The sequence below is a fragment of the Sinorhizobium sp. CCBAU 05631 genome, assembly GCF_002288505.1.
Classification (GTDB): Bacteria; Pseudomonadota; Alphaproteobacteria; order Rhizobiales; family Rhizobiaceae; genus Sinorhizobium; species Sinorhizobium fredii_C.
Genome location: NZ_CP023063.1, coordinates 2,266,258 through 2,489,310, shown reverse-complemented (window position 1 = coordinate 2,489,310; position 223,053 = coordinate 2,266,258). Strand labels below are relative to the sequence as shown.

Below are 223,053 nucleotides of genomic sequence, written 5' to 3'. Positions count from 1 at the left end.
CGATCGGCGACGCGCGTCGCCTCTTCGGAATTCGCCGTCGCCTCGGCAAGCTGGGCTTTGAGCTGCGCGAGCGAGGCTTCCGCCTTGGCGAGATTGGCCTCCAGCTGACTTTTCTGCAGAAGCAGCGCGTCGTCGTTGAGGACGACAAGGATGCTACCCTCTTCGACGCGATCGCCGACATCGACATTCAACGAGCGGATGGAAAGCCCGTCGACGAGCGGTGCAACATAGGTCTCCTCGACCGCCTGGATCGACCCGGTGGCAAGGACGCGGTCGCTGATCTTGCGTTCTGCCGCTTCCGTCACGACGATCGATGGCAGTGCCTGCGACGGCTGCGGCTTTGCGGCCTCCTCGGCCGAGACGCCCGAAAACGTGCCGAGCGTGATTGCTGCACATGCGCCGAGAAGAGGAAGAAGTTTCTGAGCCATCGGCATATTGTCCTGACAGAAGTAAATCATGCTGCCTCGCCGCTCATCAAGGGCGAAGCTCCGCCTGCAATCATGCTATTTCCCGCGTGTTCCGCCGGCATTGCCGACCGGTGCGATCCACGCGTTCAAAATGCCCGACCCAGAGCATCAAATCGAAGGTACCGACGCGGGAGAAATTACTCAAGGAAGCGAAACCAGAGAAAACCGGTTCCTCCCTGCGCCTCGTCTCCAGTCAATCGTTCCGGGCTATGTAAGCGCGGTAGCAAATGCTTACAAGAGGCCGGAAACGATGGTGCCTCAATATTTCTCCCTGGTGATCTGCCGGGAGGCTATAGTGGAGCGAGTTAAATGCAAGCTTAACAACTGGGGCGGGTTGCCCAAAAGCGCGCGGCATACCGCCGCGCGCTTCTCGGTCTGACGCAAGCCGCGGCCTATTTCAGCGCTGCGTCGGTGATCTCGTGGGTCCAGGCGCCTTCCGGCTCCTTGGAGATGACCGGATCGGACCCGCCGGAGAGCAGCGACTGGACCGTGCGCTTGTAGTCGGCCTCGTCGAGCGCGCCGTTCGAACCTGCCGTCAGCTTGGCGATTTCGCCCATCATGCGCTTCTGGTGCTTCTCCGTCTGGGCGCCGGTCGAGTCGTTTTCGAGCACGATATCCGCCGCCTCGTCCGGGTTCTCCTCGGCATATTTCCAGCCCTTCATCGAGGCGCGGACGAACTTCACCATCTTCTCCTTGAAGGCCGCGTCCTTGAGCTTGTCCTCGAGGACATAGAGGCCGTCCTCGAGGGTGGCGACGCCCTGGTCCTCGTATTTGAAGGTGACGAGATCCTCCGCCTTGATGCCCGCGTCGATGACCTGCCAGTATTCATTGTAGGTCATCGTCGAAATGCAGGCCGCCTGCTTCTGGATCAGCGGGTCGACGTTGAAGCCCTGCTTCAGGACGGTGACACCGTTCGGGCCGCCATCCGTCGGGATTTTCAACTGCGACATCCAGGAGAGGAACGGGTACTCGTTGCCGAAGAACCAGACGCCGAGCGTCTTGCCTTTGAAATCCTCGGGGGTCTTCACGCCTGATTCCTTGAGACAGGTGAGCATCATGCCGGATTTCTTGAAGGGCTGGGCGATGTTGACGAGCGGCACGCCCTTTTCGCGGGTGGCGAGAGCGGACGGCATCCAGTCGACGATGACATCGGCGCCGCCGCCGGCGATCACCTGCGGCGGAGCGATGTCCGGACCGCCCGGCTTGATGTCGACGTCGAGGCCCTCTTCCTCGTAAAACCCCTTGTCCTTGGCGACGTAGTAGCCGGCGAACTGGGCCTGCGTCACCCATTTCAATTGCAGCGTGACCTTGTCGGCGGCATTGGCGTGGAAGGCGGCAAGCGAAAAGGCGCCCGCTGCCAGCAGAGATGCAAGTTTTTTGTTCATGTCAGTTCCCTCTTATCATTGCTTGATTGTCAGGCTCGGCCACTGCGGATGGACGGATGCCAGAAGGTGACGGCGCGCTCGATGAGCGCGACCACCCCGTAGAAGGCGGAGCCAGCCACCGCCGCAACGGCGATTTCGGCCCAGACCATGTCGACGTTCATGCGCCCCACTTCCGTGGAGATCCGGAAACCCATGCCGACAATGGGCGTTCCGAAAAACTCGGCCACAATCGCGCCGATCAGCGCCAGCGTCGAGTTAATCTTGAGTGCGTTGAAAATGAAAGGCCAGGCGGCGGGCAGCCTCAGCTTGACGAGCGTCTGCCACCAGGTCGCCGCATAGGTGCGCATCAGGTCGCGCTCCATCTGGCTGGCGGCAGCAAGGCCGGAGACGGTGTTCACCAGCATCGGAAAGAAGGTCATGATGACGACGACGGCCACCTTCGATTGCCAGTCGAAGCCGAACCACATGACCATGATCGGGGCGACGCCGATGACGGGGAGGGCGGAGACGAAATTGCCGAGCGGCAGCAGGCCTTTCTGGAGGAAGGGAGAGCGGTCGATGAGGATTGCCACCAGGAAACCGAGGCCGCAGCCAAGTGCATAGCCGGTCAGCACGGATTTCAGGAAGGTCTGGCGGAAATCGGCAGTCAGCGTCGGTACCGAATTGACGAGCCGCGCCCAGATCATCGACGGCGCCGGCAGCAGCACAGACGGGATGGCAAAGCCGCGAACGATGCCCTCCCACAGGACCAGGATCGTGACGCCGAAAAGGAGCGGCACGGCGGAGCGCGCCGCACTGTTGGCCGCTTCGCTCTCAAAGCGCTGGCGGACCAGCCATTCGTTGACGGCCCAGGCGACCAGCCAGAAGAAAACAGCGCCGGCGAGAGCGGTAAAATTCATGGCTTGGCTCCCATGCGCTTGAGGACGGCCGTGTGCGCGAAGCCGACGATCATGACGAGAACTGCCGCTAGGGCAGCCGCCATGAACAGCGCCGCCCAGATTTGTACGGTCTGGCCGTAATAGGAGCCTGCAAGCAGTCGCGCACCGAGCCCCGCCACGGCCCCGGTCGGCAGTTCGCCGACAATGGCGCCGACGAGCGAGATGGCGACGGCGACCTTCAGCGAGGTGAAGAGATAGGGCATGGAGGAGGGCCAGCGCAGCTTCCAGAAGGTCTGCGCCGCCGAGGCATTGTAGGTGTGCATCAGGTCGAGCTGGATCGTTTCGGGACTGCGCAGGCCCTTGACCATGCCGACCACCACCGGGAAGAACGACAGATAGGTGGAGATCAGCGCCTTCGGTAAGAGGCCGGCGATGCCGATCGCATTCAAGACGACGATGATCATCGGCGCGATCGCCAGGATCGGTATCGTCTGGCTGGCGATCACCCAGGGCATCAGCGAGCGGTCCATGGCGCGATTGTGAACGATGCCGACGGCGAGAAGCACGCCGAGCGCTGCGCCGATGCCGAAGCCGAGCAGGGTGGCCGAAAGCGTGATCCAGGCATGGTAGACGAGGCTGCGCTTCGAGGTGATCGCCTTGTTTACTGTCGTGTCCCAGATTTCGGCGATGACCTGGTGCGGTGCGGGCAGCACCGGCCTTTCCTGCACCATCGTGTTCCTGACTAGGTCGGAGAACGTGATCTCCGTGCCGGCACGCGCCGCCGTGTCGCGCTCGAAGGGGGCGTTGAGGAAGACGGCGGCGACGTACCAGACGGCGATAAGAACCAGGACGACGGTGCCGATCGGCAGCAGTTTGTCGCGGGGGAAGCTCGGCTTATGCATCGGCGCCTCCGCCGCTCAACGGCTCGGCGCGCCAAAGATAGAGAATATCGGGCAAGCCTTCCTCGTTGTCGCCGCTCGTTCGGCGTATCGGCACGAAGCCCTGGCGTTCGTAAAAGCGCTGGGCGCGGGCATTTTCTGCAAAGGTCCAAAGCTTGAGCTCGCCCTTTGCTCGCCTCTTCGCTTCGCTGAGTAGCGCGGCCCCAATTCCCGCGCCCCTGTAGGATGGATCGAGATAGAGCGCCGACACAAATTGCTCCTCGGCGAGGGCGAGAAAGCCTGCAATTTCGCCTCGAGACTCGGCAATGATGATGACCGTGCCCTTCGCAAAGAGCGTTTCCCGGTAATAGCGCTCTACATCGGCGGGCCCGTGGATCCTCGGCATCCAGACCGTAGCATCTACCCAGCGATTGAAGATGTCGGCGCAGGCTTTCATGTCCGCCAAGGTTGCATCCCGACAGCGAACCTGGGCGGCGCAGGCACTATTCATCATAGCTGTGCCCCGCTCTCAGGCCTTCCCGCACCCGGTGGGCAATCTCCAAGAACTCCGGCGTTTCGCGGATGCCGAGCGGCCGTTCCCTCGGCAGCGTCGATTCGATGATGTCGGTCACCCGGCCGGGGCGCGGGCTCATCACGACGATTTTGGTCGAGAGATAGACGGCCTCCGGGATCGAGTGGGTGACGAAACAGATCGTCTTGTTCGTCTGCGCCCAGAGCTTCAGGAGCTGCTCGTTCAAGTGATCGCGGACGATCTCGTCGAGGGCGCCGAAGGGTTCGTCCATCAGCAAGAGGTCAGCGTCGAAGGCGAGCGCGCGGGCAATCGAGGCGCGCTGCTGCATGCCGCCGGAAAGCTGCCAGGGATATTTCTTGCCGAAGCCGGTAAGGTTGACGAGCTCCAGCGTCCGTTCGATCCGCGCCTTCTGCTCGTGCCCGGAATGGCCCATGATCTCGAGCGGCAGGGCGATGTTCTTCTCGATCGTCCGCCAGGGATAGAGCGCGGCCGCCTGGAACACGTAGCCATAGGCGCGATTGTGGCGAGCCTCCTCCGGCGTCATGCCGTTGACGGCGATAGTGCCGGCGGTCGGCTTCTCGAGATCGGCGATGATGCGCAGGAATGTCGTCTTGCCGCAGCCGGAAGGGCCGATGAAGGAGACGAAGTCCCCCTTGGCGACGTCGAGGTTGACGCCCGTCAGCGCATTGACCGGCCCGTCGCTGGTCTGAAATGTCAGGCCGAGATTTCGGGCCGAGACCACGGAGGCGGGATTGGATGTCATGGATGGATTCTCATTATGTCTTGCCTGTGCCAGACTGCTATCGGGGCCAGCAACTTGCAATCGCGGATTTGCCGCGGAAGGCTCCTGTTCAAGGTTTTTCAGCGAATTCTGGAGAACGGTCATGTCTCGATCATCCCATCCTGGCTGTCGCGTCGTGCGGCCGGGCAGCGGCTATGCCGGCAAGCAGGGGCTCAACTATTTCGAAGGCATCGCCGCCGAGACGGTGGGCTCCACCGGCATCTGCATGCATTTGTTGACCATGCCGCCCGGTGCGCGCGCCAAGGCGCATCTCCACGAGAGCCATGAGACGGCGATCTACGTGCTTGCCGGCGAGGCGCATACCTGGTTCGGCGAGCGGCTCGAGGAGCATGTGATCGTCAGGGCCGGCGAGATGTTCTACATCCCGGCCGGCGTGCCGCATCTGCCGGCCAATCTTTCCGACAGTCCCTGCACGGCGGTCATCGCCCGGACAGATCCGAAGGAGCAGGAGAGCGTCGCGCTGCTGCCGGAACTCGATGGACTGGTTCCGGCCGATCCTCTCACACGTGGCGGATGACGAACGCAGCATCCGAAATCCGTCACACGCCGGTCGCCGGAATGCCCGTGCGCTGCACGGCGCGCGGTGCGGTCACTTCCTTCCAGGTCGACAGCGCCGTGCTGACCGCCGGGAAGGGGTCGCGCCGGACGAATTCGCCGTGGCCTTCCTGCGTTTTCACCGCCCCTTCCTCGATCGCCACGACGCCGCGCGTCAGCGTGAAGCGCGGCAGGCCGGTGACCGTCTTGCCCTCGAAGACATTGTAGTCGATCGACGATTGCTGATTGTTCGCCGAGATCGTCTTCGAGCGCTTCGGGTCCCAAACGACGAGGTCGGCATCGACGCCGACGAGGATCGCGCCCTTCTTCGGATAGATGTTGAGGATCTTGGCGATGTTGGTGGACGTCACCGCAACGAATTCGTTCATGGTGATGCGGCCGGTATTGACTCCGTAGGTCCAGAGCATCGGCATGCGGTCCTCAAGACCGCCGGTGCCGTTCGGGATCTTGGTGAAATCGCCGACGCCGAAGCGCTTCTGCGCCGTCGTGAAGGCGCAATGATCGGTCGCCACCACCTGCAGCGAACCGGAGGCAAGGCCGGCCCACAGGCTATCCTGATGCTGCTTGTTGCGGAAGGGTGGCGACATCACCCGGCGGGCCGCATGATCCCAGTCTTTGTTGAAATACTCCGTCTCGTCGAGCGTCAGATGCTGGATCAGCGGCTCGCCGAAGACGCGCATGCCCTTGGCGCGGGCCCGCCGGATCGCCTCATGCGCCTGCTCGCAGGAGGTGTGGACGATATAGACGGGACAGCCGGCCATGTCGGCGATCATGATGGCGCGGTTGGTGGCCTCGCCCTCGACCTCGGCCGGCCGCGAATAGGCGTGCGCCTCGGGGCCGCTATTGCCCTCGGCAAGCAGCTTCGCCTGGAGCTGGGCGACGACGTCGCCGTTTTCGGCGTGGACCAGTGGCAGGGCGCCGAGCGCGGTGCAGCGCTGGAAGGACGAGAACATCTCGTCGTCGTCCACCATCAGCGCGCCCTTATAGGCCATGAAGTGCTTGAAGGTGTTGATGCCCTTGTCCTTGACGATCGCCTGCATCTCGTTGAAGACCTGCTCGCTCCACCAGGTGATCGCCATGTGGAAGGAATAGTCGCAATTGGCGCGGGTCGACTTGTTGTCCCACATGGTCAGCGCCTCGAGCAGCGACTGGCCGGGCGAGGGAAGCGCGAAATCGACGACCATGGTCGTGCCGCCGGCAAGCGCCGCACGGGTGCCGCTCTCGAAATCGTCGGAGGAGTAGGTGCCCATGAAGGGCATTTCGAGATGCGTGTGCGGATCGATGCCGCCCGGCATGATGTAGCAGCCGGTCGCATCCAGCGTGTCGGTGCCGGTGAGATTGGGGCCGATTTCGACAATCTTGCCGCCTTCGACCTTGATGTCGGCCTTGTAGGTCAGGTCGGCGGTAACGACGGTTCCACCCTTGATGACAGTGCTCATTGGTTATCTTCCTCTGGATGGTGCTTCGGCGGCCGGGGCCACCAAGTAAAAAGGGCGGAACTTGTCGTCCCGCCCGCAAACTCACTCGACGACCTCGGCCGTTTCCAGAACAGCGTGGAAGAGAACGTCCGCGCCGGCGGCGGCCCATTCCTTGGAAATGTCTTCCGCCTCGTTGTGGCTGAGTCCATCGACGCACGGGCACATGATCATCGTGGTCGGGGCGACCTTTGCCGCCCAGCAGGCATCGTGGCCGGCGCCGGAGATGAGGTTCATATGGCTGTAGCCGAGCTTCTCGGCGGCGCCGCGGACAGTGGACACCAGCTTGGGATCGAAGGTGACCGGGTCGAAATGGCCGACCGCCTCGATCGAACAGCCGACGCCGAGCGGTTCGCAAATCTTCGGCGCTTCGGCTTCGATCCGGGCGCGCATCCCATCGAGCTTGGCCTGGTCCGGCGAGCGGATGTCGACGGTGAAGACGACCTTGCCCGGCAGCACATTGCGGGAATTGGGCGAGAAGAACATTTGGCCAACCCCGCCGACGGCGCCCGGCTGGCTTTCCATGGCGACGGTCTGCACCATTTCGAGGATGCGCGCCATGGCGAGGCCGGCATTGACACGCATGTTCATCGGCGTTGAGCCGGTATGGGCCTCCTTGCCGGTCAGCGTGAACTCCAGCCACCACAGGCCCTGACAGTGGGTGACGACGCCGATCTGCTTGTTCTCGGCCTCGAGGATAGGTCCCTGCTCGATGTGATATTCGAAATAGGCATGCATCTTGCGGGCGCCGACCTCCTCGTCGCCCACCCAGCCGATGCGCTTCAATTCGTCGCCGAAGCTCCTTCCCTCCGCGTCCTTGCGGGCATAGGCGTAATCGAGCGTATGGACGCCGGCGAAGACGCCGGAGGCGAGCATTGCCGGCGCGAAGCGGGCGCCTTCCTCATTGGTCCAGTTGGTGACGACGATCGGATGCCTGGTCTTGATGCCGAGGTCGTTCAGCGTGCGGATGACCTCGAGGCCGCTCAGGACGCCGAGCACGCCGTCATACTTACCGCCGGTCGGCTGCGTGTCTAGATGGGAACCGATATGGACGGGGAGGGCATCCGGGTCGGTGCCCGGACGGGTCATGAACATGGTGCCCATCTTGTCGACACCCATGGAGAGCCCGGCCTTTTCGCACCAGGATTGGAACAGCCGGCGGCCCTCGCCGTCGGCGTCCGTCAAGGTCTGGCGATTGTTGCCGCCGGCAACGCCGGGGCCAATCCTCGCCATTTCCATCAACGAATCCCACAGGCGGTCGGCATTGACGCGCCTATTCTCGCCAGGTGCAGCCATGGCGCTCTCCTCTTTTGCCGGCTAGGCCCTCCCCGGGGATAGCCATGTTCCCGTCGGTCAAATCGGAGCTTTCCTTTGCGCCCTTCGATCAGCCGTTGCCTTTGTCGGCAATCTGACTGATAATTTGACCGGTTGGTAAACATTACAACTTCCGTGGCGGCACTCAAGCCGGAAAAAGAAAAAAAACCAGTTTGTTGCCCAAATAAATGGCGCGTCCGAAATTTGGGCAAAACGCGACGGTGCGGGCATCGGCAGGGGGAGAGATGGTACTTCCGAGAGCGGCGAAAACCCAGAGGCGCACGCGTATCCAGGAGGAGAAGGAGGAGCGGATCCTCGAAGCCGCGCTTGAGGTCTTTTCCGCGAGCGGCTTCCGCGGTTCGACCATCGACCAGATCGCCGAGGTGGCGGGCATGTCGAAGCCCAACCTGCTCTATTATTTCCGGACGAAGGAAGCCATGCACCGCGCCTTGATCGACCGCGTCCTCGATACCTGGCTCGATCCGCTGCGCGAATTCAACGCCGAGGGCAACCCTGTCGCCGAGATCCGCAGCTACATTCGCCGCAAGCTCGAAATGGCGCGGGATTTCCCACGGGAAAGCCGATTGTTCGCCAATGAGGTGCTGCAGGGCGCTCCTCATATCGAGGACGAGCTGAAGGGGCCGCTGAAGCAATTGGTCGACGAAAAGGCCGAGGTTATCCGGGCCTGGGCGAAGGCCGGCAAGATCGCCAATTGCGATCCCTATCACCTGATCTTTGCCATCTGGTCGACGACGCAGCACTATGCCGATTTCGACGTACAGGTGCGGGCGGTGCTCGGCCAGGAGCACGCAGGCGAGGGGCGCTTCGAAGATGCGGCGCGCTTTCTCGAGCGGCTGTTCGTCGACGGGCTACAGGTGCGCGAGTAGCGGTCGACATTCAATTGCAATGGCGGTGCCGCCCCTCATCCCGCTGCCGACCTTCTCCCCGCAAGCGGGGGGAAGGGGTATGCCGCGCCGCCTCAAGTCCGCTCTCCCCGCGCGCCGGAGAGTGCTAGTTTTTGGTTAAACCCGAGGAGCGGCAGAACCGGCTCTTGTGCTCACGTTGGCCAATATAGCTATCCCTGCGCCGGGATGATCTTGGCAATGCGCGCGGCATCGTCGACGATCCAGGTCTCGAGCGTCGCCTTTCGGCCGCGCAGGCTGATATCCAATCGCCTGTCGCCCTCGAGACTGAGGCCGGCGCGTTTGACGAGTTCGACGGAGACGGCAAGCTCGGCATCGTGCTCCTTGGCCAGGCCCTCGAGCCGGCTCGCGGTGTTGATGGTGTCGCCGACCGCCGTCAGCGAGGTCGCCTGACCATAGCCCATCTCGCCGACGATGGCCGGTCCGGCATGGAGGCCGATCGCGAGCCGGAGCGGCCGTTCGAGCTCGTCCCCGAAGGTCTGGTTGAGCGCGCGAATACCCGTCGACAGCCGCGAGGCGGCGGCGAGCGCCTGGCGGCATGCTTCGGGCAGCGGCGACTTCAGCCCGAAGATCGCCAGCGCTCCGTCGCCGATGAATTTGTCGATGACGCCGCCGGAACTCTCGACCGCCTCGCCAACCATCTCGAAGTAGCGGTTGAGCAGGAATACCGTATCGTAGGGCAGCTTGTGCTCGGCAATGCGGGTGAAGTCGCGCAGGTCGCAGAAGAGCACGGCCACGCGCCGCTCACGCCCGCCGCCGTTCTGCCGGGCAAGCTGCGTCTTGATCCCGAGGCTGTCGGTGTCGAGGATGGGGACGACGGTGACGTTGTGAGTGGGCCGGAACTGGCAGGCCAGCCGGACATTGTCGGGGGCACCGATCCGGCCAAGCGTGGCACGTTCCGCGGCCTCGGGCGCCGGCTGCCCGTCGAGACCCTCGATGACCCGCACCCGGCAGGTCGAGCATCGGCCGCGGCCGCCGCAGACCGAGACATGCGGGATGCCGGCGGCGCGGCTTGCCTCAAGCACGCTGAATCCGATCCCGACCGCCGCGACGCGCCCATCCGGATAGCGGACGCGGATACGGCCCCGCGCCGGCAGCGCGCGCAGCGCCAAGGTCCCGCCGATCAGGCCGGCAAAGCCGCCATAGAAGGCGAGCCGGATGTTTTCGGCGAGGGCCGGATCGAGGCGCGGCCGCTCGCTGACATAGGCCCGGTCGCCATAGCCGCCATGCTCAGCATAGTCGCGACCGAGAGAACGGGCGCCGTTGACGAAGCCGAGCAGCGCGAAGATCGGCACGAGCAGAGCAACGGTATAGAGCAGGAACTCGTAGCGCGGAAACCAGTCACGCCCGCGCATCCAGAACCAGGCGCCGAGGCAGGCGTGGCTCCAAACAAAAAGAAGAGCAATCGTCTGTCGGGTCGTGCCGATCGAACTCGACCAGAGGGCGCGCAGGATGGCCGGGTAGTCGGCATCGACCCCGGTCAGGAGCGGCTCAACCCGGGTGGCGACCACATGGGGGATCAGCAGGAAAGGCAGGCTCAGGCCGAAGATGATCTTCACGGCCTCTCCGACCGGCATCCTCAGCGTCTGGCGGCGATAGAGACTGTCGAGTGCCATCAGGAAGTGCAGGAGTAGCGCGCCGTAGAGCAGGACGGTTCCGGGTACGCTCTGCCAAACGATCGTGAAGACCTGCCGGCCGGCTTCCATCGCGCCGATCGAGATCAGGCCGAGGGAGTGATTTGTGAAATGCGTTAGCACGAAGACGCTGAGCACGGCGCCGGAAATCAGGTGCGTCTTCTTGCGTGTATTGGCGGAAAGGATCGTCAAACAGTCTGCCCGGGGTCTGCCGGCGGCGACCGGCCGCTGCTGGTTTTCCCCTTATCGACCAGTTTGCCGGTGGCGACAACTTACGTTTTCTACACAATCTGTTTCGCGTTCGTGTTCGCTCGGCGATACCACGCCAGGGGCCTTGGCCCGACAAATCTATTCCATGATGCGCGGCAGTCCGGCGGCGAGAGCATCGATCGCCAGGCGCAGTTTCGGCAGCAGGTGCCGTGTTTGCGGCCAAACGGCATGGACCTTGAAAACGAGACCCGGCCGATCCGTCAGAACCCGGACGAGCTCGCCGCGCTGTACGCGCTCGCGCACCAACCAGCATGGCAGCCAGGCAAGGCCCAGTCCCTCGGCCGCCGCATCGGCGATCGCCGCGAGATCGTCGAGCCGCAGCCGGGTTTTCGGCAGGATGGTGTCTGCGGCACTGCCTCCGGCGGGGAACGACCATGGCCGCTGTTGGCCTGCGCGGCAGTAGACCACGGCGTCGTGATCTGCGAGGTCCGCCACGGTCTGGGGCGCACCGGATGCCGCGAGATAGGCCGGCGAGGCACAGACCGTCATGCGCTGTTCGGCGATCACCCGCGTCATCAGGCCGGAATCATTGCCCAATACATTGTTGCGGATCGCGAGGTCGAAACCGTCGTCGAGCAGGTCGACCACGCGGTCGTTGAAGGAGAGTTCGAGCTCAAGCCGGGGGTGAATGCGGACGAGGTCGCGAAAGACGGGAGCCACGCATTGGCGGCCGAAGAGCACCGGCATGGAGATCCGCAACCGGCCGCGAATCTCCTGTTTGCCGGATTCAAGTAGGGCTTCGGCCGTCCTGATCTCGCCGAGTGCTTTCTGGCAGCTCTCATAGAAGAGCTGTCCTTCGTCGGTCAGGCTCTGCGCCCGTGTCGTGCGGTGAAAGAGGCGGGTGGCGAGGCGTTCTTCAAGGTGGGCAATCGTCTTACCGACCGCGGAGCGCGAGAGGTTCAACCGTTCTGCCGCCGCAGAGAAGCCGCCGGCCTCCGCCACCTCGACAAACACCGAGATGCCATTCAGATGTTCCATTTAATTGTATCCGCCCAGGAACCAATCTCGGGAAATCTTATCGCAACTGGCGATCCTGGTTCAACACTATGCTTGTCCAATCACAACCGAAAGGAACGAGCATGTCGAAATGGATGCAGGAGTGGAGCACGGAGACGGTCGGCCCATACAACCTGAAGATCACCGAGCGCAGGATGCCGGAAACCGGCGAGTTTGATGTGCTCGTCCGCACGACGGCGGTGTCGCTCAACTACCGCGACAAGCTGATGCTGGAAAGCGGCATGGGGCTGGATCTCACCTTTCCCTTCGTGCCGGCTTCGGACATGAGCGGCGTCGTCGAAGCGGTCGGCAAGGGTGTGGCCCGCTTCCGCCCCGGCGACCGCGTCATCTCCACCTTCGCCCCTGGATGGCTCGATGGCTTGCGGCCGGGAAGCGGCAGAACGCCGGCCTACGCCACACTTGGCGGCGTGCATCCGGGTGTCCTGTCGGAATATGTCGCTTTTCCGCAAGACTGGTTCGTCGCCGCGCCGAAAAGCCTCGATGCCGCCGAGGCGAGCACCTTGCCGTGCGCCGGCCTCACCGCCTGGTTCGCGCTGGTCGAGAAGGGCCACCTGAGACCCGGCGACCGCGTCGTCGTGCAGGGCACGGGCGGCGTCGCACTCTTCGGGCTGCAGATTGCCAAGGCCGTCGGCGCCGAGGTGATCGTGACCTCGAGCAGTTCCGAAAAGCTCGATAAGGCGCTCGCCCTTGGCGCCGACCACGGCATCAATCGCCGGAGCGAAGATTGGGTAGAGTGCGTCTATGAGCTCACCGGCGACCATGGCGCCGACCACATCCTGGAGATCGCCGGCGGCGCCGGCCTCGGCCAGTCGCTGAAGGCGGTCGCGCCGGACGGGCGTATATCGGTGATCGGCGTGCTCGAAGGCTTCGAGGTTTCCGGCCCGGTTGCGCCGCTGCTCCTGAAATCATCGCCGGTGCTGCAGGGTATCAGCGTCGGGCATCGCCGGGCGCTCGAAGATCTGGTTGGTGCCGTCGACCGCTTGCGGCTGAAGCCGGTCATCGACAAGCGCTACAAGTTTACCGAAGTCGGTGAGGCGCTCGCGCATCTCGATCGCGGCCCTTTCGGCAAGGTGGTGATCGAGTTCTGATCGCGCCACAATGAACATGGCCGGCGGCGATTGCCGGCGGCCATGCTGTCCTGTCGACTGTGCTTACTCGGCCGCCTGGCGCGCCATCGGGTTGTTCGGGTGAGTCGTCCAGTTGGCGTAATTGGGGTCGACCGGCTTGCCGGTGCGCTTATCGAGTTCACCGGCGGCGAGCGGCTCCATGGTGATGCAATTCTGGACCGGACAGACATTGACGCAGAGGTTGCAGCCGACGCATTCCTCCTCGATCACCTCGAAATGGCGCACGCCATTGACGAACTGCGTGATCGCCTGGTGCGAGGTGTCCTCGCAGGCGATGTGACAGCGGCCGCATTTGATGCAGGCATCCTGATCGATCTTCGCCTTGGTGACGTAGTTGAGGTTGAGATATTGCCAATCGGTGACGTTCGGCACGGCGCGGCCGCAGATGTCGTCGAGCGTCCGGTGGCCCTTGGCATCCATCCAGTCGGACAGGCCGGTGATCATTTCCTGGACGATCTTGAAGCCATAGGTCATCGCCGCCGTGCAGACCTGCACGTTGCCGGCGCCGAGCGCCAGGAATTCGGCCGCGTCGCGCCAGGTGGTGATGCCGCCGATGCCGGAGATCGGCAGACCGTAGGTTTCCGGATCGCGGGCGATCTCGGCGACCATGTTGAGGGCGATCGGCTTCACCGCCGGGCCGCAATAGCCGCCATGGCTGCCGCGTCCGTCGATCGAGGGCTCCGGCGAGAAGGTGTCGAGATTGACCGAGGTTATCGAGTTGATCGTGTTGATCAGCGACACGGCGTCGGTGCCGCCGGCCTTGGCGGCGCGGGCCGGCTTGCGGACGTCGGTGATGTTTGGCGTCAGCTTGGTGATCACCGGCATGCGCGTGTACTGTTTGCACCAGCGCACCACCATCTCGATATATTCGGGCACCTGGCCGACGGCGGAACCCATGCCGCGCTCGGACATGCCGTGCGGACAGCCGAAGTTGAGCTCGATGCCGTCGGCCCCGGTTTCCTCGACCAGCGGCAGGATCGCCTTCCAGGCATCCTCGACGCAGGGCACCATGATCGAGGCGATCAATGCCCGGTCCGGCCAGTTCATCTTCACCTGCTTCATCTCGCGCAGGTTCACGTAAAGATCGCGGTCGGTGATGAGCTCGATATTGTTCAAGCCGAGCAGGCGGCGGTCGGCGCCCCAGATCGCGCCATAGCGCGGGCCATTGACATTGACCACCGGCGGCCCTTCCTCGCCGAGCGTCTTCCAGACGACGCCTCCCCAGCCCGCCTTGAAGGCGCGCTCGACGTTATAGGCCTTGTCGGTCGGCGGCGCCGATGCGAGCCAGAACGGGTTCGGGGATTTGATGCCGACAAAATTGTTGCGAAGATCAGCCATTGTTCTCGTCCTCTCGATCCTGTTCAGGCGACGGCGCTCGCCAGCGGCGCGTCCGCGGCGAAAGCCCGGTTGATCGATTCGGCGCTATCGCGTCCCATCGCCACGGCGGAAACCGTCAGGTCCTCGCCGCCGAGCACACAGTCGCCGCCCGCCCAGACCCTGGCGAACGAGGTGCGGCCTTCTGCATCGACGACGATGCGTCCGCTCTCCATCTGCAAGGCACCGAGGCCGGAGGCCTGAAAACTCTGGCCGATTGCCTTGAAGATCTGCTCGGCGGCAATAATACCCGTTTCCCCGGTCGTCGTCAGCTTGCCTTCCTCAAGGGCCGTGTATTCGAGTTCGATGCCGGCGACCTTGCCGTCCTTCACGGCAACGCGCTTCGGCTGCAGCCAGTGGCGGATGGTGACGCCCTTGGATGCCGCGAGATCCTGCTCGAATTCGGAGGCGTTCATGTGCTCCTTGCCGCGGCGATAGCAGATCGTCACTTCCTCGGCGCCAAGCAGCTTGGCCTGGACGGCGGCATCGATGGCGGTCATGCCGCCGCCGAGCACCACGACGCGGCGGCCGACCGGAACGTCGGCCTTGGTCTTCGACTGACGGAGTGCGGCGATGAAGTCGACGGCGTCCTCGACGCCTTCGGCGTTCTCGCCCTCGATCCGGAGCGCGTTGACGCCGGCGAGGCCGAGGCCGAGGAAGACGGCGTCATATTGCTCGGTGAGGTCGGCGAGCGAGAAATCGCGGCCGAGAGCCTCGCCGTGGCGCACCTCGATGCCGCCGATCGACAGGACGTAGTCGACCTCCCTCCGGGCGAAATCGTCCACCGTCTTGTAGGCGGCGATACCGTATTCGTTGAGGCCGCCGGATTTTTCACGCGCATCGTAGATCACCACGTCGTGACCCTTGACGGCTAGCCGGTGGGCGCAGGCCAAGCCTGCCGGCCCGGCGCCGACGACGGCGATGCGGCGTCCCGTTGCGGCGGCGCGCGCATAGAATTGCTTGTTCTCCTTCATCGCGACATCGGTCGCGTAGCGCTGCAGGCGACCGATCTCGACCGGCCGTTCCTCCGCCGTGTTGCGCACGCAGGCCTGTTCGCAGAGCGTTTCGGTGGGACAGACGCGGGCGCACATGCCGCCGAGGATGTTCTGGTCGAAGATCGTCTTGGCCGAGCCGATCGGGTTGCCTGTCGATATCTGCCGGATGAACAGCGGGATATCGATGGAGGTGGGACAGGCCGTCATGCACGGCGCGTCATGACAGAAATAACAGCGGTCAGAAGCAACCAGCGCCTCGTGCCTGTCGAGCGGCGGATGCAGATCGGAGAAATTGGTTTCGTACTCCGCGAGCGGCAGCCGCCCGTAGAGAATCCCAGATTGTGTCGTTCCCATTTTTAGCTCCCAATGTATTCTCAGGATGGGGAACGGTAACACGCTTTATTTTTTTATCAAACGGTAAAATTTTGGGTGCGCTTTCCGCGAAGTCCCGGTGTTGCGGGCGTTTTTGCCGGCAGCGATACGTTACGCCTTTGTTTGACAGTACACGGCAAATAATGGCAGCAAATCGGGGGAAGGAGACTCGCTGGCGATGGCGCGCAGGGCGGAGAGCAACAACAGGCTGGACGATGCGGCCCGGGCGGGCTGGCTCTACTACGTGGCCGGCCGGACGCAGGACGAGATCGCGTCGATCATGGGGATTTCGCGCCAGTCGGCGCAGCGCCTCGTGTCGCTCGCCATGGCCGAACGGCTGATCAAGGTGCGGCTCGATCATCCGATCGCCGCCTGCCTCGAAGCAGCGGCGCGGCTCAAGGAGAAATACGAGTTGCGGCATGTCGATGTCGTGCCGAGCGATCCCGGATCCAATTCGACGACCGTAGGGATCGCTGAAGCCGGGGCGGCAGAAATCGAGCGCTGGCTGAAATCAACCGAGCCGGTCGTGCTTGCGATCGGCACCGGCCGGACGCTGAAGGCGACGATCGACCAATTGCCGTCGATGGATTGTCCGCAGCACCGCATCGTCTCCCTCACCGGCAATATCCGCCTCGACGGTTCGGCCGCCTATTACAACGTCATCTTCAGCATGGCCGACACCATCAATGCGCGGCATTTCCCGATGCCCTTGCCGGTGCTCGTCTCGTCGGCCGAGGAGCGCGAAGTGCTGCACAAGCAGAGCCTCGTCAGAATGGCTCTGGAGCTTGGCGCCGAGGCCGATGCCGCCTTTGTCGGGGTCGGCGAGCTCGGGCCGGATGCCCCGCTTTGTGCGGATGGGTTTCTGGCGCGCGACGAGATGGAGCGGCTGACGGCGGCGGGTGCCGCCGGCGAGATCTGCGGCTGGATGTTCGATCATCACGGTGAATTGCTCACCGGCAGCATCAACGAGCGCGTGGCCTCCGTGCCGCTGCCGCCGCGCGAGCGGGCCGCGGTGATCGGCATCGCCAAGGGCAAGCGAAAATACGGAGCCCTGGGAGCGGCTCTCAAGGGACGGATCATCAACGGCCTCATCACCGACGAGACAACTGCCGAGTACCTGCTAGGCGATTGAGTCTACTTCCGGGGAGCAGTCCGGCAGCGGCGTTTTACCGAATGGGCTGCGTCCTCCCGGCCCATCACCACAAAAAAATCCTCAACAAAAATGAACTCTTAGCGCGTTGGCTATTTGGCGGCGGCGAATGCGCATTGACTTTTTTTGCCAATGGGTGAGTAATTGCCCACGAGCAAAGCAAATGCTCAATTTCTTCTGGGAGGAAGTCGATGAATTTGAGAACTTTCCTGCTGGGCACGTGCTCGGCAGTCGCTTTGGCAGGCCTGGCCCAAGCAGAGACCCTGACCATCGCGACCGTGAATAACGGCGATATGATCCGGATGCAGAAGCTGACGGACGCGTTCACGTCGAAAAACCCGGACATTCAGCTCGAGTGGGTGACGCTCGAGGAAAACGTGCTGCGCCAGCGCGTCACGACCGACATCGCCACCAAGGGTGGCCAGTACGACATCATGACGATCGGCACCTACGAAGTGCCGATCTGGGCCAAGCAGGGCTGGCTCCTGCCGCTCGACAACCTCGGTGCCGACTACGACGTCGACGACCTCTTGCCGGCGATCCGCAGCGGTCTGACCATCGACGGCAAGCTCTATGCCGCGCCGTTCTACGGCGAGAGCTCGATGGTCATGTACCGCAAGGACCTGTTTGAGAAGGCCGGCCTCACCATGCCTGAGGCGCCGACCTGGGAGTTCATCGCGGACGCGGCGCGCAAGATCACCGACAAGAACAATGAGATCTACGGCATCTGCCTGCGCGGCAAGGCGGGCTGGGGCGAGAACATGGCCTTCCTTACGGCGACGGCCAACGCCTTCGGAGCGCGCTGGTTCGACGAGAACTGGAAGCCGCAGTTCGACCAGCCGGAGTGGAAGAACGCGCTCGACTTCTACGTCAAGCTGATGAACGATGCCGGCCCGCCCGGCGCCTCCTCCAACGGCTTCAACGAAAACCTGTCGCTGTTCCAGACCGGTAAATGCGGCATGTGGATCGACGCCACGGTGGCGGCCTCCTTCGTGACCAACCCGCACGAGTCGACGGTCGCCGACAAGGTCGGCTTTGCGCTCGCCCCGGATACCGGCCTCGGCAAGCGCGGCAACTGGCTCTGGGCCTGGAACCTTGCCGTCCCGGCGGGTTCGCAGAAGGCGGAAGCGGCGCAGAAGTTCATCGCCTGGGCAACCGGCAAGGACTATCTGAAGCTTGTCGCCGAGAAGGAAGGCTGGGCGAACGTGCCTCCCGGCACCCGCACCTCCCTCTACGAGAACCCGGAATACCAGAAGGCGGCGCCGTTTGCGAAAATGACGCTCGACTCGATCAACGCCGCCGACCCGAAGAACCCGGCAGTGAAGCCAGTGCCCTATGTCGGCGTGCAGTTCGTGGCGATCCCGGAATTCCAGGGTCTTGGCACGGCGGTCGGCCAGGTGTTCTCGGCCGCGCTCGCCGGCCAGATGAGCGTCGATCAGGCGCTCGCCAGCGCGCAGCAGCTGACCACACGCGAGATGACCAAGGCCGGCTACATTAAGTGAGGCTCCCAAGGGGCCGGGGCGCCGTTCGGAAACGGCAGGCGCCCCGGCCACCTCCAGAGCGGGACGAGGGAGGGGCGAACCCCGCCTTCACCCGCGTCCCGCTCTGTCTTTTTTGCCGATGGGCGCGCGTTCGGCAGGCACGATGCGCCTGCCTCTTCTTGGAACACCGTTGAGACCACATGGGGGACGCCATGGCGACCTTGCATACCCGCTCCGCCGCGCGGCTGATGATCGCACCGTCGGTGCTTCTGCTTCTGGCCTGGATGATTGTGCCGCTGGCGCTGACGATCTACTTCTCGCTCCTGCGCTACAATCTGCTGATGCCGGGAATGGAGGAGTTCGCAGGCCTCACCAATTACACCTATTTTCTGACCGATCCAGCCTTCTTCCAGGCGGTCTTCAACACGCTCGCAATCGTGCTCGGCGTGCTCTTCATCACCGTCGTCGGCGGCATCGCCCTGGCGCTGCTGCTCGACCAGCCGATGTTCGGGCAGGGGATCGTGCGGATCCTGGTGATCGCGCCTTTCCTGATCATGCCGACGGTCGCGGCGCTCGTCTGGAAGAACATGTTCATGAACCCGGTCAACGGGCTCTTCGCCTGGCTTGCCAAGCTCGTCGGCCTGCAGCCGTTCGATTTTCTCGCCAATGCGCCGCTCTTCTCGATCATCCTGATCGTCGCCTGGCAATGGCTGCCCTTCGCGACGCTCATTCTGCTGACGGCGCTGCAGTCGCTCGACGAGGAGCAGAAGGAGGCAGCGCAGATGGACGGCGCCGGCGCTTGGAGCCGGTTCATCTATCTCGTCCTGCCGCATCTTTCGCGCGCGATCACCGTCGTCATCCTGATCCAGACGATCTTCCTGCTTTCGGTCTTCGCCGAAATCCTCGTCACCACCAATGGCGGCCCCGGCACGCAGAGCACCAATCTCACCTTCCTGGTCTATGCCCAGGCGCTGCTGCAGTTCGACGTGGGCGGCGCGTCCGCCGGCGGCATCATCGCGGTCATTCTCGCCAATATCGTCGCATTCTTCCTGATGCGCATGATCGGCAAGACGCTGGAGGCTTGATATCATGGCACGCAATGTCTCGACCCAGCGCAAACTGGTCACCACTGCCCTGGCCTGGACGGTCGGCATCCTGATCTTCTTCCCGATCCTCTGGACCTTCCTGACGAGCTTCAAGACGGAGGCGCAGGCGATCGCCTCGCCGCCCGCCTTCCTGTTCTTCGATTGGACGACCGAGAACTATTTCGAGGTGCAGAGCCGCTCGGACTACTTCAAGCACTTCATGAACTCGGTGGTGGTCTCTTTCGGCTCGACGCTGCTCGGCCTGGTGATCGCCATTCCTTCGGCCTGGGCCATGGCCTTCGCACCGACCAAGCGAACCAAGGACGTCCTGATGTGGATGCTCTCCACCAAGATGATGCCGCCGGTCGGCGTGCTGGTGCCTATGTATCTGATCTTCCGCAACACGGGGCTGCTCGACACCCGCACCGGGCTGGTGATGGTGCTGACGCTCATCAACCTGCCGATCATCATCTGGATGCTCTACACCTATTTCAAGGAAATCCCGGGCGAGATCCTCGAAGCGGCGCGCATGGATGGCGCTTCGCTTGCCAAGGAGATCATCTATGTGCTGACGCCGATGGCGATACCGGGCATTGCCTCGACGCTGCTCCTGAACATCATCCTCGCCTGGAACGAGGCGTTCTGGACCTTGAATCTCAGTGCGGCCAAAGCGGCGCCGCTCACCGCCTTCATCGCCTCCTATTCGAGCCCTGAAGGCCTGTTCTACGCGAAGCTGTCGGCGGCCTCGACGATGGCGATCGCCCCCATCCTCATTCTCGGCTGGTTCTCGCAGAAGCAGCTTGTGCGCGGCCTCACCTTCGGCGCGGTCAAATAAGGGTCAGACTCATGGGAAGCATCACACTCAAGAACGTCTCGAAGGTCTTCGGCGCCCATGCCGTGATCCCGTCGATCGACCTCGACATCAATGACGGCGAGTTCGTTGTCTTCGTCGGCCCTTCGGGCTGCGGCAAGTCGACGCTTCTGCGGCTGATTGCCGGCCTCGAGGATGTCAGCGACGGCGCCATCGTCATCGATGGCAAGAACGCCACCGAATTGCCGCCGGCCAAGCGCGGCCTGTCGATGGTGTTCCAGTCCTACGCGCTCTATCCGCATATGAGCGTCCGCGCCAACATCGCCTTCCCTTTGAAGATGGCGGGCGAGGACAAAGCGGTGATCGACAAGAAGGTGGCCGACGCCGCCCGCGTTTTGAACCTCACCGACTATCTCGACCGCAAGCCGCGCCAGCTCTCCGGCGGCCAGCGCCAGCGCGTGGCGATCGGCCGGGCGATCGTGCGCCAGCCGGAGGCCTTCCTGTTCGACGAGCCGCTTTCGAACCTCGACGCGGCGCTGCGCGTCAACATGCGGCTCGAGATCAGCCAGCTGCACCAGCAACTGAAGACGACGATGATCTACGTGACCCACGACCAGGTGGAGGCCATGACGATGGCCGACAAGATCGTCGTCTTGAACCGCGGCCGCATCGAGCAGGTCGGCTCGCCGCTCGAGCTCTACCACCGGCCCGACAATCTTTTTGTCGCCGGCTTCATCGGCTCGCCGAAGATGAATTTCATTTCCGGCGGCCCGGCGGCCAGCCATCAGGCCCATACGATCGGTGTCCGCCCGGAGCACTTGGTGCTGTCGAAGGACCACGGCACATGGCAGGGCACGGTCGGCGTGGCCGAGCATCTCGGCTCCGATACCTTCCTGCATGTGAACGCCGACGGCATCGGCACGATGACGGCGCGCGTCAGCGGCGATTTTGCCGTCACGCATGGCGACCGGGTCTTCCTAACGCCGGACCCGCAGCGCCTGCACAGATTCGATGAAAAAGGGCTGGCAATTCGATGAAACGTCTTGAAGGAAAAAGCGTACTGATCACCGGATCGGCGCGGGGAATCGGCCGCGCCTTCGCGGAGGCCTATGTGCGCGAAGGCGCCACCGTGGCGATCGCCGATATCAATGTCGAGCGCGCAAGACAGACGGCCTCGGAGATCGGACCGGCGGCCTACGCGGTGGAGATGGATGTCACCCGGCAGGATTCGATCGATGCGGCGATCGCCACGGTCGTCCGCCAAGCCGGCGGTCTCGACATCCTGGTCAACAATGCCGCGCTGTTCGACCTTGCGCCGATCGTCGAGATCACGCGCGCAAGCTATGAGCGGCTTTTCTCGATCAACGTCGCCGGCACGCTCTTCACGCTGCAGGCGGCGGCGAAGCAGATGATCGGGCAGGGGCGGGGCGGCAAGATCATCAATATGGCAAGCCAGGCGGGGCGGCGGGGTGAGGCGCTGGTCGCGGTCTACTGCGCGACCAAGGCGGCGGTCATCAGCCTCACCCAATCCGCCGGCCTCGATCTCATCAAGCACCGCATCAATGTGAACGCCATCGCTCCGGGCGTCGTCGAGGGCGAGCATTGGGATGGTGTCGACGCGCTCTTCGCGAAGTACGAGAACCGGCCTCTCGGCGAGAAGAAGCGTCTGGTGGGCGAGGCCGTTCCCTATGGGCGCATGGGCACAGCCGAGGACTTGACCGGCATGGCAATCTTTCTCGCTTCTTCCGAAAGCGACTACGTGGTGGCGCAGACCTACAACGTCGACGGCGGCCAATGGATGAGCTGAGGCTTCGTCCAAGGACGGGTGCTCGAAAGGAACGATAGAATGACGACCAAACTCTCGCTTGCCGCACTCGACGTCATCAGGGCCAAGGCCGGCGTCCCGAACTATGACCGGCACGATCTGCGCGCCGGGATCGTCCATTTCGGCGTCGGAAACTTCCATCGCGCCCATCAGGCCGTCTACCTCGACGATCTCTTCAATCTCGGGCGCGACCACGATTGGGCGATCATCGGTGCCGGCGTCCTGCCGTCGGACGAGGTCATGCGCGCCAAGCTCGAGGCGCAGGATTTTCTGACCACGGTGGTCGAGCAGGACAACAACCGCACCGGCGCGCATGTCACCGGCGCGATGATTGCCTATCTGAAACCGGGCGATATTCCGGCCATCGTCGCGCAACTGGCCAGTCCGCACATTCGCATCGTTTCGCTGACGATCACCGAGGGCGGCTACTTCATCGACCCGGCCTCGGGCGAGTTCAACCCTGGCCACCCGGCGATCGCCGAGGACGCTCGCAACCCGGCATCGCCGAAGACGGTGTTCGGGCTCATCCTGGCCGGCCTTGCCGAGCGCAGGGCGCGCGGCGTTCCGCCTTTCACCGTCATGTCCTGCGACAATATTCCCGGCAATGGCGAAGTTACCCATGCGGCCGTGTCCGGCCTCGCCCGCCTGTCGGATCCGGCCTTCGCCGACTGGATCGATGCCAATGTCGCCTTTCCGAACGGCATGGTCGACCGGATCACGCCGGCGACGGGCCCGCGCGAGATCGGCATCGTCGCCTCTGACTACGGCATCGACGATGCCTGGCCGGTTTTTTGCGAAGAGTTCAAGCAATGGGTGCTGGAGGACAATTTCCCGCAAGGCCGCCCGGCGCTCGAAGAGGTTGGGGTGCAGTTCGTCCCGGATGTCGCACCCTATGAGCACATGAAGATCCGCATCCTCAACGGCGGCCACGCGGCAATCGCCTATCCGGCGGCGCTGCTCGACATTCATTTCGTCCACGACGCGATGGAGGAGCCGCTGATCCGCGCCTTCCTGGCGAAGCTCGAGCACGAGGAGATCATCCCGGTCATTCCGCCGGTACCGGATACGGACCTGAGGGACTATTGCAAGCTGATCGAAACACGGTTCGCCAACCCGAAGATCGGCGACACGGTAGCCCGACTGGCACAGGACGGCTCGAACCGGCAGCCGAAATTCATCCTGCCGTCGACGGCCGATCGCCTGCGGCGCGGCGAGGACGTGGTGGGCCTGTCTCTTGTCTCCGCACTCTGGTGCCGTTATTTCGCCGGCACGTCCGACAGCGGCAAGGCGATCGTCTTCAACGACGCCAACGCCGATCGTTTGCAGGCGGCAGCGCTTGCGGCGAAGGACGATCCGATGGCCTTCCTCGCGCTTTCCGATATTTTCGGCGATGTCGCCCACTCTGATCTTTTCCGCCGCCGCTTTGCCCATGCCTTGAAAACACTTTGGGAAAAGGGTACGCGCGCCACGCTGCAACTTTATCTGGACGATAAACTCGGAGAATAGCGCGATGGCGGGGCACGCCTCCAGACTGGTCATCTTCGACTGCGACGGCGTGCTTGTGGACAGCGAACCGATCTCGCTCAGCGTGCTGGTGGATTCATTGGCGGCCGCCGGCGTTTCGATGTCAACGGAGGAGGCGAGCGAGCGCTTCCTAGGCCGCAGCCTCCAGAGCATGTCGGCAATCCTTCATGACGACTACGGCCTTGCGACCGACCACGCATTTCTCGAAGCGATGCGGACGCGGCTCTATGCGCGTTTCCGCCAGGAGTTGAAGCCGATTCCCGGCATACGTGAGGCCGTCGAGCAGCTGGACGCGGCCTGCTGCGTCGCCTCTTCAAGCCAGCCGGAGCGCATTCGTCTGTCGCTGAGCGTGACCGGCCTTGCCGACCTTTTCGAGCCGCATATCTTCAGCGCCACCATGGTGACGCACGGCAAGCCGGCGCCGGACCTGTTCCTGCATGCGAGTGCTGAAATGGGCTACGCGCCGGCCGATTGCATCGTCGTCGAGGACAGTGCGGCTGGCATCGAGGCGGCCAAGGCGGCGGGCATGCGGGTCTTTGCGTTTGCGGGCGCCAGCCACGCCCGCAGCGAGCGGCATCGGCAGCTGCTCGCCGGTCTCGGGCCGGACCTCCTGTTTGACGACATGGGCGAATTGGTACAGTTTGTCCGTCAATAGGCAGGGCAGGGTGGAGCGGCCCGGCGCGCTCTTCAGGCACACTGAAAATCCATCATCATCTCGGGACGGGGTCATCCATTGATGCGCGAATATGTCGTGGCGGTCGATATAGGAACCGGCAGTGCGCGCGCTGGCATCTTCGACAGGAAGGGTGCGCTTCTTGCGCGTGCCGACCGGGCCATTGCCATGAACCGGCCCGAGGAGAACCATGCCGAGCACGATTCCGAGGATATCTGGGCGGCCGTCTGCGAAGCGGTGCGGGCGGCGCGCGAAAGGGCGGGTATAGGCGCCGAGAGCGTTGCGGCAATCGGCTTCGATGCCACCTGCTCGCTGGTGGTCCGCGACCGTGACGGCGCGCCGCTTTCGGTCAATCGGCGGGGCGAGCCACGCTGGGACACGATCGTCTGGCTCGACCACCGGGCGCTTGCGGAGGCGGATTTCTGTACGGCGACCAGGCATCCGGTGCTCGATCATTCGGGCCGGGTGATGTCGCCGGAAATGGAGATGCCGAAGCTGATGTGGCTGAAGAAAAATCTGCCGCATCAATGGGAGAGGGCAGGCTATTTCTTCGACCTGGCGGATTATATGTCCTGGCGGGCAACGGGAAACACGGCGCGGTCGCGCTGCACGCTCACGGCTAAATGGAACTATCTCGCGCACAAGGAACGCGGCTGGCAGCAGGACTATCTCGAGCGGATCGGTCTCGAAGACCTTCTGACGCGCGGCGGCCTGCCCGAGGAGACGCTGCCGGTGGAGCGCGCCGTGGGGAAACTGACGCCGACCGCGACCGCCGACCTCGGCCTCGATACCGAATGCCGGGTCGCGCCGGGCTTAATCGACGCCTATGCCGGCGCGCTCGGTGTGCTCGGAGGATTCGCCGGCGATACGGCGAAGCTCGAGCGCCAGCTGGCGCTGATCGCCGGCACGTCTAGCTGCATCGTCGCCTTCTCGAAGGAGATGAAGCCGGGTTACGGCATGTGGGGGCCCTATTTCGAGGCGGTGCTGCCCGGCCTCTGGCTTATCGAGGGCGGCCAATCGGCGACGGGCGCGCTGCTCGACCATGTCGTCCGGCTGCATGGCGGCGGGCTGGAGCCGACGACCGAAACCCACAAGAAGATCATCGAGCGCGTCCAGGAACTGCGCGCCGAGCATGGCCACGGCTTCGCCGACCGGCTGCACGTTCTTCCTGATTTCCACGGCAATCGCTCGCCGCTTGCCGATCCGCATGCGCTCGGCGTGATTAGCGGCTTGGCGCTCGATTGCTCTTTCGACGCGCTTTGCCGCCTCTATTGGCGGACCTGCGTCGCCATCGCGCTCGGCATCCGCCACATTCTCGAGATGATGAAGGAGGCGGGCTACGACCTCGATACGCTGCACGTCACCGGCGGCCACGTGCGCAATCCGCTACTGATGGAGCTTTACTCCGACGCGACCGGCTGCCGGGTGGTCGTGCCCGACGCGCCGGATGCCGTTCTGCTCGGGACGGCCATGGCCGCGGCCGTGGCCGGCAACCTCTATCCCGACCTTGCGCATGCGGGGGATGCCATGGCCTCGGGCGGACAGGAGAGGCGTCCGAATCCGGCCCTGCAGGATTTCTACGACCGCGACTATCGCCGCTTGCTGGCGCTCTATCGCCACCGCGCCGAACTGGAATCGATCGAATAGCTGAATCTTCGCTTATCGCGGAACCTTTTTCTCGCTCGCGGATTATTGCGTATAGCCGAGCGGTGACGCACATCGCCCCCAATGTGACGTCGGAGGCATACCGCCGGTTGCCAACTCACATCCCCCTCAGTGAGTTGCATAACCTCAGCCAGTGCCCTTCCCTCGGCACTGGCTGTTTTGCTTCTGAATTCCGGATTTCCAAATGAGCCCTGCCTCGTGTGACGCCGCCCAGGTACGCGGACGCCCTGCCGAAGTTTGCTCCGGCAGGGCGTCTGTTTCAGCGAGGAATTGACCCTAAGCGGCAGCCTTGGTCGATTCATTGAAGAACAGTGCCTGGCTGATCAGCGCCTTGACCATTTCGGGGTTGAAAGGCTTCGTCACAAGAAATGTCGGTTCGGGCCTTTCGCCGGTCAGCAGCCGCTCAGGGAAAGCGGTAATGAAAATCACCGGCACGGCACTGGTCTTGAGGATTTCGTTGACCGCATCGATGCCGGAACTGCCGTCGGCGAGCTGGATATCGGCGAGCACCATTCCCGGTTCGGCCGTCTTGAAGAGAGCGATGGCTTCGTCCTTGGTCCGCGCGATGCCTGTCACCCGATGGCCGAGACTTTCGACCATCTGCTCGATATCAATGGCGATCAGCGGCTCGTCCTCGATTATCATGATGTCGGTCGCCACCTGGCGCGAAATCTCCTGCGAGGCGCGGTCGAGCAGCGAGGTGAGCTTGGCGGTGTCGACGTCGAGAACTTCCGCGGCCTCCTGGGGCGTAAAGCCCTCGACCGAGACGAGCAGGAACGCCTGGCGGGCGACCGGCGACACGGCCCCAAGATTGACGGAGGCGCGCTGCTCCCAGGCAAACGGCGAGACGGGTTCCGGGACGAGCACCGACGAGGAGCCGAAGAGCGAGGTGAAGAGGCGAAACAGCGCGACTCTGTCGCTGCTGGCCTCGGGGAAAATGGAAGTGTCGGCGATCAGCGCTTCGAGCACCGCTGCGACATAGGCGTCCCCGGATGTCTGAGATCCGGTCAAAGCGCGCGAATAGCGGCGCAGATAGGGAAGAAATGGCGCGATGCGGGTGGACAATGTCATGCAGGACTCCCTCAATCCGTGTCTTTTGATCTTTGTTCCGCTGCGGAAACGTGCCGAGGAAAAAAAGGTTCCGGAGTGGAACATTTCATTTTTTCGTCGCGTTATGGGGCAGGCGAAGTTTCTAGGGCGGCAGTCATACGATGAGATATAATTCAGGGGCAGGGCGGACGGTGAGCATGCGTCCGAAGTCTGACGATCCGAATGCGCAGATCGCGGCGAAGCTCAAAGCGCTTTATCTTTCGGTACAGGAGGAGGGAATTCCGGCTCGCTTCCTCGACCTTCTGGAAAAACTTGAGGCCGTGGAACAACGATCCATGCTGGATGGCAAGGAGTGAGCGCCGGAATGTCGGAAAATCAAGAGTTCAAGCGTGAGATGCTTGCGGCGCTGCCGAGCCTCCGCGCTTTCGCCATGTCGTTGATCGGCCGCCACGACCGGGCCGACGATCTCGTGCAGGACACCATCATGAAGGCTTGGGCCAAGCAGGACCACTTCGAGATGGGCACCAACATGAAAGCCTGGCTCTTCACCATCCTGCGCAACGAACTCTATAGCCAGATGCGCAAGCGCGGCCGTGAGATCCAGGATAGCGACGGTCATTTCACGGAAACGCTGGCGCACCATCCGGAGCAATACGGATCGCTCGACCTGCAGGATTTCCGCCGCGCCCTCGACCAATTGCCGCCGGACCAGCGCGAGGCGATCATTCTCGTCGGCGCTTCTGGCTTCTCTTACGAAGAGGCCGCGACGATATGCGGTTGCGCGCTCGGCACGATCAAGAGCCGCGTCAACCGTGCACGCCAGCGCCTCCAGGAGATCCTCCAGATCAAGGGCGAGAACGACTATGGGCCGGACGAGACCTCGGCGCCCATTACTTCGCGTGCCTTCGTGTCCTGACAGACCCTCATCGCCCTCGGCACTTCCTTCCTTATTTCTGCTTTGCTATGCGCGTTTACTCGAAGCAAGGATTGCGGCAGCCTCTGGAATTGTCGCATAATTCCCAATCGGTCTTGCCGGCGGGAGCGGGATTGGAGTTCGGGCCGAATGCACGAGAGGGCAGACGCAATGCTTCCCGCAGTGGCTGACACGCTTGGTTCGCGCGAGCGGCTCAGTGTCCTGCATGCGGCCGCACCGGACATGACGGTCGCCGACAGCGACTTCGAACCGCTGGCCAGGCTCGCCGCCAGTCTGTTCGACGCGCCGATCGCCCTTGTCACGCTCGTCGATCACGAATGGGAATGGTTTAAGGCGGCTGTCGGGACGACGGAAACTCGGGCGCGCACCGAGGAGTCCTTCTGCGCCCATGCGATCGGCGACCGTGGCCCGTTTCTCGTGCTCGACGCGTCGGCCCACCCGGTTTTGCGGCACAATCGAAAGGTCGCGCAAGCACCTTTCTTGCGTTTCTATGCAGGCGCTCCGATCGTTCTCGGAGGGCAGGCGGTGGGCACCGTCTGCGTGCTGGATGGAACACCCCGCGCCGAAATCGCGGCGAAACAGCTCGATGCGTTGCAGGAAATCGCCGACGCGGCTGCGTCGCTCCTCAAGTTGAAGGACGAGGCGCGTCGGCGTGCGCTGAAGGAGGCCGCGCTATCGCGCGAAGAACAGCGGCTCGCCATGGCGCTCGACGCCGCCAATGTCGGCAGCTGGCTCTGGGATATCCGCTCCGGAACCGTGGCGGGCAACGGTGCGATGATGCGCATGTTCGGCCTGCCGCCGGAACGGACCCTGACCGCCAAGGCGGTCTTCGGCGCGATCCATCCGGACGACCGAGGTGCAACCTTCTCGAAGCTCAGGCAGGCGATGGCTGCCAACGAGGAATATGACGGCATGTTCCGGATTCGGGCGAACGGGCGCTGGCTGCTCGGCCGAGGCCGGGTGCACGATCGCGACAGCAGAGGTATGGCGCTGACCTTTCTCGGCATGACCATCGACGTCTCCGAACAGCAGGCGTCCGTGCAGCGGACGAGGCTGCTGCTGAAGGAATTGAACCACCGGGTCAAGAACACGCTGGCAATGCTGCAATCACTGGCGCGCCAGACCCTTCGTCAGACGAGTGACCCGGCCGAGTTCATGACCGCCTTCGCGGGCCGGCTACAGGCGATCTCCGAGGCGCATGGGCTGCTTTCGGACTACGAATGGGGGACGATCCGCCTTGCGGAGCTGATTTCCAAGCAGCTGAAACCCTATGTCAGCGACTATGCCGAGCAGGTGGAGATCCACAAGGACGAAGTCCTGCTCGGACCGGACCAGGCGGTTGGTCTCGGCCTGGTGCTGCACGAGCTGGCGACCAATGCCGTGAAATACGGGTCGCTCTCCGTACCAAAAGGCAAGATCGTGCTGACGGCGCGCAGCGTCGTCGAGGAAGGCAGTGCCGTGCTGCATTTGACCTGGACGGAAGTCGGCGGACCGCCGGTCCGGGAACCGCGCCGGCGCGGCTTCGGCTCGCTGCTGATCGAGCGGAGCCTCGACAAGATTATCGGCAGTTCCGTAAAGGTCGAGTATCTGCCGGCCGGCGTTACCGCGCTGATCCGCCTGCCGCTCTGAGATAACCGTTGGGCGCGCCGGAAATCAACGGCGGTCGCTGCGCCGCCGCCCTTTGCCGAGCCCAAGCAGGAGTCCTACGGCGATCGCCGTACCGACGCCGATCAGCGGCTGCTTACGCAGGATGCTGGTCGCCGCGGCAAGTGCCAGGTTCGTCTGAAGCAAGGAGCGGCGACGCCGTTCGTCGACGAGACGCCGGTCGCGTGCGTTTCGTACAGCCATGAGCGCGACAATGATCAGGGCGACTGCCAGAAGCGCCACGGCGATCGCTACAGAGGCGATGATTGGCGAATAATACTCGGCGAGAACGAGTGCGATCGCCACGAGGGCGAAAACATAGGCGGTGACGAGAAGCACCGCGACGATCCCCCATAGAGCCGCATTGCGCTTGAAGCGCGAGGCCGCGGCACCGAAATCGACTGCAAGCAAGGCGGTGAGAACGGCGCCTAGGGACTGCATGCCATTGTCTCCCCTTCACAACACGCCGAAAGCGCCGAAGCCCGCTAGCGGCGCAGAAGGGCTGCAGCGATCAGGCCGATTGCCGCTGCGGCGCCGAGCGTGGCGAGCGGATGTTCGCGCACCGCGCGGCGGACCTGTTTTTCCGTGTCCGCATAGCGGCCGCGCAGATCCGACAGCAGCTCCTCACCGCTCTCCAGCAGGTCCTGCAACTCCGATTCGGCTTGCTTGCGGGTGCTGCGCGCTTTAGCTTTGGCTTCTCGCGAGGCCGCCTCACCCCGATCGGCGATCAGCGCCATCAGTTGCGCAACGTCTTCCCGAAGATCATGAAGCTGGTCCTCGATCGATGCATCGACCGCACCGCCGTTGCGCTTCCTGCTGCCTGAACCTGAAAAGAGACCCGTGGCCATCCTGTCGCTCCCTTCGCTTCGCTGCGATGCCGGCTGAAGGCCGGCGCATTCTCGGCGGCGCACCGGACGTGGCACGCCGGGGATCAACGCATGAGGGAGGAATTTGTTTCGATAAATCTTGACGTTGCTCTCAGCGCCGAGGTCAAAGCGATGCCGTTTGCGGCAGAACGAAGGGGACATCGCGTGCCGGCGCGATGCCGACCCGCATCCGGCATCCGAAGACCGCTTCCATGGTCTCGTCGGTGAGGACCTCCTTCGGGGTGCCGAGGGCGCGGATGCGGCCGGCCTTCATCATCACCATCTGGTCGGCAAACATTGCGGTCAGGTTGAGGTCGTGCATCACCGCGATGACGCCGCCGCCGCCTTCGCAGAATTGGCGCGCCAGCTGCATGATGGTCAGCTGGTGGCGGATGTCGAGGCTCGAGACCGGCTCGTCGAGCAGGAGGTAACGAGGCTCGCCGTCGCCGACCGGCGCGGCGATCTGGCAAAGCACGCGGGCAAGCTGGACGCGCTGCTGCTCGCCGCCCGAAAGCTCCTCGTAAAGGCGGCCGGAAAAGCCGGCGAGGTCGACGGCTTCCAGCGCCTCATCGACGGTGCGGCCACTGCCGGCGATATCGGCACCGCCGGTTGACAGACCCAGACCAACGATCTCCCGGACCGTGAACGGAAAGGAGATGACCGTCGATTGCGGCAAGACGCCTCTTTTCAGGGCGAGTTCAAAGGGCTTCAGCCGGGCGATGTCATGATTGTTTATGGTCACCTTGCCCTTGGACAGGTGCAGCTCGCCGGAGATCGCCTTCAAGGTCGTCGTCTTGCCGGAGCCGTTCGGACCGACGATCGCCGTCATTCTCCCCGGAACGGCTTCGAACGAGACGCCGTGGAGCACGGGCCGGCCGGCGAGGCGGGCGGAGAGATCGGAGGCGCGGATCATCTTAGGTCAAAGTCCCATGTTCGAGCGCCCGCGGAGCAGAACCCACAGGAAGAACGGCGCCCCGACGAAGGCGGTGATGATGCCGATCGGCAGTTCGGCGGGGGAAACGATGGTGCGGGCCAGCATGTCGGCGAAGATCAGCATGGTGCCGCCGAGCAGCGCCGAAGCTGGCAGAAGGTAGCGGTGATCCGGGCCGATGACGAGCCGCAGCAGATGCGGCACGACGATGCCGACAAAGCCGATACCGCCGCTGACCGCCACAGATGCGCCGGTCGCCGCGGCGACGCTCAAAATGGCGATGTTCTTGAGGCGCTGCACTGGCACGCCCATGTGGAAGGCGGCCGCCTCGCCGAGGGTGATCGCGTTGAGGCCTCTCGCCAGGAAGGGGACGACACAGAGCGACAGGAGGATGATTGGCCCGGCGGTAAGGATTTTCGTCCAATTGGCGCCGGCCAGCGAACCAAGCCCCCAGAAGGTGAGATCGCGGAGCTGCTTGTCGTCGGCGACGAAGACGAGCACGCCCGTTACCGCGCTGGCGAGTGCGCCGAGCGCAATCCCGGCAAGCAGCATCGTCGCCACGGAGGTCTGACCGCTGCGTGTGGCGATGCGATAGAGGAGCATGGTCGTCGCAAGGCCGCCGCAAAAGGCGCCAAGCGGCAGCGCATAGAAGCCGAAGAGCGCAAAGACCGGCCCGAAGGTGGTGCTGCCGAGGACGATAAGCAGGACGGCGCCGAGGCTCGCCCCGGACGACACGCCGACCAGACCGGGGTCGGCCAGTGGATTGCGGAACAGTCCCTGCATGACGACGCCGGAAACGGCGAGCGCGGCGCCGACCAGCATGCCGAGCACGGCGCGCGGCAGGCGGATATCGAGGATGATGATGCGATCGCGCATGCTCAGGGCCTGGTCGCCGGACGCGCCACCGGCGAGCCATCGCAGGACATTGCCAAGCGAAGCGTCGGCGGCTCCCGTCATGATCGAGGTCGCGAAGGTCGCGGCGGCAAGCGCTGCGAGGGCGGCAATAAGTGTGCGCGCCAGACCGGAACGGTCGCCCTTCCGCCACGCATGCACGATCCTTGCAGCCAAGGCAGGCCCCCGCGCGCCGTCCATCGCCTCACTGCGAGGCATTGGTCTTCTTTCCATAGATTGCGGTGTTCAGTTCCCGGATCGCGCTTGCGGTGCGCGGGCCGAAACCGAGCAGATGCAAGCCATCCATGCGGACCAGTGCCTTGCTTTTCGCCGCCGGCGTCAGGCTGAGGGCGGGAAGGGCGAAGAGTTGGTCGGCACTCATCCCATGGGCGCCGCCCCGATCCATCATCAGAATGACGTCCGGCTTCGCCTCGACGATCGCCTCGTCGGTCAGCGGCTTGTAGCCGGGGAACTTCCCGGCGGCATTGACGGCGCCGGCAAGCTCGATGATGCCGCTTGCGGCCGTGCCGGTGCCCGACGCCATGATCTTGCCGTCCTGGGTGCTGAGGATGAAGAGAACCCGCTTGCGCTCGCTTTCCGGGCGTGCGGCGCTGTCGGCGAGTGCGTCGTCCAGATCCTGCTCGACGGATTTCACGAGCGCTTCGGCCTTGTCAGGCACGCCGAGAAAGGCGCCGACGGCGCGTATCTTGGCAAGGATGCCCGCCTTGTCATAGGTCTCGCCAATCGTCGTGAAGGGAATGTTCGCCTGCTTCAGCACGGCAAGCGCCTCGGGCGGGCCGCTGCCTTCGATGGCGACGATCGCCGCCGGGTTGACGGCGATGATGCCCTCTGGCGCCAACTGCCGCATATAGCCGACATTGGGGAGCTTCGCCGCCGCCTCGGGATAGGTGCTGGTCGAGTCGCGGCCGACGAGCCGGTTTTCTTCCCCGAGTGCATAGATGATCTCGGTGACCGCGCCGCCGATGGAAACGATCCGAGACGCGTCCGGCTTCCCGACCGTCTCGGCCATTGCGGGGCGCACGAGGGACGAGGAAACGGGCGCGAGCGCCGGCAGCAGAAAGGGCGTCGAGAGCGCGAAGGCGGCGAGCGCCCATTCCCAGCGGCGCAGGCGACGGAAGTCGAAGCGGTTCATCCCCTGTCTCCTCAGGCTGCGGCGATGCTGTCGAGGCGCGGCAGGCTCTCGACCAGGCTGCGCCACTCGGGTCTCTCGGCAAAGCCCTCCTTCCGCTGGCCGAAGAACTGAATGACCATCTCGCCCTTGGCATCGAGGGCTTCGAGCGAGGTCACATGGCCGTCCGAAGTCGGCTTGCGCACCGCCCAAAGCTCGGCAATGTGATCCGCGCGCAAATGCAGGTGGAAGGTCGGGTCCATGACGTTGAGCCACGGGCCCATGGAGGCGATATTCTTGACCGGGCCGGAGTGGATCTGGATGACGCCGCGATTGCCGACGAAGCACATGATGGGCAGCTCGGTCTCGGCACTGCCCCGCATCATCGTCTCGATGCCCCGCGCGTCGAGCTGCCAGGCCAGATCGTCGCCGACCGCATGCAAGGCTTGGCGCCGGCCGATTTTCAGATTGCGCAACATTCCGTGGAACTGATGGGTGTCGGTCAGCTTCGTCCAGTGCTCACGCAGCGCCTGCGTATCCACGGTGCCGGTCGCGTTGTCGCTCGCCGTTGCAGCGGATTCGGCAACAAATTGCTGCGACTGATCTTCGAGGCGGAAGTCCGCGACGATCCTGTCATAGGCTTCAAGATCAGACGTCGGGCGCAGGTGAACCTTGTGAACCGCATTCCCCCATTTGTCGAAGAACTGCAGGCTGCGGCGGATCTCGCCCTTGGCATCGGTCTTCGTGACGGCGAAGCCGTGCGCCCAGGCGGACGGGAAGACCCGCAGATCGATTTCCGATCCGAGAACCAGGCTCGCAGACGGACCTGTCTTGACGTTCTCGTAGATGCCGATTTTCTCGTGGACAGCGGATTCGTTGCGGGTGAGCGCCATGACCTCGCCCAGCTCCCTGGCGCGGCCCAGGAAACGATTGGCGTCGGCATCGATGCGGCTTGCCGTCAGGCCGCATTCCGCGGCGACGAGGGCGGCTTCGGAAATGCCGAGCTGGGCGGCTATGTCGCGCTCGCGCATCGTCGGGTTCGCCGCGCGGTAGGCGCGAATCTCGGAGGGAGTGGGGCGCGTGCTGTCGATCATCGTTGTCTCGCTATTTATTCAGAATCAGCTTGCCCTGCCGGGTGATCCGCATCCGGTAGATCGCGCCGTCATGGGAAATCAGGATCTCGCTGGCGCCGCGGAAGAGCTCGTGGCTTTCCACAATCGGCTGCGAGCGGGTGGTCGCGCTCGGCGCCGGCGAGGAGAGGGGGGTATCGGTGTCGTTCGGTGTCACAGTTTCGGCCAGTTCACGAGGGTGGAAGCGGGTCGATGTCCCCTGTTCGCTCGTGCATTTCCAATTAGTATCTTGACTGCATTACTCATATTTCATTAAGGACGCAATACCGGAGACTTGCAGTCAAGTTTAGTTTATCGCCTCCGTCGCTGGCTCAAGGCGGGCGGCTCGGATGCGGAGCATGGGTGGTGTTAATGATGGTCTGTCTTTCCCGTTTCGCTTCCTCGACCGCAGCGATGATCCTGTCGATCGCCGGGACGGCCGTGGCACAGGAGCCAACGGCCGTCGGCGGGCTGACGGTCGAGCTCAACGAGGTCGCGCCTTCCGAGAAGGGGTGCAAGCTGACCTTCGTCGCCGGCAACGGCCTGCAGCAATCGCTTTCCAAGGTCTCGTTCGAGTTCGTCCTCTTCGATCAGAAGGGCCTGGTCGAACGCATGGCCGTTCTCGATTTTCGCGACCTGCCTGCCGGCAAGACGAAGGTCCGTCAGTTCGACCTGCCGGGGACGAAATGCGAGGCGGTGAAGAGCCTGCTGATCAACGATGCACCGGCCTGTGTCGGTGAGGGCATCGACAAGGGCGCCTGCATGACGGGGCTCCAGACCGGCTCGAAGTCGGCAGTCGAACTCAAGGGCTGATTGCCCGATCACTGAGGTGCCGTTGGAAGGCAGACTTGGATGAAGCACATCGTGAAATGGACGGGCGCGGTCGGCCTCTCTCTGTTGGCGCATGCCGGCGGAGCGATGCTGCTGGAGCCTAGCAAAGACGACTTCCAGATGGCCGGCGGGGCGGCGACCGAAGTTACGCTGCTCGGCAACGCCTTCGAGGAGACGCTGCAAGCCGGCGACCTCTCGGACGTCGTAGAACCCACCGAAGACACGCCCGAGGAGGTGCAGCCGAGCGAGGTCCAGCCGACGGAGGAGATGGCGGAAGAGATCCCGCCGGCAATGCCAGAGAGCGTCTCCGAGCAGCCGACCGACATTGCGCCGACGGAGGCGGACGTCATCCTGCCGGCAGATCAAATGCCGGTGACCGAGGTCGCCGAGGCGCCGGTCACGGCCACTGTCGCGCCTGTGGAAACCGTGGTTCCGGAACAGAAGCCGGAGCCGGAAAAAATCGAAGAGAAGGTCGAGAAGCCGGAACCGAAGAAGGAGCCGGTGAAGAAGAAAAAAATCGTGCGCAAGAAGGCCGGCGAGCGCGGGGAGCAGGCGAATTCGCAGAGCAAGGGCCAGGCGGACGGCGTGGAGAATGCAAATGCGACCGCGGCCACCGGCGCGAGACAGAGTTCAGTGGCCCGGGAAGCGGGCAATGCCGCAGTCGACAACTACAAGGGGAAGGTCCAGCGCAAGCTGAACAGGGCCATGCGCTATCCGGCCGAAGCCAAGCGCCAAGGGCTGCGCGGCGTCGCGCAGGTGCGCTTTACCGTCACCTCCAGTGGCGGGCTCGCCGGCGTCAGTCTGGCAAGAAGCACGGGGTCGCCGATTCTCGACCAAGCTGCACTTGAGACCGTGCGACGCGCCGCACCCTTTCCGGCTATTCCTGCCGCGGCCCGACGTGACAGCTGGCAGTTCACCGTCCCCGTTGAATTCAAACGATAATTCCCCTGGGCACCACGCCGCAGAGGGCTTCGGCAGGCCGAAATTTAATACGATTACTGTACTCATGTTTATACTTTACTCAAACAGTCAAGTTTTATAAGTTGCCGCCGTCGCACAACCGAGCGGTGTGCCGAACGAATATTTGATGGCGGTCAGCGGAAGGTCCGCACGTCGCCCACAGAACGGAGAAAACGGATGCGCGGCAAGCGGCACCAGAACACAGGCAAGGGCGGCAAGGGAAAGGCGAGGGAGGAAACGCCTGCTGTGCAGCCGAACGGCGGCAAGGCAACGCTGGAGGGGTGGAGCTTCCTCTATGTCGGCGGCCGCGATTGCCAGGTCGCCCATTTGCGGGAGATCGCCAGTTCCTATGGCGCGGAACTCATCCATCACGACGGCGGTTTACGAGAGGCGGTATCGCGCATCGACCGGGTCCTTCCCTCGGTCGACTGCGTCTTCTGCCCCATCGACTGCATCAGCCACGATGCGTGTCTGCGCGTGAAGACCGGCTGCAAGAAGTGGGGCAAGGCCTTCGTGCCGCTGCGCAACGGCTCGAAATCGAGCCTGGAGCGGGCCCTTCAGGACCTGTCCGCCAGCGGCGACAACTGAACCTTTGATGAAAGCGACGGCGCATTTCACAGCCTGATGCGGTCACTCGGAGTATCGATGATGAACGACGAACGTCCCGATCAAATGATGATGATCGGTCTTCACAAGCTAGCCTCGCAGCTCGGCGAGGGTCTGGTGCCGGAGCTCTATGAAGTCCTGACGCGCCGCTCGCGCATGCTGGAGGACAACCCCAATGTGGCGGAATTTCCGGCCTGGCAGACCCGCCCTCTGGCCCGTGAACCGTTCGGGCTTGAACCATCGTCGAGCGCCGTTATCCTGCCGTTCCCGCGGAGCGAAGCCGGAGTCCCGGAAAAGAAGGCACGCGAAAGGTAGCCCCATGTTTGTCGCCATGAACCGTTTCCACGTCGCCATCGGTCAGGAAGAGGCATTCGAGGCCGTCTGGAAGGCACGGGATTCAAGCCTTTCGGACATGCCGGGCTTCATCGACTTCCATCTCTTGCGCGGCGAGAGCGTGCCGGAAGAGGGCTACACGCCGTTCATCTCGAAATCGAATTGGGAAAGCAGGGACGCCTTCGTCGCCTGGACGAAATCGGAAAACTTCCGGGCCGCGCACCGCAATGCCACCGACAATCGGGCCATGTATCTGGGCCGCCGAAGTTCGAAGGATATACGGTTGTCGAGGGCGCCTGAGCGTCTCTAATCGGCTTTGCGAGGCAGCAGCGCTCCGAGCGCCACTGCGAGCCATCCGGCCATCATCGTCACGCCGCCGAGCGGCGCCGACATTGGAAAAAGACCGTGGCCGGCGAAATGGCGCATGGTGAGGTCGGCGGCAAAGAGGGCTGTGCCGAGCGCGAGCAACAGCGCAGCAATCGCCGCCGTCCGGAAGTGCGACCATCCGGCATGAAGCGCGACCAGTGCCGGCGCATGGGCGAGGCACATGGCGGAGGCGCCGCCGATCAGCCGCGGATCTGTACCGTGCGAGGCGGCTGCAGCGGCGGCGACGCCGAAAACCCCCATCAGCCCGGCGATGAAAAGCACGCTTCCACGCATTCGTCGGTTCGGCATTAGACGTTCATTTCTTGTTCTGCATGTGATGGGCGAGCCGGGTGATCGGCTCGAGGATGATGTCGCGGAGTTGCGGGTGGGGGACGGTCTCCTCGAGAGCGCGGGTGAAGCAGAGTAGCCACTCGTCGCGTTCGGCCGGACCGATTTCGGCGATGAAATGCCGCCGGCGCAGCATCGGATGGCCGCGCTTCTCGACATAGATCGGCGGCCCGCCGAGCCAGCCGGTCAGATACTCGTAAAACTTTTCCTCGCTGCCGGAGAGGTCCGGCGGATGCACGGCGCGGCATCGAGCCGCCTCCGGCAGGCTGTCCATCAGCGCATAGAACCGACGCGTCAGGGCGCGAACCGCGGCATCGCCGCCGATCGCCTCGTAGAGCGTCGTGGTTTTCGTTTCCGTCATGAGCGTATCCTTGTCCGACTTCGTATCGCGGCGCCGCCCCGCGCACAACATCCGCACGTACCTTGCGGCGTTTCATCGCGTTGCCTCCCCTCGGTTGACAAAACCGTCCAGACGGTATCTTTATGGAGCATGACGAGCGCCTATCAGAGAAAGAAGCAGCCGGAGCGGGTTCGCCAGCAATTGCTGGATGTCGCGGCGCGGCTGTCGTTCGAAGAGGGGATCGCCGCCGTGACGCTCGATAAAGTGTCTCAGGCGGCTGGCGTCAGCAAGGGTGGGCTGCTGCACCACTTCCCCAACAAACTCGCCTTGCTGGACGGCCTGTTCGACGAACTGGTGGCTCGTTTCGACCGGGCGATCGAGGCGGCAATGGCCGATGATTCGGTGGACCGGGGACGTTTCACCCGCGCCTATCTCACTGTCTGTTTTGCGTTGGAAGAGGAAGGCAAGGACTGGCAGGTGCTGGCGATCGCTCTGCTGGCGGAGCCGCATCTGAAGGCGCGCTGGCGGGAATGGGTCGAGAGACGGTCGGCCGAGTTCGCCGCGACAGACAGCTCGCAGGATTGTCTTCTTGCCCGCTTCGCCGCTGACGGCGTCTGGCTGGCGGATCTCCTAGAGAGCCACGCCATCGAAGCATCCACGCGGGCGGCGCTGCTCCGGAAGCTCAAGGCGCTTTCGTTGCAGTGAGGCCGCCCGGAACGGGCTGACTTTTTTACACCAATCGATCGGAGACGTGCCGTGAACCCCGCAATGCTCTACACCGTCCTGGTGATCGCCATTGTCTTCGAAGTGCTCGGCACTTCGGCCATGCAGGCGGCGCAACATTTCACGCGGCTGGCGCCGACCGTGCTGATGGTGGTTTGCTATGCCGTCGCCTTCTTCTTCCTGTCCTACACGCTGCGCTATATTCCCGTCGGGATCGCCTATGCGCTGTGGAGCGGCCTCGGCATCGTGTTGATTTCGGCGGTCGGCTACATCACCTTCGGCCAGAAGCTCGACCTGGCGGCGATCCTCGGCCTGGCGCTGATCATCGCCGGCGTGCTGGTGCTCAATCTCTTCTCGAAGTCGACCTTTCACTGACGCCGTTGCCATCGCTTTGGCGGAGCGCTTCGCCCTACGGTGCGACGGTCGAACCAACGGTGTTTTCCACCGATTGGCCGAAGCGTCGCAGTTGCGCGTTGTAATTTTGTCGGGTGCGCGGATCGAAGATCATGATCGGCGTCGAGACGGCGACGCTTGCGGCGCTGCCGACGGTCTGGGCAGTGCCGAGCGCAACGGCGCCAACCCGTTCGCCGAGGCCGACATCGGAATCCGTCACGGTCTGGCCGGCAATCAGCCGGTTGCCGAGCAGCCGCACCACCTCCGGACTTTCGGCGAATTTGCCGTGGTTGAGGCGGTCGCCGCCCTTGAGGGCCGTCAGGTCGAGCACCGTGATGCCCGCCCGCTCTAGCTGGCTGCGATAGGGTTCCACTGAGGGATCGATCTGCCCGAGCCGGTCGATATTACCGGAAATCCGCCGCGAAACGGTCAGTGCCCGGTCGTCGCGGGAGACGAAGAGGGTGAATTTCGGCCGCGATTTGCCCATGGCCTGCATTTGCTTGGTGAAGACATCGACGTCGAGATCGGGCGAGGCGAGAATGACGTCGGTGATCTTGGGGGCGACGCGGCCGTCGCGGATCGCCATCTGCCGGAGCGCCTCGACGGTGAGCCACGACCCCATCGAGTGGGCCATCAGTGTGATCTCGCCGACGGAAGGGTTCTTCGAGGCTCGCTGCAGCAGCTCTTCCAGCGCGTCGCGCGAATAGTTGGTGCTTTCCTTGTCGTAGTTATAGTCGAAGATGCTGGCGCGCGACGGCCACGTGAAGATGACCGGCGCGACATCGGCGCCGGAATCGTGAACGATCTGGGCGTAGCGGTAGACGGCGTCCTCGAAGCGGTTGTTGAAGCCGTGGACGAAGATCAGCACGCGTCGGCTCTTCGGCAGATGGCCGTGAAGCCAGGCCTGCGTCTCCGCCCCGGGCTCCAGCGGTTTGACGCTGACGGTGGAGAAATCGCGGCTCGGATCGGCTGGCAATCTCTTCGGCCATTGGACCTGGCCGACCTTGCGGTTCTTCTCCGGGGGAATCGAGACGACGATTTCGGTCAGCGAGAGCTCCGGGGCGCGTTCGCCGGTGAAGAGGATGCCAGGATCATTCGACTGGGCGCGGGTGGTCGCCACGAGCAGGTCCACCTGCGAGGCCCCGGCGGCGGTGCCGGAGGGAGCAAGCACGCCGACCGGGCGCCCGCCGCAGCCGGCAAGGCAGAGCATCAGCCCCAGGCAAAGCAGGACGCGGTTCATCCGCGCAGCCAGGCTTGCATCAGCGATCGACGGCACCCCGAGCCCCTCATGAGCACAACTCGCGACCGGTCGTCATGACCGGCGACCATCGGACAGCAATGGCAGATTTTTGCTTGGCGCGACACCCCGCCTGAGATTTTTCTGATCGTCCCGCATGGTCTCCGCTCCATCCTGCCGCGGCGTGCATGCAAGTTTTCGCTACAATGCGCAGGCGGAGAATCCCCCGGATATTCATTGAAATGGCGGATATCTTTCAATAGCATCGCGCCTATCCTGACCGGGGTGCGGCGATAGCGGATGATCCATCCGATCTCCCTGAAATACCAAAGGAATAGAGGGAATGCAGGCGGTTTTCGACGGCCATAACGATGTGCTTTTGCGCCTCTGGCAGCATGCGCGCGGCGGGAGCGACCCGATAGCCGAATTCATCGAGGGAACCGACAAGGGCCATATCGACATGCCGCGCGCCAAGGCGGGCGGCCTCGCAGGCGGCCTATGCGCCATCTACATTCCATCGGGCGATCTGGTGCTCAGAACCCCGGACAAGAACGGCCACTACGTGACGCCGCTATCGGTGCCGCTCGACCGAATGCCGTCGCTCGCGACGGCGATCGAGCTGGCCGACATCGCGATGAGGCTCGACCGGGCGGGCGCCTGGCGGCTCTGCCGCTCGACCGCCGAGATCCGCGAGGCGATGGCCGATGGCATCTTTGCGGCCGTCCTGCATATGGAAGGCTGCGAGGCGATCGGGCCGGATCTCGCCGCACTCGAGACCTTCCATGCGGCCGGCTTGCGGTCGCTCGGACCGGTCTGGAGCCGCCACAATGTTTTCGGCCATGGCGTGCCCTTCGCCTATCCCTCGTCGCCCGACACGGGACCGGGTCTGACGGAAGCGGGATTTGAACTCATCCAGGCCTGCAACCGGCTCGGCATCCTGATCGATCTCGCCCATATCACCGAGAAAGGTTTCTGGGATGTGGCGGAAACCACCGATCAGCCGCTCGTCGCCAGCCATTCCAATGCCCACGCACTGACGCCGGTCGCCCGCAACCTGACCGATAGGCAGTTGGATGCCATCCGTGAGAGCCGCGGCCTGGTCGGCCTCAACTATGCGACGACCATGCTGCGCGCCGACGGGCAGGAAAATGCGGCCACGCCGCTTTCCGACATGGTGCGCCACATCGACTATATGGTCGAGCGTGTCGGCATCGACTGCGTCGCGCTCGGATCGGACTTCGACGGCGCGACGATACCCGAGGAAATCGCCGATGCCGCAGGCAATCAGAAGCTCGTTGCAGCGCTCAAGAGCGCCGGATATGGTGACCGCGAGCTCGAAAAAATATGCCGCGGCAACTGGCTTAGAGTTCTGGGACAGGCTTGGCACGAGGCTGCCTGAACCCATGAAGAAGAGCCCGGAAAGGGCTAGATAGAGGGAAGCGCAAAATGATGCATAAGCTCAATGGACGTTTTCGACTTCTGACTGCTTCCGCGGCGCTTGCGCTCGCGCTGGGTGCCGCCCTGCCGGCATTTGCCGAAACGCCGAAGGACACGCTGGTCGAGGGGTTCGCCTTCGATGACATCATCACCATGGATCCGGGCGAAGCCTTCGAGCTTTCGACCGCGGAAGTGACCAGCAACACCTACAGCCTGCTCGTCCGTCTCGACCTCAACGATACGTCCAAGGTGGTCGGCGACCTTGCGGAAAGCTGGACCGTTTCCGATGACGGCCTCACCTATACGTTCAAGCTGAAGCAGGGCATGAAGTTTGCGTCGGGAAATCCGATCACCGCCGAGGATGTCGCCTATTCCTTCGAGCGAGCCGTCAAGCTCGACAAGAGCCCGGCCTTCATCCTCACCCAGTTCGGCCTCAGCGGAGACAACGTCACGGAGAAGGCCAAGGCGGCGGATGAGCATACCTTCGTCTTCACCGTCGACCAGCCCTACGCACCGAGCTTCGTCTTGAACTGCCTGACCGCGACCGTCGCCTCGGTCGTCGACAAGAAGCTGGTGCTCGAACACGTCAAGTCCGTCGAACCGACCAAGGACTACAAGTACGACAACGATTTCGGCAATGAATGGCTGAAAACCGGCTACGCGGGCTCGGGCCCCTTCAAACTGCGCGAATGGCGGGCCAACGAAGTGGTCGTGCTGGAGCGTAACGACAATTACTACGGCGAGCCGGCCAAGCTCGCCCGGGTCATCTACCGGCACATGAAGGAAAGCTCCGGCCAGCGGCTGGCGCTCGAGGCCGGCGATATCGACGTTGCCCGCAATCTGGAGCCGGGCGACTACGAGGCGGTCGGGAAGAACGCCGATCTGGCGACGACCAGCGCGCCTAAGGGCACGGTCTATTACATCAGCCTCAACGAGAAGAACGAGACGCTCGCAAAGCCCGAGGTGCAGAAGGCCTTCAAATATCTGGTCGACTACGACGCGATCGGCGCCACGCTGATCAAGGGAATCGGCGAGATCCACCAGAGCTTCCTGCCGAAAGACGTGCTCGGTGCTCTGAACGAGAACCCCTATACATTCGACGTCGCCAAGGCGAAGGAACTGCTGGCCAAAGCCGGCTATCCGGACGGCTTCACCGTCACCATGGACGTGCGCAATACCCAGCCGGTCACCGGCATTGCCGAATCCTTCCAGCAGACGCTGGGGCAGGCCGGCGTCAAGCTCGAGATCATTCCGGGTGACGGTAAGCAGACGTTGACGAAGTACCGCGCCCGCAATCACGACATGTATATCGGCCAGTGGGGCATGGATTATTTCGATCCGCATTCAAATGCCGATACGTTCACCAACAATCCGGACAATTCCGATGCGGGTACGAACAAGACGCTCGCCTGGCGCAATGCCTGGGACGTTCCGGAACTGAGCAAGAAGACCAAGGAAGCACTCCTTGAGCGCGACAGCGCCAAGCGTGCGGAGATCTACAAGGAACTGCAGAAGAGCGTTCTCGACGACAGCCCCTTCGTAATCATCTTCCAGCAGACGGAGGTCGCCGGTCTTCGGGGTAACTTGAAGGGCTTCAAGCTCGGTCCGAGCTTCGACACCAACTACGTCTGGAACGTCTCCAAGGAATAGTCGAGAGGACCATTCCCTTGAGCATGAGCGATACAGTGCGAATGAGCGGGCGCCGGCGCGCCCGTTCCCGCAAGGCCGTTGCCACGGTGCTGCAGTTTGTCGTCGTCGTGGCGACCACCTATCTCGGTCTTCTTGCCGTCACCTTCTTCATCGGCCGCGTCATCCCGATCGACCCGGCGCTGGCTGTTCTCGGCGACCGGGCGCCGCAGCACCTGGTCGAACGGACCCGCGAGGCGATGGGCCTCAACCTGCCCCTCTACCAGCAGTTCCTTCTTTACTGCCGGCAGGCGCTCTCGGGCGATTTCGGCGTGTCGGTGCTGACAACCAATCCGGTGATGACCGACATCCGCCGCGTCTTCCCGGCGACGATCGAGCTTGCGACGCTTGGAACGCTGATCGGCGCCGCGATCGGCGTTCCTCTTGGTGTCCTTGCCGCCGTCAAACGCGGCAGCATTGCCGACCAGATCGTCCGCGTCATCGGGCTTGTTGGCTATTCCGTGCCAATCTTCTGGCTGGCGCTGCTCGCACTCCTCGTCTTCTACGCGCGGCTGAAATGGGTCGCCTATCCCGGCCGTATCGACGTGGTCTACGAATATACGTTCTCGCCGATCACCGGCCTCTATCTCGTCGATGCGCTCTGGCAGCGGCAATGGGATGTGCTGCGCGACGTCTTCCGGCACATCATCCTGCCGGCCTCGCTGCTCGGCTATTTTTCGCTCGCTTATATCAGCCGGATGACCCGCAGCTTCATGCTGAACGAGCTGCAGCAGGAGTATATTGTCGCGGCTCGGGCCAAGGGGCTTTCCGACGCACGGATCATCTGGGGCCATGCGCTGCGCAATGCCGCCGTGCCCCTCGTCACGGTGATCGCGCTTTCCTATGCCAGCCTGCTCGAGGGGTCGGTGCTGACCGAGACCGTCTTCGCCTGGCCGGGGCTCGGCCTCTACATCACCAATTCACTGCAGAATGCCGACATGAACGCCGTTCTCGGCGGCACAATCATCATCGGTTCGGTCTTCATCGGCATCAATCTCCTGTCCGATCTGCTTTACCGGACGCTTGACCCGAGGACGCGCGCCCGATGAGCCTTGCCACGCAAACTCGCCCGTTGACGCGCCGCGAATGGCTGCTTTCCGACCGGCCGCAGTCGCGGCTGCAGGCGCGCCTCGGCCGCGCCTACATGACCTGGCGCCGCTTCTCGGCGAACCGCCTCGCGGTGGTCGGCCTGCTCATTCTCCTGGGCCTCTGCATCGTCGCCGCATTCGCCGATCTCCTCGCGCCGCATTCCCCGGTCATCGGCAATCTCGCCGGCGCGCGGCTGCTGCCGCCGGGCAGCGAGGGTTATCTGCTTGGCACCGACGACCAGGGCCGGGACATCCTGTCGCGGCTGATCTACGGTTCGCGGCTGACGCTCGCCGTCGTGGTGCTCGTCGCGATCATCGCCGCACCGGTCGGCCTGGTCGTCGGCGCCGCCGCTGGCTATGCCGGCGGCTGGATCGATGCGATCCTGATGCGCATCACCGACATTTTCCTCGCCTTTCCGAAGCTCGTACTGGCGCTCGCATTCGTCGCGGCGCTTGGCCCCGGCATCGAAAACGCCGTGATCGCCATCGCGATCACCTCCTGGCCGCCCTATGCGCGCATTGCCCGCGCCGAGACGCTGACCGTGCGCAATTCCGACTACATCGCCGCCGTCCGATTGATGGGCGCCTCGCCGACGCGCATCGTCTTGCGGCACGTGATGCCGATGTGCATGTCGTCGCTGATCGTCCGCGTGACGCTCGACATGGCCGGCATCATCCTGACGGCGGCGGGCCTCGGCTTCCTCGGCCTCGGCGCACAGCCGCCGCTTCCCGAATGGGGCGCGATGATCGCCTCCGGCCGCCGCTTCATCCTCGATCAGTGGTGGGTCGCCACCATGCCGGGCATCGCCATCCTTGTCGTCAGCCTCGGCTTCAACCTGCTCGGCGACGGCCTGCGCGACGCGCTCGATCCGCGGGAGAGCGGCCAATGAGCGCCTTGCTGACTGTCGAAGACCTTCGCGTCCGGTTCCCGACCCGCACCGGTGTCGTCGAGGCGGTGCGCGGGGTCTCCTTCACGCTCGCACGCGAGCGCCTCGGCATCGTCGGCGAGAGCGGCTCCGGCAAATCGCAGACGGGCAGGGCGATCATGGGCCTTACGCCGCCGCATGCGGAAGTCACGGCGAAGCGGCTCGCCTTCGACGGTATCGACCTCCTCTCTGCGCCGCCGAAGCTTCGGCGCGATCTTCGCGGCAAGCGCATCGCCATGATCCTGCAGGATCCGAAATACTCGCTGAACCCGGTGATGAGCATCGGCCGGCAGATCGTCGAGACACTGCAACGCCACGAGAAGGTCGGCCGTGCGGAGGCGCGCAAGCGGGCACTCGACATGCTGGCGGCGGTGCAGATCCGCGATCCCGCCCGCGTCTTCGACCTTTATCCGCACGAGGTCTCTGGCGGCATGGGCCAGCGGGCGATGATCGCCATGATGCTCGTCGGCGGCCCGGAATTGCTGATTGCCGACGAGCCGACCTCGGCGCTCGACGTCACCGTGCAGCTTGAAGTGCTGTCGATTCTCGACCGGCTTGTGGCCGAGCGCGGCATGGGGCTGATCTTCGTCTCGCACGATTTGAGGCTGGTTTCGTCCTTCTGCGACCGGGTGCTCGTCATGTATGCCGGCAGGATCGTCGAGGAGATCGCCGCGTCCGACCTAGGCAACGCCAAGCATCCCTATACTCAGGGCCTTTTGAACTGCATGCCGGCGATCGGTACCGACCGCCATCCCTTGCCGGTTCTCGACCGCAAGCCGGAGTGGGCGCTATGACCGCGGCCGTCTCCGTCAAAGAGCTCAGCGTCGTCTATGACGACTTCCGCGCGCTCGACGCCGCGAGCGTCGAAGTCGAGGCCGGCGAATCCTTCGGGCTCGTCGGCGAGTCCGGTTCGGGCAAGTCGACGCTGCTGAGGGCGATCGCCGGCCTCGCGCCCGTCAGCGAAGGGACGATCCGGGTCGAGGGGCGCGAGCTTCGCGGCGCGCGCCGCGACAAGGCGTTCTACCGCGCCGTCCAGATGGTCTTTCAGGACCCCTACGGTTCGCTGCATCCGCGCCAGACCATCGACCGGCAGCTGGTGGAGCCGTTGGCGATCCACGGCATCGGTGACGGCGAACGCCGCATCCGGAAGGCGCTCGACGAAGTGGGCCTCGGCTCCGGCTTCCGCTTCCGCTACCCGCATCAGCTCTCCGGCGGCCAGCGCCAGCGCGTCGCCATCGCCCGGGCGCTGATCCTCGAGCCCTCGATCCTGCTGCTCGACGAGCCGACGTCGGCGCTCGATGCGTCGGTCCAGGCCGAGGTGCTGAACCTGCTCGAACAGGTGCGCCGCGACCGCAAGCTGACCTTCATCATGGTCAGCCACGACCTCGGCGTCGTCACCCATATGTGCGAGCGGCTGGCGGTGATGCAGGGCGGCCGTGTGGTCGAGCGGCTGACGTCAGCGGACCTCGTCGCCGGCCGCATTGCCGAGGACTATACGCGCAACCTGATGGTGGCGAGCAAGGGGTTTCGACGGAAGACGGCGTAAACTTCCGGTTGGCGATCCTCAGATACAGTAAAGCGGCGTCTCTGAGCTGCCGAGGCTAGAACCCCCCTCTGCCCTGCCGGGCATCTCCCCCACAAGGGTGGAGATCGGCAAGGGTCGACGCTTTCGCCGGTCGGCAACGCCGCAGATTGGGCTACGGGCTTATCGCGCCGCCTCTACTTCGCGATTAATGCTGTCGGAAAGTTGAAGCAGGGGCTTGGCGTCTTGCCAATCTCCAACCTTGTGGGGGAGATGCCCGGCAGGGCAGAGGGGGGTTATCCACACCCGCTTTCCCGCTCAGAGCAAGCCAAAACCCCGATCGCGCTCCGACATTTGCGTCACCTCGAGCGGCCAGGCGATGGCGAGGCGTGGATCGAGCGGATTGAGGCCGCCTTCGGCCTCCGGCGCATAGAATTTGTCGTGCAGGTAGAGAAGCTCGCAGTCTTCGGTCAGCGTCTGGAAGCCATGCGCGAAGCCGCCGGGGATCATCATCGAGCGGGCGTTTTCGGCACTCAGGATTTCGCCGTGCCATTGGAGATAGGTCGGTGAATCCGGCCTGATGTCGACGGCCACATCGAAGACGGCGCCGGAAAGACAGGAGACGAATTTCGTCTCGTCGTGCGGCGCCCGCTGGAAATGCATGCCGCGGATCGCCCCCTTGATGCGCGTCAAAGTGTGGTTGATCTGGGCGACGCAGCCGTCTGCGCCGAAATCGCGCAGCTCGTCACGGCAGAAGAAGCGCGAGAAGAAACCACGTTCGTCACCGGCCTTCTTTCGCTCGATCACGATCAGGTCCGGCAGAGGGGTCTGGATACGGTTGAAGCGCGACATAAGGGTCCTCGCGAGGTGGTGCTATTTCGTACCGCTTCTTGCACGATCAAGCGTTGACGCGGCAAGCGGTAACTGGAAAAGAGGGCGAACGACATTGGAGCCACCATGATCGACGTGCATCCGACGGCGAGGATCAGCCCGCTCAGCGACATCGAAGATTCCGTTCGCGGGACGCGGATCGTCGTCGGCGAGGCGTCGGTCATCGACAGCTTCGTCAAGATCAAGCCGGCCGGCGGCTCGGGCGACCTCACGATCGGCCGCTTCTGCTACGTCAATAGCGGCTGCGTCTTCTATACCGGCAACGGCATTCGGATCGCCGACAACGTGCTGATCGCCGCCAATTGCACCTTCGCCCCGGTCAATCACGGCTTCAAGGACAGGGATCGCCTAATCCGCGAACAGGGGTTCCAGCCGAGCCGCGGCGGCATTGTCGTCGAGGAGGATGTCTGGATCGGCGCGAATTCGGTGATCCTCGACGGCGCCATTCTCAGGAAAGGCTGCGTCATTGCCGCCGGCTCGATCGTCCGCCGCGAGGTCGACGCTTACACGATCTGCGGCGGCAATCCGCTGCGCCGGCTCGGCGAGAGGTCGTGATGTTCACGGTTCTCGGCGGTTCCGGCTTCATCGGGCGCAACCTGGTCCGCCGGTTGCGCGCGCTCGGACATGTCGTCGATGTCCCCGCCCGGGCCGACCTGCCGCTCGCCGGCAGGGATCTCGGCCATGTCATCTATGCCATCGGCCTGACCGCCGACTTTCGTACCCGGGCGTTCGACACGATCGAGGCGCATGTGTCGCTCGCGGCCGACGTCTTGCGCCACAACGCGTTTTCCTCCTTTCTCTATCTTTCCTCGACGCGGGTTTACGCGAACGGCCAGGATACGCGCGAGACTGCCCATCTGTCGGCGTCGCCGCTCAATCCCTCGGACCTCTACAATCTGTCGAAACTGACGGGGGAGGCGATCTGCCTTGCCTCCGGACGCGAGAATGTGCGGGTGGCTCGGCTGTCGAACGTCGTCGGCCCCGAGGAGGCACAGGCGGATACGTTCCTGGGGGCGCTCTGCCGAGAGGCGAAGGCGGGCCATATCCAGCTCCAGACGGCGCTCGATTCCGCAAAGGACTATATCTGGATTGACGATGCCGTCGATCTGTTGCTCCGCATCGCTGAGCAGGGGCGTCACACGGTCTACAACGCGGCAAGCGGCGGGCAGACCAGCCACGCGGACTGGTGCGCGGCAATTCAATCCCGCACGGGATGCACCGTTGCTGTAAACGACGAGGCGCCGACCGTTTCTCTTGCGCCGATCTCCAATGAACGGGTGATAGAGGAATTCGCTTTTGCCGCCACACCTGTGCTAGAGCGCATCTCTGAAATCCTGGGCATGAGCGGATCGGGGCCCGATACCGATCCGCGGCCTTCCACATGAAGACAGGACCTGACATGGACCCTATCGAACAATTCCGCTCCGAACGGGTGGCGACGATCGAAAGCTATGGCCGCGACGGCGATTTCCAGGCGCTCTCCGATCAGTGGCGCGAAGCCACCATGGCCAAGCGCTATGTCTATAATTTCGACTGGCTCGGCCGTCCGATCATCCAGTATCCGCAGGATATCGTGGCGATGCAGGAAATAATCTGGGCGACGCGTCCCGATCTGGTCATCGAAACCGGCATCGCCCATGGCGGCTCGCTAATCCTCAGCGCCTCGCTGCTTGCCATGCTCGACATGTGCGATGCCATCGAAGCGGGCGTTTCGTTGGATCCCAGCCAATCCAAGCGCAAGGTGATCGGCATCGACATCGACATACGCGCCCACAATCGCGAGGCGATCGAAAGCCACCCGATGGCGAGCCGCATTCAGATGTTCCAGGGTTCGGCCATCGACCCCGAGATCGTCGCACAGGTGCGCGAGGCCTCGGCTGGCTACAAGCGCGTCATGGTCTGCCTCGATTCCATGCATACCCACGCGCATGTGCTTGCTGAGCTCGAGGCCTATGCGCCCTTGGTGACGCCCGGCTGCTACTGCGTCGTGTTCGACACTTTGGTTGAGGACCTGCCGGCCGGCTTCTTCAGCGACCGTCCCTGGGACGTTGGCGACAACCCGAAGACTGCGGTGCATGAGTATCTGCAAACCCATCCGGAGTTCGAGATCGACAGGTCCGTTCAGAACAAGTTGATGGTCACGGTTGCCCCGGACGGGTTCCTGAAGCGGCTATAACCGTGCAGCGACGGGATCACCACAGCAATTGAAGAGGGGGCCGTTCGCGACAGCGACGGCCCCTTTTGCTTTCGGCCCCGCTGCGCCGAGCCGCCGGGTCAAATCACCCGCACTTCCGGGATGGCGACGACGAAGCGGCCGCCCCAGCTGCGAATATAGGCATGCGCATCGACGATCTCGTCGGTCAGGTTCCAGGGCAGGATGACCACGTAGTCGGGCTTCGCCGCCTCGAGCCTGGCCGGTTCGTAGATCGGAATATGGCTGCCCGGCGAGAGCTTGCCCTGTTTCAGGTCATTGCGGTCGACGATGAAGTCGATATCGGCCGAGGCCACGCCGCAAACATTGAGGAAAGTATTTCCCTTGGCGGCCGCGCCATAGGCTGCCACCCGCTTGCCCTCGCTCTTCGCCTTTTCCAGAAAGGCCCGAAAACCCGCGCAGACGGCGGCGATCCGTTTGCCGAAGGCGACGTAGGCCTCCATATCCGCAAGGCCGGCTTTGGCCTCGTCCGCCCGCACCTTCGCAAGCCCCTCGGTCGCAGCCCGTGTGCCGGTTGCCGGCTGGGCGAAGACGCGCAGCGAGCCTCCGTGGGTCGGCAATTCCTCGACGTCGAAGACCTTCAGGCCGCTGGCCTCGAATATGCGTTCGACGGCCACGAGCGAGAGATAGGAATAGTGCTCGTGATAGATCGTGTCGAACTGGATGCCCTCGATCAGGCGCAAGAGATGCGGGAACTCGAAGGTCGCGACGCCGTCCGGCTTCAGGAGGATCGCGAAGCCGCCGACGAAATCGGCGATATCCGGCACATGGGCGAGGACATTGTTGGCGGCCGTCAGGTCGGCGCGGATGCCGCGGCCGACGAGCTCGTTGGCGGTGTCGCGGCCGAAAAAGGCGACATGGGTCGGCACGTTGCGGCCTTCGGCGATCTTGGCGGCATTGCCGGCCGGCTCGACGCCGAGCACGGGTATCCCTTTGGCGGCGAAATATTGCAGCAGGTAGCCGTCATTCGAGGCAACCTCGACGACCTGCGACGTGCCTTCAAGGCCGAAGCGTTCGGTCATCTTTTCGGCATAGCGCCGCGCGTGGTCCAGCCAACTCGTCGAGAAGGACGAAAGATAGTGATAATCGGCGTTGAAGATCTCGTCCGCCGGCACCGTTTCGGTGGTCTGGACGAGCAGACATTCCGAACAGACCATCACCTTCAAGGGGAAGGCTTTTTCCCGCGCGATCGCTTCCTTGCTCGGCTCCAGAAACGAGTTCGACCAGGGTGTGACGCCGAGGTCGGCGACAACGGTTTCAAGCGGGCTCGAGCAGAAGCGGCAGGAGTGAGACATCAGCGGCCTTTCGTGAATGCGTCGATCTGATCAAGCGTCAGCGGCAGTGCGGCTTTGCCTTGGCGCCAGCCGTCGTACCAGCGGGCGGTCCATTCGATCGCCTGCCGCTGGGTAAACCGGGCGCGCCAGCCGAGGCTTTCGCCGGCAAGCGCCGGGTCGAGGCCGAGCGTCTGCATCTCGCGGGGTTGCTTTTGCGACGAGACGTCGTCCCATTCGGGTTCAAGCCCCATGGCCGCCTGGATGGCGTTCGCCACATCGCGCACGGGGATCTGCGGTTCGGCGGGCGAGGGGCCGAAGTTCAGGGCATCGACCGCGCTCGCGCCATTATAGATCGCTTCGGCGAAGAGGAAGTAACCGTTCAGGCAATCGAGTACGTGCTGCCAGGGGCGCGTCGCGAGCGGGCTGCGGATATTGAGCCTGGTGCCGGAAAGGGCGGCGCGGACGATATCCGGCACCAGCCGATCGGCCGAAAAATCGCCGCCGCCGATCACGTTGCCGCCCCGCGCCGTGGCGATGCGGATGCCGCGCTCTTGGAGAAAGGCGCTGCGCCAGGTCGCGACCGCCACCTCGCAGGCTGCCTTGGAGCCGGAATAGGGGTCGTGTCCGCCGAGCGTATCGCTCTCCCGGAAGTGCCTGCCGCTCTCGTCGTTGCGGTAGACCTTGTCGGTGGTCACAACGAGGATCGCCTTCACCGAGGGAACGTCACGCGCCGCCTCAAGCAGCCGGATCGTGCCCATGACATTGACGGCGAAGGTCTCGGCGGGCGTCGCATAGCTCTCGCGCACCAGCGGCTGGGCCGCCATGTGCAGGATGATCTCCGGCTCGCTCTTGCGCAGGACGGCGGCAAGCGCCTCGCCGTCGCGGACGTCGCCGAACTGCCCGTCCGGCAGCCCGTCCGCATGGAGAAGCGCATGCAGCGACGGGTCGGAAGCGGGCGGCAGGGCGTAGCCGGTGACCGCTGCGCCCATCTTCTTGAGCCACAGGCCGGCCCAGCTGCCTTTAAACCCGGTATGACCGGTCAGCAGGACGCGCTTTCCCTTCCAGAAATCCGGATCGGGCAGGCGGCTCATGACCAGAGCTTCCAGGGGGCGCGGTTCTGCTGCCAGAGCTCCTCGAGCTGGTTCTTGTCGCGCAGCGTATCCATCGGACGCCAGAAGCCGTCATGCGGGAAGGCCATCAGCTGGCCGTCGCGCGCCAGCGCCTCGAGCGGCGCGCTCTCGAACGCCACGTGATCGCCATCGATGCGGTCGAGCACGGCGCGGTTGAGCACGAAGAAGCCGCCATTGATCCGGCCGTTGTCGCCCGCCGGCTTCTCGATGAAGCTCTGCACCTTGCCGGAGTCGATCGCCAGCGCGCCGTAGCGTCCCGGCGGCACGACGCTGGTGACGGTCGCCTCGCGGCCATGCCGAAGGTGGAAATCGGTGAGCGCCCGGATGTCGATGTCGGCGACCCCGTCACCATAGGTGAGGCAGAACGTGTCGCCGAGATATTCGCCGACGCGCTTCAGGCGCCCGCCGGTCATGGATTCCGCCCCGGTATCGACGAGCGTCACCCGCCAGGGCTCGGCCTTGCTCGAATGGTAGATCGTCTCGCCCGTGGCCATGTCGAAGGTGACGTCGGACAAGTGCAGGATGTAATTGGAGAAATACTCCTTGATCATGTAGCCGCGGTAGCCGAGGCAGATCACGAAATCGGTAAAGCCGTAATGGCTATAGATCTTCATGATGTGCCAGAGGATCGGCCGACCGCCGATCTCGATCATCGGCTTGGGCCTCAGGTGACTTTCCTCGGAGATGCGGGTGCCGTATCCGCCGGCGAGAATGACGACCTTCATGCCCTAACCTGCCTCTACCCAATCTGCCGCCCTTATGGCCGGCGTTCCGGCGGTTCATTGGAGCATTTTCAGCCTGATTGCAACAATTGCGGTGCCGGAACCGGGTTGGTCGGCTCTGCCGGCTAACCCGAAATGAGTATGCCGCCCGGCGGGCGGCGTCGCTTGCCGGGTGCCCGGCAAAGGCGCAGAATGCCGCGCGCTGGGGCATGGTTCACCGAGGGAGGATCGAATCATGAATGATATGAGCCTCACCAATCTGCAGGCAGGAAAGACAAGCATTAGCGCCGCGGCCGTCGAGGTCCTTGCGGGGCGGCTGCGCGGCCGCGTGCTGGACGGGCGCAACCCGGCCTATGACGAGGCGCGCACCGTCTGGAACGCGATGATCGACCGCAGGCCCGGCCTGATCGTGCAGGCGGCCGGCGCCTCCGACGTCATCAATGCGGTTCGCTTCGCGGCGGAGAACCAGCTGCTCCTCTCCGTCCGCGGCGGCGGTCACAATATCGCCGGCAATGCGGTTTGCGACGGTGGACTGATGATCGACCTCTCGCCGATGAAATCGGTGCGCGTCGACCAGACGACGAAGCGCGCCTGGGTCGAGCCAGGCGCGACGCTTGCCGACGTCGACAAGGAAACCCAGGCCTTCCGCCTGGTGCTGCCGACCGGCATCAACTCGACCACCGGCATCGCCGGCCTGACGCTCGGGGGAGGCTTCGGCTGGACCACGCGCAAATTCGGATTGACGATCGACAATCTCGTTTCGGTCGATGTGGTGACCGCCAATGGCGAGCTGCTGCGCGCCAGCCAGACGGAACACCGCGATCTCTTCTGGGCATTGCGGGGAGGTGGCGGCAATTTCGGCGTCGTCACGGCCTTCGAATTCGCGCTCAACGAACTCGGCCCGGACGTTGTCGCGGGGCTGGTCGTGCATCCCTTCGCCGATGCCGAAAACGTCCTCAGGCAGTATCGGCAGGCCCTGGAAAACGCTCCGGACGAGCTCACCTGCTGGGTGGTGATGCGGCAGGCGCCGCCGCTGCCCTTCCTGCCCGAGGAATGGCATGGGAAGGAGATCCTCGCGCTCGCGATGTGCTATTGCGGCGATCCCGAAGCAGGCGAGAAGCCAACCGCGGAGTTGCGTTCCATCGGCGAGCCGATCGCCGATGTCGTCGGTCCCGTTCCCTTCGTCGCCTGGCAGCAGGCCTTCGATCCGCTGCTTTCGCCCGGCGCCCGCAACTACTGGAAGAGCCATGACTTCATGGAGCTTTCCGACCAGACGATCGGCATCCTCACCGATGCGATCCGCCAATTGCCGGGGCCGGAATGCGAGATCTTCATCGCCCATATCGGCGGCGCCGCCGGCCGGGTTGCGGTGGAGGAGACCGCCTTTCCGCAGCGCAATTCACATTTCATCATGAACGTCCATGCCCGCTGGCGCGAACCCTCAATGGATCAGGCCTGCATCGCGTGGGCACGCCGGCTCTTCGAGGCGGCCAAGCCCCATGCAGCCGGCACGGCCTATATCAACTTCATGCCGGAGGACGAGGGCGACCGCGTCGAGGCGGCCTATGGCGGCAACTACCGTCGCCTCGTCGAGGTCAAGCGCCGCTACGATCCCCAAAACCTGTTCCGGATGAACCAGAACGTGCGGCCGAGCGAACTGGCCGGAGCGGCATGACCAAGGGTTACGCAAGCTGAAGGAGAGGCCGCATGGATGACCGATCGGTCCGTGACCTTTTTCGCCGCGCGGCCGATCACGCCGCGCGGTTTCGCGAGACGATCTCCGATCGCCGGCAAGGCCCTGAGGTCTCCTATCTCGGATCGCTTGATGCGTTCCGCGAAGCGGTTCCGGAGGAGGGGACAGCCGGCGCCGAGGTGATTGATACGCTTGCCGCCAAGGCGGAGCCCGGGCTTCACGTCATGACCGGCCCGCGCTTCTTCGGCTGGGTCATCGGCGGTTCGCATCCGGTCGGGGTCGCGGCCGACTGGTTGACCAGCGCCTGGGGCCAGAATGCCGGTAACCACCATGCCGCTCCAGCGGCCGCGGCAGCGGAAGCGGTCGCCGCGGGCTGGCTGCTCGACCTCCTCGCCCTGCCGCGGACATGTTCCGTCGGCTTCGTCACCGGGGCGACGGTGGCGAATTTCGTCTGCCTTGCCGCGGCGCGCGGCGAAGTCTTGCGGCGCGTCGGCTGGGACGCCGAGGCGCAGGGTCTCTTCGGCGCGCCGCCGATCACCGTGCTGATCGGCGACGACGCCCATGCGACGGTTTTCTCCGCACTCCAGTTTCTGGGCCTCGGAAACGACCGCGTCATTCGCCTGAAGACCGACGAATTCGGCCGGATCAGCGTATCGGATTTCGAGGACCAGTCGGCCAAGGTCACCGGCCCCGCAATCGTCATCCTCCAGGCCGGGCAGATCAACACCGGCGCCTTTGACGATTCCGCCGCTCTCATCCCCGTCGCCAGGCGAATCGGCGCCTGGGTCCATGTCGACGGCGCCTTCGGGCTCTGGGCCCGCGCCTGTCCGCCGAAGCGCGCGCTCGCTGACGGAGCCGATGAAGCCGACTCCTGGGCGACGGACGGCCATAAATGGCTGCAGACGCCCTATGATTGCGGCTACGCCATCATCCGCGACGAGGAGGCGCATCGCCGGGCGATGACGATCGCGGCGAGCTATCTGCCGCCGAGCCACGAAGGCGAACGCGACCCGAGCCATTTCGTGCCGGAATTGTCGCGCCGCGCCCGCGGCTTTGCTACCTGGGCGATGATCAGGCATCTCGGCCGAAGAGGCATCGCCGCCATGGTCGAGCGCCATTGCCGGGTCGCCCGCGCCATGGCCGAGCGGCTGAGCGGCGAAGAGGGCATCACCGTCCTGAATGAGATCGTGCTCAACCAGTTCATGCTCCGCTTCGGTGCGGGACGACCGGACGAGGAGGCCGACCGGCTGACGCAACAGACAATTGAAAGGCTGCAGGCCGACGGCGTCTGCTTTGCCGGCGGCGCCAGCTGGCGCGGACGAAAGGTGATGCGTGTCTCGGTCATCACATGGCTGACCTACGACAGCGCTGGAGACACGGCCGCGGACGCGATCATCGCCGCCTGGAGGGCTGTCAGAACGACCGGCGAACGCGCCGGCTCGTGACCGCGGCATCTAGGCATCCACATTCCCGCGCCAGCGGAAGGATCCAGCGGCGTCGAACGGATCGCGACCATAGCGGGGAACCTCTCTGCCGCGGCTGTGGTTATCAGCTTTTGGAACGGGCGCAGGACGACCGCGACGGCTTGGCCGTGCCAAGGCCGTCCAGGCCGCTTCACCCGGCCAGTTTGACTTTGATCGAACGGGAGGAGGAATTCCCATGTCACCGATGAGACCGCCAATCGCGGCCGCGCTTGCCGCGCTGATGATCGTCAGCCCTTTGAGCTTCGCCGCCGCGCAGACGCCCGCGCCCCCTCCGCCGGCGGCGCAAGCGCCCGATCAGGAACCGCCCGACCGGGATCAGGACACCCAGGCGGATCAGCCGGACATGCAGCGCGACGACGGTTGGCGCGACGGCAGGCGCGGCGAGCGCATGCGCGACCGGATGCGGCACGGCAACCGGATGCGGGCCGGAATGATGCACCGGCAGATGATGAAGATCATGTTCGCCATCACCGATGCGGACAATGACGGCGCGCTCTCCTTCGAGGAGATCAGCACCATCCACAAACGGATCTTCGACAAGGTGGACGTCAACCGCGACGGCAAGGCGACGCCTGAGGAAATCCAGGCCTACTTCCACAACTAGCGACCGTCCGCTACGTTCCTTGCTGCAGGGCCGGCCGTCACCGGCCCCAGGATGTTGCGAGGGCGGATGACGTCATTCAAGTTGAAGCGCGTCTACGAGGCGCCGGAAGCGTCGGACGGCACGCGCATCCTCGTCGACCGCCTCTGGCTGCGCGGCGTCGCCAAGGACAAGGGGCGGATCGACCTCTGGCTGAAGGACATCGCGCCCAGCGACGCGCTGCGCAAGCGCTTCCACGGAAAGCCGGAGGACTGGGAGGCGTTTTGCGAAGCCTATGCCAAGGAGCTCGAAGGCGAGGCGGCGCAGGCGGCGGTGAAAGAGCTGCGCGATCAGCTCAAGAAAGGGCCGGTGACGCTGCTCTATGCGGCGCGCGACGAGAGCCATAACAATGCGGTGGCGCTGAAGGCGTGGCTGGAGAGGGATCAGTAGGAAGCACGCGTTTGCGGTGATGCCGCCCGTGACGAGGTGAGCCAGACACCGAACAGTGTCACTGTCAGGCCAAGGAACATCAGCATCGAAAGTGGCTCGTCGAACATCAGCCATGCCCAGAGCATCGTCACCGGTGGGCTGAGATAGAGCACGCTACTGACCTCCGCGGCGGCGTAGAGTCGAAGGCTCATATAGTAGATGCCGTAGCAGAAGAAGGTCGAAAACAGCACCAGCCAAGCGATGCCACACTCGAAACGGCCGTCGAGAGGCGGCATCAGCTCACCATTCCATCCGGCGGCAGCCGCAAAGAGGACCGCTGCCGTCAGGCACTGGATGCACAGGGCTTGGTGGATGGGCATGTTGATCCTTCCCATTCGCTTCTGTACCACCGTTGCCAGTGCGAAAACCAGCATTGAGGCAACCGTCAGGACGTAGGCCCAGATCGGCGCCGTTCCGAGACTTACGCTGTCGGCCGAGGCGATAAGCACTCCGATCGCGCCGAGAGCCGTACCCGCCCATTGTCTTCCGCTCAATCGATGCCCCAGAACCGGCTGCGACAGGGCTGCAATGGCGAGAGGGACAAGATCCGATATCAGTGCCACAAGTCCCGTCGGCACCCGCTGGCCGATGGCAAGCGCAAACCCGCCCAGATAGAGGAACATCATCGCCACGCCGAACACCACCTGCTGGACCACGGCGCGTGCGCTGATCCGTGGTCCGATCAGGAGGGCGAATGGCAGTAAGATCAGTCCCGACATAAGGGTCCGCCAGAACAGGACCAGCATCACGTCGGCGTTCTCGCTGGCATAGCGGATTCCGAGGAAGCCGGAACTCCAGCTTGCGACGAGTGCTACTGCCATGATCGGCCATAGGAGGCGATGCGGTCGGGTCTGGAAAGCGCGCACTGTCATGGGGCCTCTGTAGATTTCAAGGAGCTCGCCCGTTGCGCCGGAAGCGCGTCGTGGGCGGTATTCCCGAGAGATCTATGTCAACGGCCATATTTCCGCACATGACAAATTTCGATGAGGCCATGAACAGGGCAAGAAATTCGGCATAAGAATTTGCCTTAATGCCGACTTTGCGTCAGAATTTGACACCTAGCTTCATTTGTGAATGGGGATCGTCATGGCTGGGGTGATGACGCGCCGTCTGGATGTCGACTCTTTGCGGGCGCTTGTCGCGATCGAGAAACACGGCGGTGTCACGCGCGCGGCCGAGGTTCTGGGCCTGTCGCAGTCTGCCGTCAGCCACAAGATCAGGCGATTGGAAACGAGCCTCGATTGCGAAATTCTCAGCCGGAAACCAAACGCGCCGATATTCACGACGGCTGGTCAGGACCTTCTGGTTTATGCGCGGCGCATTCTGGGCATCCATGATGAGGCAATTCTGAGCCTGTCGAAAAGTACCCTGCAGGGCAAGATCGCGCTTGGAATGACCGAGGATACGACCTGTACCGACCTGTCGCGCATCCTCGGCCGGTTTCGCCGGCTCCACCCGGAGGTGACGGTCCGCACGCAAGTGCGCATGAGCCTCACCCTGCAGGCACTGCTTGCCGAAGGGGCGCTCGATGCCGCCATCATCCAGGTGTTCCAGCACGAGGTCCGGCCGACCGATCTCCTGCTCTTCCGCGAGACCCTGCATTGGGTCAAATCGCCCGAGCTGACCTTGCCCAAGGGCGGGGCAATCCCGTTCCTTTCCTTCGATGACAACTGCTTCTATCGGCGCTGGGGCATCGACCTCGGGCAGGACGAGGGAACGGTGTTCGAGACGGTGTTCGAATGCTCAAGCGCGGCGGGGATCACCGCGGCCGTCACCTCGGGGCTCGGCGTCGCGCTTCTAAGTCAGCGGCACCTCAGAGCCGACATGGAGATCATCGACAAGGACTTTCCCAAGCCCCCGGATCTCGCCTACGTGGTCCGGCGCGCCCGCAAGCCGCGGAACACGGCACTGGAAACGTTGGTAAGGGAGATTGAGGCAGAAGTCAGCCGTTATGGGAGGCTGCAAATTGCGGTGTGAGAGGTTTCATGGTGTCGCCGGAGTGGGGATGGACGGCCACCCTCGGATCTCTCGCGGGGATCGGATGGCATCACTCCGGTTGAAGTGCGACAACGAGGCGTCGGAGGCGGGGACGGGACGCGCATCTCGTCGACCGGCTATGGCCGCGCGACATCCATCCGGCCTTATTTCAACGAAAGAACCACCGGTCCCGCGACCGGGTCGGTCACGCCCAATCCGCCGCCCAGGTCCTCGAGCGACTCGCGGAAGCTGTCGAGCGTGGCGATCATCTGAGGCCGACTGGAGGCCAACGCCTCCATGCTCTCCCACTCGACGATGATGCAGTAGCGCCCTTCACCGGTCTTGACGATGTTGGCGTGCCGCATGCCCGGCCAGCTCGCCGCGATGTTTCGGTGCGCGTCGAGGAAGCCGTCCTCCATGCCGGGCTTTACCTTGAAACGAACGACGTTGAACGCGGTCATGATTGCCTCGGTGGGTGAGTGAGACTGCAAGAGGAGCCGGTATGTACTGGGGGTGATAGTCTCGGATCGACTCCGGTGCCTGCTTCACAATAGCGTAACTCAGGGAGGCGAATAGTGCAAAAAGCGAACCAAGTGCATTTGCAGATTAAGAATGGAGGTCGCCTGATTTGGCGAAGGCTACGGTTTCAACAAGCCCCATAATCGCACTCCAGCGCAGTGTAATGCTCGGACAGTGTGGTATCGCGGTTCCGCTGTAAAGATGCGACTGGAACCTATGCCGGCGAACCGGAGCATGGGCAACACTTCTCGCTTGCGCGGGAGGAGTTGACGCCGTGGAGAGCGACTTCGGTGATGGAGGAACCCTCGATTTGTCGCCCAGCTGGGCGACGTGTGCCGGGAGTTCGCCATCTCGCGCTAGACCGGCTACGAGATCTTCAACCGCTGCAAGACTGACGGCCTGGATGATCGGTGGCGCGTGCTGGCGCACTGGGTGGGAGACAGGAAAACTGGCGCACCCGACAGGCGTATTCGGGCGTCATGGCCCTGAGCTTCAGGAGGAAGAATAAGTCAATGAGTAGAAGGCCTTAGGCGTCTCCTGAAGTGGATGTATCAAAGACTGTGTGTACCAGCCCTTGTGCCGATCGGTGTACCTGCCGCTGTAGGTGATGACAAGAGCTCAAGGCTCATAGACGAGAGTTCAGCGTCTCAGGCTGGTTCATTCCGCGTTCTCGCAGGTTCGGACGGTTGGCTAAATGTTCCGGTATGTTCGCTGCAACCCGGCATCCTTGGACAAACACGCAGCGCGGGTACTTGTAGGCTTTCACCTTCAACCATTCTTCGTATAGTGGGACAGCAATGCGGTACGAGGGGCGAGGAATGGTAGTCGGGGAAGATCGGCCGGAGAGTGATGTCTTGGACGTATACCAAGCGTTTTCAATCGCGCGTGAGTGGATCGATAATACGATTGAACAGCCCTCGGTCCTCGGTCACTCACAGACCCGGTGGCTGATGGATGACCTTGGTAAGTTATGCGTTCACGAAACGATACGACATGGAGAAGGCGAGGGCCAGCTTTGTGCGCGCCTTGTTAGCGCATGGGATATCGTCCACAGCATCTGGTTTGCGCTCGCTCCGAGCTACGCGACCAGCTTTCGTTCCGATGAAGAGGAACAGGACCGAATAGACAAGGCGCGCCACGTGATTTGGCACCGCAGAGACCCATTGAAGGCATACCGGGAGGGATACAACAGTCCGTCTCAAACAAGCTTCCATCCCGAAGACTTTGCTCAAACAGTCGCGGATTATCTTGAGCAATCATGGCTCCGGCATCCGTTCATCGACTGGGTGATCGTGGATGCCACCGTTAGCCGTGAGCTGTGCAGTTATGGGGAGGAACTCAAGAAGCATTGGCTTCCTGGCCGCCGCGATTTCGTGGGGATGCATCATCGTTACTTCAAGGCCGCCGGCAACTTGGAGGTCATGAGCAAGTTCGACTGGAACGAAGCGTTCGAGCGATGGAATGCGTGGTTCTGGTGCGGACTTGGCCTCCCCGTAGGGGCGATCTGGGCGGCATTCCACTTTAACTACTCCGATCTCGGGTGGTGGATAGCGGGTATCTACGTGACCATCGTTCTCTTGGCTCTCACGCTGGGTGTCGTCCGGCTGCTCGGGAGGGTTCTCCGGTGGGCCAGAGGAAAGCCTGACCCCCGAGAGAGACCGTTCGAACTTTGGACAGAGATGTATGAAGTATGGAGAAGGCTTGAGGGTCCCGTTATCAACCCGCAACGAGTGCGAGATGCTATGCAGGCAACTACCGAACGAGGTGCGGTGTGGGACAGCGCGACGTGGTCTGTTATCGACCGCGTAATCGGTATAGACCCAGCCGTCTGGGTTCCTCATCCTCAGGGCAGATGAACGTTAAAGGAGCTTCATCTGCCTTGCTGCCGGGCGATGTGCCTTCACAGCGATAATGGCCCGATCCTTCTTAAGTCCATTCGAGGTTATCGTCTGGCGCTCACGAACATCGCAGACGAGATAGTCACCCTTTGAGAATGAAATCTCGCTGTTGGCTACTTGTTTCAGGAATTCGGCGTCCTCAATCGACACGCTGAAGGGTTCACCACCGTCCGTAACACGCCACTTGTTATCATCCTTGAAGCTGAGGGGGACGATCTGAAGGTTCATCTGCCGAACTTCGTCAAGTAGTTCTTCGTCAACCTGAGGCGGAACATCAAACGCAGCAAGATCGGCCTGTGTATATTGAACTTCTGGCTCCCCGGGCGTCTTGGTCGCAACGCTCTCGATACCGGTTTTTCAGTACAGAAATGAACTTTTTAGCTCCCTCCCTTACCGAGAGGTCTTCGGCCAGTTGGCGCGTTTTGTGTTGCGTGATGACGTAAGTGTCCCCGATTTGAACGGAAACCGCGTCTTGATCACGCTCTATCTTATCGGGCTTCCGGCCGTTCAAGAACTTCAGAAGTGCAAACAATCCCACGAACGGCGACCCGGCGAAGGCCACTGCCCGGAGGATCAAGTTTGTGAGGTCTTCGGCCGCTGCAATGCCGTCCTTATTTTCGGCGGCAAAGGTCAGATAACTTTGAAGCGCGTCTTTAAGTGCCTGAGCAACGGAGAGGTCGAGCTGTCCGTCTGGGACCAAGCCGATTGGCTGTCAGGCCGCGACATCACCGCTGATCACGACGAAGGCCCCCGGCTGGTGGACCGAAGGCCGACGAAAGCGCGAGATCGAGGGGGCCACCGGGGGAACTGCGCAGTTCCTTCTATCTGATCTGGGGTCAAATTATTTCGCACCAGAAATTCCGGCCCCCTCCAACCAGACCACGTCTTCGAGCCTCCATCGCTGCCATCAAGCGGGACAGGATCAAACCCTGATATGGCAGTGACGGAGGCGAGAGCATGCGCCTGATGGGAGGGGACGCCTGCCCAGATTGGGCACCTGAGCATTGGGCAGTCCGGTGCTAAAACGGCAGGTCCATATCGGGGTCGGACGGCTGCTGCGGCTCGAAGTCTTCGGGATCATCAACTTCGTTTCCGTCTTGATCACGTAGGGTGACCTGCAGCCCGTACTCCTCCAGCATCCGTACAGCCACGTCAGGCGTCATCCTGCCGAGGATGTGCCGGAACGCCTTGGCCGTGATCTCTGGCCGCTTGGCCAGCATTTTACCGAACTCATCACCGAGCCTGTCCACCATCTTCATCGCTTCGGCCTCCTGCCAACTGCTGTTGTACTCGCGATCATCTTCGCCTTGTCCGTGCTTCCACTCCTGATGGGCCTCATACCAGCTACGAATCTGCCTCGCCCTCACGCCGAGTTCACGCGCGGCTTTCCTCATGGTGTCAATCGTGCCCTTGGAGATTGTCGTGCGGGCGATCAACTGCGCCTTAGATAGCTTGCCGAGTTCGTCAGCATGAACCACGAGCTTCCACGCATAGTCGGCGCGTTCTTGATAGGTAAGCTGTAGATTGATCTGGTTGTTCGCCGTCTCAGCGAACCTGATGGCGTCATCTACCGTGCCCTTGAAGAACTTCACCGGCACAGGCGCTCTCCGGTTCCAACGCCGGAAGGCTTCGAGACGATGATGGCCGTCAATAACGATGACCGCTCCTCCACATCGCCAGACGCGGATAGGGTCAATCGTGCCGTGGATGGACAAGAGCTTCACGAGATCGCTCACATGGCGCTCGTTCACCGTGGTGTCCCTGATCTGGAATACCTGGGTGAGTTCCTTCAAGTCTCGTTGAGCGAGGTGAGTAGGCTCGACCTCCACCTGCTCAGTCTTCTTCTCGACGCGGCGAAGGGCCTCAAGCGCCGGTGCGAAGGGTTGTTTATGGATGTCAGTCGGCAGCGTTTCGCCACCTTGGTCTACCTGTGCGTCCATCTGGAACGTCCTCGTTTCGTTGGTCATGATGTTGTTCTTGTCGACTGCGTGCTCCCTCGGGTGGCCCTGAAAAAGACGATCTCCCCGAACCGTCAGGGGCAAGGAGACCGTAAGCAGGACCAACGAGGGATGTGATGAAGCTCATCACGCCGCACTCCCGACAGTCGGGTCGCCATGACGTGGCGGTGCGGTAGGCTGGCTACGCCAGTCTGAAGGGGGCTGACCGGGGCCAGCGGGGGACAGACGACTGCTCTCTATCCTAATGGTAGTGGCAATCGAGCGCTCGTTTCTATCCGTATGCTGGGGGCAATCGAGCGCCTGTCTTTATCTGTATGGGTGGGGTAATTAGAGGTTGGTGATTTCGCCCGTCACAACCGAGAACACCTACTGACTGGGTGGCGGTGGTCAGCTCACACGCCAATGCGGTTCTTTCTTTATAGTGGTGGCAATCGACCGACCATCCGTCCCCGCCTCTCCACGGTCGATACGTCGGTCAAAAAAGCAAAGCCCCCGCAGATCGATCAACGGGGGCCGTGAAGGTCACCTGATGGGGACTGGTCAAGCCGCGTTCGGTAGCTGATCGTCCAACGTCGGCCGGCGATTGATAAGGCCGCTTCTTCTCCAGCAGCCAGTGCCGGAACTCACCTGTCGGAAGCTCGAGCCATTGATGGCTATCATACGTGAACTCTCGGCTGTTGGTCTCGATGTAGAGATAGGACAGGCCGCAAGTCTCGATAGTGATCGGACGACGGAACACGGTGACTGAAATACGCATGTGAAAACCCGCTGAACGCGAAATGCAGGGCGCTTAGACCCACCAGTCACAGACCGGCCTTCTTTGTTGCGGCGTATCGACCGTGGAAGCGCTTCGACGACCTCGGATGATGTGCAGGAGCGGGGACGGTGAGCGGCGCTCTACTGGCCGGGACAAGCGGCTACTCCACCTGCCAAGCCTTCTCCATCGCCTTGGTCAACGCCTTAAGTTTCGCCAGCCGTCCCCCGTAAGTGCCTTCTCCGACACCGGCATTCAGATGGCCCAGTATGGCGTTTCTATCGACCGCGCTTACCTCGGCGATCACCAGCCTGTCGCTCATCCCGTGCCTGAGTGAATGGACAGTGTGCTTCTTGTCCTTGGTCTTCAGCCTGATCCACTTCATGAGCGTGGCGGAAGCAGTCGTCGGTCCAAGCTCACCGGCATAGCGGGGGAACAAGGATGAACCATCTCTCGTCAGTTTCAGCGCTTCCTCAGCAGCCCCTTTAGCATCGCCAACAATCGGCACTTCACGAGCAGACGACTTTTGGTCTTCAAGCGTCTCCCTTCGTGGGCCGCGATCTTCAGATGGGGCAGATGGCTCGATACATCAACGTCCTCTACCCTCAGGCCTGTGATCTCAGCGAGACGGCAGCCGGTGCCACGAAGTAGACGCCAGATCAGCCTGAGGTCGTCATTAGCACCTGCCTGGACGGCCTCACCTACGGCGATCTCGATAGCTTCAGGAAGCGGGTGTCGGGCCTCACTCTCTGCTTCGACAGACTTGGGAAGTTCGAGACCCGCGAAGGGGTTGCGAAGGGCAGGGTCTTTCTCCTTGATCCACAGAGACCAGATGCCCTTCAGCGTGTTCAGTTCGCGCTTGACCGAGGAAGGCTTGAGGCCTTTGGCCTTGATATAATGATCTCGAACCTGCTTGGCGTGGTCTCTCGTCCATTCAGAAAGGGCAGGGACGGTGGGGGCTAAGGCCTCCTCAGCAGCGCTAATGATCCTCTCGACCCTCAGCAGCTTCTTTCGGTATTCAAGATCGTTCCCGTGTAGGCGCTCCGATACGTAGAGCTTCTTGGCGTCCGAGAGCGTGGCCAGAGGTGGCTGTAGAGGGCGACCTTGGATAGCCGCTATCCTGATCGTGTCCTCCTCGTCGTCGATGATTGGACGGCCAGTCTCCTCGTCCTCAGGGTATCGAGCAGCGATCGTCTCAGCCACGATGGACGCATGGTCGGGATCATCGAGACCAAGGGCTTCGATCTCCTCCATCAGCTCGTGGTAGCGCTCCAGCTTGGTCACTGTCTCGAGACCAGACGCTCGACGCTGGGCCTTCTCATGCTCCCTGTGAGCGCGGGCAAGTGCCTTCTCAGCGGCGGCGTGGACAGCCGGATATTTCTTCAGCGCCTCCTCTCTGGTCCGTCCAAGTGAAGCCTTGATCTCGCCCTTACCGATGAAAGGCTTCAGTTCCGGCGAGACCCTTCGACGGTAATGGAAGGTGCTTCTATCGCGAGTTGGTTCTTGGACGTAGAGCAAAGTTAGCCCCATTGTGTGTCTCCCTGTGGACCGAGCGGTGTACCAGAGGAGCGCTTAAGAGCCTGCAAACATTGACTTTATTGGCCTATTAAGAAGCTGATGGCGCACCCGACAGGATTCGAACCTGTGACCTTTGGAATCGGAATCCAACACTCTATCCAGCTGAGCTACGGGTGCATCCGTTGGCGGCCAAGGCCGCCGAAGCAGGCTGTGAGCGGTTCTTAGCCTAGCTTGCGTGCCGCTTCAATGGCCAATTGCAAGAGAGTGTAGGGGAAATTCGATTTCCGCGCGGAAGCTGTGGTCGCGGTGCATCGCTCGGCGTGCGCCCGCCGTCCCAAGAAAAATGCCGCATCCCGGGGGATGCGGCATCGAGGCGTGAGCGGATTTCTCTGGCCGGAGCGGTGTTCGGGGTCGCGCTTCGGCCTGTCGGCCGCTCAATCCTCACGCCATCTGCATGGCGCCGGGGCCGGGGGTGGCTTTGGCCGGCACCTTGCCCATGATGATCATGCCGAGCACCTCGTCCTTGGTGACGTCCTCGGTGCGGGCGTGGCCGACGACCTGGCCGTTCTTCATCACCGAGACGCGGTCGGCGAGGTCGAAGACGTCGTGGATGTCGTGGCTGATCAGGAAGATGCCGATGCCCTCGCGCTTCAGCTGCTTGATGAGCTCGCAGACCTGCGCTGTCTCCTGGGGCCCAAGCGCCGCGGTCGGCTCGTCCATGATCAGGATGCGGGCGTTGAACAGGATGGCGCGGGCGATCGCCACCGACTGCCGCTGGCCGCCGGAGAGCGCCTTCACCGGCTCCTTGAAGCGCTGGAAGTTGGGGTTGAGGCGGCCCATCACCTCGCGCGCCTTCGCCTCCATCGCCACGTCGTCGAGCGTGCCCCAGGGGGTGCGCAGCTCCCGGCCGAGATAGAGGTTGGCGGCGGCATCGACATTGTCGGCGACGGCGAGCGTCTGGTAGATCGTCTCGATGCCGTATTTCTTGGCGTCGCGCGGGTTGCTGATGTCGGCCGGCTCACCGTTGATCAGGATCTCGCCGGCATCGCGCCGGTAGGCGCCGGCGAGAATCTTGATCAGCGTCGACTTGCCGGCGCCGTTATGGCCGAGAAGGGCGACGACCTCGCCGGGATAGAGGTCGACGGAGGCGTTGTCGACCGCGTGGATGCCGCCGAAGGAGATGGAAATGTTCTTCATTTCCACGAGCGGAGTGCGTTGTTCAGTCATTGTTCGAACTCCTGATTACTTGGCGCGGGCGCGGTAGACGGTGTCGAGCCAGACGGCGGTGACGAGCACCATGCCGACGACGATCCGCTGCAGCGGCGAGTCGATGCCGAGCAGCACCATGCCCGACTGCAGCGACTGCATGACGAGAGCGCCGAGCATGGCGCCGGCGATCGTGCCCATGCCGCCGGCAAGCGAGGTGCCGCCGATGACGGCCGCCGCGATCGTATAAAGCTCGTCGAGCTCGCCCTGCGCATTGGTGGCGGCGTTGAGGCGGGCCGTCGAGATCGCCGCGGCAACGGCGCAGAGCATGCCCATCAGCGCGAAAATCCGGACCGTGACCCAGCGGGTCTTGATGCCGGCGAGCTCGGCCGCTTCCGGGTTGCCGCCGAGCGCGAAAACGTAGCGGCCGAAGCGCAAGCGCGTCGAGATGAAGGTCATGATAATGCCGATCAGGATGGCGATCAGCACGGGAATGGCAATCCCGTGGGCAATGAAAAGGCCGCCGTCCGGCCAGGCGATGCCGTTGGCGTCGGCGTATTTGCGGGCGATGTTGACCGGCCAGCCGTAGTTATTGGCGATCGCCACTGCGCCGAGCACGAGGGCGCAGCCGACCGCCGACAGGAAATACTCGGCCCAGATCGGGCGACGCGGAAATCCGAAGCGTTTGCGCTGCCTGCGCGAGTGGATGATGCTGCCGACGATCGCGACGCAGGCGATGAGGCCGACGATCCAGCTCGCCGTCGCGCCGATCGAGCCCTCGGTGCCGCCGCCCATCAGGCGGAAGGTGGAATCCATCGGCGCCACGGTGCGGCCGCTCGTCACGAACCAGGTGGCGCCGCGCCAGACGAGCAGCCCGCCGAGCGTGACAATGAAGGACGGCACGTTGAGGAAGGCGATGATCACGCCGTGCAGCGCGCCGATCGCGGCGCCCAGCAACAGGCCGGCGAAGAGGGTGATGATCCACGTGGCCGGATGGTTGAAGCCGAGGAGCTGCGGCAAGAGCTCCGCCTGCAGCACGCCCATGATCATGCCGACGAAGCCGAGAATCGAGCCGACCGAGAGATCGATGTTGCGCGTGACGATGACCAGCACCATGCCGGTCGCCATGACGGCGATCGAGGCTGTCTGCACCGACAGGTTCCAGAGGTTGCGCGACGTCAGGAACAGGCCGCCGGACAGAAAATGGAAGCCGATCCAGATGATCAGCATCGCGCCGATCATGCCGAGCAGGCGCGTATCGATTTCGGTGGCGCGGAAGAAGCGCTTCACCGGGCTTTCCTCCGCGCTGCGGGTGCGGTTGAAATGTGCGGTATGTGTCGTATCGGCCATGGCCGCCGTCCCCCACTTGTTTTCATGCATTTGCCGGTCGTTTGCGCGGCGTGCCGCTATCATAGCACCGTGCGGCCAGACCATTCCGACCTCATGCAAACGCCGCAACGGGTTCCGTTGCGGCGTTTTGAGGTCACTTCAAACGTCCGTCCGTCACTTGCAGGCGGCGACGGAGTCGGCAGCCACGCCCTGGCAGGCGGCATCCTTGGAGATCCAGCCGGCGTCGATGACGACGTTCAGATTGTCCTTGGTGATCGCCATCGGTGCCAGGAAGACGGACTTCATGGCGACGCCCTTCGGTCCGCCGTTGAAGGTCTGAACGCCTTCGATCTCGTCCATCGTTTTGCCGCCGGCGAGTGCTGCGGCGATTTCTGCCGCCTTCTTGCCGAGCTCACGGGCGTCCTTCCAGACGGAGACGGTCTGCGTGCCGAGCGCCACGCGGTTGAGCGCCGCATGGTCGCCGTCCTGGCCCGAGACCGGAACGGAGCCGGCAAGGCCCTGGGCCGAAAGCGCTGCGATCGCGCCACCGGCGGTGCCGTCGTTGGAGGCGACGACCGCATCGACCTTGTTGTCGTTGGCGGTCAGGAACTGCTCCATGTTCTTCTGCGCATTTTCCGGCTTCCAGCCGTCCGTATAGGCTTCGCCGACATTCTTGACCTTGCCGGCGTCGACGGCTTCCTTCAGCACTTCCATCTGGCCGGCGAAGAGGAAGTCGGCGTTCGGATCGGAGGATGAGCCCTTGATGAAGACGAAATTGCCTTCCGGTTTCGCCTTGAACACTTCGCGGGCCTGCATGCGGCCGACTTCCTTGTTGTCGAAGGTGATGTAGAAGGCCGCCGGGTTCTCGATCAGGCGGTCGTAGCCGACGACCGGAATGCCTTCCGCGGTGGCCTTTTCGATTGCCGGGGCAATGGCATCGGAGTCCTGCGCAAGCACGATCAGCGCGTTGGCGCCCTGGGCGATCAGCGATTCGATGTCGGTGAGCTGCTTGGCGGCAGAGGACTGCGCGTCAGCGGAAATATATTTGTCGCCGGAGGCTTCGAGCGCTGCCTTGATGGCCGCCTCGTCGGTTTTCCAGCGCTCTTCCTGGAAGTTCGACCAGGAAACGCCGACGACGAGGTCCTTGGCGACCGCTGCGGAATGCATGGACGCGATGATGGCAGCCCCTGCCATCAGCTTCAAAATGGATTTCATTCTATCCTCCCAAGTGGCAGCGCCGCGCGCACGAACCTCCCGCACGCATCCCCGACGAGCCGTGAACTGCTGTCGCAAAGAGCGCTGCCACAGGTGCAAGGCTTTTTTCTCGACAGTCGAGAAAATAAATGTCAGAGTTTTGGAAGGCTGTCAACAAGGCCCGTAACGTCTTGTTTCGCCAGTCAACAGGTGCTTTGAGAGGGCATGTGATCGCGCAATCCGCCAAGCCCAGGGACGTGCAATGCTGACCAAAACGAGCACCGAAGCCGTGCGTCAGCAAAACACTGCGCTCGTCCTTTCTGCGCTTCGGCGAAAGGGCGCGCTGTCCCATACGGAGATTGCCGAGCAGACCGGCCTTGCCTCGGCGACGATCTCCGTCATCACCGCCGAACTGGAACGGTCGGGGACGATCGCCAAGACCGAGCAGCATGTTCAAGGGGGCAGGGGGCGGCCGCGCGTTCTCTTTGCGCAGCGGCGGGACTGCGGCTACGTGATCGTCGTGCGGATCTCCTCCGACATCGTTCAATATTCGCTGGCCGACTATGGCGGCGTGCTCCTCGATCGCTTCGAGGAGGCGCGAAGCCATGACGCCGGCGACGCGGTGGCTTTCGGCCAGGGTTTCCTGGCGGCGCTCGAGCGTCTGCTGCAGCGCTCGCGCATTGAGAAAGAGCGGGTGCTTGCCGTTTCGATCAGCAGCAAGGGGCTGGTGGCGGGCGACGGGGCGCGGCTCCTCTGGTCGCCGGTCTTCGGCCGCCAAGAACTCGATTTTTCGAAACTGCTCGGGCCCGATTGGCGGGCCCGGATCATGCTCAGCAACGAGACACTGCTCGTCGCCCAGGCGCTGGCGGCCAAGGCGGAAGAAAAGGGCGACGCCTTCAAGGGGCTGGCGGCCGTCTCACTCGGCCACAGCATCGGTCTCGGTCTTGCCCGAAGGGGGCGGTCGGGCGAACTCGACGTTTCCGCGCCGAATTTCGGGCACATGCTGCACGCCTCCTCCGCCGGCCTCTGCCGCTGCGGCTCCCATGGCTGCATCGAGGCCGCTGCCGGCTTCTACGGCATTCTGCGCGCCGCCTTCGAGGTGCCGTCCGACACGATTCCCGCGAAATTCGTGCCGCTTGCCGAAATGGACAAGATCGCCACCGGTGCGCGTCAGGGCCAGCGCATGCCCGGCTATGCCTTCCGCCAGGCCGGCATCGCGCTCGGCAACGGCATTTCGCGCATGCTGAGCCTCTACGAGCCGATGCCGATCTACGTCACGGGTCAGGGGACGCGCTATTTCGATCTGCTGCAAAAGGGGGTTGAGGAGGGGCTTGCGCAATCCTTGCAGGTTCGCCTCGAAGGCCTGCCGGAGATCACCGTCGTCGGCGACGAGCAGCGGCTTGTCTTCGCCGGCCATCTCGACCGGGCCTTGAGCGCCGTCGACAGCGACATCACCGCCGCCGGGCATGCCTAGGTCTTTCGAGACACCGCTAAACATTCCAGAGGCGAATTATCATACTGGTGCAATTTACAGTTATTTAGCGTCTGCTTGCCAAGCTGTTTCCGGGACGGGAGACGGCCATGTTCTCAGTAATTGCATGCATAAGCGATCGTCACGACTGGCGCCTGGTTGCGGTGGCGGCGATCGTCTGTCTGGCCGGCAGCGCGGCGACGATGCTGCTCTTGCAGCGCGCCGAGCGCAGCGAGGGCCTCCAGCGGCACCTCTGGACCGCAGCCTGCGCCTGTGCCTGCGGCGTCGGGGTCTGGTCGACGCATTTCATCGCTATGCTCGCCTATGATGGTGGCGTGCCTATTGCCTACGACGCCTGGGGTACGTTGTTTTCGGCGCTGGTCGCGGTGGTCGCCTCCGGGCTCGCCTTTGCGACCGCCCTTCTCGGCACGTCCCGCTACGCCTTCCCCGGCGCCGGCATTTTCCTCGGCCTCGGCATCGCCGCCATGCATGTAACGGGCATGCGCGCCGTCGAGACGCAGGCGCGCATCGAATTCGATCCGCAAATGGGTTTCGCCGCCGTCCTCTTCGGGCCGCTGATCGCCGGCTTTGCGCTCCATGCCTTTCAGGCTCTCGGCGGCGTGCGCAAGCTGGTCGTTCCGACGCTGCTGCTCGTGCTGGCGATATGCGTCCTGCACTTCACCTCGATGAGCGGCGTCACCCTGGTGCCCGATCCGAGCGCGGCGGCAGCGGACGCCTTCGATCCCGTCTGGCTCGCCGGCGGTGTCGTCGTGGCTTCGACGACGCTGATCCTCACGGCGCTGGGCGCGCTGTTCATCGATCGGCATTTGACCGACCTGCGCGGCCTCGCCAACGCCTCGCTCGAAGGGATGGTGATCGTCTGCAACGGCAGGATCATCGATGCGAACGAGCGGTTTGTCGGCCTCTGTGCCACAAAGTTGGCCGATCTCATCGGCAGAAGGCCTGAAGAGCTCTTCGCGCCACCGCAGGGGCGCGAAGCGCGCGAGCGCCAGATCGATGATGGTCCCGCGGAGGTCGAACTCCTCCGTGCCGACGGGTGGCATGTGCCGGTCGAGCACCTCTGCCGGACGATCGAATACCGCGGCCGGCAATCCGACGTGATCTTCGTGCGCGACCTCAGCGCCCGAAAGGAGGCCGAGCGGACCATCGAGCATCTCGCCCACCATGACGCGCTGACGGATCTTTCCAACCGCAGTTCCTTCGAGAGGCGGATGAACCAGGCTCTGGCGGTCGCCGCCGCGAGAAACGAACAGCTCGCGATCTTCTGTCTCGACCTCGACCGGTTCAAGGCCGTCAACGACATATTCGGCCATGGCGAAGGCGATCGGATCCTGCGCAAGGTTGCCGATATCCTGCGTGCCGCTGCGGGCGAGGCCGATTCGATCGCGCGGCTCGGCGGCGACGAATTCGCCATCCTGCAGACCGGCGCCGCGCAGCCGGAAGCGGCGCGGCAATTGTCGGACCGCATCCTCAGGCTCTTCGCCGAGGAGATGGATACCCACCGCGATCCGATGGCCGTCGGCGTCAGCATGGGCGTGGCGATCTACCCCGGCGACGGCGCGACGGCAGAGCGGCTCTGCAACAATGCCGATACGGCGCTCTACCGGGCCAAGCAGACGGGCAAGGGCATCGCCTGCTTCTTCGATGCGGAAATGGACGAGGCGGTGCGCTCGCGCCGTCAGATGGAGAGCGACCTCCGGCACGCGATCCTCAGGCATCAGCTGTTCCTCGAATACCAGCCGCTCGTCGATGTCCGTGACGATCGGGTGGTCGGATACGAGGCGCTGCTGCGCTGGAGACATCCGGAGCGCGGGCTTGTCGGGCCGAATGTCTTCATCCCGATCGCCGAGGAAAGCGGTTCGATCATCCAGATCGGCGAATGGGTGCTGGAACAGGCCTGCGCCGAAGCGGTCCGCTGGACGGAGCCGCTGCCGGTCTCCGTCAACATCTCGCCGGTCCAGTTCCTCGTGCCGAGCCTTTTCGACCAGATCGCCGGCATCCTGCGACGCACAGGCCTCGAGCCGCGGCGGCTGGAACTGGAACTCACCGAGGCGGCGCTGCTGCACAACCGGGAAGACGTGCTGGCGGCACTCGTGCGGCTTCGGCTGCTCGGCGTGCGGATCGTCATGGACGATTTCGGTACGGGACATTCGTCGCTCGCCAACCTGCAGACCTTCCCCTTCGACAAGCTGAAGATCGATTGCAGCTTCACGGCGGCGCTCGACAAGGACCCGGCCGCCCATGCGATCATCCGGGCGATCATCGCGCTCGGCCATAGTCTCGACCTGCCGGTCGTGACCGAGGGCGTCGAAACCGAGCGGCAGAAGCAGATCATCGTCGAGGAGGGGTGCCGGCAGGTTCAGGGGTTCCTCACCGGCCGGCCGGGACGTGCGCCGAGTGCCAGAGCGAATGTGTCATCGGACGCTCCAGTGCTCCGGTCAGTCGAGGCGTAGTCTGCCTGTTGCAGTCAAATGGGTTTCGACGGAGACTTTCTTTTCGCCCTCATTCCTGTGCTTGTCACAGGAATCCAGCAGCTCCGCGTCTGCGGCGCGGAGGAGTCTTACAGCCCAAGGACTTGGGCGGACTGGATTCCTGTGACAAGCACAGGAATGAGGGTGTGGAGGTGAAGCCATGCCGTACCGCAACCGAGGGGCGGCAGACGCTGTCGTGTAGTGCGCCGTCTGACACGGCGTCGCCAAAAAACAAAGGCCAGGAACGCCCGGCCTTTGTCCCTTCAGATTGCCTGAGCTTCAGGCGACGCTGATCTGGCGCTTTTCGGCGACAGAGCGGACGGCCGCATCGGCAAGGGCGAGGGCGGCAAGCCCGTCCTTGCCGGACGGGGTGATTTCCGCGCCTTTCTCGATCGCGGCGATGAAGCTTTCGATCTCGTTCGCATAGGCTTCGGTGTAGCGCGTCATGAAGAAATCGTGCAGCGGCGGGCGCGTATAGCCCTCGCCGGTGGCGATCTCGATCGAGACCGGTCGCTGGTTCTCGGCCGAAACGGCGCCCTTCGAGCCGTGCACCTCGATGCGCTGGTCGTAGCCATAGGTGGCGCGGCGCGAGTTGGAGATGACCGCCTGCTTGCCGGATGCCGTCTGCAGAATGACGGAGACGCTGTCATAGTCGCCCGCTTCGCCGATCGCCCTGTCGACGAGCACGGCGGCGGTCGCCGTCACCGAAACTGGCTCCTCGCCGAGCAGGAAGCGCGCCATGTCGAAATCATGGATGGTCATGTCGCGGAAGATGCCGCCCGAGCGCTTAATGTAATCGACGGGCGGGGCGCCCGGATCGCGCGAGGTGATCGTCACCATTTCGACGTCGCCGATAGTGCCGGCGTCGATCGCCTTGCGCACGGCCATGAAATGCGGGTCGAAGCGGCGGTTGAAGCCGACCATCAGCTTCGCCCCGGTTTCGGAGACCACCTCGAGGCAGGTCTTGACGCGATCGACGTCGAGGTCGACCGGCTTCTCGCAGAAGATCGCCTTGCCGGCCCGGGCGAAGCGCTCGATCAGGTCGGCATGGGTGTCGGTCGGCGTGCAGATGACGACGGCATCGATGTCGGAAGCGACCTCGATCGCCTCGATGGTGCGAACCTCGCAGCCATAGGCCCCGGCGATTGCCTCCGCCGCTGCCGGAAAGGCATCGGCAACCGCGACAAGGACGGCATCGGGATTGCCGCTGACGGCTTTCGCGTGAACCTTGCCGATCCGTCCGGCGCCCAGAAGACCAAATCTCACTGTCATCTTCGTCTCTCTCAAATTCCGGTTCCAGACCGGGTGGGTGCGCAATGATATTGACGCTCATCGCACAGAGGCGTTGCGGGCGCGATGGCGTCCGCGGGATTAGATCGATGAGAGGGGTAGCAGTCGTTCCTCCCACGCCGTCACGTCCGATCCAGCACCCTGCCTCGTTGCACACGGATCAAATCGGAATGAAACGGCCAACTCTTTCATTTTCAGAATGTTTATTCCATTCGCGGCGCTGGCGTCAAGCGGAGACGACGGCTGTCGATCCCGCCGTTCGTCTTCACGGCGCCCTTTTCCAACGCCGACAATTGCCGAACAATTTGTCCTTTAGTCGGTATCGATCCGAAGAATTTTGCGATAGACGGAGAGGCGAGGCGCTGAGTGTCGTCAGAGGCAATGTCATGATCAAATTCATCGATCCGGATCACCCGTTCTACCGGCCCCTGTGGATCCGCCTGCTTATCGTTGCCCTCTGTGTGGTGTGGACGGCTGTCGAGTTCTATGGCGGCCAGATGATGTGGGCGACGATCTTCCTCGTCGTGACCGCCTATGCCGGAGCGGCGCTGCTGATCTTCTACAAGCCGAAGCAGGCCGAGGAAAAAGGAACCGGCGTGGGTGAGGAGCCGAAGTAGCGGCTAGCTCACTGCTCGAGCCGTCGCGACGCTTCGTCGATCAACATGTTGGCAAGCTTCATGCGGATGGTGGCATTCGCCCGGAACTCCGGCGGCAGCCGGTCTGGATGGTTCATGGCGGCAAATCGGCGGCGCTTGGCGGCGAGCGTCAGCCCGGTCTCCCCTTCGCCGAGATCAAGTTCGGCCGCCACATCGGCGAGGCTCGTGCGCCGCAGGTGGTCGGGCATCACCGGCGGTTCTTCGCTGCGTTCGGCCGGCGCGAGGTCCATGTAGGCCCTCTCTACGGCGGCGAAGGGGGCGGTCGTCCGCGCCGGCGTCTCGACGACGAATGCCGGCGAACGGCCGAACGGCGATTGCGGGCGTTCGCGCGCCGTGTCTTCCCCGTCCGCCTCCGTGTCGTCCGGTAGCGCCTGCTCGGCCCTCAGGCGCTCGAGTACCGATTGAAACACCGACATGCCGAACATGGCGACTCCCGTGATCTGCCGCGCGCGAGGAGCGCGTGCGAGCCGAACGATCTTGCCGGTCGAGAATTATGCGGGGCTGATCACGTGCGGCTCTGCTTGAGGATCAGGTCGTAGAGCAGTTTCGCGCTCGGGGGGAGCGCCCGGCCCTCGGCGGTGATCAGGCCATAGGGCTTGATGCGGATCGGGAACTCAGTCGACAGGATCCGGATTTCGCCGGCCTGGGTGCCGTTGCCGGCGACGAGCTTCGCCACGTCGAGCGCGACCGGGGCGATGGCGTTGGTGTTGCGGACGATCGACAGGGTGAGGATGATCGAGGATGTGTTGATGACGGTCGAAGGCAGGCGCACGCCGGCCGAGATGAAACTGTCCTCGACGGCGCGGCGCAACAGCGTCCCCGGCGGCTGAAACACCCAGTCATAACCCGGCAGGTCGTCGGCGCCGGCGGAGGCGTGGTCGAGAAGCGGGTGGCCCTGGCGGACAATCAGACAGACCTCCTCGAAGCCGATTTCGACCAGGTTGAAGAGCCGGGGATTGAGGTCGTCCGGGATACGGCCGACGACGAAGTCGTGGCGTGCCGCAAGCAGCTCGCGCGTCAACACGTTGCTGTTGTCGATCTGTACATTGATCTCGATGCCGGGATAGGCCGTCGACACCTGGCGGATTGCAGGCACGGCGAGGTTGAGGGCGGGGCCGGTGACGGAGCCGAGCGACACCGAGCCGCCGCTCCCCGTCTTCAATTCGGTGATTTCGCGCGCGGCTTCGCGCAATTCGAGAAAGATCGTCCGTGCCCGCCGCGCGAGCGCTTCGCCGTAGCGGGTCAATTCGACTCCGCGGGCCACCCGCGCACAGATCGGGGCCTTCACGATCGCCTCGATTTCGGCGAGCATGCGCGAGGCGGCCGGCTGGGAGACGCCGAGCGATTCGGCCGCGGCGCTGATGCGGCGATGGTCGTCGATCGCCAGGACCAGCCGCAGGTGGTTGATCTTCAGTCCCGACCGGAAAAGGCCGGTGTCGAAGGACTCGCCGGCCGGGGTCGCGACGCTGGGCTTGCTGTCGAGGGTCATTGTTCGGCCCCGCTATTCAAGAGATTCATAAATCACACTCTTTAAGAGTCGTATATCAATTTTGATATGTATGCAAAGCGATATTGTATTTGACAGTTATGGCAATTGATTCCAGTTTCCACCCATGTGCGCCAGCGCATGCGGGAGTATGCTAAGACAGGGAGGACCTTCCTTTATCTTGAAACGCCGCCGGGGACGATCTCTCCGGGCAGGCGAATCGCTGCGCATATGACGGGGGCTCCGGCCGCCGGCTTCAACACTCAGGGAGAGATCTGATGAAACTGATTACTTCGCTTCTCGCCGCCGCGGCGATGTCCGTCGCAGCCTTCGCTGCGCCGGTATTTGCCCAGGACAAGGGCACGGTCGGCATTTCCATGCCGACGAAGACGTCGACCCGCTGGATTTCCGACGGCGAAACCATGGAGAAGCTGTTCAAGGAAGCCGGCTACACGCCGGACCTGCAGTTCGCCGACGACGACATTCCGAACCAGCTCGCGCAGATCGAGAACATGGTGACGAAGGGTGCGAAGGTTCTCGTCATCGCCGCCATCGACGGCACGACGCTCTCCGACATACTGCAGAAGGCAGCAGACGCCGGCGTCAAGGTCATCGCCTACGACCGGCTGATTCGCGACTCCGGCAACGTCGACTACTACGCCACCTTCGATAACTTCCAGGTCGGCGTGCTGCAGGCCACCTCGCTCGTCCAGGGCCTGAAGCTCGATGAAGCCAAGGAGCCGAAGAACGTCGAACTGTTCGGCGGTTCGCCGGACGACAACAACGCCTTCTTCTTCTATGACGGCGCGATGTCGGTTCTGCAGCCGCTGATCGACAGCGGCAAGATCGTCGTGAAGTCCGGCCAGATGGGCATGGACCAGGTCGGTACGTTGCGTTGGGACGGTGCTGTTGCCCAGTCGCGCATGGAAAACCTGCTCTCGTCCACTTACACCGATGCCAAGGTCGATGGCGTTCTGTCGCCCTATGACGGCCTGTCCATCGGTATCATCTCGGCCCTGAAGGGCGTTGGCTACGGCTCCGGCGACATGCCGATGCCGATCGTCACCGGCCAGGACGCGGAACTGCCGTCGGTCAAGTCGATCCTTGCCGGCGAACAGTACTCCACGGTCTTCAAGGACACCCGCGAACTCGCCAAGGTGACCGTCGGCATGGTCAATGCGATCATGGATGGCAAGGAGCCGGAAGTGAACGACACCAAGACCTATGAAAACGGCGTCAAGGTCGTTCCGTCCTACCTGCTGAAGCCGGTTTCGGTCGACAAGACCAACGCCAAGGACGTTCTCGTCGGCTCCGGCTACTACACGGAAGACCAGATCAACAACTGATCTTGCTCGAGGGGTCTGCGGCTGACCGCGGACCCTTTCGCCTGATGCGACGTGCATCCTTGCAGACGCATAATAGTCGCTGTGATAATTTGAACTGCTCATGGGGACCCCGGATCCTAACCGATCCGGGGGCCGTGCAGCGGGTGGAAGCCAGCAGTCTCTCGCAGATTGCCGCTGGAATAGCTGAATATGGACAATATCATTCTTGAAATGCGGGGCATCACGAAGACGTTCCCGGGCGTCAAGGCGCTGGACAATGTTTCGTTCAAGGTCCGCGAGGGCGAGATTCATGCCCTGGTCGGCGAAAACGGTGCCGGCAAGTCGACCCTGATGAAGGTGCTGAGCGGCGTCTATCCCGCCGGCACATATGAGGGCGAGATCCATTATGACGGCGAGGAGCGCCGCTTCAGCACGATCGCCGACAGCGAAGAACTCGGCATCATCATCATCCATCAGGAACTGGCGCTCGTTCCGCTGCTGTCGATCGCCGAGAATATCTTCCTCGGCAACGAGATCGCCAACAAGGGCGTCATCCATTGGCCGCAGACCTTCTCCCGGACGCAGGAACTGCTCAAGAAGGTCGGCCTCACAGAATCGCCGGCGACGCTGATCACCGATATCGGCGTCGGAAAGCAGCAGCTGGTGGAGATCGCCAAGGCGCTTTCCAAGAAGGTCCGGCTGCTGATCCTCGACGAACCGACCGCATCCCTCAACGAAACCGATTCCGACGCGCTTCTGAAGCTGCTCATGGAGTTTCGCAACCAGGGCATGACGTCGATCATCATCTCGCACAAGCTGAACGAGATCAAAAAGGTCGCCGATCAGATCACCATCCTGCGCGACGGCGGTACGGTGGAGACGCTCGACTGTCACAAGGAAGACATCAGCGAGGACCGGATCATCAAGGGGATGGTCGGGCGGGCGATGGAAGACCGCTACCCGCCGCGCGAACCGAAGATCGGCGACACGCTGCTCGAGGTGAAGAACTGGAACGTTTACCACCAGCACCACCGCGACCGGCAGTTCCTGCACGATGTCAGCTTCAAGGTGCGCGCCGGCGAGGTCGTCGGCATCGCCGGCCTGATGGGCGCCGGCCGCACCGAGACGGCGATGAGCATCTTCGGCAAGTCCTGGGGCCACAAGATCACCGGCGAGGTGACGATGCGCGGCCAGCCGGTGGATGTCAGCACGATTCCGCGGGCGATCAAGGCGGGCCTTGCCTATGTAACCGAGGACCGCAAGCAGCTGGGACTCGTGCTGATCAACAACATCAAGGAGAACACCACGCTTGCCAATCTGAGCGCGGTGGCCGCCAACGGCATCATCGACGAGCGCCAGGAGAGGAAAGTCGCCTCCGACTACCGCTCGAAGCTCCGGATCCGTTCGCATTCGATCTACCAGGAGGCGGTGAACCTTTCGGGCGGCAACCAGCAGAAAGTCGTGCTGTCCAAGTGGCTGTTCACCAACCCCGAAGTCCTCATACTCGACGAGCCGACCCGCGGTATCGACATCGGCGCGAAATATGAGATCTACACCATCATCAACCAGCTCGCAGCCGAGGGCAAAGGCATCCTGATGATCTCGTCGGAAATGCCGGAACTGCTCGGAACCTGCGATCGCATCTATGTCATGAACGAGGGCCGCATCGTGGCGGAGCTTTCCAAGGAGGAAGCAAGTCAGGAATCCATCATGCGCGCCATCATGCGTTCAGGGGAGAAACACTAATGGTCGCCGATACGAGCACCCACACCACCAAACCGTCGATCGGGGACTACCTCAGGAACAACATCCGCGAATACGGCCTTCTGGTCGCGCTCGTGATCATCATGCTGTTCTTCCAGTTCGTCACCAGCGGCGTCCTCTTCAAGCCGGTCAACATCACCAACCTGGTGCTGCAGAACTCCTTCATCGTCATCATGGCGCTGGGCATGCTGCTGATCATCGTGGCCGGTCACATCGACCTGTCGGTCGGCTCGATCGTCGCCTTCGTCGGGGCGATTTCGGCGATCATGCTGGTCAAATGGGGTCTGCCGGCCATCGTCGTCGTTCCCGCCTGTCTCGTCGTCGGCGGCATCATGGGGGCGGCCCAGGGCTACTGGGTGGCCTACCAGAAGATCCCGTCCTTCATCGTCACGCTCGCCGGCATGCTGGTTTTCCGCGGCATGACCTATGTCGTGCTCGGCGGACGTCCGATCGGTCCGTTCCCGAAGGACTTCCAGATCCTTTCGACCGGCTTCGTTCCTGATTTTCTCTACTTCCTCAACCCGAGCCCGGAGATCGTCAAGAACATGGTGGCCCTCGTGGCGGTGCTGGCTCTCGTCGGCTACGCGATCTATGCCGGCCTGCGCAACCGCCGGATCAACGAGCAGCACGGCACCGAAAACGAGCCCTTCGTGTTCTTCGCCGTTCAGATGGCGGTCATCGGTGTCGTGGCCCTGTTCATCGGCTTCCAGCTTTCGACCTATCGCGGCCTGCCGAACGTCCTCATCGTCATGGGCGTGCTGATCGCCGCCTATACCTTCATCACGACGCGCTCGACGATCGGCCGCCGGGTCTATGCCATGGGCGGCAACGAGAAGGCCACCAAGCTCTCCGGCATCAACACCGAGCGGCTGACCTTCTATGCCTTCGTCAACATGGGCGTGCTGGCGGCGCTTGCCGGCATGATCATCACGGCACGGCTGAATTCGGCGACCCCGAAGGCCGGCGTCGGCTTCGAGCTCGACGTCATCGCGGCCTGCTTCATCGGCGGCGCCTCGGCCTCGGGCGGCGTCGGCAAGATCACCGGCGCGGTGATCGGCGCTTTCATCATGGGCGTGATGAACAACGGCATGTCGATTATGGGTATCGGCATCGACTACCAGCAGCTGATCAAGGGCCTCGTGCTGCTCGCAGCCGTATTCTTCGACGTCTACAACAAGAACAAGGGCAAGGGCTGATCGGGGATCCGGGCAGCTCTCACTGACCACATCATGAACGGGCGGCCGATCATGGCCGTCATAGCTGGGTGGCGCGAGCCACTCTCGAGGCGGAGCATTGCCGTTCGCATTGACAGCAATGCCCGAAGCCAACTCGATCAGGAAGGATAGAGACGTGCTGATTTCCCAAGTCAGGAAGCAAGACGGATCGATTGCAGTCGCAGTGCGGGAGCCGGGCGAAACGGCACGCCTCGTCAAGGACGCGGAAAGCGTCTACGCATTGGCGATGAAGGCGGCGAATGGCGGCAAGGGCCTCCAGGCGGTTATCGATGCCAAGGGCCTCGGAGAGACGATCGACCTCGAGGCGGCCTATGCCGAGGGGCGGATGCTGCCGCCGATCACCCATCCCGATCCGGCGCACCTGCATCTGACCGGCACCGGGCTGACGCATCTCGGCTCCGCCGCGACGCGCGATGCGATGCATAAGAAAACCACCGAGGCGGCCGAAGAGACGCTCACCGACTCGATGAAGATGTTCCGCATGGGGCTCGAAGGCGGCAAGCCGAGGGCTGGCGAAAAGGGCGTGCAGCCGGAGTGGTTCTACAAGGGCAACGGCACCGCCGCGGTCGCCCCCGGCCAGCCGCTCACCTCCCCCTCCTTTGCCGAGGACGGCGGCGAAGAGCCGGAAATGGCCGGCATCTATGTCATCTCCGACAAGGGCATGCCCTATCGTCTCGGTTTCGCGGTCGCCAACGAGTTCTCCGACCATAAGACCGAACGGGTCAATTACCTGTGGCTGGCGCATTCGAAGCTCAGGCAGGCAAGCTTCGGCCCGGAAATCCGCATCGGTGCGGCGCCGGACGACATCCGCGGCACGTCGCGTATCCTGCGCGGCGGCAAGGTCCTGTGGGAAAAGCCGTTCCTCTCGGGCGAAGCCAACATGTCGCACAGCTTCGCCAATCTTGAATATCACCACTTCAAATACGGTCTCTTCCGCGAGCCGGGCGATGTGCATGTGCACATGTTCGGAACCGCGACGCTTTCCTTCGGCGACGGCATACGCACCGAGGCGGGAGACGTCTTCGAGATCGAGGCCAAGGACTTCGGCCTTGCGCTGCGCAATCCGCTGGCGATCGCCCAAGAAGTAGACATCGCCATACATCAGCTCTGATATATCTGCTAAAGCAGCGTCGGGCCGCGACGGGCGGCCCCTTGCGACAAGAAGACAAGGAGGCTGAAGCCCATGACACTTCACCAGAATCTCATTGCCGGCGAATGGGTCGGCAGCGACGGCGTCGCCAATGTCAATCCCTCGAACACCAACGACGTCATCGGCGAATATGCCCGTGCCACCGCCGACGATGCTTCAGCCGCGATCGCCGCGGCCAAGGCGGCGTTTCCGGCCTGGTCGCGCTCCGGCATCCTCGAGCGCCACGCTATCTTGAGAAAGACCGCTGACGAAATCCTCGCCCGCAAGGACGAACTTGGCCGGCTGCTGTCGCGCGAGGAAGGCAAGACGCTCGCCGAAGGCATTGGCGAGACGGTGCGGGCCGGTCAGATCTTCGACTTCTTCGCCGGCGAAGCCTTACGTCTCGCCGGCGAGACGCTGCCCTCGGTGCGTCCGAACATCGGCGTCGAAATCACCCGCGAGGCAGTCGGCGTCGTCGGCATCATCACGCCGTGGAACTTCCCGATCGCCATTCCGGCCTGGAAGATCGCCCCGGCACTTTGCTACGGCAACACCATCGTCTTCAAGCCAGCCGAACTCGTCCCGGGCTGCGCTCACGCGATCGTCGACATCCTGCATCGCGCCGGCCTGCCGAAGGGCGTGCTGAACCTCGTCATGGGCAAGGGCTCGGTCGTCGGACAGGCGATGCTCGAAAGCCCGGATGTCCAGGCGATCACCTTCACCGGATCCGTGGGCACCGGCAAGCGCGTCGCCATGGCCTCGGTCGAGCACAATCGCAAGTTCCAGCTGGAGATGGGCGGCAAGAACCCGTTTGTCGTCCTCGACGACGCCGATCTTCCGGTCGCCGTCGAGGCGGCGGTCAACTCCGCCTTCTTCTCGACCGGCCAGCGCTGCACCGCCTCGTCGCGGATCATCGTCACCGAGGGCATCCACGACAAGTTCGTCGCGGCAATGGGTGAGCGCATGCAAGGCCTCGTCGTCGACGACGCGCTGAAGGCCGGCACCCATATCGGCCCGGTCGTCGACCAGAGCCAGCTGAACCAGGACACCGACTATATCGCCATCGGCAGACAAGAAGGCGCGAAGCTCGCCTTCGGCGGCGAGGTCATTTCGCGCGACACCCCCGGCTTCTATCTGCAGCCGGCGCTGTTCACCGAGGCGACGAATGCGATGCGGATCTCGCGTGAAGAAATCTTCGGGCCGGTCGCCGCGGTCATCCGCGTCAAGGATTACGACGAGGCGCTCGCCGTCGCCAACGACACGCCGTTCGGGCTCTCCTCCGGGATTGCCACGACCAGCCTCAAGCATGCGACGCATTTCAAGCGCAATGCTGAGGCCGGCATGGTGATGGTCAACCTGCCGACCGCCGGCGTCGATTTCCACGTGCCCTTCGGCGGCCGCAAGGGCTCCTCCTATGGCCCGCGCGAACAGGGCAAATACGCCGCCGAATTCTACACAACCGTCAAGACAGTCTACACGCTGGCTTAAGCCCAAGAGCGGGATGAGGAGGCAAGTGCCATCCTCATCCCGCTGCAAAGCCATCGTGCTCCAGCCCGCACCCACGGGCCCGAAGGAAGGAAGAAATGAAGAAGAAAGCTGAGTGGCCGCGCAAGCTGCGTTCGCAGGACTGGTTCGGCGGTACGGGAAAGAATGCCATCATGCACCGCTCCTGGATGAAGAACCAGGGGCTGCCTGCCGACACCTTCGACGGCCGGCCGATCATCGGCATCTGCAACACCTGGTCGGAACTCACGCCCTGCAACGCGCATCTGCGCGACCTTGCGGAGCGGGTGAAGCGCGGTGTCTACGAGGCCGGCGGCTTTCCGGTGGAATTCCCAGTCTTCTCGACTGGCGAAAGCACGCTTCGCCCGACGGCGATGATGTTCCGCAACCTCGCGGCAATGGACGTCGAAGAGGCGATCCGCGGCAATCCGGTCGATGGCGTCGTGCTGCTCGGCGGCTGCGACAAGACGACCCCCAGCCTGCTGATGGGCGCGGCTAGCGTCGATATTCCGGCGATCGTCGTCTCCGGCGGCCCGATGCTGAACGGCAAGTGGCGCGGCAAGGACGTTGGTTCCGGCACGGCGATCTGGCAGTTCTCGGAAATGGTCAAATCCGGCGAAATGAGCCTCGAAGAATTCATGGATGCCGAGCAGGGCATGGCTCGTTCTGCGGGAAGCTGTATGACCATGGGCACGGCCTCGACGATGGCGTCGATGGCCGAAGCGCTCGGCATGACGCTCTCCGGCAATGCCGCGATCCCGGCCGTCGACGCCCGCCGCCGGGTGATTTCGCAGCTCACCGGCCGCCGCATCGTCGAGATGGTCAAGGAAGACCTGAGGCCCTCCGACATCCTCACCAAGCAAGCCTTCGAGAACGCCATCCGCGTCAACGGCGCGGTCGGCGGCTCTACCAATGCGGTGCTGCATCTGCTGGCGCTTGCCGGCCGCATCGGCGTCGATCTTTCGCTCGACGACTGGGACAGGCTCGGTCGCGACGTGCCGACCATCGTCAACCTGCAGCCCTCCGGCAAGTACCTGATGGAAGAGTTCTATTATGCCGGCGGCCTGCCGGTGGTCATCAAGGCGGTCGCCGAGATGGGGCTGCTCCACAACGACGCCATCACCGTCAGCGGCGACACGATCTGGAACGACGTCAAGGGCGTAACGAACTACAACGAAGACGTGATCCTGCCCCGGGAAAAGGCACTGACGAAATCCGGCGGCATTGCGGTGCTGCGCGGCAATCTGGCGCCCCGCGGCGCCGTCCTGAAGCCCTCGGCCGCCTCGCCGCATCTGATGCAGCACAAGGGCCGCGCTGTCGTCTTCGAAAGCATCGAGGACTACCACGCCCGCATCAACCGCGAGGACCTCGACATCGACGAGACCTGCGTCATGGTGCTGAAATATTGCGGTCCGAAGGGCTACCCCGGCATGGCCGAGGTCGGCAATATGGGCCTGCCGCCCAAGGTCCTGAAGAAGGGCATCACCGACATGATCCGCATTTCCGATGCGCGCATGTCGGGCACGGCCTACGGCACCGTCATTCTCCACACGGCACCGGAAGCGGCCGAGGGCGGGCCGCTGGCGCTCGTTCAGAACGGCGACCTGATCGAGGTCGACATCCCGAACCGCACGATGCACCTGCATGTCTCCGACGAGGAGCTCGCCCGCCGCCGTGCGGCCTGGGTGTCGCCGGTCAAGCCGCTCACCGGCGGCTATGGCGGCCTCTATATCAAGACCGTCATGCAGGCCGATAGCGGTGCCGATCTAGACTTCCTCGTCGGGCCGCGCGGCGATCGCATCCCGATGGACCGCGACAGCCACTGACGGGCTGAACAGCGACCACCGTTTCGGCTTCGGGTGCCGTAGTTGCCCCTCACCCGAACCCTCTCCCCGCCTGCGGGGAGAGGGGAAGAAGGGGCCGTTGTCGCTGTTCCTGCGGACTATTGGGCAAGCGTTCGCCGCGAGTCTCCTTCGCCCGCTTGTGGGGAGAAGGTGGCCAGCAGGCCGGATGAGGGGCCGCCGCCGGCGGTGATTCCCTGATTTTCGGCTTACTGACTCTGGCGTTGGCTCTGCTCGCCGTGGCTTTGCGTCTGCCCTTGCCGTTCCACCGTTACGGTGACTTTCAACGTCTCGCTGGCGACGCCATGCACCAGCCCGGATATCGGCGCGGCATCGCGGTAGCAGAGGCCGGTGGCGACTCGGACATAGCGTTCGTCGGGGCAGATCTTGTTGGCCGGATCGAAGCCGACCCAGCCGAGACCGGGCAGGTGCACATCGGCCCAGGCATGGCTCGCGGTCTGCTCGGGATGGCCTTCGGTCAGCAGATAGCCCGAGACGTAGCGGGCCGGCAGGCCAAGGGTTCGGGCGGCCGAGACGAGGATGTGGGCGTGGTCCTGGCAGACGCCCTTGCCGCGCTCGAGCGCCTCCTCGGCGGTGGTACCGGCATGGGTCTCGCCGGGCTCGTAGGCGACCGCCTCGTGAATCGTCCCCATCAGCGCGTGCATGCGCTCGAGATCCGTTGCGCCCTCGGCCGATTTCGCCAGCTCGCGGACCAGCTTGCCCGCCTCGCTGAGCGGTGTTTCGCGGGCATAGAGCCAGAGCGGCACATAGGACTGGTGCGCTCCGAAGACGCCGGCCCGGTCTTCCGTATCCACTTCACCGCTCGCCTCGATCCGCAAGGTCGTCCGATCCGCGTCGACGTTGACGAGATGCGTGCGGTTGCCGAAATGGTCATCGTAGCTGACCTCGACCACCGCGCCTTCGACGAGCGTGCGCCAGTTCAACACCCTCTGGCCGGGCTGCGTCGTCGGCGTCAGCCGCAGCCGCTGCAGCGCATAGGGCACCGGTTCGTCGTAATGGTATTCGGTCGTGTGGCTGATTTTCAGGTGCATTCCACTCTCCCGGACCTCATTGGTAAAACCGGTAGCCGTCGGTTATTTCCTGGCCGAGACGGTTGTTGTGGCTGATGAACTCTTCCAGATATTCGTGCAGGCCCCGGTCCATGATGTCGCTGATCGACTGGCTGCGGAGCGAAGCAAGCGTTTCCTCGGCGGTCTCGTGAGCGGCATGCCTCTCGCCATATTCGCGCGACAGATAACCGAGATTGCTGACGATCTTTTCGTAGCAATAGGCGAGCGAGCGCGGCATGCGGCCGTTCGAGATCAGGAAATCGGCGATATTGGCCGGCCTCAGTTCCGCATCATAGACCCAGCCATAGGCGCGGTGCGCCGAGACGGAGCGCAGGATCGATTCCCACTGGACATTGTCCATCGACGATCCGACGGCGGAGACCGCCGGCAGCAGCACGTAATACTTCACGTCGAGGATGCGGGCGGTGTTGTCGGCCCGCTCGATGAAAGTGCCGATGCGCGAGAAGTTGAAGATCTCGTTGCGGAGCATCGTGCCGTGGAAGGCGCCGCGGATGAGGCCGGCGCGGCGTTTGATGGCGTCGATGATCTCCGGCATGTCGGCCGGCCGCGCCTTCTTGGCGAGCATCGCCTTCAGCTCGATCCAGCATTCGTTGGTGGCTTCCCAGGTCTCGCGGGTCAGCGCCGTGCGGACCATGCGGGCGTTGTGGCGGCCCGCCTCGATGCAGGACATGACGCTCGACGGATTGGCCCGGTCGCGCAGCAGGAAATCGATGGCGTCGCTGCTGGTCAGCGTGTCGTGCACCTCGTCATAGAGCTCGCGCACGCCGGCGCTCTGCAAGACGCCGTCCCAGTCGCCCTCGCTCGATTCGCTGCGGGTCAGCGACATGCGCAGGCCCGCGTCGATCAGCCGGGCGCTGTTCTCGGCGCGCTCGATATAGCGGAACATCCAGTAGAGGCCGTTTGCAGTTCTTCCCAACATGGCCTTAGTCCTCCAGTACCCAGGTATCCTTGGTGCCGCCGCCCTGGCTGGAATTCACCACTAGCGAGCCCTCCTTCAGGGCGACACGCGTCAGCCCGCCGGGAATGATTTGCACCTTGTCGGAAACGAGCACATAGGGACGCAAGTCGACGTGCCGGGGCGCGATACCCTTGTTGACGAGGATCGGCACGGTCGAGAGCGACAATGTCGGCTGGGCGATGTAGTTGCCGGGGCGCTCCTTGAGCTTCTCGGCGAAGGCGGCACGCTCCTTCTTGGTCGCCGTCGGGCCGACGAGCATGCCGTAGCCGCCGGAGCCGTGCACTTCCTTGACGACGAGCTCTTCCAGATGTTCGAGCACGTATTTGAGGCTCTGCGGTTCCGAGCAGCGCCAGGTGGGGACGTTTTCGAGCAACGGCTTGCGGCCGGTATAGAACTCGACGATTTCCGGCATGTAGGAATAGATCGCCTTGTCGTCGGAAATGCCGGTGCCCGGCGCATTGGCGATGGTGATGTTGCCGGCGCGATAGACGTCCATGATGCCGGGAATGCCGAGCGCCGAATCCGGTCGGAAGGTCAAGGGGTCGAGAAAATCGTCATCGACGCGGCGGTAGAGCACGTCGATCGCCTCGTAACCGCGCGTCGTGCGCATCTTCACCTTGCCGTCGATGACCCTGAGGTCCGACCCTTCCACCAGTTCGACGCCCATCATGTCGGCGAGGAAGGCGTGCTCGTAGAAGGCGGAATTGTAGATGCCGGGGGTAAGCACGGCGACGCGCGGCTTGCCGGAGCAGCCGGGAGGCGCCAGCGATGACAAGCTCTGGCGCAGCAGATAGGGATAGTTCTCCACCGGCCGCACGCGGTTCTGATGGAAGAGCTCCGGGAACATCTGCATCATGGTTTCCCGGTTTTCCAGCATGTAGCTGACACCGGAAGGCGTGCGGGCGTTGTCTTCGAGCACGTAGAACTGGTCTTCGCCGGTGCGCACGATGTCAGTGCCGACGATGTGGGTATAGACGCCTCCCGGCGGCCGGAAGCCGATCATCTGCGGCAGGAAGGCGTCGTTCTTCTCGATCAATTCGCGCGGGATCCGGCCGGCGCGGATGATTTCCTGCTTGTGGTAAATGTCGTCCAGAAAGGCGTTAAGCGCAATGACGCGCTGTTCGATGCCCTGGGCGAGGCGTCGCCATTCACGTCCGGATATGATGCGGGGAATGAGATCGAAGGGGATGAGCTTTTCGGATGAATCGGCGTGTCCGTAGACTGCGAAAGTAATGCCCGTCTTGCGGAAGATGTTCTCGGCTTCTCTCGATTTCGCTATGAGCCGGTTTCTGTCCTGGCTGGCATACCATTGATGATAGGTCGAATATGGCTGGCGCGGACTGCTGTCCGCATTGATCATTTCGTCAAATGCCAAAGGCGTAGATCCCCTTATTTTTGTCCATTTGAGTACAACGGTTGCCGCAATGCAAGAAGCGTGCACAGTCGCGCGCGAAGAATTTTCGGCTTGCGCCGGTCCGAAAATTGAAGGCGCTTTCGTCTCTCCGGCTTGCGATTTGTGCGTGCCGGATTTCTCCTGCTGATTTGGAAATGGGCAGATGCCTGATTATTTGGCGCCCCACCCCAGGTTGCGGTCTCGGTGGAAGCCTTGATTGCCGATCTTGTTCATCGATGCGGCAGGAATAAGATATCGGCGCTGGTCAGGTGGTGACGGCAAGGCGGTGACGGCATGGACGCAATATACGAGATCGCCGAACGGCCGGCGCAACGGGTTACCGGCCGCCTCTGGGACGGCACATTCATCGAAGCGGCCGACGGCGCCATCCACCGGCTGATCGCCGAGACGCAGGAGCATCGACGCCGCACGCATCCGCGCGATCACGCCGCCCTTATAGGCCTCTCCTGGAATTTCCGGCCGGAGGGCTTCACCTATCTGATCGGCTATGCCGGAGAAGATCACGAGACCTTTGCAGCGCCCGACTACATGGACCTGCCGGCCATGCGCTTTGCGACGACGATGCACCACCCTGAAGGAGGAGATGTTTTCGTTCAGTACCGCAAGATGTTCGAGTGGATTGCGGCTGCGGGCCACGTCGTCGATCAGACCCATCTACACTACCGCGAAGAATACGCGCCCGGCTTCGTCTCCCCGTCTGCCTCCTCTCTGCGACTGATGGTTCCAATTCGCTGATCGCAACCATCAGAAAAATTGCTTTGACCAGGGGCGGCACGCGGTCTATCGCCGCGGCGACGGTCTCGCTCATCGAGGTCCGCCTCGATCGGGAAAAACACCTATGATGCTTGCCCGCCTGGCCCCGGCCATTTTCGTGCTGCTCTGGTCGACGGGCTGGGTGGTGGCGAAATATGCTGCATTCTTCGCCGATCCGCTGACCTTCCTGGCGCTGCGCTACAGCGTGGCGATCCTGCTCTTCGTCGGCTTCTGCGCCGCGACCGGCGCGCGCTGGCCCAGCTCCTGGAGCCTGATCGGCCACGCGATTGTGTCGGGGATCTTCCTGCACGGCCTCTATCTTGGCGCCGTATGGTGGGCGATCGGGCAGGGGGTGCCCGCGGCCATATCCGGCATCATCGCCGGGCTGCAGCCGTTGATGACGGCGGCCGTCGCGCCGTTCCTGATCGGCGAGAATCTCAGCCGGCAGCAGCGGCTCGGTTTGGTGCTCGGCTTTTGCGGCATCGCACTTGCCGTCTTGCCGAAGACGCTGGCGCTCGACACCGCCTCGACGCCCATTCATTTCCTGCCGGTGGCCATCAACGTCCTCGGCATGGCGGCGGTGACCTATGGCACGCTCTACCAGAAGCGATATCTGCAAAACGGTGACATTCGGTCGATCGCCGCCCTGCAATATGTCGGCGCCCTGGTCGTCACCGTGCCGTTGGCCCTGATGCTCGAGGATCTGCGCGTCACCTGGAACCTCGAGCTCGTCGCAGCGCTTGCATGGTCGGTCCTCGGCCTGTCGATGGGGGCGATTGCGCTCCTGCTCTATCTCATCCGCCGCGGCCAGGTCTCGCGCGCCGCATCGCTCATCTATCTGGTGCCGCCGCTCGCGGCGGTCCAGGCGGCGCTCTTCTTCGGCGAAGCCCTGACCTGGCCGATGATCGTCGGAACCGTTATTGCGGTGACGGGCGTCTACCTCACCAATCGCAAGAACAATGGCGAGGCGCCGGCTGGGGAACGCGCAATCAATGTTGCGGCAGGCTCAGCGAAATAGAGCAGCGCAGCGTATGCGAGAGCTCAGACGAGCGCGGATCGGGGCCTTGCTGTTTCCCGAGAACGTTGCGCACCACGATGAACGCTTGGTGGTCTCGACGCAGGTCGCGCCAAGGTGGAGGTCGGGCCCGCGGCCGGAGACATGCAGTAGGAAATATCTGCAGCGACCCTCGCGTCCTTTCGGAGGCGCAAGGGTCACTGTTATCGCAGGCGGCTCAGCCCTGGCGGCCGCCGCCATTGTCTGCGCGGCGCATGCCTTGACCGCGCCCGCGGCGATTGCCGGGCTGCCCGTCGCCCTGGCGCCGGCCGTCATGCTTCGGGCCGGGGCGGCCATGGTGCTTGCGGTTTTCGTGATTGCGGTTGCCCTCCGGCCGGCCGTCGTGGTGGCCTTGGCCGGCGGCCCGGTGATCGCGGCGCTCGCTCTTCTGCGGACGATCGTCGCGCAGCAGTTCGTCGCCTGCAAACCCGCTCGTTGCCGGCTCCCGCGCGGGACGCTGCGGGCGCTGAGCTCCGTCGCGGCGCTGGCCGCCGCCGCTGCCGCGATGTTGACCACCGCCATTGCCGCGCTGCTGGCCGTTGCCGCGACCGCCGCGACCCTTGGAGGGACGAGCCTGGTCGGCCGGCGCCTCGCCGCTGGCGACGGCGATCTGGATGCCCATCAGCTTTTCGATGTCGCGCAGCAGGCGGATTTCGTCCGGTGAGCAGAAGGCGATCGCAATGCCGTCGCGGCCATTACGGGCGGTGCGGCCGATGCGATGCACATAGGCGTCCGGCACTTCCGGCAGATCGTAGTTGTAGACATGGGTCACACCCGGAATGTCGATGCCGCGTGCGGCGACGTCGGTCGCGACGAGCACGCGGATTTCGCCGTCGCGGAACGCCTTCAGCGCGCGCTCGCGCTGGCCCTGGCTCTTATTGCCGTGGATTGAGGCGGCCTTGAAGCCGACATGGTCGAGATGCTTCATCAGCTTCTCGGCACCGTGCTTCGTGCGGCTGAAGACCAGTGACAGACCATCGGGATTGTCGGTCAGCGATTTCTTGAGGATCGTCGTCTTCAGGTCCTTGCCGGGGACAAAATGGACATATTGCTCGACCTTGTCGGCGGCCTTGCCGGGCGGCGTTACCTCGACCTTGAGCGGATCGGTCAGATACTCGCCGGCGAGTTCGGCGATCTGCTTCGGCATGGTCGCGGAGAAGAGCAGCGTCTGGCGGTTCTTCGGCACCAGCTTCGAGATCTTGCGCAGATCGTGGATGAATCCGAGGTCGAGCATCTGATCGGCCTCGTCGAGCACGAGGTAGCGCCCTTGCGTCAGCGTCACGGCCTTGCGGGCGACGAGGTCGAGCAGGCGGCCGGGCGTTGCGACGAGAATGTCGACGCCCCGGGCGAGCTGTTCGGTCTGCTTGTTGATCGAGACGCCGCCGACAACGACGCCAATCTTCAGCGGGCTCTTTCTCACGAAAAGCTTAAGGTTGGTGGCGATCTGATTGACCAGTTCGCGGGTGGGGGCCAGCACGAGCGCGCGGATGTTGCGCGGGTCGGCGCGCCCGCCATCGGCGAGAAGCTTCTCGATCATCGGCAGACCGAAGGCGGCGGTCTTGCCGGTGCCCGTCTGGGCAAGACCGATGAGATCATGACCCTTGAGAACAAGCGGGATGGCCTGCATCTGGATGGGCGTCGGCTTTTCGAAGGCATTGGCGGAGAGGGTCGCCAGGATCTGCTGCGATAGGCCGAGGTCTTTGAAAGTGGACAATGGATATACCTTTCGGGGCGCCAAACGCATGCGCCGGAATCGCCTCTTGCAATTCCGGTGTCGTCTGGCGTCAAGAACCCCGCGTGAATTGGGAACTTGTGGTTTAGAGAAAATCGTCAAGCGTCTGTGCTGCCGCCGGTTGCGGCGATGTCTCGCGCTATTCCTTCTTCACGGCTCGAAGTGTTTGCCGAGGGCGCGCTCACGCGGCGGCCGGAAGGTGACGCGCTGTCCATGTCGTTGTTTTGGCCCGAAAAGTCAAGCGGCATCTTTTGCATGTGCGAGATTGGCCCGCCGCAGCAGCCTTCTCGAAGGCCGGCGTTCAGGAAAGTTCGTCATGGCCAGGATCGGCCAAGCATCATGGATGAAAGCTTGCAGAACAGGCGCCGGAGCGTACAATTCTGCGGCTCGGCCCCCGGCATCTCGGCTAGGCCGGGTGCGCATATTGCAGGAATTGCGTGGTCCAGTTCGGCAGGAGCGGGAGCGATACGGGCCGGCGCCGAAACCCGGTTTCGATGCTCAGCTGCGTTCGCAACCAAGCCGTGTGAAGCTGGACAAAAATTGGACGCTCGGCGATTCGGGAACCTGACGCGGCTTCAGCCGTTCCATCCCTTTAGTCTTCGCCGACCTATCTGCCAATCGAGATACAGGAGAGGAACCAGTGCGGAACCGGATTTGGATACTGGCAGCCGATGGCAACGCCGCGCGCATCGTCAAGGACGTCAACTTGCTGAAGGACGGGCATCAGCAGCCGGAGGTGGAATCCTACGAGATCGAGGCGAGGCGCGCTCAGGACATCATGGCCGACAAGCCGGGCCGCAGCCATTCGTCGGTCGGACACGGCCGCTCGGCCATGGAATACAGCAGCGATCCGGTTCGCGAGGAACAGCACCGCTTCGCCGTGGAAATTGCCGGGAAGCTCGACCACTATGCGCTGGAAAACGCCTTCGAGAACCTGGTGATCTGCGCCGCGCCGAAGACCTTGGGCGACCTCAGGAAGCTGCTCTCCCATCAGGTCAAGGAAAAGACCGTCGCCGAGATCGACCGCAATTGCGTGGCGGTGCCGACCGAGCAACTGATCGCCACGGTCAAGTCGGTGGTCTTTCCCGGCTAGATCGCTTCAGGGCTTATCGCCGCGCAGCATTTCGCGTTTGCCGGCGAAGCCCGGAAGGCGCTCGACCACGAAGCCGGCCGCAGCGAGATTGCGGCGGACGAAACCTGCCGCCGCATAGGTGGCGAAGGTGCCGCCTTTGACGGTTTTGTCGAAAACCGCCTGCATGAGTTCCTGCGACCACATGTCGGGGTTACGCGACGGGGCGAAGCCGTCGAGAAACCAGGCGTCGAAACTTTCCCGCGTTTGGGCAACGCCCTGGAGCGCCATGCCGCAGACGACGGTGAGACGCACGCCGTCGAAGTCGATGTCGATCCGGCCGGCCGGCGCATCCGGCCAAGGGACGACAAGCGCGCGGCGCTCGGCGTCGATCTCCCGCCAATGGGCGAGTGCCCGGTCGATTTCGCCGGCGCGCATCGGGAAGCGCTCGAAGGAGACGAAGTGTAGCCGGCCATCGGGGACCTGTGCCTCTTTCCATTGCCGCCAGGTCTCGCAGAAGTTCAGGCCGGTGCCGAAGCCGAGCTCGCCGATCGTAAAGGTCCCGCCTGCGCTCCAGCGCGCGGGCAGCCTGTTGCCCGAAAGAAAGACATGGCCGCATTCCAGCCGGCCGTCAGTGCGGCAGTAAAAGTGATCGCCAAATTTCACCGAATAGGGCATATCGCCCGCATGCCATTCAAGGCTCTGGCTTGCGGTCGGCTGGTTCTGGCGGAGATCGGTCTCTGTCATGGCGATGGCGATAGACTTGCGGCGGGGTAAGGTCAATCGATGAGCGAAGTTTTGATCGTTGGTGGCGGTATCATGGGGCTCTGGGCGGCGCTCATGGCCGGCCGTGCCGGCATCGAGACGCGCCTCCTCGAGCGGAAGGGGATCGGTGCAGGCGCAAGCGGCGGCCTGCTCGGAGCGCTGATGCCGCACATGCCGGACCGCTGGAACGCGAAGAAACAGTTCCAGTTCGATGCGCTTGTTTCGCTGGAGGGCGAGATTGCCCGGCTCGAGGGCGAGACGGGTCTATCGGCGGGCTATCGCCGCTCGGGCCGGATCATGCCGCTCGGCAGACAGCATCTGCGCGATATCGCGCTCGGCCACCAGCAGGACGCGGAGCGGCACTGGGTCGCTGGCGACCAGCGGTATCATTGGCACGTCCGCGACGCCGATACCGACGGCTGGCCGGCAGCGAACGCCGCACCCTTCGGCCTCGTCCAGGACACGCTTGCCGCACGCGTGGCGCCGCGCAGGCTCCTGGCGACCTTGCGGGCGGCACTCGATGCATTTCCTCATGTCCAGATCGAAGAGGGCGCCGACGTTTTGTCGATCGACCCGCAGCACGCTCGGCTAGCACTCTTCGATGGCCGCGAGGTCGCGTTCGGGCATTGCATCCTCGCCGCCGGTGTCGCGAGTTTTCCGCTGGTCGATCGGTTGGCGGAGCGGCCGCAGGCGGCGAGCGGCGGCCCAGTCAAGGGGCAAGCGGCGCTGCTCCGCGCCGATATTGATCCGGCCGCGCCGATCATCTTCACCGACGGGCTCTACATCGTTCCGCATGAGGACGGCCTTGTGGCCGTCGGCAGCACCAGCGAGAACCGATTCGCCGAGCCCTTTTCGACGGACGCGCAACTGGATGCGCTGATCGAACGCGCCGTTGCACTCACCCCGCTGCTGCGCGATGCACCGGTGATCGAACGCTGGGCCGGTCTGCGCCCCAAGGCCACCGGCCGGGAGCCGATGGTCGGCCGCCATCCGGAATATGAAAGGCTGTCGGTGCTGACGGGCGGCTTCAAGGTCAGTTTTGGACTGGCACATGTTCTGGCGGGCTTCGTCATCGACGAGATTGCCGGGCGCAGGACCGCCGAACTGCCGCAATCCTTCCGGTGCGAAACCCATATCGCGGCGTTGCAGTAGCCCCCATTCCACTTCGTCAATCTGTCACGCAAATCACCTAAGAGGCGGCTATCGAACCGAATTTCGGAGCCTTGCAATGCGGTACGCCATTTGTTTTACGCCGCCGATGGGCGACCCGCTGTCCGCGGCGGCGGCAAGCTGGCTTGGCCGCAGCGTCTATTCGGGCGAACCCGTCGAGCCGCCGTCGATCGCCGGCCTTCGCGTTTCCGAGATCGCCTTCCACACGGCCGTTCCGCGCCGCTTCGGCTTCCACGCGATGATCATGGCGCCCTTCCGCCTCGCGGAAGGCGCCGATGAAGCGCAGCTGCTGAGAAGTCTGATGCACTTCACCAGCGCCGAGACGCCGTTCGCGATCGAGCGGCTGGAGGTGGCGCGCCTCGGGCAATGCCTGGGGCTGACGCCGACGGTGCCGAGCCGTGCGATGCATATGCTCGCCGCGCGGGTCCTGCAGGCATTCGACCGCTTTCGGGCGCCGCTCGGCGAGGACGAAATCGAACGTTCCGATCCCGACCGGTTGACTGCCCCGCAATTTTCGAATCTGCATCGGTGGGGCGATCCCTTCGTGATGGAAGAGTACCGCTTCCATATGAAGCTCACTGGTCCTTTGGGTGCTGAAGCCGGACGAGGCCTCGAGGCGCCGTTGCGCGAAGTCTTCGAACCGCATCTGACGAAGCCGCTTGCGGTCGAAAGCCTCGCCTTGTTCGTCGAAGCGGAGAAGGGCGCGCCGATGCGGGTCCATTCCCAGCATCCGCTCGGCAAGATTTCCGTCCGTCCAAGGAGCGAAAGGACGGTTCGGTCCTCGGCGCAGCCTCAGTTATCGGGTAAGTCAACGGGTGACGCCGGCGGCGCTTCGCCGCTGCTGGCCAATTCCGTTTCGGCAATCCGCTAACCTCCTTTCGCGCCGTCATTTTCATCTCGACAATCCGTTGCGCGGTGCTACCGTCTCGGAAAATCGAAGGTGATTTCATGGCCGAGACTTCCTATCCGCGCGACCTTGTTGGCTATGGACGCACGCCGCCGCAGCCGCATTGGCCGGGCGATGCGCGCATCGCCGTGCAGTTCGTCCTCAATTACGAGGAGGGCGGCGAAAGCTGCATTCTCGATGGCGATCCGGCATCCGAGTGCCTGCTGTCGGAGATCGTCGGCGCGCAGCCCTGGGCGGGTCAGCGCAACCTCAACATGGAATCAATCTACGAATACGGCGCGCGTGCCGGTTTCTGGCGCCTGTGGCGGATGTTCACGAGCCGTGGCGTGACGCTAACGGTCTATGGCGTGACGCTTGCCATGGCCCGCAACCTGGAGGCGGTTGCGGCGATGAAGGAGGCCGGCTGGGAGATCGCCAGCCACGGGCTGCGCTGGCTCGAATACAGGGATTTTCCGGAGGAGGTGGAGCGCGAGCATATTCGCGAGGTCGTGCGGCTCCATACGGAGCTGACGGGCGAGCGGCCGCTTGGCATCTACCAGGGCAAGCCTTCGGTCAACACGCTGAGGCTCGTGCTGGAGGAGGGCGGCTTCCTCTATTCCTGCGATTCCTATGCGGACGAACTTCCTTATTGGGTCCCGGGGCTGACACCCGACAAGCCGCATCTCATCATCCCCTACACGCTCGACGCCAACGACATGCGCTTTGCCACCAATCAGGGCTTCAATTCGGGAGACCAGTTCTTCACCTATCTCAAGGACACGTTCGACGTGCTTTATGAGGAGGGCAAGGAAGGCAGCCCGAAGATGATGAATGTCGGCCTGCATTGTCGTCTCGTCGGCCGGCCGGGCCGAGCGGCGGCGCTCGGCCGCTTCATCGATTACGTCCTGTCGCACGATCAGGTGTGGGTGCCGCGGCGCATCGATATCGCCCGCCACTGGTATGAACACCACAGACCGGAGGGAATGCGTTGATGTCGGAACGCGAGGATTTCGTCCGCCGTTTCGGCGGTATCTTCGAGCATTCCCCCTGGGTGGCGGAGCGTGCGTTCGACCATGCCGCCTCGTCGGGATTGACGGCCGGAAACGTCCATTCGGCCCTCTGCAACGCTTTTCGCGCGGCATCGCCCGCAGAACGTCTGGCGGTCCTGCGCGCCCATCCCGATCTAGCCGGTAAGCTCGCCGTTGCCGGCAAGCTCACGGCGGAATCGACGTCCGAACAGGCATCGGCGGGCCTCGACCGGCTCTCGCCGAAAGAGCATGCGCAGTTCACGAAGCTCAACGCCGCCTATACCAAGAAATTCGGCTTTCCCTTCATTATCGCGGTGAAGGGTTTGACGAAGGCGGAGATTCTCGCCGCCTTCGAGCAACGGATTGACAATTCCGCGGAAGAGGAATTTGAAACCGCCTGCGCGCAGGTGGAGCGGATCGCCCGGCTGCGTCTCAGTTCCATGCTTCCGGGAGATGACAATGCCTGACAAGACCGTTCCGCCTACCGGCGCCGCACTGCGCCCGGATCTCCATGGCCGGAGAGTTGGGACCCGGGCCTGATGTCGCATCTGCTTTCGATCGAGCCCCTGACGAAGGAGGCGTTCGCCCCGTTCGGCAGCGTCATCGAGGCCGACCCCGCGTCGGCGCGGCTGATCAATGGCGGCAATACAGAGCGGTTTCATGCGCTTGCCGAGGCCGACGTGATCGGGGAGGGCGCCCGGGTGATCATCAGCATCTTTCGCGGCCAGCCGCGGAGCTTTCCTTACAGCATCACCATGATGGAACGCCACCCGTTCGGCAGCCAGAGTTTTTCGCCACTTCAAGATCGGCCCTGGCTCGCGGTTGCCGCCGAGGATGAGGGCGGGCGCCCGGGCAGGCCGCGGGTTTTCCTGGCAGGGGGCCGGCAGGGGGTCAATTATGGCCGCAACGTCTGGCATCATCCGCTGATGACGGTCGATACCGTCAGCGATTTCCTCGTTGTCGATCGCGGCGGACCGGGCAACAATCTCGAGGAGTTCTTCTACGAGGAACCTTTCGTTATCCCAGATCTGCCTTCGAAGGGAACAGTCCGATGAAGAAGAGCGGCCGGCTGACAACCCATGTTCTCGACACGGCGCTCGGCAAGCCGGCAGAGAACCTGCGCATCGATCTCTATCGGCTGGAAGGCGAGGAGCGGCAATCGATCTGCACGGTCCGCACGAACAGCGACGGTCGCGTCGATGCGCCGCTTGCGGAGGGCGAAGCCTTCAAGGCGGGGCAGTACGAACTTGTGTTTCACGCCGGCGATTATCTGCGTGCGGCCGGAGTGGCGCTTGTCGAGCCGGCCTTCCTCGACCTCATCCCGTTGCGGTTCGGCATCGCCGACGCCGCCAGCCACTACCACGTGCCGCTGCTGCTCTCGCCCTACGGCTATTCGACCTATCGCGGCAGCTGAGCCGGACGAGAAGGATGTGGGCGCACGGCGCCCGCATCTGGCGCCTCACATCGCGTAGTCGGCTATGACGTCGCGAGCCACGTCGTTGATGTTGCGCTTGCCGCAGAGCGCCATGGTGATGTCCATCTCCTTGCGGATGATGTCGAGCGCCAGGGTCACGCCGTCCTTGCCCATCGCCCCGAGGCCATAGAGGAACGGGCGGCCGATGAAGGTGCCCTTGGCTCCAAGCGCGACTGCCTTCAGCACGTCCTGTCCGGAGCGGATGCCGCCGTCGAGATGAACCTCGATCTGGTCGCCGACGGCATCGATGATTTTCGGCAGCATGCTGATCGAGGACGGCGCCCCGTCGAGCTGGCGGCCGCCGTGATTCGAGACGATGATTGCGTCGGCGCCGGTTTTCGCCGCCATTTTCGCGTCTTCCGGATCGAGGATGCCCTTCAGGATGAGCGGACCGCCCCAGCGGTCCTTGATCCATTCGACGTCCTTCCAGGAAAGCTGCGGGTCGAACTGCTCGGCGGTCCAGGCATGGAGCGAGGAGAGGTCGGTGACGCTCTTGGCATGGCCGACGATGTTGCGGAAGGTGCGTCGGTTCGTGCCGAGCATCTTCATGCACCAGCCCGGGCGCGTCGCCATCATCCAGAGATGTTTCGGAGTCATGCGGGGCGGCGCCGAGAGGCCGTTGCGGAGATCCTTGTGCCGCTGGCCGAGTATCTGCAGGTCGAGCGTCAGGACGAGGGCCGAGCATTTGGCCGCCTTGGCGCGGTCGATGAGGTTGAGCACAAATTCGCGCTCGCGCATCACATAGAGCTGAAACCAGAAGGGTTTCGTCGTCACCGAGGCGACGTCCTCAATCGAGCAGATGCTCATCGTCGACAGCGTGAAGGGAACGCCATAGGCCTCTGCCGCCTGCGCCGCCAGCATCTCGCCGTCGGCGTGCTGCATGCCCGTCAAACCCGTCGGTGCAAGCGCCACCGGCATCGAGACTTTCTGGCCGATCATCGTCGTTTCGAGCGACCTGTTGGTCATGTCGACCAGCACCCGCTGACGCAGCTTGATCTTGGCGAAATCCTCTTCGTTGGCGCGATAGGTGCCCTCCGTCCAGGCGCCGCTGTCGGCATAGTCGAAGAAGAGCTTCGGTACCCGCCGCCTGGCAAGCGCCTTGAGGTCGCTGATGTCGAGGATTTGCGTCATGGATGGCCCTCATCGAATGGAGAAGACGGACGCCTTAACATCTTTTCGGAAGGGTTGTAATAGTCGCCTGAGGCAAGTGGTCAAAAAAATTTACCTCTTGCCTCAGGTGGTGCCGAGCGTGGATTTCGCCGGCTTGCCTGCCACATAGGTCTCGACGATCGAGCGATCGTCCCCCATCGTCTGCAGGAGGAAGAGCTCGTCGGCGAGCGAATTGACCACTTCGGCCCTGAGCGCCATGGCCGGTGTGGCCGCCATGTCGAGGACCGCAAGGTCGGCATCGCTGCCCGGCTCCAGCGTGCCGATGCGATCGGCAAGCGAAAGCGCCTCGGCATTGCCCCGGGTCATCATGTAGAAGCTGTCGAAGGGGTTCAGCCGTTCGCCTTGGAGCTGGACGATCTTGTAGGCCTCGTCGAGCGTCTTCAGCATCGAATAGCTGGTGCCGCCGCCGATATCGGAAGCGACCGAGACGCGCACCGGTTTCGCCCGCCGCGTCAGGGCGTGGAGCGGAAACAGGCCGGAACCGAGAAAGAGGTTGGATGTCGGGCAGAAGACGGCGACAGAACCGGTCTCGCTCATCGCATCGGCTTCGCGCTCGGAGAGATGGATGCAATGGCCGAAAAGGCTCTTGCGCCCGAGCAGGCCGTAGCGGGCGTAGACGTCGGTATAATCCTTGGCTTCGGGATAGAGCTCGCAGGTAAAGGCGATTTCGTCGGGGTTTTCGGAGAGATGCGTCTGTACGTGCAGGTCAGGAAACTCGCGGACGAGCGATTTCGCCGCCTCCATCTGCTCCGGCGTCGAGGTGATGGCGAAGCGCGGGGTGATGGCGACGTGATTGCGGCCCCTGCCGTGCCAGTCGGCGATCACCGCCCGCGTCTCGTCATAGCTCATCTCAGGCGTGTCGAGCAGGCCCTGCGGCGCGTTGCGGTCCATCATCACCTTGCCGGCGACCATGCAGGTGCCGCGCCTCAGGCTCTCGGCGAAGAAGGCGTCGACGGACGCCTTGTGCACCGAACAATAGGCCGTTGCCGTCGTCGTGCCGTGGCGGACCATCTCGTCGAAGAAGTGCCGGGCGATCCGCTCCGCATGCGCGGTTTCGACGAAGCGGCATTCCTCCGGAAACGTGTAGGTGTTCAGCCATTCGAGCAGGTTGGCCGCGTAGGAGGCCATGACCTGCATCTGCGGGAAGTGCAGATGCGTGTCTATGAAGCCCGGCACGATGAGGTGCGGCCGGTGATCGATCTCCTCCACCCCTTCCGGCGCTGCCGTCTTTACAGTCGCGTAGGGGCCGCAAGCCTTGATGACGCCATCCTCGACAAGGAGCGCGCCGTCGCCTTCATAGGCATAGCCGGCGCTGTCGTCGATGCTCTCCGGCGCGCGGTTGAAGCTCAATGTGCGGCCGCGGATCAGGATGGATGTCATTCTGCCTCCCCGACGGCGCTCTCGAACCAGGCCGTCAGCAGCCTGCGTTCGTCCGCCGTCATATCGGTTATGTTGCCGGGCGGCATGGCGTGGCTGCGCCCGGCCTGGATATAGATTTCCCGCGCCAAAGCGGCAATCTCGGCGTCGCTCTCGAGCGTGACCCCCTTCGGGGCCCGGCCAATGCCTTCGTAAACAGGCTCGGCCGCATGGCACATGCTGCAGCGGGTGGCGATCGTGTCCTTGACGGCCGGGAAATGCGCGTTTTCGGCAAAGCGCTTGAACGCTGGTGCGGCCTCGGCCCGCTCTTGTCCGGTCAGCACCTTCGGCACCGTCGACAGCCACATGATCAGGATGAAGAGGATCGCTGTCGCGAGCCAGGTCCAGGTCGGCTTGCCCTTGCGCGCATGCGTGGTGTTGAACCAGTGGCGGATCGTCACGCCCATCAGGAACACCAGGGCCGCAATGATCCAGTTGAACGCCGTCGCGAAGGCAAGCGGATAGTGGTTTGACAACATGAAGAAAATCACGGGCAAGGTCAGGTAGTTGTTGTGCAGCGAACGCTGCTTGGCCTGGGCGCCGAGCCTGGGATCGGGCGTGCGGCCGGCGATCAGGTCGGCGACGACGATCTTCTGGTTGGGGATAATGATGAAGAAGACGTTGGCGGACATGATCGTCGCCGTGAAGGCGCCGAGATGCAGGAAGGCAGCGCGGCCTGTGAAGACCTGCGTGTAGCCCCAGGCCATGGCGACCAGCACCAGGTAGAGAAGGGCCATCAGGCCCCAGGTATTCTTGCCGATCGGCGATTTGCAGAGGAGATCGTAGAAGACCCAGCCGACACCGAGCGATGCAAGCGAGATCAGGATTGCCGTCGTCGCCGAGATGTCCAGCACATGCCGGTCGATCAGGAACAGATTGGCGCCGCCGTAATAGACGAGGCAGAGCATCGCGAAGCCGGAGAGCCAGGTGGAATAGGACTCCCATTTGAACCAGGTGAGATGTTCCGGCATCGTGGCGGGCGCCACCAGATATTTCTGGATGTGGTAGAAGCCGCCGCCATGCACCTGCCATTCCTCGCCATAGGCGCCGGGCGGCAGGTGGTCGCGTTTCACCAAGCCGAGGTCGAGCGCGATGAAGTAGAAGGACGAGCCGATCCAGGCAATGGCGGTCACCACATGCAGCCAGCGGACGGCAAAGGCCAGCCATTCCCAGGCAATGGCGAATTCATACATTCAGATCCCCTTTCTCTCCGGTGTCGCAGCTTGCGAGAAAAAACGGGAGCGGGGAAGGGGTGACGTGATCACTCGGTGGTATTTCACCGCCAATGCCAGCGCGCTTGAAACCAATCTTTTCCAAAAGGTTAGAGCGGCGTTCTCCTAAACCGATTCATCGCTGGCCTGCCGGCTCGCCTGGATTTAGCTTGCCAAGGATCCAGTCGCGGAAGGCGCGGATCTTGAAGGCATTGCGGCGGGCATAGGAATAGACCAGCCAATAGTCGTGACCCTCGCTGCAGCGCAGCTTGAAAGGCTGGTAGAGCCGGCCGAGCGCCACGTCGTCGCTATAGAATTCCGGCATCAGAATGGCGACGCCCTGGCCGGCGACCGCTGCCCGCGCCTCGAAGGCTTGGGAGCCGAGCCGGATTGCCGGCCTGCCGGCCAAATCCGGGTCGTCGACGCCGGCGGCGCGGAACCATGCCGGCCACCACGGATCCCCAGGGCCGATAATGGGGAGCTTCAGAAGGTCTCGCGGCGTGCGTACGCCGCCGATCGTCGACGCAAGCGCGGGGCTGAGCATCGGGGCAAATTCCACCCGCATCAGCCGATGGCTGACAAGGCCCGGCCAATCGCCCGTTCCGGAGCGGATCGCCACGTCGACCGATTCCTTGTTGAAATCGATGATTGCGTCGTTCGCCGCCAGACGTACGGCGATATTCGGGTGTGCAAGTTGGAACGTGCCGATCTCTCGGGCAAGCCATTGCGAGGCAAAGGTCGCCGTCGAGTTGATGAGCAGCGCCGTTTCCGTGTCGCGGCGCGCCGAGGCGACCGCGTCCTGCAGCAGTTCGAATGCTTCGGTCACCTTCGGCGACAGCCGATGGCCGACTTCCGTCAGCGTCACCTGGCGCGGCTTCCTGAGGAACAGCGGCTCTCCGACGCTCTCTTCGATGAGCTTGATCTGGTAGCTAACCGCCGTCTGGGTCATGCCGAGCTCCTCCCCGGCCCTGGTGAAGCTGCCAAGCCGTGCGGCTGCCTCGAAGACCCTCAGCGCATTCAGCGGAAACTGCTTCGACATCTTCATGGATAAGTTCTCTTGATGCATGCAGGCAGATGTTCGATTGGAGTTCGAGCATCTTTGGCGGCATGCTGCAAGTCAAGTTCACAGCTTTCGAAAGGGTGCTCAGATGTCCTGCGATGTATTGGAATATGCTGAAAGAAAGCCAGTTCGCTCAGTGCGTGGAGCAATCCGCACAGTCACCTCTGCCTTTCGTCGGATGAGAGGCCGGAGCTTGAAACTCGACCTCGAAACGACGTCCGATTACATGAAGAGAGACTTGGGTCTCATGGACTGGGACGTGCCGCGGCGGGAGGATGAAAGGCTCCGGTAGGTCGACAAATGCCCCTCATCCCGCTGCCGCGACCTTCTCCCCGCAGGCCGGGGCGAAGGGACTCGCGGCACCTCCCAAGTCCGTCAGAACGGGGAGAGGGTTAGGGGCCTCCACGGTTGCTGAAAATCGTTGAGCCAAACTTGCCCCTGAACAGCTCAAATCCCTCTCAATCTCTCCACCGCCATCAAGACACGCTCCGGCGTCGCCGGCGCATCGAGCCTCGGACATTCGCGATAGTCGGCGACGCTGGCGACCGCCATCGACAGTGCTTCCAGCACCGAGATCGGCAGCATCAAGGGTGGCTCGCCCACCGCCTTGGAGCGGCCGATGGTCTTCTCCGCATTTTCCGACCATTCGGCGAGGCGCACGTTGAAGATCTTCGGCCGGTCCGAGGCGAGCGGGATCTTGTAGGTCGACGGGGCATGGGTCCTCAGCCGCCCCTTCTCGTCCCACCAGAGTTCCTCCGTCGTCAGCCAGCCCATGCCCTGCACGAAGCCGCCTTCGACTTGGCCGATGTCGATCGCCGGATTGAGCGAGCGGCCGACGTCGTGCAGCACGTCGACCCGGTCGACGAGGTATTCCCCGGTCAATGTGTCGATCGATACTTCCGAGACGGCCGCCCCATAGGCGAAGTAGTAGAAGGGCGTGCCGCGTCCGGCTGCGCGGTCCCAGTGAATCTTCGGCGTTTTGTAGAAGCCGGCGGCCGATAGTTGCATACGGGCAATGTAGGCCTGGCCGATGAATTCGGCGAAGGGCACGCGTTCTTCGCCGATCTTCACGTGGTTCTGCACGAAGCTGACATTGTCGGCGGTCGTCTGCCAGCGCTCGGCGGCGAAGGCGACGAGGCGCTCCTTGATCTGGCGGGCGGCGTCGAAGGCAGCCATGCCATTCAGATCGGAGCCCGAGGAGGCAGCGGTTGCGGAGGTGTTCGGCACCTTGCCGGTCGTCGTCGCGGTGATCTTCACCCGGTCGATATCGATCTGGAAACTGTCGGCGAGAACCTGCGCCACCTTGGTGTTGAGGCCCTGGCCCATTTCGGTGCCGCCGTGATTGAGATGGACCGAGCCATCCGTGTAGATGTGAACGAGCGCGCCGGCCTGGTTCAGATGGGTCAGGGTGAAGGAAATGCCGAACTTGACCGGCGTCAGGGCGATGCCCTTGCGGATCACCCGGCTCGATTTGTTGAAGTCGATGATCGCGGCACGCCGGCCCTGATAGTCGGCGCTCGCCTCCAGTTCCTCGACGATCTGCCGGATGATGTTGTCTTCGACCTTCTGATGGTAGGGCGTGACGTTGCGTCCCGAATCCTTGTCGCCATAGAAGTTCAGCTTGCGGATTTCGAGCGGGTCCTTGCCGAGCGCATAGGCAACCTCCTCGATGATCCGCTCGCAGCCGACCATGCCTTGCGGCCCGCCGAAACCGCGAAAGGCGGTATTGGAAACCGTATTGGTTTTCAAGGGTCGCGAGGTCAGCTTCACGTGTGGATAGAAGTAGGCGTTGTCGGCATGGAAGAGGGCTCGGTCGGTCACCGGCCCGGAAAGATCGGCGGAGAAACCGCAGCGCGCCGCATACGTCGCCTGCGCTGCCAGGATGGTCCCGGCATCATCGAAGCCGACGTCGTAATCGACGAGAAAGTCATGGCGCTTGCCGGTCGCCACCATGTCGTCGTCGCGGTCGGGCCGGAACTTGACGGCACGACGCAGCTTGCGCGCGGCGACGGCGGCGAGTGCGGCGAACTGGTTGCCCTGCGTCTCCTTGCCGCCGAAGCCGCCGCCCATACGGCGGACGTTGACGGTGATGGCGTTTGAGGGGACGCCGAGCACCTGCGCGACCATATGCTGGATTTCGCTCGGATGCTGGGTCGATACCCAGACGGTCATGTCGTCATCCTCGCCCGGAATGGCGAGCGCGATGTGCCCCTCCAGGTAGAAATGCTCCTGGCCGCCGATGCGCATCTTGCCCTTGAGCCGGCGTGGCGCGCGCTCCAGTTCGCCCTCCGCGTCGCCGCGCTGAAGAGTCAATGGCGGGGTGACCAGCTCTCCGCCTCCGGCGATTGCGTCGGCCACATCGATCCTGTGGGGCAGGTCGCGATAGGTGATCTTCGCCAGCCGCGCCGCGCGGCGGGCAATGTCGCGCGTCTCGGCAATCACCGCGAAGGCCGGCTGTCCATGAAACTGCACGCGGCCGTCGGCGAGCACCGGCTCGTCGTGGAGATGCGTGGAACTGATGTCGTTCGAATGCGGCATGTCCTTTGCGGTCAGCACTGAGACGACGCCGGGCAGGGCGGCAACCGCGGAGAGGTCCATTTCGAGGATTTCCGCATGGGCCCGGTCGGTGAGGCCAAGTGCGCCGTGCAAGGTGCCGGCGGGCTCCGGCATGTCGTCGATATAGTCGGCGGTCCCGGCGACGTGCTTGTGGGCGCTGTCGTGGCGCAGTTCGCTGTGCATCGGGCCGGCGATGGTGGTGCGTTCTTCGAAGGCGGATTTATCCATCGCTTAGCGCCCCCAACTGAGGGAGTTGCTGCCCCTCATCCGGCCTGCCGGCCACCTTCTCCCCGCGAGCGGGGCGAAGGCACTTACCGCGCCACTTTCCTTCCTGCCACTTCCCGAGCGAAGCGGGGCGCTGCCTCCATCCCCTCTCCCCGCGCGCGGGGAGAGGGGATGGGTGAGGGGCAATTTGACGACGCTGACTTCGAGGCCACCGCTCATGCCACATCCTCGAAACGCTCAAGCTGCGCCTTTTCGCCGACGCTCTCCAGAAAGAAGCGCATCAGCAGGTTCTTTGCCGCCAGCATGCGATAGGCGCTGCTGGCGCGCCAGTCGGTTATCGGTTGATAATCCGTTTCGAAGGCCGCCTGGGCTGCGCGTACCGTATCCTCTGTCCAGGGCTGGCCGATCAGCGCGGCCTCGACGGCCTTCGGCCGCTTCGGGGTGGCCGCCATGCCGCCAAAGGCGATGCGGGCGGCTTTCACCCGTCCGCCGTCGAGCGCGATGCGGAACGCGCCGAGCAGGGCGGAGATGTCCTCGTCGCGGCGCTTGGTCACCTTGTAGGCCGCGAAGCGGTCTCCCGCCGGCAGGGCCGGGACGAAGATGCTCTCGACGAATTCGCCGGGCCTGCGATCCTGCTTGCCATAGGCAATGAAGAAATCCTCGAGCGGCAGCGAGCGCGTGCCGTCCTTCGAGCGCAGACTGACCGTTGCGCCGAGAGCGATCAGCGGTGGCGGGCTGTCGCCGATCGGCGAGCCATTGGCGATGTTGCCGCCGATCGTTCCCATGTTGCGCACCTGCTCGCCGCCGACGCGGTCGAGGAGCGGTCCGAAGCTTGGAAAGGCCAAGGAAAGGGCTTCGAAGGCGGATGAATAAGTGACGCCGGCGCCAATGGTCAGGCCGGCTCCGGAGCTTTCGATCCGCTGCAGTTCGGCGATGCCGCTGATGAACACCGCCGGGCTGATCGGGCGCATCTGCTTCGTCACCCAGAGCCCGACATCGGTCGAGCCCGCGACAATCGTCGCCGTCGGGTACTCGGCGAGCGCCGTTGCGAGGCCGGCCGTATCCGCCGGCAAGACAAGGCAGTTCTCGCCATTACGGATGACGATCGTTTCCGTCGGCTGAAACGCCTTTAGCCGGGCCGCTACGGTCTCCCGTGTCCGGGTGATCGGATCGAAAATCGCCGAGGGGCGCTCTTTGGCGGCGGCTTCCGCCGCCCGCACGATCGGCTCATAGCCGGTGCAGCGACAGAGATTGCCTTGCAGCGCCTTTTCGATCGCCGCACGGCTCGGATTGTCGTTCGTCAGCCACAGGCCATAGAGTGACATGACGATGCCGGGCGTGCAGAAGCCGCATTGCGATCCGTGATAATCCACCATCGCCTGCTGCACCGGATGCAGCGCCCCGTCGCTTGCCGCCAGATGCTCGACGGTGACGACATGCGTGGCGTTGAGCGAGCCGATGAACCGGATGCAGGCATTGACAGTTTCATAGACGAGGCTTTCACGCCCTTGGGGGTCGCCGGCAAGCCGGCCAACGAGCACGGTGCAGGCGCCGCAATCGCCCTCGGCGCAGCCTTCCTTGGTGCCGGTGAGGCGGCGTTGAAGCCTGAGGAAGTCGAGCAATGTGTCTGTCGGCGCAACGTCCGAGAGTGCGATTTCCGTATCGTTCAGGATGAAGCGGATGCTGTCGGATGCCTGTGCCATCACGTCCTTCTCGATCCGTTATTGCGCCGTCCAGCCGCCGTCCATCGAGACATGGGTGCCGGTGATCTGCGCCGCGTCGTCGCTTGCAAGGTAAAGCGCCAGTGAGGCCACCTGCTCGACGGTTATGAATTTCTTGGTCGGCTGGCCCTTGAGCATAACCTCGTTGACCACCTGTTCCTCGGTGATGCCGCGTGTCCTCGCCTGGTCGGGTATCTGCTTTTCGACGAGCGGCGTCAGCACATAGCCGGGGCAGATCGAGTTCACGGTAATGCCGTTTTCCGCCACCTCGAGCGCCACGGTCTTAGTAAGACCCATGATACCATGCTTGGCCGCCACATAGGCGGACTTGAAGGGCGAGGCGACGAGGCCGTGTGCCGAGGCGATGTTGACGATGCGCCCCCAGCCCTTCTCTTTCATGGAGGGAATCGCCGCTCGGATGGTGTGGAAGGAGGAGGAGAGGTTGATGGCGATGATCCGGTCCCATTGCTCGACGGGAAAATCCTCGATCTTCTCGACGAATTGCACGCCGGCATTGTTGACGAGGATGTCGGTGCCACCGAAGCGCGCGGTGGCGGTCGCCATCAGGTCGGCGATCTCGGCCGGTTTCGTCATGTCTGCCGGGTGATGGAGGACGGTGCCGGCGCCGAGGCCGGCGACCTCGTCCGTCACCGTCCTGATCTCGTCCGCCGAACCGAAACCGTTCAGCACGATGTTGGCCCCGGTCTTCGCGAAGGCCTTGGCGATGGCCAAGCCGATGCCGCTCGTCGAACCCGTTATGACCGCTGTCTTCGTCATTCTCGATCTCTCCCTCGGCGCTGCAAACCGCCCTCGTTTCTGCAATCGAACGATGCGCCGTACTGTCACCCGCGCGCGCGCATTTTTGCGATGCAACAGCCGCAGCCTACGCGCAAAAGCGCAGCGGTGACAATTGTGTTTTTCCGTCCGGCGACGCAGAGTTCGTGTCGGGTTCGCAAGGGTGGTCGAGTTGCGTTTTGTTTTCGTTTGACATTCGTTTCAGCGTCGTATTGAAGTCTTTCGAAGGCCTCCCCTAGAGGAAGGGCGGCGTCTGTGCGTGCCGAGGAGGGGCATATGGGCGGATATATTCTCGCGATCGATCAGGGTACGACGTCCACGCGCGCGATCGTTTTCGACGGCAAGCAGCAGGTCGCGGGCGTCGGCCAGAAGGAATTCAAGCAGCACTTCCCGAAATCGGGCTGGGTCGAGCACGACCCGGAAGAAATCTGGGAGACCGTTCTTTTCACCATCCGGCAGGCGATCGAGAAGGCTGGCATTGCCGCCAGCGATATTGCGGCGATCGGCATCACCAACCAGCGCGAAACGGTCGTCGTGTGGGATCGCGAGAGCGGCAAGCCGATTCACAATGCCATCGTCTGGCAGGATCGCCGCACTGCCTCCTTCTGCGACAAGCTGAAGAAGCAGGGCCTCGAAAGGACCTTCACCAAGAAGACGGGACTGCTGCTCGACCCGTATTTTTCCGGTACGAAGCTCAACTGGCTGCTGACCAATGTGAAGGGAGCGCAGGCGCGCGCCGCCAAGGGCGAGCTCTGCTTCGGCACCATCGACACCTTCCTCATCTGGCGGCTCACCGGCGGCAAATCCTTTGCGACCGACGCCACCAATGCGTCGCGGACGCTGATCTACAATATCGTCGACAATGGCTGGGACGCCGAACTCACCGACATCCTCCGCATCCCGCGGACGATGCTGCCGGAGGTGAAGGATTGCGCGGCCGAGTTCGGCGTTACCGATCCTTCCCTCTTCGGTGCGGCGATTCCTATCCTCGGGGTGGCCGGCGACCAGCAGGCGGCGACGATCGGCCAGGCCTGCTTCAAGCCGGGCATGCTGAAATCCACCTACGGCACCGGCTGCTTCGCGCTGCTCAATACCGGCAAGGACATCGTCCGCTCGAAGAACCGACTGCTCACCACCATCGCCTATCGCCTCGATGGCAAGACGACCTACGCGCTCGAAGGCTCGATCTTCGTCGCGGGCGCTGCCGTCCAATGGCTGCGCGACGGGCTCAAGGTCATCAAGGCGGCGCCCGACACCGGCACGCTGGCCGAAAGCGCCGATCCGACGCAAGAGGTCTATCTGGTGCCGGCCTTCACCGGGCTCGGCGCTCCGCACTGGGACCCGGATGCCCGCGGCGCGATCTACGGGATGACGCGCAATACCGGACCCGCCGAATTCGCCCGGGCGGCGCTCGAGTCGGTCTGCTACCAGACGCGCGATCTGCTCGACGCCATGCACCGGGACTGGCGCAGCAACGGCAAGGACACGGTGCTGCGGGTCGACGGCGGCATGGTCGCCTCGGACTGGACGATGCAGAGGCTCTCCGATCTGCTCGACGCGCCGGTCGACCGGCCTGTCATCCTCGAGACGACCGCGCTCGGCGTTGCCTGGCTCGCCGGCAGCCGCGCCGGCGTCTGGCCGAACCAGGAGGAGTTCGCCAAATCGTGGGCCCGCGACCGGCGCTTCGAGCCGAAGATGGACGGGACGACCCGCAAGGGCAAGCTGAAGGGCTGGCGCAGCGCGGTGAAGCGGACGCTGATGGCGGCGTAGGCAGCTCACGCCGAGAATTGCTCCTCACCTTAGCCCTCTCCCCGCAGGCGGGGCGAGGGGACATGAGTTCGAGCGTTCCCCTTACTCCATAGAAATTGCCGCATGCGGGAGCAGGGACGGGACGGGTGCGGCAGCTCCCTTCGCCCCGCTTGCGGGGGAGAAGGTCGCGGCAGCGGGATGGGGCAAAATTCCTGCCTTAAGAAACAGTGTGTTTCCAAATCCCGCATTTGTGGCCGTGCCGGGCGCCGATTATCTCTGGGCGATCGACAACGGGACGTCATCATGGAACTCGGGCTTTATACCTTCGCCGACGTGGACCCCAATGCTACCGACAAGGGTGCCGAGGGGCGCCGGCGCCTTGCCAATCTCATCGAAGAGATCGAGCTTGCCGACCAGGTCGGCCTCGACGTCTTCGGCCTTGGCGAGCATCACCGGCCCGACTACGCCGCCTCCGCGCCGGCGGTGATCCTCGCCGCCGCGGCGGCGCGCACCAGCCGTATCCGGCTGACGAGCGCCGTGACGGTGCTGAGCTCCGACGATCCGGTGCGCGTCTTCCAACAATTCGCGACCCTCGATCTTCTTTCCAATGGCCGCGCCGAGGTCATGGCCGGGCGCGGCTCCTTCATCGAGTCCTTCCCGCTCTTCGGCCAGTCTCTCGACGACTACGACCAGCTCTTTGCCGAAAAGCTCGATCTCCTGCTGGCGATCCGTGACAGCGAGAAGGTCACCTGGTCGGGCGAATTGCGGCCGCCGATCGACGGTCGCGGCGTCTATCCGCGGCCGTTGCAGGACCAGCTGCCGCTCTGGATCGCCGTCGGCGGCACGCCGCAATCGGTGGCCCGCGCCGGCGCGCTCGGCTTGCCGATGGCGCTGGCGATCATCGGCGGCGAGCCGCGGCGGTTCGCGCCGCTCTTCGACCTCTACCGCGAGGCGGCGCGCCGCGCCGGCCAGGACGCATCGAAGCTGAAGACGAGCATCAACGTGCACGGTTTCATCGCCGACACGACGGATGAGGCGGCCGACCAGTTCTACGGGCCGCAGGCGGAGGTGATGAACCGCATCGGCCGCGAACGCGGCTGGGGGCCGACGAACCGTGCCCATTTCGACCAGGCGCGCAGCCCGGCCGGCAATCTTTTCCTGGGCGACCCGGAGACGGTGGCGCAAAAGATCGTCGCGCATCAAAAGCTCTTCCGCAACGATCGCTTCCTCTTGCAGATGGCGATCGGCCCGATGCCGCACGACCAGATCATGCGCGGCATCGAGCTCTACGGCACCAAGGTCGCGCCGCGGGTTCGCGAGATGCTGGCGGAAGCAAGCCGGTAGCGGACCGGCCGGCACTGGTATCCGCCGCGTCGCCACGCTACATGTGGCCGCGAAAGCGAGATACGATGACCCTCAACAATGACGAAGATCTCGAGCGGCTGAAAGAAATCGGCCGTATCTGCGCCAATGCGCTGCAGGCGATGGGCGAGGCGCTCGCGCCCGGCATCACCACGGCTGAACTCGACGCGATCGGCCGCAAGGTGCTCGAGGAAGCGGGCGCGCGCTCGGCGCCGGAGCTCTGCTACAAGTTTCCCGGCGCGACCTGCATCAGCGTCAACGAGGAAATCGCCCATGGCATTCCGGGCAGCCGGGTGATCCGCGCCGGCGATCTGGTCAACATCGACGTTTCCGCCGAGAAGGATGGCCTCTTTGCCGATACCGGCGCCTCCTTCCCCGTGCCGCCCGTCACATCGGCCATCGACCGGCTCTGCCGCGACGGCAAACGGGCCATGTGGGTGGGCTTGAAGCAGGTGCGGCCGGATCAGTCTCTGGCAGCGATCGGCAATGCCATCGGCGAATTCGCCCGCAAGAACCGCTATTCGCTGGTCACCAACCTGGCGAGCCACGGCATCGGCCGGTCGCTGCACGAGGAGCCGGCCGAGATCGCCACCTGGCCGGATCCGTCCGAACGTCGGCGGATGAAAGAGGGCATGGTCTTCACGGTCGAGCCGTTTCTGTCTATGGGCGCCCATTGGGCCGAGGGCGGCGACGACGACTGGACGCTCTACAGTGAGCCGCGTGCGCCAACGGTGCAGTACGAGCACACGGTCGTCGTGACGCGCGGCGGACCGCTGGTCGTCACGCTGCCGGGCTGAGCAGAGGTGATGCGGCCGGGCGGTGGCGCCAGGGCTGCGATCGTTCGATTCCATCAATCGAAGCTTCAATTATAATGATTTGTCGGCTTCTTGCTGCGATGCAATAAGGAGGCATGAGCACGCTTCACAGATTGCCGGATCGCGACGAGAAGCACGTCGGCACGGCCAGCGGAATCGATCCGCGTAGCATGGTTGAGGCAGAGGCGCTGTCGACTTCTGCGCCCCATGCGCTCGCACACGGCAGCCTGGCCGCGACGGCAATCGCCGGCGCCATCGCCATGGCCGTCACCATGGGTTTCGGCCGTTTCTCCTATACGCCGATCCTGCCGGCTATGATGGCGGATGCGGGGCTCTCGCCGGCGGATGCCGGGCTGATCGCCTCGGCCAATTTCGTCGGCTATCTCGCCGGCGCCGTGCTGGCCGCCTATGGCTGGGCGCATGGCCACGAGCGGCGGATCGGCCTTGCTGCACTGGCCGCGACGACCCTGTTGCTGGCGATGATGGGGCTCACCTCGTCCGTTCTCGTCTATTCAGCCGTCCGTTTCCTTGCGGGCCTCGCGAGCGCCTTCGCGATGATCTTCGTGTCCGGGATTGTTCTGGGGCAGGGGCTGCTGGCCAAGTCGGAACATGTGCCGTCGGTGCATTTTGGCGGCGTCGGCTTCGGCATCGCGCTTTCCTCGCTCTGCGTCTGGGCGGCACCGCTCGCGGGGGTCGCGGGCCTTTCCGCCTCGCAAGGAGATTGGTTCACCGGCGCGCTTGTCGCACTGGCAGGGACTGTCCTCGTTGCCGCCTTGCTGCCGGGCAGCGAGCATGTGGGAAATGGCGCCGGACGTGAGGCGCCGCTCAGCTGGACCCGGCCGCTTGCAGCCATGACGCTCACTTACGGCTTCTTCGGATTCGGCTATGTGATTACCGCCACCTTCCTCGTCGCCATGGCCCGGGACCCGAGCGGCGGCCACAGCGTCGAATTCCTCGCCTGGCTGATTACCGGCATCAGCGCTGCGCTGTCGATCTCTCTGTGGCGCTTCGCCGTGCCGCGCCTCGGGCTTGCTGGCGTCTATGCCGCGGGCCTCCTGGTCGAGGCCGCCGGCCTGGTGCTGACCATATCCTTGCCTTCGCCCTACGCGCCGCTCGTCGGCGGCCTGATGCTCGGCGCCACCTTCATGATGGTCACCGCCTACGGCCTGCAGATCGGCCGCCAGCTTGCACCCGAAAGCCCGCGCCGGGCCCTCGCCTTCATGACCGCCGCCTTCGGCATCGGCCAGATCGTCGGTCCGCTCGTCGCCGGCTGGCTGGCGGAACGGACCGGGAGCTTCGCGCTGCCGACACTGGTGGCTGCCGTGGTGCTGTTCGGCTGCGGCGTGGTGGTGGTCGTTGAACTGCCGAGGATCAGGGCGGCATTGGGTCGGTGAAGCCACGAATTCCGCGCGCCCGAGGCGGAACTATTCCCGGCGGAGCTTCATGAAATAACAGTAACATTCGCAATGTGGAATTGTTGCGACGGGAAATTTGCCCTAGTTTCGGCCGCATCAGGAGGCAAGTCGTTGTCCTCCAAATAGCGAGAGTGCCGTCCCTTGTTCCAATCCTTCTTCCCCAAGCCGAAGCAGTTCTTCATATCCGTCATTGTCTGGTCGCTGATTGCCGTTGCCTTCTGGTACGGCTGGGGTGAAAGGCTCGGCGCGGTCGTTGGTTTGCCGCCCGCACCGGCCGATGCCCCGCCGATCGTCGGCATCTCGGCCTTCTGGTCGCCTGCCTTCCTCTGGTTCTACATCTACTTTGGATTGGTGGTGGCGATTTTCGCCGCCTTTTGGCAGGTTTACGCTCCCCATCGCTGGCAGAGCTGGTCTATCTGGGGATCGGCTCTCATTCTCTTTGTCACCTATTTCCAAGTGCAGGTGAGCGTGGCAATCAACAACTGGTACGGACCCTTCTGGGACCTGATCCAGGCGGCGGTCTCCAAGGCGGCAGTTGTCACGGCGGAACAGTTCTACGCTCAGATCGGGACGTTCCTCGGAATCGCCATGGTCGCCGTGGCAGTCGCGGTGATGACGCGCTATTTCGTCAGCCATTACATCTTCCGTTGGCGTACGGCCATGAACGAATACTACATGACCAACTGGGGCAAGCTGCGTCACATCGAGGGGGCCTCGCAGCGCGTACAGGAAGATACGATGCGCTTCTCCTCGACGGTCGAGGGCCTTGGCGTTAGCCTTATCGACAGTGTCATGACCTTGATCGCCTTCACACCTGTCCTGATCCGGCTTTCCGAGAACGTCACCGAACTGCCAATCGTCGGCAGCATTCCCTATCCTTTGGTCACGGCAGCCGTCCTATGGTCGCTTTTCGGTACGGTGTTCCTCGCCTTGGTTGGGATCAAGTTGCCGGGACTGGAATTCCGCAACCAGCGTGTGGAAGCCGCCTATCGCAAGGAGCTAGTTTACGGCGAGGATCACATCGATCGCGCCCAACCGGAAACGGTTGTCGAGCTTTTCAGCAACGTTCGCAGGAACTATTTCCGGCTCTATTTCCACTATCTGTACTTCAACATTGCACGCATTTTCTATCTGCAGATCAACAATATCTTCTCGCTGCTTATCCTCGCGCCCTCGATTATTGCGGGCAAGATTTCCCTCGGCGCGCTGAACCAGATTTCCGGTGCGTTCGGCCAAGTGAGCTCGTCCTTCCAATACCTCGTCAACTCCTGGCCGACGATAGTTGAGCTGCTTTCGATCTACAAGCGTCTCCGCGCCTTCGAATCCGTGCTCGATGAAGCGCCGCTGCCTGATATCGACCGCCAATTCATTGAGGCCGGCGGCAAGGAAGAACTTGCCCTGTAGCTCGCGCTGATCAGAAGGCGGAGCGATCCGCCTTCTCTTCTGCCGCCTCGATCTGCGGCAGAGCCTCCGCATAGCTGACGCAGGCGACGTCCGGCTTGCGGCAGGTCTCCGTCAGGAAGCGATCAAGCGCCCGCCAATAGGCGCCGCCGTTCATCTCGACGAAGTGAAAGCCGAGCTGCAGCGGAACGCGCCCGCCGTCATATTCCTTGCGGAATGCCTCTCGGTATGCCGCAAGCGTCCGCTCCTCGAAACGGGTGCTGTTCCTTCGGTTTTCGACGCCCATCGAGTGGCGGATGAAGAGATTGTAGTCCATGCCGATGACCGGCCGGTGCGAAGGGCCTTCCGGGATGAGCGGCAGACCGAAGCGCGGCATACCGGCCTCGGTCCTGGGCCAGCCTGGCCCCTTGGTGACGAGGCTCGCGTCATAGCTGAACTCGAAGGCCTTGAGCGCCGGCAGGAGGCCGTCGCTCACCGAGAGATAAGGCGCGCGGAATCCCTTGGCGCCGTTGCGGGCGAAATGCGCCCAACCTTCCGGCTCGGCCTCCGGCCTGCTGGCCTTCTTCCAGGCGTCGACGAGTGCCGTGCGGAAGGCCGCGAATTCGCTCTCCCAGTCCGCCTCGCTCCAGCCCTTGCCGTCGAAATGACCGCAGGCGTGGCTGCCGATGTCGTGACCTTCGAGATGCGCCTGCCAGATATGGCCGGCGCGAACGGCGATCTCCTCGCGGCTCTGGGCGAAGCCGACATTGGATCGGCCGGCTTTCTGTCCCGGCGCCCTGTAGCTCTCCCTGCCGTCCGCCTTTGTCATCAGGAAGGTGCAGGAGAGGAAATAGGTGAAGTGCGCCCGGTTGCGCCTTGCCATGGTGAGGCTCTTTTCCCACAGCGCATTGTCGTGCGCGCCGTCGAAGGAGACGATCACGAGTTGCTTTTCCTTGGCGGGCAGGGGCGCCGAAGGCGGATCGGCGAACGCTACTGTGGGAAGGAGACAGAGCGAGAGCGCGAGGATCTTGCGTGGCATGGGACGGCTTCTTGGGAGAATCAGCAGATATGACGAGTTGTATTCGCCGTCCCTTCTTCAACAATGCGGCAATCCTTAGGTCCCGCCGGAAATTCTCTGGGGATTAAGCTATGCGATGGTAAATAAAGGGATAAAGCGGGATGCGGGAGGTTCGATGTAGGCTATCGCTTGCATCGCGCTCCGAATTGTTGATCGATGCGTTCACAATCCGGATTCCCCCCGGTTCGATGCAATCTAGCGTGGGTGACTTATGACTCTACTGGTCCTGGGTATCGTGATTTTTCTGGGCATGCATCTCGTTCGCGTGGTTGCGCCCGGCCTTCGCGCCGGCGTCATCGAGAGCCGCGGCAAGCGTACATGGATGGGGCTCTTTACGGCCGTCAGCCTCGTCGGTCTCTGTCTCATCATCTATGGCTTCGGCCAGGCACGCGGCGAGACGGGGATGCTCTATGATCCGCCGGTATTCCTGCGCCACATCGCCCTCCTGCTGATGCTCTTCGCCTTTGTCTTCCTTGCCGCGGGTTCCCTGCCGGCCGGTCGCATCGCCGTCGCGGTCAAGCATCCGCAGATCCTCTCGATCAAGATCTGGGCCCTGGCGCACCTGCTCTCGAACGGCGAGACCTCTTCTGTCCTGCTCTTCGCCTCGTTTCTCGCCTGGGCCGTGATCGTGCGCATCTCGCTGAAGCGACGCGAGCGCGCGGGCGAATCCGTGCTGCCGGTGTTCAAGTCGACGCGCAACGACGCGCTGGCGGTGCTCATCGGCCTCGCCGCCTATGTGCTCTTCGTCTGGAAGCTGCACGATTGGCTGATCGGCGTCCCTCCCATCGTTATGGGCTAAATGACATCATGGGCTAAATGACATGGGCCCCCTTACAAGCGACGCAAAATCGGGTAGAAGGCGCAAAATCCACAGAGAGCACGCGCGTCCGGCCGGACGCGCAACGGATGCTCGAACAGTTTGAGATTGCGCGTTTCCCTTCCGAACATCGGCGTCGAATGTCGGGACTACGCGCCAGCGTGCAGGAAGGCCGGGGCAACAGATGGCAAACCAGGACGACAGCTTTATCCGCGAGGTGAACGAAGAACTCCGCTCGGATCAGATGAAAGCCATCTGGACGCGCTTCGGCGGCATCATCATCGGGATCGCGGCACTCATCGTCCTCGGCACCGTCGGCAAGGTCGGCTACGATTATTGGCAGGAGAGTTCCTCGTCGCAATCGGGAGACGCCTTCCTCGTAGCCCTTGATCTTGCCAAGGAAAACAAGTCGGAGGAGGCGCTCGCTGCACTCACCAAGCTGGAGCAGGAGGGCTACGGCTCCTATCCGGTTCTCGCTCGCCTGCGCGCGGCGACGCTAAAGGCTCAGAAGGGCGAAAGCGACGCGGCCGTCGCGGCCTTTTCCGAGATCGGCAAGGACACGCGCATTCCCGCGGCTCTCCGCGATGCGGCGCGGCTGCGCGCGGCCTACCTGCTCATCGATGCCGGCACCTACGACCAGGTCTCGGCCGAGGTCGAACAGCTGGCGGTGCCGCAGAACGCCATGCGCCATTCGGCGCGCGAGGCGCTCGGCCTTGCGGCCTACAAGGCGGGCGATTACGCCAAGGCGAAGGGCTGGTTCCAGCAGATCGCCGACGATACCGAAAGCCCGCGCGGCGTCGTCAACCGGGCGCAGATGCTGCTCGACGTGATTGCGGCGAGCGGCAAAGCTTGAGGCTTCTGATATGAGTTTCACCGTCGCCATCGTCGGGCGCCCCAATGTCGGCAAGTCGACCTTGTTCAACCGTCTGGTCGGCAAGAAGCTGGCGCTCGTCGACGACACGCCCGGGGTCACACGCGACCGGCGACCCGGCGACGCAAAACTCGTCGACCTGAAATTCCGCATTATCGATACGGCCGGTCTCGAGCAATCGGCGCCCGACAGCCTGCAGGGGCGGATGTGGGCGCAAACCGAACAGGCGATCGACGAGGCGGATCTGTCGCTGTTCGTCATCGACGCCAAGGCCGGCCTGACGCCGGCCGATGAAACGCTTGCCGAGATGCTGCGCCGGCGCGGCAAGCCGGTCATCGTCGTCGCCAACAAGTCGGAGGCACGCGGATCCGACGGCGGTTTCTACGACGCCTTCACGCTCGGCCTCGGCGAACCGTGCCCAATCTCGGCCGAGCACGGCCAGGGCATGATCGACCTGCGGGACGCGATCGTCGCCGCCCTCGGTGAGGATAGGGTCTTCCCGCCGGCGGAGGACGTCGCCGAGACCGATGTCGATATTCGCCCGACGGGGGCAGGCGAGGACGAAGAGGCGGAGCCCGCCTATGATGAAACCAAGCCCCTGCGAGTCGCGATCGTCGGCCGGCCGAATGCCGGCAAGTCGACGCTGATCAACCGCTTTCTCGGCGAAGACCGGCTGCTGACCGGCCCCGAGGCCGGCATCACCCGCGATTCCATCTCGGTCGAATGGGACTGGCGCGGCCGCACGATCAAGATGTTCGACACGGCCGGCATGCGCCGCAAGGCGAAGGTCCAGGAAAAGCTCGAGAAGCTTTCGGTCGCCGATGCGCTGCGCGCCATCCGTTTTGCCGAGACGGTCGTCATCGTCTTCGACGCTACCATTCCCTTCGAGAAGCAGGACCTGCAGATCGTCGATCTGGTGCTGCGCGAGGGGCGTGCGGCCGTGCTCGCCTTCAACAAATGGGACCTGGTCGAGAACTGGCAGGCGGTGCTTGCAGATCTGCGCGAAAAGACCGAACGGCTGCTGCCGCAGGCCCGCGGCATCCGCGCCGTGCCGATCTCCGGCCATACGGGCTACGGTCTCGACAGGCTGATGCAGGCGATCATCGAGACGGACAAGGTCTGGAACCGGCGCATCTCGACGGCGCGCCTCAACCGTTGGCTGGAATCGCAGCAGGTGCAGCACCCGCCGCCGGCCGTCTCCGGCCGTCGCCTGAAGCTCAAATACATGACCCAGGTGAAGGCCCGCCCGCCGGGCTTCATGATCTCCTGCACGCGCCCGGAAGCGGTGCCGGAATCCTATGTCCGCTATCTGATCAACGGCCTGCGCAACGATTTCGACATGCCGGGCGTGCCGATCCGCGTCCATTTCCGGGCTGCGGATAATCCTTACGAATCGAAGGCTCGCAAGAGGCGGTGATTGAAGGAAGCATCGCCGCTCTACAATCAAGGCCTCATTCCTGTGCTTGTCACAGGAATCCAGCAGCGCCGCGTCTGCGGCGCGGGAGTCCATCCAAAGGTTATTTGGCTCATCGGTAGAAAGGCTCGGTGACATCCCGTCGATCGGTGAAAAGCCACCTACCAAACAGTCGGCAACTTCTCCCGCTCCACCAGCGCCCCGTGATGGCCGATCACCGCTGCGGCTATGCGTGCGGCGAAGGCGGCGGCATCTGCCGGGGTGTCGCCGGCGGCGAGGTGCGCGAGGAAGGAACCGTTGAAACTGTCCCCGGCGCTGGTGGTGTCGACGATGCGGGCAACGGGTGCTGCCGGGATGTGCTGGCGCGCTCCCTCGCCGAACTGCAGGGTGACGCCGTTGGCGCCGTCCTTGACGGCGATGTCGGCGACGCCGAGCGCACGGTATCGTTCGATCGTGCTGCCGACGGATGCATCGCCGAAATGCGTTGCCTCGTCGTCGAAACTCGGCAGCAGCAGCGTCGCCGCCCGCGCGCCCGCCTCGATGGTTGCGCGCATCCGTGCCACGTCGTCCCAGAGGCGTGGGCGGATATTCGGATCGAACACCACGCGCTTGCCGGTCGCCTTCGCCCGCCGCAGTTCCGACAGCAAGGTTTCGACCGCATCGGCAGCAAGGATTGCAAGCGTGATCCCGGAGAAGAAGACCACGTCCGCCGAGCCGATCGCCTTTCGCAGCCGATCCGGGTCGTCGGCAAGCAGCTTCGCGGCGGAAGTTGAGCGCCAGTAGGAGAAGCTGCGCTCCCCCTCCTTCAGATGGATCATGTAGAGGCCCGGCATGCGGCCCTCGATCCGGGCGATATGCGCCGTGCCGACCCTGGTCCCCTCGATGAATGACAGCATCTCGTCAGAGACGACATCGGTGCCGACGGCGGTCAGATACTCGACGGTCCATCCGGCCGGTGCGAACAGACGCGCGTAATAGGCGGTGTTGAAGGTGTCGCCCGCATAGCCCTTGCGCAGCATGCCGCCTTCCGCCTGCATCAGTTCGACCATGCATTCGCCGATTGAAAGCATGCTGCCCGCCATCCGCTCTTCCTCCCGCCATCGGTGTCGCCGCCAATGGGTTAGCGATCTGTCGGCTTCGCAGCAAGCGAATGTTGCGCGCGCCGTTTACTCGGTGAAATCGCGGCGATACATCTTTCGTGCAGCAGCAGGAACAGCGGGGTGTGCGGATGGCGGTCGGAACGAGGTCTGGCGACGATTGGTGGCGCGGCGCGGTGGTCTATCAGGTCTATCCGCGTTCCTTCCAGGACACGGATGGCGACGGCATCGGTGATCTTCGCGGCGTGACCCGGCGGCTTTCTCATATCGCCTCGCTCGGCGTCGACGCCATCTGGCTGTCGCCCTTCTTCAGGTCGCCGCAGGCGGACATGGGCTACGACGTCTCGGACTATTGCGACGTCGACCCGATGTTCGGCTCGCTTGCCGATTTCGACGCCATGATGGCGGAGGCGCACCGGCTGGGACTGAAAGTGATCATCGACCAGGTGATCTCGCACACGTCCGACCGGCATCCCTGGTTCGTCGAGAGCCGCTCGAGCCGTAGCAATGCCAAGGCGGACTGGTTCGTCTGGGCCGATCCGAAGCCGGACGGCACGGCGCCGAACAATTGGCTTTCGATCTTCGGCGGCCCGGCCTGGGAATGGGACGGGGTGCGCAGGCAATACTACATGCACAACTTCCTGACGTCGCAGCCGGACCTCAATTTCCATCATCCCGAGGTCCAGGAGGCGCTGCTCGATACGGTGCGCTTCTGGCTGGACCGCGGCGTTGACGGCTTCCGGCTCGACACGGTCAATTATTACTTCCATGACCGGCATTTGCGGGACAACCCGCCGCTCGTTCCGGATCCCGATGCGACGAGCAGCGACGCGCCGGAGGTCAATCCCTACGGCATGCAGGATCATCTCTACGACAAGACCCAGCCGGAGAATATCGCCTTCCTGCAGCGGCTGCGGGCCTTGCTCGACAGATATGGCGGCCGCACGACGGTGGGCGAGGTCGGCGATGGCGCCCGGTCGCTGAAGACGGTTGCCGCCTATACGAGCGGTGGCGACAAGCTGCACATGTGCTACACCTTCGACCTGCTCGGCCCGGAACTCTCGGCCCGCCATATCCGGCGCTGCGTCGAGAATTTCCAGGCGATCGTCACCGATGGCTGGGTCTGCTGGGCCTTCTCCAACCACGACGTCATGCGTCATGTCAGCCGCTTTGTGCTCCGCGAGGCGGACCGCGAACGGATGGCGAAGCTCGCTATTGCGCTGCTTGCCAGCCTGCGCGGCTCGATCTGCCTCTACCAGGGCGAAGAACTGGGCCTGCCGGAGGCGGAACTCACTTACGAGGAATTGCGCGACCCCTATGGCATCCGCTTCTGGCCGGCCTTCAAGGGTCGCGACGGCTGCCGGACGCCGATGGTCTGGGAAAGGGATGAGGCGAATGCCGGCTTTTCCGCCGGTTTTCCCTGGCTGCCGGTGCGCGAGGAACAGCGCGCCTTGGCGGTGGATGCACAGGAGGGCGTCGCGGGGTCGGTGCTCGAACATTATCGCACTACGCTCGCTTTCCGTCGCGCCCACGCGCCCCTCCTAGACGGCGACATGGCGTTCCTTGCGACCAACCAGGATGTGCTGGCCTTCACCAGGGAGAAGAACGGCGAGAGGTTGCTTTTCGTCTTCAACCTGACGGGCGAGCCGCAAACGGTTCAGCTCGCCGTCGACATGGATGTCGCTGAAGTGCTGCCAATGGCGGGATTTGCGCCCGAGTTAGCTGAGAACGCAATCGCGCTTGCCGGTTACGACGTCTTCTGTGGACGGCTGGGGTCAGGGGAAACGCGTTCGTTACCCCTCCGTCATCCTCGGGCTTGACCCGAGGATCCACGCACAGACATCACCGAAACTATCGAGCGTCGCGGTCAGTTTGCGTGAATTCGAGATCGCGTCGTGGTCAATGTGCCACGGGCGGCTTGTGAATGGATCCTCGGGTCAAGCCCGAGGATGACAAGTGTGGAGAGGGCGGCATTCCGTCAGCAGGTCATCGTGTCAGTAGTCTCAGCCAATCAGCGCAAACTTGTCCACATCCACCAGCCCGCGGTCCGAAATCTTGAGGTGCGGTATCACCGGCAGCGGCAGGAAGGCGAGTTGCAGGAAAGGCTCCTCCAGCGTTGCGCCAAGGGCGAAGGCGGCCTGGCGCAGGTGGTGGAGGATGTCGCGCACCCGCTCGTAGGGTTCGAGGCTCATCAGTCCGGCAATCGGCAAGGCGATCTCGCCGGTCACCCGGCCGTCTTCGACGACGACGAAACCGCCCCTGATCACGCCGAGCCGATTGGCGGCAAGGGCCATGTCTTCGTCTCCGACGCCGACGACGCAGATATTGTGGCTGTCATGGCCGACGGTGGAGGCGATCGCGCCCTTCTTCAGGCCGAAGCCCTGAACGAAGCCGTTGGCATGGTTGCCGTTGATGCCGTGGCGCTCGATGACGGCGACCTTGATGATGTCGCGGCCGAGATCGGGCCCTGTCTGGTTGCCCTCGGCCGGCAGCCGAAAGCGTCGATGCTCGGTGATGATCTTTCCCGGCAGCACGCCGATCACCGAGGTCTCGCTTTCGCTGTAGGGCACGGCGAAATCCGCCGCCTTGACCTCTCGCGCCTTGACGCTGTCGAGCCCCACCGGCTCGACCGGCTTGCGGCGGGCAAAGAGCGCGCCGGTCACGCGTTTCCCGGCGGAGAAGACCATCTCGGCCCTGCAGGTCTCCAGGCTGTCGACGACCACGAGATCGGCCCGCCAGCCGGGCGCTACCAGGCCGCGGTCGCTGAGACCGAAGGCACGCGCCGCCGAGATCGAGGCGGCGCGATAGACCGCCAGCGGCTCGACGCCCGCCGCGATCGCCGTGCGGATCATGTGGTCGAGATGGCCCTGCTCGGCGATGTCGAGCGGGTTGCGATCGTCGGTGCAGAGCGCCAGATAAGGCGATAGCCGCTCGGTGATGATCGGCATCAAGGCATGCAGGTCTTTCGACACCGAACCTTCGCGCACGAGGATGTGCATGCCCTTGCGGATCTTTTCGAGGGCTTCCTCGGCGCTCGTGCATTCGTGGTCGGTGCGGATGCCGGTCGCGAGGTAACCATTCAGTTCCTTGCCGCGCAACAGCGGCGCATGGCCGTCGATGTGACCGCCCTGGAAGGCGTCGAGCTTGGCGAGGCAGACCGGATCCTTGTGGATGACGCCGGGGAAATTCATGAACTCGGCAAGGCCGATCACCTTGGGGTGATGGCGAAACGGCGTAAGCCGCTCGATCGGCAGGTCGGCACCGGCCGTCTCCAGATGCGTTGCCGGCACGCAGGAGGAAAGCTGGACGCGGATGTCCATGATCGTTTCCATCGCCGAGTCCAGGAAGAACTGGATACCCTCGGTGCCGAGCACGTTGGCGATCTCGTGCGGGTCGCAGATCGCCGTGGTGACGCCGAGCGGCAGGACGCAACGGTCGAATTCGTGCGGGGTGACGAGCGAGGACTCGATGTGCAGATGCGTGTCGATGAAGCCCGGGACGATGATGCGACCGTAGATGTCGATTTCCTCGCAGCCCTCGTAGTCGCCGCAGGTTCCGACGATCCGGTCGCCGGAGATGGCAATGTCGGAAGCGACGAGTTCGCCGGTGACGAGATCGAAGAAGCGCCCGCCCTTGAGCACGATGTCGGCCGGCTTGCGGCCGACGCCCTGATCGATGAACCGTTCCAGCGCCTCGGACATGCCTGCACCTCGCCCCTTTGCTGCTTTGCCGATGACAATACCCCTCTCCCCTGAGGCGGGGAAAGGGCTTCGCAAACAACGCGGAGATGTCTCAGATATTGTTCTTCAAGACGTCGCGCAGCTTGTCGAAGAGTTCGTCGATCTGCTGCTTTTCGATGATCAGCGGCGGCGACAGCGCGATGATGTCGCCGGTCGTGCGGATCAACAGGCCTTTCTCGTAGGCCTTTAGGAAGGCGGAGAAGGCGCGCTTCGTTGGCTCGCCGGCGATCGGCTCGAGCTCGACCGCGCCGATCAGGCCGATATTGCGGATGTCGATCACATGCGGGCAGTCCTTCAGCGAATGCAGCGCCTCCTCCCAGTAGGGCGCGAGATCGGCGGCGCGCGTCAGCAGACCCTCTTCCTTGTAGGTGTCGAGCGTTCCGAGTGCCGCGGCAGACGCGATCGGGTTGCCGGAATAGGTGTAGCCGTGGAAGAACTCGATCAGATGCTCCGGGCCGGTCATGAAGGCGTCGTGGATTTCCGAGGTGACGAACACTGCGCCCATCGGGATCACGCCGTTGGTCAGGCCCTTGGCGGTGGTGATGATATCTGGCTTGACGTCGAAATATTGCGCGGCAAAAGGCGTGCCGAGACGGCCATAGCCGGTGATGACCTCGTCGAAGATCAGCAGGATGCCGTGCTTGGTGCAGATCTCGCGCAGCTTCTGGAGGTAGCCCTTCGGCGGGATGAGCACGCCGGTGGAGCCGGCGACCGGCTCGACGATGACCGCGGCGACAGTCGAGGCGTCGTGGAGGGTGACGATCCGCTCCAGTTCGCTCGCAAGATCGGCCCCGTGCTCGGGCTCGCCGCGGGCAAAGGCGTTCTTCCCCGGCAGGTGCGTATGCGGCAAATGGTCGACGCCCGTCAGCAGCGTGCCGAACATCTTGCGGTTGGCGACGATGCCGCCGACCGAAATGCCGCCGAAATTGACGCCGTGATAGCCGCGCTCGCGGCCGATGAGGCGGAAGCGCGAGCCGTTGCCCTTGGCGCGGTGATAGGCGAGCGCGACTTTCAGCGCGGTGTCGACCGATTCCGAACCGGAATTGGTGTAGAGGACGTGGTTCAGACCTTCCGGTGCGATGTCGACGAGCCGGTTGGCGAGCTCGAAGGCCTTCGGATGGCCGAGCTGAAAGGCCGGCGCATAATCGAGTTCGCCCGCCTGTTCGCGGATCGCCTCGGTGATCTTCGGCCGACAGTGACCGGCATTGACGCACCAGAGACCGGCCGTGCCATCGAGCACGGTCCGCCCGTCATGGGTGGTGTAGTACATGTCCTTGGCGCCGACGAAGAGCCGCGGCTCCTTCTTGAACTGCCGATTGGCGGTGAAGGGCATCCAAAAGGCGCGGAGATCGTTCGGGGTGGTGGTCAGGCGGTTCGACATGTCTGTTCTCCTCGGGGGCGTCCAGCGCGAAAAGTCGGCTGGGGTCCGAATTCTTTTACCTGTTGGTCAAATTATCAGTGCCCCTGTGAGCGTCAAGCCTGCCGGCGCGCAAGAAATAAGCCCCGCGATTGCTCGTCGGGGCTTTGGCCTTGCAGCTCTTGTCGGCGTCTTGGGAGTTACGCCGACTTGCGCACGAAGGGCTTTTCTATGACGACGCTCGTGGGGGCTCCGTAAATCTCCGTGAGTGCGCCCAAAATCCTCATGACCGCCTCGGACGAACTCGAATAATAGATCGTCTGGGCGTCACGACGGGTGCTAACCAGATTCTGGGCACGCAACTTCGAGAGGTGCTGGGAAAGAGCCGACTGGCTCAGCCCGACCTTGTTGGCCAATGCGCCTACCGCCATTTCTTCCTTGACCAGCGAGTCGAGAATGAGCAGGCGTTTTGGATTTGCCATGGCCGAGAGGAAACCGGCTGCTATTTCCGCTTCCTCATGTTTTTCAGGCGAAAGAGGCTGCATTGCGTGCTCCATGCGAGAATTACATCACACGTAGTTATGTTTTACGAAGCACGATAATTAGACGTGATGCATAAAAGGGCAACCACCCACTGCAAGAATTGGGGGTAGCTAAGTGCCGATTAACCGTTAAGTTTTTTCAAAATCGGCCGCAACTGGGCCGTGTCCTCGAGAACGGCGTCGAATTCCAGGCGCTGCAGTCTCTCCCCGTCGGAAAGGTCGAGGCCAGCCGAGTCGATTCCGGCAATCTTCCAGTCGCCATCGCCGGCGCGGCAATGAACGGTCGCATAATGCTTCACCGCGTCCTGGTGATCGGAATTCATATGCTCGATGGCGCTGCTCTCCATCTCGGCGAGCGCGGCGGCCGCAGGCGAAGCGATGACGAGATCCTTGTCGGTCAGCACATAGGCGCGGCCGAAACCGCCATTGAGGCTGGCGCGCAGCGGCGCCAGGCGGAAAAAGCCGAAATCGGGAAAATCGACATAGAGCCGGGCCTTGGGATGGCGCCGCAGAAAACGCTCCCGGATGCGGCCATGCGCGGCGCTGTCGCGCGCAACCTCTTCGGCTTCGCACTGGACGGTGAGGCGCGGATGGGCGAGGGGATCGCCCTTGCCCGGCTCTCCGGTCAGCAGCGAGGCGCGTCGGTCGGCAAGGAGCGCCTGGGTATGGGTCGAAAGCCGTGAGACGAGAATGACCGGCGCGCCGTCGATATCGATGCCGATCAAGGCGCGGCTGACGAAGGGAAAGCCGCTGCCGTCGGGTTCGAGCACAGCCAGCGCGCCGCTGCGCGCGGACCGGAGCAACACCCGGGCAAGCCTGCGCGCCTCGTCGTCGGTCTCTCTCAAGACGTTCGGTTTGTCGCTCATGACGCGCTTCCTCGGGTCAGTCAAAACAAAAAAGCCCGGAGCGGCTGCTCCAGGCTTCTTTTGAACCCCGCGCTTCGTGGCGTCAATCTTTGCTGCGGTGACGCGTCAGGCCTTCGACGATGTTTTGGGCGTCGATGGTCCCGACCACAGCGCCGTTATCGACGACGCCGATGCTGCCCGGCTGGCGGGACATGGCGTCGAGGATGTCGACGAGCGGCGTCGTCGGCTTGGCGGTCGCCGTCACGCCGGTCGTGGCAGCGGTCCGCCCGACGCCGGACTGCATCACGTCCTTTGCCGTCAGCATAGTGATTGGGTTCATGTGCTGGACGAAGTCGGCCACGTATTGGTTGGCGGGATTCTTGACGATCTCCTGCGGCGTACCGCACTGGATGATCCGCCCGCCTTCCATGATGGCGATGCGGTTGCCGATGCGAAAGGCCTCGTCGAGATCGTGGCTGACGAAGATGATCGTCTTCTTCAGCCGCCGCTGGAACTCTAGCAGTTCGTCCTGCAGGCGCGTGCGGATCAGCGGGTCGAGCGCCGAGAAAGGCTCGTCCATCAGCAGGATGGGAGCGCCGGTGGCGAAAGCCCGCGCAAGACCGACGCGCTGCTGCATGCCGCCCGAAAGCTCGTTGACCTTGCGGTCTGCCCACTTGGTCAGATTGACGAGTTCGAGCTGTTCGCCGACGCGCTTCTTTCGCTCCGCATCGCCGACGCCGGCCAGTTCGAGGCCGAAGCCGACATTGTCGGCCACCGTGCGCCAGGGAAGCAGGGCGAACTGCTGGAACACCATCGACACCGTGTGCATGCGGAAGTCGCGCAAGGCCTTGGCGTTGCAACGATAGGGGTTCAGCGGTGCGCTCGAAGTCTTGACCTCGACCTCGCCGCGAACGACCGGGGCAAGGCCGTTGACGGCTCTCAGCAGCGTCGACTTGCCGGAGCCGGACAGGCCCATTAGCACGAGGATCTCGCCTTCGTGGATTGCCAGCGAGGCGCCGGCGACGCCGAGCACGAGGCCGGTGGCAGCGCCGATCTCGTCGCGCGTCTTGCCCTGATCGACCATCTGAAGGGCAGGCTGGGGGTTCTTGCCGAAGATGATGTCGACATTCTTGAAAACGACGGCTTCGGTCATGCGCCTTCTCCTTCATCGGACGAGCGGAAAAGACGGTCGAGGACGATCGCCAGGATGACGATACAGAGACCAGACTCGAAGCCCCTGGCGATATTGACCGTGTTCAGCGCCCGAAGGACCGGCACGCCGAGGCCGTCGGCACCGACGAGCGCGGCAATGACCACCATCGACAGCGACAGCATGATCGTCTGCGTCAGCCCGGCCATGATCTGCGGCATGGCGAAGGGAATCTCGACCTTGCGCAGCACCTGCCATGGCGTGGCGCCGAAGGACTCGGCGGCCTCGACCAGTGACGGCGGCGTCGAGATGATGCCAAGGCGCGTCAGGCGGATCGGCGCGGGAATGGCGAAAATGACCGTGGCGATCAGCCCGGGCACCATGCCGAGACCGAACAGGATCAGCGCCGGAATGAGATAGACGAAGGTCGGGATCGTCTGCATCAGGTCGAGGATCGGCCGCATGATCGAGTAGACCCAGGCACGCCGCGCAGCGACGATGCCAAGGGGCACGCCGACGGCCATGCTGACGAAGCTGGCCGCGAGCACCAGCGCCAGCGTCTCCGTGGTTTCCTGCCAGTAGCCCTGGTTGACGATCAGGAGCAGCCCAAGACAGGTGAATGCGGCGATGCCGACCGAGCGGCGAAACCACCAGGCCAGGGCGGTCACGACCGCGATGACGATGAGCGGGTGCGGTGTCTGGAGGATGTAGAGCAGGACGGCGATGATGCCTGAAAGCAGATTTGCGAGCTGGTCGAAGAACAGTTCGAAATTCGTCGTCAGCCAGTCGACGAACGCCTTGGCCCAGCCGCCGATCGGGATGCGATTATCAGTTAGAAATTCCACGAAACTGGATCCCTCTTGTCAGGGTCAAACACTGGATCGCATGAAGCGGTGGAAGGGCGGGGAGGTTCCCGCCCGACTGCATGGTTTCCTTCAATCACAGCCGATTTGAGGACAGAGGCATGCAGCAATTTTTGAGTGCTGCAGCGACCTTTGCGCGACGGGCGGCCGCGCGGCGCCACGCAATCAGAGGCCGAGTTCGGACTTCACCGCAGCCAGTCCGTCGCCACCATCCTTGGTGGTCACGCCGGCAAGCCAGGGCTCGATGGCAGAGGGGTTGTCCTTCAGCCAGGCGGCAGCGGCCTTCTCCGGATCTTCGCCGTCGTTCAGGATCTTGCCCATGATCTCGTTTTCCATCTCAAGCGAGAAGTTCAGGTTCTTGAGCAAGGCGCCGACATTCGGGCATTCGGTCGTATAGCCGGCGCGCACATTGGTGTGCACCGTGGCGCCGCCGAAGTTCGGGCCGAAGATGTCGTCACCGCCCGAGAGGTAGGTAAGCTTGAAGTTGGCGTTCATCGGATGCGGCTCCCAGCCGAGGAAGACGATCGGCTCGCCGTCCTTCTCGGCGCGCGCCACCTGCGCCAGCATGCCCTGTTCGGAGGATTCGACGACCTCGAAGCCCTTGAGATCGAACGTTCCCTTCTCGACCATGTCGATGATCAGGCGGTTGCCGTCATTGCCAGGCTCGATGCCGTAGATCTTGCCCTCGAGCGCATCCTTGTGGGCGGCGATGTCCTTGAAGTCCTTGATGCCGAGCTCAGCACCCTTGGCGTTGGTCGCCAGCGTGTATTTGGCGCCTTCGAGATTTTGGCGGACGGTTTCGACCGATTTGTCGTCGCGATAGGGCTTGATGTCGGCTTCCATGGTCGGCATCCAGTTGCCGAGGAAGACATCGATATCCTTGTTCTTCAGCGACGTGTAGGTAACGGGGACCGAAAGCACCTTGACGTCAGTCTCGTAGCCGAGCGCCTCAAGGATGGTGGTTGCCGTCGCCGTCGTGGCGGTGATGTCCGTCCAGCCGACGTCGGAGAAGCGGACGGTGCCGCAGCTTTCCGCCTCGGCCGCGGCCGCATTGCCGGCGGTCAAGGCCGCCATGCAGATGGCACCTGCCAGCATGAATTTGAGCGAGAATGTCCTTGTCATCGTTGTCGTTCCCCTGCCTGTGTTCTTTTTTTAGCCAAACACCAATGCGCCCCGAATTCAAGGCCTTGGCGTCGAGGGAAGTGTATTGTCTCATTCCATTGAGGGGATGCACAAAACGACGCTGAATGTCGCAATGCCTGCGAAATGGCGCTCCACAAACATTGATAGGCTCACGAGCGGCGCGGGTGGACCAATTTCCGCCGACGGCGAAAATCTGTGGGTCGCGCCGACGCGCTCTGGTCATCAGCTCTTTGCAAGGTCATGTAGCGGAGACGACGTCTGGGAACCCTGGTCATGGCCAAACTCTATTTCAGCTACGCGACGATGAATGCGGGCAAGAGCACGCTGCTCCTGCAGGCCGCCTACAACTATCAGGAGCGCGGCATGCGCGTCGTGATGCTGATCGCCGCCTTCGACGATCGGGCAGGCACGGGGCGCATCGCATCGCGCATCGGGCTCCAATCGGAGGGGATCCCGTTCCGTGGGAAGGACGACCTCTTCAAACTCGTCGAGCGGCTGAACGGCGACGGATCCGGCCAGATCGCCTGCGTCTTCGTCGACGAGGCGCAGTTCCTCGGCGAGGACCAGGTGTGGCAGCTCGCGCGCGTCGCCGATCGCCTCGGCATTCCGGTCATGGCCTATGGCTTGAGAACGGATTTTCAGGGGAAGCTCTTTCCGGGTTCTATGGCGTTGCTGGCGATTGCCGACGAGTTGCGCGAGGTCAGGACGATCTGCCATTGCGGACGCAAGGCGACGATGGTCGTGCGCCTCGACGGCAACGGCAAGGTCATGCGCGAGGGGGCGCAGGTCGATGTCGGCGGCAATGAGAAATACGTCTCCTTCTGCCGCCGCCATTGGGAAGACGAGATGCGCGCCGGCTGACGGCGGCGCGCCGATCTTCAACGGGAGTTCCAAGCATGCGGTCCGTCGCCTTCGCCAGCTGTCTCGCCTTCGTCGCGACACCGAGCCTGGCGGATGGCGACGCCAGGGCGGGCGCCGCGGTCTTTCGGAAATGCAGTGCCTGCCATACGGCGACGGAACCGGCGAACCGGGTGGGACCGAGCCTGATGGGCGTTGTCGGCCGTCCCGTCGCTTCGTTCGGCGGCTACAACTATTCCGATGCAATGAAGGCGTTCGGCACTCAAGGTAAAGTGTGGGACGAGGTTACGCTCTCCGAATATCTGTTGAGCCCACGGACTCTGGTAAGCGGCACCAGAATGAGTTTTCCGGGACTGAGGAGGCCGTCGGACATTGTCGACCTTATCGCCTATCTCAAAAATCCCACCGCCGGCCAATGAGCGGGCCGCGCAGCCTCGCCTTACCTGCGAAAAAAGCCCGCCGGCGTCTCTTGTCCTGACCTGCTAAACACCCTTTATATAACTGCAATCAAGGGCTGAGCAGATTGGTCCGCGGGCACAGCCGCCCGGACGGACAAAGGGGATAGGACATGGCCACTCTTCAGAATTTTGACGCCGAAATCGCCAAGACGCGCAGTGTCGTCGACGAGATGCGCGGCAAGCTCGAACAGTCGGGCGTCGTGCTAGAGCAATTCGCCAAGGCGGACACCAAGCTCGGCGATGTCAATTTCGACATCGAGAACGCCCGCATTCAGGACGTCCTCAAACAACAGAAGGCGATGGAAGCCAACATCGCCGATCTGATCATCGGTCTCGAAGATGCAACGAACGTCTTCGGTGCCGAGTTCGAGAGCATGAAAAGCTATACGGGTTACGAGAAGTTCATCGGCATGTTCTCCAAGCAGTCGATGCAGCGGATGCGCACCGACCGGGTGCGCAACATGTCGCTCGCCGGAAACCTTCAGGAACTGCTCGTCAAGTCCGACACCATCGTCGGCATCCTCAAGGAGCAGAAGGCGATCCTCGACCAGCGCTACAAGACCTCCGAGCAGAGCCTCATCCAGGTGATCGAGCGCCGCAAGGGCACGATGGCTGCGCTGGTGGAGACCCAGAAGCGCATCGAGGAGCTCAACCCTCTGCTGCTCGACGTCGAGAATCGGATCGCCGCTTCCACGGACCAAACGACCCGCACCGACCTCGAGTCCGAGCGCTCGCGGCTGGCGACGGAATACAACGAGAAACAGGCCAAGGAACAGGAACTGCTCGCCGAGAGCCAGACGCTCGAGCGCTATACCGCGATGTTCCAGACCTTCGTCGATTCGCTCAACAATCAGATCGCCGCGCAGAACACGCTGATCAACAAGCTGACGATCGATACGGAGCAGCGCATCGTCCTCTACAAGTCGCTGGAAGATTCGCTGAAGACCGCGGCGCAGCAGGACGTGGCTCACAAGATCAATACGCTCGGCAGTCAGGTCGACACCGCCGCCGAGGAAACGATGGCCGGGATCGGCGCCGCCGCCCAGCGGCATATCGGCGACCTTCTCGAAATGCATGAAAAGAACATGCTCGCGACCCAGGATATCCAGCGGCGCAAGAAACTGGCCGACGACGCCTTTGCCCGTCGCTTCCAGACGGTGATGGACAAGCACAATGCCGCAAACTACGTGAAGCAGTGATCGGCAAGGCGGCAATGACCGGCTTTCCGACCGCCTTTCGGCATATGCCGGAGGGGTTTACATGAACACCGCCGTATCGCCTGCCGTCAGGCAATATTTCACCTCGATCAGGGCCGCATTGGCCGGTCTCGAGCTGTTTCTCGGCGACCGCAATTCACCGCTTTACCGCAACACGGTCGTCGGCGAGGTCATCGTTCCCTATCTCGCCCGGCTGAAGGCATCGGTTGCCTGCTGGGAGAATCGCATCGGATTCGTAGAGCATTTCCGGATTTCGCGGGCCGAGAGCGGCTTTCCGGTCTTCCAGAACGTGCTGGAGCTCGAGAACGACCGGCAGAGCGCGGAAAAGCGGCTGGCGAGCATTCCCTCCGCGGATGCGCTGCGCGAGGAAATGGTCGATTTCATCCTCAGGCAAAAGGCCTTTCCGGAGGCGCTGCAGGCGCGCATGGCCGAACGGCTCTATCTCGAGCAGATCGGCAAGGGCGACATCTTCTCGCCTTTCATCCTGCCGGAGACGATCCGGGTCGCCGTCAACCCGAAGACGATGCGGCCCTATTATGTGGTCGCCTGGGGCGCCTTCGACGGCACGCAGACGCTGCCGATGATCTATATGGCGACGGTCGAGGATTCTTCCGACAATATCGTCGAGATGCTGGTGACCGAAGACGGCAAGCTCAATCCGGAGATCGAGATCCCGCTGCCGGTCGGCGGACTGCTCAATCCGCAACTGGCGAGCCGTTTCGACGATTTCGCCTCGAAGAACAGCGCCTATTCGCTGACGCCGGTGACGATCGCCACCAATCTCGACAGGGATTTTCCGGAACTGCATCCAAAACAGCTTCGGCGCATCGTGCTCGGGCCGTTCTATTCGGCTGGAATCACGGAGAACAACGCGCGGATCAACGACATCCTCTCGAAGGTGCGCAAGACCGAGAATGCCTGGCTTTTGACCTGGACGGTGCAGGAGGTCTTCTCCAAGGCCGAGCGGCCGGCGGAGCGTGGCTTCTGGTCGACGACGCCGGCGCAGGAGGAGTTTCACATCGACACCGGCAATCTCGAAGCCGCGCGCATGGGCGTGAGCGCTTACGAGAAGCATGCGCTGGTGCCGCACGACGCCTATCAGGCGCTCTACGCGGCAGGCGAGGCGGCGCAGGTGTTCGGTGACTACAAGGTGCATGTTATCTCCGGCAACCAGGTGGTGAGCGAGGTTTGATCGATGACGCTGAACACGGGCCTGACGACGCTGCACGAGGACGACATCGCCAAGCATCAGGCGGTGGCGCAGAGCCTCGTCACCAAGCTCTTCATTCTCGAGCGGGATGAGCCATCGGCGGGCACACCCCTTGCCGGCACCGGCCGCCGTTTCGTCTCGACCGTATCGACGGGAGGCCAGCGCCGCAGCCGGGAGGTGGAACTCGCCCGGACGATCCAAGCGGTGCGCGGCGCCGATCCGCTGCTTTCGCCGGCCCAGCACGCCGCGCTTTACCGTACCCGGCGCGGCATCCAGGTGGCGCTCGCGGTTTCGGATGTTTTCGCGCGGCAGACGAATCTCGAACAATTGCAGGCGCGTAACGCGGGCACGTCGCTTTCCGGCGAAGACGCAAGTCATTTCAAGGCGCTGCTCTCGGCCGCCGCCTATATCGCCGCCTTCACCCTTGCCGCCTATCTCGGCGCGACGCTGCAGGGTGAGGGCGAGCCGGTCGACGATGCCGCCGAGCCGGATTTCCTCTTCGATACGCCCCAGGACGCACTGAAGAGCATGGTCGCCGGGCTCGATCGCAGTCTTGCCGGTGCGCCGGACGATCTGGCCTTGACGGCGCGGGCCCGCGCCTTCTCTCGCGTCGCGATCGAAGGGCTGCTTGCCCGCAAGGCGCGCTTCACCGGGCTGCAGAACTTCGAGAATGTCCACATCCGGCTCGACCAGGATGACTTCACCCTGAACGGTTTCGATGTCGCGCCCGGGCAGAAGCGCAAGCCCTTGGTGATGACCTTCAAGAAGCCGGAGGAGATCATCGGCAATCACATTGCCAAGTATCAGGCGCTGAAACTTGCCAAGATGCTGATGGCCTACGACTTCGACCGGCAGATGAATCCCTTCGTCGAACTCGGCGGCTTCCTCTTCACCTTCATCGGCGACGGCATGCCGGGTACCGGCAAGACGATCCTGATCCAGATGCTTGCCGGCATGCTCCACGACTATTGCGATGTCGCCGGCTACGCCTTCCATTACGAGAATTTCGGCGTCGACCAGATCTCCTCCTATCAGGGCAAATCGGGCCAGAACTGCAAGGAGTTCGTCAACAACGTGATGAACCCGCGGGCGATCGGCTTCGGCACGATCGACGACGTCGATCAGGTGACGGCGAAGCGCTCCGACGATCGCGCTTCCGCCGGCCAGCACGAAGTGACGGCGGTGCTGATGGAGAGCTTCGCCGGCGCCTCGACAGTGGTGCGCGGCAATTGCACCTTCGGCATGTTCTCGAACCATCCGGAGAATGTCGACGATGCCCTGCGCCAGCGCGCCGGCGCACGTTGGCTGGTCGACGGGCCGCAGACGGAGGCCGACTATATCGACATCTTCGCGCTGCTCGTCGGCAAGAACCACAAGATCCCGCTCGGGGAGCACGATCTCTATGCCGGCCAGGAGATCAAGCGCGCCGTCTCGCAATCCTATGCGGCCCATGCCCGGCCGCAGGAGGACGGGCTTGCGGCGGTTTGGGAACGCTATGAGAAAGAGAAGGGCAAGATCGCCTCGCTCGCCGATGTCGGCGCCTATCTGCACATGATCAAGGAGGCGGAGCCGCGCTTCACCGGCCGGGCGATCCGCAACATCACCGACGCGATCAAGATGCGGGCGATGGACGTCGAATTGCCGGACGACTGGTTCAAGGATGCGGGCACCTTCATGCACAAACCCTACGACGAGAAGAAGGCGATGATCGAGGACCTGCGCGGCCCGATCACCATCGACATGGTGCTGCAGGAGATCAACCGCTACGCCGATAGCGAATTCCGCTATACCGACAAGTCGGACGACGCCGCCATTGCCGAAATCATCCGCCGCGAGCGGCAACGCGAGAAGGCGATCCGCGAGATCGAGACAATGAAGCGCGAGGGCCGATGGCAGGGATGACAGAAGAGAACATCGCCCCATGAAGCGCCTTCTCGAAGCCGAGCTCATCTATGGGCGGCTGCTCGATATTTCCGAGCCGCATCTTGTGGCGCGCTATAACAAGGCGCTCGAAGGGTTGGGGCTGAAGCCGACGGCGCTCGAGCGCTTCAGCATCGATGTGACCGGCTTTTCGCCGGAAATTGCTGAGGAGCTCGGAGACCGCGATTATCTCGATCCGAACCGGGTCAACCGGCGCTTCATCATCCTGACGCCCGCCCAGGCGGACCTGCCGGTGGTCCATACGAGCTTTTCCAACACCGCGGCGCTGATGCATGAGTTCTTCAACGCCAACAGCCGGGCTATCAACGCCGTCACCATCAAGGATGCGCTCTATGGCGAGATCGAGGACTCGGTGTCGGTGGTCGAGGACATCGACGATCTGCTGTCGATCAACGAGGTCCGCTTCCGCGTGCTTTCCGCCGAGGACATGCTCGGAAAGGCGGCGGAGCTCCGGGAGCTCGTCGACCGGCTGAAGAAAGTGCCGGACGCGTGGGCGGACGACGCCATGCTGGACCGGATGGTGGAACTCGCCAAGCTGACCGGCGACATCCGCCAGAATGCTCTTGTCCCAGAGGAGCTGGTGTTTCGGCACGAGGCCTTCTGGGCCAATCATTTCGGCGGCGTCTATGTCTTCCTCGACCAGAAGACGACGACGGTGATCTGCGATCCTTCCGTGCCCGGCTTCAGGCGCTCGCGGCCCTGGCAGGTGAGCTATATCGCGATCGGCGATTACGCGCGCATCTACGACTTCCTGACGACGACGAACCGGCTGCAACTGCCGCAGGCCTCCTGGGTGCAGGAGTCGGGCCTCTTCCAGCACCGGGCCGACATGGCAATCCGCGGGCTGATCAACGAAGCCGATCCGGATGCGGATCTGCTGAATGCCGATCGAATCTGGCTACAGACCTGGATCCATCGCAACGCCGCGCTGGTGGCGCGCGATGGCACCTACCCGTTCCTGCAGGAAGTTGCGCGGGCGATCGCCGCAACGGGGACGGTGAAGATGCAGGAGATCGCCCCTGAGAACCGTTTCCTGCTGGTGCGGGCCGCTCCCGACCATCCGGACAAATGGCTGGTCAACCAACTCGTCTCGCAGCTCGTTCCGCGCGACTTCGTCTCCCGCTTCGTGTTCGACAAACAGGGCTTTTATGCTGCCTACGAACACTACGGCGAAAAGTTCCGCGAATATGTTGTGGCGACCCTGACGGGCACATATCTGAAAGACAAGACCGCCTTCCGCCACAAGCTCTACGGTCTCAAAGAGGAATAGGACATGCTCGATCCGATCGTTGTGTTTTTTCAGCGCGTGTTCACGGCGATCGGCCGCGGCATAGGTCTGGCGGTCTCCTGGCTCCTCTGGCCCTTCGTGGCGCTCGGCGACTGGTATCGGGCGCGGAGCTGGATCATCAAGGGGCCGATCGGACTGGTGCTGCTCGGGCTGATCTTCTTCTACGGCTATTTCATCTGGCAGACGCAGGCCTGGACCAATTTCGATCCAGACTATGTCAATCGCTACAAGCTCGCCGAGCGCAAGGTGCCGGCGGGTTCGCCGATCAGCGGCCCGGGGGCCACGACGGGACAATCCGGTAGCGCGGCGGCTACGAGCCAGGCCGCAGCCGTGGTGCCCTCGGACGGGTCGACCACGGAAGCGCTCGACATGGTGCAGTTGCCGGCCGGCACGGTCTGCCAGACCTCGGCGACCGTCGATGTCGCGGCCGATCTCATCGACCTCAACGTCAACCAGAACGCCTGGATTTCCTCGATGCTCGCCTACAAGCTCGGCCTGTTCGGGATGGACTGGGACGACACGCCCTGGCTCGACAACAAGGCGTCGTTCCAGCGCGGCATCAACCAGGCGGTGCGCCGCACCAGCGTCGAACTGGTCGACTCGCTTGGCCGGGTGCGCGGTACCTCCGGCGTCAACAACGACCTGCAGGCCGCACGCGGCAACATTCAGTTCGACGAGGAAACCTGGTATTTCGGCATCAATCCTTTCGGTCCGAAGACCCCGACGCCAAGCTTCTACCGTGCCGCCGAGCGCGACCTTCGGAAATTCAACGTTTCGCTCGGCAAATGCGAGGCGATCTTCGACGGCCGGTCCGACAACATGGTCGAGTTCCTCGACCGCATCGCCAACGATCTCGGCAATACGTCGGCGATCATCCGCGAGCGTTCGGAATTCCACAATGGCGGCTGGTTCGATACGCGCGCTGACGACCGTTTCTGGTTCGCCTTCGGCCAGCTCTACGGTTATTACGGCATTCTCTCGGCGGCCGGTGCCGATTTCGAGAATGTCGTCGCCCAGCGCGGGCTGACGCCGATCTATACGGAGACGCTGAAGCAATTGCGCTCCGCGCTGCGTATCCAGCCGCTGATCATCTCCAACGGCCGCGAGGACGGCTGGATCATGCCGACGCATCTGGCGACGATGGGCTTCTATATTCTTCGCGTGCGCTCCAACCTGGTGGAGATGCGCGACATCCTTGCCCGCTGACGGCCGGCATGGCAGCGTAAGCACAAGGAAACGGAGCGCGCATCCGGCAGAGGAGGCGGGATGTACGCACCAAACAGGGGGAAGCCATGGGGGAGGTCAAGTCCGACATCGAAATCGCGCGTGCTGCGCGCAAGCAATCGATCATGGAGATCGGGGCTAAACTCGGCATTCCGCCGGAGCATCTGCTGCCTTACGGCCATGACAAGGCGAAGGTCAGCGCCGAGTTCATTGCCGCGCAGAAGGATAAGAGAGACGGCCGGCTGATCCTGGTGACGGCGATCAACCCGACGCCGGCCGGCGAGGGCAAGACGACGACCACCGTCGGCCTCGGCGACGGCCTCAACCGCATCGGCAAGAAGACGATCGTCTGCATTCGCGAGGCCTCGCTCGGTCCCTGCTTCGGCATCAAGGGGGGTGCTGCCGGCGGCGGCTATGCGCAGGTGGTGCCGATGGAGGATATCAACCTGCACTTCACCGGCGATTTCCACGCCATCACCTCGGCCCACAACCTGCTCGCCGCGCTGATCGACAATCACATCTATTGGGGCAACGAGCAGGCGATCGACATTCGCCGCATCGCCTGGCGGAGGGTGATGGACATGAACGATCGGGCGTTGCGCCAGATCATCGGCTCGCTCGGCGGTGTCGCCAATGGCTATCCGCGCGAGACCGGCTTCGACATTACCGTCGCTTCCGAGGTCATGGCGATCCTGTGCCTTGCCGCCGACATCAAGGATCTGGAAAAACGCCTCGGCAACATCATCATCGGCTACCGGCGCGACAAGAGCCCGGTCTATGCGCGCGACATCAAGGCGGACGGGGCGATGGCGGTGTTGCTCAGGGATGCGATGCAGCCGAACCTGGTGCAGACGCTCGAGAACAATCCGGCCTTTGTCCATGGCGGCCCCTTTGCCAATATCGCGCATGGCTGCAACTCGGTGGTGGCAACGACGACGGCGCTGAAGCTTGCCGACTACGTCGTGACCGAAGCCGGTTTCGGAGCGGATCTCGGCGCCGAGAAATTCTTCGACATCAAGTGCCGCAAGGCCGGCCTGAAGCCGGACGCCGCCGTCGTCGTCGCCACCGTCAGGGCGATCAAGATGAATGGCGGCGTGAAGAAGGACGATCTCGGCAAGGAGAATCTCGAGGCGGTCAGGAAGGGATGCGCCAACCTCGGCCGCCACGTGCAGAACGTCAAGAAATTCGGCGTGCCGGTGCTCGTCGCGATCAACCACTTCACCTCCGATACGGAGGCGGAAATCCGGGCGATCAAGGACTATGTCAGGACGCTCGGTTCCGAGGCGATCCTGTGCCGGCACTGGGCCGAGGGATCGGCCGGCATCGAGGAACTGGCGCACAAGGTCGTCGATCTCGCCAATGCCGGACACTCGCAGTTCTCGCCGCTCTATCCGGACGACATGCCGCTCTTCCACAAGATCGAGACGATCGCCAAGGACATCTATCACGCCAGTGAAGTGATTGCCGACAAGGTGGTGCGGGATCAGCTGAGAACCTGGGAGGACCAGGGCTACGGGCAACTGCCGATCTGCATGGCGAAGACGCAATATTCCTTCTCCACCGACCCCAACCTGCGCGGCGCTCCGAGCGGCCATGCGGTGCCGATCCGCGAAGTCCGCCTTGCGGCCGGAGCCGGCTTCGTCGTCGTCATCACCGGCGAGATCATGACGATGCCGGGCCTGCCGAAGGTGCCGTCCTCGGAGAAGATCCGCCTCAACGAGGCGGGCTACATAGAGGGGCTGTTCTGACGGTGGTGCAGTAGTGCCGGCTCAATCGAGACCGCCGATAAAGTCCGCCTTGCCGAGCGGCACGCCCTTATGGCGCAGGATGTCGTAGGCCGTGGTCAGATGGAAATAGAAGTTCGGCAGCACGAACTTCAGCAGATAGTCGTCGCCGCTGAAGGTGACCTTCAGATTCGGGAAGTTGAGGGTCACCTCGCGCTTCTCGCTGCCCTCGAGGTGTTCCGGTGTCACGGTTTCGAAGAATGCCACCGTCTTGTCGATCCGCTGACGCAGATCGGCAAAGCTCTGCTCATCGTCGGGAAACCGCGGCACTTCAAGCGTCGTCAGTCGAGCGATGGCGTTCTTGCTGGTGTCGCTCGCTCGCTGGACTTGACCCGACAGCGGCAGCATGTCCGGCGCGAGCCGCGCGCCGAAGAGTTCGTCGAGCGGCGTGCCCGATTTGGCGGCAAAGGCCTCGCCCTTGTCGAGGAGCCCGCCGAGCGCGGAAAAGCCGCGTGTGAAGACGGGGACGGAGAGCGAATACATTCTCAAAGGCATGGGTCGTTCCTCGATAAGGCGTTGCGGACGATGCCGCTGTTAGATCGTGTCGCTCTGCGGCGGGTTCAATCGGCGGCGGAGATCTTTGCCAATCCGAAAGAGAATTCGTGCTGATGTTGGCTCGATTGCGCGCCACCATGGAACCACAATGACACCTTCGGAACTGCAGACCTACCTTTATTCACATATCCCGCTCTCCGCTGCGATGCAGGTGGAGGTGGCTGCGGTGGAGTGGGACCATGTCCTCCTCCGGGCGCCTCTGGCACCGAACATCAACCATCGCGACACGGTTTTCGGCGGCAGCGCTTCGGCACTTTCGATACTCGCTGCCTGGTCGCTGCTGCATGTCCGGCTTCGTGGGAGTGGCATCGCAAGCCGCCTGGTGATCCAGAGCAACCGCATGGACTATCTTAGGCCGATCGACGGTTCCTTCTCGGCCCGCTCGCGGCTCGAAGACGCCGACCAATGGCCAGGCTTCCTGCGTCTGCTCGAACGGCGGGGCAGGGCGCGTCTGACGGTGACGGCCGAACTCATGGCCGAGGGTGAGGTCGCCGGCACCTTCTCCGGCGAATTCGTGGCACTTGGATACGGGAACGCGAGCATTGACGGAGGCGGCTAGCGGCAATAGCGATAGCCGTTCTTTCGTTCGATGACGTCGAAATGCAGGTGTGTTTCATGCGCCGCGTCGCTGCCCGGATCGAGGACGGTCGTGAAGTAGAGGCAGCCGGAGGCGGTCACGGCGCGCTGGAAGGCGCCGGTCAGAGTGCCGTCTTCGTCGCGCGGCTCGATTTCGACGGTCTTGCCGTCTGCGAGGCTGAAAGAGGCGATGTCGACAGCGTTACCGCGTGCGTGCTCGGAGATCTTTCCCGTCTCGGCATTGTTCCTTAGCCGACAGACATAGGTGGAGGCCTGATTGAGGGCCGAAAGACGGGCGTCGGCTCCGAACGCGGCCTTTGCTGCCGGAGCGGCCGTCTCCTTCACCCATCGGGCGAGTGCCAGGGCCGTTTCGCAGCGCATCACTCCCTCGGGCTCAAGAGCGACGCCCGGCAGGACCGAACTGACTCTGATCGGCCTGTCGATGCCGCAGCCCTTGCCGTCGTCGATGCGGGCAGTCTCCGCAAAGGCGCTGCCGATCTCCTTGAGCGCGGCCAGACAGGAGGCATAGGCTTTCGGGTCTTCCTTTTCGATCGTCAGAAGCGCTTCCTCGCGGAGAGAGTCGTCTTTCCACCCAGGCGGTAGGTCTTTGCCAGCCCCGACATTTAAGTTTTTTTGATCGCTCGCTTGAGGTTTTCTCTGCGGCGCGGCAGGTTTTGGCGTGGGCGTCGGCTGTTCGCCTTGATCGGTGTCAGGCCTCGCTACGGGTAGCGGGCCTTCCTGCGGAAGCGCCGCCCCCCAGAGCACGAGGGCGGAAATCAGTACCACTCCGACAGCGCGCATGCAGGTCCTTTCCGTTTGTCACGGTCAAACGCACGAAAGACCATCCTGTTTCAAAATGTGCTGAAACTGAGGAGGACGGACGGGATATACGTGCCCTAAATTTATATTGACTCTTTCAGTCATGTTTTTTATGTGGCCCAAATAAGGCGATGACGTGACAGGATTCGCCGATTCCGACACCTGCCCAGCCAGCCCTTGAGTTTGCCGCTCAACAGCAAGCCCGGCCAACAAACTCAAAGGACTGGTCCATGCTCAACCGGCATCATCGCCTGGCTCTTCTCGCATGCACGGCGACACTCGCATTGTCCGTCGCCTCCGGCAGCTTCGCGCAAAGCGCGACAACATCCCAGCCGACAGAGGCCGAAGAATCGGAAGCGGCAAAGAAGGGCGAGACCTATCTCTCGCCGATCGTCGCCAAGGGCGGACGCGAGGCCAATCCCTATACGAAGCCCGGTCCTTCGAGCGTCGTCAGCACGGACCAAATCGAGCTTCAGGCGGGCCAGGAGACCGACGATCTGCTGCGCAGCGTGCCCGGCACGTCGACGGCCAACAACCCGCAAAATCCCGGCGTTGCCGTCAATATTCGCGGTTTCGAGGGCTCCGGCCGCGTCAACATGATGATCGACGGCGTTCGCCAGAACTTCCGCTTCACCGGCCACGAGGCCCAGGGCTTCGCCTATGTCGATCCGGCCTTCCTTTCCGAGATAGACCTGACCCGCGGCGCCGTCACTGGCATCGGAGGCGGGGCGCTGGCCGGTTCGGTCAATTTCAAGACCTATGACATCGAGGACCTGATCCAGGACGGCAAAAATTATGGCGGTCAGGCCGTCGCCACCTACGGCAGCAATGGCGCCGGCTGGTCGGAATCCTTGCTCGGCGCCTATCGCTTCAACGACGTCTTCTCTGTGCTTGGCGGGATCAGCAAGAGCGATCCGGGTAATTACGACAATGGCGACGGCATCGAAGTTTCCTTCACCGAGGAGGATCTGCTTTCCGGCCTCCTGAAGGCCGAGATCACGCCGGACAAGGACCATTCTTTCAAGTTCAGCGCAATCTCCTACGACAATGACTTCTTCGCGAACTCCTATTTCCAAAACGTCAGAAACCAGACGGTCAGCGCGAACTACGCCTACACGCCCGACAATGAACTGATCGATTTCCGCGCCAACGCCTACTGGAACCGCCTGCGGATGAAGTACGATACCAACCTCCTGGGTGCCGGCGGCGCGGCGGGGCGGCGGATCACCGACACGGGTATCGGCTTCGACATTTCGAACACCTCGACATTCGATTTGGGCGAAGTTGCCGTGCGCTCCAACTACGGCGTCGAATATTTTCAGGATGACTACGATGTGATCAACAGCACGGCGCAGCCGACCGGCGGCGTCAACGGCGGCGGCAAGAACGCGACGACGGGCATCTTCAATTCGACGACCTTCACCTATGGCATCGTCGACCTCACTGCCGGCCTGCGCTACGACCAATTCAACATCGACGGCACCGGATCGGTGAGCGCCGGTAATCCGCTCGGCATGCCGGCAGGCGCCTATAGCGTCGACGAATCGGACGGCCGCCTCAACCCGAGCGTTACGCTCGCCGTCAATGCCACCGAGTGGCTGCAGCCCTACGTGACCTATGCCGAGACCTCGCGTGCTCCGACGGTCAACGAAATCTTCGTGGGCGGTTCGCATCCGGGCGGCTTCCAGATGTTCTTCCCCAACCCGTTCCTCCAGCCAGAAATATCCAAGGGCTGGGAAATCGGCGCGAACATCAATCTGGACGACCTCATTGCTACGGGAGACAGCTTCCGCCTGAAGGCGAACTATTTCCATAACCGGGTGGACAATTACATCACTGCGGCTTTGGCCAACGGCGGGATGCAAATATTCTTTGTCAACAATCCGGGAATATCCACGGTTCAAGGCTTTGAACTGCAGGCAGCCTATGATGCCGGCTATGTCTTCGGCGACCTTGCCTACACGCATACGGAGAGCGACCTCCCGTCACAGGTCAACGGCTTTGGCGTACAGAGCTTCCTTCCCGATGACATCGTAAGTGCGACCCTCGGGGCACGCTTCCTCGAGGAACAGCGCCTCACGGTAGGCACGCGGATCTATGCCGTTTCCAATGCCTTCATCGGCGAGGAGAATGCGGGGGCAAGCGGCTCTGCCACCGTTCCCGGCTACGGACTGGTGGACCTCTTCGCGAACTACAAATTCGAGAACGGTCTCGAACTCACCGGCAGTGTGACGAACGTCTTCGACAAGACCTACACGCCGGCGTCGAGCACGATCGCCGGCAGCACGGTCGACACCGGCCGCGGTCGGACGTTCCTCGTCACCGCGAAGGCGAAGTTCTAGGCTCCGTTGCCTGACTGCATGGAGAGGCGGCTCGAAAGGGCCGCCTCTTTTCTTTCGGCGCGCGAACATTCGGTGCTGTTTTCCCGCTTGCGTGAGGCCGCAAGCCACGCTAACACTTCGCCCATGGCAAACACGCAGAACATTTCGATCTGGTGGTGGGCTCGCTGAGGCGGCCTTGACCAGTCATGCGTGATTGAGACATGAAGCCGCCCGGAAATTTCGAGGCGGCTTTTTTCGTATTCGAGCCGCGTGGAATGACCGGGCTTTTACGGAGCGAGGCGAATGGCAACGGTAATTCTGAAAGACGGCGCGGAGAGTTACACCACGAATGGCGGCATTGTCGTGACGCGCCGGCGGCGCGACGCGTCCTATGCGGATGCAATCGCCTCCTATGTGGACAGGCTGGACGAGCGCCGCGGTGCGGTGTTCTCGTCGAATTACGAATATCCGGGGCGCTATACCCGCTGGGACACTGCCGTCGTCGACCCGCCGCTCGCCATCTCCTCCTTCGGCCGCTCGCTCTGGATCGAGGCCTATAACGGACGCGGCGAGGTGCTGCTGGCGCTGATCGCCGAGCACCTGAAAATGGTTGCCGACATCACGCTCGGGACGCTGACGGCCCGCCGTCTCGATCTCACCATCAATGAGCCCGACCGCGTCTTTACCGAGGAAGAGCGCTCGAAGATGCCGACGGTCTTCACGGTGCTTCGCGCCGTGACGAACCTCTTCCATTCGGAGGAGGATGCGAGCCTCGGCCTTTACGGCGCCTTCGGCTACGACCTTGCCTTCCAGTTCGACGCAATCGACCTGAAGCTCGCCCGGCCGGACGACCAGCGCGACATGGTCCTCTTCCTGCCGGACGAAATCCTCGTCGTCGATCACTATGCCGCCAAGGCCTGGATCGACCGCTACGATTTCGCCAGGGACGGTGTCTCGACCGAGGGCAAGGCGGCGGAGATTGCTTCCGAACCGTTCCGCACCGTCGACAGCATCCCGCCGCACGGGGATCATCGCCCGGGCGAATACGCCGAGCTCGTCGTCAAGGCGAAGGAGAGCTTCCGCCGCGGCGACCTCTTCGAAGTGGTGCCTGGGCAGAAATTTTATGAGCGCTGCGAAAGCCGCCCCTCCGAAATCTCCAACCGGCTGAAGGTGATCAACCCGTCGCCCTATTCCTTCTTCATCAATCTCGGCAACCAGGAATACCTCGTCGGCGCCTCGCCGGAGATGTTCGTGCGCGTTTCCGGGCGCCGCATCGAGACCTGCCCGATCTCCGGCACGATCAAGCGCGGCGACGATCCGATCGCCGACAGCGAGCAGATCCTCAAGCTCCTGAACTCGAAGAAGGACGAATCCGAGCTCACCATGTGCTCGGACGTCGACCGCAACGACAAGAGCCGCGTCTGCGTGCCGGGCTCGGTCAAGGTGATCGGCCGCCGCCAGATCGAGATGTATTCGCGGCTGATCCACACGGTCGACCATATCGAGGGGCGGCTGCGCGACGACATGGACGCCTTCGATGGCTTCCTCAGCCACGCCTGGGCGGTCACCGTCACCGGCGCGCCGAAGCTCTGGGCGATGCGCTTCATCGAGAGCCATGAGAAGAGCCCGCGCGCCTGGTACGGCGGGTCGATCGGCATGGTGGGCTTCAACGGCGACATGAACACCGGGCTGACGCTGCGCACGATCCGCATCAAGGACGGCATTGCCGAGGTGCGGGCGGGGGCGACGCTGCTCTATGATTCCAATCCGGAAGAGGAAGAAGCCGAAACCGAACTGAAGGCCTCCGCCATGATTGCAGCCATTCGCGACGCGAAATCCGCCAACAGCGCCAAGGCGGCGCGCGACGTCGCCCCCGTCGGCGCCGACGTCAATATCCTGCTGGTCGATCACGAAGACAGCTTCGTCCATACGCTGGCCAATTATTTCCGCCAGACGGGTGCGACGGTGACCACCGTGCGCACGCCGGTTGCCGAGGAAATCTTCGATCGGGTGAAGCCGGACCTCGTCGTGCTTTCTCCCGGCCCCGGCAGCCCGAAGGATTTCGACTGCAAGGCGACGATCAAGAAGGCGCGGGCGCGTGAACTTCCGATCTTCGGCGTCTGCCTCGGCCTGCAGGCGCTGGCCGAGGCCTATGGCGGCGATCTCAGGCAACTGGCGGTCCCGATGCACGGCAAGCCGTCGCGCATCCGCGTGCTGGAGCCGGGCATCGTCTTCTCCGGCCTCGGCAAGGAAGTGACGGTCGGGCGCTACCATTCGATCTTTGCCGATCCGTCGAGCCTGCCGCGCGACTTCATGATTACCGCCGAAAGCGAGGACGGAACGATCATGGGCATCGAGCATCTCAAGGAACCGGTGGCGGCCGTGCAGTTCCATCCGGAATCGATCATGACGCTCGGCGGAGACGCCGGCATGCGGATGATCGAGAACGTCGTGGCGCACCTGGCGAAGAGGGCGAAGATCAAGGCCGCCTGAGGCCCTCGCTGACGACCCCTTGAGAGTAATCGCGAGAGCGCGATCGCGCCTTTGACAAGCCGTTCATTATCGCCCATATGAGGCATTAAAATCCGCCTGCGCGAAAACCCGCGCGGGCGGTTTTGCGTTTCAATGGGCATGCATTTGCATCGTTTGCATCTGCACGAGGAATGAAGATGACCGCGTCCGACAATCGAACGGTTCTAAGGCTCGCCTTTTGGGGCATCCCGCTTTCTCTCGGGGTCATGGGGCTGAAGCTGCTTGCCTGGTGGGTGACAGGGTCGGTCGCATTGCTGTCAGACGGCCTGGAATCCGTAGTCAACGTCGTTGCCGCGGTGATCGCCTACGCGATGATCGGCTACGCAGCGAAGCCGGCGGACGCCGGCCACCCCTTCGGGCATCACAAGGCGGAGTATTTCTCGGCGGTCATCGAAGGTGTCCTGATCGTCGTGGCGGCGCTGTCCATCCTTTGGGAGGCCGTGCCCGAGATGATGGCGCCGTCCTTGCTGAAGGCGCCGGCGCTCGGCCTGGCAATCAACTTCGCTGCCGGTGTCGTCAACGCGATCTGGGCCTATGTCCTGATCCGCGCCGGCAGGGCGCATCGTTCGCCGGCACTCAGCGCCGACGGACATCACATCCTCTCCGACGTCGTCACGTCGGCCGGGGTGCTCGCGGGTCTTGTTCTTGCCGTTGCCACCGGCTATGCAATTCTCGATCCCTTGCTTGCCGTGGTCGTCGCCGCCAACATCCTGTTTCAGGGCTGGAAGGTCATCTCGCGCTCGATCGACGGGCTGATGGACAAGGCTGTGCCGGCGGAGGAAGAAGAGGCGATCAAGCAGGCGATCGCCGCCAATGCCGGCGGGTCGCTCGGCGTCCATGACCTGAAGACGCGGCAGGCGGGTCCGGCGACCTTCGTGGATTTTCACATGGTCGTGCCGGAGGCGATGCCGGTCGGCGACGCCCATGATATTTGCGACCGGATCGAGGATGCTATCCGCGCCGTTCATCCGGGCGCAAGGATCGCCATCCACGTCGAGCCGGAAGGCGAAAAAGCGCACGGCGTGCGCGTCAAAACCAGAACGGGATGACGAAAAGGGGTGTGCGGTGCTTTGCCCGCATCGCTCCAAACTTAAGGAACCAGGGAAATGCCGAAGACCGACGTATCAGGACTTTCACAACTGGGGGCGAAGGTTGACCTGCCGCAGAGCCCCGAGGAGGCGGTGCTCGAACGCGTGCCGAGCGGCCATGAGGGCACGGATTTCCTCGTCCGCTTCACGGCGCCGGAATTCACCTCGCTCTGCCCCATGACCGGACAGCCGGACTTCGCCCACATCGTTATCGACTACGTGCCGAACGGCTGGCTGGTCGAATCGAAGTCGCTGAAGCTGTTCCTGCATTCCTTCCGCAATCACGGCGCCTTCCACGAGGATTGCACGATCGACATCGCTAAGCGGCTGGTGTCGCTTCTTTCTCCGAAGTGGCTGAGGATCGGCGCCTACTGGTACCCGCGCGGCGGTATCCCAATCGATGTGTTCTGGCAGACCGGCAATCCGCCCGCAGGCGTCTGGCTGCCGGATCAGGGCGTGCCGACCTATCGCGGCCGCGGCTGAAGCGGCGGGAAGCCCGCCGCCCTTGCGCCGGTATGGTCAGCCGAAGATCATCGCGGCGCCGGCCAGCGCGGTGACGCCGCCGAGAAGGCGGGCAAGCGTGCCGTTGCTCGAAAGCCTCGCGAGCGCGATACCCAGGCCAAGGCCGGCGGCGTGCAGCAATGCGGTTGCGGCGATAAAGCCGAGAGCGAAGGGCCAGGCGCCGGCCAGCCCCAGTTCGCTGCCATGGGCATGGCCGTGGAAGAGGGCGAAGATGCCGACGATCGCAGCGGCCGGCGCCACGTCGAGGCGCACGGCGATCGCGACGATCAGGCCGAAGGCGACGACCGAGGCGAGGATCGCAGGCTCGGCGAAGGGCAGGGAAACGGCGGCGAGCGCCAGTCCGAAGCCGACAGTCATCATCCCGACGAAGGCAGCAGGAACAGTCCAGAGCGCGCGGCCGCCGATCTGCGCGGCCCAGAGGCCGACGGCGACCGTCGCCAGAACATGGTCCGCGCCGAAAAACGGATGGGAAAGACCGGCCGCCAGCGAACCGTGCTCGACCGGGTCGAGATGCGCGAAGGCGGGCGCCGCGGAAGCGCCGAGTGCGGCGGTGGCAATGAGCATGCGTGTCTTCATTATGGTCCCCACTTGTCGGCGTGCACGGGAGGCAGCCCGTCCGCTCTGATGACGCGCTGATCTTATTGGGCTTTTTCGCGCTGTCCATACGGCATTTGACGGTGCACCCATTTACCATTGCGGCAGCGCTCGGGGTCCGAACCTTTATTCACTGGCGGTTTGCATTGTCATCGGCATCGAGTCGCATTATCTGACCTTGAGACATTTCACGAGGAGTCCGAAGAATGCGGATGAACGACGACGACCAGGAAGAAAAGAAGACCGAACTGCCGCTGGGCAAGGAAACCGAGGCGAACCTTTTCAAGTCTCGTTCGATTTTCATCTACGGAACGATCAACCAGGAACTGGCGCAGAAGGTCTGCTCGCAGCTGGTGGCGCTTGCCTCGGCCAGCGACGAAGACATTCGCATCTTCGTCAACTCGCCGGGCGGACACGTCGAATCCGGCGACAGCATTCACGACATGATCAAGTTCGTGAAGCCGAAGGTCTGGACGATCGGCACGGGTTGGGTGGCCTCCGCCGGCGCGCTCATCTTCGTCGCTCCGCCGAAGGAACGGCGCCTTTGCCTGCCGAATACCCGCTTCCTGCTGCATCAACCGTCCGGCGGCACCCGCGGCATGGCTTCGGACATCGAGATCCAGGCGCGTGAAATCATCAAGATGAACGAACGGCTTAACAAGATCTTCTCCGAAGCGACCGGCCAGCCGGTCGAGAAGATCGCCAAGGACACGGACCGCGACTACTGGCTCGGCGCCGACGAGGCGAAGTCCTATGGACTCGTCTCGCGGATCATCACATCGGTCGCGGAGATTTGACGTCGGGTCACCCCAGCGAATCGCCCCTCATCCGGCTGCTGCCACCTTCTCCCCGCAGGCGGGGAGAAGGGTTCTGCCGCACCGTTCTGCCTATTTATGTTGACTTCGACGCCAGCCCCGCAGGCTATTGGTGAAGCCTCAGCTAACACGGGCTACACCCATCAGCTCCCTTGCTCCGCTTCGCCAAGCCGTGTATAGGCACTCTTATGACCAAGGCTTACGCGCACAAGATCTCAGCGATCTCCTTTGGACACGATCACGATCGTGCCCCCTCGCGCGCCTTTGCCTCGCTTCTTCTTCTTCTCGGCCTTACTCGCGGTTGCCGGGTCCGGTGAGGGGCGCCCGGCGGCCGAAAGCCTTGCCGGCAGATGCTCCTCTCCTCGAACACCCCAGAACTGAAACAATGGCGTCGGCATCAGCCTCGCAATATGGTCCGTGATCGGCTATTGCATCCGGCAAGCCACGCTCCAGTGACGAAGAGAAGCTGCACATGACACTGAGATCGCATCCCATCAAGGCCGGCATGCCCGAGGCCGCGGTGAAATATCAGGCCTATCCGCAGGTCGCGCTGCCGGACCGCACCTGGCCGTCGAATACGATCAGCAAGGCGCCGATCTGGTGCTCGGTGGACCTGCGCGACGGCAACCAGTCGCTCGTCGATCCGATGGGGCACGACCGCAAGGCCCGCATGTTCCACCTGCTCGTCGACATGGGGTTCAAGGAAATCGAGATCGGCTTCCCGTCTGCGTCGCAGACCGATTTCGACTTTGCCCGCTGGTGCGTCGAGGAGGGCAATGTGCCGGCCGACGTGTCGCTGCAGGTGCTGGTGCAGTGCCGGCCGGAACTGATCACCCGTACCTTCGAGGCGCTTGAGGGCGCCCACCGACCGATCGTCCACTTCTACAACTCCACGAGCGAGCTGCAGCGCCGCGTCGTGTTCGCCAAAGATGTCGCCGGCATCAAGCAGATCGCAACCGACGCCGCCAAGATGATCACCGACATGGCGGCAAAGGCTGGCGGCGGCTATCGGTTCGAATATTCGCCCGAGAGCTTCACCGGCACCGAACTGGAAGTGGCGCTGGAGATCTGCAATGCGGTCACCGAGATCGTCCGGCCGACCCCGGACAACAAGCTGATCATCAACCTGCCGTCGACCGTCGAGATGGCGACGCCGAACGTCTATGCCGACCAGATCGAATGGATGTGCCGCAATCTCGACAACCGCGAGAACCTGATCGTCTCGCTGCATCCGCACAACGACCGCGGCACCGGCATCGCCGCGACCGAACTCGGCCTGATGGCCGGCGCCGATCGCGTCGAAGGCACGCTGTTCGGCAATGGCGAGCGCACCGGCAATGTCGACGTGGTGACGCTGGCGCTCAACATGTTCACGCAAGGGGTCGATCCGAAGCTGGACTGCTCGGATATCGAGCGGATCAAGGAAGTCTACGAATATTCGAACCAGATGGTCATTCCGGAACGCCATCCCTATGTCGGCGAACTGGTCTACACCGCCTTCTCCGGCTCGCATCAGGACGCCATCAACAAGGGCATGAAGGCGCTTAAGCAGGCCAACAAGCCCATCTGGGAAGTGCCGTATCTGCCGATCGACCCGCGCGATGTCGGCCGCAGCTACGAGGCCATCATCCGGATCAACTCGCAATCGGGCAAGGGCGGCATCGCCTATATCATGCAGGAAGACTACGGCATCAACCTGCCGCGCAACCTGCAGATCGAGTTCCGCGAGGACATTCAGCGGATCACCGACGAAGAAGGCAAGGAATTGCCGTCGAAGCGCATCCATCAGCGCTTCATCGAGCGCTATGTCGAGCAGCCCGGCGCACGCATCAAGTTCGTCGATCACCACACCTATCCGGTGGGCGACCACAAGGGGCTCAGAGTCGTTGCCGCCGAGATCACCGATCGCGGCGAGACGAAGCGGATCGAAGGCAAGGGCACCGGCCCGATAGACGGTTTCATCAACGCGCTGTCGATCTATCTCGGCATCGAGCTCTCGGTCGCGGACTATTCCGAGCACTCGCTGCAGCACGGCTCGAACGCCGCCGCAATCGCCTATGTGGAGGTCGAGCACCCGGGCGGCACGCTCTTCGGTGCTGGCATCAATACCAACATCGTCGCGGCCTCGCTCGAAGCGATCGTCTCGGCCGCGAATCGCGTGTTGGAGACGGTGGCGAAGTGAGCCCGTGACGATGGCCGGCGGGCTGTTCTGAAGACGGCCCTCGCCTGCGATTGCCCCTCTTCTCGGGTTTATCCCGAGGACTAGCGCTCTCCCCGCTTGCGGGGAGAGGGGACTAAGGCAACGCGGCAAACCCCTTCGCCCCGCATTTTGGGGAGAAGGTGCCCGGGGGCCGAACCGCGACGTTCCAACGTGCTCAGATGGCGGCCGCCACCGTGCGCGCCAGATCCTGCAGACCGGCGGCCGATGACGGCCCGACGACGACGAAGGAGGCGCCCTCCTTCTGCCAGGAGACCAATCCCAGATCGCCGCGGATAACCTCGCTGAAGGTGTCCGCCTTGGCCCCGTCGGCGCTCCTCAAGAAGCAGATGGCGAAGATCTCGTCCTCCTGGTCACGGTAGACGAGCTGGGCGACCGGCTTGCCATTGGCGACCAGCAGCCTTGCGCCTTCGAAGGCAAGTCCCGTGCTCGTAAGATCGGGAATCTTGAAGCGGACGCCGACGCTCGCGGTCAGCCAGGTTTCTATGTGGGCCGCTTGCGAGGCCGGGACCTCGACCAGATGCTCCTTCTGGCGCGAATAGACGCGATGGTAGTCGGCAATCTCGTTGACCCACGGGCTCGCGGCGGTCTCGCCGACCGGTTCGACGAAATTGGCCGTGCTGCCGAGAATGAACCCGGCGACGCCGCCGGTCAGCAGCAGGCCGATCGCGGTGGCAACAAGGCGTGGCAAGACCCGGGCGCCTCGTGTCGGGAGGTTCGACGTCGTTACCCGCTCGAGCTTCGGGTTGATGCCGCCTCCCTGCTTTATCTGCCGCACCAGCGCCAGCGGCACCGGATCGTGAAGGAAATCCTCGAAGGCCCTGTTGCCGAATGTGCTGCCCGCCTTCAGCTTGTCAAGCAGCACCCTGGCGTCCTCATCGCGCGTAAGCAGAGCGTCGAGCTCGGATCTTTCCGCCTCGCCGAGTTCGCCGTCGATATAGGCGGACAACCGCACTTCGAGCGCCATCCCTTTCGTCTGCTGCAACGGTCAGGCCCTCCTTTCCGTATCTTCGGACAGCATGGCCGCGAGCCGCAGGCGCGCTGTCGAGAGCCTGCTCATCACCGTGCCGATCGGGATGCCGAGGATCGTCGCGGTCTCCCGGTAGCTGTGACCTTCGACGTTGACCAGCAGGAAGACGCTTGCCAGTCCCTCAGGCATGGAGAGGATCATCTTCTGCAGCTGATTGGCATAGACCGCCTTCTCGGCCGCGGCTTCGACATTCAGTTCACGCTGGTCGAATATGTCGACCATGCTGCCGGTGCCGCGGACCTTGCGCTTGCGGACCTCGTCCACCCAGAGATTGCGGGTCATCGCATAGACCCAACTCTCCAGCCGTCCCTCGCCATTCCACAGATGGCTGCGGCCGATCGCCCGCTCGCAAACCTCCTGGACGAGGTCGTCGGCATCGTTGGCATTGCGCGTCAGCGTCATCGCGAAGCGGCGCAATTTGGGCAGCAGGCTGACCAAATCCCGTCTGAAGTCCTTCATCTCTGCCGCTGGGCGCATTTCTCTTCCAGTGAGACGTGCCGGATCATCCGTCTGTTCGCGCTGCGAACGCACGGCTCATGATATGAAACTTGATCGGAAGTCTGCAAGGGAAGACCCGGATCGCAATGAGTTTTTTGCGGTCCGGCGTACAAGGTTTTGCACGCCGGCAGCCCGGCGTTCGGCGGGGAGGAAGATCCGCGCCGTCAATACTGACGAACGCCGCCGAGCGATTCGAGCAGGGCCCTGTAAGCCCATGTGCCTTCGCCGCCGCGGTCGCGGATTTCGACGAGCTGTGCTCTCCCCTCCTCGACCCGACCTTGCTCGATCAGGGCCTGGCCCATATAGGAGCGGGCGAGAATATAGTTTTCGTCGGCCTGGATGGCGCGCTTGTAATACTGCATGCCGAGCTCCATGCGCCCGGCCTTGCGGTTGCTATAGCCGAGATAGTTCAGGACGCGGGCGCTCTGCTGCTCGTTCATCGCGCCGAGGACCTTGATCGCGTTCTCGTATTGGCCGGCATAGGCGAGCTCGCGTGCCGCGTCGAACAGGACATCGTCGCCAAGATCACTCCGCTTCGCATCGACGCATCGGTTCCGCTTGGCGTCCCAGACCTTGCCGTCCCTGCATTGGGTGGTCGTCTTGGTCTTCTTGGGCGGCGCGCTGTTGTCGTCGCCGACGGCCAACGCCGCCTGGCTTGCCACGGAGGCCGCGAAGGCGGAAAGGGTGAAGAGGATGATCTTGCCGTTCATGATGCCTTTCTCCTGTGAACGATGCGGCGGCCGATGACCGGCCGACGCAGATGTCGCTCCGGCGGCGTTTGACCTCCAACGCGACATAGACGCCGGAGCCTTGCCGATTATTCGGGCGGCAGTTCAAAAAAAGCGCCCCCGATACGATGCCCCCTAAGCGCTCTCTCAACCATGGAACTGGGTTGTCTCGGCGAGGCTGACGGTCTTGGCGTCCGCGCCAAGGGCAAAGCGCTCGCGGGTCAGCTTCCAATTGCCCGGCTCTCCTCCGATCGAGAAAAGGTTGTAGGCGGCGACCGGCTTGGCGCCGCCCGGCCCTTGCGAGGCGGAGGCGATGCCGACAACCGGCACCGGCGCCGCGTGTCCCCTGAGCCAGTAGACGGTGTTGAGATGCGTGTGGCCATGCAGCACCAACTCCGCGCCACCTGACGAGATGGTCGCGGCGAAGCGGCGGATGCCGATCATGCGCTTGTGCATGGATGTGGCGCCGCGGATCGGCGGATGGTGGATCATGACGACCCGAAACAGACCGGCCTCGCCGGCCGCACGCAAGAGGTTGACCGTGGCGCGGGCCTGCCGCGGGCCGAAATAGCCGCTTGCCGCAAAGGGAGGCGTGGCGACCGCCGTCGAACAGCCGATGAGGGCGACCGAGCCCCGTACGCGAAGATAGGGAAAGCAGTGATGGTCCTTCATCCAACCGGAAGGACCGTTGTCGCCGCGCATGAAAGGATACCAGGCGCGTGCCGTCTTCTCATAGGCCCCCGGCACATAGGCGTCATGATTGCCGGGCACGACGGAGATGTCCTGCGGGTCGCCGGCCTCGGCGAGCCATTCGGTGACCGCTTCGATTTCCAGAGAGGATGCAAGGTTGACTAGGTCGCCCGTGATCGCCAGATGGTCCGGGTCGCGCGTTTCGATGTCGTCCATCAGGCATTTGAGCGTGTCGGGAAAGAGATGGCGCGCCCGGTTGCGGTGCCAGTTGACGAAACCGGTAATGCGCTTGGAGGCGAGTTCGCGAAACGACAGATCGGGCAGGGGGCCGAGATGGACGTCGGAAATATGCGCAAGTTTGAACATCGCCCCGGTCTAGCGCATATTCGGCGGCAGGGGAATCACTTGAATGGGTTATCCCGCCGCAGCGGCACATGTCCGACGCAGGGCCACAGGCCCCGTTGCAGCACTTCGAATTGCCGGGAAGGAGAAGCCGATGGACCAGGACCGGCCGAAAGAGGTGCGCAACTGGCTCTGGCCCCTGACACGGCTCGCTCACATGTATTTCGCCGTCTCGCGCGGCATGACGCTCGGGGTGCGGGCCGCCTGCTTCGATGACCAAGGCCGGGTTTTCCTCGTCAGGCACTCATATCTGCCCGGATGGCACTTGCCCGGTGGCGGCGTCGACCGGCACGAGACGGCGTTTGACGGGCTGGTCCGCGAGCTCCGCGAGGAGGGCAATCTGGAGCTCACCGGGCCGCCGCGCCTCGTGCAGGTCTACTACAACCCGGGAACAAGCAAGCGCGATCATGTCGTCTTCTTCCGGTGCGACGATGTCCGCCAGGTGCGGCCGAAAGTTGCCGACCTGGAAATCGCGGCGGCCGGCTTCTTTGCGCCCGACGATCTGCCCGCCGACACCACGCCGGCAACGCGCCGCAGGCTTGCCGAACTTGCCGGAACGGCGGCGCCGGCTATGTTTTGGTAGGGACCCTACCGATCCTCGCGTCCGTGCGGCGCCTGAAGATCGAGTTCCGGCCCGACGGGCACGATACCGGTCGGATTGATCATCCTGTGGCTGCGGTAATAGTGCTCCTTGATATGGCGCATGTTGACGGTCTCGGCGACGCCCGGCACCTGATAGAGATCGCGCAGATAGCCGCTTAGGTTCGGATAGTCGGCAATGCGGCGGATGTTGCATTTGAAATGGCCGACATAGACCGGGTCGAAGCGCAGCAAGGTGGTGAACAGGCGCCAGTCCGCCTCGGTCAGGCGGTCGCCGAACAGATAGCGTCGCGAGGCAAGGCGGCTTTCCAGTTCGTCCAACATCGCGAATAGCGCCGTGACGTTCTCCGCATAGGCCTCCTGGCGCGTGGCGAAGCCGGCCTTGTAGACGCCGTTGTTGACCTTGTCGTAGATGCGCGCATTGAGCGCGTCGATCTCCTCCCTGAGGTCCTCCGGATAGAAATCCGCTGCCGAGCCGGTGAGACGGTCGAAGGCGGAATTGAACATGCGGATGATCTCGGCCGACTCGTTGGAGACGATCGTGTTCTTCTTCCTGTCCCAGAGCACCGGTACGGTGACACGGCCGGAATAGTTGGAGTCGGCGCGCGTGTAGATCTGCCAAAGCGCCTGCGAGCCGAAGAGGTGATCGACGGTGCCGCCGTTGTCGCCCTTGAATTCCCAGCCGTTTTCCAGCATCAGCGGATCAACGATCGAGACCGGGATGATCTCCTCAAGCTTCTTGAGTTTGCGGAAGATCAGCGTGCGGTGCGCCCAGGGACAGGCAAGCGAGACATAGAGATGGTACCGATCGGCCTCGGCCTCGAAGCCGCCTTCGCCCGAAGAGCCGGGTGAACCGTCGGCGGTGACCCAATTGCGGAATTGCGACACGCTTCGCTTGAAATGCCCGTTGGTTTCGACCGTATCGTACCAGACGTCCTGCCAGACGCCGTCCACAAGCCTGCCCATCAGCGCGATCCTTCCAGTTCTTCCTGTTCTCGATAGATAGCGCGGCATCGCCTCGCCGATAGGCATGAAATTCTGAACAGTGCGTTTTAGACTTTGACCGGCGGCGATTTTCTGCTATCGGCGATCCGAAGCTTTTTCTTTTTTCGAAAGCGACCGTAACGATGATCCTGTCGGGAAGCCTGCGACGACGCTGATGCTGCAAACGCCCTTGGGGCGCGCCATCCCTATTGTCTGTTCGCTTGCCGGTTCTCGACATCCATGAAAAAGCTCGATCTCGTCTATCTGACTGAAGACGCATCCCACGACGCAGCCATCGAAATCATCAATGAGGAAGCCTTCGGCCCCGGCCGGTTTGCCCGGGCGGCTGCGCGGATCCGCGAGCAGGGCCCGCACGACCGGGCGCTGTCCTTCATCTGCACCGATGACGGCGAAACGATCGCCTCCGTGCGGATGACCCCGGTGAGCGTGGGGTCCGTCAAGGGGCATCTGCTCGGTCCGCTCGCCGTCCGGCCGTCGCACAAGAACAAGGGCATCGGTCGGGAACTCGTGCGGATCGCCGTCGAGGCGGCGCGGCGGAAGGGCTCCGAAGCGGTCATCCTGGTGGGCGACCCGCCCTATTACCAGCCGCTCGGCTTCGCGAAGGTCCGGTACGGCGCGCTTGAATTCCCCGGTCCGGTCGATCCGGCCCGGGTGCTGGTCGTGCCGATCGCAGCCGACGTTCACGCGCGGCTTGAGGGTGTGATTGCCTGGCGGGATGACAGCGTAGTGCCTGCAGCGAAGGGCGTTGTGCCGCCACCCGCTGAAGGCGCCGCCGCCTGATTTGCTGGGCGCTGGGCCATTCAACGGAATGGCCGCTCCCCTTCCACTCGTCATCCTCGGGCTTGACCCGAGGATCCATTCACGAGCTCAAAAAGAAGCAATCGGCCTCGGGGTTCGCGCTACATTACTGATGACCTGGGTGTGTCCAGATGCTTGCACTTGGATCCTCGGGTCAAGCCCGAGGATGACGATCCCAGGGGGCTCGGCATCCAACGCGCTCGCCCAAACGTGCGGCAGCACACCGAGCCGTATAGACCTCAATGCGCCCACTCACCGCCCTTCGCGGTACCACATTGCCGAGATCAACAACAGCAGGGCGGCGAGGCCGAAGAGGCCGGCGAAGAGCGACAGCGAATTGACGCCCTTGAGCACCGTCTCGTCTGTCATTCTGAGTGACAGGCGCTGGTCGTCGGCGACGCGCACCGCACCCCGGACCGGCAGGATGGTTGGCAGGTCGACGGCACCATCGGCATCCGCAAGCCGGCGGACCATGCCCTTGGTCTTTTCGGCCCAAGGCTTCAATTTTTCCTCGGTGGAGATCGCCGCCTTGAACTCCGGCGCATCGACATTGCCGACATGGACGAGCGTCGTCAGTTCGTCATTGGCGACTTCGAAAAGACCGATCTCGTCGGTCTTCACCTCCGCCTTGTAGAGCCCCGGCTCGCGCTCGGTGAGCCCTATCTCCTGAGTGCGGCCGGAAGGGTAGGTGAGCGTCGCCTGTCCGGGGTCGCCTTCGATCGTCTGCCGGGTGATTTCCAGCGTTCGTCCGAGGGCGCGCGCGGTCAGCGCTTCTTCCTCAAGCGCCGGCTCCTGCATCAGCCAGTGGGCGGTGCGCCGGTAGAGCGAGATATGCGGGCCGCCGCCTTCAAAGCCGCGCGCCCAGAGCCAGCCCTGGTCGGAGAGCAGCATGGCGACGCGGCCCTTGCCGACACGGTTGAGCACGAGCAGCGGCTTGCCGTCCGCTCCCTCCATGACGGTCTGGCCGAGCGGCCTATCAACGTCGACGGTGCGGAACCAGCGTCCCCAGCTTGGCGGTTCACTCGATGCGCCTTCGAGCCCGCGCGTCACCGGATGTTTTTTTCCTTCCTCCGAAAGCCGCGGGAAGAAGGCCTTCTCATTCATGACGCCTGTCGGATTTGCCGGCAGCACAGTCGAAAGCGGCGTTGCCGCGATCGAATCGTCGCCGGCATGTTCCGGCCCCGCCGCAATCAGCAGCGCGCCGCCGTTCTGCACGTACTGGGCGATGTTGTCGTAGTAGAGAATGGGCAGCACGCCGCGATGCTGGTAGCGGTCGAAGATGATCAGATCGAACTCGCTGATCTTGTCGACGAAGAGCTCGCGCGTCGGAAAGGCGATGAGCGAGAGTTCGTTGATCGGCGTGCCGTCCTGCTTTTCCGGCGGCCGCAAAATCGTGAAATGCACGAGGTCGACGGCGGCGTCGGATTTCAGGAGATTGCGCCAAGCGCGTTCGCCGGCATGCGGCTCGCCGGAGACGAGAAGGACGCGCAGGTTCTCGCGGATGCCATCCAGCACGTGAACGGCGCGATTGTTGACCTCCGTCACCTCGCCCGCGATCGGGTTGACTGCGAATTCGAGGATATTGTTGCCGCCGCGCGGAACGGTGAAGCTGAACGGCACATCCGTTCCCGGTTCCGCATGTTCCGTCGCGATCTCGTTGCCGTTGAGGCGGATCGTCACCTCGGCGCTGCCGCCGTTGGCAGCGCCATCGTCAACAACGCGGAAGGTCAGTTTCTGCTGCTCGCCGACGATGCCGAAGCGCGGTGCGTTGACGATCTCGATGCGCCGGTCGACCTCGTCCGGCCTGCCGCTAATCAGTCCATGGATCGGCGCCTCGAAACCGAGCTTCTGGTTGATATCGGGCACGTCGTGGATCTGGCCGTCGGTGATGAAGATGGCGCCGCCGACCCGGGCGGGCGGCACGTCCGCTATGGCCGTCGCGAGCGCGCCGAAGAGCTTCGTCGAGGGCGCCTCGGTCTCCTCGCCGTCCTTGGCCTCGACGACACGCGTCTCGATCTGCGGAAAACGGGCGAGTCGCTCCTTGAGGTCGGCAAGCGCCCTGTCGGCCTGTTCGCGCCGGCCGTCATTGTCCTGGCTCTGGCTGCGGTCGACGACGACGGCGACGATGGTCGAGAGGGGCTCGCGCTCTTCCTGGAACAGCACGGGATTGGCAAGCGCAAGGAAGAATGCTGCAAGGGCCGCGGCGCGGAGCCAGGCGCCGCGAACGCCTCGCCAGATGCCGAACGCCGCCAAGGCGGCCGCAACGAGCGCCAGTGCGGCAAGATAGGGCCAGGGAAGGAGCGGTGAGAAATCGATCGTCATCGCTGCCTCATTGTCCGAGCCGCTCGAGCAGGGCGGGGACGTGTACCTGGTCGGCCTTGTAGTTGCCGGTCAGCATATACATCATGATATTGACGCCGGAGCGGAAGGCATATTCGCGCTGCATCTCGTCCGGCGGAACGGTCGGCAGCAGGGCGACGCCGTTGGCGTCCACCGCCCAGGCGCCGGCAAAATCGTTGCCGGTGATCATGATCGGCGTTACGCCGTCGCCGGAGCGGGCCGGCCGGTTGCTCGGCTCGTCGCTGTTTTCGAACTGCGCCTCGATCCACAGAGGACTGCCGGTGTAGCGGCCGGGGAAATTGGTCAGGAGGTAGAAGGCCTTGGTCAACACGTGGTCGGCGGGCACCGGCTCCAGCGGCGGGATGTCCAGATTGGCCAGAATGGCCTGCAGCCGTTCCGTGTTCGGGCTGGTGCCGCTCGATGCAGCGCCAAGCGAGGAAAACTGGTCGCGCGTGTCGAAGAGCACGGTGCCGCCGGCGCGCATATAGGCGTCGATGCGGCTGACCGCCTGCGGGCTCGGCATCGGGGCGCTCGCCGAAATCGGCCAGTAGATGATCGGATAGAGGCTGAGTTCGTCCCGCATGATGTCGAGACCGACAGGCGCACCGGGCTCGAGCGTCGTGCGGTAGGTGAGGAAATCGGTCAGCCCGCGAAGCCCGCTCTCCGAAAGCCGGTCGACCTCGTCCTCACCGGTGACGACATAGGCGAGATGCGTCGTGTCCAGACGTTCGAGAATACGCTCGTCGTCCGGTCGCGCATCGTCCGCAAGGACCTGCGGCGGCGTGAAGAGAACGCCTGCGGCAAGCGCGAAGACCAGCATAGATGCAGTGCGCACCATGCGGATCCGGGAAAAGGCGCCGCTCATGAAAAGCACGATGATGGCGTCGGCAATGAGCAGGAGCAGGGCGAACGTCAACAGAGCCGGCTTCAGCGACCAGCTCTCTGCCCGCACGAGCCGTTCCACGGTGTGGGCTCCGGCAAGGGTCATGTCGATCCGCTTGAGTTCGGCGTCGCGCCGCAAGAGGTTCAGCGCGGTGAATCCGTCCTCGGAACCGTAAAGGCCCGGCGGGTTGTCCGGCGTCGTGACGGGAGCCTTGCCCGGCTGCATATCGAGCGGCCGGGCATTGCCGGTCTCCGCGACGAGCACACCGTCGGCATTGAGGAGCCGGAAGGGCGCCAGCGTGTGCGCCTGCGCCGCCCTGCTTTCACCGGCGACGCCGCCGCTGCGTGAAAGCTGGACGCTGCGGCGAAGCATCTCGACGAAATGCCCGGAAATCGGCAGGTTCGACCAGGTTGCCTCGGCGCTGACATGGAAGAGCACGATGCGGCCGGTGCCGCGTGCTGCCGTAGTCACCAACGGCGTGCCGTCGGCGAGGTTTGCCCAGGTGCGCTCGACCAGATCTGCCGTCGGTTCGGCTAGAACCTGGCGCTTGACCAGAATGTCGCTCGGCCGCGCCATCCCCGCGAAGGGGCTGTTGGCCGGATAGTCGGCGAGCGGCTGCGGTTCGGACCAGGAGAGGGCGCCGCCGAGCGCCCGCTCCCCTTGCCGGAGCGTCACGGGAACGAGGGGGTCGTCGGCCGGTGCCGCGGCAAGGCGCGGACCCGCGAAACGGATCAGCATGCCGCCGTTGTCGATCCACTTCGAAAGCAGCGGATAGGTTTCTTCCGGCAACCGGCCGATATCGGCCATGATCAGGACGGAAGGGCGCTGTTCCAGGAGCTCGGGAATGGCGACGGCGAGGTCGGTCTCGCGCGGCTCGATGAGATCGGCATAGGGGCCGAGCGCGCGATTGATATAGTAGAGCGGCGACAAAAGCGGCTGCGACAGGTCGCGCGCCTCGCCGCTCAGGAGTGCGACGCGACGCCGGCGGAAACCGTCGTCCAGGAGATGGGTGGCACCGGCGGTCGCCTCGCCCTGGATGCCGATGCGGGCGAAATCGTTGCGCAGCTCGAACGGTGCTTCGATCGTTCCCTTGGCGACAGCGGCGCCGGGGACAAATTCGATTGCGCTATCGGCGATGGCGCGGCCGCGGCTGTCGTAAGCGACGATCGGAAGGGACCGGCGGTCGTCGGTCTTCAGGCGGGTGGCCGTCACCGACATGCCGGCAGACTCGTTGCTCGTGCCGGTCAGTGCCACGGCCTGGCTGCCGTCCGCGTCGATCACCCGGAGCTCCGCCGCGCCGATTTCGTTCAGCGCTGCCATGGTCTTGTCATCGGCCGCTTCGATGCCGTCGGTGACGAAGGCGATCGTCCCCGGCGGGGTGTCGTTGAATGCGGTCTTCAGCGCCGCTAGCGCCGGTCGGCGATCGGCGGGAAGCGGCTCCGGCGCAGCGGCCGCGAGCCGGGTGCGTGCGGCAGCGGCCGATGCCGGCGTCGCGTCGTGCTGGCGATCGCCTGTGAAAAGGACCGAAACGGCAAGATCCCTGGCCTCGGCGTCGTCGATCAATGCCGACGCAGCCTCGACCCTTCGCTCCCAGTCGGGTGCTGTTGCCCAGCTGTTGTCGATCACGAGCGCCAACGGTCCGGAAGAGGCAAGCGTATTGCTGCGGGGATTGAAGACCGGGTCAGCGATCGCGAAGATGACCGCGGCGGCCATCAGCATTCGGAGAAGCGTCAGCCACCAGGGGCTTTTCGACGGCGTCTCCTCGCGCTTGATTACGGAGGCAAGGATGCGAAGCGGCGGGAAGACCTCGGCCGCGGGCCTCGGTGGCGTCATGCGCAGCAGCCACCAGATCACCGGCAAGGCCGCGAGGGCGGCCAGTATCGCGGGGTTGGCAAAGGCGAAGGCGAGGCCGCCGATCATAGCTGCCCCCCGTGTGTCGCGCGGGTGGGCATCCCGGAAAGATACATATGGACGGCGACCAGCGCCTCCGAGGCCGGCCGGTCGGTCCGATGCGGAATGAAGGTCCATCCGAGGTGGCGGAGACCTGCGCCGAGGCCGTCGCGGCGGGCGCGGTAGGCGCGCTGGTAGTCGTCGCGCAGGATTTCGGCGCGGCCGGCCGTCAGCTTCTCGCCGCTTTCGGGATCGGTGAATTCGGTGCGGCCGGCATAGGGGAAGACCTCCTCGGCCGGGTCGGCGATTTCGACGATATGTCCGCGCAGTCCCCTGCGGGCGAGCGGGCCGAGCCGCTCCATCACCTTGTCGGCCGGGTCGAGAAAGTCGCCGATCAGCACCAGATCGCTGGCGCCGCGGATCATGCCGGTCTCGGGCAGGCCGCCGCCAAGCGGGCTCAGCATGATCGCCGCCGCCAGGCGTTCGGCGGCGTTGCGGGCCGAAACCGGCTCCATCACCCCTGGGCAGCCGATCCGTTCGCCGGACCGGGCGAGGATTTCGGCCAGCGCCAGCATCAGCACCAGTGCGCGGCTTTCCTTCGACACTGCGCCGAGGGTCGATTTGTACATCATCGAGGGCGAAAGATCGGCCCAGAGCCAGATCGTGTGCGCCGCCTCCCACTCGCGGTCGCGGACATAAGTATGATCATCGCGGGCCGAGCGGCGCCAGTCGATGCGCGACAGGCTTTCGCCCTGGCTATAGGGGCGGAACTGCCAGAAATTCTCGCCGATGCCGCGCTTGCGCCGGCCGTGCCAGCCGGCAATCACCGTATTGGCGATGCGACGCGCCTCGACAAGGCAATCGGGAACGAGCATCGCCCGCTGCTGGGCGCGCGACAAGACTTCCCCGGACGGTGTACGCGCGACTGTCTGCCCGATCGCGGCCATGCGCTATCCCTTGGCTCGCTTCACCAGGTCGGCGATGACGTCCCGCACGGTCATGCCCTCGGCGCGGGCCGCGAAGGTCAGCGCCATGCGGTGCTGCAGCACTGGCTCGGCAAGCGCGAGAATATCGTCGATCGAGGGCGCCAGCCGGCCGTCATAGAGAGCGCGAGCGCGGGCACAGAGCATCAGGGCCTGGCCGGCGCGCGGACCCGGCCCCCAGGCGACGTTCTTGTCGGTGGCCGGATTGCCGTTGCCCGGGCGGGCGGAGCGGACGAGCGACAGGATGGCATCGACCACCTTTTCGCCAACCGGCATCTGACGAATGAGATGCTGAAGCTGCTGCAGGCGTTCGGCGTTGATGACCGGGCGGGCTTCGATCTCGGTCACGCCGGTTGTCTCCAGCAGGATCTGCCGTTCGGCGGCAAGCTCCGGATAGCCGACGTCGACCTGCATCAGGAAGCGGTCAAGCTGGGCTTCCGGCAGCGGATAGGTGCCTTCCTGCTCAAGCGGGTTCTGGGTCGCGAGCACGTGGAAGGGATGCGGCAGGTCCTTGCGGGCGCCGGCAATGGTGATGTGATATTCCTGCATGGCCTGCAGCAGCGCCGATTGGGTGCGCGGAGAGGCTCGGTTGATTTCGTCGGCCATCAGGAGCTGGGTGAAGATCGGACCGGGAATGAAGCGGAAAGAGCGGTGGCCGGCCTGATCCTGGTCCATCACCTCGGAGCCCAGAATATCCGAGGGCATCAGGTCCGGCGTGAACTGGATGCGGCTGTTGGCAAGCCCCAGCACGGTGCCGAGCGTCGCGACGAGCTTGGTCTTGGCGAGACCCGGCACGCCAACGAGCAGCGCGTGGCCGCCGGAAAGCACCGCCAGCAGCGTCTGCTCGACGACGTTTTCCTGGCCGAAGATGACCTTGCCGACCTCCGTCCGGATGAGCGCTATCTCCCCGCGAGCCGCTTCCGCGGCGGCGACGATCGCCTTCTCGTCGGCCGCTTCGGCCGCGGTTTTCATCACACTCATCGCCTGTCTCCCGCTCGTGCGTGTCGAACCCGATTCGGCATCACCCGGCGTCCGGTTCCCTTTTTTCAATTTAGACCCTGGCAGACGGCTGACAAGCCGCCGCCAACGCACTATCTCGTGAGCTTCAAGAAGCCCTGAAGCATACTAAGTGCTTCTCTGCGAAGCGCGAAGTGCGGTCAAGGTGCTCGTAACCGCTGACGAACATCCCGCACGCCTTTGAACACGCGACGCCTCCGAGGAAGATTGGGGCCAAACGGGACAGAACGATGGCAGAGACCAAGATTCAGCAGACGGGAGATGCGGCGGGTCTTGCCGCGTTAATTGCCCGCGCTGCCAGCCAGACGGGAGGCGAAGCGAGAGGGCTGCCGCCGGTCGAGCGCTGGAACCCGCCATTCTGCGGCGACATCGACATGGAAATCCGCGCCGATGGAACATGGTTCTACATGGGCACGCCGATCGGCCGCCAGCCGCTGGTGAGGTTGTTTTCCACGGTGCTGCGCAAGGACGACGACGGCAGGACCTATCTGGTCACTCCGGTGGAAAAAGTCGGCATCCGCGTCGCCGATGCGCCCTTCATCGCCGTCGAGATGAGCGTCACGGCAAGGGAGGGCGAGACCGTGGTCACCTTCCGCACCAATGTCGGCGACGTGGTCGAGGCGGGGCCGGAGCATCCGCTGCGCTTCGTCATCCATGGCGACAACCGCGAGCTGAAGCCCTATCTGCACGTGCGCGGACGCCTCGAGGCGCTCGTTTCCCGTCCGGTCATGTACGAGATCGTCGAACTTGGCGAGACCGCCCTGATCGACGGCGTCGAGACGTTCTGCGTCAGATCCGCGGGGGCCGTCTTCCCGGTCATGCCGGCGGCCGAGCTGGAAGCGCTGTCGCGATGAGCCGTCCGATTTTCTCCGCCGACGAGTTCCGTCGCCGTGCGCTCAAGCAGACGGGCGGCCCGATCGAGACCGCCTGGCGCGATCACGGCGACTTTCTCCTCAATCCCGGCATCGTGCCCCATCTCGAGTCGCTGCATCTGAAGGACGCCGCGGTGCTCGTACCGGTGGTCGACGACGGTGACGATGCGAGCGTCATCTTCACGCAGCGCACCTCGCATCTGCGCAAGCACTCGGGCCAGGTGGCCTTTCCGGGAGGCGCCGTCGATCCCGAGGACCACTCGATCGAGGTGGCGGCGCTGCGGGAGGCGCAGGAGGAGATCGGGCTCGATCCGCGTTTCGTCGAGACAATCGGCCGCCTGCCGCATTACATGGCATTGTCCGGCTTCCGCATCACCCCGGTGCTGGCCGTTGTCCAGCCCGGTTTCGAGCTCGTGCCCAATCCCGAAGAGGTCGAGAGCGTCTTCGAAGTGCCGCTCTCTTTCCTCATGGATTCCGGCAATCACGGCCGCGGAAGCCGCCATTGGGAGGGTGCGGAGCGGCATTTCTACCGGATGCCCTATGGCGAGCGGAACATCTGGGGGATCACCGCCGGCATCGTCCGCATGCTCTATGAAAGGCTTTATGCATGATATCTATCGCCGCCGAGCACTGGTTTCAGGCTCCATCGCTGCGCCGCGTCTTCGAGCTTTTGAATGCCGAGGGCGGCGAGGTGCGGGTCGTCGGCGGCGCCGTCCGCAACAGCCTGCTCGGTCTGCCGGTGGGGGATGTCGACCTGGCGACAACCTGGCAGCCGGAGGATGTGGCGGCGCGGGCGGAGAGCGCCGGCATCAAGGCGGTGCCGACGGGGATCGAGCACGGCACAGTCACGCTGGTGATCGACGGAATTCCCCATGAGGTGACGACGTTGCGCCGCGACGTTGCGACGGACGGCCGCCGCGCCGAGGTCGCCTTCGGCACCGACTGGAAAGCGGATGCCGAGCGCCGCGACTTTACGATCAACGCCCTCTATGCCGACGCCGGAGGCGAGATATTCGACTATGTCGGCGGCCTGTCCGATATCGAGAGCCGCACCCTGCGTTTCATCGGCAGCGCCGCCGAGCGGGTTGCGGAGGATTATTTGCGTATCTTGCGCTTCTTCCGCTTCTTTGCCCATTACGGGCAGGGCCGCCCGGATGCGGAGGGGCTCAGGGCCTGCGCGCAGGCACGAGCAAGGATCGCGACGCTCTCGGCCGAGCGCGTCTGGGGCGAGATGAAGAAACTGCTTGCCGCGGAGGATCCCGGCCGCGCCCTTCTCTGGATGCGCCAGGCAGGCGTGCTCGGCGAGGTCCTGCCTGAAACCGAAAAATGGGGGATCGATGCAGTGCCGGGCCTGATTGCCGCCGAGAAGGTCTTTGCCTGGACGCCGGAGCCGCTTCTGCGGCTTGCCGCAATCGTTCCGCCCGATGCGGGGCGGCTCGAGGCGATGGCGGCGCGGCTGCGCCTGTCGAAAACGGAGGCGGCCTTTCTCGCCCGCTTTGCCGAGGCGCCGGCCATTGCCGCCACGCTCGCGGACGCAGCGCTCGATCGCACGCTTTACCGGAACGGTGCCGAGGGCATCATCGCACGCCTCAAGCTTTCGCTCGCTGCAGCGCGGCGCAAATCGGAAACCGATCCGGCCTTTCTCGCCGAGACAGCCGCCTACCAGCGGCTGTTGGCACGGGCGGAGAAGTGGCAGCGTCCCGTCTTCCCCGTGAACGGGGCCGATGTCCTGAAGGCCGGCGTTCCCGCCGGACCAAAGATCGGGGAACTGCTGGCGGAACTCGAGAATTTCTGGATCGAGCGCAACTTCAATGTCGACCGGGCGACGCTCGTCGCCCGGCTGGAAGCCCAGCTGCGTTCCGGCTGAGGCGAAAGGGCGGCGCGTCAGGCGGCCTGGGTTTCGTCGACGATGCGAGCCTTAATATTGTCGATCATGTTTTCGCGGATCACCGTCTCGCCATGGGTGTCCCGCATGTGTTCGACGACACGGCGGACGATTTCCGCGTCGTTGTCGGCGCGGGTATGCCAGGGGCAACCCGGAACGAGAGAACCGCATTCGAACAGGCGCATGGTGTTCCTCCTTTCTCTGGATCGGCATGCTTTCGCATCGGGCGAAATGCAGCGTGATCTCATCCAAGAAGTTCGGAGCGGGATGCGGTCAGAAAGACGCCGAGATCGTCTCATCCCGCTCAGTCATCAATGCAACTGACAGAGCCGCCGTCGGGATCTGTCCATGGGCAAGGGTAACATCAACCGGAGGTTCGGCCAAATTGTTCCGGCCCGGCCAGTTGCGCAAAGAAACCCTGTGAACATGCGGCGCGATGGTGCTATGGCTTTGCCACCTCCAGACTTGAAAGGCCGCTTCCACACCATGCTCGCTGTCCAATCGGAACTGATTTCCGCCATCCGGAGCATTCCGGACTATCCGAAGCCCGGCATCGTCTTTCGCGATATCACGACTCTGCTCGGCAATCCGAAGACGTTCCGGCGGGCGATCGACGAACTCGTCCACCCCTATGCCGGAACCAAGGTCGACAAGATCGCCGGGATCGAAGCGCGCGGCTTCATTCTGGGCGGTGCAATTGCGCATCAGCTGTCGGCCGGCTTCGTGCCGATCCGCAAGAAGGGCAAGCTGCCGCACGAAACGGTGAGGATCGCCTACAGCCTGGAATATGGCGTGGACGAGATGGAGATGCACAAGGATGCGATCGAACCCGGCGAGAAGGTGATCCTGGTGGATGATCTTATCGCCACCGGCGGAACCGCCGAGGGCGCCACCAAGCTCCTGCAGCAGATGGGCGCCGACATCGTCGCCGCCTGCTTCATCATCGACCTGCCGGAGCTCGGCGGTCGCAAGAAGCTCGAGGCGCTAGGCGTCAAGGTCCGCACGCTGATCGAGTTCGAGGGGCACTGAGTGAGGGGGCGGGCGCCCGGCGCTCGCGTGCTCAGGTGAATTCGAGGACCTTGCTTTCGAAGCGGATCACCGGCTCCTCATGCTGGTTTTCGCCCTCGCACAGGATCGTGTTGATGCGCCAGCCGGGGCGGGAGGCGAGGGCGCGGGCTTGGAGGAGCGTGACGGCATAGGTAACGGTGTCGCCGGCATAGACCGGTTTCAGCCAGCGAAGCTCGCGGAAACCGGCAGCCGGGCCGAGCCGGGGAGCATGCAGCCCCTCTGCGGCCAGCCGCCGGGCTTCGCCGGCCCAGAAACGGACGAAGCACTGCATCCAGCCGGCGCTGGTGTGCCAGCCTGAGGCGCAAAGGCCGCCGAACAGCGAGCGCCTTGCCTCCTCCTCGTCGAGATGGAAGGGCTGCGGATCGAAGTCGCGTGCGAAACGGACGATGTCCTCCGCCGTGAATGCCAGGCTGCCGATCATGGTCTTGCGGCCGGCCGCATAGAGTTCTTCGAGCGTCATCATCAGCGCCCACCCGCGCGGTGCCGAAACATGATCGAACATTCGGAGACAGCAACCGGCGCCCCGCTCTGATTGCTGATTTCGTTGCGGAACTTGACGAGACCGATCTGCGGCTTCGACTTCGAAGGGCGCGCCTCCAGGACGAGGCTGAATCCGGAAAGCACGTCTCCTGCAAGCACCGGCTTCTTCCAGTCCATGAAGTCGATGCCGGGCGAGCCCTGCGAGGACGAATGGCCGAGGAAGGCGTCGATCATCATCCGCATGCCGATAGCGCTGGTATGCCAGCCGGAGGCGGAAAGCCCGCCAAGGATGCTGCGCCTGCCGGCTTCTTCGTCCAGATGCATCGGCTGCGGGTCGAACTCGCCGGCAAAGGCGATCATGTCTGCGGCCTGCATCCGAACCGGCGCATAGTCAAAGCGCCGCCCCGGCGTGAAGTCCTCGAAATAGAGCATGCCAACCTCCGGGCCGCCTCCTGCGCACGTCACGTGTTGAAGCGGAAGTGGATGACGTCGCCGTCCTGGACGACATATTCCTTGCCTTCGTCGCGGGCCTTACCGGCCTCCTTGGCGCCGGTCTCGCCGTTACAGGCAATGTAGTCGTGATAGGCGATCGTGTTGGCGCGAATGAAGCCGCGCTCGAAGTCCGAATGGATGACGCCGGCCGCCTGCGGCGCCTTGGTGCCGCGCGGGATCGTCCAGGCGCGCGTCTCCTTGGGGCCGACGGTGAAATAGGTGATGAGGTCGAGCAGCTTGTAGCCGGCTCGGATCAGCCGGTCGAGGCCGGCCTCCTCGAGGCCCAGAGCGCCGAGGAATTCCTTGGCCTCCTCTTCCGGCAGTTGGGCGACCTCGGATTCGATCGCGGCGGAGATGACGACGGTTTCGGCGCCCTGCGCCTTGGCCATCTCGGCAACGGCGCGGGTGTGCTCGTTGCCCGCTGCGGCATCTGCCTCCGCGACGTTGCAGACGTAGAGAACCGGGTGGGCGGTGAGGAGATTCAGCCCCTGAAGAATGCGCAGCTCCTCGGCATCGAGCTTCGGCAACAGCGTGCGCACCGGCTTGCCTTCTTGCAGGAGCTTCAGTGACGCCTCCATGATCGGAAGCTGCGCCATCGATTCCTTGTCCTTGCCGGTGGCGCGCTTGCGCGTCTGTTCGGTGCGCCGCTCCAGGCTCTCGAGGTCTGCGAGCATCAGCTCGGTCTCGATCGTCTCGGCGTCCTCGACCGGATGGATGCGGCCCTCGACATGGGTGATGTCGTCGTCCTCGAAGCAGCGCAGTACGTGCACCACCGCATCCACCTCGCGAATGTTGGCGAGGAACTGGTTGCCGAGACCTTCACCCTTGGAGGCGCCGCGCACCAGGCCGGCAATGTCGACGAAGGAGATGCGGGTCGGAATGATTTCCTTAGACTTGGCGATGTCGGCGAGTTTGCGCATGCGCGCGTCCGGCACCGCGACCTCGCCGGTATTCGGCTCGATCGTACAGAAGGGATAATTTGCCGCCTGCGCTGCCGCCGTCTTGGTCAGCGCGTTGAAGAGTGTGGACTTGCCGACATTCGGCAGCCCGACGATACCGCATTTGAAGCCCATGGCCTAAACCTGTCGTTCTCGAATTTCTTGGCCGTGGCTATGGGGGAAAGGAGCGAGGCGGTCAAGCGCTTCGCGCGCATTGGGTGGACTTGGCCGGCTTCGACTTGAATGCGGGTACTGCAGGCGCGATACTGGATTTTTTCCATCGCATGTCATCGACGGGTGCAGGTTCCGATGAGTGACAATGAAGTCGCCCCAAAACGAAAAACGAAGGTGAAGCCCAAGCTCGAGCGGCCGCGGCTCTATAAGGTCATCCTCGTCAACGACGACTACACGCCGCGTGACTTCGTGGTGATGGTGTTGAAGGCCATTTTTCGCATGAGCGAGGAGACCGGCTATCGAGTGATGATGACCGCTCACAAGCTGGGCACCTCGGTCGTCGTGGTCTGCGCCCGGGACATCGCCGAGACCAAGGCGAAGGAAGCGACCGATCTCGGCAAGGAAGCCGGCTTCCCCCTGATGTTCACGACCGAGCCGGAGGAGTGAGTTCCGGCCCGTCCGTCAGTCCCCCTTGGGGCCGAACATCTTCTTCAGCATGTCGGCCATCGGTCCCGTCGCCGGCAATTTTTTCGGCTGCGCGGCGTTGCGGGCCTGGTGGATATGGGACTGAGCGGCGACCCGCTTCTTCGCCTGCGGCTCTTGCGTGTCGGGCTTGCCGCCGGTGGCAAGGGCGATCTTGTTCATGAGCTGCGAGTCCTCGCCTTTGACGAGCATGCCGGCGTTGTCGGCGATGGTATCGAGTAGGGCCGAAAGCCAGGCCTGATCGGCCTTGGCGAAATCGCCGAGCACATGCGCATGTACCAGGTCCTTGACGCCCGGATGGCCGATGCCGAGGCGCAGGCGGCGGTACTCCTTGCCGCAATGGGCGTCGATCGATTTGATGCCGTTGTGGCCGCCATGGCCGCCGGCGGTCTTGATCCGCGCCTTGCCGGCAGGGAGATCCAGCTCGTCATAGATGACGACGATGTCCTTCGGCGCGAGCTTGTAGAAGCGCATCGCTTCGCCGACCGCTTCGCCGGAAAGGTTCATGAAGGTCTGCGGCTTGATCAGCAGGACGCGCTCGCCGCCGATCTCGCCCTCGGCGATCTCCGCCTTGAATTTCTTCGACCAGGAGGGAAAGCCTTGACGCTGCTGGATGGCATCCACCGCCATGAAGCCGATATTGTGGCGGTTGCCGGCGTATTTCGACCCCGGATTGCCAAGTCCCGCGATGATCAGCATGCGGCAAACTCCTGATGGTTCCTGCTTCACCGACGATGGTCATGCGGAGAGTGGAATGCTTGCCCCCCATCCCGCTGCCGTGACCTTCTCCCCGCTCGCGGGGAGAAGGGGTTCGCCGCGCTCTCCCAGTCCCTCTCTCCGCGCGCCGGAAGAGGACTAGTCCTCGGTTAAACCCGAGGAGAGGGGCAAAACCCGTCTCTCAACCCCAAACACCGTCGGCCGGGCAAGTCAATCTCTATTTGGCCGCCTGCTTTATTCCGTCCGGACGAAGGCCGTATTGCTCGTAGATCCGATCCTGGCTTCCCGTGGCGATCAAGCGGTTGAGTTCGACCTGCATGCGGCTGACGATCTCGTCGGGCGTGTCGATGTGGCAGGCAATACCGTATTGCTTGCCTTCAAGCACCAGCGCCGCCTCGACAGGCTTGCCTTCGGCCCGCATCGTCTCGAAGGTCTTTTCGGAGGTCATCATCAGGTCGACGCGGCCGGCGATCAGCTTCCTGAGCGTCGAATCGAGGCTGGAGGCATAGTCGATCCTCTGGAAGCCATGCTCTTTCAGATAGCTGGCGGAAAAGTCCTCGCGTTGGGTGCCGACGATGAACTGTTTGGCCTCATCCAGCGTCCGTAGCTCGATCGCCGAATGCCTGTGACGCACCATGATCATCTGGTCGACGAGAAGCGGTTCGATCCATCTGAACTTCTTGTCCCGCTCGGCGTCGTGACCGGTCGTGAAAACGCAGTGGAAGGGTTCGCTTTCGGCAAGCGCAAAGGCGCGCGCCCAAGGCAGGACTTCGATCTCGTAGGGGAGCTCGACGGCCTTCATGATCAGGGCGATTTGGTCGACCGAGGCGCCGCTCGCGCCGTTCGGGGTCGAGAAATTGTAGGGCGGGTACTCCTCGGTGACGAAATGGATCGTCTCGGCGTGGGCAGCGGCGGAAAGACCGATGGAAAATGCCAAGATCAAGTGTTTCACGCCATAACTCCTTCTGGCTCCCGGCTAGAGACGAGCACTGGTCTTGGCTTCGGATTCGTTTTCCAGCATGGTCAGCATACCGTCGATCGGCATCGGCCGGCTGAAGAGATAGCCCTGGCCATAATCCACACCGAGCTTGCGCAGGAGTTGCCACTGCTCGTTCGCCTCGATGCCTTCGGCGACCACCGTGCAGCCCATCTGGTGGGAGATCGTCCGGATGCCCTTGATCAACATTCGGCTCTTGCGCCGGACGTCGGCGGCTGGCGAGCTCAAGGAGCGTGTGAAGGACTGGTCGACCTTGACGATATCGACCGGGAAGCGGTTGAGGTAGCTAAGCGACGAGTAGCCGGTGCCGAAATCGTCGAGAGCGATGCGGCAACCGAATTCATTCAGCTGCTTCAACACCGAATGGACTTCCGGATTGTCGAGCATCAGCACCGCTTCGGTGATCTCGACGACGATGCGCTGCGGCGAAATGTGATGTTTGAGCAGGAGCGCGGCGAGCTTGTGAGGCAACGTCAGCTCGAACTGCAATGGCGAGAAATTGACGGCGAGATAGGTGCCTTGGGTGCCGTCCAGTTCGGAGATGGCGGCGAGATGGCGGATCGCCTTTTCGAGCACGCAGTCGCCGATGCGGCCTATCGTGCCGGTCTCCTCGGCAATGCCGATGATCTTGCCCGGCGGAATCAGGCCCTTTTCCGGATGATTGAGCCGCACCAGCGCTTCGAAGCCGACAATCTGCCCGTCGTCGAGGCTGACGATCGGCTGCAGCCAGGCCTCGAACCAATCTTCCTTGAGACCGGCCTCGATGCACTGTTCGATCTCGTGGCGCTCGCGTGCGGCGTCGAGCATGCCGGCGTCGAAAATCTGCAGACCGTTCTTGCCGTCGCGCTTGCGGGCATACATCGCCATGTCGGCCTTGAGCAACAGGTCGGAGGCGCCGGAGGCATGGGTCGGGTAGACCGAGACGCCGACACTGGCGCTGACGAAGAGCTCGTTGCCGGCAATCGGCATCGGTTCGTGCAGCGCCGCGCAGATGCTCTCGCCGATCTCGCTTGCCAGGGCTGCGACATCCGTTGCGGCAATCAAGATGGCAAACTCGTCGCCGCCGAGCCGCGCGATCACATCCTCGGGCCGAAGCGCTGCCCGAATGCGTTCCACCGTCTGGCGCAGGACCGCATCGCCGGCGGCGTGGCCGAAATTGTCGTTGATCCACTTGAAGCGATCGAGATCGATGAACAGGCAGGCAAGTTGCATGCCGCACTGGTCGGCGCTCAGGATCGCCTCGTCCAGCGCGTTTTCGAATCCTTGCCGGTTCAAGAGTCCGGTCAGGTGATCGGTGATCGCCTGGGTATGGTTGCGGCTCTCGGCCTGTTTCAAGGCGGTGACGTCGGTCATCACCGAAAGCGAAATTTCTCCGCCGCTCGTTTCCGTTTCCAGGATGAGCACCGTCATGAACTCGCCATCCGCCTTGCGGAAGGGCAGGGTCGAGTCGCTGACGTCGTGACCGTCCCGCGCTGTCGCTTTTGTGCGCTGATGGTAGGCGTCGTGCCATGAGGGATCGATGAAATCAGTGAAGCTGCGCCCGATGACCGAGTCGCGGCGATATCCGGTCGCGAGTAGCCAGTAGTCGCTGACCGCCGTCAGCCGGCCCGCGGCGTCGAGGGAAAAGAGCATGGCCGGCGTCAGGTTGTAGGTCTCCGTTGCACGGGCATGGGCGCTCTTCAGCTCCTGTTCCTCGCGCTCGAGCCGGTCCTGCATCGCGTTGAAGTTGCCGGCCAAGGCGCCCATCTCGTCATCCGCGTTCCAGTCGACCCGGTGGCGCGATCCGAGGCGCCGCGTCGCTTCGACTGCAGCGGTGAGCCGCATCAGCGGCCGGATGACGATGAAGCGGTTGCCGATCAGTGCCGCAGCGAAGACCGTCGCGACGGCAAAGAGAAGGATGCCGAGGATCGTCCACTCGTCCTTGCTGAAGCGTAGCAGCAGGCCGGAGGGCGGGACGACGACGGTCAAAGCGCCGACGGGCACCGGGCCTTTGACGCTGTCATAGGAGATGGCCGTTTCCAAGGGCTTGCCGGCTGCGGCGTCAAGCTTGCCCGGAGGCACTTGGGCAAGGACGTTTCCCGCCGTGTCGCGGATCGTGACGGCGTCGATATCGGTGGCGTTCATCAGCGAAAGAGCGATCCGCTTGATGCCGTCCTGGTCGAAGTCCCAGATCGGCTTGCCAAGGGCTTCGGCGCTGGTTTCCATCAGCAGTTCGACGTTCTGCAGGCGCTCCCGCGCAACGCGCTCGCCGGATATGGCGAGGAACAGTGCCAAGAGGGGCGCCACGAATACAAGCATCGCGCCGCAGATGATCGCAATAAACCGGTTTTCCACCGAGTGCATCATCGGATGCTCCCGCCGGCGGACGTCATCACTCTCGACATTCGGATACTCTTGCACTGCCACGCCCATGTCCCTCGCGTGCAGAACATCATCAAAACCTTAAATGTTGTTGAAATTGCACGCCGAGATTTCATAAGCCGCGGCGTCAGCCCGCGGTCCGTGTGCGGTGCACAATGAAAGCAAAAAGCCCGTCCCAGGATTGGGACGGGCTCTCGAATGTTGTGGCCGTAAGGGCCGGCAGCCGTTGCGGCAGTCGCGGATCAAGCTTCCGCTTCGCCCTCGGCTGCTTCTTCTTCTGCTTCAACTTCCTGCGCGCGGCCGGCGATCGTGGCGATCGTGAAGTCGCGGTCGGAAATCACCGGGGTCGTACCAGCCGGAAGCTTGACGTCCGAGATGTGGACGGTGTCGCCGATCTTGAGGCCACTGAGATCGACGCTCAGGAAATCCGGAATGTTGTCGGCGGAAACGTTCAGTTCGACTTCGTGGCGAACGATGTTCAGCGTGCCACCCTGCTTGAGACCCGGGGACTTCTCTTCGTTTTCGAAGTGGACCGGAACCTGGACCGACACCTGGCTGCCCTTCGAGACACGCAGGAAGTCGACATGCATGGTGAAGTCGCGAACCGGATCCAGCTGATAGTCCTTCGGCAGGACGCGGATCTTCTCGCCGTTGACGTCGATCGTTGCGACGGTGGTCATGAAACCGCCGGCGTGGATCTTCATCGTCACTTCCTTGGTGGAAAGCGCGATGGAAAGCGGGGCTTGCTTGTCACCGTAGATGACAGCAGGGATAAGACCGTTGCGGCGAAGTTCACGGGAGGACCCCTTACCAACCCGTTCGCGCGTCTCGGCCTTGAGCTCGTAAGTCTGGCTCATGGATAGACCTTTCTGGTTATTTGGAGAGTTCGTCCGTAAAGCGGAAAAACCTGAAACCGCATGGCGGTTCCATCCGCGTTGCCTCCAAGGGTGTCTGCGCGGACGCGGGGTCCATAGCCGAGAACGGGCCGAAATGCAAGGCACGCCGCGCCTCTCAACCTTTGCGCCGGGAGAAACGTGCGAGCGCGAGCATCAGGCCACCGCCGATCAGGCCCCAGAAGGCGCCGGAGACGCCGGCAAAACTGACACCGGACGCGGTGACGAGGAAAGTGATGGCGGCGGCTTCGCGGGTCCGGGCCTCCGTGAAGGCGGCCACGGCGGAGTTCGAAAGGGCGCCGATGAGCGCTAGGCCCGCGACCGCTTCGATCAGCACCGGCGGCGCCAGGCTGACGAAGGTGGTAACGGCGCCGGCGAGCAGGCCGAAGACGATATAGGCGATGCCGGCGATGATCGCCGACCAATACCGGCGGTTGCGGTCCGGGTGGGAATCGGGCCCGGCGCACATGGCGGCGGTGATCGCCGCGAGATTGACGGCGTGGCCGCCGAAGGGTGCGCTGAACAGCGAGAAAAGCCCGGTCGCCGCAAAGAGCGGGCCGGGGTTTGGGTGATAGTCGTTGACCTTCAGCACGGCGATGCCGGGAATGTTCTGCGACGCCATGGTGACGATGAAGAGCGGCAGGGCGATGCTGATCATCGCCGCCGCATTGAGGACCGGCGGGACGAATTCAGCCTTCGGCACGAGAGCGGACGATAGTTGCGCAAAGGCGGTCTCGGGCATCTCGACGCCGAGGGCGATCACGCCGACGAAGGCGAGAAGCGCTGCGGGAACGGCATAGAGCTTGTTGACGCTGCCGACGATCGCCCAGGCGAGGACGATCGGCAGGCCGAAGAGCGGATTGAAGGCGATCGCTTTCACCGGGGCGAAGCAGAGGCTCAGGAGCACGCCGGCGAGCATGGCGTTCGCCAGAGCTGCAGGAATGGCCGACACCATGCGGCCGAGCGGCTTCCACAGCCCGGCGACGACGATCAGCAGGCCGCAAACAAGGAAGGCACCGACGGCCGCGTTGAAGCCGCCTGGAACGGAACCGGAGGTCGCCAGCAGCGCCGCGCCGGGTGTCGACCACGCGATGCTGACGGGTAGCCGCGTGACGATGCTGACGACTATCGCGCAGACACCCATGGAAACGGAGAGCGCCATCAGACCCGAGGCCGCCTGGGCCTCGGTGGCGCCGACGCCGGCAAGGCCATGCAGGATGACGGCGAAGGAGCTGGCAAAGCCGACGAAGGCGATCAGCACGCCCATGAAGAGGCTTTGGACGGAGAAATCACGAAGCATGGGCAACCGGGGTCTCGGGCGAGTCACAAGAGTTGCCCGACGGCGTAGCACATCGCAGGCCCGCTCGGTACCGCCCAACAACGTCTTGTAGGAGGGGGTGCTTGCACGACCTTCGTCTGCCTGGACCGGCCGCGGGACCTCTGTTTATAGTGGCCGCCAACGCGGTGCACCGAACGGGGAGACGGGTGCAGGCGATCCATGGCCGGAGGACGCTTTCAGGGAGGGAGCGAATGCCAGCAGTCAGAGACCATACGGAACACGTCTACAGGACCGCGCAACAATCGGCAGCCGCCGTCAGTTCGCCGGTCGCCGCTTCGTGGCGGCGCTGCCTGACCCTGCACGGCCTCGCCCCCGAAGAGGCGCGTCTGCCCTCGCGGCTCTCCGATGGCGAGTTTCGGCAGGCGCGCGAACGCTCGGGGGTGCTGATTGCGGAAGCGGTCGGCGAACTCGACCGGCTGTTCGGCGTGGTCGTCAAGGCCGGATGCTGCCTGTTGCTCACCGACGAGAAGGGGATTGCGCTTGAACGGCGCGGGGCAGGCGGGGACGATGCGGATTTCCGCGGCGTCGGTCTCTGGTCGGGCACCGTGTGGAGCGAGGCGAGCGTCGGAACCAACAGCATCGGTACGGCGATTGCCGACGAGCGCCCAGTCGTCATACATCGCGATCAGCATTTTTTGAGCCGCAATATCGGTCTGAGCTGTGCGACCGCACCGATCCGGGACGAGGCCGGGCGGCTTGCCGCGGCGCTCGACATATCCACCTGCCGCGACGACGCTTCCGAGGCGACGCTCGCGATCCTTTCGCAGGCAGTGCGCGATGCTGCCGCTCGCATCGAGGCAAACCTCTTCCGGCGCGCCTTTGCCGAAGCGCGGATCGTGCTCGTGCCGGCCGATCGGGCAGGGCCGGCTCTGCTCGCCGTCGACCGTGACGACCTTGTGCTCGGCGCGACGCGAGCGGCCCGGCAGTGGCTCGGGCTCGACGACAAGCGCATCGCCACCGGCATTCCGGCCACCGACCTGCTCCAGGAGCGGGCCTCCAGCGAGGCGCGCGAATTGCCCGATGCTGAAAGGGCGGCCTTGCGACGCGTCTTGTCGCGGACCAATGGCAACGTGTCGATGGCCGCCGATCTGCTCGGAATCAGCCGCGCAACGCTCTATCGGAAAATGAAGCGGCTTTCGCTTAATTGAGATGCCCCTCTCCTCGGGTTTAACCCGAGGACTAGCCCTCTCCCCGCATGCGGGGAGAAGGTCGCGGCAGCGGGATGAGGGGCAAAACTCAAATGACGTGCGATAGCGGGGGCCACCTGTCTCAATTCTGAAACACACGGCGAAGCCGCGTGCCGCGGCACCCTACCGCAAATCTCCATCCGGCTTCACTCTCCTCCACAGCAGATTGGAGTGCTGTTTTTCCAAGGGAGGAAGCCATGCTGCATCAGAAGATTCTCGATAACCCGTTCAAGCACAAATACGGAAATTTCATCGGCGGTGAATGGCGCGAGCCGGTGGCCGGCCGCTATTTCGACAATACCACTCCCGTCACCGGCGGCACGCTCTGCCAGGTGGCCCGTTCGGATGCCGCCGATATCGAGCTGGCGCTCGATGCCGCCCATTCCGCGAAGGAGAAATGGGGCCGGACCTCGACCACCGAGCGCTCCAACATCCTGATGAGGATCGCGGCGCGGATGGAGGACAATCTGGAACTTCTGGCGCGGGCCGAGACCTGGGACAACGGCAAACCGATCCGCGAGACGATGGCCGCCGACATTCCTCTGGCGATCGACCATTTCCGCTATTTCGCCGCCTGCATCCGGGCACAGGAAGGGTCGATCGGCGAGGTCGATCACGATACCATCGCCTATCATTTCCACGAGCCGCTCGGTGTCGTCGGACAGATCATTCCCTGGAATTTCCCGATCCTGATGGCCGCCTGGAAGGTGGCGCCGGCGCTTGCGGCCGGCAACTGCGTCGTCCTGAAACCGGCCGAGCAGACGCCGGCCTCGATCCTCGTGCTCGCAGAACTGATCGCTGATCTGCTGCCGCCGGGCGTGCTCAACGTCGTCAACGGCTTCGGCCTGGAGGCGGGCAAGCCGCTGGCGACCAGCCCGCGCATCGCCAAGATCGCCTTTACCGGCGAGACGACGACCGGCCGGCTGATCATGCAGTACGCCAGCCAGAACCTCATCCCGGTGACGCTCGAACTCGGCGGCAAGTCGCCGAATATCTTCTTCGCCGACGTGCTCAATGAGGACGACGACTATTTCGACAAGGCGCTCGAAGACTTTGCGATGTTTGCGCTCAACCAGGGCGAGGTCTGCACCTGCCCGAGCCGGGCGCTGGTCCAGGAAAGCATCTATGACCGCTTCATGGAGCGGGCGCTGAAGCGGGTCGAAGCAATAAGGCAGGGCAATCCGCTCGATAGTGCGACGATGATCGGTGCGCAGGCGTCGGGCGAGCAGCTCGAGAAGATCCTCTCCTATATCGACATCGGCAGGCAGGAGGGCGCTGAAGTGCTGACCGGCGGCGAGCGCAACGTGCTCGAGGGCGATCTCTCGGGCGGCTACTACGTCAAGCCGACGGTGTTCCGCGGGCACAACAGGATGCGCATCTTCCAGGAGGAAATCTTCGGCCCGGTCGTGTCGGTGACGACCTTCAAGACCGAGGAGGAGGCGCTCGCGATCGCCAACGACACGCTCTATGGCCTCGGCGCCGGCGTATGGAGCCGCGATGCCAACCGCTGCTACCGCTTCGGCCGCGAGATCCAGGCCGGCCGTGTCTGGACCAACTGCTACCATGCCTATCCTGCGCATGCCGCCTTCGGCGGCTACAAGCAATCGGGCATCGGCCGCGAGACGCACAAGATGATGCTCGACCATTACCAGCAGACGAAGAACCTGCTGGTAAGCTACAGCCCCGAGGCGCTCGGCTTCTTCTGATACCCGCCCCAGAATTGGAGCGGGATGGCGGTAAACCGCTCGTCCCGCTGGTGCCGGCGATCCTCCCGGCATGCTCCCGGTGGCGTTCCACCGGGAGCATGCCGGCTTTTCAGGAAGGAGAGAATGATGACGGAAACAATCGGCGAGCCGCGCGTGCTTGCGACCGACGCGGCGATCGAACTCATCCGCGAAATCCGCGCCGATCATCCGGAGATCCTGTTCCATCAGTCAGGCGGCTGCTGCGACGGCTCGTCCCCGATGTGCTACCCGGCAGACGACTACATCGTCGGTGACAACGACGTGAAGCTCGGCGAGACCGACCGCGTGCCGGTCTATATCAGCGCCAGTCAGCATGAGGTCTGGAAGCACACCCAACTGATCATCGATGTGGTGCCGGGCAGGGGCGGGATGTTCTCGCTCGACAATGGCCGCGAGAAGCGCTTCCTCACCAGCTCGCGGCTCTTTGGAGGCGGCGAGGCCTGCGCCGTTCCGTAGTCAAAAACAAACGCCGGCAGTTAGAGCCGGCGTTGTGATTGGCTGAAGTCGGACGTTCCGCTCTCAGTCGAAAAGGCTCGACACCGATTCTTCCTGGCTGGTGCGGCTGATGGCTTCGCCGATTAGGCCGGCGGTCGAGATCACGCGGATATTGTGGGCCGATTGCACCGCCGTCGTCGGCTGGATGGAATCGGTGATCACCAGTTCCTTCAGCATCGATGAGGTGACGCGGGCGACCGCGCCGCCGGAAAGCACGCCGTGCGTGATATAGGCGGTGACGCTTGTGGCGCCGTTCTTGAGCAGCGCCTCGGCGGCGTTGCAGAGCGTGCCGCCGGAATCGACGATGTCGTCGATCAGGATGCAATCCTTGCCATGGACGTCACCGATGACGTTCATGACCTCCGATTCGCCGGGGCGATCGCGACGCTTGTCGACAATCGCCAGCAGACAGTCGAGGCGCTTGGCAAGCGCCCGGGCGCGCACGACGCCGCCGACGTCCGGCGAAACGACCGTGACGTTCTTGAGGTCGTAGTGCTCCTTGACGTCGCGGGCCAGGATCGGAACCGCATAGAGGTTGTCGGTCGGGATGTCGAAGAAGCCCTGGATCTGGCCGGCGTGGAGATCGAGGGTGAGGACGCGGTCGGCGCCGGCTTCGGTGATCAGATTGGCGACCAGCTTGGCGGAGATCGGGGTGCGCGGTCCGGGCTTGCGGTCCTGGCGGGCATACCCGAAATAGGGAAGCACGGCGGTGATGCGGCGGGCGGAGGAGCGGCGGACCGCGTCGATCATGATGAGCAGTTCCATCAGATGATCGTTGGTGGGGAAGGAGGTCGACTGGACGATGAACACATCCTCGCCGCGCACGTTCTCGCCGATCTCGACGAAGATTTCCTGGTCGGCGAAGCGCCGCACGGTGGCTCTGCCGAGCGGCAGGTTGAGATAGTTGCAGATCGCTTCGGCCAGCAGCCGGTTCGAATTGCCTGCGAAAACCTTCATAGACGGTCCGCCTTGAGCTGGCGCGGCCACCGTCCGGTCCAGTCCGGGGCAGGATCGTCCGCGCAAAATCCCTGAGCCATTCCGATCGCGGGCAATCGCTGCGATGGCCGCTGTCAGAGCTGATCGGCCGCTTTTTAGCGTCCTTGAAGGTGAATGCAAGGGGATTGCTGCGGCGCAGCGCCTATTATCCTAAAATCTTTGCGTCAACCGCGCTGGGACTGACGCCATTCGAGATAGGCGTCGATCGTCTTTTCGGCGATCGCCTGCATTGTTTCCGGCGGAATGGCGCTCCAGGGTTCGGCAGCGCTGCTTTCCACCGTGTCCTGCCCCTGGATGCGGTGCAGGCGATTGCCGCCGCCGTCGAGAATGTCCCAGACATAGACGACCGTCGTCTTGCCGCTGTCGTTGAGCGCCGAGAAATAGCCCTTGAGAATATGGTCGCTCGACGTGTCGGTGGAGCTCTTGATGGTGATCCCCTGCGCCCGGGCCGAGGCGCCGAGCTGCTTCGAGAGGGGCGTGACGGCCTGAACCGGAGCGCCGATGATCGGCAGGAAGCGGATGCCGCCGGCACCGGTCGCCGTCGGAGCCGGCGAAGCGGCAGCCTGCTGCGTCTTCTCCGCTGCGGCCGCGACGTCAGGCTGCGCCGGCTGCTCTGCGCTTTCTTCCTCCGGCGGCGCCACGTTTCTCGCCTGCGCCCGCTGACTTTCGACCTGGGGCGGCGGATTTTCTGCCTGCGGCGGCAGATTTTCTGGCACCGACGGTTGGGGCTGCATGGTCTGCACCGGTGCCACGCCTTCGGCGAGGCGGCTGGCTTGCGCCTCGAGCGTGCCGGCGGGATCCGTGTAGTCGGTGTGGCTCGTCGCGTAGTGGGTCGGCGGGACGGAAATGTTCGGCTGCGCTGCGAAGGCTGCGGTGCGGCTTGGCGGCACGCTTTCGACCGGCATCACGGCGGTCTGCGTGGACATGGCTTCGAGATCGGACTGGGTCACCGGCGGCGAGCGGAAGGTTCCTCCGCCGACGTCCACTTGCGGGATCAGGGCGTCGGTGGTGTTGCAGCCGGCAATGGCTGCGGCAAGACCAAGGCTTGCGATAGGCATGATCTGCTTGCGCATCGTTCCCACCGTCTGGCTCGAACTCGGCGAGGCCGGCGGTCGGAAAGCCGACTGCCGTGCTGCCTTTCATTTCTCGCCGGAAAGCATAGGACGATTTCCTTACGCAGATATGAAGTCCAGTCCGTAGCGCGACAGCGGCCTCGGGCTCTCGGTGGTTGTCAGATAGGTCTGGCCGAGCGTCATGGCGGTGCCGCTGTCGGAATCCATGATGATCATGTGCACGAAGAGCGACATGTCCGGCTCGATCTCCTGCGGGTTTCCGACATGGAACATCTGGTGCTCCATCCAGGAGGGCGAGAAGCGGGCACCGAGCGAATAACCGCAGGCGTTCAGGCGGTGGCGGGCGAGGCCGCGCTCGTCCATGATCCTCGCATGCACGTCGAAGACGGTGCCGAAGGTATTGCCGGGCCTCAGCACCATTTCGATTGCCTGGATCGTCTCGCGGCAGGCGCTGTAAAGTTCGCGATGGCGGTTGGTGGGCTCGCCGACGACGATCGTGCGCATCATTGCCGCATGGTAGTGGGCGCTGACGCCGGCCCATTCGAGGGTCAACTGGTCACTGGCATCGAGACTGCGCCGGCCGGCCTTGTAGCGGCAGAGCAGCGCGTCGGCGCCCGAGCCGATGATGAATTCATTGGCCGGATAGTCGCCGCCGCCGGCAAAGACGGCGCCCTGCATGGCGGCGAGGATATCGGCCTCGCTGCCGCCGGGGCGGATCAGCGGCAAGGCCGCGTCGAGTGCGTCGTCGGCAAGGCTCGCGGCCTTTTCGACATGAACGATTTCGGCCGGGCTCTTGACGAGGCGCAGGCGGCTGACGAGCATCGATGCGTCGATCAGCTCGCCGAAGGTCGACAGCTGGTTGTCGACGAGACGGGCCGTCCTGCCGGTCATGCCATGCGTGTCGTATTCGACGCCGATGCGGCAGCCGAGCAGGTCGAGCTCGCTGAGCAGGTTCTTGAGGTCCATGGCGGGATCGGCATTGACGCGATCCACCCAGATCTCGATGCGCTCGATATTCGACGTGTGGCGCGCCTGGCGCAGATCGGCCGACCGGGTTAGCAGCACCATCGAGCCGTCCTGCTTGACGACCAGCGTCTGGAAGAAGCAATAGCCGAAGGTGTCGTAGCCGGTGAGCCAATACATGCTCTCCTGCGCGAAGAGAAGGACGGCATCGAGCCGCTCTTCCTGCATCTTGGCCGTGAGCCGTCTCAGGCGCGATGCATATTCCTCTTCGGCGAAGTGAAGCGCCATCTCAAGCCTCCCGTATGCAAATTGCGGATATCTGCCGCCCGTAGTCGGGCTCCTGGCGGTGCGTGGTGCGGCGATAGGAGAAGAAGCGGTCCTCGTCGGCATAGGTGCAGATATCGAGGTTTTCCGCCGTCACACCGGCCGCGACGAGCCGGCGGACCGTGAGCCCGGGCAGGTCGAACATCGCATGACCGTTGCGGCCGGACGGCCTGAAGAACGCCGCGTAGCTGTCGTCGGTGGACATGAAACGTTCGACGAATTCCGGGCCGACCTCGTAATGCTGGCGGCTGATCGACGGTCCGAGACAGGCGACGATGCGCTCCCGGCGCGCGCCGAGCGAGACCATTGCATCGATCGTGCTTTCGAGAACGCCGCCGAGCGCGCCCTTCCAACCGGCATGGGCGGCGCCGATGACGCGCGCCCTCGGGTCGGCGAAGAGCACGGGTCCGCAATCGGCCGAAAGCACGCCGAGGACGATGCCCGGCGTCGCCGTCACCAGCGCATCGGCGTCCGGACGCGCGCCGTCGTAGCTGTCGTCGACGATGATCGCATCGGGGGAATGGATCTGGTGAACCGTTGCAAGACGTCGCGGCTCGGCATCGAACCAGCTGGCGACTCGGGCCCGGTTTTCGGCGACGCGCTCGCGATCGTCATGGGAGCCGAGGCCGACATTGAGGCCGCGATAGATGCCTTCGGAAACGCCGCCCTTGCGGGTGAAGTAGCCATGGGCGATCTCTGGCCCCGCCTCGGCGCCGAAGAGCGGGCTCTGCACGGGTGAGAGCGAGGCATCGTCCTGCATTCGGTGTTCTCGCCCTCGAATCTTCGTGGTTTCGCGTTGGGGTGAGGGCGCGTCTGGCCCGATGATTTGCGGCTGATTTGCCGGGCGATGTTGGCCCGGCAGGCCAGAACTGTCAATTGCGGAACGTCGAGACGAGGTCCTGATCCCTCCCGGCCATTCCCTCTCGCGACCAGAAAGCGAAGAGCCTGCACCGGCTGGAAATGTGCGTTTTCCCGCGCGTCAGCGCGCCTTTTTGCGGAACGGCACCAGGGCGACTTCAGGGCTGCTGACGACCAGCACCTTGAACAGTTCGCCCATCTTTGCGGCACCGGCACCGGCAAGCCGCTCGACATCGTCGCGGATGCTTTCCTGAGTCGCCGCATCCTTGTCGCGGCCGAGGGCCGCCGCCCGATCGAGCAGGCCCAGACCGACCAGAAAGTCACCCTGATGCGCGAGGCCGTTCACCTGCACGCTCTCCGCCTTGGCGCGCAGCGCCAGTTGTTCGAAATCCACATGGCTGGTGAGGTCGGCAAGTCCCGGGTTGGCGAGCGGAGGATCGTACCGGTGGTTGCGGACGGCCTGCAGCGTGTCGCCGTAGCCGGTCGAGAGATGACCATAGTCGATGAGGACCGCCGTCCCGCCGTTCGCACGCAGGCGCTCGCAAAGCGCGGCCATCACCGCGTCTCGCGCCGGGGCGGCCTCGAAGATCGTGCCTTCGGCGACCGATTGCACCGGCGTCGGCAGCAGGGAGGGATCGATGCCCGCCACACCGGCGGCAAAGGCCAGCTCATCGTCGGCATCAAGCCCGACCATGCGTTCGCGGAACCCCTGTGCGGTTCTCACAAACTGGCGAATCGGGATCGCATCGAATAGCTCGTTTGCGGCGAGAAGCAGGAAGCCCGCGGGCAAGCTGTCGAAGCTTGCATGCCAATGGACTTTGCCTTCATGACCGGCGAGCGTTTCGGCCTGCACCTTGCGCAGCCTTTCGCTGGTTTCGACGAGATGAACCTCGGCGGTCTGGTAAAGCTCCGGCGCTAGGCGGCGGAGGACGCGCAGCATATCCGCCATCATCGTGCCGCGGCCCGGCCCGATCTCGGCGATGATCGGCTCGCTGGGAGAACCGTGCTCCTGCCAGGCGTGAACCAGGAATATGCCGATCATTTCCCCGAAGAGCTGGCTGATTTCCGGTGCCGTCGTGAAATCGCCCTCCCGTCCGAACGGCTCGCGAACGCGGTAGTAACCGTATTGCGGGTCCGCCAGGCAGAGGGAAAAAAAGTCGGTGACGCTGATCGGCCCATTGGTCCTGATCAGCGCCTTGATCTTGTCGGCGAGAGGATTCGTCATGCACCAGTCCAGTTATGCGGCTGCGGTTGCCGCCCTGCGCGCCCGCGCCATCGCCCAGATCCCGGCGAGAGCCAGCGGCAGCGAGAGCACCATGCCCATGGTCAGCCAGCCGCCGGCAAGATAGCCGATCTGCGCGTCCGGTTCGCGGAAGAATTCGACGAAAATGCGGCTTAAGGCGTAACCGCAGGCAAAGGCGCCGGTGACGAAGCCGGGCGTCTTCAGGGCTTTGCTGCGATAGACGAAATAGGCGAGGGCGACGAGAAGCAGGACGCCCTCGAGAAGAGCCTCGTAAAGTTGGCTCGGGTGGCGCGGGAACGGCCCTCCGGTCGGGAAGACGACCGCCCACGGCATGGACGAAAGCCGGCCCCAGAGCTCGCCGTTGACGAAATTGGCAATGCGGCCGAAGAGAAGGCCGATCGGCACGACGGCGGCGACGACGTCGAACAGGCTCCAGACGGGAATGGCGTTCCTACGGGCAAACACGATCATCGCCAGCGTCGTGCCCAGAAGACCGCCATGGAAGGACATGCCGCCGTTCCAGATTTCGACGGCCCGAATCGGGTCCTGCAGCACCGAGCCGAGATCGTAGAAGAGAATGTAGCCAAGGCGCCCGCCAAGCACGATGCCGCCGGCTGCCCAGAGCAGGAAATCATCAAGCTGCGCCAGAGTGAGAGGGGCGGTATCGTTGCGCCAGAGCGGGGCATTCTGGACCAGGCGTCGGGCATAGAACCAGCCGAGCAGGATCCCGGCGACATAGGCCAGCCCATACCAGTGGACGGCGAGGGGCCCGATCGTGAAGATGACGGGATCGATTTCGGGAAAGGGGAGAATGGCGAGGCGGGTAGCAAGTGTTTCCAAGGTCTTCTCTCATGCCGGGCCTATCGGTTGGGCGGAACATGGCGATCGAAGCAGGCGGGGTCAAGCGGCTCTCCCGTTCTTCCCGTTTCAGGCTCTGATTTTCCTTGCATCCTCGTGCGCGCGACCCTACCTGAAAATGACAGGGCTCGCCCATGGGGCGCGAGCGAAATGGAGACGAATACGATGAGCACAGGGGCCAACCGCATTCTCGATGATCTTGCGAGATTGATGACGGATGCTGCCGGTGCGGCCCAGGGCGTACGGCGGGAGGTCGAGACGGCCTTTCGCGCCCAGGCCGAAGGCTGGCTGAATTCGCTCGACGTGGTGAAGCGCGAGGAGTTCGAAGCCGTCAAGGAGATGGCTGCCAGGGCGCGCGACGAAAACGACGCCCTGCTCGCCCGGATCGCAGCGCTCGAAGCGCGCCTTGCCGCGACAGAACCGGTCGGCGACATCACCACCGGCAAGTAATTTCCGGCCAGCATACGATTGGATGCCGCCTTCGAGCTGCTTCTCCGCAGCCGAGTCACCTTTTCACGCGGCAGTCGCTGCGTCAGCTTCAGGGTTAATGAAAGCTGAAAAGTTTTCCACCTGTGGACACTGCCAAAAAACCCTTATCGCAGAGTCGTTTAAGCATCCCCGCTGAATCGAAATCCTAACGCGACGAGAGGTCTTCCCTGCAATTTTTCGGCTCAGGGGCTGGCAGGGTGACTCTGCCGTTATACACTGATTTTAAATGATGATTCGAAACGGGCCACGCAAGCTCCGGGCAGGGTAAGTAAGCCAGGATAACCGCAGGTCCAGCAATCAGAGTGTGTCGGTATCCGGTGTCGGGTTTGCAGCGTTGCGTCTTGTGAACGTGACCTCGCGCGCCTTGCGCCGTGCCTTTAGGGTGATGCATGAGCCTTTTGGAAATGGAAGTCGAGCGCCAGTCCAACCCGGTCGATATGATCGAGTTCGTCGCCGCCAACAATGACTGGTCCTTCGAGCGGTCGGGCGAGGACGAGATCGCCATGACGGTCGAGGGCCGGTGGGCGGACTATCACGTTTCCTTTTCCTGGATGGAGGAGTTCGAGGCGCTGCATCTTGCCTGCGCCTTCGACATCAAGGTTCCGGATAGCCGCGTCAACGAGGTGATCCGCCTGCTCTCCCAGATCAACGGCCAGGTCCTGATGGGACATTTCGATCTCTGGCGCCAAGAAGAGGTCATCATCTTCCGGCAATCTCTGTTGCTTGCCGGAGGCGCCGAGCCGACAAACCGGCAGGTGGAAGTGCTTTTGTCGAGCGCGCTCGACGCCTGCGAAACCTATTTCCAGGCGTTCCAATTCGTCGTCTGGTCCGGGATGGACGCGCAGCGCGCCGTCGATACTGTCCTGTTCGCGACTGTTGGGGAGGCATGAGATGAGCATCGCCGTTTCCGGTCCCATCGTCCTGGTCGGCGCCGGCAACATGGGCGGCGCCATGCTCGGCGGCTGGATCAAGAGCGGTGTCAGCGGCGGCGATGTTCTCGTCGTCGATCCGGGCCCACCCCCGGCCATGCAAAAACTCATCGCCGAAAACGGCGTGGCTCATGCGGCCGCCGTCCCGCAGGGCGTCAAGGCAAGTGTGATCTTTCTCGCCGTCAAGCCGCAAGTCATGGAAGCGGCACTCCCGCCGCTGAAGGGGCTCGTCGGATCCGGCACAGTGATCGTCTCCGTCGCGGCCGGCAAGACGCTTGCTTTCATCGAGCGCCATCTCGGCGAAGCGGCGACCGTGCGGGCGATGCCGAACACGCCGGCCATGATAGGTCGCGGCGTCACGGGCGCTTTCGCCAATGCCCGCGTGACCGAAAAGCAACGCGGGCTGGTTCATGATCTCCTGAAGGTCAGCGGGCCGGTCGAATGGGTTGCCAGCGAAGCCGACATCGATACAGTGACTGCGGTTTCCGGCAGCGGACCGGCCTACGTCTTCTATCTCGTCGAGTGCATGGCGGAGGCTGGGCGTAAGCTCGGCCTCCAGGCGGACCTTGCCATGCGGCTCGCTCGGGAAACCGTCGCGGGGGCTGGTGAACTCCTACATCAGTCCCCCGACGACGCCGCACGCCTTCGCCAGAACGTCACGTCGCCGGGCGGCACGACCGCCGCCGCACTCGCCGTCCTGATGGCGGACGACGGCATGCAGCCGCTTTTCGACAAGGCCATCGCGGCAGCGCGCAAGCGCGCCGAAGAACTGGCCGGTTAAGCGGCCGGCCGGATTTCCAAAGGTATTTTGATGGCGGACCTCATTGAATTTTGCGATTTCGAGCGCGTGGATATCCGCGTCGGCACGATCATCGAGGCCGAGGTCTTTCCCGAGGCGCGCAAGCCCGCCTACAAGCTCAGAATCGATTTCGGTGCCGAGATCGGCATAAAAAGGTCGTCTGCACAGATCACCGTGCACTACAAGCCGGAAGATCTCGTCGGCCGGCAGGTGCTGGGCGTAGTCAATTTCCCCCCGCGTCAGATCGGGCCCGTCCGCTCCGAGGTCCTGACGCTCGGCTTTGCAGACGAAGAGGGCGCGATCGTGCTGGCCGCGACCGACAAGCCCGTTCCGAACGGCAGAAAGCTGATGTGACGAGGCATGGCGTTTGAGATAGAACTTGGCGCCGTTTCAACGAACGGCGCGGTCTGACCTACAGCAATTCAAAGTGTTACAGCGACCTTTGCGCGTCTGATAAGACGCGCGGCGCTGTAGACTATTCGCGCTAATTTTAGCAGCTCCGGGAGGGTTCACGTCGGGACGCGCACTGTGGCGCGCAGCCCTCCAAGCGGGCTGTCGCCGAGGGTGACGTTGCCGCCATGGCTTCGGGCGATGTCGCGCGCAATGGCGAGGCCAAGGCCAGTGCCGGAACTGTCGAGATTGCGCGCCTCGTCCAGGCGGAAGAACGGCTTGAAGACATCCTCGCGCGAGGGCTCCGGAATGCCGGGACCGTCATCGTCGATGGTGATCGTCAGCCATTTGGCGGTATGGCGGGCGTCGATCCGAACCGTGTCGGCATAGCGGTAGGCGTTCGATACCAGGTTGGCGACGAGACGCGTGAAGGCGTTCGGCCGGACGCGAATGTTGTCCTCTCCCTCGATCGAGGTGGTCAGGGTCTTGCCGTAAAGCTCGGCCTCTGCCAAGAGCCGCGCCATCAGGTCGCTGAGCTTCAACTCGCCGACGTCTTCCTCCGCCTCGCCGCGGGCAAAGGCGAGATAGCCTTCCAGCATGTTCTGCATGTCCTCGACGTCCTGGTTGAGGCTGGGGTCCGGAGTGTCGCCGGCGAGCGCCAGTTGCAGCTTGAAGCGCGTCAGGATGGTGCGCAGATCGTGACTGACACCGGTCAGCATCGCGGTGCGCTGTTCGATCTGGCGTTCGATGCGTTCGCGCATCAGGATGAAGGCCAGGCCGGCGCGGCGGATCTCTTCGGCGCCGCGTGGGGCGAAGTCATCGATCTTCTGTCCCTTGCCGAAACTTTCGGCGGCATTGGCGAGCGCCAGGATCGGGCGGATTTGTCCACGCAGGAACAGGATTGCGATCGCCAGCAGGACGAGCGACGCGCCGACCATCCAGACGAGAAAGATATGGGTGTTCGACGCATAGGCCTGGTTGCGCCGCGCATAGACACGGAGGATACGGCCGTCTTCGAGCTTGATGCGGATCTCGACGATCTTCGAGTTGCCGACCGTATCGATCCAGAAGGGAAGGCGGATCTGGTTCGAAATCTCCTCGCTGAGGATCTGGTCGAGGATCTCGAAGAAGGGTTTGGGCCGGGGTGGCGGCAGTTCTCCGCCCGGCTCGACGGCGATGTTGAGGTCGAGCTCGTCGCGGGCGATCCGGACGATCCGATCTATGTCGCCGTCCTGCGGGAAGGTCGTGATCAGGTCGACGATAGCCGCGATGTCGTTGGTGACCGCGGCCGAGAGACGCTGCGTGACGAGCTGCCAGTGCCGCTCCATGAAGACGAAGGCGACGACCGACTGCAGCAACACCATGGGAATCACGACAATGAGCAGCGAGCGGGCGTAGAGACCCATCGGCAGGCGGCGACGCAGCCAGCGGATGAGGCGCTTCCAGGCGCTGTCGGCGCTGTTCGATCTTGTGCGCCTGAGGCTGTCGAGGCTTACCATCGTCGTCTCAGTCGTTGCCGAAGCGGTCCTTTGTTGAACAGGTGTGGCATCCCGCTCGTCTTGAGCCTAGACTAGTCCACACTCAAACGATAGCCGATGCCGCGCACCGTCTGCAGCCAGACGGGATTGGAGGGATCGTCCTCGATTTTGCGCCTCAGCCGGTTGATCTGCACGTCGATCGTCCGTTCGCCGACCTCGGCGTCGTCGCCGATCAATTCGTGGCGTGGAATGGTTTCGCCGGCGCGTTGCGAAAACAGGGTCATGATCTCCTGTTCGCGGTCGGTCAGCCGGATGTGCTCGGCGCCGCGGCGAAGCTCCTTGCGCACCACCGAAAACGTATAGGGGCCGAAGATGACCTGATCGACCTTCGGCGCCTGTGTGGGCTGGTTCCGACGCAATATGTTATTGATCCTGAGCACGAGCTCACGCGGCTCGAAGGGTTTCGGCAAGTAGTCGTCGGCGCCCGCCTCAAGACCTTCGATGCGGGAATTCGCTTCTGCGAGTGCCGTCAGCATGATGATCGGTACGGTCTTGATGTGTCTCAAGCTCTGGGTCAGCGAGATGCCGCTTTCGCCGGGCATCATCACGTCGACGATCAGGAGATCGAAATCGAGCCCGATGAGCTTTCGCCTCGCTTCGCCGGCATCGGCCGCCGTTGTCACGCGAAACCCCTGTTCCACCAGAAAGCGGTTCAGCAGGTCGCGAATGCGTCGGTCGTCATCCACGATCAGAAGGTGCGCCGCGTCATCGGCCACTTTCGCTTTGGCAATCATGCTTGGCAAACCCTTTTCTCGGCAGAGCCTTATTTCCCCTGCGGTGCGCGACTGCGATCGAACCGAACCGGATCACAGCCGCGTCCTCCTCCCGAATTTGAGTGACCGCGCATTGAAGCAGATGCGCCGCGGTCGCCCCATTCCCTGATTCCAGGGGTTTATCCGCTAATCCTAATAAAATCCTAGGCGGAGCCCCGGTATCAGTCCGCGGCGCTGTTCTTCATGTTGACGAGAAACCGCTTGACGATTTCCCGCGCGCCGGGACCCGTCTTCGCCAATGCATCCGCTATGCGGCGGGACTGTGGCTCGGCGAGTGCTCGCGCCAGTGCCTGGCCCTCTTTCGTCGTATAGAGCATGCGTTGGCGCCTGTCCTCCGGACCGGCCACCTGACGAATATAGCCTGAGTCGATCAGTTGCTTGAGGACACGGGCAAGGCTCTGCTTGGTGATCTTCAACGTGTCGAGAAGATCGGCCACGGTCATGCCCGGCTCTCGATTGACGAAGTGCACGACGCGGTGGTGGGCGCGCCCGAAACCGCTCTTTTCGAGAATGGCGTCCGGATCGCCGGTGAAGTCGCGATAGGCGAAAAACAGCAGCTCGATAATCTCAAAATCGATCGTGTCTTCCTCCTTGCGGGTGACATCTGTCATGTACTGGCTGTTGTCCCTAGTTTGGCCGGCCACGCGGTCACTTTCCTTTCCCGGCAGATTGCACCTCCAGCGCCGTGCGTCTTGTAGGACGCGCAAAGCTCGCTGTGGCACTTTGAAGGCTGCATGCTCTTAATCCTTAAATCGACTGGGATTTAAGAAAACGTCCACTAGCGACATAATAGAAAGAAAATGTCAGCTTTGTTGACATAATTCTACCGGCGAGTCGAACCGTCTGCGGCAGAATAGGTCGATGCGCACCGTGAGGTTGGGAGATTGTTGAGGCTCGGCGGGAGACTGACACGGAAATGCGTCGCAGCGCGTTCACGACGCGCTGCGACTTAATCACGTCCACTACGATTGAACGTCAGCGATAGATGTAGACTATCCGACGTGTCGAGGGTTCAACAAGCACAGGCTGCCCGTTTACCATCACGTATTCGTAGTTGTACTCCGGGATCGGCCGGACGGCCACGGTGCTCGGCAGCGTCGCGCCGAGAACCACCTCGCCATCGAGATAGACCGGGTCCACCGGGTTGGAAGTGATGTAGGTGCCTACTGCCGGAGGCGGGGTGATGGCATCGACCTCTTCGACCGGCCCGATCAACTCAAGCGGTTCGGCCGGGGTGGCCACCGTGCTGCCGGTCGCCTCGTAGGTCACGACCGGGACGCCGAGTTCAGCGCGCCGCTCGGAAATTACCACCGTCGAGCCGCTCTGGGCCATTGCAAGATATTTGGCATAGGCCCAGCCGCTGACGCCGCCGACATTGACCCGGCACCACAGGCTGCCTTCGATGCAGCCCTCGAGCACGGTCGTGCTGCCGCGCGCCGCCAGGCCAACGACCGGATATTGCGGGCCGGGGCCGGCGCGTACGTTGAGATCGGTCACTGCCGTCGCGCTCATTGCCGCAGCGGCGGCGGAGACGCCCGCAGCGAGGATCAAACCCGCTGCCGCGACCGCTTTCAACAGGTGGGGGGAGAGGGTCTTCATTGTCTTGCTCCTCTTCTATGATGCGGGCCAAACGCCCCGTACGCCTCGGATGTTCCCGGCGTGACATCAGGAAATGTGAACATGAAACATATTGCTGCCGCCGAGCGTTGCTTCGGCCGACGGTGGAGCGCTTCGACTGAGAGATCGCCGCGCCCGCTGAACGTTGGACGAAGTCACGCCTTCTGACCAAGGGCGTTCTCACCGGGAGTCCGGACCATGCAGCATGAGACCATCGACGAGGCCGAACTCACTGCACAGCGGCTGCGTCCGCTGGTCCTTGTTGTCGTGGCGGCGAAACTTGCCGTATCCACTCTGTTGCTCACAACCGTGCAATTGCCGACCGAGTCGAACAGAACGGAAATTGTCGCGCTTCGCTGATTTGCGCTGTCTCCGGCCTCATATCCCGCTATAGGTGACCTGGCGGCGACACCGCCCACAGCTAAGGAAGAACGAGGCACGGTCGGCATGTTACAGGCGGGCATCATCCCGGTTACGCATTTTCAGCAGAACTGCACGGTGCTGTTCGACAGCGAGACGAAGGAAGGCGTGATTGTCGATCCCGGTGGCGACGTCGACGTCATCCTGCAGACGATCCGCGAAAACGGCATCGAGCTGCAGGCGATCTGGCTCACACACGGTCATATCGATCATGCCGGCGGCGCCAAGGAATTGAAGGAGGCGCTGGAGCTCAAGATCATCGGTCCGCACAAGGACGACCGGCCGCTGCTCGAACGGCTGGAGGGCCAGGCGGAGCGTTTCGGCCTGGCGATGAAGGTGCAGAACGTCCTGCCGGACCAATGGCTGGAAGACGGGGACACGGTCTCCTTCGGCAATCACGTCTTCGAAGTGCTGCACGTCCCCGGCCATGCGCCCGGCCATGTCGTCTACTTCAACCGTGCGCAGAGCTTCGCCCATGTCGGCGACGTGCTGTTCCACGGCTCGATCGGCCGCACCGACCTGCCCGGCGGCGACCATCAACAACTTCTCGATTCCATCCGCGACAAGATCCTGCCGCTCGGCGATGACGTCGGTTTCATCTGCGGCCACGGACCGGGCGGCCGGATCGGCGAGGAGCGCCGTAGCAACCCATATCTGCGCGGGCTCTGATCGGATTACAGGCTTACAGCGCCGCGCGTCTTTTCAGACGCGCAAAGGACGCTGCAACACTCTGAATCTACATATCGTGCTTTCCGAAAATCGATTCCGATTTTCGGGCCGATGCGCTAGAAAACCCCGTGACTCGTATGAGGCACGGGGTTCTCGTCTAAAATTGGGCGACGCTCTGATCAGCCGGCCGTGCAGAAATGGCTGCGGCCGTCGTAACCGACGAAGGTGCCGCTCTCCGGATCGAAGGAGCGGTAGCGCTGCGAGCAATAGCGGTACCAAGCCGGAGTCCAGGGCTCAAGATCGTAGCTGTCGACGACAACCTGACGATAGACCGGGCGGGCCCGGTAGACGGGGCGGGGCTGGTAAACCGGACGCGGCTCGTAATATTCCGGCTCCGGATCGATATAAACCGGTTCGCTGTAGCGGGGCTGTGAACCGATCGCGGTTCCGATAAGCGTGCCTGTCACCAGACCCACTGCGCCTGCTGCCCACGCATCATCGTGATCGTCGCCTGCCTGGGCCGTGCCGAACGTTGGGAGGACCATGGCGGCCGCGGCGAGCGAGAGAACGGTTGCTTTGAGGAACTTGTTCATGGGCTTCAATCCTGTGCATGGAGGAACCGGACTGAAGGCCCGGCTTTCATGATGAGCAAGACTGTATATAGCCCAAACTGAACGGAGCCTGAACGAAAAAACCCGGCAAAAATGCCGGGCTACAAATGCAACTATTGACAGAGCGCGGCGTTAGCCGACGATCTGCAGGTTGACCGCCTTCGGTCCCTTGCCGCGGCGATCCGGCTCGGTATCGAAGGAGACTTTCTGGTTCTCGCTCAGACCGCTCAGGCCCGAGGCCTGTACGGCTGAAATATGTACGAAGATATCTGCACCACCATTTTCCGGCTTGATGAAGCCAAAGCCTTTGTCGGTGTTGAAGAATTTAACAGTGCCAGTTTCGGCCATGCGTCAGGTCCTTTTCTCTCCACCCGGTCGAAGGGTGGCATTACAGTTTTGCCCAGAAGGGCGTGGGGCAGGCAGTTCTCGACAATTGAGGAAAGGGTCCTGTTATCGCGACGGACCTGGTGGGCCCAGATTCACCGCCCGGAGTGGCTTGCGTCTCCGGCTCGCATTTATTTCAAGATCTTCCCGCGTTCGCAAATTGCCCGAACACAGTAAGAGTGATCAGTTTATTTTGAATTGGCAAGCAAAACTTTTCCGGCGAGGTATTGAGTCTTCTCATTGCTCAAAAACAGATCAATTCGGCCGGCGGCGGAAGATATTCGGGAGGCGCTGCAAGCCGTTGAATCCACAGCTTTTTGATGGGCCGTTGCAGGCAGTGGATTTTTTGCGCCATATCATGTCGCTTGCAAGCATGCCTCTATGTTGGGCAGTTCGTCATGGGAGTCGCAACCCTCTGATAAGGCTCATCCTTCAAGGAGAGCCGACGCTCGGGCAGGCCGACGAATAATCTTGCAGAAAAAATGCAAAGAACTCTGGCCGTTGCTCGGCTCCACCGCATGCTGATCCATTTTGGGGCAAAGTAGAGCGGTTGTGTACAGTAATAAGTAATATAGTAAGTCCAGCTTGACTCCCAATGTAGCTAAATCTTGCTGGTCTAAGCGGCGGCCCCTGCCGCCCGGCGGCGCCGCTTCGCCAATTCCGGCACGAGTTCGACGACGAGTATCGCCGCGAAGATGACGATACAGCCGAGATAGCCGCTCGGGGTGATGACCTCGTCCAGCAGCAGCACGCCGAAAAGCGCCGCGAAAAGCGCTTCGCTGGACAGGAAGATCGCCGCTTGCGGTGCCGTCGTATAGCGCTGGCCGACCACCTGGCAAATGAAGGCGATGCCGCTCGAAAACACACCCGCATAGAGAATCTGCGGCAGGGCGGCCGCGATGCGATCGAGACTCAAGGGCTCGAAGGCGGCGGCGAGCAGGATTCCTGAAACGGCACATACGGCAAATTGCGTCATCGACAGCAGCATCGGCCGCCCGGTGGCTGCGGCGAAGACGCCGATCAGCAAAACTTGAATCGCCCAGAAGAAGGCACAGACGATGGTCAGCAGATCTCCGCGGTTCAGTCCCGACAGGGTGCCGCCGCTCAAGAGAAAAATGCCGAAACTCGCCATCAGCGCCGCCGGCCAGATGATCCAGTGCGGCCGTCGGCGCAGGAAGACGACCGTCAGGACAGGCACGAAGATGACGTAGAGGCCGGTCAAGAAGCCGGAATTGGTGACGGTGGTTGTGAGCAGCCCGTATTGTTGCGTCACCGCTCCGCCGAACAGCGCCAGCCCGACAAGGATGAAGTTGCGCATGGCCGCACGCGGCAGTGGCGCCGTGGCGCGTCGGGCCTCGACCAGTGCCAGGGGCAAGGCCACCAGGGTGGCAATTGCGAAACGCAAGCCGATGAACGAGAGCGGTCCGATCGCCTGCATCGCGGTAGACTGGGCTACGAATCCTGCGCCCCAGATCGCGCCGGACAGCAACAGGAAAAGGTTGGCCTGGATGCGAGTCACGGAGGGCTCCCGGGCGAGACTGGGCGGAAAGCAATAAAGGCAACTTCGCCTCTTGATTGCGCCGCCGCTCTATCAGTTGCGTTTTCCTGGCGCAAGTCTCATCCTCGACGCCCAGAGCTGGCACGACGACGATGCGACGCGACGATGCCGAACGGATTGAAACGCATATGAACGCGGCGGGTTATTCGGGCACGCCGCTTCAAAAGAAGCTCGGCCTGCGCGGCGGGCAGGCGGCGCTGCTTCTCTATGTGCCTGAGCATCTGCAGGAGATTGCCGCTTTTCCCGGGTTTGCCCATCTCGTCACCTCGATTGAGGGGACGGTCTCGCGCCGGTTCGATTACATTCACAGCTTCGATACGGAGAGGGCGGGACTCGAAGCACGGGCGACTGCCCTGGCTCGCCGGCTAAAGCCAGACGGCATGCTTTGGGTATCCTGGCCCAAGCGCGCCTCAGGCGTTGCGACGACGCTGACCGAGGATGCGCTTCGGGACATCTTCCTGCCGCTCGGCCTCGTCGACGTGAAGGTCTGCGCCGTGGACGCGGTGTGGTCCGGGCTGAAGTTTATGTTCCGAAAGGAGATCAGGGCCTCGCTCTGAAGCGCGCCTCATTGGGTCGGGGCCTTCGAGACCCTGAGGACCGCGCCATTCTGCTCGTCGGTCACCATCAGCAGGGCGCCGTCCGGCGCGACGATCACATCGCGGATGCGGCCGAACTCGCCGTCGAAAAGCCGCTCCTCGGACGTGATCGCCCCGGTGTCGTCGCGCTCGAGCCGGGCCAGCAACTGGTATTTCAGCGCCGCGACCAGCAGGTCGCCGTTCCATTCCGGAAACATGGTGCCGCGATAGACCGCGAGCGCGCCGGGGGCGATCGAAGGATCCCAGTAGTAAAGCGGCTGCTCCAAGCCTTCCTTGGCGGTACCTTCGCCGATTTCTGCGCCGGAATAGTCTTTACCGTAGGTGATCACCGGCCAGCCATAGTTCTTGCCCGGCTGCGGGTTGTTCACTTCATCGCCGCCGCGCGCCCCGTGCTCGACGGTCAAGAGCTTGCCGTCGGCCGTATCGAAGGTGAGGCCCTGGGGATTGCGGTGGCCCTTCGACCAGATCTCCGGCAGGCCCTCGGTACCGCCGCGATAGGGGTTGGAGGAGGGGACGGAGCCATCGGCGTTGATGTGCAGGATGGCGCCGGCATGGTCGCGCGGGTCCTGAGCCCGCTCGCCATGGCCGCGGTCGCCGATGCCGAGGAAAAGGCTGCCGTCGCGGTCGATGGCGATGCGGGAGCCGAAATGCTGGCCAGTCCGCGTGAACCGGTTCATCCGAAAGATCTCCTTGACGTCCGTCAGCCTTCGCTCGTCGTCGGAGAGCGTCGCTCGCGCCAGAGCGGTGCCATAACCGTCGTCGCCTCGGGCCGCGAAAGTGAGGTAAAGGGTGCGGTTGGCGGAAAATTGCGGGTCGAGCGCGACGTCGAGCAGGCCTCCCTGGCCATGTTCGGCGACATCAGGAAGGCCTTCGACCGCGGACGAGAGCTTGCCGTCGCGCAGGATGCGGAGCCGGCCCGGCCGCTCGGTGACGATAAGCGCCCCATCGGGCAGGACTTCGACCGCCCAGGGATGCTGGAGGCCGTGCGCGAGTGTCTCGACAAGGACGGTCCCCGTCTGTGTCTGGAATTCCCGGGCCTCTTGTGCAGCGGCAGGCAGAGCGGCGGAAAGGAACAGAGCCGCGGCCAGAGGCAGGGCGGCCGAAAGGAGCGTCACGGGGATTTCGCTCGGTTTGATTTTTGCCCAGTGCCACATGCGATTCGACGCTCCCAAGCTCCTGCATGACCGCCATTACAGGTCAGGAGAGAAACTGGTGCCCAGTCGCCTTCGCTTCAAGTCAAATCCGATCAAAACGGCTTTATCGGACGTGCGCGCTGCAGCGACCCCTTTACAAGCTCTCGAAAAAGGGCTGCAGCGACCGGCTGGTGCCAATCAAGGACTGATTTGCCATCTGCCCTTCCAAGTCAAAAAGCTCGGCGGTCGCTTTCATGTAAAAGCCCTTGCCGATCAGCATCAGGCCGGCAAGGGCAATCATGGCGATGATCGCGACGATGATCGTCTCGATCGCCGACAGCCGGGCAAGGAAGCCGGTACGTTGCTCGGGCAGATCGTCTTCGTTATCGGCCATGGCGCCTGCTTCTCGCCCTGCTTAAGGCGGCGATCCGGTTGCTGACGACGAAAGCGGTGCCGGCCGTGAGCGCGGCGGCAAGCAGCGTTGCGCCGACGGCAATCTGCCGCTCGCCCAGCACCGCCGCGGGGGCGGGTTCGGCGACGACGAGCATCGCCGATTGCTGGTCCGGCTCGGCGGAAGCCGCCTGGGCCTTCGTCTCGACCACGAGGCCGAAGATCATCACCATGCAGACCGCGAGCGCCGCGAGCGCCAGATAAAACCCCCAGCGCGCCTCGTTTCGGCCGGTTCGCGTCGAAGCGATCTCTTCATCGAGAAACATAGCACACCCCCACGATGCCAATGCGTTCGCATCACACGACATGACGCCTGGATATCGGCTCTTGAAGGACGGAATTGCGGCGCTCTGCGACAGTTATTGTGGCGAAATATGGGCCGTGGGAAAACGCGTGAAGAGGGGCGGTCTTCTGGGGCACGGAGGGGCGGTGAGATTGCGGACGGAGGTTCCGGATTGCCCGTCATCCATTGCGGCCGTGATCGCTTTGATGAAACTTTGTCATGGTGACGCATTTTGCGAGGTTCGGCCGCCGTTTTTCTCGATGGAGCGCTTGCAAGACCGGGCGTCTTTCGACATAGACCTAACCGCTATGGAGGCCGGTCTTCCGTTCCGTAGCGTCTCACGCCCGTTTCGAAACGATCAGGACCTCACACCATGGCCTTCCTTGCCGATGCCCTTTCTCGTGTAAAGCCCTCCGCCACCATCGCCGTTTCGCAGAAAGCCCGCGAATTGAAGGCGAAAGGCCGCGATGTCATCGGTCTTGGAGCAGGCGAGCCGGATTTCGATACGCCGGACAACATCAAGAAGGCGGCGATCGACGCGATCAACCGCGGCGAGACGAAGTACACGCCGGTTTCGGGCATTCCGGAACTGCGCGAGGCGATCGCCAAGAAATTCAAGCGCGAGAACAACCTCGACTACACCGCCGCCCAGACGATCGTCGGCACCGGCGGAAAGCAGATTCTTTTCAACGCCTTCATGGCGACGCTCAACCCAGGCGACGAAGTCGTGATCCCGGCTCCCTACTGGGTCTCCTATCCGGAGATGGTGGCGCTTTGCGGCGGCACGCCGGTCTTCGTCGCGACGGCCCAGGAAAACAACTTCAAGCTCAAGGCCGAGGATCTCGACAAGGCGATCACGCCCAAGACCAAGTGGTTCGTCTTCAACTCGCCCTCGAACCCGTCGGGCGCTGCCTATTCGCATGACGAACTGAAGGCGCTGACGGATGTGCTGATGAAACATCCGCATGTCTGGGTGCTGACGGACGACATGTACGAGCACCTGACTTATGGTGACTTCAAGTTCGCGACGCCGGTCGAGGTCGAGCCCGGCCTCTACGACCGCACCCTGACGATGAACGGCGTCTCCAAGGCCTATGCGATGACCGGCTGGCGCATCGGCTATGCCGCCGGACCCTTGCCGCTGATCAAGGCGATGGACATGATCCAGGGCCAGCAGACCTCGGGCGCCACCTCGATCGCGCAATGGGCAGCCGTCGAAGCGCTGAACGGCTCGCAGGATTTCATTCCGCGCAACAAGGAAATCTTCCAGGGCCGCCGCGACCTCGTCGTGTCGATGCTGAACCAGGCGAAGGGCATTTCCTGCCCGACGCCGGAAGGCGCCTTCTACGTCTATCCGTCCTGCGCCGGTCTCATCGGCAAGACCGCCCCGTCGGGTAAGGTCATCGAGACCGACGAGGACTTCGTCTCCGAGCTCCTCGAGGTCGAAGGCGTGGCGGTGGTGCATGGTTCGGCCTTCGGCCTCGGCCCGAACTTCCGCATCTCCTATGCGACCTCCGAGGCGCTGCTGGAAGAGGCTTGCCGGCGCATCCAGCGTTTCTGCGCCGCTTGCAAGTAAAGCGCCGGACAGAGCAACAAACATCAAGCCCGCCGGACACGGCGGGCTTTTTCGTGCTCAGATGCCGATTCAACGACCGGACAACCCATCTCAGGCGGCAGTCCTATCTCTTTGAAATTCGATTCATTCCCGCCTTCGGATTAGTTCGATCACGCCGGAGATGCGGCGCCGCTTTGGCCTCTGTCGACTCGCATGGTGGCAAGCCTTCGCATGGCATCGATGAAGTCCGGGGCGAGGTCCTGCTCGCGGCTCCCACGGACTATAGTGTCAACGGGATGGTCTGCATTGCCGTGTCGGAGACGACGTTGCGGTGGTGCTGACCGCTGTCGATCGAAAATCCTGGTGATGCTTTTTCCTTTCCTGTTTCGCTTCAACCGGCCGTTGAGAGCTTCTGGCCGAGGCCGCCGTCGACGGCGAGCTTTGCCCCCGTTGTGAAGGTGGCCTCGAAGGCGAGGAACAGCACGGCGCGGGCCACCTCGTCGGCAGTGCCGTTGCGCTTCATCGGCGTGATCGCATCGCCCAGCGCTTTGAACTCGGCGCGTTCCGCATCGGTAAGGCCGGCTGCACCCTTGGTCGGCGTGTCGACGAAGCCGGGACTCACCGTGTTGACCCGGATGCGGCGCGGCAGGAGCTCTGCCGCCAGCACCGAGGCGAAGGAGACGAGTGCGGCCTTGGTGGCGCTGTAGACGCTCATGCCCGGATGCCCACCCTCGTCTGCAACCGAGGAGGTGAAGACGATCGAGCCGCCCTCGCGGATCAGCGGCGCCAGCCGCTGGACGGTGAAGAAGGCGCCCTTGGTGTTGACCGCGAACTGGCGATCGTAGGAGGCTTCGCTGACCTGATCGAAGGGCTCAAGCTCGGAAATGCCGGCATTGACGTGGAGGAGGTCGATGGCCCCGAGCTTCTGGCCGGCGGAGGCGCCAAGGACCGCGATATCGCTGAGATCGGCGATATCCGAGCGCACGGCGTGCGCGCGCGGACCGAACTCCTCTCTGACTTTGGCGACATTCTCCTCGTTGCGTCCGGTCAGGAGCACTTCAGCGCCGCCATTGACGAGCCGCCTGACCGTTGCCAGCCCCATGCCGTGGGTGCCGCCGACCACGATCGCCTTCTTACCCTGATAAATCGCCATTATGTCTTCCTCTTCGGTACGATTGAATGATGAGAAAGAGATGCATTCGTGGACGGTCTTGTGGTAGACGGCTGGTCGTGGACATATCGTCCACAATTGCAGACAATGACGGCCATGGCGAATCTCAATGACTTCACTTTCTTTGTCCACGTCGTGGACCACGGAGGTTTTGCGCCGGCGGCGCGTGCGCTCAACGTGCCGAAATCGACGCTCAGCAAGCGGGTGGCGGTGCTCGAGAAGAACCTCGGGGTCCGCCTCATAAACCGGACCTCGCGCCGGTTCGCGGTGACTGCAACGGGGGAAGATTTCTACCGCCACGCGGCGGCGATGCTGGTGGAGGCCGAAGCGGCGGAAAATGTCGTCAAAGGCAGGCTTGCCGAACCGAGCGGCGCTGTCAGGATCACGGCCTCCGTTCCGACGGCGCAGCTTTCGCTAGCCCCGCTATTGCCCGAACTCGCTCTCGCCTATCCCAAGCTTCGCGTCGTCCTGCACGCGACTGACCGCTTCGTCGATATCGTCCAGGAAGGCTTCGATATGGCGGTGCGCGATCATTTTGCGCCCCTGCCGGACTCTGGTCTCGTGCAGCGTCGCGTCGGCTCACAGAGCAAACTTCTCGTCGCCGCGCCTGCTTATTTGCAAGAGCGGGGAGTGCCTGCACGAGCAGAGGCGTTGCAGGAGCACGATGGGCTGATGACGTCACTTACCTCGCAGGGCTGGACGGTCGAGCACCAAGACGGCACGAGCGTGCAGATCTCACTCAATCCGCGCTTTGTGGCGGACGAATCCCGGGTCCTGCTGGCGGCAGCGCTGGCAGGACTTGGGATAACCGCGCTGCCTGGCACGCTCTGTCAGGAGGAAATTGCAAGCGGTGCACTCGTCCACATCCTCCCGGAGTGGACTGCAGGCAAGGTGACGACGACGATCCTGATGCCACATCGTCGCGGCCAATTGCCTTCGGTGCGTGCGACGATCGACTTCATAGCGGAGCGGCTCGGCGACGGCTGAAGTAAAAGGCCCGCGTAAGCGGGCCTTCATTCGTTCTCTTCGGCTTTCTAGCGTTCGGCGAGCGCCGGTTCTCCCTTCTTCTCACGGATCAGGTTGAGGAACCGGCGGAAGAGATAGTGGCTGTCCTGCGGGCCCGGGGAGGCTTCCGGGTGGTGCTGGACGGAGAAGACCGGCTTGCCGCTCAAGCGCAGGCCGCAATTGGTGCCGTCGAAGAGGGAAATGTGAGTCTCTTCAACACCTTCCGGCAGCGACTTGGAATCGACCGCGAAGCCGTGGTTCATCGAGACGATCTCGACCTTACCGGTCGTGTGGTCCTTGACCGGATGGTTGGCGCCGTGGTGGCCCTGATGCATCTTCTCGGTTTTCGCGCCGAGCGCCAGCGCCAGCATCTGGTGGCCGAGGCAGATGCCGAAGACAGGGATGTCGCTCTGCAGCAGGCTCTTGATCACCGGCACGGCATATTCGCCGGTGGCGGCGGGGTCGCCCGGGCCGTTCGACAGGAAAATGCCGTCCGGCTTGAGCGCCAGTACTTCCTCGGCGCTTGTGTCGGCCGGGACGACCGTGACGCGGCAATCAAGACCGGCGAAGAGGCGCAGAATGTTGCGCTTCACGCCATAGTCGAGGGCGACGACATGATAGGCGGCTTCGGTCTCGCCGAGCGTGGAGTAGCCGTCGTTCCAAACCCAGGGCTTCTCGTTCCAGCGGTAGGACTGGCCGGAGGTCGCGACCTTCGCAAGGTCGAGCCCCTCGAGGCCGCTCCAGGCTTTGGCTTCCGCCTTCAGCGTCTCGACGTCGAAAACGCCGGCCGGATCATGGGCGATCACGGCGTTCGGCATGCCGTTTTCGCGGATCCAGGCGGTCAGCGCCCGGGTATCGATGCCGCAGAGCCCGATGACGCCGCGTGCCTTCAACCACGCGTCGAGGTGCTTGGCGGCGCGATAGTTTGAAGGATCGGTGATGTCGGCCTTGAAGATCACCCCGACGGCGCCGTGGCGGGCGGCGGGGGTCAGGTCCTCGATGTCCTCGTCATTGGCACCGATATTGCCGATATGCGGGAAGGTGAAGGTGACGATCTGGCCGAGATAGGAGGGGTCCGTGAGGATTTCCTGATACCCCGTCAGCGCCGTGTTGAAACAGACCTCGGCCTGAACCTTGCCGGTCGCGCCGATGCCCTTGCCTTCGATCACCGTGCCGTCGGCCAGAACGAGCAGGGCAGTGGGTTTCTGGGTTGTCCATGCGGGTGTCGCGGTCATCGTTCCTATCCCGTTGCGGCGGAAGGCGCGGCTTTAAAGCCGGTCGGTTCAGCCCCATTTCAAAATTGCATGCGGCATGGCGCGCGGAAGCCCCGCGAGAAAGAGGTTCATGCCGATGTTCGTGCAGGTGCCGGAAAATAGACAAAGGCTTTAGCCGGGTCAACCGGGCGCCCGTGAATTGTCCGGAAATAATGTCCCTTACAATTCAACCGGTTGCGCGAAGGGTTTGATTGTGGCTGCCGCCGTGGTTTAAGAGAACGACCATAACGAGGCAATAGCAGTCGTCCGGCGCCGTCGACGCGGGGCCGTTTCTGCATGGAGAAAGAGATGCGCGAGCAATTCGCAAACGCCCTGAAGGAAGCGCTGAAAGCCAAGGATACCCGGCGGACTTCGACCGTTCGGCTGATCCAGGCGGCGATCAAGGACCGCGACATCGCCAATCGCGGCCAGGGCAAGGACCGGGCCGGCGATGACGAGATCATGCAGATCCTCGCCAAGATGATCAAGCAGCGCGAGGAATCGGCCCGCATCTACGACGAGGGCGGCCGCCCGGAGCTCGCCGAGCAGGAGCGGCAGGAAATCACCATCATCAACGGATTTTTACCCGAGCAGTTCTCCGAGGAGAAGGTGAACGAGCTTTGCGCCGCAGTCATCGCGGAACTCGGCGCTCAGGGCCTGCGCGACATGGGCAAGGTGATGAATGCTTTGAAGGAGCGCTATCCCGGCCAGATGGATTTCGCCAAGGCTTCCAGCATCGTCAAGGAGCTGTTGAAGTAAGCCGCTGCGCCGGCGCCTGATCTCCGGCGGCGCCTCAGTTTCCCGCCTCTTTTGATGGCCGCCTGTGAAAAGCGGGCAAGACCGAGAGGAACGGTGGCTTCCTCCGGCCAGGCCGCTTATATGGAAGCTGGCCAGAGGTATCCATGCGCTTTTCACCGTCCTTCCTTGACGAGATCCGCGACCGCGTTCCGATTTCGGACGTGGTCGGCAAGCGCGTCACCTGGGACCGGCGCAAGACCAATGTGTCGCGCGGCGACTACTGGGCCTGCTGCCCCTTCCACGGCGAAAAGTCGCCGAGCTTCCACTGCGAGGACCGCAAGGGCCGCTACCATTGTTTCGGCTGCAATGTCTCCGGCGACCATTTTCGCTTTCTGACCGACCTCGAGGGCCTGAGCTTTCCCGAAGCGGTGCAGCAGATCGCCGATATGGCGGGTGTTCCCATGCCGCAGCCCGATCCGCAGGCCGAGCGGCGGGAGAAGGAGCGCACGAGCCTGCTCGACGTCATGGAACTGGCGACGCAGTTCTTTCAGGACCAGCTTCAGACCGCGTCCGGCGCCAAGGCGCGCGCCTATCTGCGCGAACGGGGCCTCACCGGCCGCACGATCGAGACCTTCCGGCTCGGCTATGCGCCGGATAGCCGAAATGCGTTGAAGGAATTTCTCGCCGGCAAGGGGGTCGGCAAGGAGCAGATCGAGGCCTGCGGCCTCGTCGTCTATGGGCCGGACGTTCCGGTCTCGTACGACCGCTTTCGCGACCGGATCATGTTTCCGATCCTCTCGGCGCGCGAAAAGGTGATCGCCTTCGGCGGCCGGGCGATGTCTGCCGATGCGCCCGCCAAATATCTGAACTCCAACGAGACCGAGCTCTTCCACAAGGGCAATGTGCTCTTCAATTTCGCGCGCGCCCGGCGCGCTTCCCAGGGCGCCGACGGCGCGGGCACGATCGTCGCCGTCGAAGGCTATATGGACGTGATCGCGCTGCATCAGGCAGGCATCGAAAATGCCGTGGCGCCGCTCGGCACGGCGCTGACCGAGAACCAGCTCGATCTCCTCTGGAAGATGACGCCCCAGCCGGTGCTTTGCTTCGACGGCGACGGGGCCGGCATCCGCGCGGCCAACCGTGCCGTCGACCTGGCGCTGCCGCATCTGAAGCCCGGCCGTTCGGTGCGCTTCGCCATGCTGCCGGACGGTAAGGACCCGGACGACCTCGTCCGTCACGATGGGCGAGAGCCTTTCGACAAGGTGCTTGCCAATGCCCGTTCGCTCGCCGAGATGGTTTGGATGCGCGAGGTGCAGGGCGGCGGCTTCGATACGCCGGAAAAGCGCGCCGAGCTTGAGGCCCGGCTGAGGCAGGTGACCTCCGTCATCGCCGACGAGAGCGTGCGCCGCCACTACGGCCAGGACATGCGCGACCGGCTGAACGCCTTTCTGCAGGTGAGCGCGCCGTTCAGGGGCGAGCGGCGGCCGTTCGAGCGCGGTGGGCGCGAGCGCGGCGGTCCGCGAAACTATGGCGGTGCGCGCAACGCTGCCGGCCCGACCTCGATTTCCGACCGGCTGGCGCGCTCGTCGCTGGTCAGCGGTCAGCAGGCGGCGCCGATGCTGCGCGAGAGCGTCCTTGCGCTCACGATCGTCAACCACCCGCAACTGCTTTTCGACGAATATGACGAGATCTCGACGATCGAGTTCGATCATCGTGAGCTGCAGCGTTGCTGGGCAGCGGTTCTGAACGCCGCGGCGGCAAACGGCCCGCGGCTGACGCGGGAAGGGCTGGTCGAGCAATTGGAGGCTGAAGGTTTTGCCCCGTTGATCAGCGCGCTCGACCAGCAGATTCGCTATGCGCGGCTATGGACCGCGACGACGGCGGCTGCGCCAGAAGATGCGCGCGAGGGTTACCTGCAGGCCCTGGCGCTGCACAAGCGCACCAAGGCGCTCAATTGGCAGCGCCGCGAGCTCGAAAGGGAATTGGCGCATGCCACGGAAGAAGGGGATCTCGAGGTCGTGCCGCAGCTGTTGCGGACGCTTCAGGAGGTTCAGTTGGAAGTCACCCGGCTGGAGAACCAGGAAGCGATCATCGAAGGCTTCGGAGTGCTTTCCGGACGGGTCAAGGGGCCGGCGGCGCGGTGATGCCCTGCTTCTGGCGGCCCCTGATCTCGCTGCCGCGACCCTTTCCCTGCAGGCGGGGAGAAGGGAATGCCGCGCCAGCTCAGCAAACGTCCTTGCAGTTGGTGCACGACACGAGCCTCAGATGCGACGCAACCTCGCCCCGCCTGCGGGGAGAGGGCAGGGTGAGGGGCATCTCTCTACCCGCCTTCGCGTCCGATTTTCGTGAGCCGCATACTGCCCGCCGACGAAAGCGATTTCATGCCATACAATGACGACGCCTCCACCATCCTCCGCTTCGGAAACGACGGCGCCCGCAATCCCCTCGATGTCCTCAAGCGCGTCTACGGCTATTCCGCCTTCCGCGGTCAGCAGCAGGCCGTCGTCGAGCACGTCGTGGCGGGTGGCGATGCTGTGGTGCTGTTCCCGACCGGCGCTGGCAAGTCGCTCTGCTTCCAGATCCCGGCGCTTTGCCGCAAGGGCGTCGGCATCGTCGTCTCGCCGCTGATCGCGTTGATGCGCGACCAGGTGGAGGCGCTGAAGCAGGCCGGCATTCGCGCTGCGGCGCTCAACTCCTCGCTCAGCCGCGACGAGGCGATCGCCGTCCGCCGGGCTCTCTCGGCGGATACGCTCGACCTGCTCTACGTCACGCCGGAGCGCGCGGTCACCGACGGTTTCGCCGAAATGATCGGCGACATGGACATCGCCCTCTTTGCGATCGACGAGGCGCACTGCGTCTCGCAATGGGGTCACGATTTCCGGCCCGAATATCGCGGCCTCGATTGTCTTGCCTCGCGTTTCCCGGGCGTGCCGCGCATTGCTCTGACGGCCACCGCCGACCCACACACGCGCGACGACATCATCGAGCGGCTGGCGCTTCGCGGCGCGCGGGTGTTTTCCTCCAGCTTCGACCGGCCGAACATCGCCTACGAGATCGTCGAGCGCGACCAGCCGCGCCAGCAGCTCTTGCGCTTCCTGTCGCGCTTCAAGGATTCGAGCGGCATCGTCTATTGCCTGTCGCGCGCCAAGGTCGAGGACACGGCCGAATGGCTGAACGGACAGGGCATCCGCGCTCTCCCCTATCACGCCGGAATGGACCGCGCCTTGCGCGATCGGCATCAGGACGCCTTCCTGAAGGAGGAGAACCTCTGCCTGGTGGCGACAGTCGCCTTCGGCATGGGGATCGACAAGCCGGATGTCCGTTATGTCGCGCATCTCGACCTGCCCGGTTCGGTCGAGGCCTACTATCAGGAGACTGGCAGGGCCGGTCGCGACGGATTGCCGTCGGAAGTGTGGATGGCCTATGGCATGGCCGACGTCATCCAGCGCCGGCGCATGATCGACGAGGGCGGCGCGCCGGACGAGATCAAGCGCATCGAACGGTCAAAGCTCAATTCCCTGCTGGCGATCTGCGAGACGGCAGGCTGCCGGCGGCAGGCGATCCTCGCGCATTTCGGCGAGGCGCATCCCGGCCGTTGCGGCCACTGCGACACCTGCCTGAAGCCGGTCGAGACCTGGGATGGTACGGAGGCGGCGATCAAGGCACTCGCCGCCGTCTACCGGACCGGCGAGCGGTTCGGCACCGGCCATGTCATCGATGTTTTGATCGGGGCCGTCAACGAGAAGACCGAGCGCTTCGGCCATGTCGACATGCCGGTCTTCGGCGCCGGCAAGGACCTGCCGGCGCGAACCTGGCAATCGGTTTTCCGGCAATTGCTCGCAATGGGGTTGATCACAGTCGACCACGCTGCCTACGGCGCCCTGAAACTCGAGCCGGAAGCGCGGGCGGTGTTCAAGCGCGAGCGGCAGGTGCTCTTCCGCAAGGATCGGCCGAGTTCCGGCAAGGCGGCACGCGGGCAGAAATCGGCCTCGGCCCGCGAGCGTTCGGATCTTGCCGGCTCCGATCTCGAGCTTTTCGAGAAGCTGCGGGCCGAGCGGTTTTCGATCGCCAAGGAATTGAACGTCCCGCCCTATGTCGTCTTCCCGGACACGACCTTGATCGCGCTCGCCAAGCAGCGTCCGCGCGACTTTGACGATCTCATCGGCATTCCCGGCATCGGCGAGAGCAAGCGGGAGAGATATGGCGAGGCTTTCCTGGCGGTGATCGATGCATTCGAGGAGGGGGGCTGAGAAGGGCAGGTCCAGAAGGTCGCGGGGGCGTCAACTTGCATTCCCTCATTCCTGTGCTTGTCACAGGAATCCGGCGCGCCCAAGTCCTTGGGCGCTGAAAGTGTCTCAATATTCGGTTGGGGTCTCCACCGCTTTCCTTCTTATCTGGCGCATTCACGGCGCGGACGCGCCGTGGCTGGATCCCTGTGACGAGCACAGGGATGAGGGAGGGTGAGTGTAGGCTTTTCGCCAATTAAGCAACCTTGGTTGCATAATTGCAGCTGATCATGCACGTTGTGACTGCATGAGGGGCTATGTCTATACTCTCGCATCCAAGCGAAACGGGACGCTCTATACCGGCGTCACCCGTGTTTGCCTCGCCGCCTCTTTGAACACCAGAACGACCTAACCCCGGGCTTCACTTCCAAATACGGCGTAAAAACGCTTGTCTGCTTCGAGGATTTCGATCTGTTGACGACCGATATCACGCGGGAAAAGACGATCAAGAAGTGGCCGAGGCAGTGGAAGCTGAACCTCATAGAGCAGATGAACCCGGAGGATATTCCCACTACCTCCACGGGATATAGTGTGCATCGACAGTAAGGCCCACGCCTCCCTCATCCCTGTGCTTGTCACAGGGATCCAGCAGCGCCGTGTCCACGGCGCGGAAGAGTCTTTCACCCCAAGGACTGGGCTGACTGGCCTCCTGTGACAAGCACAGGAATGAGGCGGGGAGGTGAAGCCTTTGCCGTACCGTAGCCGATGAGGCTGCACGCTGCCTGTGCGTACTGTGGCGACGCCGTGTCCACGGCGCGGAAGGTGCTTGAATCCCGCGCGTTTCACCTCAACAATGCGGTAAGAAATTGCTGTGCGTCGCCAGCCATCGTGTTATTTGTCTATACAAACTCCTTTGTTCGAAAGCGGCTGCCATGACCTCTGCCTTCCTCTCCCACCTGCGTTCGGAGCTTGATGGCCTGAAGCAGGCCGGGCTCTACAAGTCCGAGCGCGTCATCACCTCCAAGCAGGCGGGCGAGATCGAAGTCGCGTCCGGCGAAAGGGTCCTGAACTTCTGCGCCAACAACTATCTGGGCCTTGCCGACAACGAGAAACTTGCCGATGCCGGCAAGAAGGCGCTCGACCGTTACGGCTACGGCATGGCCTCGGTGCGTTTCATCTGCGGCACGCAGGAGGAGCACAAGCAGCTCGAGGCGCGCATTTCCTCCTTTCTCCGCATGGAGGACACGATCCTCTATTCCTCCTGCTTCGATGCCAATGGCGGTCTGTTCGAGACGCTGCTCGGCGAGGAAGATGCGATCATCTCGGACGCGCTGAACCACGCCTCGATCATCGACGGCGTCCGGCTCTCCAAGGCGAAGCGATTCCGTTACGCCAACAACGACATGGCGGCGCTGGAGGAGGAGTTGAAGAAGGCCGAGGGCAGCCGCTTCAAGCTGATTGCTACCGACGGCGTCTTCTCCATGGACGGCATCATCGCCAACCTCGAGGGCGTCTGCGACCTGGCGGAGAAATATGGTGCGATGGTCATGGTCGACGACAGCCACGCGGTCGGCTTCGTAGGCAAGCATGGCCGCGGCTCCGCCGAACATTGCGGCGTCGAGGGCCGCGTCGACATCATCACCGGCACCCTCGGCAAGGCGCTGGGCGGTGCCTCGGGGGGCTACACGTCGGCAAAGGCCGAGGTCGTCGACTGGCTGCGCCAGCGCTCGCGACCCTACCTCTTTTCCAATACGCTTGCTCCGGTGATCGCCGCGGCCTCGCTCAAGGTCTTCGAACTGATCGAGAACGGCGATGCGCTTCGCGAGCGGCTCTATGCGAACTCGGCACTCTTCCGGGCCGAGATGTCGAAGCTCGGCTTCCGGCTCGCCGGCGAGGGGCACCCGATCATTCCCGTCATGCTGGGCGATGCGGCGCTGGCGCAGGAAATGGCGGCGCGCATGCTGGAGAAAGGCGTCTACGTCATCGGCTTTTCCTTCCCCGTAGTGCCGAGAGGACAGGCACGCATCCGCACTCAGATGTCGGCGGCGCACAGCGAGAAGGATGTGCGGCGTGCGATTGCGGTGTTCGAGGAAGTGGGCCGCGAGCTGGGCGTGATTTGAGGAGCTAAGCTATGCGAGACGCGGAGGGAGTGAGGATCCTGCAATGACCAACATGATGAAGGCGCTGGTCAAGACGAAGCCCGAGGTTGGGCTGTGGATGGAACGCGTGCCGGTGCCGGAGGTCGGGCCGAACGATGTGCTGATCCGCGTCAAGAAATCGGCGATCTGCGGCACCGACGTCCATATCTGGAACTGGGACCAGTGGGCGCAGAAGACCATTCCCGTCCCGATGGTCGTCGGCCACGAGTTCATGGGCGAAATCGCCGAGGTCGGCTCGGCGGTCACCAAGCACCATGTCGGCGAGCGGGTTTCCGGCGAGGGCCATATCGTCTGCGGCAAGTGCCGCAATTGCCGGGCGGGCAGGGGACATCTCTGCCGCAATACGCTCGGCGTCGGCGTCAACCGGCCGGGCTCCTTCGCCGAGTTCGTCTGCCTGCCGGAATATAATGTCGTGACGATCCCGGACGACGTGCCGGACGAGATCGCCGCGATCTTCGATCCCTTCGGCAATGCGGTGCATACGGCGCTTTCCTTCGATCTCGTCGGTGAGGATGTGCTCGTCACCGGCGCCGGACCGATCGGCATCATGGGCGCGTTGGTCGCCAAGCGCTCAGGCGCCCGAAAGGTGGTGATCACCGACATCAATCCGGTACGCCTCGATCTCGCCCGCAAGCTTGGGATCGACTACGTCGTCGATGCCTCGAAAGAGAATCTCGCCGATGTGATGCGCTCGATCGGGATGACCGAAGGCTTCGACGTCGGCCTCGAAATGTCGGGCGCTGCACCGGCGTTCCGCGACATGATCGACAAGATGAACAATGGCGGCAAGATCGCCATTCTCGGCATTGCGCCGGCCGGCTTCGAGATCGACTGGAACAAGGTGATCTTCAAGATGCTCAACCTGAAAGGCATCTATGGCCGTGAAATGTTCGAGACCTGGTACAAGATGATCGCCTTCGTCCAGGGCGGGCTCGACCTTTCGCCGGTCATCACCCACCGCATTCGTATCGACGAGTTCCGCGACGGTTTCGAGGCGATGCGCTCTGGCAATTCGGGCAAGGTGGTGATGGATTGGCTGTGATGTGACTGCGGGTTACATTCCGAAATGGAACGACGCGACGATCCCGGAAAAAGCCCGCGCCTCTTGTCTTTTAAAAGGGCGCTCCTACATCTTGAGCAACCCTGGTGAACGGCGAGATAGTCCCGTCGATATGCGTTTTTTGCCGATTTGCGCGGTTTTTCACCGGAAAAGCTTGACGGGATGAAAAATTCTGGGAATCACCATTTCAAGCAGAAATGGCGACATGGTACGGCGGATAGGAAATCATGCCAGAGACGATTCAGTGGCAGGACTGTCGAAGCTTGCCCGCTCAGCCGCGATCGCTGTCGTGGTTAATCAGGAATTAAACATCATCCCGTTACGTCAGGGGAAATGAATCGGTGGCGGGTGCGCGGCGCGCCCGAACCCCGAGCGGCATTGGGCACCGGGTGCAGGCCGGTTGCGACAAGGAAAGCGACGAAATAAATGGCAACAAAAGTCAAAGAAAACGAAGAAGCAGACGTTGAACGCGAAGGCACTCCGGACGGTCCGCTTCTCGATCTTTCCGACGACGCTGTCAAGAAGATGATCAAGGCCGCCAAGAAGCGCGGCTATGTGACGATGGACGAATTGAATTCCGTCTTGCCTTCCGAGGAAGTCACCTCCGAGCAGATCGAAGACACGATGGCGATGCTCTCCGACATGGGCATCAACGTCATCGAGGACGAGGAAGCCGAGGAGGCGGCCGGCGGCGACGACGAGGACGCAGGCGACGACGGCGAGAGCGAAGGCGGCGAACTGGCGACGGTCAGCGGGACGGCGCTTGCCACCGGCAAGAAGAAGGAGCCGACAGACCGCACCGACGACCCGGTGCGCATGTATCTGCGCGAGATGGGCTCGGTGGAGCTGCTCTCCCGCGAAGGCGAAATCGCCATCGCCAAGCGCATCGAGGCCGGCCGCGAAACGATGATCGCCGGTCTCTGCGAGAGCCCGCTGACCTTCCAGGCGCTGATCATCTGGCGCGACGAGCTGAACGAGGGCCAGACGCTGCTGCGCGAGATCATTGATCTCGAGACCACCTATTCCGGCCCCGAGGCCAAGGCTGCCCCGCAGTTCCAGAGCCCGGAAAAGATCGAGGCCGACCGCAAGGCGGCCGAGGAGAAGGAAAAGACCCGCAAGTCACGCGTTGCGGCCAATGACGACGACATCACCAATGTCGGCGGCGAGGGCCAGCCGGTCGAGGAAGAGGAAGAGGACGACGATGAGTCGAACCTCTCGCTCGCCGCGATGGAGGCGGAGCTGCGCCCGCAGGTGATGGAGACGCTCGACATCATCGCCGAGACCTACAAGAAGCTCCGTAAGCTGCAGGACCAGCAGGTGGAAGCACGGCTCGCCGCGACCGGCACGCTCTCGCCGGCGCAGGAGCGTCGCTACAAGGAGTTGAAGGACGAACTGATCAAGGCGGTGAAGTCGCTGTCGCTCAACCAGAACCGCATCGATGCGCTGGTCGAGCAACTCTACGACATTTCCAAGCGCCTCATGCAGAACGAGGGCAGGCTGCTGCGCCTTGCCGAATCCTACGGCGTCAAGCGCGACTCCTTCCTCGAGCAATATTCCGGCGCCGAGCTCGATCCGAACTGGATGAAGTCGATCAGCAATCTTGCCGGCAAGGGCTGGAAGGAATTTGCCAGGGCCGAGAACCAGACGATCCGCGACATCCGCCAGGAGATCCAGAATCTCGCGACCGAGACCGGCATTTCGATTGCCGAGTTCCGCCGCATCGTCTCGATGGTCCAGAAGGGCGAGCGCGAGGCGCGGATCGCCAAGAAGGAGATGGTCGAGGCAAACCTGCGCCTGGTGATCTCCATCGCCAAGAAGTACACGAACCGCGGCCTGCAGTTCCTGGACCTCATTCAGGAGGGCAATATCGGCCTGATGAAGGCGGTCGACAAGTTCGAATACCGCCGCGGCTACAAGTTCTCGACCTATGCGACCTGGTGGATCCGGCAGGCGATCACCCGCTCGATCGCCGACCAGGCCCGCACCATCCGCATTCCGGTGCACATGATCGAGACGATCAACAAGATCGTCCGCACTTCGCGCCAGATGCTGCACGAGATCGGCCGCGAGCCGACGCCGGAAGAACTGGCGGAAAAGCTCGCTATGCCGCTCGAGAAGGTGCGCAAGGTCCTGAAGATCGCCAAGGAACCGATCTCGCTCGAAACCCCGGTCGGCGACGAGGAAGATTCGCATCTCGGCGATTTCATCGAGGACAAGAACGCACTGCTACCGATCGACGCTGCCATTCAGGCGAATCTGCGCGAGACGACGACGCGCGTCCTCGCCTCGCTGACCCCGCGCGAGGAACGCGTCTTGCGCATGCGCTTCGGCATCGGCATGAACACCGACCACACGCTCGAGGAAGTCGGCCAGCAGTTCTCGGTCACCCGCGAGCGCATCCGCCAGATCGAGGCGAAGGCCTTGCGCAAGCTCAAGCATCCGAGCCGTTCGCGCAAGCTGCGCTCGTTCCTGGACAGCTGAGCAGAGAACAACGACCTGAACGAACTTGAAAAGCCGGGCCCAGCGTCCGGCTTTTTCGTCTTCGTCAACGCCTGCCATGCCATGGTCTTTTGGGCGCTGAACTTGTTCGGATTTCATCGCGGGATTATACTTCTAAGCTTGCAGCGAAAGGGGGCACTGGTTGCAGTGCGAGAGAAGTAGTTGCACCGCAGGCGTCCGCCCGTGCATTGGAGCGCCGGCACTTGAACCCGGAAAAAGCGCTCTGCCCCTTCTAAATTCGGAGCATCTTTAGGCGCTTTCCGTCGAAGGCGGGATGCTCTGCGGGAGGTGTGAGATGACCACTTACGTCGTGCTCCTCAATTGGACCGATCAGGGTATCAGAAGCGTGCGTGAGTCCCCCAAGCGGCTCGATGCAGCCAGGAAGGTCCTTGAAGAAATGGGCGGATCGTTCAAGGACTTCTATCTCACCATGGGCGAATACGACATGGTGGCAATCTGCGAGGCACCGGACGATGCGGTGGCCGCGCGGTTCTCGCTGACACTCGGCACCTACGGCAATGTGCGCACCCGCACGTTGAAGGCGTTCCCGGAGGCTGCCTATCGCGAACTGATCGGCACGCTCGGCTAGCAAGATTGTAAGCGACTGTTATTGCCGCGGCGCACCTTTTCAGAAGATTTGCGCTGCGCCGCGGATGGTATTGCCGCCTGAAACGCGCGGCGACGCAGAAGTCCTTCAACTTCGCTTCAAAACCGTTCCTTAACATTTACCCTTTATCAATCTCTCGCATATGAGAGGTTCCGCGATGCGTTGCGTTTTTGTCGCCGTCCTCCTGTTGCTGGCCGGCTGCGGAACGGTGCCGAGAGATACCCGGAACGCCTGCGCGGTTTTCGAGCAGCGAGATGGCCTTTTCAACAATTGGCGCCGGGCCGCCTATGCGGCCGAGCGCGAATATGGCGTGCCCGTACCGGTGCTGATGGCGACGATTTACACGGAGTCCGGCTATCGCCACAATGCACGGCCGCCGCGCACCAAGCTCTTCGGCTTCATTCCCTGGACGCGCGTCTCCACGGCTTACGGTTATTCACAAGCTCTCGATGGCACCTGGGCGCGCTACCAGGCCGAAACCGGGCGCTGGATGGCACGCCGGACCGATTTCGCCGACGCCATCCGCTTCATCGCCTGGTACCACAATCAAAGCCACCAGCAGAACGGCATCGCGCTCAACGATCCCTATCGGCTCTACATCGCCTATTACCACGGCCAGGGCGGCTATCAGCGCGGCAACTGGAGCGAAACGGCGAAGACGGGCGCCAAGCGCGCCAGCAACGTTGCCGCGCTTTATGCGCGGCAGCTGCAGGGCTGCGGCGGCTGAGGGCCGTTCAAGTCTCTTTCGAGGATCAGTCACCCCGCCGTGAAAAAATTGCCTTCCGCTGTCGGAACCTTTCCGCTCCGGCCGTCCTTTGTCGACTTTCAACGGAGGAGACGGACATGGCCTATGTGGATGGTTTTCTGATTGCGCTGCCGAAGCAAAACGTCGAGGCCTACAAGGATCTGGCCCGCAAGGCCGGCGAGGTCTGGAAGGAGCACGGTGCCCTGAATTACGTCGAATGCCTGGGCGACGACGTGCCCTATGGCGAGCTCACCTCCTTTCCGCGGGCCGTGCAGGCCAAGGAAGACGAGACCGTCGTTTTCTCCTGGGTCGCATACCGGTCGCGCGAGGACCGCGACGTGATCGTCGCCAAGGTGATGACCGATCCGCGGCTTCAGGGCGATGAATGGAAATCCATTTTTGACGGCAAGCGGATGATCTATGGCGGCTTCCAGGCCTTCCTGGAACTTTGACCAGCCGCTGGGTGTCGGGCCTGCTCTGCGCAAGCTGATGCTGAGCAGTTCTTTCAATTCGGACGGGCTTCGCAGTACAGTCCTTTGGAGACGGGTGCCGGCGAAGGTGCGGCGCCCGGCCATGCAGGACGACAGCCATGCCGCAGACCGTCATCACCATCACTACCAAGGGGCAGGGGCTCTACGAGTTCACTCGCGAGGCGGCGGATTTCGTGCGGGAGTGCGGGGTCTCGGAGGGGCTTCTTACCGTTTTCGTGCGCCACACCTCCGCCTCGCTCATCATTCAGGAAAACGCCGATCCGGACGTTCGACGCGATCTGCGCGAATTCTTCCATCGTCTGGTGCCCCCGTCGTCGGCGCCTTCGATGGGCTGGATCATCCATACCCAGGAAGGGCCTGACGACATGCCCGCCCATATCAAGGCGGCGTTGACCCAGGTCTCGGTCGGCGTACCAGTCATCGACGGGCGCATGGCGCTCGGCACCTGGCAGGGGATCTATCTCTTCGAGCACCGCGACCGGCCGCATCGCCGCGAAATTATCCTGCATCTCACCAGCTGACCTCAGGAGGAAACGATGACGGACGCCCAGACTATTGCCGGACGTTTCATCGAGGCCGTGAACGACCGGGATTTCGAAGCGCTTGCCGGCCTCCTCGACGACGATGTCGCCTTCGATTCGCTGACCGGACAGCGCACGCTCGGGATCGGGCCGCTCAGAACCTGGGTGATGAGCTACCTGCGCCATTTCGACGAGAGCTTCGGCGACGTCGTGCTGATGCGCGATGCCTTCGGGCAGCGGGTGGCGGCGGATACGACCGCGCGCGGCACGTACCGCGAGACAATGGTCGGCTTCCCAGAGGCGTCCGGTCAGAGCTATGCCGTCCCGAGCGTCTTCATCTTCGAGGTCGAGGAGGGTGTCATCACCCGACTCAGCCACTATCGCAACCTGCGCTTGTTCGAACGGGAACTCGGCGGCTGAATGGAGCAGAATGAAACGCGTCGCGTTTCAATGCGTTAGCACTCCCCCTGCACAGCTGGAAGGAACGATTCCGTTCATTCTTCGTTTCCCCTCGAACGGGAAGAGGAAAGCGCGAGCGGTCGTCCGTTCACGTCCCCCGCTGACCACCTGCCGCAAATCCGGCCGAATCGCCTGAGATGCGCGCGGTGGGGTGGGACTCATCCTGAACGCCGCATGAACGAAGGGTTCCGGTGCCGTTCAGCTTGTCCGGTCTAGATTTGGATCATCGATGAGAGAGTGACCGCAACCCTTTCGCTAACGGAGAAATGTCATGAGGAAGTTTCTTGTCAATGCAGCCGTCGCCGCCGTTGTCGGACTGACCGCCCTTGTCGGCACCACCACCACGGCTTCGGCCGATGCGCTGGTCTTCGAATTCGGCCAGGGAGGCGGCGTACAATACCGCGAACGCGACTATGACCGCTGGGACGACCGTCGCGACTGGCGCCGCGACCGCTGGGAACGCCGTGGCCGTTGTGAACCGTGGCTCGCCGTCGACAAGGCACGTGACCGTGGTCTGCGCCGCGCCCATGTAGCCGACGTTTCGCGCCGCCAGGTCGTCGTCCAGGGCCGCCGTCATGGCGATCGCCAGGCGATCATCTTCGCCAATGTCCGCGGCTGCCCGATCATCGGTCGCTGGTAAGGACGGTTTTCCGTCTTGTCTCCCCGGCTGACGGAAAACAGCCCGGCGCCTGGCGCCGGGCTCTTCTTTTTTACGTTCAATGAGAGACCAGCCTGGGTTTTCAGGCTTGATTGTCACCGTTACGGATTGACCGCGAAGGTGACGTTGACCGTGACGCTATAGGCCTGCTCGCCGGTTGCGATCGGCACCTGATCGGCGGCGAATTCCTTGGCCATGCTGCGCATCGGCACCGGCGGCTCGTCGCGGGCCGGTTGTTCGGAAAGCTCGATCAGCCGGCCGAGCGAGACTCCGGCCGCTTCCGCCAGCACTCTTGCCTTGTTGATCGCATCGGCGACAGCGGCCTTGCGGGCCTCGGTAATCACCGTCTCCGGCTTGTCGTTGGAAAATTCGATGCCGCCGCCCTGATTGACGCCGAGCGTCACGGATTTGTCGAGGACTTCGCCGAGCTTCGCCAGATCGCGCACGCGCACGCTGACGCCGTTGACGACCTGGTAGCCGACGAGCTCCGGCGGGCGGGCGCTGCCGTCGCTGTTCTGGGGATAGTTGTATTGCGGCATGATCGAGAAGCCGCTTGTCTGCAGGTCGCGTTCGGCAATGCCGGACTGCTTGAGTGCTGCCAGCACCTCGGCCATCGCCTTGTTGTTGGCGTCGAGCGCCTCGCGAGCGGTCTTGGCGTCCTTGACGACGCTCAGCTGTACGATCGCCATGTCGGGCGCCGTCGTCGCCTGTCCTTCGCCCGAAACCTTGATCAGCGCCTGGCGCCCTTTCGGGGCATCAGGGCGCCCCTTGCCCTCTGCCTTGCCGGCACCGCTGTCCTGCGCCGCCGCTGCCGCCGCAAACGCACCGGCAAAGGCGGCGGCGATCGCCGCGACATGGACCGAGCGGGCAATGCGTGTGGAAATCATGGATGTTACTCTCCGGTTGTTATTCGCCAAATCCATGCTTATCGATTGTGTAGGCATTGCGGCAATGGCTTGTCGGCAAAAAGGTTTTCCGCTAGAGCCATTTGCAGCTTCGAACTGCCATTGGTTCGCGGCGGCCGGACTACCCGGCAGGGCCTGTAGCTCAATGGTTAGAGCCGGCGGCTCATAACCGCTTGGTTGGGGGTTCAAGTCCCTCCGGGCCCACCACTTAGCTCTAGCCCATCACCTCGCCACAGCGCGAACCTCGCGGCGGAAATCCGAGGGCGGCATGCCGGCGATTTGGCGGAAGGCCTTGTTGAAGGCGCTTACCGAGCCGAAGCCGCTGTCCATCGCCACCTCCAGGATGCTGTCGGCGCCGTTCATCAGCATGGCTTGCGCCCGCGAAAGGCGCAGCAGCGTCAGATATTTGATCAGCGTCATGCCCGTCGACTTGCGAAACAGGTTCATGGCGTATTTCGGGTGCAATCCGGCTGCCGCGGCGATCGCGACCGCGTCGATCTCCTCGAGAAAATTGGCGGCGATGAAATCGCACATGCGCACGACGCCGGGCGAGGGCGGGGCCGAGGCGGTTTCGGTCTGGCGTTCCTTGCCGGGTGCAACGATCGTGTAGGGGTCCATGAACATTCGCTCGACGCGCAGCAGCAGTTCTTCGACGGCGTGCTGGGCCTTCACCTCGTCACCGGAATTTGCCCAGTTGCGCCAGCGCGGAAAGTTCCGGTCGTCGGCGCCGTCGGTCTCTGAGGTCAGCATCGTGGCCCCGCCCATGAGCATGGCCGAGATTTCCGGCGGCAGCCGCATGCGGAAGAAGTGCACGAGCGGCAGATGCGCGCCGGCATAGATGGAATCGTCGGAGGATTCGTCCATCCGGTGCGGCTGCCCGCCCCAGAAGAGGCACATCTGTCCGGGGCCGAGCCTCAGGTCATGGCCAGCCATGCGATAATGCACCGAGCCCCGCATCACGTAGTTTACCTCGACCTGCGCATGCCAGTGGGCGCGCAGCATGATCGGGGGGTGGGCGTGGAAGAAATGCAGCCGGGTCGGCATGCCCTCGATGCCGCAGGCACCGGGCTGGTAGACCGCTCGCTCGACAATCTTACTATCCGCCAAATCCGCATTCCCTTCGTACGAGACAGATATCCGCGGGGCGTTAATGTGCCCTTGTTTGCTGAGGACTGCACTTGAAAAGGGAGGTTTTCAAGGTGTGTCAAGCATTTCAGGGCTCTGGCATTTACCTCGGTTCCATCGATCTTCCATCCGTATGGCTGTCCT

General features: G+C 63.3%; 214 protein-coding genes, 2 tRNA genes and 2 pseudogenes (1 of these 218 only partly in view). 115 read left to right on the top strand and 103 right to left on the bottom strand.

Annotated features, from left to right (window positions below; all coding sequences use genetic code 11):
- Positions 1-428 carry the start of an efflux RND transporter periplasmic adaptor subunit gene (locus tag SS05631_RS12225; protein WP_037414633.1) on the bottom strand. 760 nt of this gene lie to the left of the window's left edge, so the window shows 428 of its 1,188 coding nt (coding positions 1-428); its start codon is at positions 426-428; the stop codon falls past the left edge of the window.
- Positions 429-456: 28 nt separating this feature from the next.
- On the opposite strand from SS05631_RS12225, the gene SS05631_RS31000 reads away from it, so the two are divergent.
- Positions 457-846, top strand: a complete 390-nt coding sequence (locus SS05631_RS31000; protein WP_141471675.1) for a hypothetical protein — start codon at positions 457-459, stop codon at positions 844-846.
- 13 nt (positions 847-859) lie between these two features.
- On the opposite strand, the gene SS05631_RS12220 is transcribed toward SS05631_RS31000, so the two are convergent.
- From SS05631_RS12220 to SS05631_RS12200, 5 genes are read right to left on the bottom strand one after another with little or no spacing between them, the layout of a single operon-like run.
- A complete protein-coding gene (locus tag SS05631_RS12220; RefSeq protein ID WP_037414602.1) occupies positions 860-1,852 on the bottom strand; it encodes an ABC transporter substrate-binding protein in 993 nt (330 codons plus the stop codon).
- A gap of 29 nt (positions 1,853-1,881) precedes the next feature.
- Positions 1,882-2,751, bottom strand: coding sequence for an ABC transporter permease (locus SS05631_RS12215; RefSeq protein ID WP_037414604.1), 870 nt, complete (start codon positions 2,749-2,751; stop codon positions 1,882-1,884).
- Positions 2,748-3,632 carry an ABC transporter permease gene (locus tag SS05631_RS12210; RefSeq protein WP_037414606.1) on the bottom strand — a complete coding sequence of 295 codons (885 nt, stop codon included), beginning with the start codon at positions 3,630-3,632 and terminating at the stop codon, positions 2,748-2,750. The genes SS05631_RS12215 and SS05631_RS12210 overlap by 4 nt, the downstream gene beginning before the upstream one ends.
- Positions 3,625-4,065 carry a GNAT family N-acetyltransferase gene (locus SS05631_RS12205; RefSeq protein ID WP_234819732.1) on the bottom strand — a complete coding sequence of 147 codons (441 nt, stop codon included), beginning with the start codon at positions 4,063-4,065 and terminating at the stop codon, positions 3,625-3,627. Before SS05631_RS12205 ends, SS05631_RS12210 begins: the two co-directional genes overlap by 8 nt.
- 46 nt (positions 4,066-4,111) lie before the next feature.
- A complete protein-coding gene (locus SS05631_RS12200) occupies positions 4,112-4,903 on the bottom strand; it encodes an ABC transporter ATP-binding protein (protein ID WP_037414608.1) in 792 nt (263 codons plus the stop codon).
- Between the two features lie 121 nt (positions 4,904-5,024).
- On the opposite strand from SS05631_RS12200, the gene SS05631_RS12195 reads away from it, so the two are divergent.
- Positions 5,025-5,459, top strand: coding sequence for a cupin domain-containing protein (locus tag SS05631_RS12195; protein WP_037414610.1), 435 nt, complete (start codon positions 5,025-5,027; stop codon positions 5,457-5,459).
- Positions 5,460-5,481: 22 nt separating this feature from the next.
- On the opposite strand, the gene hydA is transcribed toward SS05631_RS12195, so the two are convergent.
- Positions 5,482-6,936, bottom strand: a complete 1,455-nt coding sequence (gene hydA, locus SS05631_RS12190) for a dihydropyrimidinase (protein WP_037414612.1) — start codon at positions 6,934-6,936, stop codon at positions 5,482-5,484.
- An 81-nt stretch (positions 6,937-7,017) separates the two neighbouring features.
- A complete protein-coding gene (locus tag SS05631_RS12185) occupies positions 7,018-8,268 on the bottom strand; it encodes a Zn-dependent hydrolase (RefSeq protein ID WP_037414614.1) in 1,251 nt (416 codons plus the stop codon).
- Between the two features lie 263 nt (positions 8,269-8,531).
- Here SS05631_RS12185 and rutR point away from each other — a divergent pair, with 263 nt between their 5' ends.
- Entirely contained in the window at positions 8,532-9,173 is a 642-nt protein-coding gene (rutR, locus tag SS05631_RS12180) for an HTH-type transcriptional regulator RutR (protein WP_012708997.1), read from the top strand.
- A gap of 188 nt (positions 9,174-9,361) precedes the next feature.
- Here the strand turns inward: rutR and SS05631_RS12175 are convergent, their stop codons facing one another.
- Positions 9,362-11,035: an adenylate/guanylate cyclase domain-containing protein gene (locus SS05631_RS12175; RefSeq protein ID WP_095677985.1), complete on the bottom strand. Its 1,674-nt coding sequence runs from the start codon at positions 11,033-11,035 to the stop codon at positions 9,362-9,364.
- A gap of 156 nt (positions 11,036-11,191) precedes the next feature.
- Positions 11,192-12,091, bottom strand: a complete 900-nt coding sequence (locus SS05631_RS12170) for a LysR family transcriptional regulator (RefSeq protein ID WP_037414620.1) — start codon at positions 12,089-12,091, stop codon at positions 11,192-11,194.
- Positions 12,092-12,192: 101 nt separating this feature from the next.
- Between SS05631_RS12170 and SS05631_RS12165 the strand changes: the two genes are divergently transcribed.
- Complete coding sequence (locus SS05631_RS12165; RefSeq protein WP_037414622.1) at positions 12,193-13,218, top strand: NAD(P)-dependent alcohol dehydrogenase; 1,026 nt, start codon at positions 12,193-12,195, stop codon at positions 13,216-13,218.
- 63 nt (positions 13,219-13,281) lie between these two features.
- Here SS05631_RS12165 and preA read toward each other — a convergent pair whose 3' ends face one another.
- Together preA and SS05631_RS12155 are read right to left on the bottom strand one after the other, a co-directional pair.
- On the bottom strand, positions 13,282-14,595 hold the full coding sequence (gene preA / locus SS05631_RS12160) for an NAD-dependent dihydropyrimidine dehydrogenase subunit PreA (RefSeq protein WP_095677984.1): 1,314 nt from the start codon (positions 14,593-14,595) through the stop codon (positions 13,282-13,284).
- Between the two features lie 23 nt (positions 14,596-14,618).
- Entirely contained in the window at positions 14,619-15,980 is a 1,362-nt protein-coding gene (locus SS05631_RS12155) for an NAD(P)-dependent oxidoreductase (protein ID WP_095677983.1), read from the bottom strand.
- Positions 15,981-16,176: 196 nt separating this feature from the next.
- On the opposite strand from SS05631_RS12155, the gene SS05631_RS12150 reads away from it, so the two are divergent.
- From SS05631_RS12150 to SS05631_RS12110, 9 genes are all read left to right on the top strand, one after another.
- Positions 16,177-17,130: a sugar-binding transcriptional regulator gene (locus tag SS05631_RS12150; protein WP_037414642.1), complete on the top strand. Its 954-nt coding sequence runs from the start codon at positions 16,177-16,179 to the stop codon at positions 17,128-17,130.
- 209 nt (positions 17,131-17,339) lie between these two features.
- Positions 17,340-18,650, top strand: coding sequence for a sugar ABC transporter substrate-binding protein (locus SS05631_RS12145; RefSeq protein WP_037414644.1), 1,311 nt, complete (start codon positions 17,340-17,342; stop codon positions 18,648-18,650).
- A gap of 191 nt (positions 18,651-18,841) precedes the next feature.
- Complete coding sequence (locus SS05631_RS12140) at positions 18,842-19,714, top strand: sugar ABC transporter permease (protein WP_037414697.1); 873 nt, start codon at positions 18,842-18,844, stop codon at positions 19,712-19,714.
- 4 nt (positions 19,715-19,718) lie between these two features.
- A complete protein-coding gene (locus SS05631_RS12135) occupies positions 19,719-20,549 on the top strand; it encodes a carbohydrate ABC transporter permease (protein ID WP_037414645.1) in 831 nt (276 codons plus the stop codon).
- An 11-nt stretch (positions 20,550-20,560) separates the two neighbouring features.
- Positions 20,561-21,562 carry an ABC transporter ATP-binding protein gene (locus tag SS05631_RS12130; protein ID WP_037414647.1) on the top strand — a complete coding sequence of 334 codons (1,002 nt, stop codon included), beginning with the start codon at positions 20,561-20,563 and terminating at the stop codon, positions 21,560-21,562.
- A complete protein-coding gene (locus SS05631_RS12125; RefSeq protein ID WP_037414652.1) occupies positions 21,559-22,332 on the top strand; it encodes an L-iditol 2-dehydrogenase in 774 nt (257 codons plus the stop codon). Before SS05631_RS12130 ends, SS05631_RS12125 begins: the two co-directional genes overlap by 4 nt.
- Before the next feature lie 39 nt (positions 22,333-22,371).
- Entirely contained in the window at positions 22,372-23,856 is a 1,485-nt protein-coding gene (locus SS05631_RS12120) for a mannitol dehydrogenase family protein (RefSeq protein ID WP_037414653.1), read from the top strand.
- A gap of 4 nt (positions 23,857-23,860) precedes the next feature.
- Positions 23,861-24,529, top strand: coding sequence for an HAD family hydrolase (locus SS05631_RS12115; protein WP_037414654.1), 669 nt, complete (start codon positions 23,861-23,863; stop codon positions 24,527-24,529).
- An 81-nt stretch (positions 24,530-24,610) separates the two neighbouring features.
- The gene (locus SS05631_RS12110) at positions 24,611-26,194 is read left to right on the top strand and encodes an FGGY-family carbohydrate kinase (RefSeq protein ID WP_037414657.1); all 1,584 of its coding nucleotides are present in this window, start codon (positions 24,611-24,613) and stop codon (positions 26,192-26,194) included.
- Between the two features lie 294 nt (positions 26,195-26,488).
- Here the strand turns inward: SS05631_RS12110 and SS05631_RS12105 are convergent, their stop codons facing one another.
- Positions 26,489-27,283 carry a response regulator gene (locus tag SS05631_RS12105; protein ID WP_037414659.1) on the bottom strand — a complete coding sequence of 265 codons (795 nt, stop codon included), beginning with the start codon at positions 27,281-27,283 and terminating at the stop codon, positions 26,489-26,491.
- 176 nt (positions 27,284-27,459) lie between these two features.
- On the opposite strand from SS05631_RS12105, the gene rsiA1 reads away from it, so the two are divergent.
- The 3 genes from rsiA1 (at position 27,460) to SS05631_RS12090 (ending at position 29,825) form a co-directional block, all read left to right on the top strand.
- The gene (gene rsiA1 / locus SS05631_RS12100) at positions 27,460-27,618 is read left to right on the top strand and encodes a NepR family anti-sigma factor (RefSeq protein WP_234819725.1); all 159 of its coding nucleotides are present in this window, start codon (positions 27,460-27,462) and stop codon (positions 27,616-27,618) included.
- An 8-nt stretch (positions 27,619-27,626) separates the two neighbouring features.
- Positions 27,627-28,178 carry an RNA polymerase sigma factor gene (locus tag SS05631_RS12095; protein WP_037387615.1) on the top strand — a complete coding sequence of 184 codons (552 nt, stop codon included), beginning with the start codon at positions 27,627-27,629 and terminating at the stop codon, positions 28,176-28,178.
- A gap of 147 nt (positions 28,179-28,325) precedes the next feature.
- The gene (locus SS05631_RS12090; RefSeq protein ID WP_037414663.1) at positions 28,326-29,825 is read left to right on the top strand and encodes an HWE histidine kinase domain-containing protein; all 1,500 of its coding nucleotides are present in this window, start codon (positions 28,326-28,328) and stop codon (positions 29,823-29,825) included.
- 24 nt (positions 29,826-29,849) lie between these two features.
- Here SS05631_RS12090 and SS05631_RS12085 read toward each other — a convergent pair whose 3' ends face one another.
- The 7 genes from SS05631_RS12085 to SS05631_RS12055 form a co-directional block, all read right to left on the bottom strand.
- Positions 29,850-30,281: a hypothetical protein gene (locus SS05631_RS12085; RefSeq protein WP_037414665.1), complete on the bottom strand. Its 432-nt coding sequence runs from the start codon at positions 30,279-30,281 to the stop codon at positions 29,850-29,852.
- Positions 30,282-30,325: 44 nt separating this feature from the next.
- On the bottom strand, positions 30,326-30,688 hold the full coding sequence (locus tag SS05631_RS12080) for a DUF883 family protein (RefSeq protein ID WP_037414666.1): 363 nt from the start codon (positions 30,686-30,688) through the stop codon (positions 30,326-30,328).
- Positions 30,689-30,830: 142 nt separating this feature from the next.
- Positions 30,831-31,619 carry a heme ABC transporter ATP-binding protein gene (locus tag SS05631_RS12075; RefSeq protein ID WP_037414675.1) on the bottom strand — a complete coding sequence of 263 codons (789 nt, stop codon included), beginning with the start codon at positions 31,617-31,619 and terminating at the stop codon, positions 30,831-30,833.
- A 6-nt stretch (positions 31,620-31,625) separates the two neighbouring features.
- On the bottom strand, positions 31,626-32,747 hold the full coding sequence (locus SS05631_RS12070; RefSeq protein WP_037414677.1) for an iron ABC transporter permease: 1,122 nt from the start codon (positions 32,745-32,747) through the stop codon (positions 31,626-31,628).
- Positions 32,734-33,681 carry a hemin ABC transporter substrate-binding protein gene (locus SS05631_RS12065; RefSeq protein WP_037414679.1) on the bottom strand — a complete coding sequence of 316 codons (948 nt, stop codon included), beginning with the start codon at positions 33,679-33,681 and terminating at the stop codon, positions 32,734-32,736. The genes SS05631_RS12070 and SS05631_RS12065 overlap by 14 nt, the downstream gene beginning before the upstream one ends.
- Positions 33,682-33,692: 11 nt before the next feature.
- Positions 33,693-34,751, bottom strand: coding sequence for a hemin-degrading factor (locus SS05631_RS12060; RefSeq protein WP_037414682.1), 1,059 nt, complete (start codon positions 34,749-34,751; stop codon positions 33,693-33,695).
- 10 nt (positions 34,752-34,761) lie between these two features.
- Positions 34,762-34,944: a hemin uptake protein HemP gene (locus SS05631_RS12055; protein ID WP_083853880.1), complete on the bottom strand. Its 183-nt coding sequence runs from the start codon at positions 34,942-34,944 to the stop codon at positions 34,762-34,764.
- Positions 34,945-35,141: 197 nt separating this feature from the next.
- Here SS05631_RS12055 and SS05631_RS12050 point away from each other — a divergent pair, with 197 nt between their 5' ends.
- The 5 genes and pseudogenes from SS05631_RS12050 (at position 35,142) to SS05631_RS12030 (ending at position 37,796) form a co-directional block, all read left to right on the top strand.
- Positions 35,142-35,579 (top strand): hypothetical protein, encoded by a 438-nt coding sequence (locus SS05631_RS12050; protein WP_037387947.1) that lies wholly within the window; start codon positions 35,142-35,144, stop codon positions 35,577-35,579.
- 39 nt (positions 35,580-35,618) lie between these two features.
- Entirely contained in the window at positions 35,619-36,539 is a 921-nt protein-coding gene (locus SS05631_RS12045) for an energy transducer TonB (RefSeq protein ID WP_037414683.1), read from the top strand.
- A gap of 195 nt (positions 36,540-36,734) precedes the next feature.
- Positions 36,735-37,145: a DUF2325 domain-containing protein gene (locus SS05631_RS12040; protein WP_037414684.1), complete on the top strand. Its 411-nt coding sequence runs from the start codon at positions 36,735-36,737 to the stop codon at positions 37,143-37,145.
- 60 nt (positions 37,146-37,205) lie between these two features.
- The gene (locus SS05631_RS12035; RefSeq protein WP_037414701.1) at positions 37,206-37,478 is read left to right on the top strand and encodes a hypothetical protein; all 273 of its coding nucleotides are present in this window, start codon (positions 37,206-37,208) and stop codon (positions 37,476-37,478) included.
- Positions 37,479-37,482: 4 nt separating this feature from the next.
- Positions 37,483-37,796: pseudogene (locus tag SS05631_RS12030) on the top strand (antibiotic biosynthesis monooxygenase).
- A 6-nt stretch (positions 37,797-37,802) separates the two neighbouring features.
- Here the strand turns inward: SS05631_RS12030 and SS05631_RS12025 are convergent.
- A complete protein-coding gene (locus tag SS05631_RS12025) occupies positions 37,803-38,171 on the bottom strand; it encodes a DUF423 domain-containing protein (protein WP_037414685.1) in 369 nt (122 codons plus the stop codon).
- 7 nt (positions 38,172-38,178) lie between these two features.
- Entirely contained in the window at positions 38,179-38,571 is a 393-nt protein-coding gene (locus tag SS05631_RS12020) for a globin (RefSeq protein ID WP_037414702.1), read from the bottom strand.
- Between the two features lie 129 nt (positions 38,572-38,700).
- Here SS05631_RS12020 and SS05631_RS12015 point away from each other — a divergent pair, with 129 nt between their 5' ends.
- On the top strand, positions 38,701-39,255 hold the full coding sequence (locus tag SS05631_RS12015) for a TetR/AcrR family transcriptional regulator (RefSeq protein WP_037414686.1): 555 nt from the start codon (positions 38,701-38,703) through the stop codon (positions 39,253-39,255).
- A gap of 51 nt (positions 39,256-39,306) precedes the next feature.
- Entirely contained in the window at positions 39,307-39,648 is a 342-nt protein-coding gene (locus SS05631_RS12010; RefSeq protein WP_037414688.1) for an SMR family transporter, read from the top strand.
- A gap of 34 nt (positions 39,649-39,682) precedes the next feature.
- Here SS05631_RS12010 and SS05631_RS12005 read toward each other — a convergent pair whose 3' ends face one another.
- On the bottom strand, positions 39,683-40,906 hold the full coding sequence (locus tag SS05631_RS12005; RefSeq protein WP_037414707.1) for an alpha/beta hydrolase: 1,224 nt from the start codon (positions 40,904-40,906) through the stop codon (positions 39,683-39,685).
- Positions 40,907-41,246: 340 nt separating this feature from the next.
- Between SS05631_RS12005 and SS05631_RS12000 the strand changes: the two genes are divergently transcribed.
- Genes SS05631_RS12000 through SS05631_RS11975 form a run of 6 tightly spaced genes read left to right on the top strand, consistent with a single transcriptional unit; the run spans position 41,247 to position 47,586 of the window.
- Positions 41,247-42,302 (top strand): dipeptidase, encoded by a 1,056-nt coding sequence (locus SS05631_RS12000; protein WP_037414690.1) that lies wholly within the window; start codon positions 41,247-41,249, stop codon positions 42,300-42,302.
- Between the two features lie 47 nt (positions 42,303-42,349).
- Positions 42,350-43,990 (top strand): ABC transporter substrate-binding protein, encoded by a 1,641-nt coding sequence (locus tag SS05631_RS11995; protein WP_037414692.1) that lies wholly within the window; start codon positions 42,350-42,352, stop codon positions 43,988-43,990.
- Between the two features lie 41 nt (positions 43,991-44,031).
- On the top strand, positions 44,032-45,075 hold the full coding sequence (locus SS05631_RS11990) for an ABC transporter permease (protein WP_037414693.1): 1,044 nt from the start codon (positions 44,032-44,034) through the stop codon (positions 45,073-45,075).
- Positions 45,072-46,004: an ABC transporter permease gene (locus SS05631_RS11985; protein ID WP_095677982.1), complete on the top strand. Its 933-nt coding sequence runs from the start codon at positions 45,072-45,074 to the stop codon at positions 46,002-46,004. Before SS05631_RS11990 ends, SS05631_RS11985 begins: the two co-directional genes overlap by 4 nt.
- Positions 46,001-46,834 carry an ABC transporter ATP-binding protein gene (locus tag SS05631_RS11980; RefSeq protein WP_037414712.1) on the top strand — a complete coding sequence of 278 codons (834 nt, stop codon included), beginning with the start codon at positions 46,001-46,003 and terminating at the stop codon, positions 46,832-46,834. The genes SS05631_RS11985 and SS05631_RS11980 overlap by 4 nt, the downstream gene beginning before the upstream one ends.
- On the top strand, positions 46,831-47,586 hold the full coding sequence (locus tag SS05631_RS11975; protein WP_037414714.1) for an ABC transporter ATP-binding protein: 756 nt from the start codon (positions 46,831-46,833) through the stop codon (positions 47,584-47,586). The genes SS05631_RS11980 and SS05631_RS11975 overlap by 4 nt, the downstream gene beginning before the upstream one ends.
- A 294-nt stretch (positions 47,587-47,880) precedes the next feature.
- On the opposite strand, the gene rfbC is transcribed toward SS05631_RS11975, so the two are convergent.
- Positions 47,881-48,414: a dTDP-4-dehydrorhamnose 3,5-epimerase gene (rfbC, locus tag SS05631_RS11965; protein WP_037414716.1), complete on the bottom strand. Its 534-nt coding sequence runs from the start codon at positions 48,412-48,414 to the stop codon at positions 47,881-47,883.
- Positions 48,415-48,519: 105 nt separating this feature from the next.
- On the opposite strand from rfbC, the gene SS05631_RS11960 reads away from it, so the two are divergent.
- Genes SS05631_RS11960 through SS05631_RS11950 form a run of 3 tightly spaced genes read left to right on the top strand, consistent with a single transcriptional unit; the run spans position 48,520 to position 50,629 of the window.
- Positions 48,520-49,008, top strand: coding sequence for a DapH/DapD/GlmU-related protein (locus SS05631_RS11960; RefSeq protein WP_037414717.1), 489 nt, complete (start codon positions 48,520-48,522; stop codon positions 49,006-49,008).
- Positions 49,008-49,838, top strand: coding sequence for an SDR family oxidoreductase (locus SS05631_RS11955; protein WP_037414719.1), 831 nt, complete (start codon positions 49,008-49,010; stop codon positions 49,836-49,838). Before SS05631_RS11960 ends, SS05631_RS11955 begins: the two co-directional genes overlap by 1 nt.
- A gap of 14 nt (positions 49,839-49,852) precedes the next feature.
- A complete protein-coding gene (locus SS05631_RS11950; RefSeq protein WP_037414721.1) occupies positions 49,853-50,629 on the top strand; it encodes a cephalosporin hydroxylase family protein in 777 nt (258 codons plus the stop codon).
- A 98-nt stretch (positions 50,630-50,727) separates the two neighbouring features.
- On the opposite strand, the gene SS05631_RS11945 is transcribed toward SS05631_RS11950, so the two are convergent.
- The 3 genes from SS05631_RS11945 to rfbF are packed head-to-tail and all read right to left on the bottom strand — an operon-like array spanning position 50,728 to position 53,794.
- Positions 50,728-51,960, bottom strand: a complete 1,233-nt coding sequence (locus tag SS05631_RS11945; protein WP_083853882.1) for a class I SAM-dependent methyltransferase — start codon at positions 51,958-51,960, stop codon at positions 50,728-50,730.
- Positions 51,960-53,030 carry a CDP-glucose 4,6-dehydratase gene (gene rfbG / locus SS05631_RS11940; RefSeq protein ID WP_037414725.1) on the bottom strand — a complete coding sequence of 357 codons (1,071 nt, stop codon included), beginning with the start codon at positions 53,028-53,030 and terminating at the stop codon, positions 51,960-51,962. Before rfbG ends, SS05631_RS11945 begins: the two co-directional genes overlap by 1 nt.
- Positions 53,027-53,794 carry a glucose-1-phosphate cytidylyltransferase gene (gene rfbF, locus SS05631_RS11935; protein ID WP_037414727.1) on the bottom strand — a complete coding sequence of 256 codons (768 nt, stop codon included), beginning with the start codon at positions 53,792-53,794 and terminating at the stop codon, positions 53,027-53,029. The genes rfbG and rfbF overlap by 4 nt, the downstream gene beginning before the upstream one ends.
- Positions 53,795-54,026: 232 nt before the next feature.
- On the opposite strand from rfbF, the gene SS05631_RS11930 reads away from it, so the two are divergent.
- From SS05631_RS11930 to SS05631_RS11915, 4 genes are all read left to right on the top strand, one after another.
- A complete protein-coding gene (locus SS05631_RS11930) occupies positions 54,027-55,466 on the top strand; it encodes an FAD-binding oxidoreductase (RefSeq protein WP_037414729.1) in 1,440 nt (479 codons plus the stop codon).
- Positions 55,467-55,498: 32 nt separating this feature from the next.
- The gene (locus SS05631_RS11925; RefSeq protein WP_037414731.1) at positions 55,499-56,929 is read left to right on the top strand and encodes an aspartate aminotransferase family protein; all 1,431 of its coding nucleotides are present in this window, start codon (positions 55,499-55,501) and stop codon (positions 56,927-56,929) included.
- 214 nt (positions 56,930-57,143) lie between these two features.
- Positions 57,144-57,572 carry an EF-hand domain-containing protein gene (locus tag SS05631_RS11920; RefSeq protein ID WP_037414732.1) on the top strand — a complete coding sequence of 143 codons (429 nt, stop codon included), beginning with the start codon at positions 57,144-57,146 and terminating at the stop codon, positions 57,570-57,572.
- A gap of 66 nt (positions 57,573-57,638) precedes the next feature.
- The gene (locus tag SS05631_RS11915; protein ID WP_037414734.1) at positions 57,639-57,998 is read left to right on the top strand and encodes a DUF488 domain-containing protein; all 360 of its coding nucleotides are present in this window, start codon (positions 57,639-57,641) and stop codon (positions 57,996-57,998) included.
- Here the strand turns inward: SS05631_RS11915 and SS05631_RS11910 are convergent.
- A complete protein-coding gene (locus SS05631_RS11910; RefSeq protein WP_162109072.1) occupies positions 57,992-58,924 on the bottom strand; it encodes a DMT family transporter in 933 nt (310 codons plus the stop codon). The genes SS05631_RS11915 and SS05631_RS11910 overlap by 7 nt on opposite strands.
- A gap of 199 nt (positions 58,925-59,123) precedes the next feature.
- Here SS05631_RS11910 and SS05631_RS11905 point away from each other — a divergent pair, with 199 nt between their 5' ends.
- Positions 59,124-60,014, top strand: coding sequence for a LysR family transcriptional regulator (locus SS05631_RS11905; protein WP_037414938.1), 891 nt, complete (start codon positions 59,124-59,126; stop codon positions 60,012-60,014).
- A gap of 164 nt (positions 60,015-60,178) precedes the next feature.
- On the opposite strand, the gene SS05631_RS11900 is transcribed toward SS05631_RS11905, so the two are convergent.
- Positions 60,179-60,475, bottom strand: a complete 297-nt coding sequence (locus SS05631_RS11900; RefSeq protein WP_037414737.1) for an antibiotic biosynthesis monooxygenase — start codon at positions 60,473-60,475, stop codon at positions 60,179-60,181.
- Positions 60,476-61,387: 912 nt separating this feature from the next.
- Here SS05631_RS11900 and SS05631_RS11895 point away from each other — a divergent pair.
- Positions 61,388-62,389, top strand: coding sequence for a hypothetical protein (locus tag SS05631_RS11895; protein ID WP_157213150.1), 1,002 nt, complete (start codon positions 61,388-61,390; stop codon positions 62,387-62,389).
- Between the two features lie 3 nt (positions 62,390-62,392).
- Here SS05631_RS11895 and SS05631_RS11890 read toward each other — a convergent pair whose 3' ends face one another.
- Positions 62,393-62,659 (bottom strand): hypothetical protein, encoded by a 267-nt coding sequence (locus SS05631_RS11890; protein WP_050988178.1) that lies wholly within the window; start codon positions 62,657-62,659, stop codon positions 62,393-62,395.
- A 244-nt stretch (positions 62,660-62,903) separates the two neighbouring features.
- Between SS05631_RS11890 and SS05631_RS30995 the strand changes: the two genes are divergently transcribed.
- Positions 62,904-63,260, top strand: coding sequence for a hypothetical protein (locus SS05631_RS30995; RefSeq protein ID WP_157213151.1), 357 nt, complete (start codon positions 62,904-62,906; stop codon positions 63,258-63,260).
- Positions 63,261-63,450: 190 nt separating this feature from the next.
- Here the strand turns inward: SS05631_RS30995 and SS05631_RS11880 are convergent, their stop codons facing one another.
- From SS05631_RS11880 to xylF, 8 genes are all read right to left on the bottom strand, one after another.
- A complete protein-coding gene (locus SS05631_RS11880) occupies positions 63,451-64,398 on the bottom strand; it encodes a ParB N-terminal domain-containing protein (RefSeq protein WP_157213152.1) in 948 nt (315 codons plus the stop codon).
- 466 nt (positions 64,399-64,864) lie between these two features.
- Entirely contained in the window at positions 64,865-65,146 is a 282-nt protein-coding gene (locus SS05631_RS30990; RefSeq protein WP_157213153.1) for a hypothetical protein, read from the bottom strand.
- A 160-nt stretch (positions 65,147-65,306) separates the two neighbouring features.
- On the bottom strand, positions 65,307-65,582 hold the full coding sequence (locus SS05631_RS11875; protein WP_037414740.1) for a hypothetical protein: 276 nt from the start codon (positions 65,580-65,582) through the stop codon (positions 65,307-65,309).
- Between the two features lie 23 nt (positions 65,583-65,605).
- Entirely contained in the window at positions 65,606-66,673 is a 1,068-nt protein-coding gene (locus SS05631_RS11870; RefSeq protein ID WP_037414741.1) for a hypothetical protein, read from the bottom strand.
- Between the two features lie 88 nt (positions 66,674-66,761).
- Positions 66,762-66,838, bottom strand: a tRNA-Arg gene (locus SS05631_RS11865).
- Between the two features lie 264 nt (positions 66,839-67,102).
- Positions 67,103-67,888 (bottom strand): ATP-binding cassette domain-containing protein, encoded by a 786-nt coding sequence (locus SS05631_RS11860; protein ID WP_037414742.1) that lies wholly within the window; start codon positions 67,886-67,888, stop codon positions 67,103-67,105.
- Between the two features lie 15 nt (positions 67,889-67,903).
- Positions 67,904-69,217, bottom strand: coding sequence for a sugar ABC transporter permease (locus SS05631_RS11855; protein WP_037414941.1), 1,314 nt, complete (start codon positions 69,215-69,217; stop codon positions 67,904-67,906).
- Positions 69,218-69,370: 153 nt separating this feature from the next.
- On the bottom strand, positions 69,371-70,411 hold the full coding sequence (xylF, locus tag SS05631_RS11850; protein WP_037414744.1) for a D-xylose ABC transporter substrate-binding protein: 1,041 nt from the start codon (positions 70,409-70,411) through the stop codon (positions 69,371-69,373).
- 241 nt (positions 70,412-70,652) lie between these two features.
- Here xylF and SS05631_RS11845 point away from each other — a divergent pair, with 241 nt between their 5' ends.
- Together SS05631_RS11845 and SS05631_RS11840 are read left to right on the top strand one after the other, a co-directional pair.
- The gene (locus SS05631_RS11845) at positions 70,653-71,864 is read left to right on the top strand and encodes an ROK family transcriptional regulator (protein WP_037414746.1); all 1,212 of its coding nucleotides are present in this window, start codon (positions 70,653-70,655) and stop codon (positions 71,862-71,864) included.
- 107 nt (positions 71,865-71,971) lie between these two features.
- Entirely contained in the window at positions 71,972-74,335 is a 2,364-nt protein-coding gene (locus tag SS05631_RS11840) for an EAL domain-containing protein (RefSeq protein WP_037414749.1), read from the top strand.
- A gap of 297 nt (positions 74,336-74,632) precedes the next feature.
- Here the strand turns inward: SS05631_RS11840 and iolG are convergent, their stop codons facing one another.
- On the bottom strand, positions 74,633-75,625 hold the full coding sequence (iolG, locus tag SS05631_RS11835; RefSeq protein ID WP_037414751.1) for an inositol 2-dehydrogenase: 993 nt from the start codon (positions 75,623-75,625) through the stop codon (positions 74,633-74,635).
- 404 nt (positions 75,626-76,029) lie between these two features.
- On the opposite strand from iolG, the gene SS05631_RS11830 reads away from it, so the two are divergent.
- Positions 76,030-76,260 carry a hypothetical protein gene (locus tag SS05631_RS11830; RefSeq protein ID WP_037414752.1) on the top strand — a complete coding sequence of 77 codons (231 nt, stop codon included), beginning with the start codon at positions 76,030-76,032 and terminating at the stop codon, positions 76,258-76,260.
- 8 nt (positions 76,261-76,268) lie between these two features.
- Here SS05631_RS11830 and SS05631_RS11825 read toward each other — a convergent pair whose 3' ends face one another.
- Positions 76,269-76,724, bottom strand: a complete 456-nt coding sequence (locus tag SS05631_RS11825) for a hypothetical protein (RefSeq protein ID WP_037414754.1) — start codon at positions 76,722-76,724, stop codon at positions 76,269-76,271.
- Positions 76,725-76,804: 80 nt separating this feature from the next.
- Positions 76,805-77,788, bottom strand: coding sequence for a LysR family transcriptional regulator (locus SS05631_RS11820; RefSeq protein ID WP_037414756.1), 984 nt, complete (start codon positions 77,786-77,788; stop codon positions 76,805-76,807).
- A 275-nt stretch (positions 77,789-78,063) separates the two neighbouring features.
- Here SS05631_RS11820 and chvE point away from each other — a divergent pair, with 275 nt between their 5' ends.
- The 6 genes from chvE to araD all read left to right on the top strand — a co-directional run bounded on the left by chvE (position 78,064) and on the right by araD (position 86,567).
- The gene (gene chvE, locus SS05631_RS11815) at positions 78,064-79,131 is read left to right on the top strand and encodes a multiple monosaccharide ABC transporter substrate-binding protein (RefSeq protein ID WP_095677981.1); all 1,068 of its coding nucleotides are present in this window, start codon (positions 78,064-78,066) and stop codon (positions 79,129-79,131) included.
- Positions 79,132-79,320: 189 nt separating this feature from the next.
- The gene (gene mmsA, locus SS05631_RS11810) at positions 79,321-80,856 is read left to right on the top strand and encodes a multiple monosaccharide ABC transporter ATP-binding protein (RefSeq protein WP_037414762.1); all 1,536 of its coding nucleotides are present in this window, start codon (positions 79,321-79,323) and stop codon (positions 80,854-80,856) included.
- Positions 80,856-82,070 (top strand): multiple monosaccharide ABC transporter permease, encoded by a 1,215-nt coding sequence (gene mmsB, locus SS05631_RS11805; protein WP_037414764.1) that lies wholly within the window; start codon positions 80,856-80,858, stop codon positions 82,068-82,070. The genes mmsA and mmsB overlap by 1 nt, the downstream gene beginning before the upstream one ends.
- 154 nt (positions 82,071-82,224) lie before the next feature.
- Positions 82,225-83,220 carry an AraD1 family protein gene (araD1, locus tag SS05631_RS11800; protein ID WP_037414943.1) on the top strand — a complete coding sequence of 332 codons (996 nt, stop codon included), beginning with the start codon at positions 82,225-82,227 and terminating at the stop codon, positions 83,218-83,220.
- A 72-nt stretch (positions 83,221-83,292) separates the two neighbouring features.
- A complete protein-coding gene (locus SS05631_RS11795) occupies positions 83,293-84,726 on the top strand; it encodes an aldehyde dehydrogenase family protein (RefSeq protein WP_037414767.1) in 1,434 nt (477 codons plus the stop codon).
- A 95-nt stretch (positions 84,727-84,821) separates the two neighbouring features.
- Positions 84,822-86,567 (top strand): L-arabinonate dehydratase, encoded by a 1,746-nt coding sequence (gene araD / locus SS05631_RS11790; protein ID WP_037414769.1) that lies wholly within the window; start codon positions 84,822-84,824, stop codon positions 86,565-86,567.
- A 224-nt stretch (positions 86,568-86,791) separates the two neighbouring features.
- Here araD and SS05631_RS11785 read toward each other — a convergent pair whose 3' ends face one another.
- The 3 genes from SS05631_RS11785 to SS05631_RS11775 are packed head-to-tail and all read right to left on the bottom strand — an operon-like array spanning position 86,792 to position 89,991.
- A complete protein-coding gene (locus SS05631_RS11785) occupies positions 86,792-87,634 on the bottom strand; it encodes a transglutaminase family protein (RefSeq protein WP_037414772.1) in 843 nt (280 codons plus the stop codon).
- Between the two features lie 16 nt (positions 87,635-87,650).
- On the bottom strand, positions 87,651-88,592 hold the full coding sequence (locus SS05631_RS11780) for an alpha-E domain-containing protein (protein WP_037414773.1): 942 nt from the start codon (positions 88,590-88,592) through the stop codon (positions 87,651-87,653).
- Positions 88,593-88,596: 4 nt separating this feature from the next.
- The gene (locus tag SS05631_RS11775) at positions 88,597-89,991 is read right to left on the bottom strand and encodes a circularly permuted type 2 ATP-grasp protein (RefSeq protein WP_083853892.1); all 1,395 of its coding nucleotides are present in this window, start codon (positions 89,989-89,991) and stop codon (positions 88,597-88,599) included.
- 327 nt (positions 89,992-90,318) lie between these two features.
- On the opposite strand from SS05631_RS11775, the gene SS05631_RS11770 reads away from it, so the two are divergent.
- Both SS05631_RS11770 and SS05631_RS11765 read left to right on the top strand, forming a co-directional pair.
- On the top strand, positions 90,319-90,780 hold the full coding sequence (locus SS05631_RS11770; protein ID WP_037414775.1) for a GyrI-like domain-containing protein: 462 nt from the start codon (positions 90,319-90,321) through the stop codon (positions 90,778-90,780).
- Positions 90,781-90,886: 106 nt separating this feature from the next.
- Complete coding sequence (locus SS05631_RS11765; RefSeq protein WP_037414945.1) at positions 90,887-91,816, top strand: DMT family transporter; 930 nt, start codon at positions 90,887-90,889, stop codon at positions 91,814-91,816.
- 214 nt (positions 91,817-92,030) lie between these two features.
- Here SS05631_RS11765 and SS05631_RS11760 read toward each other — a convergent pair whose 3' ends face one another.
- Positions 92,031-93,566 carry a DEAD/DEAH box helicase gene (locus tag SS05631_RS11760; protein ID WP_037414776.1) on the bottom strand — a complete coding sequence of 512 codons (1,536 nt, stop codon included), beginning with the start codon at positions 93,564-93,566 and terminating at the stop codon, positions 92,031-92,033.
- Between the two features lie 658 nt (positions 93,567-94,224).
- Between SS05631_RS11760 and SS05631_RS11755 the strand changes: the two genes are divergently transcribed.
- Positions 94,225-94,677 (top strand): host attachment protein, encoded by a 453-nt coding sequence (locus SS05631_RS11755; RefSeq protein WP_037387508.1) that lies wholly within the window; start codon positions 94,225-94,227, stop codon positions 94,675-94,677.
- Between the two features lie 6 nt (positions 94,678-94,683).
- On the opposite strand, the gene mnmD is transcribed toward SS05631_RS11755, so the two are convergent.
- Entirely contained in the window at positions 94,684-95,400 is a 717-nt protein-coding gene (gene mnmD, locus SS05631_RS11750) for a tRNA (5-methylaminomethyl-2-thiouridine)(34)-methyltransferase MnmD (RefSeq protein WP_037414777.1), read from the bottom strand.
- Positions 95,401-95,439: 39 nt separating this feature from the next.
- On the opposite strand from mnmD, the gene SS05631_RS11745 reads away from it, so the two are divergent.
- From SS05631_RS11745 to uraH, 6 genes are all read left to right on the top strand, one after another.
- Positions 95,440-96,570 carry an FAD-binding oxidoreductase gene (locus SS05631_RS11745; protein WP_037414779.1) on the top strand — a complete coding sequence of 377 codons (1,131 nt, stop codon included), beginning with the start codon at positions 95,440-95,442 and terminating at the stop codon, positions 96,568-96,570.
- A 76-nt stretch (positions 96,571-96,646) separates the two neighbouring features.
- Entirely contained in the window at positions 96,647-97,459 is an 813-nt protein-coding gene (locus SS05631_RS11740; protein ID WP_037414783.1) for a DUF1045 domain-containing protein, read from the top strand.
- Between the two features lie 77 nt (positions 97,460-97,536).
- A complete protein-coding gene (gene puuE, locus SS05631_RS11735) occupies positions 97,537-98,466 on the top strand; it encodes an allantoinase PuuE (protein ID WP_037414786.1) in 930 nt (309 codons plus the stop codon).
- On the top strand, positions 98,466-98,969 hold the full coding sequence (gene uraD / locus SS05631_RS11730; RefSeq protein ID WP_037414789.1) for a 2-oxo-4-hydroxy-4-carboxy-5-ureidoimidazoline decarboxylase: 504 nt from the start codon (positions 98,466-98,468) through the stop codon (positions 98,967-98,969). Before puuE ends, uraD begins: the two co-directional genes overlap by 1 nt.
- A gap of 72 nt (positions 98,970-99,041) precedes the next feature.
- Complete coding sequence (locus tag SS05631_RS11725) at positions 99,042-99,557, top strand: ureidoglycolate lyase (protein ID WP_037414791.1); 516 nt, start codon at positions 99,042-99,044, stop codon at positions 99,555-99,557.
- A complete protein-coding gene (uraH, locus tag SS05631_RS11720) occupies positions 99,554-99,916 on the top strand; it encodes a hydroxyisourate hydrolase (RefSeq protein ID WP_037414794.1) in 363 nt (120 codons plus the stop codon). The genes SS05631_RS11725 and uraH overlap by 4 nt, the downstream gene beginning before the upstream one ends.
- Positions 99,917-99,961: 45 nt before the next feature.
- Here the strand turns inward: uraH and SS05631_RS11715 are convergent, their stop codons facing one another.
- The 7 genes from SS05631_RS11715 to SS05631_RS11680 form a co-directional block, all read right to left on the bottom strand.
- A complete protein-coding gene (locus SS05631_RS11715; protein WP_037414797.1) occupies positions 99,962-101,107 on the bottom strand; it encodes an alpha-hydroxy acid oxidase in 1,146 nt (381 codons plus the stop codon).
- A 102-nt stretch (positions 101,108-101,209) separates the two neighbouring features.
- Entirely contained in the window at positions 101,210-102,526 is a 1,317-nt protein-coding gene (gene guaD / locus SS05631_RS11710; RefSeq protein ID WP_037414799.1) for a guanine deaminase, read from the bottom strand.
- The gene (puuD, locus tag SS05631_RS11705; RefSeq protein ID WP_037414802.1) at positions 102,523-103,755 is read right to left on the bottom strand and encodes a urate hydroxylase PuuD; all 1,233 of its coding nucleotides are present in this window, start codon (positions 103,753-103,755) and stop codon (positions 102,523-102,525) included. Before puuD ends, guaD begins: the two co-directional genes overlap by 4 nt.
- Positions 103,756-103,909: 154 nt before the next feature.
- Positions 103,910-104,818 (bottom strand): LysR substrate-binding domain-containing protein, encoded by a 909-nt coding sequence (locus tag SS05631_RS11700; RefSeq protein ID WP_037414804.1) that lies wholly within the window; start codon positions 104,816-104,818, stop codon positions 103,910-103,912.
- Positions 104,819-105,280: 462 nt separating this feature from the next.
- Entirely contained in the window at positions 105,281-107,617 is a 2,337-nt protein-coding gene (gene xdhB, locus SS05631_RS11690) for a xanthine dehydrogenase molybdopterin binding subunit (RefSeq protein ID WP_037414810.1), read from the bottom strand.
- A gap of 212 nt (positions 107,618-107,829) precedes the next feature.
- Positions 107,830-109,317, bottom strand: coding sequence for a xanthine dehydrogenase small subunit (gene xdhA / locus SS05631_RS11685; protein ID WP_037414814.1), 1,488 nt, complete (start codon positions 109,315-109,317; stop codon positions 107,830-107,832).
- A gap of 18 nt (positions 109,318-109,335) precedes the next feature.
- Complete coding sequence (locus SS05631_RS11680; RefSeq protein WP_037414817.1) at positions 109,336-110,112, bottom strand: 3-hydroxybutyrate dehydrogenase; 777 nt, start codon at positions 110,110-110,112, stop codon at positions 109,336-109,338.
- A gap of 294 nt (positions 110,113-110,406) precedes the next feature.
- On the opposite strand from SS05631_RS11680, the gene glpK reads away from it, so the two are divergent.
- The 5 genes from glpK to sbmA all read left to right on the top strand — a co-directional run bounded on the left by glpK (position 110,407) and on the right by sbmA (position 116,875).
- A complete protein-coding gene (gene glpK, locus SS05631_RS11675; protein WP_037414820.1) occupies positions 110,407-111,900 on the top strand; it encodes a glycerol kinase GlpK in 1,494 nt (497 codons plus the stop codon).
- 282 nt (positions 111,901-112,182) lie between these two features.
- Positions 112,183-113,223, top strand: a complete 1,041-nt coding sequence (locus SS05631_RS11670) for an LLM class flavin-dependent oxidoreductase (protein WP_037414822.1) — start codon at positions 112,183-112,185, stop codon at positions 113,221-113,223.
- A gap of 65 nt (positions 113,224-113,288) precedes the next feature.
- Positions 113,289-114,038, top strand: coding sequence for a type I methionyl aminopeptidase (gene map / locus SS05631_RS11665; protein WP_037414825.1), 750 nt, complete (start codon positions 113,289-113,291; stop codon positions 114,036-114,038).
- Between the two features lie 113 nt (positions 114,039-114,151).
- Entirely contained in the window at positions 114,152-115,450 is a 1,299-nt protein-coding gene (locus SS05631_RS11660) for an MFS transporter (protein ID WP_037414828.1), read from the top strand.
- A gap of 162 nt (positions 115,451-115,612) precedes the next feature.
- Positions 115,613-116,875 (top strand): peptide antibiotic transporter SbmA, encoded by a 1,263-nt coding sequence (gene sbmA, locus SS05631_RS11655; RefSeq protein WP_037414832.1) that lies wholly within the window; start codon positions 115,613-115,615, stop codon positions 116,873-116,875.
- Between the two features lie 10 nt (positions 116,876-116,885).
- Here the strand turns inward: sbmA and SS05631_RS11650 are convergent, their stop codons facing one another.
- A complete protein-coding gene (locus SS05631_RS11650; protein WP_037414834.1) occupies positions 116,886-117,890 on the bottom strand; it encodes a polysaccharide deacetylase in 1,005 nt (334 codons plus the stop codon).
- Between the two features lie 250 nt (positions 117,891-118,140).
- Between SS05631_RS11650 and SS05631_RS11645 the strand changes: the two genes are divergently transcribed.
- The 3 genes from SS05631_RS11645 to der all read left to right on the top strand — a co-directional run bounded on the left by SS05631_RS11645 (position 118,141) and on the right by der (position 121,034).
- The gene (locus tag SS05631_RS11645; RefSeq protein ID WP_037414836.1) at positions 118,141-118,728 is read left to right on the top strand and encodes an NnrU family protein; all 588 of its coding nucleotides are present in this window, start codon (positions 118,141-118,143) and stop codon (positions 118,726-118,728) included.
- 202 nt (positions 118,729-118,930) lie between these two features.
- Entirely contained in the window at positions 118,931-119,599 is a 669-nt protein-coding gene (locus tag SS05631_RS11640; protein WP_037414839.1) for a tetratricopeptide repeat protein, read from the top strand.
- A gap of 10 nt (positions 119,600-119,609) precedes the next feature.
- Positions 119,610-121,034: a ribosome biogenesis GTPase Der gene (gene der, locus SS05631_RS11635; RefSeq protein WP_037414842.1), complete on the top strand. Its 1,425-nt coding sequence runs from the start codon at positions 119,610-119,612 to the stop codon at positions 121,032-121,034.
- Positions 121,035-121,192: 158 nt separating this feature from the next.
- Here the strand turns inward: der and SS05631_RS11630 are convergent, their stop codons facing one another.
- A complete protein-coding gene (locus SS05631_RS11630) occupies positions 121,193-122,113 on the bottom strand; it encodes a sugar kinase (RefSeq protein WP_037414845.1) in 921 nt (306 codons plus the stop codon).
- A 146-nt stretch (positions 122,114-122,259) separates the two neighbouring features.
- Here SS05631_RS11630 and SS05631_RS11625 point away from each other — a divergent pair, with 146 nt between their 5' ends.
- Positions 122,260-123,948: an alpha-glucosidase family protein gene (locus SS05631_RS11625; RefSeq protein ID WP_050988180.1), complete on the top strand. Its 1,689-nt coding sequence runs from the start codon at positions 122,260-122,262 to the stop codon at positions 123,946-123,948.
- 183 nt (positions 123,949-124,131) lie between these two features.
- On the opposite strand, the gene ade is transcribed toward SS05631_RS11625, so the two are convergent.
- The 7 genes from ade to SS05631_RS11590 form a co-directional block, all read right to left on the bottom strand.
- Positions 124,132-125,829 (bottom strand): adenine deaminase, encoded by a 1,698-nt coding sequence (gene ade / locus SS05631_RS11620; protein ID WP_037414848.1) that lies wholly within the window; start codon positions 125,827-125,829, stop codon positions 124,132-124,134.
- 91 nt (positions 125,830-125,920) lie between these two features.
- Entirely contained in the window at positions 125,921-127,249 is a 1,329-nt protein-coding gene (locus tag SS05631_RS11615; protein ID WP_037414851.1) for an aspartate aminotransferase family protein, read from the bottom strand.
- 176 nt (positions 127,250-127,425) lie between these two features.
- Positions 127,426-127,770, bottom strand: coding sequence for a metalloregulator ArsR/SmtB family transcription factor (locus SS05631_RS11610; protein WP_037414853.1), 345 nt, complete (start codon positions 127,768-127,770; stop codon positions 127,426-127,428).
- Positions 127,771-127,889: 119 nt separating this feature from the next.
- Complete coding sequence (locus SS05631_RS11605; RefSeq protein ID WP_037414856.1) at positions 127,890-128,633, bottom strand: HugZ family protein; 744 nt, start codon at positions 128,631-128,633, stop codon at positions 127,890-127,892.
- An 82-nt stretch (positions 128,634-128,715) separates the two neighbouring features.
- Entirely contained in the window at positions 128,716-129,765 is a 1,050-nt protein-coding gene (gene choV, locus SS05631_RS11600) for a choline ABC transporter ATP-binding protein (protein ID WP_037414858.1), read from the bottom strand.
- Positions 129,762-130,607: a choline ABC transporter permease subunit gene (choW, locus tag SS05631_RS11595; protein ID WP_037414860.1), complete on the bottom strand. Its 846-nt coding sequence runs from the start codon at positions 130,605-130,607 to the stop codon at positions 129,762-129,764. The genes choV and choW overlap by 4 nt, the downstream gene beginning before the upstream one ends.
- Positions 130,608-130,790: 183 nt before the next feature.
- Positions 130,791-131,747, bottom strand: a complete 957-nt coding sequence (locus tag SS05631_RS11590; protein WP_037414862.1) for a choline ABC transporter substrate-binding protein — start codon at positions 131,745-131,747, stop codon at positions 130,791-130,793.
- Between the two features lie 294 nt (positions 131,748-132,041).
- Here SS05631_RS11590 and SS05631_RS11585 point away from each other — a divergent pair, with 294 nt between their 5' ends.
- From SS05631_RS11585 to SS05631_RS11550, 8 genes are all read left to right on the top strand, one after another.
- Complete coding sequence (locus SS05631_RS11585) at positions 132,042-132,629, top strand: thymidine kinase (RefSeq protein WP_037414865.1); 588 nt, start codon at positions 132,042-132,044, stop codon at positions 132,627-132,629.
- A gap of 35 nt (positions 132,630-132,664) precedes the next feature.
- Entirely contained in the window at positions 132,665-133,045 is a 381-nt protein-coding gene (locus SS05631_RS11580) for a cytochrome c family protein (protein ID WP_037414868.1), read from the top strand.
- 149 nt (positions 133,046-133,194) lie between these two features.
- Positions 133,195-134,283, top strand: a complete 1,089-nt coding sequence (locus SS05631_RS11575; RefSeq protein WP_037414871.1) for a hypothetical protein — start codon at positions 133,195-133,197, stop codon at positions 134,281-134,283.
- 61 nt (positions 134,284-134,344) lie between these two features.
- Positions 134,345-135,493: a hypothetical protein gene (locus SS05631_RS11570; RefSeq protein WP_037414874.1), complete on the top strand. Its 1,149-nt coding sequence runs from the start codon at positions 134,345-134,347 to the stop codon at positions 135,491-135,493.
- Between the two features lie 3 nt (positions 135,494-135,496).
- Positions 135,497-137,413 carry an AAA family ATPase gene (locus SS05631_RS11565; protein WP_037414877.1) on the top strand — a complete coding sequence of 639 codons (1,917 nt, stop codon included), beginning with the start codon at positions 135,497-135,499 and terminating at the stop codon, positions 137,411-137,413.
- A 19-nt stretch (positions 137,414-137,432) separates the two neighbouring features.
- Positions 137,433-138,722 carry a DUF6638 family protein gene (locus SS05631_RS11560; protein ID WP_037414880.1) on the top strand — a complete coding sequence of 430 codons (1,290 nt, stop codon included), beginning with the start codon at positions 137,433-137,435 and terminating at the stop codon, positions 138,720-138,722.
- Positions 138,723-138,725: 3 nt separating this feature from the next.
- Positions 138,726-139,946 carry a DUF2333 family protein gene (locus SS05631_RS11555; RefSeq protein WP_037414883.1) on the top strand — a complete coding sequence of 407 codons (1,221 nt, stop codon included), beginning with the start codon at positions 138,726-138,728 and terminating at the stop codon, positions 139,944-139,946.
- An 86-nt stretch (positions 139,947-140,032) separates the two neighbouring features.
- Positions 140,033-141,712 carry a formate--tetrahydrofolate ligase gene (locus SS05631_RS11550; RefSeq protein WP_037414886.1) on the top strand — a complete coding sequence of 560 codons (1,680 nt, stop codon included), beginning with the start codon at positions 140,033-140,035 and terminating at the stop codon, positions 141,710-141,712.
- Positions 141,713-141,733: 21 nt separating this feature from the next.
- Here SS05631_RS11550 and SS05631_RS31410 read toward each other — a convergent pair whose 3' ends face one another.
- On the bottom strand, positions 141,734-142,243 hold the full coding sequence (locus SS05631_RS31410; protein ID WP_037414889.1) for a DUF1993 domain-containing protein: 510 nt from the start codon (positions 142,241-142,243) through the stop codon (positions 141,734-141,736).
- Between the two features lie 148 nt (positions 142,244-142,391).
- Between SS05631_RS31410 and SS05631_RS31405 the strand changes: the two genes are divergently transcribed.
- Positions 142,392-142,862, top strand: coding sequence for a thioesterase domain-containing protein (locus SS05631_RS31405; protein WP_037414891.1), 471 nt, complete (start codon positions 142,392-142,394; stop codon positions 142,860-142,862).
- On the opposite strand, the gene SS05631_RS11540 is transcribed toward SS05631_RS31405, so the two are convergent.
- Positions 142,859-143,680 (bottom strand): extensin family protein, encoded by an 822-nt coding sequence (locus SS05631_RS11540; protein WP_037414892.1) that lies wholly within the window; start codon positions 143,678-143,680, stop codon positions 142,859-142,861. The genes SS05631_RS31405 and SS05631_RS11540 overlap by 4 nt on opposite strands.
- A 248-nt stretch (positions 143,681-143,928) precedes the next feature.
- On the opposite strand from SS05631_RS11540, the gene SS05631_RS11535 reads away from it, so the two are divergent.
- From SS05631_RS11535 to queF, 5 genes are all read left to right on the top strand, one after another.
- A complete protein-coding gene (locus tag SS05631_RS11535) occupies positions 143,929-146,040 on the top strand; it encodes a TonB-dependent receptor (protein WP_037414895.1) in 2,112 nt (703 codons plus the stop codon).
- Between the two features lie 18 nt (positions 146,041-146,058).
- Positions 146,059-146,208 (top strand): trpE operon leader peptide TrpLE, encoded by a 150-nt coding sequence (trpLE, locus tag SS05631_RS32645; protein ID WP_179864720.1) that lies wholly within the window; start codon positions 146,059-146,061, stop codon positions 146,206-146,208.
- Positions 146,209-146,322: 114 nt separating this feature from the next.
- Positions 146,323-148,512, top strand: coding sequence for an anthranilate synthase (locus SS05631_RS11530; protein ID WP_037414898.1), 2,190 nt, complete (start codon positions 146,323-146,325; stop codon positions 148,510-148,512).
- Positions 148,513-148,688: 176 nt separating this feature from the next.
- The gene (locus SS05631_RS11525; protein WP_037414950.1) at positions 148,689-149,600 is read left to right on the top strand and encodes a cation diffusion facilitator family transporter; all 912 of its coding nucleotides are present in this window, start codon (positions 148,689-148,691) and stop codon (positions 149,598-149,600) included.
- A gap of 57 nt (positions 149,601-149,657) precedes the next feature.
- On the top strand, positions 149,658-150,122 hold the full coding sequence (gene queF, locus SS05631_RS11520; protein WP_037414901.1) for a preQ(1) synthase: 465 nt from the start codon (positions 149,658-149,660) through the stop codon (positions 150,120-150,122).
- A gap of 36 nt (positions 150,123-150,158) precedes the next feature.
- Here queF and SS05631_RS11515 read toward each other — a convergent pair whose 3' ends face one another.
- Positions 150,159-150,737, bottom strand: a complete 579-nt coding sequence (locus tag SS05631_RS11515; protein WP_037414903.1) for a HupE/UreJ family protein — start codon at positions 150,735-150,737, stop codon at positions 150,159-150,161.
- Between the two features lie 230 nt (positions 150,738-150,967).
- Between SS05631_RS11515 and SS05631_RS11510 the strand changes: the two genes are divergently transcribed.
- Positions 150,968-151,552: an ATP-dependent Clp protease proteolytic subunit gene (locus SS05631_RS11510; RefSeq protein ID WP_037414905.1), complete on the top strand. Its 585-nt coding sequence runs from the start codon at positions 150,968-150,970 to the stop codon at positions 151,550-151,552.
- 490 nt (positions 151,553-152,042) lie between these two features.
- Complete coding sequence (gene leuA, locus SS05631_RS11500) at positions 152,043-153,752, top strand: 2-isopropylmalate synthase (protein ID WP_037414908.1); 1,710 nt, start codon at positions 152,043-152,045, stop codon at positions 153,750-153,752.
- Between the two features lie 193 nt (positions 153,753-153,945).
- On the opposite strand, the gene SS05631_RS11495 is transcribed toward leuA, so the two are convergent.
- The 4 genes from SS05631_RS11495 to SS05631_RS11480 all read right to left on the bottom strand — a co-directional run bounded on the left by SS05631_RS11495 (position 153,946) and on the right by SS05631_RS11480 (position 157,100).
- Positions 153,946-154,773: an anti-sigma factor gene (locus SS05631_RS11495; protein WP_050988181.1), complete on the bottom strand. Its 828-nt coding sequence runs from the start codon at positions 154,771-154,773 to the stop codon at positions 153,946-153,948.
- 3 nt (positions 154,774-154,776) lie between these two features.
- Positions 154,777-155,295, bottom strand: coding sequence for an RNA polymerase sigma factor (locus SS05631_RS11490; RefSeq protein WP_037414914.1), 519 nt, complete (start codon positions 155,293-155,295; stop codon positions 154,777-154,779).
- Between the two features lie 185 nt (positions 155,296-155,480).
- Positions 155,481-156,026 (bottom strand): hypothetical protein, encoded by a 546-nt coding sequence (locus SS05631_RS11485; protein ID WP_037414917.1) that lies wholly within the window; start codon positions 156,024-156,026, stop codon positions 155,481-155,483.
- Positions 156,027-156,191: 165 nt separating this feature from the next.
- Positions 156,192-157,100: a metallophosphoesterase gene (locus SS05631_RS11480; protein ID WP_037414920.1), complete on the bottom strand. Its 909-nt coding sequence runs from the start codon at positions 157,098-157,100 to the stop codon at positions 156,192-156,194.
- 130 nt (positions 157,101-157,230) lie between these two features.
- Between SS05631_RS11480 and SS05631_RS11475 the strand changes: the two genes are divergently transcribed.
- Complete coding sequence (locus SS05631_RS11475) at positions 157,231-157,719, top strand: NUDIX domain-containing protein (protein ID WP_037414923.1); 489 nt, start codon at positions 157,231-157,233, stop codon at positions 157,717-157,719.
- 5 nt (positions 157,720-157,724) lie between these two features.
- Here the strand turns inward: SS05631_RS11475 and SS05631_RS11470 are convergent, their stop codons facing one another.
- Entirely contained in the window at positions 157,725-158,702 is a 978-nt protein-coding gene (locus SS05631_RS11470; RefSeq protein WP_037414927.1) for a glutathione S-transferase family protein, read from the bottom strand.
- Between the two features lie 258 nt (positions 158,703-158,960).
- Between SS05631_RS11470 and SS05631_RS11465 the strand changes: the two genes are divergently transcribed.
- Positions 158,961-159,521 (top strand): N-acetyltransferase, encoded by a 561-nt coding sequence (locus SS05631_RS11465; RefSeq protein ID WP_037414930.1) that lies wholly within the window; start codon positions 158,961-158,963, stop codon positions 159,519-159,521.
- A gap of 270 nt (positions 159,522-159,791) precedes the next feature.
- On the opposite strand, the gene SS05631_RS11460 is transcribed toward SS05631_RS11465, so the two are convergent.
- The 4 genes from SS05631_RS11460 to SS05631_RS11445 are packed head-to-tail and all read right to left on the bottom strand — an operon-like array spanning position 159,792 to position 166,616.
- Positions 159,792-161,861, bottom strand: a complete 2,070-nt coding sequence (locus SS05631_RS11460) for a membrane protein (RefSeq protein ID WP_037414932.1) — start codon at positions 161,859-161,861, stop codon at positions 159,792-159,794.
- A gap of 7 nt (positions 161,862-161,868) precedes the next feature.
- Entirely contained in the window at positions 161,869-164,682 is a 2,814-nt protein-coding gene (locus tag SS05631_RS11455) for a DUF4159 domain-containing protein (RefSeq protein WP_095677980.1), read from the bottom strand.
- The gene (locus SS05631_RS11450; RefSeq protein ID WP_037414965.1) at positions 164,679-165,599 is read right to left on the bottom strand and encodes a DUF58 domain-containing protein; all 921 of its coding nucleotides are present in this window, start codon (positions 165,597-165,599) and stop codon (positions 164,679-164,681) included. The genes SS05631_RS11455 and SS05631_RS11450 overlap by 4 nt, the downstream gene beginning before the upstream one ends.
- Before the next feature lie 3 nt (positions 165,600-165,602).
- A complete protein-coding gene (locus SS05631_RS11445) occupies positions 165,603-166,616 on the bottom strand; it encodes a MoxR family ATPase (protein WP_037414967.1) in 1,014 nt (337 codons plus the stop codon).
- Positions 166,617-166,882: 266 nt separating this feature from the next.
- On the opposite strand from SS05631_RS11445, the gene SS05631_RS11440 reads away from it, so the two are divergent.
- The 3 genes from SS05631_RS11440 to SS05631_RS11430 are packed head-to-tail and all read left to right on the top strand — an operon-like array spanning position 166,883 to position 169,391.
- On the top strand, positions 166,883-167,506 hold the full coding sequence (locus tag SS05631_RS11440; RefSeq protein WP_037414971.1) for a DUF1285 domain-containing protein: 624 nt from the start codon (positions 166,883-166,885) through the stop codon (positions 167,504-167,506).
- On the top strand, positions 167,503-168,135 hold the full coding sequence (locus tag SS05631_RS11435) for a CoA pyrophosphatase (RefSeq protein ID WP_037414975.1): 633 nt from the start codon (positions 167,503-167,505) through the stop codon (positions 168,133-168,135). Before SS05631_RS11440 ends, SS05631_RS11435 begins: the two co-directional genes overlap by 4 nt.
- Positions 168,132-169,391 (top strand): CCA tRNA nucleotidyltransferase, encoded by a 1,260-nt coding sequence (locus SS05631_RS11430; protein ID WP_037414978.1) that lies wholly within the window; start codon positions 168,132-168,134, stop codon positions 169,389-169,391. Before SS05631_RS11435 ends, SS05631_RS11430 begins: the two co-directional genes overlap by 4 nt.
- 17 nt (positions 169,392-169,408) lie before the next feature.
- Here SS05631_RS11430 and SS05631_RS11425 read toward each other — a convergent pair whose 3' ends face one another.
- Positions 169,409-169,594, bottom strand: a complete 186-nt coding sequence (locus SS05631_RS11425; RefSeq protein ID WP_037414981.1) for a DUF1059 domain-containing protein — start codon at positions 169,592-169,594, stop codon at positions 169,409-169,411.
- 301 nt (positions 169,595-169,895) lie between these two features.
- Between SS05631_RS11425 and SS05631_RS11420 the strand changes: the two genes are divergently transcribed.
- A complete protein-coding gene (locus SS05631_RS11420; protein ID WP_037414984.1) occupies positions 169,896-170,438 on the top strand; it encodes an adenine phosphoribosyltransferase in 543 nt (180 codons plus the stop codon).
- Between the two features lie 31 nt (positions 170,439-170,469).
- On the opposite strand, the gene SS05631_RS11415 is transcribed toward SS05631_RS11420, so the two are convergent.
- From SS05631_RS11415 to ychF, 3 genes are read right to left on the bottom strand one after another with little or no spacing between them, the layout of a single operon-like run.
- Positions 170,470-170,940, bottom strand: a complete 471-nt coding sequence (locus SS05631_RS11415) for a MaoC family dehydratase (protein ID WP_083853895.1) — start codon at positions 170,938-170,940, stop codon at positions 170,470-170,472.
- Positions 170,940-171,389 carry a MaoC family dehydratase gene (locus SS05631_RS11410; RefSeq protein WP_037414987.1) on the bottom strand — a complete coding sequence of 150 codons (450 nt, stop codon included), beginning with the start codon at positions 171,387-171,389 and terminating at the stop codon, positions 170,940-170,942. Before SS05631_RS11410 ends, SS05631_RS11415 begins: the two co-directional genes overlap by 1 nt.
- 29 nt (positions 171,390-171,418) lie before the next feature.
- A complete protein-coding gene (gene ychF, locus SS05631_RS11405; RefSeq protein WP_037414990.1) occupies positions 171,419-172,522 on the bottom strand; it encodes a redox-regulated ATPase YchF in 1,104 nt (367 codons plus the stop codon).
- Positions 172,523-172,696: 174 nt separating this feature from the next.
- Here ychF and clpS point away from each other — a divergent pair, with 174 nt between their 5' ends.
- Complete coding sequence (clpS, locus tag SS05631_RS11400) at positions 172,697-173,008, top strand: ATP-dependent Clp protease adapter ClpS (protein WP_037414992.1); 312 nt, start codon at positions 172,697-172,699, stop codon at positions 173,006-173,008.
- Positions 173,009-173,023: 15 nt separating this feature from the next.
- On the opposite strand, the gene pth is transcribed toward clpS, so the two are convergent.
- The 5 genes from pth to SS05631_RS11375 form a co-directional block, all read right to left on the bottom strand.
- Positions 173,024-173,743 carry an aminoacyl-tRNA hydrolase gene (gene pth, locus SS05631_RS11395; RefSeq protein WP_037414994.1) on the bottom strand — a complete coding sequence of 240 codons (720 nt, stop codon included), beginning with the start codon at positions 173,741-173,743 and terminating at the stop codon, positions 173,024-173,026.
- Positions 173,744-173,978: 235 nt separating this feature from the next.
- On the bottom strand, positions 173,979-174,713 hold the full coding sequence (locus SS05631_RS11390; protein WP_037414996.1) for a transporter substrate-binding domain-containing protein: 735 nt from the start codon (positions 174,711-174,713) through the stop codon (positions 173,979-173,981).
- 24 nt (positions 174,714-174,737) lie between these two features.
- Positions 174,738-177,104, bottom strand: coding sequence for an EAL domain-containing protein (locus tag SS05631_RS11385; RefSeq protein ID WP_037415015.1), 2,367 nt, complete (start codon positions 177,102-177,104; stop codon positions 174,738-174,740).
- 257 nt (positions 177,105-177,361) lie between these two features.
- Positions 177,362-177,976 carry a 50S ribosomal protein L25/general stress protein Ctc gene (locus SS05631_RS11380; RefSeq protein WP_037414999.1) on the bottom strand — a complete coding sequence of 205 codons (615 nt, stop codon included), beginning with the start codon at positions 177,974-177,976 and terminating at the stop codon, positions 177,362-177,364.
- A 154-nt stretch (positions 177,977-178,130) separates the two neighbouring features.
- Positions 178,131-179,312, bottom strand: coding sequence for a benzoate/H(+) symporter BenE family transporter (locus tag SS05631_RS11375; RefSeq protein WP_037415007.1), 1,182 nt, complete (start codon positions 179,310-179,312; stop codon positions 178,131-178,133).
- A 230-nt stretch (positions 179,313-179,542) separates the two neighbouring features.
- Between SS05631_RS11375 and SS05631_RS11370 the strand changes: the two genes are divergently transcribed.
- The 3 genes from SS05631_RS11370 (at position 179,543) to SS05631_RS11360 (ending at position 182,739) form a co-directional block, all read left to right on the top strand.
- Positions 179,543-180,499 carry a helix-turn-helix domain-containing protein gene (locus tag SS05631_RS11370; protein WP_037415009.1) on the top strand — a complete coding sequence of 319 codons (957 nt, stop codon included), beginning with the start codon at positions 179,543-179,545 and terminating at the stop codon, positions 180,497-180,499.
- Between the two features lie 236 nt (positions 180,500-180,735).
- Entirely contained in the window at positions 180,736-182,244 is a 1,509-nt protein-coding gene (gene adh / locus SS05631_RS11365; RefSeq protein ID WP_095677979.1) for an aldehyde dehydrogenase, read from the top strand.
- 126 nt (positions 182,245-182,370) lie between these two features.
- On the top strand, positions 182,371-182,739 hold the full coding sequence (locus tag SS05631_RS11360) for a DUF779 domain-containing protein (RefSeq protein WP_083853898.1): 369 nt from the start codon (positions 182,371-182,373) through the stop codon (positions 182,737-182,739).
- Positions 182,740-182,802: 63 nt separating this feature from the next.
- Here the strand turns inward: SS05631_RS11360 and SS05631_RS11355 are convergent, their stop codons facing one another.
- The 6 genes from SS05631_RS11355 to lgt all read right to left on the bottom strand — a co-directional run bounded on the left by SS05631_RS11355 (position 182,803) and on the right by lgt (position 189,075).
- Entirely contained in the window at positions 182,803-183,735 is a 933-nt protein-coding gene (locus SS05631_RS11355; protein ID WP_037415037.1) for a ribose-phosphate pyrophosphokinase, read from the bottom strand.
- A 203-nt stretch (positions 183,736-183,938) separates the two neighbouring features.
- A complete protein-coding gene (locus SS05631_RS11350; RefSeq protein ID WP_037415039.1) occupies positions 183,939-184,847 on the bottom strand; it encodes a hypothetical protein in 909 nt (302 codons plus the stop codon).
- A 99-nt stretch (positions 184,848-184,946) separates the two neighbouring features.
- The gene (locus SS05631_RS11345; RefSeq protein ID WP_037415040.1) at positions 184,947-186,098 is read right to left on the bottom strand and encodes a Xaa-Pro peptidase family protein; all 1,152 of its coding nucleotides are present in this window, start codon (positions 186,096-186,098) and stop codon (positions 184,947-184,949) included.
- A 1-nt stretch (position 186,099) separates the two neighbouring features.
- Positions 186,100-186,894 (bottom strand): peptidoglycan editing factor PgeF, encoded by a 795-nt coding sequence (gene pgeF, locus SS05631_RS11340; RefSeq protein WP_037415042.1) that lies wholly within the window; start codon positions 186,892-186,894, stop codon positions 186,100-186,102.
- Positions 186,895-187,113: 219 nt separating this feature from the next.
- Complete coding sequence (locus SS05631_RS11335) at positions 187,114-188,217, bottom strand: class I SAM-dependent methyltransferase (RefSeq protein ID WP_037415045.1); 1,104 nt, start codon at positions 188,215-188,217, stop codon at positions 187,114-187,116.
- A gap of 12 nt (positions 188,218-188,229) precedes the next feature.
- Entirely contained in the window at positions 188,230-189,075 is an 846-nt protein-coding gene (lgt, locus tag SS05631_RS11330; protein WP_037415048.1) for a prolipoprotein diacylglyceryl transferase, read from the bottom strand.
- A gap of 183 nt (positions 189,076-189,258) precedes the next feature.
- On the opposite strand from lgt, the gene SS05631_RS11325 reads away from it, so the two are divergent.
- The 4 genes from SS05631_RS11325 to SS05631_RS11310 all read left to right on the top strand — a co-directional run bounded on the left by SS05631_RS11325 (position 189,259) and on the right by SS05631_RS11310 (position 191,664).
- A complete protein-coding gene (locus SS05631_RS11325) occupies positions 189,259-189,543 on the top strand; it encodes an accessory factor UbiK family protein (RefSeq protein ID WP_037415293.1) in 285 nt (94 codons plus the stop codon).
- A 428-nt stretch (positions 189,544-189,971) separates the two neighbouring features.
- On the top strand, positions 189,972-190,472 hold the full coding sequence (locus SS05631_RS11320; protein WP_037415051.1) for a YbjN domain-containing protein: 501 nt from the start codon (positions 189,972-189,974) through the stop codon (positions 190,470-190,472).
- A gap of 1 nt (position 190,473) precedes the next feature.
- Positions 190,474-191,292 carry a pyrroline-5-carboxylate reductase gene (gene proC, locus SS05631_RS11315; protein WP_037415054.1) on the top strand — a complete coding sequence of 273 codons (819 nt, stop codon included), beginning with the start codon at positions 190,474-190,476 and terminating at the stop codon, positions 191,290-191,292.
- 30 nt (positions 191,293-191,322) lie between these two features.
- Positions 191,323-191,664, top strand: a complete 342-nt coding sequence (locus tag SS05631_RS11310) for a tRNA-binding protein (protein WP_037415057.1) — start codon at positions 191,323-191,325, stop codon at positions 191,662-191,664.
- Between the two features lie 155 nt (positions 191,665-191,819).
- Here the strand turns inward: SS05631_RS11310 and SS05631_RS11305 are convergent, their stop codons facing one another.
- The 4 genes from SS05631_RS11305 to SS05631_RS11290 all read right to left on the bottom strand — a co-directional run bounded on the left by SS05631_RS11305 (position 191,820) and on the right by SS05631_RS11290 (position 195,610).
- Positions 191,820-193,199, bottom strand: a complete 1,380-nt coding sequence (locus SS05631_RS11305) for an ATP-binding protein (RefSeq protein WP_037415061.1) — start codon at positions 193,197-193,199, stop codon at positions 191,820-191,822.
- Positions 193,200-193,270: 71 nt separating this feature from the next.
- Positions 193,271-193,972, bottom strand: a complete 702-nt coding sequence (locus tag SS05631_RS11300; protein WP_037387345.1) for a response regulator transcription factor — start codon at positions 193,970-193,972, stop codon at positions 193,271-193,273.
- 200 nt (positions 193,973-194,172) lie between these two features.
- Positions 194,173-194,655 (bottom strand): MarR family transcriptional regulator, encoded by a 483-nt coding sequence (locus SS05631_RS11295; RefSeq protein ID WP_037415064.1) that lies wholly within the window; start codon positions 194,653-194,655, stop codon positions 194,173-194,175.
- A 331-nt stretch (positions 194,656-194,986) separates the two neighbouring features.
- The gene (locus tag SS05631_RS11290; RefSeq protein ID WP_037415067.1) at positions 194,987-195,610 is read right to left on the bottom strand and encodes a DUF1236 domain-containing protein; all 624 of its coding nucleotides are present in this window, start codon (positions 195,608-195,610) and stop codon (positions 194,987-194,989) included.
- Positions 195,611-195,826: 216 nt separating this feature from the next.
- Between SS05631_RS11290 and SS05631_RS31400 the strand changes: the two genes are divergently transcribed.
- On the top strand, positions 195,827-195,988 hold the full coding sequence (locus SS05631_RS31400) for a hypothetical protein (protein WP_086022730.1): 162 nt from the start codon (positions 195,827-195,829) through the stop codon (positions 195,986-195,988).
- A gap of 87 nt (positions 195,989-196,075) precedes the next feature.
- Complete coding sequence (locus SS05631_RS11280) at positions 196,076-196,717, top strand: MBL fold metallo-hydrolase (protein ID WP_037415069.1); 642 nt, start codon at positions 196,076-196,078, stop codon at positions 196,715-196,717.
- A gap of 179 nt (positions 196,718-196,896) precedes the next feature.
- On the opposite strand, the gene SS05631_RS11275 is transcribed toward SS05631_RS11280, so the two are convergent.
- From SS05631_RS11275 to SS05631_RS11265, 3 genes are all read right to left on the bottom strand, one after another.
- On the bottom strand, positions 196,897-197,310 hold the full coding sequence (locus SS05631_RS11275) for a BA14K family protein (protein ID WP_037415071.1): 414 nt from the start codon (positions 197,308-197,310) through the stop codon (positions 196,897-196,899).
- 150 nt (positions 197,311-197,460) lie between these two features.
- The gene (locus SS05631_RS11270) at positions 197,461-197,676 is read right to left on the bottom strand and encodes a cold-shock protein (RefSeq protein ID WP_037415073.1); all 216 of its coding nucleotides are present in this window, start codon (positions 197,674-197,676) and stop codon (positions 197,461-197,463) included.
- A 652-nt stretch (positions 197,677-198,328) separates the two neighbouring features.
- Entirely contained in the window at positions 198,329-199,231 is a 903-nt protein-coding gene (locus SS05631_RS11265; protein ID WP_037415075.1) for a DMT family transporter, read from the bottom strand.
- A 131-nt stretch (positions 199,232-199,362) separates the two neighbouring features.
- On the opposite strand from SS05631_RS11265, the gene SS05631_RS11260 reads away from it, so the two are divergent.
- Positions 199,363-199,827 (top strand): hypothetical protein, encoded by a 465-nt coding sequence (locus tag SS05631_RS11260; RefSeq protein WP_037415077.1) that lies wholly within the window; start codon positions 199,363-199,365, stop codon positions 199,825-199,827.
- 8 nt (positions 199,828-199,835) lie between these two features.
- Here SS05631_RS11260 and SS05631_RS11255 read toward each other — a convergent pair whose 3' ends face one another.
- The 3 genes from SS05631_RS11255 to SS05631_RS11245 form a co-directional block, all read right to left on the bottom strand.
- Positions 199,836-201,020: a PQQ-dependent sugar dehydrogenase gene (locus SS05631_RS11255; protein WP_037415079.1), complete on the bottom strand. Its 1,185-nt coding sequence runs from the start codon at positions 201,018-201,020 to the stop codon at positions 199,836-199,838.
- A gap of 133 nt (positions 201,021-201,153) precedes the next feature.
- Entirely contained in the window at positions 201,154-201,393 is a 240-nt protein-coding gene (locus SS05631_RS11250; protein WP_037415082.1) for a hypothetical protein, read from the bottom strand.
- On the bottom strand, positions 201,383-201,715 hold the full coding sequence (locus tag SS05631_RS11245; protein ID WP_037415085.1) for a hypothetical protein: 333 nt from the start codon (positions 201,713-201,715) through the stop codon (positions 201,383-201,385). Before SS05631_RS11245 ends, SS05631_RS11250 begins: the two co-directional genes overlap by 11 nt.
- 390 nt (positions 201,716-202,105) lie before the next feature.
- Here SS05631_RS11245 and SS05631_RS11240 point away from each other — a divergent pair, with 390 nt between their 5' ends.
- On the top strand, positions 202,106-203,308 hold the full coding sequence (locus tag SS05631_RS11240) for a pyridoxal phosphate-dependent aminotransferase (RefSeq protein WP_037415088.1): 1,203 nt from the start codon (positions 202,106-202,108) through the stop codon (positions 203,306-203,308).
- A gap of 370 nt (positions 203,309-203,678) precedes the next feature.
- Here the strand turns inward: SS05631_RS11240 and SS05631_RS11230 are convergent, their stop codons facing one another.
- Positions 203,679-204,440, bottom strand: a complete 762-nt coding sequence (locus SS05631_RS11230) for an SDR family oxidoreductase (RefSeq protein WP_037415091.1) — start codon at positions 204,438-204,440, stop codon at positions 203,679-203,681.
- A 114-nt stretch (positions 204,441-204,554) separates the two neighbouring features.
- On the opposite strand from SS05631_RS11230, the gene SS05631_RS11225 reads away from it, so the two are divergent.
- Entirely contained in the window at positions 204,555-205,445 is an 891-nt protein-coding gene (locus SS05631_RS11225) for a LysR substrate-binding domain-containing protein (RefSeq protein ID WP_037415295.1), read from the top strand.
- A gap of 47 nt (positions 205,446-205,492) precedes the next feature.
- Here SS05631_RS11225 and carA read toward each other — a convergent pair whose 3' ends face one another.
- The gene (carA, locus tag SS05631_RS11220) at positions 205,493-206,698 is read right to left on the bottom strand and encodes a glutamine-hydrolyzing carbamoyl-phosphate synthase small subunit (RefSeq protein WP_037415095.1); all 1,206 of its coding nucleotides are present in this window, start codon (positions 206,696-206,698) and stop codon (positions 205,493-205,495) included.
- A gap of 327 nt (positions 206,699-207,025) precedes the next feature.
- Between carA and SS05631_RS11215 the strand changes: the two genes are divergently transcribed.
- The 13 genes and pseudogenes from SS05631_RS11215 to SS05631_RS11155 all read left to right on the top strand — a co-directional run bounded on the left by SS05631_RS11215 (position 207,026) and on the right by SS05631_RS11155 (position 220,861).
- Positions 207,026-207,475: a GatB/YqeY domain-containing protein gene (locus SS05631_RS11215; RefSeq protein ID WP_037415097.1), complete on the top strand. Its 450-nt coding sequence runs from the start codon at positions 207,026-207,028 to the stop codon at positions 207,473-207,475.
- A gap of 143 nt (positions 207,476-207,618) precedes the next feature.
- Positions 207,619-209,598, top strand: a complete 1,980-nt coding sequence (dnaG, locus tag SS05631_RS11210; RefSeq protein ID WP_037415099.1) for a DNA primase — start codon at positions 207,619-207,621, stop codon at positions 209,596-209,598.
- Positions 209,599-209,835: 237 nt separating this feature from the next.
- On the top strand, positions 209,836-211,704 hold the full coding sequence (gene recQ / locus SS05631_RS11205) for a DNA helicase RecQ (RefSeq protein WP_050988182.1): 1,869 nt from the start codon (positions 209,836-209,838) through the stop codon (positions 211,702-211,704).
- 283 nt (positions 211,705-211,987) lie between these two features.
- Positions 211,988-212,286 (top strand): annotated as a pseudogene (locus tag SS05631_RS31870) (GIY-YIG nuclease family protein).
- 326 nt (positions 212,287-212,612) lie between these two features.
- Positions 212,613-213,800 carry a glycine C-acetyltransferase gene (locus SS05631_RS11195; protein WP_037415104.1) on the top strand — a complete coding sequence of 396 codons (1,188 nt, stop codon included), beginning with the start codon at positions 212,613-212,615 and terminating at the stop codon, positions 213,798-213,800.
- Positions 213,801-213,843: 43 nt separating this feature from the next.
- Positions 213,844-214,881, top strand: a complete 1,038-nt coding sequence (tdh, locus tag SS05631_RS11190; RefSeq protein ID WP_037415106.1) for an L-threonine 3-dehydrogenase — start codon at positions 213,844-213,846, stop codon at positions 214,879-214,881.
- Positions 214,882-215,325: 444 nt separating this feature from the next.
- The gene (rpoD, locus tag SS05631_RS11185) at positions 215,326-217,380 is read left to right on the top strand and encodes an RNA polymerase sigma factor RpoD (RefSeq protein WP_037415109.1); all 2,055 of its coding nucleotides are present in this window, start codon (positions 215,326-215,328) and stop codon (positions 217,378-217,380) included.
- 313 nt (positions 217,381-217,693) lie between these two features.
- Positions 217,694-217,987, top strand: a complete 294-nt coding sequence (locus tag SS05631_RS11180) for a GYD domain-containing protein (RefSeq protein ID WP_037387241.1) — start codon at positions 217,694-217,696, stop codon at positions 217,985-217,987.
- A gap of 175 nt (positions 217,988-218,162) precedes the next feature.
- Positions 218,163-218,732 (top strand): transglycosylase SLT domain-containing protein, encoded by a 570-nt coding sequence (locus tag SS05631_RS11175; RefSeq protein ID WP_037415112.1) that lies wholly within the window; start codon positions 218,163-218,165, stop codon positions 218,730-218,732.
- Between the two features lie 116 nt (positions 218,733-218,848).
- Complete coding sequence (locus SS05631_RS11170; protein WP_037415115.1) at positions 218,849-219,202, top strand: DUF1428 family protein; 354 nt, start codon at positions 218,849-218,851, stop codon at positions 219,200-219,202.
- 137 nt (positions 219,203-219,339) lie between these two features.
- A complete protein-coding gene (locus SS05631_RS11165; RefSeq protein ID WP_037415118.1) occupies positions 219,340-219,762 on the top strand; it encodes a secondary thiamine-phosphate synthase enzyme YjbQ in 423 nt (140 codons plus the stop codon).
- Between the two features lie 15 nt (positions 219,763-219,777).
- Complete coding sequence (locus SS05631_RS11160) at positions 219,778-220,182, top strand: ketosteroid isomerase-related protein (RefSeq protein ID WP_037415121.1); 405 nt, start codon at positions 219,778-219,780, stop codon at positions 220,180-220,182.
- Between the two features lie 310 nt (positions 220,183-220,492).
- A complete protein-coding gene (locus SS05631_RS11155; protein ID WP_037415123.1) occupies positions 220,493-220,861 on the top strand; it encodes a hypothetical protein in 369 nt (122 codons plus the stop codon).
- A gap of 119 nt (positions 220,862-220,980) precedes the next feature.
- Here SS05631_RS11155 and SS05631_RS11150 read toward each other — a convergent pair whose 3' ends face one another.
- The gene (locus SS05631_RS11150) at positions 220,981-221,766 is read right to left on the bottom strand and encodes an SIMPL domain-containing protein (protein WP_037415126.1); all 786 of its coding nucleotides are present in this window, start codon (positions 221,764-221,766) and stop codon (positions 220,981-220,983) included.
- 149 nt (positions 221,767-221,915) lie between these two features.
- Between SS05631_RS11150 and SS05631_RS11145 the strand changes: the two genes are divergently transcribed.
- Positions 221,916-221,991: transfer RNA gene (locus tag SS05631_RS11145), tRNA-Ile, on the top strand.
- Positions 221,992-222,006: 15 nt separating this feature from the next.
- Here SS05631_RS11145 and SS05631_RS11140 read toward each other — a convergent pair.
- Complete coding sequence (locus tag SS05631_RS11140; protein WP_037415130.1) at positions 222,007-222,891, bottom strand: helix-turn-helix domain-containing protein; 885 nt, start codon at positions 222,889-222,891, stop codon at positions 222,007-222,009.
- Positions 222,892-223,053 lie beyond the last annotated feature (162 nt).

Excerpts from the sequence above, each read along its gene's own strand:
- SS05631_RS31000 (WP_141471675.1), top strand. The coding sequence starts at position 457 with ATGCTGCCTCGCCGCTCATCAAGGGCGAAGCTCCGCCTGCAATCATGC.
- SS05631_RS12220 (WP_037414602.1), bottom strand. The coding sequence starts at position 1,852 with ATGAACAAAAAACTTGCATCTCTGCTGGCAGCGGGCGCCTTTTCGCTT.
- SS05631_RS12215 (WP_037414604.1), bottom strand. The coding sequence starts at position 2,751 with ATGAATTTTACCGCTCTCGCCGGCGCTGTTTTCTTCTGGCTGGTCGCC.
- SS05631_RS12210 (WP_037414606.1), bottom strand. The coding sequence starts at position 3,632 with ATGCATAAGCCGAGCTTCCCCCGCGACAAACTGCTGCCGATCGGCACC.
- SS05631_RS12205 (WP_234819732.1), bottom strand. The coding sequence starts at position 4,065 with ATGAAAGCCTGCGCCGACATCTTCAATCGCTGGGTAGATGCTACGGTC.
- SS05631_RS12200 (WP_037414608.1), bottom strand. The coding sequence starts at position 4,903 with ATGACATCCAATCCCGCCTCCGTGGTCTCGGCCCGAAATCTCGGCCTG.
- SS05631_RS12195 (WP_037414610.1), top strand. The coding sequence starts at position 5,025 with ATGTCTCGATCATCCCATCCTGGCTGTCGCGTCGTGCGGCCGGGCAGC.
- hydA (WP_037414612.1), bottom strand. The coding sequence starts at position 6,936 with ATGAGCACTGTCATCAAGGGTGGAACCGTCGTTACCGCCGACCTGACC.
- SS05631_RS12185 (WP_037414614.1), bottom strand. The coding sequence starts at position 8,268 with ATGGCTGCACCTGGCGAGAATAGGCGCGTCAATGCCGACCGCCTGTGG.
- rutR (WP_012708997.1), top strand. The coding sequence starts at position 8,532 with ATGGTACTTCCGAGAGCGGCGAAAACCCAGAGGCGCACGCGTATCCAG.
- SS05631_RS12170 (WP_037414620.1), bottom strand. The coding sequence starts at position 12,091 with ATGGAACATCTGAATGGCATCTCGGTGTTTGTCGAGGTGGCGGAGGCC.
- SS05631_RS12165 (WP_037414622.1), top strand. The coding sequence starts at position 12,193 with ATGTCGAAATGGATGCAGGAGTGGAGCACGGAGACGGTCGGCCCATAC.
- preA (WP_095677984.1), bottom strand. The coding sequence starts at position 14,595 with ATGGCTGATCTTCGCAACAATTTTGTCGGCATCAAATCCCCGAACCCG.
- SS05631_RS12155 (WP_095677983.1), bottom strand. The coding sequence starts at position 15,980 with ATGGGAACGACACAATCTGGGATTCTCTACGGGCGGCTGCCGCTCGCG.
- SS05631_RS12150 (WP_037414642.1), top strand. The coding sequence starts at position 16,177 with ATGGCGCGCAGGGCGGAGAGCAACAACAGGCTGGACGATGCGGCCCGG.
- SS05631_RS12145 (WP_037414644.1), top strand. The coding sequence starts at position 17,340 with ATGAATTTGAGAACTTTCCTGCTGGGCACGTGCTCGGCAGTCGCTTTG.
- SS05631_RS12140 (WP_037414697.1), top strand. The coding sequence starts at position 18,842 with ATGGCGACCTTGCATACCCGCTCCGCCGCGCGGCTGATGATCGCACCG.
- SS05631_RS12135 (WP_037414645.1), top strand. The coding sequence starts at position 19,719 with ATGGCACGCAATGTCTCGACCCAGCGCAAACTGGTCACCACTGCCCTG.
- SS05631_RS12130 (WP_037414647.1), top strand. The coding sequence starts at position 20,561 with ATGGGAAGCATCACACTCAAGAACGTCTCGAAGGTCTTCGGCGCCCAT.
- SS05631_RS12125 (WP_037414652.1), top strand. The coding sequence starts at position 21,559 with ATGAAACGTCTTGAAGGAAAAAGCGTACTGATCACCGGATCGGCGCGG.
- SS05631_RS12120 (WP_037414653.1), top strand. The coding sequence starts at position 22,372 with ATGACGACCAAACTCTCGCTTGCCGCACTCGACGTCATCAGGGCCAAG.
- SS05631_RS12115 (WP_037414654.1), top strand. The coding sequence starts at position 23,861 with ATGGCGGGGCACGCCTCCAGACTGGTCATCTTCGACTGCGACGGCGTG.
- SS05631_RS12110 (WP_037414657.1), top strand. The coding sequence starts at position 24,611 with ATGCGCGAATATGTCGTGGCGGTCGATATAGGAACCGGCAGTGCGCGC.
- SS05631_RS12105 (WP_037414659.1), bottom strand. The coding sequence starts at position 27,283 with ATGACATTGTCCACCCGCATCGCGCCATTTCTTCCCTATCTGCGCCGC.
- rsiA1 (WP_234819725.1), top strand. The coding sequence starts at position 27,460 with ATGCGTCCGAAGTCTGACGATCCGAATGCGCAGATCGCGGCGAAGCTC.
- SS05631_RS12095 (WP_037387615.1), top strand. The coding sequence starts at position 27,627 with ATGTCGGAAAATCAAGAGTTCAAGCGTGAGATGCTTGCGGCGCTGCCG.
- SS05631_RS12090 (WP_037414663.1), top strand. The coding sequence starts at position 28,326 with ATGCACGAGAGGGCAGACGCAATGCTTCCCGCAGTGGCTGACACGCTT.
- SS05631_RS12085 (WP_037414665.1), bottom strand. The coding sequence starts at position 30,281 with ATGCAGTCCCTAGGCGCCGTTCTCACCGCCTTGCTTGCAGTCGATTTC.
- SS05631_RS12080 (WP_037414666.1), bottom strand. The coding sequence starts at position 30,688 with ATGGCCACGGGTCTCTTTTCAGGTTCAGGCAGCAGGAAGCGCAACGGC.
- SS05631_RS12075 (WP_037414675.1), bottom strand. The coding sequence starts at position 31,619 with ATGATCCGCGCCTCCGATCTCTCCGCCCGCCTCGCCGGCCGGCCCGTG.
- SS05631_RS12070 (WP_037414677.1), bottom strand. The coding sequence starts at position 32,747 with ATGCCTCGCAGTGAGGCGATGGACGGCGCGCGGGGGCCTGCCTTGGCT.
- SS05631_RS12065 (WP_037414679.1), bottom strand. The coding sequence starts at position 33,681 with ATGAACCGCTTCGACTTCCGTCGCCTGCGCCGCTGGGAATGGGCGCTC.
- SS05631_RS12060 (WP_037414682.1), bottom strand. The coding sequence starts at position 34,751 with ATGATCGACAGCACGCGCCCCACTCCCTCCGAGATTCGCGCCTACCGC.
- SS05631_RS12050 (WP_037387947.1), top strand. The coding sequence starts at position 35,142 with ATGGTCTGTCTTTCCCGTTTCGCTTCCTCGACCGCAGCGATGATCCTG.
- SS05631_RS12045 (WP_037414683.1), top strand. The coding sequence starts at position 35,619 with ATGAAGCACATCGTGAAATGGACGGGCGCGGTCGGCCTCTCTCTGTTG.
- SS05631_RS12040 (WP_037414684.1), top strand. The coding sequence starts at position 36,735 with ATGCGCGGCAAGCGGCACCAGAACACAGGCAAGGGCGGCAAGGGAAAG.
- SS05631_RS12035 (WP_037414701.1), top strand. The coding sequence starts at position 37,206 with ATGAACGACGAACGTCCCGATCAAATGATGATGATCGGTCTTCACAAG.
- SS05631_RS12025 (WP_037414685.1), bottom strand. The coding sequence starts at position 38,171 with ATGCCGAACCGACGAATGCGTGGAAGCGTGCTTTTCATCGCCGGGCTG.
- SS05631_RS12020 (WP_037414702.1), bottom strand. The coding sequence starts at position 38,571 with ATGACGGAAACGAAAACCACGACGCTCTACGAGGCGATCGGCGGCGAT.
- SS05631_RS12015 (WP_037414686.1), top strand. The coding sequence starts at position 38,701 with ATGACGAGCGCCTATCAGAGAAAGAAGCAGCCGGAGCGGGTTCGCCAG.
- SS05631_RS12005 (WP_037414707.1), bottom strand. The coding sequence starts at position 40,906 with ATGAACCGCGTCCTGCTTTGCCTGGGGCTGATGCTCTGCCTTGCCGGC.
- SS05631_RS12000 (WP_037414690.1), top strand. The coding sequence starts at position 41,247 with ATGCAGGCGGTTTTCGACGGCCATAACGATGTGCTTTTGCGCCTCTGG.
- SS05631_RS11995 (WP_037414692.1), top strand. The coding sequence starts at position 42,350 with ATGATGCATAAGCTCAATGGACGTTTTCGACTTCTGACTGCTTCCGCG.
- SS05631_RS11990 (WP_037414693.1), top strand. The coding sequence starts at position 44,032 with ATGAGCGGGCGCCGGCGCGCCCGTTCCCGCAAGGCCGTTGCCACGGTG.
- SS05631_RS11985 (WP_095677982.1), top strand. The coding sequence starts at position 45,072 with ATGAGCCTTGCCACGCAAACTCGCCCGTTGACGCGCCGCGAATGGCTG.
- SS05631_RS11980 (WP_037414712.1), top strand. The coding sequence starts at position 46,001 with ATGAGCGCCTTGCTGACTGTCGAAGACCTTCGCGTCCGGTTCCCGACC.
- SS05631_RS11975 (WP_037414714.1), top strand. The coding sequence starts at position 46,831 with ATGACCGCGGCCGTCTCCGTCAAAGAGCTCAGCGTCGTCTATGACGAC.
- rfbC (WP_037414716.1), bottom strand. The coding sequence starts at position 48,414 with ATGTCGCGCTTCAACCGTATCCAGACCCCTCTGCCGGACCTGATCGTG.
- SS05631_RS11960 (WP_037414717.1), top strand. The coding sequence starts at position 48,520 with ATGATCGACGTGCATCCGACGGCGAGGATCAGCCCGCTCAGCGACATC.
- SS05631_RS11955 (WP_037414719.1), top strand. The coding sequence starts at position 49,008 with ATGTTCACGGTTCTCGGCGGTTCCGGCTTCATCGGGCGCAACCTGGTC.
- SS05631_RS11950 (WP_037414721.1), top strand. The coding sequence starts at position 49,853 with ATGGACCCTATCGAACAATTCCGCTCCGAACGGGTGGCGACGATCGAA.
- SS05631_RS11945 (WP_083853882.1), bottom strand. The coding sequence starts at position 51,960 with ATGTCTCACTCCTGCCGCTTCTGCTCGAGCCCGCTTGAAACCGTTGTC.
- rfbG (WP_037414725.1), bottom strand. The coding sequence starts at position 53,030 with ATGAGCCGCCTGCCCGATCCGGATTTCTGGAAGGGAAAGCGCGTCCTG.
- rfbF (WP_037414727.1), bottom strand. The coding sequence starts at position 53,794 with ATGAAGGTCGTCATTCTCGCCGGCGGATACGGCACCCGCATCTCCGAG.
- SS05631_RS11930 (WP_037414729.1), top strand. The coding sequence starts at position 54,027 with ATGAATGATATGAGCCTCACCAATCTGCAGGCAGGAAAGACAAGCATT.
- SS05631_RS11925 (WP_037414731.1), top strand. The coding sequence starts at position 55,499 with ATGGATGACCGATCGGTCCGTGACCTTTTTCGCCGCGCGGCCGATCAC.
- SS05631_RS11920 (WP_037414732.1), top strand. The coding sequence starts at position 57,144 with ATGTCACCGATGAGACCGCCAATCGCGGCCGCGCTTGCCGCGCTGATG.
- SS05631_RS11915 (WP_037414734.1), top strand. The coding sequence starts at position 57,639 with ATGACGTCATTCAAGTTGAAGCGCGTCTACGAGGCGCCGGAAGCGTCG.
- SS05631_RS11905 (WP_037414938.1), top strand. The coding sequence starts at position 59,124 with ATGGCTGGGGTGATGACGCGCCGTCTGGATGTCGACTCTTTGCGGGCG.
- SS05631_RS11900 (WP_037414737.1), bottom strand. The coding sequence starts at position 60,475 with ATGACCGCGTTCAACGTCGTTCGTTTCAAGGTAAAGCCCGGCATGGAG.
- SS05631_RS11890 (WP_050988178.1), bottom strand. The coding sequence starts at position 62,659 with ATGAACCTTCAGATCGTCCCCCTCAGCTTCAAGGATGATAACAAGTGG.
- SS05631_RS11880 (WP_157213152.1), bottom strand. The coding sequence starts at position 64,398 with ATGACCAACGAAACGAGGACGTTCCAGATGGACGCACAGGTAGACCAA.
- SS05631_RS30990 (WP_157213153.1), bottom strand. The coding sequence starts at position 65,146 with ATGCGTATTTCAGTCACCGTGTTCCGTCGTCCGATCACTATCGAGACT.
- SS05631_RS11870 (WP_037414741.1), bottom strand. The coding sequence starts at position 66,673 with ATGGGGCTAACTTTGCTCTACGTCCAAGAACCAACTCGCGATAGAAGC.
- SS05631_RS11860 (WP_037414742.1), bottom strand. The coding sequence starts at position 67,888 with ATGACTGAACAACGCACTCCGCTCGTGGAAATGAAGAACATTTCCATC.
- SS05631_RS11855 (WP_037414941.1), bottom strand. The coding sequence starts at position 69,217 with ATGGCCGATACGACACATACCGCACATTTCAACCGCACCCGCAGCGCG.
- xylF (WP_037414744.1), bottom strand. The coding sequence starts at position 70,411 with ATGAAATCCATTTTGAAGCTGATGGCAGGGGCTGCCATCATCGCGTCC.
- SS05631_RS11845 (WP_037414746.1), top strand. The coding sequence starts at position 70,653 with ATGCTGACCAAAACGAGCACCGAAGCCGTGCGTCAGCAAAACACTGCG.
- SS05631_RS11840 (WP_037414749.1), top strand. The coding sequence starts at position 71,972 with ATGTTCTCAGTAATTGCATGCATAAGCGATCGTCACGACTGGCGCCTG.
- iolG (WP_037414751.1), bottom strand. The coding sequence starts at position 75,625 with ATGACAGTGAGATTTGGTCTTCTGGGCGCCGGACGGATCGGCAAGGTT.
- SS05631_RS11830 (WP_037414752.1), top strand. The coding sequence starts at position 76,030 with ATGATCAAATTCATCGATCCGGATCACCCGTTCTACCGGCCCCTGTGG.
- SS05631_RS11825 (WP_037414754.1), bottom strand. The coding sequence starts at position 76,724 with ATGTTCGGCATGTCGGTGTTTCAATCGGTACTCGAGCGCCTGAGGGCC.
- SS05631_RS11820 (WP_037414756.1), bottom strand. The coding sequence starts at position 77,788 with ATGACCCTCGACAGCAAGCCCAGCGTCGCGACCCCGGCCGGCGAGTCC.
- chvE (WP_095677981.1), top strand. The coding sequence starts at position 78,064 with ATGAAACTGATTACTTCGCTTCTCGCCGCCGCGGCGATGTCCGTCGCA.
- mmsA (WP_037414762.1), top strand. The coding sequence starts at position 79,321 with ATGGACAATATCATTCTTGAAATGCGGGGCATCACGAAGACGTTCCCG.
- mmsB (WP_037414764.1), top strand. The coding sequence starts at position 80,856 with ATGGTCGCCGATACGAGCACCCACACCACCAAACCGTCGATCGGGGAC.
- SS05631_RS11795 (WP_037414767.1), top strand. The coding sequence starts at position 83,293 with ATGACACTTCACCAGAATCTCATTGCCGGCGAATGGGTCGGCAGCGAC.
- araD (WP_037414769.1), top strand. The coding sequence starts at position 84,822 with ATGAAGAAGAAAGCTGAGTGGCCGCGCAAGCTGCGTTCGCAGGACTGG.
- SS05631_RS11785 (WP_037414772.1), bottom strand. The coding sequence starts at position 87,634 with ATGCACCTGAAAATCAGCCACACGACCGAATACCATTACGACGAACCG.
- SS05631_RS11780 (WP_037414773.1), bottom strand. The coding sequence starts at position 88,592 with ATGTTGGGAAGAACTGCAAACGGCCTCTACTGGATGTTCCGCTATATC.
- SS05631_RS11775 (WP_083853892.1), bottom strand. The coding sequence starts at position 89,991 with ATGATCAATGCGGACAGCAGTCCGCGCCAGCCATATTCGACCTATCAT.
- SS05631_RS11770 (WP_037414775.1), top strand. The coding sequence starts at position 90,319 with ATGGACGCAATATACGAGATCGCCGAACGGCCGGCGCAACGGGTTACC.
- SS05631_RS11765 (WP_037414945.1), top strand. The coding sequence starts at position 90,887 with ATGCTTGCCCGCCTGGCCCCGGCCATTTTCGTGCTGCTCTGGTCGACG.
- mnmD (WP_037414777.1), bottom strand. The coding sequence starts at position 95,400 with ATGACAGAGACCGATCTCCGCCAGAACCAGCCGACCGCAAGCCAGAGC.
- SS05631_RS11745 (WP_037414779.1), top strand. The coding sequence starts at position 95,440 with ATGAGCGAAGTTTTGATCGTTGGTGGCGGTATCATGGGGCTCTGGGCG.
- SS05631_RS11740 (WP_037414783.1), top strand. The coding sequence starts at position 96,647 with ATGCGGTACGCCATTTGTTTTACGCCGCCGATGGGCGACCCGCTGTCC.
- puuE (WP_037414786.1), top strand. The coding sequence starts at position 97,537 with ATGGCCGAGACTTCCTATCCGCGCGACCTTGTTGGCTATGGACGCACG.
- uraD (WP_037414789.1), top strand. The coding sequence starts at position 98,466 with ATGTCGGAACGCGAGGATTTCGTCCGCCGTTTCGGCGGTATCTTCGAG.
- SS05631_RS11725 (WP_037414791.1), top strand. The coding sequence starts at position 99,042 with ATGTCGCATCTGCTTTCGATCGAGCCCCTGACGAAGGAGGCGTTCGCC.
- uraH (WP_037414794.1), top strand. The coding sequence starts at position 99,554 with ATGAAGAAGAGCGGCCGGCTGACAACCCATGTTCTCGACACGGCGCTC.
- SS05631_RS11715 (WP_037414797.1), bottom strand. The coding sequence starts at position 101,107 with ATGACGCAAATCCTCGACATCAGCGACCTCAAGGCGCTTGCCAGGCGG.
- guaD (WP_037414799.1), bottom strand. The coding sequence starts at position 102,526 with ATGACATCCATCCTGATCCGCGGCCGCACATTGAGCTTCAACCGCGCG.
- puuD (WP_037414802.1), bottom strand. The coding sequence starts at position 103,755 with ATGTATGAATTCGCCATTGCCTGGGAATGGCTGGCCTTTGCCGTCCGC.
- SS05631_RS11700 (WP_037414804.1), bottom strand. The coding sequence starts at position 104,818 with ATGAAGATGTCGAAGCAGTTTCCGCTGAATGCGCTGAGGGTCTTCGAG.
- xdhB (WP_037414810.1), bottom strand. The coding sequence starts at position 107,617 with ATGGATAAATCCGCCTTCGAAGAACGCACCACCATCGCCGGCCCGATG.
- xdhA (WP_037414814.1), bottom strand. The coding sequence starts at position 109,317 with ATGGCACAGGCATCCGACAGCATCCGCTTCATCCTGAACGATACGGAA.
- SS05631_RS11680 (WP_037414817.1), bottom strand. The coding sequence starts at position 110,112 with ATGACGAAGACAGCGGTCATAACGGGTTCGACGAGCGGCATCGGCTTG.
- glpK (WP_037414820.1), top strand. The coding sequence starts at position 110,407 with ATGGGCGGATATATTCTCGCGATCGATCAGGGTACGACGTCCACGCGC.
- SS05631_RS11670 (WP_037414822.1), top strand. The coding sequence starts at position 112,183 with ATGGAACTCGGGCTTTATACCTTCGCCGACGTGGACCCCAATGCTACC.
- map (WP_037414825.1), top strand. The coding sequence starts at position 113,289 with ATGACCCTCAACAATGACGAAGATCTCGAGCGGCTGAAAGAAATCGGC.
- SS05631_RS11660 (WP_037414828.1), top strand. The coding sequence starts at position 114,152 with ATGAGCACGCTTCACAGATTGCCGGATCGCGACGAGAAGCACGTCGGC.
- SS05631_RS11650 (WP_037414834.1), bottom strand. The coding sequence starts at position 117,890 with ATGCCACGCAAGATCCTCGCGCTCTCGCTCTGTCTCCTTCCCACAGTA.
- SS05631_RS11645 (WP_037414836.1), top strand. The coding sequence starts at position 118,141 with ATGACTCTACTGGTCCTGGGTATCGTGATTTTTCTGGGCATGCATCTC.
- SS05631_RS11640 (WP_037414839.1), top strand. The coding sequence starts at position 118,931 with ATGGCAAACCAGGACGACAGCTTTATCCGCGAGGTGAACGAAGAACTC.
- der (WP_037414842.1), top strand. The coding sequence starts at position 119,610 with ATGAGTTTCACCGTCGCCATCGTCGGGCGCCCCAATGTCGGCAAGTCG.
- SS05631_RS11630 (WP_037414845.1), bottom strand. The coding sequence starts at position 122,113 with ATGGCGGGCAGCATGCTTTCAATCGGCGAATGCATGGTCGAACTGATG.
- SS05631_RS11625 (WP_050988180.1), top strand. The coding sequence starts at position 122,260 with ATGGCGGTCGGAACGAGGTCTGGCGACGATTGGTGGCGCGGCGCGGTG.
- ade (WP_037414848.1), bottom strand. The coding sequence starts at position 125,829 with ATGTCCGAGGCGCTGGAACGGTTCATCGATCAGGGCGTCGGCCGCAAG.
- SS05631_RS11615 (WP_037414851.1), bottom strand. The coding sequence starts at position 127,249 with ATGTCGAACCGCCTGACCACCACCCCGAACGATCTCCGCGCCTTTTGG.
- SS05631_RS11610 (WP_037414853.1), bottom strand. The coding sequence starts at position 127,770 with ATGCAGCCTCTTTCGCCTGAAAAACATGAGGAAGCGGAAATAGCAGCC.
- SS05631_RS11605 (WP_037414856.1), bottom strand. The coding sequence starts at position 128,633 with ATGAGCGACAAACCGAACGTCTTGAGAGAGACCGACGACGAGGCGCGC.
- choV (WP_037414858.1), bottom strand. The coding sequence starts at position 129,765 with ATGACCGAAGCCGTCGTTTTCAAGAATGTCGACATCATCTTCGGCAAG.
- SS05631_RS11590 (WP_037414862.1), bottom strand. The coding sequence starts at position 131,747 with ATGACAAGGACATTCTCGCTCAAATTCATGCTGGCAGGTGCCATCTGC.
- SS05631_RS11585 (WP_037414865.1), top strand. The coding sequence starts at position 132,042 with ATGGCCAAACTCTATTTCAGCTACGCGACGATGAATGCGGGCAAGAGC.
- SS05631_RS11580 (WP_037414868.1), top strand. The coding sequence starts at position 132,665 with ATGCGGTCCGTCGCCTTCGCCAGCTGTCTCGCCTTCGTCGCGACACCG.
- SS05631_RS11575 (WP_037414871.1), top strand. The coding sequence starts at position 133,195 with ATGGCCACTCTTCAGAATTTTGACGCCGAAATCGCCAAGACGCGCAGT.
- SS05631_RS11570 (WP_037414874.1), top strand. The coding sequence starts at position 134,345 with ATGAACACCGCCGTATCGCCTGCCGTCAGGCAATATTTCACCTCGATC.
- SS05631_RS11565 (WP_037414877.1), top strand. The coding sequence starts at position 135,497 with ATGACGCTGAACACGGGCCTGACGACGCTGCACGAGGACGACATCGCC.
- SS05631_RS11560 (WP_037414880.1), top strand. The coding sequence starts at position 137,433 with ATGAAGCGCCTTCTCGAAGCCGAGCTCATCTATGGGCGGCTGCTCGAT.
- SS05631_RS11555 (WP_037414883.1), top strand. The coding sequence starts at position 138,726 with ATGCTCGATCCGATCGTTGTGTTTTTTCAGCGCGTGTTCACGGCGATC.
- SS05631_RS11550 (WP_037414886.1), top strand. The coding sequence starts at position 140,033 with ATGGGGGAGGTCAAGTCCGACATCGAAATCGCGCGTGCTGCGCGCAAG.
- SS05631_RS31410 (WP_037414889.1), bottom strand. The coding sequence starts at position 142,243 with ATGCCTTTGAGAATGTATTCGCTCTCCGTCCCCGTCTTCACACGCGGC.
- SS05631_RS31405 (WP_037414891.1), top strand. The coding sequence starts at position 142,392 with ATGACACCTTCGGAACTGCAGACCTACCTTTATTCACATATCCCGCTC.
- SS05631_RS11540 (WP_037414892.1), bottom strand. The coding sequence starts at position 143,680 with ATGCGCGCTGTCGGAGTGGTACTGATTTCCGCCCTCGTGCTCTGGGGG.
- SS05631_RS11535 (WP_037414895.1), top strand. The coding sequence starts at position 143,929 with ATGCTCAACCGGCATCATCGCCTGGCTCTTCTCGCATGCACGGCGACA.
- trpLE (WP_179864720.1), top strand. The coding sequence starts at position 146,059 with ATGGAGAGGCGGCTCGAAAGGGCCGCCTCTTTTCTTTCGGCGCGCGAA.
- SS05631_RS11530 (WP_037414898.1), top strand. The coding sequence starts at position 146,323 with ATGGCAACGGTAATTCTGAAAGACGGCGCGGAGAGTTACACCACGAAT.
- SS05631_RS11525 (WP_037414950.1), top strand. The coding sequence starts at position 148,689 with ATGACCGCGTCCGACAATCGAACGGTTCTAAGGCTCGCCTTTTGGGGC.
- queF (WP_037414901.1), top strand. The coding sequence starts at position 149,658 with ATGCCGAAGACCGACGTATCAGGACTTTCACAACTGGGGGCGAAGGTT.
- SS05631_RS11515 (WP_037414903.1), bottom strand. The coding sequence starts at position 150,737 with ATGAAGACACGCATGCTCATTGCCACCGCCGCACTCGGCGCTTCCGCG.
- SS05631_RS11510 (WP_037414905.1), top strand. The coding sequence starts at position 150,968 with ATGAACGACGACGACCAGGAAGAAAAGAAGACCGAACTGCCGCTGGGC.
- leuA (WP_037414908.1), top strand. The coding sequence starts at position 152,043 with ATGACACTGAGATCGCATCCCATCAAGGCCGGCATGCCCGAGGCCGCG.
- SS05631_RS11490 (WP_037414914.1), bottom strand. The coding sequence starts at position 155,295 with ATGCGCCCAGCGGCAGAGATGAAGGACTTCAGACGGGATTTGGTCAGC.
- SS05631_RS11485 (WP_037414917.1), bottom strand. The coding sequence starts at position 156,026 with ATGAACGGCAAGATCATCCTCTTCACCCTTTCCGCCTTCGCGGCCTCC.
- SS05631_RS11480 (WP_037414920.1), bottom strand. The coding sequence starts at position 157,100 with ATGTTCAAACTTGCGCATATTTCCGACGTCCATCTCGGCCCCCTGCCC.
- SS05631_RS11475 (WP_037414923.1), top strand. The coding sequence starts at position 157,231 with ATGGACCAGGACCGGCCGAAAGAGGTGCGCAACTGGCTCTGGCCCCTG.
- SS05631_RS11470 (WP_037414927.1), bottom strand. The coding sequence starts at position 158,702 with ATGGGCAGGCTTGTGGACGGCGTCTGGCAGGACGTCTGGTACGATACG.
- SS05631_RS11465 (WP_037414930.1), top strand. The coding sequence starts at position 158,961 with ATGAAAAAGCTCGATCTCGTCTATCTGACTGAAGACGCATCCCACGAC.
- SS05631_RS11460 (WP_037414932.1), bottom strand. The coding sequence starts at position 161,861 with ATGACGATCGATTTCTCACCGCTCCTTCCCTGGCCCTATCTTGCCGCA.
- SS05631_RS11455 (WP_095677980.1), bottom strand. The coding sequence starts at position 164,682 with ATGATCGGCGGCCTCGCCTTCGCCTTTGCCAACCCCGCGATACTGGCC.
- SS05631_RS11450 (WP_037414965.1), bottom strand. The coding sequence starts at position 165,599 with ATGGCCGCGATCGGGCAGACAGTCGCGCGTACACCGTCCGGGGAAGTC.
- SS05631_RS11445 (WP_037414967.1), bottom strand. The coding sequence starts at position 166,616 with ATGAGTGTGATGAAAACCGCGGCCGAAGCGGCCGACGAGAAGGCGATC.
- SS05631_RS11440 (WP_037414971.1), top strand. The coding sequence starts at position 166,883 with ATGGCAGAGACCAAGATTCAGCAGACGGGAGATGCGGCGGGTCTTGCC.
- SS05631_RS11435 (WP_037414975.1), top strand. The coding sequence starts at position 167,503 with ATGAGCCGTCCGATTTTCTCCGCCGACGAGTTCCGTCGCCGTGCGCTC.
- SS05631_RS11430 (WP_037414978.1), top strand. The coding sequence starts at position 168,132 with ATGATATCTATCGCCGCCGAGCACTGGTTTCAGGCTCCATCGCTGCGC.
- SS05631_RS11425 (WP_037414981.1), bottom strand. The coding sequence starts at position 169,594 with ATGCGCCTGTTCGAATGCGGTTCTCTCGTTCCGGGTTGCCCCTGGCAT.
- SS05631_RS11420 (WP_037414984.1), top strand. The coding sequence starts at position 169,896 with ATGCTCGCTGTCCAATCGGAACTGATTTCCGCCATCCGGAGCATTCCG.
- SS05631_RS11415 (WP_083853895.1), bottom strand. The coding sequence starts at position 170,940 with ATGATGACGCTCGAAGAACTCTATGCGGCCGGCCGCAAGACCATGATC.
- SS05631_RS11410 (WP_037414987.1), bottom strand. The coding sequence starts at position 171,389 with ATGCTCTATTTCGAGGACTTCACGCCGGGGCGGCGCTTTGACTATGCG.
- ychF (WP_037414990.1), bottom strand. The coding sequence starts at position 172,522 with ATGGGCTTCAAATGCGGTATCGTCGGGCTGCCGAATGTCGGCAAGTCC.
- clpS (WP_037414992.1), top strand. The coding sequence starts at position 172,697 with ATGAGTGACAATGAAGTCGCCCCAAAACGAAAAACGAAGGTGAAGCCC.
- pth (WP_037414994.1), bottom strand. The coding sequence starts at position 173,743 with ATGCTGATCATCGCGGGACTTGGCAATCCGGGGTCGAAATACGCCGGC.
- SS05631_RS11385 (WP_037415015.1), bottom strand. The coding sequence starts at position 177,104 with ATGATGCACTCGGTGGAAAACCGGTTTATTGCGATCATCTGCGGCGCG.
- SS05631_RS11380 (WP_037414999.1), bottom strand. The coding sequence starts at position 177,976 with ATGAGCCAGACTTACGAGCTCAAGGCCGAGACGCGCGAACGGGTTGGT.
- SS05631_RS11375 (WP_037415007.1), bottom strand. The coding sequence starts at position 179,312 with ATGCTTCGTGATTTCTCCGTCCAAAGCCTCTTCATGGGCGTGCTGATC.
- SS05631_RS11370 (WP_037415009.1), top strand. The coding sequence starts at position 179,543 with ATGCCAGCAGTCAGAGACCATACGGAACACGTCTACAGGACCGCGCAA.
- adh (WP_095677979.1), top strand. The coding sequence starts at position 180,736 with ATGCTGCATCAGAAGATTCTCGATAACCCGTTCAAGCACAAATACGGA.
- SS05631_RS11360 (WP_083853898.1), top strand. The coding sequence starts at position 182,371 with ATGACGGAAACAATCGGCGAGCCGCGCGTGCTTGCGACCGACGCGGCG.
- SS05631_RS11355 (WP_037415037.1), bottom strand. The coding sequence starts at position 183,735 with ATGAAGGTTTTCGCAGGCAATTCGAACCGGCTGCTGGCCGAAGCGATC.
- SS05631_RS11350 (WP_037415039.1), bottom strand. The coding sequence starts at position 184,847 with ATGCGCAAGCAGATCATGCCTATCGCAAGCCTTGGTCTTGCCGCAGCC.
- SS05631_RS11345 (WP_037415040.1), bottom strand. The coding sequence starts at position 186,098 with ATGGCGCTTCACTTCGCCGAAGAGGAATATGCATCGCGCCTGAGACGG.
- pgeF (WP_037415042.1), bottom strand. The coding sequence starts at position 186,894 with ATGCAGGACGATGCCTCGCTCTCACCCGTGCAGAGCCCGCTCTTCGGC.
- SS05631_RS11335 (WP_037415045.1), bottom strand. The coding sequence starts at position 188,217 with ATGACGAATCCTCTCGCCGACAAGATCAAGGCGCTGATCAGGACCAAT.
- SS05631_RS11325 (WP_037415293.1), top strand. The coding sequence starts at position 189,259 with ATGAGCACAGGGGCCAACCGCATTCTCGATGATCTTGCGAGATTGATG.
- SS05631_RS11320 (WP_037415051.1), top strand. The coding sequence starts at position 189,972 with ATGAGCCTTTTGGAAATGGAAGTCGAGCGCCAGTCCAACCCGGTCGAT.
- proC (WP_037415054.1), top strand. The coding sequence starts at position 190,474 with ATGAGCATCGCCGTTTCCGGTCCCATCGTCCTGGTCGGCGCCGGCAAC.
- SS05631_RS11310 (WP_037415057.1), top strand. The coding sequence starts at position 191,323 with ATGGCGGACCTCATTGAATTTTGCGATTTCGAGCGCGTGGATATCCGC.
- SS05631_RS11305 (WP_037415061.1), bottom strand. The coding sequence starts at position 193,199 with ATGGTAAGCCTCGACAGCCTCAGGCGCACAAGATCGAACAGCGCCGAC.
- SS05631_RS11300 (WP_037387345.1), bottom strand. The coding sequence starts at position 193,972 with ATGATTGCCAAAGCGAAAGTGGCCGATGACGCGGCGCACCTTCTGATC.
- SS05631_RS11290 (WP_037415067.1), bottom strand. The coding sequence starts at position 195,610 with ATGAAGACCCTCTCCCCCCACCTGTTGAAAGCGGTCGCGGCAGCGGGT.
- SS05631_RS31400 (WP_086022730.1), top strand. The coding sequence starts at position 195,827 with ATGCAGCATGAGACCATCGACGAGGCCGAACTCACTGCACAGCGGCTG.
- SS05631_RS11280 (WP_037415069.1), top strand. The coding sequence starts at position 196,076 with ATGTTACAGGCGGGCATCATCCCGGTTACGCATTTTCAGCAGAACTGC.
- SS05631_RS11275 (WP_037415071.1), bottom strand. The coding sequence starts at position 197,310 with ATGAACAAGTTCCTCAAAGCAACCGTTCTCTCGCTCGCCGCGGCCGCC.
- SS05631_RS11270 (WP_037415073.1), bottom strand. The coding sequence starts at position 197,676 with ATGGCCGAAACTGGCACTGTTAAATTCTTCAACACCGACAAAGGCTTT.
- SS05631_RS11260 (WP_037415077.1), top strand. The coding sequence starts at position 199,363 with ATGCGACGCGACGATGCCGAACGGATTGAAACGCATATGAACGCGGCG.
- SS05631_RS11255 (WP_037415079.1), bottom strand. The coding sequence starts at position 201,020 with ATGTGGCACTGGGCAAAAATCAAACCGAGCGAAATCCCCGTGACGCTC.
- SS05631_RS11250 (WP_037415082.1), bottom strand. The coding sequence starts at position 201,393 with ATGGCCGATAACGAAGACGATCTGCCCGAGCAACGTACCGGCTTCCTT.
- SS05631_RS11245 (WP_037415085.1), bottom strand. The coding sequence starts at position 201,715 with ATGTTTCTCGATGAAGAGATCGCTTCGACGCGAACCGGCCGAAACGAG.
- SS05631_RS11240 (WP_037415088.1), top strand. The coding sequence starts at position 202,106 with ATGGCCTTCCTTGCCGATGCCCTTTCTCGTGTAAAGCCCTCCGCCACC.
- SS05631_RS11230 (WP_037415091.1), bottom strand. The coding sequence starts at position 204,440 with ATGGCGATTTATCAGGGTAAGAAGGCGATCGTGGTCGGCGGCACCCAC.
- SS05631_RS11225 (WP_037415295.1), top strand. The coding sequence starts at position 204,555 with ATGGCGAATCTCAATGACTTCACTTTCTTTGTCCACGTCGTGGACCAC.
- carA (WP_037415095.1), bottom strand. The coding sequence starts at position 206,698 with ATGACCGCGACACCCGCATGGACAACCCAGAAACCCACTGCCCTGCTC.
- SS05631_RS11215 (WP_037415097.1), top strand. The coding sequence starts at position 207,026 with ATGCGCGAGCAATTCGCAAACGCCCTGAAGGAAGCGCTGAAAGCCAAG.
- dnaG (WP_037415099.1), top strand. The coding sequence starts at position 207,619 with ATGCGCTTTTCACCGTCCTTCCTTGACGAGATCCGCGACCGCGTTCCG.
- recQ (WP_050988182.1), top strand. The coding sequence starts at position 209,836 with ATGCCATACAATGACGACGCCTCCACCATCCTCCGCTTCGGAAACGAC.
- SS05631_RS11195 (WP_037415104.1), top strand. The coding sequence starts at position 212,613 with ATGACCTCTGCCTTCCTCTCCCACCTGCGTTCGGAGCTTGATGGCCTG.
- tdh (WP_037415106.1), top strand. The coding sequence starts at position 213,844 with ATGACCAACATGATGAAGGCGCTGGTCAAGACGAAGCCCGAGGTTGGG.
- rpoD (WP_037415109.1), top strand. The coding sequence starts at position 215,326 with ATGGCAACAAAAGTCAAAGAAAACGAAGAAGCAGACGTTGAACGCGAA.
- SS05631_RS11180 (WP_037387241.1), top strand. The coding sequence starts at position 217,694 with ATGACCACTTACGTCGTGCTCCTCAATTGGACCGATCAGGGTATCAGA.
- SS05631_RS11175 (WP_037415112.1), top strand. The coding sequence starts at position 218,163 with ATGCGTTGCGTTTTTGTCGCCGTCCTCCTGTTGCTGGCCGGCTGCGGA.
- SS05631_RS11170 (WP_037415115.1), top strand. The coding sequence starts at position 218,849 with ATGGCCTATGTGGATGGTTTTCTGATTGCGCTGCCGAAGCAAAACGTC.
- SS05631_RS11165 (WP_037415118.1), top strand. The coding sequence starts at position 219,340 with ATGCCGCAGACCGTCATCACCATCACTACCAAGGGGCAGGGGCTCTAC.
- SS05631_RS11160 (WP_037415121.1), top strand. The coding sequence starts at position 219,778 with ATGACGGACGCCCAGACTATTGCCGGACGTTTCATCGAGGCCGTGAAC.
- SS05631_RS11155 (WP_037415123.1), top strand. The coding sequence starts at position 220,493 with ATGAGGAAGTTTCTTGTCAATGCAGCCGTCGCCGCCGTTGTCGGACTG.
- SS05631_RS11150 (WP_037415126.1), bottom strand. The coding sequence starts at position 221,766 with ATGATTTCCACACGCATTGCCCGCTCGGTCCATGTCGCGGCGATCGCC.